This window comes from Rhodococcus sp. 05-2255-1e (assembly GCF_002259025.1).
Lineage (GTDB): Bacteria > Actinomycetota > Actinomycetes > Mycobacteriales > Mycobacteriaceae > Rhodococcoides > Rhodococcoides fascians.
This window is the reverse complement of sequence record NZ_NOZE01000010.1, coordinates 288,357-482,610: the sequence shown is the minus strand read 5'-3', so window position 1 is coordinate 482,610 and position 194,254 is coordinate 288,357. Positions and strand designations below refer to the sequence as shown.

General features: G+C 64.5%; 152 protein-coding genes, 1 tRNA gene, 1 rRNA gene and 2 riboswitches (1 of these 156 running past the window's edge). Of the genes, 83 read left to right on the top strand and 71 right to left on the bottom strand.

Annotated features, from left to right (window positions below):
• The 19 genes from rrf to CH262_RS10025 all read left to right on the top strand — a co-directional run.
• Positions 1-97, top strand: a 5S ribosomal RNA gene (rrf, locus tag CH262_RS10115); the annotation flags it as partial.
• A 74-nt stretch (positions 98-171) separates the two neighbouring features.
• A complete protein-coding gene (locus tag CH262_RS10110; protein WP_072692095.1) occupies positions 172-1,053 on the top strand; it encodes a tetratricopeptide repeat protein in 882 nt (293 codons plus the stop codon).
• On the top strand, positions 1,050-2,039 hold the full coding sequence (locus CH262_RS10105) for an HAD-IIA family hydrolase (protein WP_094717524.1): 990 nt from the start codon (positions 1,050-1,052) through the stop codon (positions 2,037-2,039). The genes CH262_RS10110 and CH262_RS10105 overlap by 4 nt, the downstream gene beginning before the upstream one ends.
• A gap of 64 nt (positions 2,040-2,103) precedes the next feature.
• Complete coding sequence (locus CH262_RS10100) at positions 2,104-2,346, top strand: hypothetical protein (protein WP_032408217.1); 243 nt, start codon at positions 2,104-2,106, stop codon at positions 2,344-2,346.
• A 1-nt stretch (position 2,347) separates the two neighbouring features.
• Positions 2,348-3,175 (top strand): TlyA family RNA methyltransferase, encoded by an 828-nt coding sequence (locus tag CH262_RS10095; RefSeq protein ID WP_032385011.1) that lies wholly within the window; start codon positions 2,348-2,350, stop codon positions 3,173-3,175.
• Positions 3,172-4,137 (top strand): NAD kinase, encoded by a 966-nt coding sequence (locus CH262_RS10090; protein ID WP_094717523.1) that lies wholly within the window; start codon positions 3,172-3,174, stop codon positions 4,135-4,137. Before CH262_RS10095 ends, CH262_RS10090 begins: the two co-directional genes overlap by 4 nt.
• A 2-nt stretch (positions 4,138-4,139) precedes the next feature.
• Positions 4,140-5,909 (top strand): DNA repair protein RecN, encoded by a 1,770-nt coding sequence (gene recN, locus CH262_RS10085; RefSeq protein WP_167327388.1) that lies wholly within the window; start codon positions 4,140-4,142, stop codon positions 5,907-5,909.
• Positions 5,910-5,993: 84 nt separating this feature from the next.
• Positions 5,994-7,178: a putative cytokinetic ring protein SteA gene (gene steA, locus CH262_RS10080; protein ID WP_032366203.1), complete on the top strand. Its 1,185-nt coding sequence runs from the start codon at positions 5,994-5,996 to the stop codon at positions 7,176-7,178.
• On the top strand, positions 7,175-8,122 hold the full coding sequence (locus CH262_RS10075) for a copper transporter (RefSeq protein WP_094717522.1): 948 nt from the start codon (positions 7,175-7,177) through the stop codon (positions 8,120-8,122). The genes steA and CH262_RS10075 overlap by 4 nt, the downstream gene beginning before the upstream one ends.
• 155 nt (positions 8,123-8,277) lie before the next feature.
• On the top strand, positions 8,278-10,011 hold the full coding sequence (locus tag CH262_RS10070) for a CTP synthase (RefSeq protein ID WP_027497215.1): 1,734 nt from the start codon (positions 8,278-8,280) through the stop codon (positions 10,009-10,011).
• Positions 10,008-10,643, top strand: a complete 636-nt coding sequence (locus CH262_RS10065; RefSeq protein ID WP_032366114.1) for an NUDIX domain-containing protein — start codon at positions 10,008-10,010, stop codon at positions 10,641-10,643. Before CH262_RS10070 ends, CH262_RS10065 begins: the two co-directional genes overlap by 4 nt.
• Positions 10,644-10,648: 5 nt before the next feature.
• Positions 10,649-11,563: a site-specific tyrosine recombinase XerD gene (gene xerD, locus CH262_RS10060; RefSeq protein ID WP_094694574.1), complete on the top strand. Its 915-nt coding sequence runs from the start codon at positions 10,649-10,651 to the stop codon at positions 11,561-11,563.
• Between the two features lie 110 nt (positions 11,564-11,673).
• Positions 11,674-12,693 carry a ParA family protein gene (locus CH262_RS10055; protein ID WP_236253792.1) on the top strand — a complete coding sequence of 340 codons (1,020 nt, stop codon included), beginning with the start codon at positions 11,674-11,676 and terminating at the stop codon, positions 12,691-12,693.
• Positions 12,690-13,526 carry a segregation and condensation protein A gene (locus CH262_RS10050; protein WP_032384282.1) on the top strand — a complete coding sequence of 279 codons (837 nt, stop codon included), beginning with the start codon at positions 12,690-12,692 and terminating at the stop codon, positions 13,524-13,526. Before CH262_RS10055 ends, CH262_RS10050 begins: the two co-directional genes overlap by 4 nt.
• Positions 13,523-14,206, top strand: a complete 684-nt coding sequence (scpB, locus tag CH262_RS10045; RefSeq protein WP_057474926.1) for an SMC-Scp complex subunit ScpB — start codon at positions 13,523-13,525, stop codon at positions 14,204-14,206. The genes CH262_RS10050 and scpB overlap by 4 nt, the downstream gene beginning before the upstream one ends.
• A gap of 12 nt (positions 14,207-14,218) precedes the next feature.
• Entirely contained in the window at positions 14,219-15,415 is a 1,197-nt protein-coding gene (locus CH262_RS10040) for a pseudouridine synthase (RefSeq protein ID WP_094717520.1), read from the top strand.
• Positions 15,415-16,098 (top strand): (d)CMP kinase, encoded by a 684-nt coding sequence (gene cmk, locus CH262_RS10035; RefSeq protein ID WP_094717519.1) that lies wholly within the window; start codon positions 15,415-15,417, stop codon positions 16,096-16,098. Before CH262_RS10040 ends, cmk begins: the two co-directional genes overlap by 1 nt.
• The gene (gene der / locus CH262_RS10030; RefSeq protein WP_027497207.1) at positions 16,095-17,543 is read left to right on the top strand and encodes a ribosome biogenesis GTPase Der; all 1,449 of its coding nucleotides are present in this window, start codon (positions 16,095-16,097) and stop codon (positions 17,541-17,543) included. The genes cmk and der overlap by 4 nt, the downstream gene beginning before the upstream one ends.
• 85 nt (positions 17,544-17,628) lie before the next feature.
• Positions 17,629-17,702 (top strand) — tRNA-Pro (locus CH262_RS10025).
• 137 nt (positions 17,703-17,839) lie between these two features.
• Here CH262_RS10025 and CH262_RS10020 read toward each other — a convergent pair.
• Together CH262_RS10020 and CH262_RS27275 are read right to left on the bottom strand one after the other, a co-directional pair.
• The gene (locus CH262_RS10020) at positions 17,840-18,727 is read right to left on the bottom strand and encodes a hypothetical protein (RefSeq protein ID WP_143547093.1); all 888 of its coding nucleotides are present in this window, start codon (positions 18,725-18,727) and stop codon (positions 17,840-17,842) included.
• Between the two features lie 78 nt (positions 18,728-18,805).
• Complete coding sequence (locus tag CH262_RS27275) at positions 18,806-18,958, bottom strand: recombinase XerD (protein ID WP_143547092.1); 153 nt, start codon at positions 18,956-18,958, stop codon at positions 18,806-18,808.
• A gap of 142 nt (positions 18,959-19,100) precedes the next feature.
• Here CH262_RS27275 and CH262_RS27535 point away from each other — a divergent pair, with 142 nt between their 5' ends.
• The gene (locus CH262_RS27535; protein ID WP_155290163.1) at positions 19,101-19,256 is read left to right on the top strand and encodes a hypothetical protein; all 156 of its coding nucleotides are present in this window, start codon (positions 19,101-19,103) and stop codon (positions 19,254-19,256) included.
• Positions 19,257-19,535: 279 nt separating this feature from the next.
• On the opposite strand, the gene CH262_RS10015 is transcribed toward CH262_RS27535, so the two are convergent.
• From CH262_RS10015 to CH262_RS10005, 3 genes are all read right to left on the bottom strand, one after another.
• The gene (locus tag CH262_RS10015; protein ID WP_143547091.1) at positions 19,536-19,931 is read right to left on the bottom strand and encodes a hypothetical protein; all 396 of its coding nucleotides are present in this window, start codon (positions 19,929-19,931) and stop codon (positions 19,536-19,538) included.
• 251 nt (positions 19,932-20,182) lie between these two features.
• A complete protein-coding gene (locus tag CH262_RS10010) occupies positions 20,183-20,584 on the bottom strand; it encodes an ester cyclase (protein ID WP_094717516.1) in 402 nt (133 codons plus the stop codon).
• Between the two features lie 379 nt (positions 20,585-20,963).
• Positions 20,964-21,866 (bottom strand): LysR family transcriptional regulator, encoded by a 903-nt coding sequence (locus tag CH262_RS10005; protein WP_032408224.1) that lies wholly within the window; start codon positions 21,864-21,866, stop codon positions 20,964-20,966.
• Between the two features lie 159 nt (positions 21,867-22,025).
• Between CH262_RS10005 and CH262_RS10000 the strand changes: the two genes are divergently transcribed.
• From CH262_RS10000 to CH262_RS09985, 4 genes are all read left to right on the top strand, one after another.
• The gene (locus CH262_RS10000) at positions 22,026-23,477 is read left to right on the top strand and encodes an amidohydrolase family protein (RefSeq protein WP_094717515.1); all 1,452 of its coding nucleotides are present in this window, start codon (positions 22,026-22,028) and stop codon (positions 23,475-23,477) included.
• A 73-nt stretch (positions 23,478-23,550) separates the two neighbouring features.
• Entirely contained in the window at positions 23,551-24,495 is a 945-nt protein-coding gene (locus CH262_RS09995; RefSeq protein WP_094717514.1) for a fumarylacetoacetate hydrolase family protein, read from the top strand.
• 184 nt (positions 24,496-24,679) lie between these two features.
• Complete coding sequence (locus CH262_RS09990; RefSeq protein ID WP_032388338.1) at positions 24,680-25,462, top strand: cyclase family protein; 783 nt, start codon at positions 24,680-24,682, stop codon at positions 25,460-25,462.
• 917 nt (positions 25,463-26,379) lie between these two features.
• Positions 26,380-26,796, top strand: a complete 417-nt coding sequence (locus CH262_RS09985) for a phosphate acetyltransferase (protein ID WP_094717513.1) — start codon at positions 26,380-26,382, stop codon at positions 26,794-26,796.
• Positions 26,797-26,852: 56 nt separating this feature from the next.
• Here CH262_RS09985 and hydA read toward each other — a convergent pair whose 3' ends face one another.
• Genes hydA through CH262_RS09965 form a run of 4 tightly spaced genes read right to left on the bottom strand, consistent with a single transcriptional unit; the run spans position 26,853 to position 30,738 of the window.
• On the bottom strand, positions 26,853-28,268 hold the full coding sequence (gene hydA, locus CH262_RS09980) for a dihydropyrimidinase (RefSeq protein ID WP_256988750.1): 1,416 nt from the start codon (positions 28,266-28,268) through the stop codon (positions 26,853-26,855).
• Positions 28,238-28,624, bottom strand: a complete 387-nt coding sequence (locus tag CH262_RS09975; protein WP_094717512.1) for an allophanate hydrolase-related protein — start codon at positions 28,622-28,624, stop codon at positions 28,238-28,240. Before CH262_RS09975 ends, hydA begins: the two co-directional genes overlap by 31 nt.
• 13 nt (positions 28,625-28,637) lie before the next feature.
• Complete coding sequence (locus CH262_RS09970; protein ID WP_094717511.1) at positions 28,638-29,786, bottom strand: NAD(P)/FAD-dependent oxidoreductase; 1,149 nt, start codon at positions 29,784-29,786, stop codon at positions 28,638-28,640.
• Complete coding sequence (locus tag CH262_RS09965) at positions 29,776-30,738, bottom strand: dihydrodipicolinate synthase family protein (RefSeq protein ID WP_094717510.1); 963 nt, start codon at positions 30,736-30,738, stop codon at positions 29,776-29,778. The genes CH262_RS09970 and CH262_RS09965 overlap by 11 nt, the downstream gene beginning before the upstream one ends.
• 171 nt (positions 30,739-30,909) lie before the next feature.
• On the opposite strand from CH262_RS09965, the gene CH262_RS09960 reads away from it, so the two are divergent.
• The 4 genes from CH262_RS09960 to CH262_RS09945 all read left to right on the top strand — a co-directional run bounded on the left by CH262_RS09960 (position 30,910) and on the right by CH262_RS09945 (position 34,577).
• A complete protein-coding gene (locus CH262_RS09960) occupies positions 30,910-31,914 on the top strand; it encodes a LacI family DNA-binding transcriptional regulator (protein WP_032388342.1) in 1,005 nt (334 codons plus the stop codon).
• 228 nt (positions 31,915-32,142) lie between these two features.
• On the top strand, positions 32,143-33,003 hold the full coding sequence (locus CH262_RS09955) for an ABC transporter substrate-binding protein (RefSeq protein WP_094717509.1): 861 nt from the start codon (positions 32,143-32,145) through the stop codon (positions 33,001-33,003).
• A gap of 30 nt (positions 33,004-33,033) precedes the next feature.
• A complete protein-coding gene (locus CH262_RS09950; RefSeq protein WP_032366140.1) occupies positions 33,034-33,774 on the top strand; it encodes an amino acid ABC transporter permease in 741 nt (246 codons plus the stop codon).
• Positions 33,771-34,577, top strand: a complete 807-nt coding sequence (locus CH262_RS09945; protein ID WP_306436778.1) for an amino acid ABC transporter ATP-binding protein — start codon at positions 33,771-33,773, stop codon at positions 34,575-34,577. The genes CH262_RS09950 and CH262_RS09945 overlap by 4 nt, the downstream gene beginning before the upstream one ends.
• Before the next feature lie 361 nt (positions 34,578-34,938).
• Here CH262_RS09945 and CH262_RS09940 read toward each other — a convergent pair whose 3' ends face one another.
• Complete coding sequence (locus CH262_RS09940; RefSeq protein WP_256988749.1) at positions 34,939-35,718, bottom strand: SMP-30/gluconolactonase/LRE family protein; 780 nt, start codon at positions 35,716-35,718, stop codon at positions 34,939-34,941.
• Positions 35,719-36,081: 363 nt separating this feature from the next.
• Between CH262_RS09940 and CH262_RS09935 the strand changes: the two genes are divergently transcribed.
• Both CH262_RS09935 and CH262_RS09920 read left to right on the top strand, forming a co-directional pair.
• Positions 36,082-38,070: a TerD family protein gene (locus CH262_RS09935; RefSeq protein ID WP_094717507.1), complete on the top strand. Its 1,989-nt coding sequence runs from the start codon at positions 36,082-36,084 to the stop codon at positions 38,068-38,070.
• A gap of 914 nt (positions 38,071-38,984) precedes the next feature.
• Positions 38,985-39,449 (top strand): SRPBCC family protein, encoded by a 465-nt coding sequence (locus CH262_RS09920; RefSeq protein ID WP_094717506.1) that lies wholly within the window; start codon positions 38,985-38,987, stop codon positions 39,447-39,449.
• Between the two features lie 16 nt (positions 39,450-39,465).
• Here CH262_RS09920 and CH262_RS09915 read toward each other — a convergent pair whose 3' ends face one another.
• The 8 genes from CH262_RS09915 to CH262_RS09880 all read right to left on the bottom strand — a co-directional run bounded on the left by CH262_RS09915 (position 39,466) and on the right by CH262_RS09880 (position 48,540).
• Positions 39,466-40,038 (bottom strand): hypothetical protein, encoded by a 573-nt coding sequence (locus tag CH262_RS09915; protein ID WP_143547090.1) that lies wholly within the window; start codon positions 40,036-40,038, stop codon positions 39,466-39,468.
• Entirely contained in the window at positions 40,038-41,891 is a 1,854-nt protein-coding gene (locus CH262_RS09910) for a DEAD/DEAH box helicase (RefSeq protein ID WP_094717504.1), read from the bottom strand. Before CH262_RS09910 ends, CH262_RS09915 begins: the two co-directional genes overlap by 1 nt.
• Positions 41,892-42,044: 153 nt before the next feature.
• Entirely contained in the window at positions 42,045-42,863 is an 819-nt protein-coding gene (locus CH262_RS09905; protein ID WP_027497198.1) for an Fpg/Nei family DNA glycosylase, read from the bottom strand.
• Between the two features lie 47 nt (positions 42,864-42,910).
• On the bottom strand, positions 42,911-43,291 hold the full coding sequence (locus CH262_RS09900) for a VOC family protein (RefSeq protein WP_048320311.1): 381 nt from the start codon (positions 43,289-43,291) through the stop codon (positions 42,911-42,913).
• Positions 43,291-44,910 carry an MFS transporter gene (locus tag CH262_RS09895; RefSeq protein ID WP_306436777.1) on the bottom strand — a complete coding sequence of 540 codons (1,620 nt, stop codon included), beginning with the start codon at positions 44,908-44,910 and terminating at the stop codon, positions 43,291-43,293. The genes CH262_RS09900 and CH262_RS09895 overlap by 1 nt, the downstream gene beginning before the upstream one ends.
• Positions 44,907-45,740, bottom strand: coding sequence for an NmrA family NAD(P)-binding protein (locus CH262_RS09890; protein WP_094717502.1), 834 nt, complete (start codon positions 45,738-45,740; stop codon positions 44,907-44,909). The genes CH262_RS09895 and CH262_RS09890 overlap by 4 nt, the downstream gene beginning before the upstream one ends.
• 40 nt (positions 45,741-45,780) lie before the next feature.
• Entirely contained in the window at positions 45,781-46,602 is an 822-nt protein-coding gene (locus CH262_RS09885) for an alpha/beta fold hydrolase (RefSeq protein WP_094717501.1), read from the bottom strand.
• A 117-nt stretch (positions 46,603-46,719) separates the two neighbouring features.
• Positions 46,720-48,540 (bottom strand): sensor histidine kinase, encoded by a 1,821-nt coding sequence (locus tag CH262_RS09880; protein ID WP_094717500.1) that lies wholly within the window; start codon positions 48,538-48,540, stop codon positions 46,720-46,722.
• Positions 48,541-48,615: 75 nt separating this feature from the next.
• Here CH262_RS09880 and CH262_RS09875 point away from each other — a divergent pair, with 75 nt between their 5' ends.
• A complete protein-coding gene (locus CH262_RS09875; protein WP_230073651.1) occupies positions 48,616-48,984 on the top strand; it encodes a LytR/AlgR family response regulator transcription factor in 369 nt (122 codons plus the stop codon).
• A gap of 7 nt (positions 48,985-48,991) precedes the next feature.
• Here CH262_RS09875 and CH262_RS09870 read toward each other — a convergent pair whose 3' ends face one another.
• The 4 genes from CH262_RS09870 to CH262_RS28345 all read right to left on the bottom strand — a co-directional run bounded on the left by CH262_RS09870 (position 48,992) and on the right by CH262_RS28345 (position 54,996).
• Positions 48,992-49,660, bottom strand: a complete 669-nt coding sequence (locus CH262_RS09870; protein WP_032387389.1) for a response regulator — start codon at positions 49,658-49,660, stop codon at positions 48,992-48,994.
• A gap of 414 nt (positions 49,661-50,074) precedes the next feature.
• Complete coding sequence (locus tag CH262_RS09865) at positions 50,075-52,138, bottom strand: AMP-binding protein (RefSeq protein ID WP_032387390.1); 2,064 nt, start codon at positions 52,136-52,138, stop codon at positions 50,075-50,077.
• Positions 52,139-52,295: 157 nt separating this feature from the next.
• Positions 52,296-53,639 (bottom strand): flavin monoamine oxidase family protein, encoded by a 1,344-nt coding sequence (locus CH262_RS09860; RefSeq protein ID WP_094717498.1) that lies wholly within the window; start codon positions 53,637-53,639, stop codon positions 52,296-52,298.
• A gap of 31 nt (positions 53,640-53,670) precedes the next feature.
• On the bottom strand, positions 53,671-54,996 hold the full coding sequence (locus CH262_RS28345) for a serine/threonine-protein kinase (protein WP_094717497.1): 1,326 nt from the start codon (positions 54,994-54,996) through the stop codon (positions 53,671-53,673).
• Positions 54,997-55,165: 169 nt separating this feature from the next.
• Here CH262_RS28345 and CH262_RS09850 point away from each other — a divergent pair, with 169 nt between their 5' ends.
• The 4 genes from CH262_RS09850 to CH262_RS09835 all read left to right on the top strand — a co-directional run bounded on the left by CH262_RS09850 (position 55,166) and on the right by CH262_RS09835 (position 60,040).
• Positions 55,166-56,383 (top strand): EAL domain-containing protein, encoded by a 1,218-nt coding sequence (locus tag CH262_RS09850; RefSeq protein WP_256988748.1) that lies wholly within the window; start codon positions 55,166-55,168, stop codon positions 56,381-56,383.
• Positions 56,384-56,470: 87 nt separating this feature from the next.
• Positions 56,471-58,015, top strand: a complete 1,545-nt coding sequence (locus CH262_RS09845; RefSeq protein WP_032370587.1) for an alanine/glycine:cation symporter family protein — start codon at positions 56,471-56,473, stop codon at positions 58,013-58,015.
• 107 nt (positions 58,016-58,122) lie between these two features.
• Positions 58,123-58,755, top strand: a complete 633-nt coding sequence (locus CH262_RS09840; RefSeq protein WP_094717541.1) for a GyrI-like domain-containing protein — start codon at positions 58,123-58,125, stop codon at positions 58,753-58,755.
• Positions 58,756-58,768: 13 nt separating this feature from the next.
• On the top strand, positions 58,769-60,040 hold the full coding sequence (locus tag CH262_RS09835; protein WP_094717540.1) for an MFS transporter: 1,272 nt from the start codon (positions 58,769-58,771) through the stop codon (positions 60,038-60,040).
• A gap of 24 nt (positions 60,041-60,064) precedes the next feature.
• On the opposite strand, the gene CH262_RS09830 is transcribed toward CH262_RS09835, so the two are convergent.
• From CH262_RS09830 to CH262_RS09815, 4 genes are all read right to left on the bottom strand, one after another.
• On the bottom strand, positions 60,065-60,484 hold the full coding sequence (locus tag CH262_RS09830) for a VOC family protein (RefSeq protein WP_057474944.1): 420 nt from the start codon (positions 60,482-60,484) through the stop codon (positions 60,065-60,067).
• Between the two features lie 87 nt (positions 60,485-60,571).
• A complete protein-coding gene (locus tag CH262_RS09825; RefSeq protein WP_094717495.1) occupies positions 60,572-60,883 on the bottom strand; it encodes a transcriptional regulator in 312 nt (103 codons plus the stop codon).
• Positions 60,880-61,308 carry a hypothetical protein gene (locus tag CH262_RS09820; protein WP_094717494.1) on the bottom strand — a complete coding sequence of 143 codons (429 nt, stop codon included), beginning with the start codon at positions 61,306-61,308 and terminating at the stop codon, positions 60,880-60,882. Before CH262_RS09820 ends, CH262_RS09825 begins: the two co-directional genes overlap by 4 nt.
• Before the next feature lie 48 nt (positions 61,309-61,356).
• Entirely contained in the window at positions 61,357-61,659 is a 303-nt protein-coding gene (locus CH262_RS09815) for a hypothetical protein (protein ID WP_032370584.1), read from the bottom strand.
• Between the two features lie 102 nt (positions 61,660-61,761).
• On the opposite strand from CH262_RS09815, the gene CH262_RS09810 reads away from it, so the two are divergent.
• Positions 61,762-62,325, top strand: a complete 564-nt coding sequence (locus tag CH262_RS09810; protein ID WP_094717493.1) for a dihydrofolate reductase family protein — start codon at positions 61,762-61,764, stop codon at positions 62,323-62,325.
• 41 nt (positions 62,326-62,366) lie between these two features.
• Here the strand turns inward: CH262_RS09810 and CH262_RS09805 are convergent, their stop codons facing one another.
• The gene (locus CH262_RS09805) at positions 62,367-62,663 is read right to left on the bottom strand and encodes a DUF503 domain-containing protein (RefSeq protein ID WP_027497180.1); all 297 of its coding nucleotides are present in this window, start codon (positions 62,661-62,663) and stop codon (positions 62,367-62,369) included.
• A 102-nt stretch (positions 62,664-62,765) separates the two neighbouring features.
• Here CH262_RS09805 and CH262_RS09800 point away from each other — a divergent pair, with 102 nt between their 5' ends.
• The 4 genes from CH262_RS09800 to CH262_RS09785 are packed head-to-tail and all read left to right on the top strand — an operon-like array spanning position 62,766 to position 67,638.
• Positions 62,766-63,440, top strand: coding sequence for a GntR family transcriptional regulator (locus tag CH262_RS09800; RefSeq protein ID WP_032387397.1), 675 nt, complete (start codon positions 62,766-62,768; stop codon positions 63,438-63,440).
• A gap of 57 nt (positions 63,441-63,497) precedes the next feature.
• Positions 63,498-65,330, top strand: coding sequence for an allophanate hydrolase (gene atzF / locus CH262_RS09795; protein ID WP_094717492.1), 1,833 nt, complete (start codon positions 63,498-63,500; stop codon positions 65,328-65,330).
• A complete protein-coding gene (locus CH262_RS09790) occupies positions 65,327-66,040 on the top strand; it encodes a cysteine hydrolase family protein (RefSeq protein ID WP_094717491.1) in 714 nt (237 codons plus the stop codon). The genes atzF and CH262_RS09790 overlap by 4 nt, the downstream gene beginning before the upstream one ends.
• Positions 66,041-66,048: 8 nt before the next feature.
• Positions 66,049-67,638 (top strand): hypothetical protein, encoded by a 1,590-nt coding sequence (locus CH262_RS09785; RefSeq protein ID WP_032387399.1) that lies wholly within the window; start codon positions 66,049-66,051, stop codon positions 67,636-67,638.
• Positions 67,639-67,679: 41 nt separating this feature from the next.
• Here the strand turns inward: CH262_RS09785 and car are convergent, their stop codons facing one another.
• Positions 67,680-71,225 carry a carboxylic acid reductase gene (car, locus tag CH262_RS09780; protein ID WP_094717490.1) on the bottom strand — a complete coding sequence of 1,182 codons (3,546 nt, stop codon included), beginning with the start codon at positions 71,223-71,225 and terminating at the stop codon, positions 67,680-67,682.
• A 332-nt stretch (positions 71,226-71,557) separates the two neighbouring features.
• Between car and CH262_RS09775 the strand changes: the two genes are divergently transcribed.
• Both CH262_RS09775 and CH262_RS09770 read left to right on the top strand, forming a co-directional pair.
• Complete coding sequence (locus tag CH262_RS09775) at positions 71,558-73,354, top strand: acyl-CoA dehydrogenase (protein ID WP_094717489.1); 1,797 nt, start codon at positions 71,558-71,560, stop codon at positions 73,352-73,354.
• Positions 73,355-73,388: 34 nt separating this feature from the next.
• Complete coding sequence (locus CH262_RS09770) at positions 73,389-74,150, top strand: SDR family NAD(P)-dependent oxidoreductase (RefSeq protein WP_027497177.1); 762 nt, start codon at positions 73,389-73,391, stop codon at positions 74,148-74,150.
• Between the two features lie 15 nt (positions 74,151-74,165).
• Here the strand turns inward: CH262_RS09770 and CH262_RS09765 are convergent, their stop codons facing one another.
• The 3 genes from CH262_RS09765 to CH262_RS27530 all read right to left on the bottom strand — a co-directional run bounded on the left by CH262_RS09765 (position 74,166) and on the right by CH262_RS27530 (position 75,945).
• A complete protein-coding gene (locus CH262_RS09765) occupies positions 74,166-75,428 on the bottom strand; it encodes a cupin domain-containing protein (RefSeq protein ID WP_094717488.1) in 1,263 nt (420 codons plus the stop codon).
• Entirely contained in the window at positions 75,425-75,679 is a 255-nt protein-coding gene (locus tag CH262_RS09760) for a hypothetical protein (RefSeq protein ID WP_027497175.1), read from the bottom strand. Before CH262_RS09760 ends, CH262_RS09765 begins: the two co-directional genes overlap by 4 nt.
• 104 nt (positions 75,680-75,783) lie before the next feature.
• Positions 75,784-75,945 carry a hypothetical protein gene (locus CH262_RS27530; protein ID WP_179274192.1) on the bottom strand — a complete coding sequence of 54 codons (162 nt, stop codon included), beginning with the start codon at positions 75,943-75,945 and terminating at the stop codon, positions 75,784-75,786.
• 44 nt (positions 75,946-75,989) lie between these two features.
• On the opposite strand from CH262_RS27530, the gene idi reads away from it, so the two are divergent.
• The 12 genes from idi (at position 75,990) to gcvP (ending at position 86,538) form a co-directional block, all read left to right on the top strand.
• Entirely contained in the window at positions 75,990-76,598 is a 609-nt protein-coding gene (idi, locus tag CH262_RS09755) for an isopentenyl-diphosphate Delta-isomerase (protein ID WP_032387400.1), read from the top strand.
• A gap of 24 nt (positions 76,599-76,622) precedes the next feature.
• A complete protein-coding gene (locus tag CH262_RS09750) occupies positions 76,623-77,249 on the top strand; it encodes an NUDIX hydrolase (protein ID WP_032387401.1) in 627 nt (208 codons plus the stop codon).
• A gap of 67 nt (positions 77,250-77,316) precedes the next feature.
• Complete coding sequence (locus CH262_RS09745; RefSeq protein WP_027497173.1) at positions 77,317-77,922, top strand: CDP-alcohol phosphatidyltransferase family protein; 606 nt, start codon at positions 77,317-77,319, stop codon at positions 77,920-77,922.
• 2 nt (positions 77,923-77,924) lie between these two features.
• Positions 77,925-78,779, top strand: coding sequence for a DUF881 domain-containing protein (locus CH262_RS09740; protein ID WP_032387536.1), 855 nt, complete (start codon positions 77,925-77,927; stop codon positions 78,777-78,779).
• A 113-nt stretch (positions 78,780-78,892) separates the two neighbouring features.
• Positions 78,893-79,216: a DUF1290 domain-containing protein gene (locus CH262_RS09735; RefSeq protein ID WP_205912519.1), complete on the top strand. Its 324-nt coding sequence runs from the start codon at positions 78,893-78,895 to the stop codon at positions 79,214-79,216.
• 3 nt (positions 79,217-79,219) lie between these two features.
• On the top strand, positions 79,220-79,951 hold the full coding sequence (locus CH262_RS09730) for a DUF881 domain-containing protein (RefSeq protein WP_027497170.1): 732 nt from the start codon (positions 79,220-79,222) through the stop codon (positions 79,949-79,951).
• Between the two features lie 41 nt (positions 79,952-79,992).
• The gene (gene gcvH / locus CH262_RS09725; protein ID WP_027497169.1) at positions 79,993-80,397 is read left to right on the top strand and encodes a glycine cleavage system protein GcvH; all 405 of its coding nucleotides are present in this window, start codon (positions 79,993-79,995) and stop codon (positions 80,395-80,397) included.
• Positions 80,398-80,626: 229 nt separating this feature from the next.
• Complete coding sequence (gene garA, locus CH262_RS09720; RefSeq protein ID WP_027497168.1) at positions 80,627-81,124, top strand: glycogen accumulation regulator GarA; 498 nt, start codon at positions 80,627-80,629, stop codon at positions 81,122-81,124.
• On the top strand, positions 81,121-81,858 hold the full coding sequence (ftsR, locus tag CH262_RS09715) for a transcriptional regulator FtsR (protein WP_027497167.1): 738 nt from the start codon (positions 81,121-81,123) through the stop codon (positions 81,856-81,858). Before garA ends, ftsR begins: the two co-directional genes overlap by 4 nt.
• A gap of 97 nt (positions 81,859-81,955) precedes the next feature.
• Positions 81,956-82,429, top strand: coding sequence for a bifunctional nuclease family protein (locus tag CH262_RS09710; RefSeq protein ID WP_027497166.1), 474 nt, complete (start codon positions 81,956-81,958; stop codon positions 82,427-82,429).
• A gap of 413 nt (positions 82,430-82,842) precedes the next feature.
• A complete protein-coding gene (locus tag CH262_RS09705; RefSeq protein ID WP_157226114.1) occupies positions 82,843-83,382 on the top strand; it encodes a MerR family transcriptional regulator in 540 nt (179 codons plus the stop codon).
• Between the two features lie 12 nt (positions 83,383-83,394).
• Positions 83,395-83,492: riboswitch (glycine riboswitch) on the top strand.
• A gap of 205 nt (positions 83,493-83,697) precedes the next feature.
• Positions 83,698-86,538, top strand: a complete 2,841-nt coding sequence (gcvP, locus tag CH262_RS09700) for an aminomethyl-transferring glycine dehydrogenase (protein WP_032387537.1) — start codon at positions 83,698-83,700, stop codon at positions 86,536-86,538.
• Positions 86,539-86,554: 16 nt separating this feature from the next.
• On the opposite strand, the gene CH262_RS09695 is transcribed toward gcvP, so the two are convergent.
• The 9 genes from CH262_RS09695 to CH262_RS09650 all read right to left on the bottom strand — a co-directional run bounded on the left by CH262_RS09695 (position 86,555) and on the right by CH262_RS09650 (position 99,080).
• A complete protein-coding gene (locus CH262_RS09695) occupies positions 86,555-87,694 on the bottom strand; it encodes a metallophosphoesterase (protein ID WP_032387403.1) in 1,140 nt (379 codons plus the stop codon).
• 3 nt (positions 87,695-87,697) lie between these two features.
• Entirely contained in the window at positions 87,698-89,362 is a 1,665-nt protein-coding gene (locus CH262_RS09690; protein WP_230591219.1) for a VWA domain-containing protein, read from the bottom strand.
• Between the two features lie 67 nt (positions 89,363-89,429).
• Positions 89,430-91,604 (bottom strand): malate synthase G, encoded by a 2,175-nt coding sequence (locus tag CH262_RS09685; protein ID WP_032387539.1) that lies wholly within the window; start codon positions 91,602-91,604, stop codon positions 89,430-89,432.
• Between the two features lie 64 nt (positions 91,605-91,668).
• Positions 91,669-92,583 (bottom strand): hypothetical protein, encoded by a 915-nt coding sequence (locus tag CH262_RS09680; protein WP_032387404.1) that lies wholly within the window; start codon positions 92,581-92,583, stop codon positions 91,669-91,671.
• Positions 92,584-93,705: a hemolysin family protein gene (locus CH262_RS09675; protein ID WP_027497159.1), complete on the bottom strand. Its 1,122-nt coding sequence runs from the start codon at positions 93,703-93,705 to the stop codon at positions 92,584-92,586.
• A complete protein-coding gene (locus CH262_RS09670; RefSeq protein WP_032387405.1) occupies positions 93,698-95,077 on the bottom strand; it encodes a hemolysin family protein in 1,380 nt (459 codons plus the stop codon). Before CH262_RS09670 ends, CH262_RS09675 begins: the two co-directional genes overlap by 8 nt.
• A 330-nt stretch (positions 95,078-95,407) precedes the next feature.
• Positions 95,408-96,844, bottom strand: coding sequence for a GuaB1 family IMP dehydrogenase-related protein (locus CH262_RS09660; protein ID WP_027497156.1), 1,437 nt, complete (start codon positions 96,842-96,844; stop codon positions 95,408-95,410).
• A gap of 11 nt (positions 96,845-96,855) precedes the next feature.
• Positions 96,856-97,755, bottom strand: coding sequence for a DMT family transporter (locus tag CH262_RS09655; RefSeq protein WP_032387406.1), 900 nt, complete (start codon positions 97,753-97,755; stop codon positions 96,856-96,858).
• On the bottom strand, positions 97,752-99,080 hold the full coding sequence (locus CH262_RS09650) for a DEAD/DEAH box helicase (RefSeq protein WP_032387407.1): 1,329 nt from the start codon (positions 99,078-99,080) through the stop codon (positions 97,752-97,754). Before CH262_RS09650 ends, CH262_RS09655 begins: the two co-directional genes overlap by 4 nt.
• A 192-nt stretch (positions 99,081-99,272) precedes the next feature.
• Here CH262_RS09650 and CH262_RS09645 point away from each other — a divergent pair, with 192 nt between their 5' ends.
• Positions 99,273-99,695 (top strand): DUF4262 domain-containing protein, encoded by a 423-nt coding sequence (locus CH262_RS09645; RefSeq protein ID WP_230591221.1) that lies wholly within the window; start codon positions 99,273-99,275, stop codon positions 99,693-99,695.
• A 72-nt stretch (positions 99,696-99,767) separates the two neighbouring features.
• On the opposite strand, the gene gndA is transcribed toward CH262_RS09645, so the two are convergent.
• The 4 genes from gndA to CH262_RS09625 form a co-directional block, all read right to left on the bottom strand.
• The gene (gene gndA, locus CH262_RS09640) at positions 99,768-101,219 is read right to left on the bottom strand and encodes an NADP-dependent phosphogluconate dehydrogenase (RefSeq protein ID WP_027497152.1); all 1,452 of its coding nucleotides are present in this window, start codon (positions 101,217-101,219) and stop codon (positions 99,768-99,770) included.
• Between the two features lie 153 nt (positions 101,220-101,372).
• The gene (locus CH262_RS09635; RefSeq protein WP_032387408.1) at positions 101,373-103,046 is read right to left on the bottom strand and encodes a DEAD/DEAH box helicase; all 1,674 of its coding nucleotides are present in this window, start codon (positions 103,044-103,046) and stop codon (positions 101,373-101,375) included.
• Positions 103,047-103,326: 280 nt separating this feature from the next.
• Positions 103,327-104,283, bottom strand: a complete 957-nt coding sequence (locus tag CH262_RS09630; RefSeq protein WP_027497150.1) for a M56 family metallopeptidase — start codon at positions 104,281-104,283, stop codon at positions 103,327-103,329.
• 23 nt (positions 104,284-104,306) lie between these two features.
• On the bottom strand, positions 104,307-104,723 hold the full coding sequence (locus tag CH262_RS09625) for a BlaI/MecI/CopY family transcriptional regulator (RefSeq protein ID WP_032366177.1): 417 nt from the start codon (positions 104,721-104,723) through the stop codon (positions 104,307-104,309).
• Between the two features lie 194 nt (positions 104,724-104,917).
• On the opposite strand from CH262_RS09625, the gene CH262_RS09620 reads away from it, so the two are divergent.
• Together CH262_RS09620 and CH262_RS09615 are read left to right on the top strand one after the other, a co-directional pair.
• Positions 104,918-106,219 (top strand): alpha/beta hydrolase, encoded by a 1,302-nt coding sequence (locus CH262_RS09620; RefSeq protein WP_032387409.1) that lies wholly within the window; start codon positions 104,918-104,920, stop codon positions 106,217-106,219.
• 101 nt (positions 106,220-106,320) lie between these two features.
• Positions 106,321-108,843, top strand: a complete 2,523-nt coding sequence (locus CH262_RS09615; RefSeq protein ID WP_032387541.1) for a bifunctional lysylphosphatidylglycerol flippase/synthetase MprF — start codon at positions 106,321-106,323, stop codon at positions 108,841-108,843.
• 9 nt (positions 108,844-108,852) lie between these two features.
• On the opposite strand, the gene CH262_RS09610 is transcribed toward CH262_RS09615, so the two are convergent.
• Genes CH262_RS09610 through CH262_RS09600 form a run of 3 tightly spaced genes read right to left on the bottom strand, consistent with a single transcriptional unit; the run spans position 108,853 to position 112,294 of the window.
• Positions 108,853-109,722, bottom strand: a complete 870-nt coding sequence (locus CH262_RS09610; protein ID WP_027497146.1) for an ABC transporter ATP-binding protein — start codon at positions 109,720-109,722, stop codon at positions 108,853-108,855.
• Positions 109,719-110,771: a FecCD family ABC transporter permease gene (locus CH262_RS09605; RefSeq protein WP_174557250.1), complete on the bottom strand. Its 1,053-nt coding sequence runs from the start codon at positions 110,769-110,771 to the stop codon at positions 109,719-109,721. Before CH262_RS09605 ends, CH262_RS09610 begins: the two co-directional genes overlap by 4 nt.
• A 47-nt stretch (positions 110,772-110,818) precedes the next feature.
• Entirely contained in the window at positions 110,819-112,294 is a 1,476-nt protein-coding gene (locus CH262_RS09600) for an iron chelate uptake ABC transporter family permease subunit (protein WP_080732069.1), read from the bottom strand.
• 222 nt (positions 112,295-112,516) lie between these two features.
• Between CH262_RS09600 and CH262_RS09595 the strand changes: the two genes are divergently transcribed.
• The 8 genes from CH262_RS09595 to CH262_RS09560 all read left to right on the top strand — a co-directional run bounded on the left by CH262_RS09595 (position 112,517) and on the right by CH262_RS09560 (position 119,722).
• A complete protein-coding gene (locus tag CH262_RS09595) occupies positions 112,517-113,239 on the top strand; it encodes a hypothetical protein (protein WP_230591248.1) in 723 nt (240 codons plus the stop codon).
• Between the two features lie 222 nt (positions 113,240-113,461).
• Entirely contained in the window at positions 113,462-113,923 is a 462-nt protein-coding gene (locus CH262_RS09590) for a PaaI family thioesterase (protein WP_027497142.1), read from the top strand.
• Between the two features lie 5 nt (positions 113,924-113,928).
• On the top strand, positions 113,929-115,200 hold the full coding sequence (locus tag CH262_RS09585; RefSeq protein ID WP_032387542.1) for a DUF6986 family protein: 1,272 nt from the start codon (positions 113,929-113,931) through the stop codon (positions 115,198-115,200).
• 50 nt (positions 115,201-115,250) lie between these two features.
• Positions 115,251-115,883, top strand: coding sequence for an urease subunit gamma (locus tag CH262_RS09580; RefSeq protein WP_052057327.1), 633 nt, complete (start codon positions 115,251-115,253; stop codon positions 115,881-115,883).
• Positions 115,883-117,604 (top strand): urease subunit alpha, encoded by a 1,722-nt coding sequence (locus CH262_RS09575; RefSeq protein ID WP_094717487.1) that lies wholly within the window; start codon positions 115,883-115,885, stop codon positions 117,602-117,604. The genes CH262_RS09580 and CH262_RS09575 overlap by 1 nt, the downstream gene beginning before the upstream one ends.
• Positions 117,604-118,293, top strand: coding sequence for an urease accessory protein UreF (locus CH262_RS09570; RefSeq protein ID WP_052057329.1), 690 nt, complete (start codon positions 117,604-117,606; stop codon positions 118,291-118,293). The genes CH262_RS09575 and CH262_RS09570 overlap by 1 nt, the downstream gene beginning before the upstream one ends.
• A 61-nt stretch (positions 118,294-118,354) precedes the next feature.
• Positions 118,355-119,059, top strand: a complete 705-nt coding sequence (gene ureG, locus CH262_RS09565) for an urease accessory protein UreG (RefSeq protein WP_032370566.1) — start codon at positions 118,355-118,357, stop codon at positions 119,057-119,059.
• Positions 119,060-119,062: 3 nt separating this feature from the next.
• Positions 119,063-119,722 (top strand): urease accessory protein UreD, encoded by a 660-nt coding sequence (locus tag CH262_RS09560; protein WP_032387412.1) that lies wholly within the window; start codon positions 119,063-119,065, stop codon positions 119,720-119,722.
• Between the two features lie 91 nt (positions 119,723-119,813).
• On the opposite strand, the gene CH262_RS09555 is transcribed toward CH262_RS09560, so the two are convergent.
• The 5 genes from CH262_RS09555 to dapA all read right to left on the bottom strand — a co-directional run bounded on the left by CH262_RS09555 (position 119,814) and on the right by dapA (position 126,219).
• Positions 119,814-121,217 carry an NAD(P)/FAD-dependent oxidoreductase gene (locus CH262_RS09555; protein WP_032366182.1) on the bottom strand — a complete coding sequence of 468 codons (1,404 nt, stop codon included), beginning with the start codon at positions 121,215-121,217 and terminating at the stop codon, positions 119,814-119,816.
• A gap of 111 nt (positions 121,218-121,328) precedes the next feature.
• Positions 121,329-122,129 (bottom strand): HugZ family pyridoxamine 5'-phosphate oxidase, encoded by an 801-nt coding sequence (locus CH262_RS09550; protein WP_032387413.1) that lies wholly within the window; start codon positions 122,127-122,129, stop codon positions 121,329-121,331.
• A gap of 99 nt (positions 122,130-122,228) precedes the next feature.
• Positions 122,229-122,789: an isochorismatase family protein gene (locus CH262_RS09545; protein ID WP_032372403.1), complete on the bottom strand. Its 561-nt coding sequence runs from the start codon at positions 122,787-122,789 to the stop codon at positions 122,229-122,231.
• A 32-nt stretch (positions 122,790-122,821) separates the two neighbouring features.
• Positions 122,822-125,203 carry an ATP-binding cassette domain-containing protein gene (locus CH262_RS09540; protein WP_032387414.1) on the bottom strand — a complete coding sequence of 794 codons (2,382 nt, stop codon included), beginning with the start codon at positions 125,201-125,203 and terminating at the stop codon, positions 122,822-122,824.
• Positions 125,204-125,274: 71 nt separating this feature from the next.
• Positions 125,275-126,219, bottom strand: coding sequence for a 4-hydroxy-tetrahydrodipicolinate synthase (gene dapA, locus CH262_RS09535; RefSeq protein ID WP_230591223.1), 945 nt, complete (start codon positions 126,217-126,219; stop codon positions 125,275-125,277).
• 73 nt (positions 126,220-126,292) lie between these two features.
• Here dapA and CH262_RS09530 point away from each other — a divergent pair, with 73 nt between their 5' ends.
• Positions 126,293-127,213, top strand: a complete 921-nt coding sequence (locus CH262_RS09530) for a LysR family transcriptional regulator (protein ID WP_032387415.1) — start codon at positions 126,293-126,295, stop codon at positions 127,211-127,213.
• On the opposite strand, the gene helR is transcribed toward CH262_RS09530, so the two are convergent.
• A complete protein-coding gene (gene helR / locus CH262_RS09525) occupies positions 127,169-129,331 on the bottom strand; it encodes an RNA polymerase recycling motor ATPase HelR (RefSeq protein WP_032387416.1) in 2,163 nt (720 codons plus the stop codon). The two genes, CH262_RS09530 and helR, sit on opposite strands and share 45 nt — an antisense overlap.
• Positions 129,332-129,425: 94 nt before the next feature.
• On the opposite strand from helR, the gene CH262_RS09520 reads away from it, so the two are divergent.
• Positions 129,426-129,944 carry a hypothetical protein gene (locus CH262_RS09520; RefSeq protein ID WP_143547089.1) on the top strand — a complete coding sequence of 173 codons (519 nt, stop codon included), beginning with the start codon at positions 129,426-129,428 and terminating at the stop codon, positions 129,942-129,944.
• A 4-nt stretch (positions 129,945-129,948) separates the two neighbouring features.
• Here the strand turns inward: CH262_RS09520 and CH262_RS09515 are convergent, their stop codons facing one another.
• On the bottom strand, positions 129,949-132,144 hold the full coding sequence (locus tag CH262_RS09515) for a sensor domain-containing protein (RefSeq protein WP_032387418.1): 2,196 nt from the start codon (positions 132,142-132,144) through the stop codon (positions 129,949-129,951).
• A 373-nt stretch (positions 132,145-132,517) separates the two neighbouring features.
• Here CH262_RS09515 and CH262_RS09510 point away from each other — a divergent pair, with 373 nt between their 5' ends.
• The 7 genes from CH262_RS09510 to CH262_RS09480 all read left to right on the top strand — a co-directional run bounded on the left by CH262_RS09510 (position 132,518) and on the right by CH262_RS09480 (position 140,177).
• Positions 132,518-133,462, top strand: coding sequence for a hypothetical protein (locus tag CH262_RS09510; protein ID WP_032387545.1), 945 nt, complete (start codon positions 132,518-132,520; stop codon positions 133,460-133,462).
• 147 nt (positions 133,463-133,609) lie between these two features.
• Positions 133,610-134,707, top strand: coding sequence for a hypothetical protein (locus tag CH262_RS09505; protein WP_094717486.1), 1,098 nt, complete (start codon positions 133,610-133,612; stop codon positions 134,705-134,707).
• A 227-nt stretch (positions 134,708-134,934) separates the two neighbouring features.
• A riboswitch (ZMP/ZTP riboswitch) is annotated at positions 134,935-135,022 on the top strand.
• A gap of 15 nt (positions 135,023-135,037) precedes the next feature.
• Positions 135,038-136,276 (top strand): benzoate/H(+) symporter BenE family transporter, encoded by a 1,239-nt coding sequence (locus tag CH262_RS09500; protein ID WP_052057331.1) that lies wholly within the window; start codon positions 135,038-135,040, stop codon positions 136,274-136,276.
• 93 nt (positions 136,277-136,369) lie between these two features.
• Entirely contained in the window at positions 136,370-136,714 is a 345-nt protein-coding gene (locus tag CH262_RS09495) for a nuclear transport factor 2 family protein (RefSeq protein ID WP_032387419.1), read from the top strand.
• Positions 136,711-137,550, top strand: coding sequence for an SDR family NAD(P)-dependent oxidoreductase (locus CH262_RS09490; RefSeq protein ID WP_032387420.1), 840 nt, complete (start codon positions 136,711-136,713; stop codon positions 137,548-137,550). Before CH262_RS09495 ends, CH262_RS09490 begins: the two co-directional genes overlap by 4 nt.
• 139 nt (positions 137,551-137,689) lie before the next feature.
• Positions 137,690-138,136, top strand: a complete 447-nt coding sequence (locus CH262_RS09485; protein WP_032387421.1) for a VOC family protein — start codon at positions 137,690-137,692, stop codon at positions 138,134-138,136.
• 442 nt (positions 138,137-138,578) lie between these two features.
• Positions 138,579-140,177 (top strand): TPM domain-containing protein, encoded by a 1,599-nt coding sequence (locus tag CH262_RS09480; protein WP_094717485.1) that lies wholly within the window; start codon positions 138,579-138,581, stop codon positions 140,175-140,177.
• 51 nt (positions 140,178-140,228) lie between these two features.
• Here CH262_RS09480 and CH262_RS09475 read toward each other — a convergent pair whose 3' ends face one another.
• The 4 genes from CH262_RS09475 to CH262_RS27525 all read right to left on the bottom strand — a co-directional run bounded on the left by CH262_RS09475 (position 140,229) and on the right by CH262_RS27525 (position 143,147).
• The gene (locus CH262_RS09475; RefSeq protein ID WP_094717484.1) at positions 140,229-141,866 is read right to left on the bottom strand and encodes a cation:proton antiporter family protein; all 1,638 of its coding nucleotides are present in this window, start codon (positions 141,864-141,866) and stop codon (positions 140,229-140,231) included.
• A gap of 203 nt (positions 141,867-142,069) precedes the next feature.
• Positions 142,070-142,525, bottom strand: coding sequence for a tellurite resistance TerB family protein (locus tag CH262_RS09470; protein ID WP_094717539.1), 456 nt, complete (start codon positions 142,523-142,525; stop codon positions 142,070-142,072).
• 142 nt (positions 142,526-142,667) lie between these two features.
• Positions 142,668-143,000, bottom strand: coding sequence for a hypothetical protein (locus CH262_RS09465; protein WP_027497121.1), 333 nt, complete (start codon positions 142,998-143,000; stop codon positions 142,668-142,670).
• 6 nt (positions 143,001-143,006) lie between these two features.
• Positions 143,007-143,147, bottom strand: a complete 141-nt coding sequence (locus CH262_RS27525) for a hypothetical protein (RefSeq protein WP_155288453.1) — start codon at positions 143,145-143,147, stop codon at positions 143,007-143,009.
• 30 nt (positions 143,148-143,177) lie between these two features.
• On the opposite strand from CH262_RS27525, the gene CH262_RS09460 reads away from it, so the two are divergent.
• The 3 genes from CH262_RS09460 (at position 143,178) to pabB (ending at position 146,282) form a co-directional block, all read left to right on the top strand.
• A complete protein-coding gene (locus tag CH262_RS09460) occupies positions 143,178-143,516 on the top strand; it encodes an RNA polymerase-binding protein RbpA (protein ID WP_027497120.1) in 339 nt (112 codons plus the stop codon).
• A gap of 275 nt (positions 143,517-143,791) precedes the next feature.
• Positions 143,792-144,187, top strand: coding sequence for a chorismate mutase family protein (locus CH262_RS09455; protein WP_027497119.1), 396 nt, complete (start codon positions 143,792-143,794; stop codon positions 144,185-144,187).
• A gap of 10 nt (positions 144,188-144,197) precedes the next feature.
• Positions 144,198-146,282, top strand: a complete 2,085-nt coding sequence (gene pabB / locus CH262_RS09450) for an aminodeoxychorismate synthase component I (RefSeq protein WP_094717483.1) — start codon at positions 144,198-144,200, stop codon at positions 146,280-146,282.
• Between the two features lie 53 nt (positions 146,283-146,335).
• Here the strand turns inward: pabB and CH262_RS09445 are convergent, their stop codons facing one another.
• The 7 genes from CH262_RS09445 to CH262_RS09415 form a co-directional block, all read right to left on the bottom strand.
• Positions 146,336-146,932 carry a hypothetical protein gene (locus tag CH262_RS09445; protein WP_032365824.1) on the bottom strand — a complete coding sequence of 199 codons (597 nt, stop codon included), beginning with the start codon at positions 146,930-146,932 and terminating at the stop codon, positions 146,336-146,338.
• Between the two features lie 99 nt (positions 146,933-147,031).
• Positions 147,032-173,785 carry a non-ribosomal peptide synthase/polyketide synthase gene (locus tag CH262_RS09440; protein ID WP_179274956.1) on the bottom strand — a complete coding sequence of 8,918 codons (26,754 nt, stop codon included), beginning with the start codon at positions 173,783-173,785 and terminating at the stop codon, positions 147,032-147,034.
• A gap of 636 nt (positions 173,786-174,421) precedes the next feature.
• Positions 174,422-175,999, bottom strand: coding sequence for an apolipoprotein N-acyltransferase (lnt, locus tag CH262_RS09435; protein ID WP_094717482.1), 1,578 nt, complete (start codon positions 175,997-175,999; stop codon positions 174,422-174,424).
• Complete coding sequence (locus CH262_RS09430) at positions 175,989-177,584, bottom strand: amidohydrolase (protein ID WP_094717481.1); 1,596 nt, start codon at positions 177,582-177,584, stop codon at positions 175,989-175,991. Before CH262_RS09430 ends, lnt begins: the two co-directional genes overlap by 11 nt.
• Positions 177,585-177,601: 17 nt before the next feature.
• Complete coding sequence (locus CH262_RS09425) at positions 177,602-178,138, bottom strand: FxsA family protein (protein ID WP_032387426.1); 537 nt, start codon at positions 178,136-178,138, stop codon at positions 177,602-177,604.
• Positions 178,139-178,219: 81 nt separating this feature from the next.
• On the bottom strand, positions 178,220-178,876 hold the full coding sequence (locus CH262_RS09420; protein WP_027497113.1) for a response regulator: 657 nt from the start codon (positions 178,874-178,876) through the stop codon (positions 178,220-178,222).
• 16 nt (positions 178,877-178,892) lie between these two features.
• Entirely contained in the window at positions 178,893-180,053 is a 1,161-nt protein-coding gene (locus CH262_RS09415; RefSeq protein ID WP_032372415.1) for a sensor histidine kinase, read from the bottom strand.
• 17 nt (positions 180,054-180,070) lie between these two features.
• On the opposite strand from CH262_RS09415, the gene CH262_RS09410 reads away from it, so the two are divergent.
• The 3 genes from CH262_RS09410 to CH262_RS09400 are packed head-to-tail and all read left to right on the top strand — an operon-like array spanning position 180,071 to position 183,733.
• On the top strand, positions 180,071-180,838 hold the full coding sequence (locus CH262_RS09410; protein ID WP_032370548.1) for a TSUP family transporter: 768 nt from the start codon (positions 180,071-180,073) through the stop codon (positions 180,836-180,838).
• Between the two features lie 10 nt (positions 180,839-180,848).
• Complete coding sequence (locus tag CH262_RS09405; RefSeq protein WP_094717480.1) at positions 180,849-182,375, top strand: TldD/PmbA family protein; 1,527 nt, start codon at positions 180,849-180,851, stop codon at positions 182,373-182,375.
• Complete coding sequence (locus tag CH262_RS09400; protein ID WP_032387427.1) at positions 182,372-183,733, top strand: metallopeptidase TldD-related protein; 1,362 nt, start codon at positions 182,372-182,374, stop codon at positions 183,731-183,733. The genes CH262_RS09405 and CH262_RS09400 overlap by 4 nt, the downstream gene beginning before the upstream one ends.
• Positions 183,734-183,772: 39 nt before the next feature.
• Here CH262_RS09400 and CH262_RS09395 read toward each other — a convergent pair whose 3' ends face one another.
• From CH262_RS09395 to cobN, 3 genes are all read right to left on the bottom strand, one after another.
• Positions 183,773-184,198: a VOC family protein gene (locus CH262_RS09395; protein ID WP_032365857.1), complete on the bottom strand. Its 426-nt coding sequence runs from the start codon at positions 184,196-184,198 to the stop codon at positions 183,773-183,775.
• 88 nt (positions 184,199-184,286) lie between these two features.
• A complete protein-coding gene (locus CH262_RS09390) occupies positions 184,287-184,667 on the bottom strand; it encodes a PPOX class F420-dependent oxidoreductase (protein ID WP_027497107.1) in 381 nt (126 codons plus the stop codon).
• An 18-nt stretch (positions 184,668-184,685) separates the two neighbouring features.
• Complete coding sequence (gene cobN, locus CH262_RS09385; protein WP_094622163.1) at positions 184,686-188,291, bottom strand: cobaltochelatase subunit CobN; 3,606 nt, start codon at positions 188,289-188,291, stop codon at positions 184,686-184,688.
• Positions 188,292-188,572: 281 nt separating this feature from the next.
• Between cobN and cobG the strand changes: the two genes are divergently transcribed.
• Genes cobG through CH262_RS09370 form a run of 3 tightly spaced genes read left to right on the top strand, consistent with a single transcriptional unit; the run spans position 188,573 to position 191,874 of the window.
• Entirely contained in the window at positions 188,573-189,703 is a 1,131-nt protein-coding gene (gene cobG / locus CH262_RS09380) for a precorrin-3B synthase (RefSeq protein ID WP_094717479.1), read from the top strand.
• A gap of 54 nt (positions 189,704-189,757) precedes the next feature.
• On the top strand, positions 189,758-190,384 hold the full coding sequence (locus tag CH262_RS09375) for a precorrin-8X methylmutase (protein ID WP_027497104.1): 627 nt from the start codon (positions 189,758-189,760) through the stop codon (positions 190,382-190,384).
• Entirely contained in the window at positions 190,381-191,874 is a 1,494-nt protein-coding gene (locus tag CH262_RS09370) for a precorrin-2 C(20)-methyltransferase (RefSeq protein ID WP_094622162.1), read from the top strand. The genes CH262_RS09375 and CH262_RS09370 overlap by 4 nt, the downstream gene beginning before the upstream one ends.
• On the opposite strand, the gene CH262_RS09365 is transcribed toward CH262_RS09370, so the two are convergent.
• The 3 genes in view from CH262_RS09365 to CH262_RS09355 are tightly spaced (each overlapping or abutting the next) and all read right to left on the bottom strand, a layout consistent with a single transcriptional unit that may run on beyond the window.
• Positions 191,857-192,603, bottom strand: a complete 747-nt coding sequence (locus CH262_RS09365) for a cobalt-precorrin-6A reductase (protein ID WP_094717478.1) — start codon at positions 192,601-192,603, stop codon at positions 191,857-191,859. The genes CH262_RS09370 and CH262_RS09365 overlap by 18 nt on opposite strands.
• On the bottom strand, positions 192,600-193,892 hold the full coding sequence (gene cbiE, locus CH262_RS09360) for a precorrin-6y C5,15-methyltransferase (decarboxylating) subunit CbiE (RefSeq protein ID WP_256988747.1): 1,293 nt from the start codon (positions 193,890-193,892) through the stop codon (positions 192,600-192,602). The genes CH262_RS09365 and cbiE overlap by 4 nt, the downstream gene beginning before the upstream one ends.
• Positions 193,865-194,254 carry the final stretch of an SDR family NAD(P)-dependent oxidoreductase gene (locus CH262_RS09355; protein ID WP_052057333.1) on the bottom strand. 402 nt of this gene lie beyond the right edge of the window, so 390 of the gene's 792 nt are visible here — the last part of the coding sequence; its start codon lies beyond the right edge, outside the window; it ends in the stop codon at positions 193,865-193,867. The genes cbiE and CH262_RS09355 overlap by 28 nt, the downstream gene beginning before the upstream one ends.

Below are 194,254 nucleotides of genomic sequence, written 5' to 3'. Positions count from 1 at the left end.
GGAAACGCCCGGTCCCATTCCGAACCCGGAAGCTAAGCCCTCCAGCGCCGATGGTACTGCACTCGACAGGGTGTGGGAGAGTAGGACACCGCCGAACACCCGTTGTAAGAAGGGGACCCACTTGGTGGGTCCCCTTTTTGCGTTTGTACCCGAAAATCCGAAAGGACGCCCGTGTCGGAAGACAACAACGATCGTCGCCCCTCCCGAGCAGACGGTGGCAATCGCCCCAACGAGTCCCGAGATCGCAACCCCCGCGCTCAGGACCGTCGCGCCGACCCGCGTCGTTCGGACGGTCCTCCCCGCAGGCGTGGTGGGGAAGGTGGGTTCTCCGGCGATCGCCGCGGGAACAGTGCATCGTCCGACCGTCGAGCCCCGCGGCCAGACGAGCCGGATCTGCCCGACGAGGTCGAAGCCGGCCAGCTCGAGCCGGCAGTGCGCCGGGATCTGCTGAGCTTGGACAAGAACAATGCCACTGCTGTGGCCCGTCACCTCGTGATGACCAGCCGCCTGCTCGACGACGATCCGCAGTTGGCGCTGCTGCACGCGCGCGCTGCTCGTCAGCGGGCCGGCCGCATTGCCGTCGTACGTGAGACAGCCGGTATCGCGGCGTATCACGCGGGTGAATGGGCGGAGGCTCTGTCGGAACTGCGGGCGGCACGTCGAATGGCCGGCGGCCCCGGCCTCATCGCGGTCATGGCCGACTGCGAACGCGGACTCGGGCGCCCCGAGCGGGCCATCGAACTCGGTCGCAGCGACGAAGCGCGGGAACTGACCGGTGAAGAGGCGTCGGAACTTCGGATCGTCGTCGCCGGCGCTCGTATGGATCTCAATCAGTACGACCAGGCCGTCGTCACCCTCCAGACTCCCGATCTCGACGCGTCCCGGTCGGGTACGGCTGCGGCTCGTCTGTTCTACGTCTACGCCGATGCGCTCGTTGCTGCCGGTCGCGTCGACGAAGGTGTGAAGTGGTTCCTCAACGCTGCCGCGGCGGATGTCGATGGAGAAACCGACGCAGAAGAGCGGGTCGAGGAGTTGTCCGGGGGCAGTCGGTGACATTACTGCGCGACGCCCACGACGTTCTGCTGCTCGACCTCGACGGCACCGTCTACGCCGGCAAGGAACCCATTCCGGGTGCAGTGGAGGCGCTTTCGGGTGGTTCCGAGAAGCAGTACTTCGTCACCAACAATGCCAGTCGCGCACCGAGCGATGTCGCCGAACACCTCCGTGAACTCGGTTTCGACACCACAGCGGAATTTGTCGTCACCAGTTCCGAAGCAGCAGCCCGAGTACTCGCGGACAGACTCGATCCCGGTTCACGCGTCCTCGTCGTCGGTACCGACGCCTTGGCGACCGAGATCGAGAAGGTCGGATTGACGCCGGTGCGCTCTGCCGACGACCAGCCGGTTGCGGTGGTTCAGGGACATTCGGTCGATACAGGGTGGCCCATGTTGGCCGAGGCGGTGCTGGCTGTGCGTGCGGGCGCGCTGTGGGTCGCGACCAACGTCGATGCGACTCTTCCGACCGAGCGCGGCCTCGTTCTCGGCAACGGTTCGATGGTGGCAGCAGTGCGCAATGCCACCGACGTCGAGCCCATCGTTGCAGGCAAGCCCGCGGCTCCCATCATGCGTGACGCCGTCGAGCGAAGTGGTGCCAAGTCGGCGCTCGTGGTCGGGGACCGGCTCGATACCGATATAGCAGGCGCGAACGAAGCTGCCCTCCCGTCGCTGTTGGTCCTGACGGGTGTCAGTACCGCTGCAGAGTTGCTTCGTGCTCCGAAGCACCTGCGTCCCACTCACATCGGTAGTGATCTCGGGGTTCTGAACAAGGACGAGTCGGCGTCCGAGGTCGCTGGTAAGGATGGCTGGACGGTCGGCATCGACGACGAGGTCCTGTCCGTGCGGTTCGAGGGTGCTGCCGAGATGGATGCCTTCGAAGGTTTGCTCGCCGTCCTCGATGTTGCGTGGTCGGGTTCGGAATTCTCGGATGTTCGCTTCGACGGGGATGGACTCGCCGATCTGCGCTCGTTGTTGGGTTGTTGACACGGGTTCGTGCAGTCGGCCGCGAGCGGGCGTTCGTCGGACCCATCCGATAGCGTGAGAGGTGATGAGCGCGTCGATTCCACTCCCAGGACAACACCGGCCGAACGCGGTCGGCGAACAGTCGTCCGCAGATCCGGACAGCATCAGGGCCGAGGTGTCGTCGCTGCTCGCGCAGCTCACCATCGGGTCGGAGGCAGACCTCGACTCGGAGGCCGTCGATTCGGACGCCCTGGCGCGTGATGCGAGTGTGCTGGACCGGGCCCATGAAGTGCTGGTTCGGGCCTTGACGACCGTCGACAAGACCTGACGTGGCCCGTCGCGCACGTGTCGACGCAGAACTGGTCCGTCGTGGATTGGCCAGATCTCGTGAACACGCCTCAGAACTCATCGAAGCAGGCCGGGTGAAGATTGCCGGAACCGTGGCTTCGAAGCCCGCTACCGCCGTCGAGCCGGGCACTCCGCTGTTGGTGGCCGAGGAAGACAACGAAATCAGCTGGGCGTCTCGCGGCGCGCACAAACTGCTCGGTGCCCTCGACGCGTTCGAGCCACTGGGTCTGACCGTCGACAACGCGCGGTGTCTCGACGCCGGTGCCTCCACGGGAGGTTTCACCGACGTTCTGCTCAGTCGCGGTGTGCGTGAGGTCGTTGCGGTCGACGTGGGTTACGGCCAGCTCGTGTGGCGGCTGCAATCCGACGAACGCGTGCACGTCATCGATCGCACCAATGTGCGTTCTATAGATGCCGACACGATCGGGGGCCCTGTCGACGTCATCGTGGCAGACCTGTCGTTCATCTCTCTGAAGCTCGTTCTTCCCGCTTTCGTCGCGTGCTCCACGTCGGGTACGGACATGGTGTTGATGGTCAAGCCTCAATTCGAGGTCGGCAAGGACCGCGTCGGTTCCGGCGGCGTCGTGCGAGACCCGGCGTTGCGGGCGGAGGCCGTCGAGGACGTCGCGAATGCCGCGCTTGCGTCGAACCTGCGAGTCGAGGCGGTCGCCGCAAGCCCACTGCCGGGACCTTCGGGCAACGTCGAGTACTTTTTGTGGCTGAAGGCGGGCGCAGGTGACGGTTCGCCGCGTACCGACGTGGACGTCACCGAGTTGGTCCGTCACGCGATCGAGGAAGGACCACAGTGACTCCGTCCCATGCAGCACCGACACAGGAGTCCGTTCGGGAGATTCTTCTCGTCGCACACCCCGGCCGGCCGGACATCGCCGAGACCGCGCGTCGAGTGGGCAAAGTGTTCGACGAAGCGGGTATCTGTCTGCGGGTTCTCGTCGACGAAGTGGAACCGTCCAAGATCGAGGCATCGGACACCGAGGAACACGACCATGTGTTCGTGGCGGACATGAGGCTCAACGTCGTCGAGTTCGGTCCCGATGCGGCCGCCGGGTGCGAGATGGTTCTGGTTCTCGGTGGTGACGGAACGTTCCTGCGAGCGGCCGAGCTCGCGCAGGCGGCCGACATCCCGGTTCTCGGTATCAACCTCGGCCACGTGGGGTTTCTCGCCGAGGCGGAGGCCGACCATCTCGAGGACGCGCTGGCGCGGGTCATGGCCGGCGACTATCGCATCGAACAGCGGATGACGTTGGACATTGCCATCCGTGTAGGCGACCAGGTCGTCGAGCGTGGGTGGGCCCTGAACGAGGCGAGCATCGAGAACGGTTCCAGGCTCGGGGTCCTCGAGGTCGTTCTCGAAGTGGACGGGCGTCCGGTCTCCGCGTTCGGCTGCGACGGAGTGCTCGTGTCGACACCCACGGGGTCGACGGCGTATGCGTTCTCTGCAGGCGGGCCGGTGGTGTGGCCGGAACTCGAAGCCATACTGGTCATTCCGAGCAACGCCCATGCTCTCTTCGCGCGTCCGCTCGTCACCAGCCCCGAGTCGATCATCGCCGTCGAGATCGATGCCGGCGGACACGATGGTTTCGTGTTCTGCGACGGCCGCCGCACGTTGGGGTTGCCGGCGGGAGCACGCGTCGAGGTCGTACGGGGAGCATCGCCCATCAAGTGGGTTCGCCTGGATTCGGCACCGTTCGCCGATCGCATGGTCAATAAATTCGAACTGCCCGTGACCGGGTGGCGGGGGAGAGCGAGGTAGGGATGCTCGAAGAGATTCGGATCGACAGCCTCGGAGTCATCTCCGGTGCGAGCGCACAATTTCACGAGGGGTTGACGGTTCTCACCGGCGAGACCGGGGCCGGCAAGACGATGGTGGTCACCAGCTTGCATCTGCTGTCGGGTGCACGCGCCGATGCAGGTCGGGTGCGGCTCGGTGCCCAAAGGGCCGTGGTCGAGGGGCGATTCAGCACCGACACCGCCTCGGAACAGGTGATCGAGGACGTCGAGAAGGTGCTCGAATCCTCGGGAGGTCAACGCGACGAAGACAATTCGATCATTGCCGTGCGAACGGTCAATTCGGACGGCCGCTCGCGTGCGCACCTGGGTGGACGAAGCGTCCCCGCGTCGGTGCTGTCGAACTTCACCGATTCGCTGCTGACAGTGCACGGTCAGAACGATCAGTTGCGGCTGCTGCGCCCCGATCAGCAACTCGGTGCACTCGACAGATTCGCCGGTGATTCGGTGGCCTCTCTGGTGGCGAAGTATCGCGCCGCCCGCAAGACGTGGCTCGATGCACGCAACGAATTGATCGACCGCACCGAACGCAGCCGTGAATTGGCTCAGGAAGCGGACCGGCTGCAGTTCGGCCTGCAGGAGATCGACTCCCTGGCACCGGAGCCGGGTGAGGATCGCTCCGTGGCCGAGGATGTGCGCAGGCTCGGCGACCTCGATTCGCTGCGAGAAACCGCCGAGGGTGCCGCCGCGGCTCTCGTCGGGAGTACCGAGGAAGCGTCGGACACCACGTCTGCGCTGTATCTGTTGGGCGAGGCACGATCGCGTCTCGAACACGCCGACGATGCTGCTCTCACAGAACTGCTGCCCCGGTTGAACGACGCGATGGCCGTCGTCGGCGACATCGGTGCCGACCTGACCTCGTATCTGTCGGATCTCCCGTCGGATCCAGGAGCTCTCGACACGATCCTGAACCGGCAGGCCGAGCTGAAGTCTTTGACGCGCAAGTACGCCGCCGACGTCGACGGTGTCATCGCGTGGGCCGAGGACGCTCGGGAACGTCTGTCTCGCATCGATACCTCTGCCGACGCGCTCGCGGAGCTGAGTGCGCGTGTCGAGTCGGCTGCTGTCGACGTCGCGGCGGCCGCGTCCAAGCTGAGCGCTGCCCGGTCGAAAGCGGCGACGAAGCTGTCCAAAGCCGTCAGCGTCGAGCTGGCCGGACTGGCGATGGGAAAAGCCAAGCTGCAGATAGATGTTCGATCGCTGCCGGCCGGACCGTCGGACACGGCACCGATCGTCGTCGACGGTACCGAGTTGCATGCGGGTAGTACCGGGGTCGACGAGGTCGAGTTCCGGTTGTCCGCGCACGACGGCGCCCAGGCGTTGCCGATCAGCAAGAGCGCGTCGGGCGGTGAGCTCTCGCGGGTGATGTTGGCGCTCGAGGTGGTGCTGGCGGGTTCCGACAAGGGCGCGACGATGGTGTTCGACGAGGTCGACGCCGGAGTCGGTGGTAGGGCAGCGGTCGAGGTCGGTCGTCGGCTCGGTCGGTTGGCTCGTACTCATCAGGTCATCGTCGTCACCCACCTGCCGCAGGTGGCTGCGTTTGCGGACACGCATCTGGTGGTGGACAAGACCGACGCCAAGAAGGGGGCGGCGAACAGCGGAGTCCGGACGCTGTCGTCCTCGGAACGCGTCGTCGAACTCGCCCGGATGCTCGCTGGGCTCGACGACACCGAGACCGGTCGCGCACACGCCGAAGAGCTGTTGGCCACCGCAAACGCGGATCGAGCTGCCCTGTAACTTTTGGTGCTGATGTGATCAGTGTGGTAGTTGTTTCGGCGCGCCTCCATGGCCGGGCGTGTCGATCGGGTCATCATGGTGGGCATGAAGATGCCGGCACTGCTGTCACGTAGTCAGGATTCGCTGCCCGGAATCACCGGGATCGCGCGAGTCGATCGCAACACGGCCAAGCTGCTCAAGCGGGTCGGCCCCGGCGACATCGTCGTACTGGACGAGCTCGATCTGGACCGGTTGACCGCAGATGCGCTTGTCGAGGCCGGGGTGCTCGCGGTCGTCAACGCGTCGCCGTCGATCTCCGGCCGCTATCCCAACCTCGGCCCCGAGGTCATCGTCGCCAACGGGATCACCTTGATCGACTCGGCCGGCACCGAGATCTTCAAGAAGATCAAGGACGGCACCAAGATCCGGCTCAACGACGGTGGCGTCTACACCGGCGATCGCCGCCTCGCCAAGGGTGAGGAGCAGAGCGAAGCCGAGATCTCGGACAAGATGATCGAGGCCAAGACCGGGCTGGTCGACCATCTGGAAGCGTTCTCGGGCAACACGATCGAGTTCATTCGGACCGAGAGTCCGTTGCTGATCGACGGCGTCGGGGTTCCGGACATCGACATCGACCTCAAGGGTCGTCACGTCGTGATCGTTGCCGACGGGCCGGGGCACGCGGAGGACCTGAAGAATCTGAAGCCGTTCATCAAGGAGTACTCGCCCGTCATCATCGGCGTCGGTGCGGGCGCGGACACAGCGATGAAAGCGGGACACCGCCCGGATCTGATCGTCGGCGATCCTGAGGACGTCACGGCGCAGACACTCAAATGTGGTGCAGAAGTGGTACTTCCGGCCGATTCGGACGGACACGCGCAAGGTCTCGAACGCATCCAGGATCTCGGCATCGGTGCCATGACCTTCCCGGCGACCGGTGCTGCTGCGGACCTCGCACTGCTGTTGGCCGACCACCACGGTGCGTCGCTGATCGTGTCGGTCGGTAGCCCGGCCAGCCTGGACGAATTCTTCGATCGCGGACGACGCAACACCAACCCGGCCGCGTTCATGACGCGTCTGAAGGTCGGTGCCAAGCTGGTCGACGCCAAGGCGGTGGCCACGCTGTACCGAAGCCGCGTGTCGGGCGGTGCAATTGCCCTGCTCATTCTCGCTGCGCTCGTTGCGGTGATCGTGGCGTTGGCAGTCTCCAACATCGGCGGCGAGTCCTTGGATTGGGCGATCGATCTGTGGAACCGATTCGCACTGTGGTTCCAGGGGTTGCTTTCGTGATTTCGCTTCGCCAACACGCCATTTCGTTGGCCGCAGTGTTCGTTGCGCTGGCCATCGGTATCGTCCTCGGCTCGGGTCTGCTGTCCAGCGGACTGGTTTCGGGTCTTCGAGACGACAAGACGGGTCTCGAGAATCAGGTCGACGATTTGCAGTCGACCAACAACCAGCTCGGCGAGCAGCTGAACTCGGCCGACGGTTTCGATGCGGCGGTCTCGGGTCGAGTACTTCGGGACACCCTCGTCGATCGCAGTGTCGTGGTCATCACCACACCCAACGCAGATCCCGGCGATGTCGACGGCGTCACGCGGTCGATCGGAGCGTCCGGGGCCACGGTCACGGGTCGGGTATCGCTCACGGATTCGTTCGTGTCCGCGGCGAACGGCGACGATCTGCGCACCCGACTGACCAATGTCATTCCGGCCGGGGTGCAGTTGCGGACCGGGGCGGTCGACCAAGGAAGTCTGGCGGGCGACCTGCTGGGTTCGGTGTTGCTGCTCAATGCGCAGACGGCGCAGCCGCAATCGACCCCCGAGGAGCTGTCTCTCGCTCTCGAGACGTTGCGCAGCGGCGGATTCATCGCTTACGACAACGGTGCGGTCGCACCGGCGCAGTTGGCCGTGGTGGTCACCGGTTCGGGTGCCTCGGATGTCGAGGACGGCAACCGCGGTGCCATCGTCGCTCGCTTCGCCGGAGCTCTCGATTCACGTGGAGCAGGTGCGGTACTGGCAGGTCGTTCCGGTGCGGCCGAGGGCAACGGCTCGATCGCAGTAGTACGAGCCGACTCGGCGTTGTCGTCTGCGCTCAGCACGGTGGACAACGTCGATCGCGAAGCAGGTCGAATCACCACAGTTCTCGCCCTGGCGGAGCAACTGGACGGTGCGTCGGGCCGTTACGGCACCGGAGCGAACGCGAACGCCGTCACCGTGGGTGCGCCGGTGAGTTGATCGGCGCTCGCGTCGAATACGCGTGTCGTTGGCGGTGAGGTACGTACTGGTGTTACCGTGAAGTCCCGTGGGTAGCAGGCCCAATTTCCACGCTTTACCTCTCTTATCAGCCCCCTGATAGGAGCAAGCCCTGCAGACTCGTCACGGGAGCCTCATTGTCACGCCTTCAGTCGCGTTCCGACACCAAGCACATCTTCGTCAGCGGAGGCGTCGCGTCTTCGCTCGGAAAAGGTCTGACGGCGTCCAGCCTCGGCCAGCTACTGACCGCACGCGGCTTGCGTGTGACCATGCAGAAGCTCGATCCGTATCTGAACGTCGATCCCGGCACGATGAATCCGTTCCAACACGGTGAAGTCTTCGTCACCGAGGACGGCTCGGAGACGGACCTCGACGTCGGCCATTACGAGCGCTTCCTCGACCGTGATCTGTCCGGATTCGCCAATGTGACCACCGGCCAGGTCTATTCGACGGTCATCGCCAAGGAGCGTCGCGGCGAGTACCTCGGCGACACCGTTCAGGTCATTCCGCACATCACCGACGAGATCAAGCGTCGCATCCTGGCCATGAACGGTCCGGATCTTCAGGGCCATCAGCCGGACGTCGTCATCACCGAAATCGGCGGCACCGTGGGCGATATCGAATCGCAGCCGTTCCTCGAAGCGGCGCGGCAGGTCCGTCACGACGTCGGCCGCAACAACGTGTTCTTCCTCCACGTGTCGCTGGTTCCGTTCCTGGCACCGTCCGGTGAACTCAAGACCAAGCCCACTCAGCACTCCGTCGCAGCACTGCGCAGCATCGGCATTCAGCCCGACGCGTTGATCCTGCGGTGCGATCGCGACGTGCCGCCCGGGCTCAAGAACAAGATTGCGCTGATGTGCGACGTCGACGTCGACGGCTGCATCTCCACACCCGACGCCCCGTCGATCTACGACATCCCCAAGGTGCTGCACAAGGAAGGCCTCGACGCCTACGTCGTCCGGCAGCTCGGTCTGCCGTTCCGTGACGTCGACTGGACCATCTGGGGCGGACTGCTCGAGCGCGTCCACCAGCCCCGCGAAACCGTGCGCGTCGGCCTCGTCGGCAAGTACGTCGACCTGCCCGACGCCTACCTCTCGGTCACCGAGGCGCTGCGTGCCGGTGGATTCGCTCATCGCGCCAAGGTCGAGATCAAGTGGGTTCCGTCCGACGAGTGCTCGACGCCTGCGGGGGCTCAGGCTGCGTTGGGTGATGTCGATGCCGTGCTCATTCCCGGCGGATTCGGCATTCGCGGTATCGAGGGCAAGCTCGGTGCCATCGAGTTCGCTCGTACCCGCAAGATTCCACTATTGGGGTTGTGCCTCGGTTTGCAGTGCGTCGTCATCGAGGCGGCTCGTTCGGTCGGCCTGACCGATGCCAATTCGGCCGAGTTCGATCCGGACACCAAGGATCCGGTGATCTCCACGATGGCCGACCAGGAGGACGCCGTCGCCGGCGATGCAGACCTCGGTGGCACCATGCGTCTCGGTGCCTACCCGGCGACGCTGCAGAAGGGTTCGGTCGTCGCGGCGTCGTACGGCACCGAGAACGTCTCGGAGCGGCATCGTCACCGTTACGAGGTCAACAATGTCTACCGTGATCGAATTGCCAAGAGCGGCTTGGTCTTCAGCGGTACGTCGCCGGACGGTCATCTGGTCGAGTTCGTGGAGTTGCCGGCATCGGTGCACCCGTTCTTCGTTGCTACCCAGGCGCATCCCGAGCTCAAGAGCCGGCCGACCCGTCCGCATCCGCTGTTCGCATCGCTGATCAACGCGGCGTTGAAGTACAAGGCTGCCGAGCGGCTGCCGGTCGACATTCACGGTGACACCGCTGCGGCTGAGAAGTCGGACGCCGAGGCCGAGACCGTCGGATGAGCGAGAACTCCAGACACGAATTCACGACGCTCGGTTCGGAGGTTCCGTACTCCGGCGCAATCCTCGCGCTGCGGCTCGATCAGGTGGCGATGCCGAACGGGCGTCGCGCCGAGCGAGAAGTGATCGAGCATCACGGCGCAGTCGGCATTCTTGCCGTCGACGATCAGGACCGCGTGGCGATGATCGAGCAGTACCGGCACCCCATCGGGCGTCGTCTCTGGGAGCTGCCCGCGGGCCTGCTCGACGAGCCGGGGGAGGAGCCCGTGCTGGCGGCGCAGCGCGAACTGGCCGAGGAGACCGGTCTCGCGGCCGGGAAGTGGTCGGTGTTGGTGGACGTGTTGGCCTCGCCCGGATTCACCGACGAAGCGGTACGCATTTTCCTCGCCGAGGATCTGAGTGAGGTCGATCGCCCGGAGGCACACGACGAGGAGGCAGACATCGAGCTGTCCTTCGTGCCGATGGACGAGGCCGTGCGTCGTGCGTTGGCAGGGGAGATCGTCAACGCCTCGGCCGTGTCGGGAGTGCTCGCGTTGGCGGCAGCTCGTGCCACGGGCACCGAGTTGCGTCCGGCCGACGCCCCGTGGGCGGATCGACCCACGGCATTCGAGTCTCGGAAGAGTTCACGAAAGTAGCCACCGTGATCGGCGATCAGATTGCGACGTATCTCGATCATCTGGTGGTCGAGCGCGGGTCGGCACCGAACACTGTGTCGTCGTACCGTCGCGATCTGGTGCGGTACGAGCGGTTCCTCAGCGGGTACGGAATTTCCGATCTGGCGAAGGTGACCGAGAACGACATCACCGAGTTCGTGCTGTACCTCCGGCGTGGCGACGACGAATTCCCGGCTCTCGCAGCCAGTTCGGCGGCCCGGACGCTGATCGCCGTGCGTGGTCTGCACCGCTTTGCCCTGGCCGAGGGAATGGTGGACCGCAACGTCGCGAGCGAGGTGAAGCCGCCGCAGCCGGCCAAACGACTACCGAAGTCGCTGCCCGTCGACCAGGTCGTGGCGCTGCTGGAATCGGCGTCCATTGCCGGTCCCGATGCGCCGCGTGGTCTGCGAGATCGGGCACTGCTCGAACTGCTGTACTCCACCGGCGCGCGCATCTCCGAGGCCGTCGGTCTGGATGTGGACGACATCGACACCGAGGCTCGCTCGGTGCTCCTGCGCGGTAAGGGCGGGAAACATCGAGTCGTCCCGGTGGGGAGGCCGGCCATCGAGGCGGTCGACGCATACCTGGTGCGCGGACGGCCAGGGCTCGTCGCCCGCTCGAATCCGGCGCTGTTTCTCAATGTGCGCGGTGGTCGACTGTCGCGGCAGAGCGCCTGGCAAGTGCTGCAGGACTCCGCGCAGCGGGCCGGAATCACCGCCGGGGTTTCGCCGCACGTGCTCCGGCACTCGTTTGCGACGCACCTGCTCGACGGCGGTGCCGACGTCCGTGTCGTGCAGGAATTGCTGGGCCACGCGTCGGTGACCACGACGCAGATCTACACCCTCGTCACCGTCACGACGTTGCGTGAAGTGTGGGCGGGTGCGCACCCGCGAGCGCGCTAGCACGCGGTCGGCAATCGTGTGTCAGCGTGTCCGATGACAATGCCGTCGCGTCAAGCGGTAGCGTTTGCGTGAACTACTCGAAGACGAACGGGACAGGGGAGCGCTGGAACGTGTCGACACCGCAGCCGCCAGCGGCGGAGTCAGCCTCGGAACCGTCGTGGGGCGTGCAGCCCGCCGCCACCCCCGATACCGGCGAAACGCATTCGTCTCATCCGCACAGCGATGGCGCTCTTTTCCACACACGTCAACCGGAATCCAGTCGGGAGACACGCGACATCATTCCTGCTCCGAACGAGCTCGGGCCCACAGGTCGCAAGACGAGGCCGGTTCCCGATCCGCAGCCGCTGGCCAGTCACGGCCCGGCCAAGATCATCGCGATGTGCAACCAGAAGGGTGGCGTCGGCAAGACGACGTCGACCATCAATCTCGGTGCCTCGCTGGCCGGTTACGGCCGTCGCGTGCTGCTCGTCGACCTCGACCCGCAGGGCGCACTGTCCGCGGGCTTGGGCGTCGCACATCACGAACTCGATCTGACGGTCTACAACCTCCTCGTGGAGGCGAAGGTGTCGGCCGACGACATCATCATGCGGACTCGCGTCGACAATCTCGATCTGATGCCGAGCAACATCGATCTTTCTGCCGCCGAGATCCAGCTGGTCACCGAGGTGGGGCGTGAGCAAACGCTCGGACGGGTACTGCACCCCATTCTCGACCGCTACGACTACGTGCTCATCGACTGCCAGCCCTCGCTCGGCCTGTTGACGGTCAATGCGCTGACCTGTGCCGACGAGGTCCTCATTCCGATGGAGTGCGAGTACTTCAGTCTTCGCGGCCTGGCTCTCCTCAACGACACCGTCGAAAAGGTGCGCGATCGGCTCAACCCGCGACTGAAGCTGGCGGGCATCGTTGTGACGATGTTCGACGCCCGCACGCTGCACTCGCGCGAGGTGATGACGCGGGTGGTCGAGGTGTTCGGCGACGTCGTCTACGACACCGTGATCACTCGCACGGTCCGGTTCCCCGAGACCAGCGTTGCCGGTGAGCCGATCACCACCTGGGCTCCCAAATCCGGCGGCGCGCAGGCGTACCGCGCTCTTGCGCGCGAGGTGATCTACCGGTCGGGTCCGTGACGGTCGACGCTGCCGACGAGGCCCCGATCGAGGTTCCCGCCGACGCGGATCCGTCGAAATTTCGGGTTCGGTTGCTCAACTTCGAGGGCCCGTTCGATCTGCTGCTGTCGCTGATCAGTCAGCACCGCATGGATGTCACCGAGGTGGCGCTGCACACCGTCACCGACGATTTCATCTCGTTCACCAAATCGCTCGGTGCCGATGTCGGACTCGATCAGACAACGGAGTTCCTCGTCGTCGCGGCGACGTTGCTCGATCTGAAGGCGGCTCGTCTGCTGCCGTCGGGTGATGTGGAGGACGCCGAGGATCTCGCGTTGCTCGAGGTGCGCGATCTCCTGTTCGCCCGGTTGCTGCAGTACCGCGCCTACAAGCAAGTCGCGCTGCTGTTCGGTGAGCTGGAAGCCGCTGCGCTGCGGCGTTATCCGCGCTCGGTGTCGGTGGAAGATCGATTCGCCGATCTGATTCCCGAGGTGTTGCTGGGGGTCGATCCAGCCAGGTTCGCAGACATCGCAGCCGCAGCGTTTCGGCCCAAGCCGATCCCGCAAGTGGGCCTCGACCACATTCATCAGCATGCGGTCTCGATCCCCGAGCAGGCAGAGTGGTTGCTCGAGAACCTGCAGGGCCGGGGACTCAACGAGTGGGCATCGTTCTCGGAGCTGGTGCAGGACTGCGAAGTGCAGGTCGAAATAATCGCGCGCTTCCTCGCGTTGCTGGAACTGTTCCGGCAACAAGTGATCGCCTTCGAGCAACCCGAACCACTCGGCGATCTTCGAGTGAGCTGGACCGGCAAGGACGAAGGACCCATCGTGGTCACGGAAGAGGACTACGCATGAATGCCGACCCGGAACTCGAGCTCGAGGATGTCGACGAGTCAGGCGAACTCGACGACAACACGCTCGCGTCGGCACTCGAGGCGGTTCTGCTCATCGTCGATACTCCCGCCTCCGACGAACAACTGGCATCGGCCGTCGGATCTTCGGTGGCCCGCGTACGTGCCGCACTGAACCGGATGGCCGCGGAACTGACAGAACGCCGCAGCGGAATCGACCTCCGCTACGCCGGCGACGGGTGGCGTTTCTACACCCGAACCGCCTATGCGCCGTACGTCGAACGGCTGCTTCTCGACGGCGCTCGGTCCAAGCTCACACGTGCAGCATTGGAAACCCTGGCCGTGATCGCCTATCGTCAACCGTTGACCCGCGCACGAGTCAGCGCCGTACGTGGAGTCAATGTCGATGGAGTGATGCGTACGTTGCTCGCCCGTGGACTGATCTCCGAAGCAGGAACGGACCCGGAGACGAACGGCACGATGTACTGCACCACCGAGCTGTTCCTCGAACGGCTCGGGCTCGCATCGCTCGGTGATCTACCCGAACTGGCACCGCTGTTGCCGGGAGTGGACCTGATCGACGAGATCAGTGACAGCATGGACACCGACCCCAGAACGACCCGCTCCACCAAGAACCGCGGATCGAAACCCGATCCGGCAGCCGAGCTCGACTCGGACGACTGATAGGTAAGACAAGTGAACAAGCCCGCTCGCCGTGATGGCACACCGGACCGTAACAAGAGACAAGACCCACGCAGGAAGCCCACCGCAGGTCGGTCGGACACCCCGCGTGACGCACGCCGCGGAGATCGCACCCGCGACGCCGCACCCCGGGACGCCGCACCCCGGGACGGCGCTCCCCGCGCCGGTGCACCCCGAACCGGTGCCCCTCGCACCGGGGGACCACGCGCAGGCGCTCCCCGCACCGGTGGCCGACCGGCCCCGCGCAGAGGCGTCGAGCAGGGGGAATCGTTCGAGAACAAGCCCGTCGAGACGGGCATCAACGATCGCAGCAACGACGCGGTGCCCCGCAAGAAGCCGTCGCGCCCCAAGCCGCCGAAGCCGCAGAAGAAGCAGGCTCCGGCAACCACCATCAGCAACGCCAAGCCGGCGAAGCATCAGTACACCGATTCGTCCCCGCGCAAGCACGTGCCTGCCGGTGAGGGTGTTCGGTTGCAGAAGGTGCTCGCGCAGGCCGGTGTCGCGTCGCGTCGGGCCGCGGAAGAGCTGATCGCCGACGGTCGCGTCGAGGTGGACGGACGCATCGTCACCGAGCAGGGCATCCGCATCGATCCGAACATCGCCGTCGTTCGCGTCGACGGCACTCGTGTCGTCGTGAAGGAAGAACTGGTTCATCTCGCGATGAACAAGCCGCGCGGATGGCAGTGCACCATGTCGGACGATCTGGGTCGTCCGTGCGTCGGCGACATCGTCGCCGAGCGCGTGCAGGCGGGTCAGCGTCTGTTCCACGTCGGTCGGCTCGATGCCGACACCGAGGGACTGTTGTTGTTCACCAACGACGGTGACCTTGCTCACCGGCTGATGCACCCGTCGTACGAGGTGTCCAAGACCTATCTCGCGACGCTGTTCGGCACGATTCCCCGCACGCTCGGCAAGCAGTTGCGCGAAGGCGTCACTCTCGACGACGGCCCGGTGAAGGTCGACGGCTTCCAGCTGCTCGATATCTCGGACGGCAAATCGCTCGTCAAGGTGACGTTGCACGAGGGCCGCAAGCACATCGTGCGTCGGTTGTTCGACAAGGTCGGATTCCCGGTGGGACGCCTCGTGCGTACCGACGTCGGCAACATCGTGCTCGGCGATCAGCGTCCCGGAACACTGCGTGTTCTCGGCCGCGGCGAGATCGGCAAGCTCTACGAATCCGTAGGCCTGTGATGAGTGCGCTCGTCGTGGCGATGGACGGGCCTTCGGGCACCGGTAAGTCGTCGGTATCGCGTCGGCTCGCATCGGCACTCGAAGCAAGCTACCTCGACACCGGTGCGATGTACCGCGTCGCAACGGTATGGGTGCTGCGTTCGGGCGTCGAGCCCACCGATGCAGACGCAGTCGCGAAAGTTGTTGCAGCCCTTCCCCTCGAGATCGGGAAGGATCCACTGTCGGAGACCGTCTTGCTCGACGGAGTGGACGTCAGCGGCGAAATCCGCGGCGACGCAGTGACCAAAGCCGTCTCGGCTGTGTCCGCGGTGCCTGCGGTGCGTGAGCTCTTGGTGCAGATGCAGCGCGACCTCGCCAGCTCGTCGACGCGAATTGTGGTGGAGGGTCGCGACATCGGCACCGTCGTGCTTCCCGACGCCGACGTGAAGGTGTTCCTGACGGCGTCACCGGAGGCGCGTGCGGAACGACGCAACAAACAGAACATCGAACAAGGTCGCGGCGACGACTACGAATCCGTGCTCGCGGATGTACAACGCCGCGATCATGCAGATTCGACGAGGGCAGTGTCACCGCTTCGTCCCGCTGAGGATTCGGTGATCGTCGATACCAGCGAGCTGGATCTCGACGGCGTGATCGAGCGTTTGCTGCTCGTGGTGAACGACAGAAGTGGAGCAGTCCAGTGAGTGAAGAATTCTTCTCCGGCGCAGCGGAAACCGCGGGCGACGGAACGTGGAGCGACGAGGGCGAGTGGGAGTACGTCGACCTCAACGAGGGTGAAGACGGTGAAGATGCCGTTGCCGTACCGACTCTCGCCGTGGTGGGCCGACCGAACGTCGGCAAGTCGACGCTCGTCAACCGCATCATCGGCCGCCGCGAAGCAGTGGTCGAGGACGTCCCGGGCGTCACTCGCGATCGTGTGTCGTACGAGGCGAACTGGAGTGGTCGACGCTTCCTGGTGCAGGACACCGGCGGTTGGGAGCCCGACGCCAAGGGGCTGCAACAGTCCGTTGCGCGCCAGGCCGAGTTGGCTATGAACACCGCCGACGCGATCCTGCTGGTCGTCGATGCCCGCGTTGGTTCGACGACGACGGACGAGGCAGTGGCACGAGTGTTGCGTCGGTCGAAGACTCCGGTTCTGTTGGTGGCCAACAAGGTCGACGACGGTCGCACCGAGTCCGAGGTCGCTGCACTGTGGTCTCTGGGTCTGGGGGAGCCGCTATCGGTTTCGGCTACCCACGGCCGCGGTACCGGTGATCTGCTCGACCGTGTGCTCGAGGCTCTGCCGGAGACTCCGCGCGAAGGTATCCCCGGCGGGGGACCGAGGCGTGTCGCTCTGGTCGGTAAGCCGAACGTCGGCAAGTCGTCGCTGATCAACAAGCTCTCGGGTGACGAGCGTTCGGTGGTGCACGATGTTGCAGGCACCACTGTCGACCCGGTCGACTCGTTGGTCGAATTGGGCGGCAAGACATGGCGATTCGTCGATACCGCCGGACTGCGCAAGCGCGTCAGTCATGCCAGCGGCGCCGAGTTCTATGCGTCGCTGCGCACCAAGTCCGCGATCGAAGCAGCCGAGGTCGCAATTCTGCTTCTCGATGCCTCACAGGTGATCTCGGAGCAGGATCTGCGCGTGCTGAGCATGGTCTCCGATGCCGGCCGTGCATTGGTGTTGGCGTTCAACAAGTGGGATCTGGTGGACGACGATCGTCGTCAGCAGCTCGAGAAGGAAATCGACCGCGATCTCGCGCGCGTTCCGTGGGCCCAGCGGGTGAACATCTCGGCGCACACCGGCCGCGCCGTGCAGAAGCTGGTTCCCGCACTGGAGACGGCTCTGGAGTCGTGGGACAAGCGCGTCCCCACCGGACGCCTCAACACGTGGCTCAAAGAGGTCGTGGCAGCCACCCCGCCGCCGATGCGTGGCGGACGCCTGCCCCGCATCATGTTCGCGACGCAGGCCAGCACACGGCCGCCGACGTTCGTGCTCTTCACCACCGGCTTCCTCGAGGCCGGCTACCGCCGATTCATCGAGCGGCGTCTGCGTGAAGAGTTCAACTTCGACGGCAGCCCCGTCCGCGTCTCGGTACGTATCCGCGAGAAGCGGGAACGGCCGGGTAAGGGCAACAACCGCTGACCTAGTCCGACCCCGCCCCTGAGCAGGCGATTTCCTCTCAGGGGTAGGGCTGGGGTAATCTTAGCAAGCGCCTTTCGAGGTGCGGCGGGCTGTGGCGCAGCTTGGTAGCGCACTTGACTGGGGGTCAAGTGGTCGCAGGTTCAAATCCTGTCAGCCCGACACAAGGAAACCCGCTCTGACCTGTGTCAGAGCGGGTTTCGCCGTTGGTTGGCCAATGGTCGCAACGGTGTCGATGTCCCAGTGGGTCGGAGTGGTCGTCGTTTTGACGGCCGAGGAGCGTGCTTGTAGGCGACGCTTCATCGATACGTTTCAGCGTGGCTTAGGATCTCAGGTTCCAGTCGGTAATGGGGCGGAATGCGGTGCTCAGCTGTGAAGCCCGGCCCTGTGAACAGGCAATAGGTTCCTCTGCGACCCTCAAACAAATCGATCAGTTCGCAGACGACCAGACCGGCGTCTCGACGCACGGATTCTGGGTACAGCGCCTTCAAGACTTCGCGCTCGGTTTCGGCGATTGCTGGCAACGCCTCCTGAAGGAGGTCGATGACCGAGGGGTCATCAGGTAGGGCTTTGAGCTCATCTCGGAGCGCCGCGTTGCGCGCGTTCTTGAGGTTGTTGGTTTGCAGTACTTGTTCCCGATCCATGTTTAGAGTGAAGGACGGTTCGGCGTTCGCGGAGACTTTGACGGAGAAGCTTACTGAGCGCAGGTCCATGTGCATCAATGCGTTTCGAAGCTCAAGTAACCAGCGGTAGCCGAAGCAGTTCGCGTTGAGATCATCCAGCATCGATTTGATCGTTGTCTTGGTGCTGTCGCCGCGTTTCTCTGAGAGCACTTTTGCTGCGTGTGTCCGATGGTCCCTGTAGACGAAGAAGGCGTTGGATGCCGAGAGGCTGAGCGTGCGGACATACTCGCCGACGTCGGATCCCCGCTCGTCCGTCCTGGGTACCGACCTGGTCTCGATCGCTGTATTTCCGACCTTGACAATGTAGTCGATCAAGTCCATTACACACGCGCGGACAAAGTTGAACATCGACTCGTCGCGACAAGCCGCGAGCGTCGCGTACGCGTCGGAGAAGCGATCGTATTGGTCGGGCGACAGATCTGCGATCGGTCGAAACACGGGAAAGTCCCTCGACTCATAGTCGATCAGGACTGCACCACGTTCGGTAGTTGTCGATTCTGGCATTCTGGCATTCTGGCATTCTGGCGTAACTTCTACGATTCTGTGAGCGCGGGTTGGATGCCGTGCGTCGCACTGGGTCGATTATCCGGCGACTTCGCCGGGGTCGGTGAACATGGTGGCCCCGGCGCTCGTGAGCGATTCCTCCACCGCGTGCGCGTAGGTCCGCAGCATCTCCTCGGCGCTGTGCCCGTGCCACGCCGCGACCGCTGCGATGGGCGGCGTCCCGGAGAACAATTCCAGGTTGCCCCTTCCTGGCCGAAGGCATCTGCTCGGGCGTGGGTCGGTCGGTGACGCGGGGCGGGAGTTGCAGGGATTCTTGCCGAACATCTGGTGGCCCGCGGATCGTGCGTGGTTCGTAGCTAGCGATGTGGATCTTATGTCGACCTATGTCGGAGGGGCGACGGAGTTGGCTAATGCGCTCAACGGCGGGATCGAACTGTTCGAGGCCATCGACTCGTGGCTCGGTGCCAGGATCACGTGGGACTGCGACACCATCAATCCTCGGGCGGCAGGCCCGCACACCCACGATTGAGAATTCCTCTGCCCTCGACCGAGAACTCGATCACGTGCCTTGCGCCTCAGGTACCAATGACTGAAATGGTGACTCTGCGTGGTGGAACTGGCCGTATTGTTCAGCGGGGTCACGGATTCAGACGTACGACGCCGGGAGATGATCGGACTCGGTAGCGGGATCGTCGTCGAGGTCAGAGTCCAGATCGAACCGCCTCATCTCGTCTGATCGCAATAGATCGACGGTGTTCAGCGGCTGGCACACGTCAGGATGAAGCCAAGCAAGGATCGGGGCTGGAACCTAGACCTCTCCGAAGCCGTCCTGTGTTCGGGCGGTGCAGTCTGTCGTGGGAGCAAGGAGGTAGGCGAATAGGTAACTCGCCGCCGCTATCGCTGCCAGTGCGATCCACCAGGACGGGAATACATCTGTGTCAGTGAGGATTTCACTGTCAGCGACGACCAGCCAGCACAATGCAAGAGAGGTCGTCAGCGTGACCGCTGCTGCGGTGCACGCGGCGAATTGGTGTCGCCACGTGCGGTGTGATCGTGCGGCCCACATCCGGTTCGACCATAAGGCGTAGCGGCCGCCACCGACTGCGATCACACCGATCAACAGTCCTGCGACGGCACCGCAGAACGCAGGAAACACCAGCAGCGCCAACCGGAGCGCGGTCCCTTCGAGGGCCCAGGGGAGCATGACACCCACCGCTGTGCAGGTACCGGTAAGACCAGCGACTCTTAGTTCTTTCTCGACCCAGTCCACTGTGCCACTAGAACACGGCGGCAATGCGTTTCGGTCTCGAAGCCGCTGTCTGACCGCTCACGTTCAAATGTGGACCCGTTGACGCCGGACGTGACGCTGGAAAAACGTAGATCTGACGACTTGCGCTACTGCCGCTCTACCGCGCTCGCTAACTCCTCGTACGTCTGTTCGCTGATCGCAGCCAGCTATTCTCCGCGGCCCAGCAGTTCACAGCGCAATGAAGCCTCGAGATCTCCCCAGCAGCGCGCGATCTTGCCGTCGTCATCGAGTCGGTACATCGCTAGTTCTTGGATCTGCACATACCGGCCGGTCGCCGCGATCCCATCGAACTCACCGTGGTGGGTGCCGGTGTCCGTCAGGCGAGCCGCCATCGACCGGCCCTCGACGACCAAGTCCTCAATACACCAGCTGAAGTCGGGGAACGCGACTGTGATGTCTCGAAGGCCGTCGCGGTAGCCGTCGATGCCGCTGCGGACACCTTCGACATCGGTGGTGATGAATTCGTCGAGGTCGCCGAAACGCCGTTCGTTGCAGGCTGTGATGTAACGAGCGTAGGTACCGCGCGGATCGTCTGCGAAAATCGCCATACCACCCACGGTAAAGGCCCCGCGTAGTCCTGGCCAGGACGACAGCGGATCAGCTGCACGAACATTATTTCACCGTCGTCACTGTCTAATGGCTGTTTTCCACGAGCCCGTTCGAGTCACCGTTTCGAGACCGCTTTTCAGTTCGACAGCTCCCAAATCCGTCGTGGCGCTGATTTCGCGCGGTGCAGTCCTCTCGCTCTCGCAGGAATAGCCAAGACATGCGCCGCGGCGTGTAGGCAGTTTTCCCAATGTTGCGCGACGAACCGCTCACGCGACGTTGCCGACTCGCGATCACCGTGACGCCTATGTCGTCGACACCGCGTACACCCATACCGAATTGTGGAGTGGGCCTACGCCGTAGCTGCCCGGACCGCGACGATCAACGGTCATCGCTGGCGTAACCGGGCGGCTCGGTTGTGCTCGTCAGGTCGACCAATGCAGTTGTTGCCTGCACGGCACGGCGGAATGCTGCGGTGCCTTCTCGACGGTCCTGCCGTCGTGATGCCAGGGCGATGATCGCGGGTGGCCCGTCGAGCGCGATGTAGCGGACGTCGGGGTTCGGCAGGTAGCGCCGTGCGGGCTCGGCGTACACCCCGATCGTCCCCGACATCGCTACTGCCGATGGGATGTTGAGGGGCGAGCGCACCTGGGCCCCGTGACGCGGGTAGCGGCCCGCTGCCCACGCAGTGAGGCCGGGCTGTCCTATCGGTCTGATGCACGGCCGGTCGTGAATCTCATCGGGTGTGAGACGGGTTGCGTCTGCCAGTTCCGATTCTGCGGGAACTACGGCGCATCGTTCGATCTCGATCACTTGCTCGACTCGGAGGTCCTCGGCACCGCCGACGTCGTGCAGGATCGCAACGTCGACCTCTCCAGTTCGTACTGCGTCGTACTGGTTTTCCCAATTGAGTTCGACATAGGACAGCTCTAGCCGCGGATGGTGCCGGTCGAGCAGTTGACGAGTCGCCGACCAGCTATCGGCCAGCCCGAATCCCAGGACGCCGACGCGAAGCACCGAGTCTGCACGCTCACCCTCACGCACCGCCATCAGGGCGTCGAGATCTGCGAGCACTCGATTCGCGCGGGGAAGAAACCTTCGGCCGGCTTCGGTGAGTTCCACCTTGCGGCTGGTGCGCAGAAACAGATCCGTACCGAGTTCGCGTTCGAGTTCCTGGATGCGTCGACCGAACGGTTGCGCACCGATGAAGTGAGCTTGGGCGGCGCGCCCGAAATGTAGTTCCTCGGCCAGGGTCAGCGCATATCGCAGCGATCGTATGTCCACCGATATTCACCGCCAAGTCCGTACCGTCGATCGCCCCATTGGGGTCGAGAAGATCGCAACCTTTTTGCCTGATGATCTGGCTGATGCTGGTCAGCATACTTCGACGAAGACACGAAATGTCGTAGATCACAACACCCATGAACTTCGCCGGAGGTAACAATGAGCACGCATCGCACCCTGATCCGCAACGGCCGAGTCCTGACCATGGACCCCGCGCTCGGCGACTTCGACTCGGCGGACGTGCTGATCGAGGACGACACGATCGTTGCCGTCGGACCGGACCTCGGGGTCCTCGACGCCGAGATCATCGATGCCTCGAACCACATCGTGCTGCCCGGCTTCATCGATACTCATCGGCACACGTGGCAGTCGCTCTTCCGCGGCATCTGCAGTGACTGGACCCTCGGCGACTACTACTTCGGTATGCGGCTGGGAATCTCCCCGGCCTACACGGCCGACGACGTCCGATTGGGCAACTTCTACGGCGCAGTCGACGCACTCAACAGCGGTGTCACCACACTGCTGGACTTCTCGCACTGCAACAACACTCCCGACCACTCCGACGGTGCCGTTCAGGGCCTGTTGCAATCCGGCATACGCGCATCGTTCTGCTACGGATTTTTCGAAAGCTCCCCCGAGCGATCGCAATTCGGCGATCACACTGCACGTCTCAGAGATTTCCATCGCATCGCCGATACGTACTTCGCCTCCGACGGCCGACTCACACTGGGCGTCTCGTTGTCGGAAATCTTCGGCCTTCCCTGGGCGGACACGGTCTCGGAACTGGCAGCCGCCCGAGAACGAAAAGCCCTGCTGGTCAATCACGCCGGGTGTGTATTCGGCAGCGCCTTGTGCAACGGAATACTCGAAATGGATCAGATGGGCTTGCTCGGCCCGGACATGGTCCACGTGCACTGCTGCAGCTTCGGCGACGCCGAATGGGAAGCTTTGGCACGCAGCGGCGGCCGAGTGTCGATCTCGTCGCAGACGGAAATGAACATGGGCTTCGGTCGTCCGGTCTTCGAGCGCTGCCGGCAACACGGGATCGTCCCCACACTCTCGGCCGACGTGATCTCCCTCAACAGCGGCGACCTGTGGCACGAACTTCGATTCGGTCTCTCGTGTGCACGCGCCGACGCAGCCGACCCGATCAACGCAGCAGGGCAGATGCCCGACGCAGTCGCGCTCCCGGCGCGGGAGGCGCTGAAGTGGACCACCGTCAACGCCGCCGAGGCCATGGGACTCGGTGACCGCATCGGTTCACTGACACCTGGCAAGCGTGCCGATCTCCAGATCATCGGTGGGCCCGCTCTCGAACAGCATCCTGTGCTCGATCCCTACGCCACGCTGGTGTTCCAGACCTCTGCAGCCGATGTGCGCACGGTCATCGTCGACGGTCGGGTGGTCAAACGAGACGGGATCCTGACAGTGACCGATCGGGCGTCGCTGACAGCGGAAGTCGATGCAGCGTCCGAACGCATCCTCGGGCGACTCAGGGATGCAGGTCGCGAACTTCCCGGGACCCCACCGGGCGCATTCACCGCGATCGAGCCGCTCACGCGCAGTTTTCACGAACAGGCAATCGAAGCGATGACGGTGGCGTCGCGGTGATGACGGAACAACCGCACTGCTCGCCCCCGCATCGACAGCTCGATGCGGTGCCGTCGGCAGGCAGGAGGATCCGGTGAGATTCGTGACCTACGACGGCGGCGGTGGCCCGAGAACCGGAATCATCGACGGAGAGACCGTGCGTGGACTGCGCGCAGGCGTCAGTCTGCTGTCGATTCTGAACTCCGGTGACGACGCCCTTACCGAGGCCGGCGAGGCGGCGACACGATGCCCCGACGAAACCCGCGAGCTGGACCAGGTGCGATTGCTGGCACCGATACCACGACCTCCCTCGGTGCGAGACGGACTGTGTTTCCTGGACCACCTTCGCGGCTGTTACCGCGCGATGGGACGCAGCCCTGAGCTGCACGAGGCGTGGTCGCAGGTCCCGGCGTTCTACTTCTCCAACGCCGGATGCGTCCTGGGCCCTTACGAGGACGTGCCGGTTGCCCCTGGCAGCACCATGTTCGATCTCGAACTCGAAGTGGGAGCGGTCATCGGTCGTGGTGGCCGCGACCTCGATCCGCGCACCGCCGAGAAGCACATCGTCGGTTACACCCTGTTCAACGACTGGACCGCACGCGATCACCAGCTGCGCGATCTCGCCCTCGGCATCGGGATGGGAAAGAGCAAGGACAGCGCGCTCACCCTCGGGCCCGCTCTGGTCACCGTCGACGAGCTCGAGGATTACCGGCGCGACGGCCGGATCGCTATCGAGCTGTCCGCCGCGGTCAACGGTGACGAGATCACCCGTGGCAACCTGGGCGAAATGGATTGGGGTTTCGGCGAACTCGTGGCCTTCGTCTCGCGCGGGGTCGATCTGCAACCGGGTGAGGTGGTCGGCTCGGGAACCGTTCCCGGCGGTTGTCTCCTCGAACACGTCGACACGCCCGAACTCGACGATTTCGATCGTTGGCTGCGTCCTGGTGACGTCGTGACCCTGACCGGGCAAGGACTCGGAGAGGTGCGCCAGACAGTTGTTCCGGGCGTCGATGTCCTTCCGCTGTCATCTGGGTTCTGACATGAAGTCACCTCTGCCGCACCAGTACAGCAAGACCTCCGCGAGAACGCAGCCGGCAGCGAAAACTCGCCGGAAACAGGATCGTGTACGGGTGCCGGACATCTCCACGTGCTGATACATCACTGCGAGGCCTACTGCCTCTGGGCCGCAACGCATTACATCGTGAACAGACAAGGAACGAACAATGCGAAAGTTGATCGACATCTCTGCTCCGCTTCAAACCGGGATAGCGTCCGATCCTCCCGGATTCGGACCCCACATCGACTATTACACCCACGCTGACACCGTCGAGGACTTGCTTGCGTTCTTTCCCGACGCGAGCAAGGACGATCTACCGGACGGCGAGGGGTGGGCGTACGAATGGGTGCGCGCTACCACCCACAACGGAACCCACCTCGACGCGCCGTACCACTACTCTGCGGTGATGGACGGTGGGAAGCGGGCAGCGACCATCGACGAAGTGCCCCTCGACTGGTGCCTGCAGCCCGGAGTCAAACTCGACTTCCGCCACTTCCCGGATGGATACGTGGTCACAGCGGCCGACGTCGAGAACGAACTGACCCGTATCGGGCACGAACTGTCGCCGCTCGAAATTGTCGTCGTGAACACTTCGGCCGGCGCACGCTACGGGCATGACGACTACGTCGCCTCCGGTTGCGGGATGGGCCGCGATGCCACGCTCTACCTATTGGAGAGAGGAGTGCGCCTGACCGGCACCGACGCTTGGAGCTGGGATGCCCCCTTCGTACACACTGCCGCCCGGTACGCCACCGAACACGACCCGTCGATCATCTGGGAGGGGCATCGTGTCGGACGCGAAATCGGCTACTGCCATCTCGAAAAGCTCAACGGGCTCGAGCAACTACCTCACACCGGCTTCGAGATCTCGTGCTTCCCAGTCAAAATTACAGCTGCCTCGGCGGGATGGACTCGAGCAGTCGCGATTTTCGATTCGCCAACCGACTGACCTCCGGCGCACATTTTCGGTCCGGAGGATGCGCCGCCTTCGGTTCCTTGAAAACTGTTGTCCAACAGTAAATCTGTGAAATGGGAGGGGTCGATCTGCCACCGTGGTGAGCGGCCAGGTTTGCGTAGAGCGGCGATTTTCGCCATCGGTTGAGTACGGAGCAGGAGACGAATGGCGGCCACTCGGTACGTGAACGATCTACTGCTGCCGGTGAGGAGCGCACGGATCCGGCGGCGGCGCTCATCTCGGGTGGAGATGGTTGTTCGGATGGGGGAGCGGTGGGCGATCGTAACGCTCCGGTTCATGTGGGTGTCTGTGGCCCACTTTCGTCTGCTGAGCCCGTCCTGGCCACGGAGGCGCAACGTTGCGTCATGGAGTTCGATCGAAGATTTTCTGTCGGTGCTCTGTGCGACTCTGCACGGCATGGCGATCTGCATGGCGTGTGATCTGGAAATGCTCGATTCAGTGGGTTGCACGTGGCGGCCCAGTCGAATACCCAACGGCAGGAGCAAATGCCACGACTGCGGTGCCCCGCCGCGAACGCTTCACCACCCGGGGTGCGACGGCGAGCGGTGCAGATGTGGACAGATGCTGTCATGCGGCAGCGGATGCGCGGTTGATGAGTGCGAACGTGAAGACGGCCACGACTACATCGACGGGAGCTGCAGGTGGTGCAACGAACCGTCCGGACAGCTCCGCGTCGTCGGCGGCTCATGACCCTATCGTCGGGTATTGGGACTTCCGACAGGACCCTGTTGACCCCCGAACTGCGAGGGACAAACCCCGGCGCTGTCACGGAGTTGTAGACGGTCGGCGTGTCAGTACGTCGCGTCGCGGACCCCGAGACGGGGGCATCGTCGATTTCTGTCCGTCAGGTGTTGGTTCGAGAGCACACTGCACTAGGGCATCATGGGCCTATGAGTGATCTCGAGTACCTCGCCACTTTGCTCGCTGCGCTGGACGCGGAGATCGCGCGAGTTTCGGCCTCCGAGTCCGAGGAGCAGGCGTCGGCCATCGACGACGCAGCCGCCGCCGTCTTCCGGTTGCGTGAGAAGGTCAAGGCCGGTTACCCCGGCAAGAAGGCCTACTACCTTGCGGCGTCGACCGATCCCCAGGGGATCAGAGTCGAGGGAATTTCTGCCCTGCACGGCAAACGCGCCCACGAACTGGTCCAAGACGGTGGCTGGATGCACTCAGATTCCAGCACTGTTCTCGATGCTCTCGATGACGACCAAATCAGTCGGTACCACGCGATCGCTGGACGCGGTGTAGCGCAGACGTTCCGGGACTCACGCAAATACTTGGCAGAGGCAACAGGTCTCGCCGATAAATAGACCTGAGTGGCAGCACGGTCGGGTAGCTGAACCCGCCGACGGTAAAGGTCTGGGCCTCACATACTGAATGCTCCGCTGAAGTCGAGCGGTGCTGCTTCGAGGTGGCGTCCGCGGGGAGTGGCGTCGACGAGTTCTCCGTTCTGGACAACAATCTCGCCGCCCACAATCACGGTGACCGGCTTTCCTCGAAGTCGATGCCCCTCGTAGGGTGTGTAGTCGGTCGCCATGTGCAGTGTTTCGGTGGTCACCGTCCATTCCAGTTTGGGATCCCAGATCGCGATGTCGGCGTCGGACCCCGGCATCAGCGATCCCTTGCGTGGATACAGGCCATTGGTGCGCGCTGGATTCGCCGAGGTCAATTCCACGAATCTGCTGGCAGTCAGACCCAATCCGTCTACGTAGTGCGAGTAGATCACCGGTAGACGCGTCTCGACACCGGGCAGTCCGTTGGGCATGTGCCGCACGTCGTGGCTGTGCACCTGCTTCTGTGCGGTGTCGTAGCAGCAATGGTCGGAACCGATGGTGGTGATGTGCCCGGTGAACAGGTGACGCCCGAGTTCCTCGACCACCTCGGCCGAACGCAGCGGTGGGCAGCAGACAAAACGTTCGGGTTGCTCACCCTCGTAGGCCGAGTCGTCGAGGATCAGATGGTGGGCAACCGATTCGGTGAAGGCGATGAGCCCTCGCTTACGCGCGTCCGCGACCAGTTCGACTGCAGCCGGAGTCGACTGATGAACGAAATAGACCGGCGCGCTCTGTGACTCGGCGATCGCGAGAATGGCGGCGACCGAGGCAGTTTCGGCAAGCTCGGGCCGGGTCTGCGACATGTGTGCTGCATCGACTCCGTCCGACGCGGCTGCGAAGTTCTGCGCGTCGGTGACGATGGCGTCGGACTCGCAGTGGATGATGACCATTCCGCCGAGATCGCGAGTGGCCTGCATCGTGTTCAGAATGGTGTGCTCGTTCGCCATCGTTTCACCGGCATAGGTGGTGAACATCTTGACCGTCCGGATGCCTCCGTCCGCCAGAGTCTTCAATTGGTCCGCGGTGGTGTCGGTCCACTCGACGACGCAGGCGTGCAGAGCCGAATCGCACAGTCCGCTCGACGCTTTCGCACGCTGTACCTCGGCGGCGTCCAGCGGCTGTTGACCGGGACGGGGGATGGCGAAGTCGATGATCGTGGTGGTGCCGCCGAACACGGCCGCCGTCGTGCACTCGAAATACGAATCGAGCGAGGTGAATTCGCCGGAGGTGAACCCGACGTGGCAGTGTGGATCGACTCCACCCGGCATCACCAGTTTCCCGGTTGCATCGATGACCTCTGCTGCCGCGTCGACCTCGCTCCCTGGGTTGAGCACCGCAACGACTCTGCCGTCGTCGATGAGCAGGTCTGCCGGAGCGGCCCAATGGGATTCGACGACCGTCCCACCGCGCACGACCTTCATCGTGTGCTCGCGAGGTAGGTCAGCCATCCGCCGCGGTCGCTGATGTCGGTGACGCCCGTGGCCGTCAGATAGCTCTCGCGCATTCGCATCGACAGGGAGCCCGAGCCATCCGCCAACTCGATGACCCCGAGTTCGAGTTCCTTCGGTTCCCTGGGAAGGAGCTCGTCGCGCAATATGTCGTACTCGACCTCGTAGAGCTCGCCCGGTACCACGAATCCATCGGTTGAGACCGGGTGCAAACCGGGGAATTCGTCACGCACGGAGAAGAATCGGTATTTCGGTGCGGTATCGACTTTCCCCACGAATCGCGCCTTGTGCAACGCGTCGTTCAGGGTGCCGCCGGACATCGCTTGTCCGTTGACGAACATCGTGACCAGTGCCATGCGAAGCCTTCTTTCAGTGAGCTTGGAGTCGGACGAGACGGTTCGGAGAGAACGCTGTTACGTCGAGTTCTGGTTTTCTACCGTGCACCTGCTCGGTAAGGATGTGCCCCCACAGCGGTGCGAAAGTGAAGGAGTAGGTGCCGCCTGCCACGAAGAGTCCCGGGGCTCCGGCCAGTTCGCCGATGACCGGCATTTCGTCGGGCGTGGTGACCACAGGCCCGGTCCAGGTATCGAGGAGCGCATTGTGGCTCAGCGCAGGCAGAAGCCGTCGAACCTGCTCCAGGTTTCCTGTGGTGCTGTCGGATCTGCTCGGCGCCGGCTCGCTGTCGTGGAACGCACCTGCAGGCCAGCCGCCGCCGAGGACGAGGCGTCCCGATCGATTCTGCTTGATCGACATTCCCTCCCCGACGTGCTGAACCAGCACGTCGAGTGTCCGAGGTACGGCATCGAGCGAGTGCATCTGCAACGAGGTCGGGACGAGATCGAGCGATACCCCTGCCATAGCCGCGATCGGGGCCATCCACGGACCTGCAACGTCTATCACCGCGGGTGCAATCCACGTTCCACCGTCGGTGCCGACGGTCCAACCGTCACCGTCGTGGGTCAATCCGGTAACCGGTGTCGACGGATGAACCGACGCTCCTTCGGCCGCGGCCTGCCGCAACAGGGCAGGACCTGCGAGGTCGGGTTCCGCGAATCCGTCCCACGGACACCAGGTTGCGGCCTGAATGCTCGGGCCGAGCAGCGGTAGCGCCTGACGAGCTTCATCGCCGGTCATTACCTCGGTCGGGATCCCCGCATCTCGTTCCCATCGGTGCTTCGTGAGGAGGGCGTGGACCTGCTCCTCGGTTTCGGCCACCATGAACCCGCCACACCGGTTCAGCCCGAGACCGGGCACCGTCTCGTCGAGTGTGTTCCACAGCGTGCTCGTCGACTTCTGCAGTGGAAGCAGTTGTTCGACGTCGACGGCTGTGCCCTGCCCGGGCCTGCGCGTGTGAATGGTCTGGATGTGCAGGTTGCCCGCGGTCGTACCGGAGCCGGCGGTGTTGGGTAGGGTGCGATCGAGCACAGCAACGCGGGATCCCGCGCGGGTGAGGGTGAGAGCCGTTGATGCACCGACGATTCCGGCTCCGATGACAACGACGTCGACCTCAGACCGCATGAACAGCTCCTACGGTCGCGTAGGCATCGTCGATACCCGATTCGACGATGACCGATTGCAGCGCGGCGAGCGTGTCGGCGTCGGTAACCGGCAGTAATGGTTCGCGCACGGTGCCTCCCGGTTGGCCGAGAAGGTTCATCACGGCCTTCAGCTGGGGAATGGGGGAGGCGTACACGCCGCTGTAGTCCGAGGCGATGAGCCGGCCCGAGAACGCGCGATAGCGATCGACCCACATGCGTGCGGTGTCGGCGTCACGTGCAGCGACGGCCTCGTAGAACGGCACCGCGAAGGGCGCGCCCACCCCACCGCCGTCGATGTTGCCGTCCCCGCCCAGTTCGAGCAGCGTGGCAAGGCCGCGTCGATGCAGGAAACTCCCGAATACACGAACGCGGTCGGACACGGCCTCGACGGTGTCGAGCATGGCGAGCCAATTACCGGTGCTGTCTTTGATCGCGACGACGTTCTCCAGGTCGGCCAGTCGAGAGAACAGGTCGGGTGTGGTGCCCATGTCGACCGCAACGCCACGTGGCCAGTTGTAGGCCATGAACGGCAATGATGTTGCGGTGCTGACGCTTCGGTAGTAGTGATAAGTCTCTTCTGCCGAGGTGTGTGCATACGGCGGAGGCGTCGCCAGTATGCCGTCCGCGCCGACGGAAGCCGCATGCTTCGCGAGCGCGGAGGACTGCGCAGCTGTGTACGCGCTGACACCGATCACGACAGGGAAGCGGCCTGCAACTGCATCAATCGATGCTTCCGCGACGGTCTTTCGTTCGTTGTCGTTCTGGCTGAACCATTCGCCCGTGCTGCCGTTCACGAGTACACCGTGAACACCCGTCTGCGCGTAAAGATTCATCAAGTCGAAAATTGCCTCGGTGTCGACGTCACCCGACTGCGTGAACGGTGTAGGAGCAGCGGGCCAGTAACCGGACCACGCGACATCATCGCGATTCATGGGAGTGCCTTTCGGGCTCGGGACTATCGACGATGCGTCGTACTCGCATTTGTGGGATCGATTGCATAGACTGCCTTCGGGGTGGTCGAGTCGTCAAGCCGGAAACGTACTTGTAACGCGACCACGGTCGAATATGTCTGTCCGATGCGTGAAGCAAGAGAAGGAGAACCGATGGCGGTCACCTTGATCGACGTTGCGAGCGCTGCTGGGGTTTCGCGCAGCACGGCATCACGCGCATTGAGTGGATCGTCGCTGATCTCAGCGGAGACGCGGGCAGCGGTGGAGGATGCGGCCCGGGCTCTCGGATATCGGCCGAACAGGGCTGCGAGTGCGCTGCGCTCCAACAGGTCGCACTTGGTCGGTCTGGTCATGAACAACCTGCTCAATGCGACCTTTCATACGGTCGCCGAGGTCGTTCAGAAGAGAGCGGCAGCCAGCGGATTTCAGGTCCTGCTCTGCATCACCGATGCCGATCCGGCGCGCGAGGACGACGTACTCGCCATGCTGGGCGAGCATGGCGTCGACGGAACCATCGTGATCGGCAGCGGTCGAAGTGCGGCGGCGTCGAATGCGCTCCTGGAGCAGGGCCGTGCGGTGGTCAACCTGATCCGTTCGGTCAAGGGGAGCTCGGCTTCGACGGTGCTGGCAGACGACGTCACGGGTGCTCGCGACGCGACAGCGCATCTGATCGAGCTCGGGCACAGTCGTATCGGCTATATCGGTGGAAACGAGGATGCGACGTCCGGCCGTGAGCGCTTCGAGGGCTATCGACTGGCGCTGGCGGACGCAGGTATCCCGGTCGACGAGACGATCGTCCGGAAAGGCCCGTTCACCACCGAATTCGGTGCCGACGCGATCAACTCACTACTGGATGCGCCCCAGGCAATGACTGCTCTGTATGCGGCCAACCACGAGGCTGTCTTCGGCATCCTGCCCACGCTCGTCGGCAGGGGTGTGTCGGTGCCGGACGAGTTGTCGCTGATCTGCCACGAGGATATGCCGTGGCTCGCGATGTGGCAGCCTGCAATCACAGTGGTCGACAACGGCGCGGCCCAATTGGCGAACGTGGCCATGGACCTGTTGTTTCAGCAGATCAAGGATTCGCTCGAACCCGATGGGCGTACATATCGAATCGGTGCTCGTCTGGTGGAGCGAGCGTCGTGTGCCGCATTGTGATCGGAGTTTTCGGATTGCAGGAATCGGGACCGCGATCACAGGTGAACGGTTAACAGTTGATGTACCGCGTGTCGGCAATGTTAACCACGTTGACGCCTCCGAATTCGTCTGCGACGCTTGATGCAATCGATCCCAAAGGATCGACTCTGCTCGAATCACTCCGTCATTGTCGCTGCCGCCCCGTCCTCGAACGTGTAGTGCTGCAGTCGATATCGAAAGGCTCGCTCAATGCGCAAGTTAACAGGACTCGCCGCTATCGCTGTCGTGGTGGCCGGCCTCACTGCCTGTAGTTCCTCGGACGATTCCGCAGCCGCGCCGACGGACTGCACACCCACGCTCGGTGCTTCGGACCTCGCCGAAGAAGGCACTCTGACGATGGCCACCAATGCAACGCTTCCGCCCATGCAGTACGTCGATCCGAACGGGGACGTGATCGGCATGCGCGTCGACCTCGGCAAGGAGATCGCCAAGCGCCTGTGCCTGACGCCGAAGTTCGTCAACATCGAGTTCGAGGCGCAGATTCCCGGTGTGCAGGCCGGTCGATGGGACATGATCGACACCGGCATGTTCTACACGCCCGCACGCGCCGAAACCATCGATCTTGTTCCGTACGAGGTGCAGGCAGTATCGATCTCGGTGCCGTCGGGCAATCCCGAATCGATCTCCAGTGTGGACGATCTGGCGGGCAAGACCATCGGCGTCGAAGCGCCCGGATACGAATTCGACACGTTGACCGCGTTGGCCGAGCAGTTCGCGATCGAGGGTAAGCCCGCGTTGACGGTGCAGACGTTCAAGACCAATGCCGATGCCTATCAGGCACTTTCGGCGGGCCAGCTCGACGGCACCTCCATCGTGGAGTCGGTCACGTCGTTCTACCAGGAAGACGGACGCTTCGAGACAGCCGTCGGTGGGATCAACGAGGCACCCCTGGCAATGGGATTCGCCAAGGGCAGTAAATCCTCCGCTGAGGTGGCGCGTGTGCTGTCGGAGATGAGGAGCGATGGATATCTTCCCGATCTGTTCGAGCAGTACGACGTCACCGGATACGACGGCGATATTGCCGTGAGCACCGGTCCTCTCGACAGCTGATCCGACCAACGCAAGTCGAAAGGCACCCACATGTGGTCCTGGGACGCATTCTTTTCCATCCTGACGAGCGCCCAGCTGCTCGAAGGCGCGTGGGTCACGATCTGGCTCACCGTAGTCAGCATGATCCTCGGACTCGCTCTCGCAGTGGTGGTGGCCTCCGCGCGATCATCCAAGCTCGTACCCCTGCGGATAGTCGCCGGGTTCTACGTGTGGCTGATGCGCGGCACCCCACTACTGGTGCAGCTGGTGATCATCTACACCGGGCTGCCTCAGGTCGGCATCAAGCTGGGCGTGATCGAGGCGGCACTCGTGGGTCTGGTCCTCAACGAAGCTGCATACCTTTCGGAAATAGTCCGTTCCGGATTGCTCTCGGTTCCAACCGGACAGACCGAAGCGGCACGAGCACTCGGCATGTCGCCCACGAAGGTCTTCCGCGTGGTGGTTCTTCCGCAGGCTCTGCGGGTGATGATTCCTCCACTCGGCAACAGCTTCAACGGATTGCTCAAGACCACAACTCTGGTGTCGGTCATCTCCGTACAGGAATTGCTGCGACGGACCCAGTTCTTGGTGCAGGTGAATTTCCGTGTGCTGGAGGGGCTCTGCGCGGCGGCGTTGTACTTCTTGGTGCTGACGACTCTGTGGGGGTTGATTCAGAAGATGATCGAAGTACGAGTAGGGCGTGGATACGACCGCAATTACCGCCGTAAGGGCGGACCGTCGAGTCCGAAACTCGACGACAGCGCAATGAAAGCCGAGGCTGTGAACCGATGACGAGTGCGACGTCTGCGACCACGAAGGCCACGAAGGCCACGAAGGCGACCACGATGGTCGAGGTCAGGAATATGACAAAGGCCTACAACGATCTCGTCGTCCTCGACGACATCGATTTCACGGTGGACAAAGGGGAAGTGGTTCTGCTTCTCGGGCCGTCAGGAAGTGGGAAGAGCACCTTGCTGCGCACGCTCAACTGTCTCGAGACGATCGAATCCGGGACCGTCCGAGTCTGTGGCGAGATGATGGGCTTCTCGGAGGGGGCCAAGCGAATGCCGCTGTCGGAGGCGCAGATCGCAAAGCAGCGGCATCACACCGGAATGGTGTTTCAAAGCTTCAATCTGTTCCCCATGATGACCGCGCTCGACAACGTTGCATCGGGTCCACGCCATGTCCTGGGCACTCAGAAGGACAAGGCGCGCAGGCAAGCTCAGGAGTTACTCGATCTCGTCGGCCTGGCGGACAAAGGGGAGAACTACCCGTCACAACTGTCCGGTGGCCAGCAACAGCGCGTTGCGATCGCCCGTGCACTGGCGATGAAGCCCGAAGTGATGCTGTTCGACGAGCCCACGTCGGCACTCGATCCCGAGATGGTCAACGAGGTTCTCGACGTCATGCTCCGACTGCGCGACGAGGGAATGACGATGGTGGTGGTGAGCCACGAAATGGGCTTCGCGAAAGCGGCCGCAGACAGGGTCGTCTTCATGAGCGACGGAAAGATCGTCGAAGAGGCACCTCCTGGTGAGTTCTTCGACAAACCCAAAAATGCTCGTACACAACAATTTCTGAGTCGCATACTCTGATTCGACCGACTGATGGTCCCAGCTCAGGAGCGCACGTTCTTCTGAGAGGGGGTTAGGTCGAACGAATAGATATCGAGCGAGGAGGAGTGATCTCGCTGCATTGTGTATAGGCTCAACCATCGAAGTCGGTTTTGTCCAACAGGACGGACGGATGGGCGAACATTCATGGCACTGGCAGATCTCGACACTGGCAACCCGCATTGGCTCAACGCCGTCATGTTTGCCATCGCGGCGGTCATAGCAATAGTTCTCACCTGGTGGTTCTTCGGCAACGACAGATAGCCGAGACGAACACGTGGCTGTCCAGGCTGAGTCGATATCCCGAATCGCACCGGCATTCAGGTTGTGCAGGGCTACCGGGTCAGGATCTCACCGGTGCAAGATCCACGCCGGGCGGGGGAGTGAGGCGTCGGAGTGTGCCGTCGAACACGGTTGCATACAGTGACCAACCGTTGGCTGACGGTCCGATGCGTACCGAACTCGGTCCCGTCCATCCTGGCGAAATACCTGCTGCGATAACGCATGTTGTCCCTGTCCTGGGGTCGATGCTGTACACGGAACCTTCTACGTGTGCGGCGGCGTACAGCGTGCCGGCGTCGGACATGGTCAGGTCGTCGAGTCCCGGAAAGAATCCCGGCACTGTGGCCACCACAGACCAGTCGTCGGGTGCTTCGAGGGGTACTTCGATGACCTGGCCCGTGAACAGATCATCGGTGTACACCCGGCTGTGGTCCGGGCTGAGCGCCAACCCTTCTGATCGAGGAACGGGCGACCAGTTCTGTTCGACGTCGTCGGCGGTCGGGTCGTAACGGGTCAGACCTCGGGAAGGCGAGCCGATGTCCGTGCCCACGTCGGTGGTGAGGAAGTCTCCGTTCGGCAGCCGTAGAAGTCCGTGAGCCGCCATGTCGGTCACCGCGCTGACCTTGCCGGTACGGGTGTCGAATTGCGAAAGACCTGGACCGGCGACAAAGTAGAGGATGCCGTCGTGCAACTGCATCCCTCGCGGAGCCGCGAGGTTGTCGAGTACTGGATCGACATGGCCGCCTGCATCCACGTACACGATACTGGAGGCTCCGGATATGTAGAACCCGCCGGCTCCGTCGGGTTCGAGATTCTCCGGTTCGTCGAGTCCGCTCGTCACGGTATCGACCGACCAGCCTGCACAGGTCATGGGCGGCGGGCCCGGCTCAGGTGTTCCGGCGTGAGCAGGTGCAGACGTGAGAGCGGCAAGCGTAACCACTGCACCGACGAGTAGATGTGAACGAAGTCTGTTCGAGGCCAGAGACATGGTGCGAACGATAATGGAGACCGTGCGGTCGGAAAAGCTGACCATTCGAGGGACAGGCAGTCAGACCACAGCAAGGTGTATGGATCGCTGATCTCACGGACCGAATCGGCCCAGCCGTAGGTCGAACGAATGAATGTCGAGCGAGGGCGACTGACACCGGTGCGTTGTGAATATGGTGAGCAACGCAAGTCCGTTTGCCGACAGGAGCGTGTCAGCGTGAGTTCACCCATTCTCGTCAAGGGCCAGAATATTCCCTTACCGGACGACGCGACACAGCTGGATGTCATCGTGTCGTGGGTCGACCCGGAGCGCGACCTCGATGCATCCGCACTGTTGGTGACATCGACCGGACACGTTAGGTCGGACTCGGACTTCGTGTTCTACAACCAATCGGAGTCCGCCGACGCATCAGTGCGATATCTCGGCAGCAGTAGCACCGACGAAGGCAAACAGGAACGTCTATCGATCCATCTCGACTCTCTCCCAGCAGATATCGAGAAAGTAGTCATAGCGGGTAGCTCCGACGATGCTCCGTTGGGCGACTTCGGAAAGTTGTCGTTCCAGGTACGGGATCAAACCGGATCGGTGCTGGGGGAGTTCCTCACCTCCGACGCCACCGCCGAACGTGCGCTGGTGTTCGGGGAGGTGTATCGAAGAGCCGGTGTCTGGAAACTGCGCGCGGTCGGGCAGGGTTGGGAATCCGGGCTCGCAGGGCTCGCAACGGATTTCGGCGTGGACGTCGACGACGGCGAACCGGAAGGCGGTGCCGACGATGTGGTCGTCGTCGAGGTCGCGGATTCGCACGTACAGGCTACGGACCAGAACGGTGAGCTCGTCGATGTGTCGCTTGTCGACGTCGAACCCACCAAGCGCGGCGTGCGAACGAAGAAGCCGTCCGTGAGGAAGGCCAGTCCGCCGCAATTCACGCTTGCTGGGGGAGAGGGCTGGCAGACGGCTCGGCTGTTCTCCATTTCCGGCGTCGGGTCCGGTGAAGAGCAGGAGAAGAGGGCCACGTCGGCACTGATCGCAACGATGCAAGCGGTTCGTCCCTTCGCCCGAGCGATCTGCGCGCACGCTGGCGCACCGTCAGGTCCATTCGAGGGTTACCTCGAGGTGCAATTCGTGAAAGGCGAAGGCAAGGTCATTCCGGACGGGGTTTTCCGGGTGTCGCGTGCGGGGCAGGTATGGACGGCATTGCTCGAAGTGAAGACAGGCACAGGCAAGCTGCAGAAGGAGCAGCTCGAGAACTACCTCGATGTCGCCAAACGGCACAGATACGAAACGGTTCTCAGCCTGTCCAATGACATCCCGGCCTCTGCAGGCGAGCTTCCGGTGCAGGTCAACAAGACCAAGCTCAACAAGGTTTCCCTGCGACACATCTCGTGGTCCGAGGTAATTCACGAAGCCCGAATGTTGCTGTCGCACGGGGACCTCGCCGACTCGTTACAGGTGTGGATCCTCAGTGAGCTCGTGCGCTACCTGACGCACCCGAAATCCGGTGCGACGGAGTTCGTCGACATGGGTCGCCACTGGGTGGCGGTCCGGGATTCCGTCACCGCGGGAACCCTTCGCTCCAGTGATGTCAAAGCTCTGTCGGTTGCGAACACGTGGGCGTCGCTGTCGAGGCACCTGGCGTTGAGGATGACGGCCGATCTCGGCGTCACAGTCAAGCATCACCTTCCGAGGAAGTTCAACGGAGATCCTCAGGCACGCAACGAGTACATCGTCGACCAGCTCGTGGCCTCCGGATGCCTTACTGCCACTCTGCGCATCCCCGACGCTGCCGGAGACGTCACCGTCGAAGCCGATATGCGTACCAACAAGATTCAGTGCAGTACCGCTATCGACGCGCCGACCGACGGGACCGCGCTCAGACGAGCATCATGGCTACTGAGACAACTGAAGAACGCTCCCGCAGACATCCTGGTCGAAGCCGTGTTCGCAGACGCGAGCGAAGTATCGTGCGAGAACCTGGCAACTGTACGAGCAGACACGAAATCACTCACATCAGGCCGGACCAGCGAGCTGCAGTATTTCACGCTGACGTCCCCGACGAAGATGGGCAGCAAGCGCTCAGGGTCGGCGGCCAGCTTCATCGGTAGCGTGACCGACGGTCTCGACGCGTTCTACCGGGATGTCGTGCAGCCGCTGAAGCCGTGGACGCCTTCTGCACCGGAAGCGACCACTCACACATCTCATGAATGACTCTGCTGCTTGACTGGACCCGGGGCGCTACGCAAGGGCCAGACGGCGGGCGTTGAACGACAGCGGCGACTATCCCCGCCGACGCCAGGATTTGCCCGCACGCCAACGACATGGGAAGCGTGATCAACTCCCAACCGGTGGAACCGAATCCGACTGCCCACACGACGATTGCGACAGCGATCGCAATGGTGAGAATGTGTCCGATGGTCATCAACACGAACGCGGCGAGTCTCGATCGCCGACACAGGGTCGACAGTCCGGTCACCATGCCGATCAATGACATCGGTAGACCGACGAGTGTCGGCAGAAGAACCATGGTCTCGAAAAGTGGGCCGGTCTCGACGACTCCCGTTGTCATCAGTTGCGGTGCAACGTAGACCCAGATGAGTGTCGCGCACATCGAAGTGACGACAGATGTCGTGAAGAGTGTTCGCACGTAGAAAACTATCGTGGATTCGTTCTCGAATGTGTTGTGCTGTCTCCAAGAATTCGCTAAGAGTGTCCGCAGGGCACAGCAGCCAAACGTTCGAACAGCGATCGGTCAATGGTGCAGCTCTTCGGAGCACGCAAGTAGGCGTTGCGTCCTTGACCCGGCCCGACTTCAAACCGAGGCGCAGTCGATGGTTGGACGAACCGCTCTGGACCACTCATCAAGGTCGGACCATCGACGGCGAGGATGCCTCCGGTCATCGAGTCCACGGCCGTCACACGTTCGCCGGGTTCGAGGTGTTCGAGAACCCAGGTGGCAGTGGAAGGAGCAAGATCGGTGGACATTCTCCTCATACCTCCGTCCCGCTGCGCTGGGTGCCGCAATCCCGGTGTCGGCCGAGCATCTCACCAGGCAGCCTTCGCGGTCCACCTGTTTTCGGCTGTATCCATGATTGAGGATCCGGCGTATTGGGCATCGTGCAGATATGACAGAGAACGCAAAGCTGACAGTGGAACGCACCATCGAAGCGCCCGTGGACGCAATTTTCGACGTCCTGTCCAACCCCGAGCGGCATCAGGCACTCGACGGCTCGGGATTCGTACGCGGCGTGGACCACGCAGACCGAATTCAAAAGGTCGGCGAGAAGTTCACGATGAACATGCAGGGCGATCACATGGGTGGGGAATACCAGACCGACAATGTCGTTACCGGGTACGCCAAGGACAAGCTACTGGCATGGAAGACCGCGCCGGCCGGCAACGAGCCTCCCGGGTGGGAGTGGTTGTGGGAGCTGGAGTCTCAGGGACCCAACGAGACATTGGTGCGGCACACCTACGACTGGTCGAAGGTCACGGACAAGAAGCTTCTCCAGCAGATCGGGTTTCCCCTGGTCGCCGAGGATCAGCTGAACGACACACTTGCACGCCTCGCTGTCGAGGCAACGTCCTGATCTTTCGGGCATACGTTCAACCGTAGAACGCCGCTGCGTCGACGCTCTCGATGGGCATCCATCGAGCTGGAAAGTCCGTCGACGCAGCGGCTTCGGCGAGGTCCAGGCCACGTATAGCCAACGCCGTCGTGGGTGACTGGTCCACGATCAGACTGATCGCGTACGTTGCTGCGGTGACGTGCACGCAAGGATCAGTTCTGCTGGAACAGGTGCATGCCGTGTCGACGTCCGTGGGAACCGGTGCCAGACCCCGCGATACCAGCTCCGCGTGAAGCGCGTCGGGCAGATCTCCGCTGCCTCTGCCGTGAGTCGGATGACTGGTGACGATGCGCAGAGCCGTCCTCTTGTGAGCCGCCGAATAGCGCGGCACCGCAAATGTCGCGGTCTCGATTGTCTTTCCTGCCGAGACTACGCAGCGAATAGAACCGATCGTGTTGGTATCCACGATGACCGACTTGCTACGAGCCAGGCTCCGCGCTCGAGGAAGCATGGGATTGGGTCGGGTAGCGGTGATCGGCTCGACTCGACGCAACCATTCCTTGCCCCATGGAGTCGCACCGAACGGCGGGGGCTGGGGAGTGGATGCCATCACCGTGCCACCGAGAGCGACAACGTCTGTCTGAGTGTCGAATCATCCAGTGCGGCAAGCGCTGTCTCGTTGTTCCCCTCGGTCAACCCTGCAATTGCTTTCTTCCGGGCGTGCAGCGACGCGATGTACTCCTCCAGTGTTCCTTCGGTGGTGAGTGCCATGACTGTCACAGGCGAGGTCTGTCCGATTCGATGTACCCGGTCGGTTGCCTGCGATTCCACCGCCGGATTCCACCACCGGTCGTAATGGATGACGGTGCTGGCACGGGTGAGGTTCAACCCATAGCCGGCCGCTTTGAGGCTCAGCACCATCACGGGACAGCTACCGCCCTGAAACTCGTCCACCATTCTCTCGCGCTGGTCCACGTCGAGTCCGCCGTGGAAGAACGGTATGGCGGCTCCAGTGACACGCGCGAGATGGTCGGCGAGAAACTCGCCGGTCTTGCGGTACTGGGTGAAAACCAATGCGGTCTGCGACGATTCGCCGAGCTCCTCGATGATGTCGGTGAGCCTGTCGAGTTTCCCGGAACGGTCGGGCGACGAAGACATGTTGCCGTTCACGAGACCCGGGTGGTTGCAGATCAGTTTCAGAGAGGTCAGCAACGCGAGCACCGCAGTCCCTCGGCGTTGTGTAGAACCGAAACCGGTGTCGAAGGCAGCCTCGACCGTCGAGTTGTACAGCATCGCTTGCTCGTTCGTGATCGGGCACAGTACGTCTATCTGCTGTTTGGGTGGAAGGTCGGTCGCCACTTCGTCTTTCGTCCGTCGGAGGACGACCGGAGCTATGGAATGGGACAAGTGCGCAAGCGCAGCCGCCGAACCCGCGTTCTCGATGGGTGCGGAAAATCGCCGAGTGAAGCGTGCTCTGGTCCCGAGCAGACCCGGGTTGGTCAGGTCGATCAGGGCCCAGAGCTCGTCCATGCGGTTCTCGACCGGGGTGCCGGTCAGTGCGATGCGAGTTGTCGAGCTCAGTCGTCGCGCAGCACGGGAAACCTGCGTGCGCGAGTTCTTCATGACGTGCGCTTCGTCGAAGAAGACCGTGTTCCAACTGATCTCGGCCAGACGGTCGGTGTCGGAGCGCAATGTCGGATATCCGGTCACGGTCACGCAGCCGACCTCGCCACATCCACCGAGCGAGCGGTTCGGTCCTCGGTAGACATTGACCGTCAGGTCGCCGGCGGAGAACTTCTCGATCTCGCGTCGCCAATTACTGATCAGGGATGTCGGGCACACCACCAGAAAATTGCCTTCACCGCGCGAGGCTCCCACAATCATGTGGGAAATGGCCTGCAGAGTCTTGCCCAACCCCATCTCGTCGGCGAGAATTCCTCCACCCCCGGCTTCTCCGACGGTCGGAATCCAGGATGCACCGTGCACCTGATACGGCCGCGGGGTGAAGGTGGACGCACTGTTGCCGAGACTGTCCTGCATGAGCAGGCTGGTGCGTAGGGCGTCGACGGCACCGTGCGCGGTCGACACGCTGGATCCACCCGTGTTGGGTACCGCGTACGCCGCCGGGGGGAGTGATTCCAGCAGCGATGCAGGAATCTCGGCGCAGTGGGGCCGCTGCTCCAGATGGTGCAGAACCGCCAGCCACCCCCGGGCCGACGCGCTTTCCGGGAGGTCTGCCGACCTTGCCAGTGCCGATTCGAGGTCGACGCGACGCGGCTCGACGAGCTGCGCTTCGACGGTCCGAACGGTCACGGTGCCGCCCGTATCGGGTAGCGCAAGGTCGATCGGCGTCGTCGCTGTGGTAGCCGTCCTTGTGGAATCAGGTTGCCAGACAGCGAAACAGTGCCGACGGGGCAGGTAGGTGACCTGCGGAGCGAGGCCCGTATCGGTCGTCGAAAGCATGCAACCTCCAGCCGAGTGAACGCTTCGGTCGACCCGAAGCTGCCCACACGGTACGTGCCCGAACGGGATTTCGCCGCATTCAACAGTGCTTGACAATTCCGAAAAATGCTGTCCTACAGCGCTATCGAGCAGCACGCAGCGACGCGGAACCGATCAGGATTGCTCGCGCGAACACCACCACGTGGTGCGGCCGCCCACCGTTCCGCGAGTCATCGGAGCACCGCAGCGTGGGCACGCCGCGTCCGCCTTGCGGAACGGGATGATCTCACCGGTGTGCACGCCACCCTTCTTGATCGCCGACCTGATGGCGCGACGCAGAACAACGCGGAGCTCGTCGAGTTCCTCGGTGGTGAGAGTCTTTGCCCGTCTGGACGGAGATTGCTCGCTCTGCCACAGCACCTCGTCGGCCAACAGATTGCCGACGCCTGCGATTGCTGCTTGGTCCAGCAAACGTGCTTTCAGAGGTGCTCCGCTGGAACCGATTCGGTGCCGGAAGTCGTCGCGCGTGATCTCCGCAGCATCGGGCCCCAACGCATCGATATCGGGTTCGAGGCGCACTCGGCCGAGCCGGCGCTTGTCGAAGAGCCGGAGCTGACCCCCGTCTTCGAACGTCATGGCAAAGCGCGTCCACTCGGGCTTGTCGGTGTCGCGCTCGCCCACGTGCGGATCGCCGCCTCCGTACTGCGACGTGCGATCGCCGTCGGGAGCGGTGACAATGACGCGGCCGCCCATTCCGAGATGGATTCCCAGCGTCGGACCGCTGGACCCGTCGGCGGTGACGGTTTCGCACCACATCGCCTTGCCACGTCGACATGCCTCGGTGAGCTTGCCGCCCTTCAGGGCGTGAGCGATATCGCCCGGCATGTGTGGACGGCACTCGAACGAGTCGGTGTCATCGATATCGACGATGACGCGTCCGAGGGCTTTCTCGACGACCTGTCGAGCGTTTTCGACTTCGGGGAGTTCGGGCATGGAGCGGGTGTACCCAATTCGCCGGCTCTATGCGCGAGCCTGTGTCGTCAGGCGCGCTTCCTACCGGTGGCGAACTGTCTGAAGCCGATGAGGTTGCCGAACGGATCGAGAACTTGGCACAGACGTTCACCGGTGAACACCGATTTCGGCCCTCGATGCACGACGCCTCCGCGATCGACGCAGCCGGCAACTACTGCGTCCACGTCGTCGACGTTCCAGTACGAGACCGACCCTGCGGTCCCCGCGGGGCGGTTGTACGAATCGGTGACGTGGACGGTGAGTCGCGTACCGGAGACGTCGAACGCGGCGAGTTGCTCGTGTACGTCGACGGGGTCGGTGCCCAGCAGCGTTCGGTACCAGTCGACGGCGGCGGCGAGGTCGTCTGCGAAATAGAAGACGTTCCCCACGCCCGAGAGTGCGTTGTCCATCATTTTCCGTTCGGGTTCGTTCGCGCAGACAGCGCGATGTCGTGGGTTTCGGTTCGGGTAGTGCCGTCGACGGTGTGGGTCAGGGCTTTCTGCACCACGTCGTGGTCGGAGCCGGTCCACCTTTCTTCTCGCTGACGTCGATACTGGCTCCACGACGGCACAGTGAACTGCTCGACCACGGTGTCCTCGACGTCCAGACTCCGGTACAGGTTCCAGGCGTACGCCCCCGTTCGCTTCCGCGCGATCCCGACCGGAGCCATCGACGTCAGAAATTGCTCCAGAGCGTCGTCGACCACACGGTACGTAACGGTGATCCGCACCGGCCCGTCGTCCGGATCGGGTTCGAACATCACGGTCGGGGTCGGCCACGCCATGGACACCGCACGGTCAAGCACGCCGGTCTCGGGTCGCAGGGGGAGGACTGCGACACTCGCAGCGACGAATGCCAAGGCGGCTACCGCGACCGCGAGTGCGTCGACGATGCCGATCTTCGACGCCAACCATCCCCACACGAGCGAGCCGATGGCCTGAGAACCCATGAAGACCAGGAGGTAGACCGACATCCCGCGCGCTCGAACCCAGGTGGCGAGCGAAAGCTGGATAGACGCATTCAGTGCGGTCAACGTCGTGATCCAGGCAATGCCGGACAACAACAGCGCCGGGACCACCGCCCACAGCGGAAGCCACGCGAGCGCTGCCATTCCCACGCCGTACCCGACAGCAGAGCCGACGAGCAAGGTGTTTGCGCTGCAACGCTTTCGGAGCATCGGCGTCGCGGCAACGCCGATCACGGCTCCGACCCCGAGTACGCCCAACAACACGCCGTATCCCACCGAGTCCAGTTTCAGTACCGACGACGAAGCCGATGGCAGTAGCGCCCACAATGCAGAGGCGGGGAAGGCGAACAACGCCGAGCGCAGAATGATTCGTCGAACGATCGGGCCGGATCGGATGTAGCGGACCCCGGACAGGATCGACTCGGCAAGGCCTTCTCGATCCGTTTGTGGATGTTTCGGGCGCTTCCATGCGATCAGCACGCTCAACGTTGCGAGAAAGGAGGCGGCGTTGATGGCGAACACGAAGGTCGGCCCGGCCAATGCCACCAGTACACCGGCAAGCGCCGGTCCGACGGCCCGCGCCCCGTTGACGGTCACGCTGCCCAGCGCCGAGGCGGCCGGGATTTCTTCACGGCTCACCAGCTCGGGCTGAATGGCCTGCCAGGCGGGAGCGGACAGTGATGTCCAGCAACCCAATACGAATGTGCAGGCGAGCAATCCCCACGGAGACAAGGTGGCGGTCCATGCCAGTGCGGTCAACACAATTCCGGTCAGCATCGAACCGGCACCGACCGCGATGAGCAGAACGCGGCGATCGAGCGCGTCGGCGAGCGCGCCTGCCAGCAGGGCCAGCAACAGGGTGGGTAACAGACTTGCTGTCTGCACGGCGGCGATGATGGTGGTCGACGCCTCACGTTCGACGAGGAACCACTGCGCACCGACGGTCTGCATCCAGCCGCCGATGTTCGAGACCAGTTGTGCGATGAAGAGGCTGCGGTAGACGGTATTCCGGAGCGGTGACCACGCGGACGGTGCTGCCGGCGTGGTGTCGGTGGTGCTCACGCCAGTCCCGCCGACCATTGCGCGAATGTCTGCCATTCGACCTCGGGATAACGGGTGCGCAAGCCGTCGATGTCCGCGTCGTATCCGATGTCGGTCAAGAATTGGAACATCGCTCTCATGTCCTCGGAACCTATGTCCCGTGCCCGGCTCGAAGACGGCTGCACCGAGGTTCCGAGAACGTCGCCGAGAGTGTTCGCCATGGTCTCCAACGTCGGATCGTCCGACGCGAGATCGATTCGCATCTCGCGAAAGTGCGCGGGTTCGGTCAACACGAGGGTGACGAACCGCCCCAGATCCCGCCGCGACAGCTGCTGCAGTGGAGTGTGGAGCGGCAAGGGCAGATCGAGGCGGCCGGCCCTGACGTCGTCCAGTCCGCCGAGAAGGTTGTCGTAGAAGTAGGTGGGGCCGACGATCGTGTACGACAGCCCAGCTCGACGCAGAAGTGCCTCGGTTTCGGCCTTCGTCTCGAAATGCGGTATGCCGGTGCGGCGGTCAGCGCTCGCAACCGAGGAGAACACCACGTGCGGAACCTCCGCGGCGATCGCCGCATCGACGAGGGCTGCGCCCTGAGCCAATTCGGCCGCGGGACCGTCCTCGAACGGCGTCGTCATCACGAACGCACCGGCACTGTCTCTCAATGCAGCCGCGGACGATTCCCGATCGGTGATGTCCGCGACGACGATCTCGGCACCTCGCTCACGTAGCCGATCCGCGCGGGCCGAATGACGCCGCACCACTGCGCGCACCGGTAGCCCCTGCGCCAGCAGGGCATCCACCACCGCGCCGCCCTGCCCTCCGGTTGCTCCGACGACTGCGTACGGTCTGATCATCGTGTTGTCACCTTTGTTCCGGAGGGCGAGAGCGGGGCTGCTACTGGGCGATGAAGGCGAGAATGTCTGCGTCCAAAGCCTTCTGGTAGTCGCCGTAGATTCCGTGCGGTGCACCGGGGTAGACCTTGAGGGTGCCGTGCTGGACGAGTTCTGCGGTTTTCAGTGCCGCCGCGGCGATCGGCACGATCTGGTCGTCGTCACCGTGGGCGATGAAGATCGGGACGGTCAGCGCTTTGAGATCCTCGGTGAAGTCGGTCTCGGAGAACGCCTTCACGCAGTCGTATGCAGCAGTCAGATTGACCAGCATCCCCTGTCGCCAGAAGTCGTCCTTGGCGCCCTGGGAGATGGCGGAGCCCTCACGGTTGGCACCGAAGAACGGCTCGGACAAGTCCTTGTAGAACTGCGATCGATCGTAGAGAACGCCGTTGCGGATGTCGTCGAGTGCTTCGATCGGCGTGCCCTCGGGGTTGGCCTCGGACTTCAGCATGACCGGGGGAACGGCACCGGCAGTGATCACCCGAGCGACGCGGCTGCCACCGTGCTGCGCGGCGTACCGCACGACCTCGCCGCCACCGGTCGAGTGTCCGATGAGGGTGAGTTCCTGCAAGTCGAGGGCCTCGACCAGTTCGGCCAGATCCTTGGCGTAGGTGTCCATGTCGTGGCCGACGGCAGTCTGCGAGGACCGGCCGTGGCCGCGGCGATCGTGTGCGATGGCGCGGTAGCCGGCGTCTGCGAGAACCTTCAGTTCGAGCTGCCAGGCATCCGAGGACAGTGGCCAGCCGTGACTGAGCAGAACTGGCTTTCCGGTGCCCTGCTCGGTGTAGTAGATCTCGGTTCCGTCGGTGGTGGTGATGTACGGCATGGCCTGCTCCCTGGTTCGGTTCGATTGGGTACCGACAACATTCGTCCGTTCCCGGGTCGAAAGCGTCGCCGCTGCCATCCAACGCGGGGGAGGAGATTCCGGTGGCGCCGCTACCTGCTAGCCGGTAGACAGACCGATGTGGACCGACAGTGTCGTGCCACCCCCGGGTGGGCTGGCGATGGTCAGTTCGCCGCCAACTGCGGCCACCCGATCCTGTAATCCGATCAAACCCGACCCTGTGCTCGGATCGGCACCTCCGCGGCCGTTGTCGGTCACGGTCAGTTCCAAGCTGTCCTCGGTCAGGTGCGCGGTGATGTCGACTTCGGTGGCCTCGGCATATTTGGCCGTGTTCGTCAGAGCCTCGGCGACCACGTAGTACGCAGCCACTTCCACCGATTCGTCCATCCGGGAGGAAATGTCGGCGGTGAGGGCAACGGGAATCGGACTGCGTCTGGCCAACGTCTTGAGTGCCGGTGCGAGTCCTCCGCGCGAGAGGATTGCGGGATGGATGCCGCGACTGAGTTCGCGGAGGTCGGTGTGCACCTGCGACAGCGTCTCGACGCTGCGGTCCAACATCGCGCGGAGCTCGGTCAGGTTCTCCGGGGCAGCGGCTTGGGCGCCGCGCAATTCCATTCCGAGAGAGACGATTCGCTGTTGGGCACCGTCGTGCAGGTCACGCTCGATACCTCGGCGGGCTTGGTCGGCTGCGGCGACCACGCGGGACCGGGACCGCGTCAGCTGAACTCGTGTGTCGTGGTTGTAGACCGCAGTGGCAACGAGGTCGGCGAAGTCGGCCAGTCGATCTCGGGTCTCACCGCCGGCCGCATACTGCGTAGCTGTCGTGCCGATGATGACGGCACCCCAGGTATTGCCGTCGACAGTGATCGGTACACCTTCGACCCAGCGAATACCCCTGCCCTCCAGTCGCTCAGCGATACCGCCGGTCGCTTCGGTGAAGTCGACGGCAGCGGCGCGGCCGGTGTCGGCGACGATCGTGGCCACGTTCTGCCCACCGATCGGCAGTCGGTCACCGGCTTGCACGCGCTCACCGGCGGAGTCGTCGCGGATCGCCAGAATCGTGTAAAACCCGTCGCCGTAGCGGATCACAGAAACATGTTCGTTGTGCAACCCGACGGTGAGTTCGTGTGCGACTGCGAGGTACACGTCATCCGGATCGGCCCGCAGCGCCACCAGTGTTGCGACCTTCCGAAGTGACGCTTGCTGGCGTGCCAGCGCGACGGTATGGAGGTGCATGTCGTGACGGTCGCGGGCGGCGGCAAGAAGAGCCTCCAACGAAGGCACGACACGGCGGATACGGCGGGCATCGACGCTATCGAGATCGGCGGGAACCAGCAGCGACGCGGTGACGACGTCCCCGTCCCGAAGCAGGATTTTCTCCTGCCCCACGGACGCGTCGGCATTCCCTTGCTTCAACACCGCGAAGGGCAGGTCGAGGACCGCAGCCAGGCGGGTGCTGGCAACATCGAGCATCGTCGGGGTGTGGTCCGAGCGCAAGATGGTCTTGGCGAACGCCGCCAACATATCTGCTTCTCGTCGACGTTGATCGGATTCGGTTGCGCGCAAACGTGATTGGCCAACCAGCACGTTGGTCAGAAGCGCCAGTGCCAGAAACACGATCAGTGCAGGGACGAGGCTCTCACTGCTTTCGAGTACATGGATGTAGGCGTACGCGCCGGCACTGGCGACCGATGTCGCGATCGACAGACGAAAGCCCCACCCCGCAGACACGATCAGCACTCCGAACAGGAATATCGCACCGAAAGCATTCTCGGGAGACACCCGTTTGAGCGTCAGCACAACGAGTATCTCGACGGCGATGGCGGCTGCGGCCACTGCGATTCCGCAGGCGACCGGCGGCGCACTCGGCCGGAGTATCACAGTGACGAGCCGGTCGCGGAGGGCGGTGTCCGACGTCATCGGCACATCCGACTGCTCGAATTACCGCTAGCGGTAATGCCGACCCGAGCCGTCTCTGACATTCTCGACAGAGTGATGCCCTCCCGCCTGCAGTGCCTGATCGTCGACGACAGCGACGCTTTCTGTGTCGCTGCACGCCGACTGTTGGAATCGGCAGGGATGTCGGTGGTCGGCACGGCGACCTCACTCGCCTCGGCGATCGATGCAGTGCTGTCCACCCACCCCGATCTCGTGCTGGTCGATATCGACTTGGGTGCCGACAGTGGGTTCGACGTGGTCGAAGCGATCGACGCCCAGGATCTGACGCCTCCGCCTGCCGTCATTCTCGTGTCGACACACGACGAGGAGGACTTCGCAGACCTGGTGAACAACAGTTCTGCCCTGGGTTTCCTGTCGAAATTCGAGCTGTCGGCGAACGCGATCGAAGCCCTGCTGGGCACCTGACGGCGGGTCACCCGATGGTGTCCAGATACAGGATCACCGCTCGCACACGACGGTGATCGTCGGCCGTTTCCGACAGGTCCAACTTGGTCAGGATGCTTCGGACGTGCTTCTCGACGGTTCCTTCGGTGATCCACAGCCGTCTGCCTATGCCCGCGTTGGAGAGCCCTTCGGCCATCAAGGTCAAGACGTCCCGTTCGCGAGAACTCAACGCGCCGAGGGGATCACCTCGGCGCTTGGCCGCAACCAGTTCGTAGACAAGCGCAGGATCGATGACCGACGATCCTGCCGCGATCCGATCTATCGTCGAGACGAAGTCGGCGATGTCGGTCACACGGCTCTTGAGCAGGTAACCCATACCCTTGGCGGTGTTGTTCGCGCTGTCGAGCAGTTCGAGTGCGTGATCCACTTCGACGTGAGCAGACAGGAGCAGCAGGGAGACGTCGGGGAAACGGTCGCGGATCTTCACAGCCGCGTCGAGCCCCTCGGCGGTGTAGGTCGGCGGCATCCTGATGTCGATGATCGCCAGGTCCGGTGGATCTTTCTCGAGCAACGCCAGTAACTCCTCGGCGTCACCGGCCCGGCCCACGACATCGAGGCCCGCCTGGGTGAGCAGACTGGCCAGGCCTTCTCGCAGCAACACGTCGTCATCGGCGATGACTACTCGTATCTGGGACATCACGCTCCTCGAACCCGTCGGGTTCGAAGTATCGGCTGCGGCGTCGTGAGCTGTCATCAGTCATTCGACTCTATTGCGCGCTTCGAGTGTCGACTCGGTTTCGCGATTCTTCAGTCGCTCGATCGGTCGTCGTGGATTCCACGGTTCGGACTCGGCCCGGGGGAGAGGCCGTTCTCACGGGTTGCCTCGAAAAACAACTGCAGGAAGGACGACGACGCATCCCCGGGCTGGGCGGCGCGAGCCTGACGGGGTTCATCCGATGACCTCGACATCGCCATTCCGTCCCTTCCGTCCCTTACCCGCAGAACGGGTGTCGCTTCCTCCCCAAATAGTCTCAGATTCTGAACAGTCAAACAACTGAGAGTTCTCGGGGTGGAGTCGGAAGGCGGGGGGTGAGGAAGTCGACGTGCCGGCTTACATACCGGCGGCCGTGGGAGGTTCGATCAGCATCCTCTTGATCACTTTGCCGGTCGCGGTTCGGGGGAGTTCTTCGAGGAACGTGATGTCTCGCGGCACCGAGAACCGGCTCAGTCGATTTCGGATGTAGGCCCGCACCATATCTGCGTCGAGGCCTGCAGCACCCCGACCGACGACGAACGCCGCGAGGCGCTGACCGTACTCGTTGTCGGGTACGCCGACCACCGCTACCTCGCCGACCTGAGGAAGGTTGGCGATGGCGTCCTCCACCGGCCCGGGAAACACGTTCTCGCCGCCGGAGATGATCATCTCGTCGTCCCGCCCGCACACGAAGAGCCGCCCGTTGCAATCGATGTACCCGAGGTCGCCGGTATCCATGAGTGCTGCACCGCGAGCCGAAGCAGTCGACGGAGGCTCGGCGTTCGTGTAGCCGTCGAAGAGCATGTCGTTACCTACGAATATCCGGCCCAGAGTGCCGGTCGGAACCACTGCGCCGTCGGCGTCGAGTACGGCGATGGTCGTGCCGAGCGGCGGCCGACCCGCGGTAGTGGGAGCTGCACGCAGATCCTGCGGTGTGGCGATGGTCGCCCACGAGACCTCGGTGGAACCGTAGAAATTGTACAGAACATCTCCGAAGGCATCCATGAACCGCGAGACCGTCGACCCCGTCAACGCCGAACCGCTGCACGCGACGACTTTCAAGCTGGACGTGTCGTAGCGTGATCGCACCGACTCGGGTAGATCGAGTATGCGCTGCAACATGATCGGGACGGCGATCAGCGACGTGCACCGATGAGTCTGGATTGCCCGCAAGCACTCTTCCGGATCGAATCGATCCTGCAGAACCACGGTTGCCCGCAGCGGTGTACTGATCTGCAACGCCGCCAGCCCCCAACTGTGGAACATCGGCGCAGCGATCAGCATGCGCTCGTTCATACGAAGTGGCATGCGGGACAACATGGCCGCGACGGTCCCGAAGCCGCGTGGGGTCGGGCGAAGTGCACCTTTGGGAGACCCGCTGGTGCCCGAGGTCAGCACGACAACGGATCCGGGCCGTTGCGGTCTGTCGAACGTGGCGGACGGAGCCGCGACGAAATGCTCCAGGGTGCGACGGCCCGCGACGACGGTATGAGCCGACAAGCTGACGCGGAGGACGTCGTTGGGGAGGTAGCGAACCATCTTGTCGAATTCGTCGTCGACGAACAGCGCTTGCAACTGGTGACGACTCGAGATGGTCTCGATCTGGCGGGCCGCGAGGCCGGTGTTGAGAAGGACGACCTCGACACCGAGCATGCCGCAGGCGACGACGCATTCGATCATGGCAGTGTGATTGCGGGCCAGAACTCCTACCGTGCTTCCCGGGCGAATTCCGGATGCGGCGAACCCTGCTGCTATCCGATGCGATCGCAGGTGGATCTCTGCGAACGTGCGAGTACCGCGATCGTCGATCACGGCAATTTCGTCCGGTGACTTGGCGGCGGCGGCCGCGAAGCCACCGCCGAGGGTGAAGCCCCATTTCGCCAGCGAGTTCAGCTGCCGGTATGCGCGATCAGGGCGCGCGGCACGAACGACGCCGGTACCGATCATCGTTTTGAGGACCGCAAGCTGTAGCGACCGGGAATCGCCGGCGTTCGACACGATCGATGTCGTTGCGCCGGAGAGGGACTCGGCCAACCTGTTCAGGCCACCCATGACCCAGTCGACCACTGCCCGATTGTGTTCGGGTTGCGGCGAGTAGGTTCCGGCCAGGCCGGCTCTGAAGATCGTCACATCGATTTTGGTCTCGCTCGGTGAACGCGCGCTGAGGGTGAATCTGATGAAACCGCCGGATTCGACGTGCTCGACGGTGATGATCGGCCGGTTACGTCTGTTCACCACGACTTCGAGTGCGTGTTCGACCCCACCGACGCCGCACGTGTAGCGGTTCGCCGACTCGCTGAGAAGGCAGTACCCGAGCCCGGGGAAATATCGCGGGTACAGTTCGACCGCACTGAGCACCCCGCACACTTGCTCGACGTCGTGTGCGAAGACTGTGCTGCAGTCGATGACGTCGGAAACCATGGTCCACCCCTGTGCCTTGCCGTGTCGAACAGCGCCGCTGCCACATCGGCACCGACCAGAAGAATGGCAGCGCACATCGGTAACGGGTCATCCGCCTGGATGAAGTCGTCATAGTAATCCCGGTGCGCGGTTTCGGGAAGGAAACGCGAATCTCCGTCTAATTGGGACGAAGTTCGCCGCCGCCCCAGAGCTCGTCGAACGGAACCGTGCGGGCCAGGATTCGCTCCGCAGCTCGGTGTCCCGACAGGAATGCCGCGGTCACCGTCGACGGATCGTCCGTCCACGTTGCCTCGCCGGCCAGGTGTAGAACTCCGCCGACCGGGGTCGACAGATCATCGTGGTCGCTCGGTCGCGAGCCGACTGCCGGGTACGAGTAAGCGCCGCGGGAGAACGGGTCGTCCTGCCATCGCGTGACATGCACCCGCTGCGGGGAGATCACGCGTTCGCCGTAGAGGCTACGAAGCGCGTCGAGCACCGACTCGGCAATACGTGCGTCGGACCACTGCCGGATCGTCTGTGCACACGGCCCCGCCGCAAACGTGAGCAGCGTGGGCAACCCCTGCGGCACGGTCACGTCGTACCACGAGTGCCACCAACGCCCGGCCTCCCCTTGCTGCCGAATCGCGTAGACGTCCTCGTCCCAGAATGCATGCGGGAACTGTAGGAACACCTTCTCGAACGCGTTCATCTGGAGTCCGTCCAGCGCAGTCGACACCGGATGCGGAAACGGCGGTTCGATAAGCAAGGTCGGTGACTTCAGGACGCCGATCGGAACCGTCACCACGATGTGGTCGGCCGAGAACGTCTCGGTGAGAGTCTCGACGGAGGAGCTGTTCGATCCCCACGCGATGCGTGTCACTTCATGGCCGAGTCGTACATCCAGCCCGTCGGCCAGACAGACCGCGAGCCGGTCGTACCCCTCGGGGAAGACGACCTCGTCACCCTCGATCGCGTCGTCGTCCAACCCGTGCGCATCGAGCATCCCCTGGTCGACACCCAGCTGTTCCTCGGCCCGGTGACCCAGGAACTCCCGGACCCGTTCGATTCGATCAGGATCCCATGCGAGCCGTTTCACGGTGCTGTTCACGGCATCCCCGTACGACGTGCCCAGGGTCGATGTCGCTATGGTCGCCGCCAGCAGCTCGTCGACGACGTGTACGTCCGACGCGAAGCTCGCAACCTCGTCCTCGCTCAGACGCCGTCCGTTCGGTGAGTAGTACGCGATGGGCCGTCCGTCCGGCTGAAAACTCCCCACCGTGAACTCGTTGGTCGGAATGCCGAAAGCCTGTATTGCGTCGGCCAGCGGATTGTTGTCGATTCCATGAACCCAGGACGCACCGACATCGAGAATCTGTCCGTCCGTCCGTAGGGTGTGCACCCGTCCGCCGATGCGGTCGCGGGCTTCGAGAACGACCACACGGTGACCCGCACGGTGCAGAATGCGTGCTGCGGTGAGGCCGGAAATGCCGGCTCCCACCACCACGGTGTCGACGTGCGTCATGCTCTGTCCGTTCCCTTGGTTGCCGACATGCTCAGTTCCCACGGCCGGGGTTGCCGTTGCCGGAGTTCCCGTTGCCTGAATTGCCGTTGCCGTTGCTGTTGCCTGGACTTCCGTTGCCGGAGTTGCCATTGCCCGCATTACCGTTGCCGTTGTTCCCGTTTCGCGGTGGAGCCGCAGGTTGTGGCGGCTCGGCGGGCACCTGTTCGACGGCGGGGGCGGGCACGTCCTGGGGGAGGTTCGAGACAACCGGCATCGAGGACTCGGATGCGGTCGTCACGGGTGCCGGGCTGGTCGGAGCGGTGACCGATGTGGACGGCGATGTCTCGATCGGCTCGTCGCCTGTTCCGGTTGCCATCCAGGCAATTGCCGACGCGACGGCGACGAACAGTGCGGCCGCAGCCAGAGGGACAAGACCGCGACGCCGTGAACCCTCCGTTTGCCGAGGGGCCGAATCCTGTTCGGCGACAAACGTTGTCGCATTCGCGACGGGCAGGACCGCAGTGGCCGGCGGTGGTGGCGGTTCGCTGGAGAGACTGTGTAAGGCGTCGGCCACGGTGTCCGCCGTCGGCCTGTTTTCGGGATGTCTGGCCGTCATCGTCGTCAGCAGCGAATGCCACTGGGGCCCGAGTTGCTCGGGTACCTCGGGGTCGCGGTGCAAGCGCGCCACGGCTGCGGCTACCGCGCTGCCGTCGAACACCATTGCGCCGGTGAGACATTCGATGAGAACCAACCCGAGGCTGTAGATGTCGGTTGCAGGCCCCGCAGAGGTGCCCGTCGCCTGTTCCGGGCTGAGATAGTGAGCGGTGCCGACGGTGGTGCCGTGCTCGGTGAGGCGGTCCGCGTCGACGATGCGAGCGATACCGAAATCGGTGAGCTTCACGCAGTGTCCCGTGCTCGACGCCGGCTCTCGGGCGACCAGGATGTTGGCCGGTTTGATGTCGCGGTGGATCACGCCGCGGTGATGGATGTAGGAAAGGGCTCGAGCAATCTCGTGTCCCATCCGGGCGACGAGAGCGCCCGGTAGTGCGCGGCCTGCGCGGTAGCCGTTCAGAGTGGGGCCGTCGACGAACTCCATCACGAGAAACGGCACTCGGATGCCGCCGGTGTCGGGGGCGGTACCCGCGTCGTACAACGTCACCAGGCCAGGATGCGACAGCGACGCGAGCGTCCTGATCTCGGCATCGATCCGTGCATCGGTATGTGCGGGTTCACCCTGACGGAATATCTTCACGGCAACGGGCCTACCGAGGACGTCGTCGTCGGCTCGAACGACGTCTGCCATTCCGCCGCGCCCCACGACGTTGCCCAGACGATATCTGCCCGCGAACAGGTGATCGTCGGAGTTCGCACCCACCATTGTTCACCGCCGATTCGAGGTCTTCCGAGAACCCTATAGCCCGTCGGCGAGGGAAGAAGGCGCGGCCGGCGACCATCGTGCATGATGGTTCCCCGGGTGGGGACCGTCGAGATGTACCGAGGGAGGTCCGCCTGTGCATCGTGACGCCTCGCACGCGCAATTTTCGCCGATGACGATCGATATCACGTCGACCTACCAGCCGATCGTCGCGCTGGACGGCCGAGCTGTCGTGGGTTACGAAGCCCTGGTGCGGACCTGCGGCGACGCGCAGGCGATCTCGCCGCCGCAGCTGCTGCGCGAGGCGGCCGATCGAGGCGAGTCGGCCGAGTTCGACTGGCGGTGCAGACTCAGCGCCCTGAGCGGGGCTGTCGAGGCCGGTTTCCCCGAAGGACTCGCGTTGTTCGTCAACGCGGAACCCACCGCCCTGGACGCGCCACCTCCGAGAGAGTGCCTGCCTCTGGTGGCCGAGGCATCTCGGTTGTCGATCATCGTCGAGATCACCGAGCGAGATCTGATGGGTGACCCCGCCGGGCTGCTGCGTGCGGTAGAGCATGCCCGCGACCTGGGATGGCGGGTCGCGCTCGACGATGTGGGTGCAGACTCGTCGAGTCTGGCTCTGATTCCGCTGCTCCGGCCCGACGTGATCAAGCTGGATATGTCGCTCGTGCAGGGCCGTTCGAGCTATGCCACGGCGTCCGTGGTGTCCGCGGTCGCCGCAGAGGCCGAACGCAGCGGTGCGCTGGTGCTCGCCGAGGGAATCGAAACGGAGCAGCACGAAGCGACTGCGCACGACATGGGTGCGGTTCTCGGCCAGGGCTACCTGTACGGCGCCCCGACTCGTCTACCCACCTTCGGAGCCACCGGCGGTACGGCCAACACACTCGAGTTGGAGCCGGCAATAACCGTCCGGGCCCCTGTTGCCGTGACGCCGTACGGTCTGGTCCATCGATTCGGAACCCGTCGGCGCGCTGACGCACGGCTTCTCGACGACATCGAGAACGGTCTGCTTCGCAGTGTCTACGGCACCGGTGCGTCGACCGTCGTATTGGCGACGACGAACGCGTCGGCCGGGACGACCGCCGAGCGTGTCGCGTTGTTCGACGACCTCGCTGTGCGCACGGCTCTCCTGGCCGTCTTCGACTCGCGGCCGATGCCGGGTGAACATCGGTTTCGGACCGTTGCGGTCGGCGAGGACGAACCACTGGCGTCGGAGCGCTCGATGGTCATCGTGGCACCGATGTCCAGCGTTGCTCTCATCGCGGTGGAGAGCGGAACTGCCCACGACGGAAGCGTGTTGTACGACTACTGCCTGACCTACGACCGACACATGGTCCTCGATGCGGCGACGCTTCTGCTCCGCCGATTGCCCGCTCGGACCCGTGTATGAGCCACTACAAGTCAAGAATATGTAAATATTTGCCCGTTTTTCGATAAAGACCGTGACGTGTGCCCGGGATGATGTTGACTCGACGTCATGAGTTTTCACCGTCTCGCCATCGACTATTCGGCCGCGGACGGAGGCACGATCAGTTCTATCGAGACAGCGATCAACAATGCTTTCGATCCGATCTCCGCCGCCGTCTCCAGCTTCGTGTTCTTCACCGTGAACATCGGTGGTGCCGCAGTTCCACTGATCGTTCTGTGGCTGATTCTGGGTGCCGTCGTCTTCACCGTCACGTTCAAGTTCATTCAGTTCCGCGGTATCAAGCGATCTCTGATCCTGGTGAGCGGCAAAGAAGACGAAGCCGATGCACCAGGAGAAGTCAGCCACTTCCGGGCTCTCACGGCCGCCGTGTCCGGAACCGTGGGACTGGGGAACATTGCAGGTGTGGCGGTGGCAGTCACGCTGGGTGGACCAGGGGCGACCTTATGGATGATCCTCGCCGGACTGCTGGGAATGGCCTCGAAGTTCGTCGAGTGCACCCTCGGCGTGAAATATCGGGATATCAACGAGGACGGCACCGTCTCGGGCGGGCCGATGAAGTACCTCACCAAGGGACTCGCCGAGCGAGGTCTTGCGAAGGTCGGGAAGGTGATGGCTGTCTTCTACGCCGTCATCATCACGTTCTTCGCCATCAGTGGCGGCAACATGTTTCAGGCCAATCAGACGTACGCGCAGGTCCGCTCGGTCACCGGTGGCGACGAAGGCTTCCTCGGTTCGGACGGTGCGAAGGCAGTGTTCGGACTCGTGATCGCACTCATCATCGGCCTGGTCATCATCGGCGGCATGAAGTCCATTTCGGCCGTCACCGCAAAACTCGTTCCCTCCATGGCGTTGGTCTATGTCGTCGCGTGCGGCGTCGTCATCGCCGTGAACTTCCGGTCCGTTCCGACGGCGTTCGGTGCCATCTTCGACGGCGCGTTCTCACCCGAGGGCGTGGCAGGCGGAGTACTCGGAGTGATGATCATCGGGTTCCAGCGCGCGGCCTTCTCCAACGAGGCAGGGTTGGGATCGGCGTCGATTGCTCACTCGGCCGTCAAGACCAGGCATCCGGTCACCGAAGGATTCGTGGCAATGCTCGAGCCCTTCATCGACACTGTGGTCATCTGCACGGCGACGGCCCTGACCATCGTGATCGCCAATACTGTGTCCTGGCAGGACCAGCGCGCCATAGTTGCCGAAACCGGTGAGTTGCCGGCGGGCGGCGTCACGCTCACCTCCGACGCCTTCGAGACCGTCCTGCCGTGGTTCCCGTACGTACTCACTCTCGCTGTGGCACTGTTCGCGTTGTCCACGGCGATCACCTGGGCGTACTACGGACTACAGGCCTGGACATCGTTGTTCGGTCGCAGCCGGTTGTCGCGTAATTTCTTCAACCTCATGTTCTGCACCTTCACCGTCATCGGCACCGTACTGTCGCTCGGCTCGGTGCTCGACTTCGCCGACGCCACGCTGTTCCTTCTGGCGTTGGTCAACATCTCGGGCCTCTACTTGCTGCTGCCGGTCGTCAAACGGGAACTGTCCGACTACATGGCAGTGCGTCGGGGCGAATCGAAGGCAGTCGACGCCGAGCTGTGACAGTGTCGGTCGACCGACCAACTGCTTCCGAACAGGGCAGCGTTCACCACGGCACCCCAGCCCGGAGTGGTCGGTACACTGACGCGCAGTCGGCAGGAGGTGAGGGCATGAAGACGGATTTCAAGAAGACCCTCGACTCGTATTCGGCACGGCGCAACGTGTTTCGAGTTCTGACCGTGCCACCGACGAAATACTTGATGATCGACGGCCACGGGGATCCGAACACCGCGCCGGAATATGCCGATGCTGTATCCACCCTGTTCCCCGTTGCGTATCGGCTGAAATTCATCAGTAAGAACGACCTGGAGCGCGACTACGTCGTCCCACCGCTCGAAGCCTTGTGGTGGGCGCCGGACATGGCGGCCTTCACCACGCGCCGGGACAAGTCGAACTGGCTCTGGACTGTGATGATCATGGTGCCCGACTGGATCGACCACACGATGTTCGAGCACGCCGTACGGGTCGACGCATCCGAGAACCGTTCGGACCGACGTGACGGAATGCGCCTCGACACCCTCGACGAGGGCCTGTGCGTGCAAACGCTGCACATCGGTTCCTACGACGACGAGGCCGCTGTGCTCGACGAGATGCACCACCACTACATCCCGCAGGCCGGGCTGACGATGACCGGCCGTCATCACGAGATCTACCTCAGTGACCCACGACGGGTCGAACCGGCGAAGCTGCGCACCATTCTTCGGCAACCGGTGCGGTACTCGGCGGACGAGGCCTCGCTCTGACACGATGACCGGCATGACCAATGCGGTGCGTCCGGCGTCGTTCACCGTCGGCACCCTCACGTTGCTCGGAGCCCTGTACTTCGCTCAGGGGCTGCCGTTCGGCTTCTTCACGCAGGCCCTGCCCGTCGTCCTCCGAGAGTCGGGTTTCTCGTTGGTGAAAATCAGTGCAACCGGGGTGTTGTTTCTGCCGTGGGCGCTGAAATTTCTGTGGGCACCGTACGTCGATCGTTACGGGTCGAGGCGGCGGTGGCTTCTGTCCCTACAGGTGTCCGCCGCGCTGGTGGCGCTCGCACTGTCTTTTCTCGATCTGTCGTCGACGTTGCGCTGGCTGTTCGTCGGAATCTTTGTCATCAACGCGCTGTCGGCCACCCAGGACATCGCAACGGATGGGATAGCGGTCCGCACGTTGACGGTGTCGCAACGCGGCCTGGGTAACGGTCTGCAAGTGGGCGCGTACCGGGTAGGTATGGTGTGCGGCGGGGGAGTGCTGTTGTGGCTGTTCACCTTTGCCGGATGGCAGGTGCTCTTCGTTGCGATGGCATTGCTGATCCTGTTGGCGACGGCCCCGGTCTGGTTCATGAACAAGCAACTGGCCGCGGCAGACGTGGACACCGACCGGCAGCCCGAGTCCGAGGGCCCAGCGCGACTCGCTGTGGCCTGGTGGTCCCGATTGCGCAGGCCTGGCATGGTCGCGTTCATCCTTCTCATCGTCGGCTTCAAATTCGGAAACTCGATGGGCTCGGCGCTGGTCGGCCCGTTCCTCTCGGATAACGGACTGACCTTGACTCAGATCGCCCTGGTCGAGGGCGGCCTGTCGTCGGTGGCAGCGCTCGGAGGCGCTGCGCTCGGCGCGTGGTTGTCATTTCGCTTCGGACGTCGTCAGGCTCTGCTGGTCGGCGGAATCGCCCAAACCCTCAGTCTTGCGTTGTATGTAGTGGCATCGTTCGGCATCGGCGGGTTTCCGCTCCTGGTCGCGGCCAACGTCACCGAACACGTGCTGGGCGGCGCTGCCACCGTTGCCGTTTTCGCACTGATGATGGACGCATCGGAAAAACGTTATGCAGGAAGCGATTACACACTGATGGCCTGCGCAATCGTCTTTGCGCAGGGTGCGTCCGGACTTACGGCGGGCGTGATCGGCGACGTGTTCGGTTACACCGCGTTGTTCGGTTCCGCACTGGTGCTGTCCGCGGTCGGTTGCGCGGTGCTGATCGTGGCGCTCGACAGGGGCTGGGGGCCCGTCGGGCTGCACGAGGTCATCTCTGTCGAATCGCGCAGCCACTGAAGGCGCCCACTGCTCCTCCGTCGCTCAGCTTTCGGCGACCGAGCCGGAGATGTTCACCATCCACTGCACACCGAACTTGTCGGTGAGCATGCCGAATGTGTCACCCCACGGTGCTGCGTCGAGACCCATCGTGAATTGTGCGTCGACGGCCAGCGCGTTCCAGTAGCCCGTCAATTCCTCGTGCTCGGTACCGAAGAGCGAGACGCTCATCGTGTTTCCGGGTGTGTGTTCCATCGACGACGGGGTGTCGGCCCCCATCAGTGTGAATCCGCTGGGAGTTGTCAACTGGCCGTGCATGATCAGGTTCTTCTCGGATGGATCGTCGGTGGCCAGGCCCTCGCCGAACGTGGTCAGCGTGAGCTCGCCACCGAAGACCGTGCTGTAGAACTCCATAGCGGTGCGCGCATTGTCACGGAACGACAGGTACGGACTGAGTGTGGGCATGGCGGGACTCCTTCTCGAATCGAACGACCGGTGCGGGCTGCATCGACTTCAACCGTCGAAAAAGTAGACACGGAGCTGGGGGAGAACTCACCGCCCAGGCTCGGATGGGCTCGAGTCGGCCTCGGCGAGAATGGCGCGGAGGGCAGCCACATGGCGGCGGTAGGCGGTTTTACCCTCCCTCGTCAGCGACAGCCACATCCGCCGCGAGTCGGTGCGTGATCTCTGCTGGTCCACGTAGCCGGCGTCGACCAGGGCCGCCACCTGCTTGCTCAGCGCCGATGCGCTCAATCCACTGTGTTCCTTCACGACGGCGAGCTCGAGCGTCGTACCTGCCGCCAGCAGCGCGCAGATCCGCAGCCGGTTCGCCGGATGAATGATCGGATCCAGATCGACCGTCATCGGTGTGTGCTCCGGTAGTGATCGATCGAACCGAACGAGTAGGTCGCCGTCGCTGCTGTAGCGAGGAGCACCAGCGCCCAGCTCGGCAGGGATGGCTGCGCGAATGCCAGTGCCACCACCACGAAAGCAACGGACAGTGCGACCGACGCCAGAAATCCACGGCTGGTAGGCAGCGCCCACGGTGTGCCCATTCGGTACCCGGTAATCACGTTCGTTGCCACAATGGCCGCGGCCAGAATCAGCAGGGCGACAGTGCGGTGGGAGTCGGTGAGCAGCGGCGTGAGTGCCAACGCCCCGATGAGCACTGCGTTGACGGCGTACAACCAGACCGGCCACGGAGTGTCGCGCACGGCGCGTTGCACTCGGTCGATGTCGTCGAGGGTCGTTCGAGCTTCGGACGAGGTGGGCTTATCGATGCTTTCCATATCGGAAACCATATTGGATAGTTTCCGATATGGCAACGAATTGTGTGGTCAGTTCTCGAGATCGGTATCGGTCGGCCGTGGCACCTCGGCCTCCCAGCGGGCCCGTCGCTCGTCCGGCGACTGTTCCCACCACGGCGTACCTCGTTCTCCCAGAGCGACTTTGGCGGCCTGAACGCCCGCGCGAGACTCCGTGGCACCGGAGGTGCGTTTGACGTCTCTGCGCCACGCCATGAGGATCGAGCGCAATTCGGCGTTGCGATCCTCGGGAATGTCGGGATCGGTCGCGCGCCACCGCCGACCTTTGATGACGACATAGTGACCGTCTTCGGTGCGTTCCACTTGCTCGGCCATGAGACCACCTTGCCACCCGACACTGCCTGTCGTCGGTTCGACGCGTGGTTTACGATTCCGGCACCTGTTCCGCTTCTGCCTCACACCGAACCGAGGATTGCCATGCGCACCGTGATCGTGACCGCGTTCGTTTCGCTCGACGGCGTCATGGAGGGGCCGGGTGGGGAAGTCGGCTACCGCAACGCGGGGTGGACGTTCAAGGACATCGAGTTCGATCCCGCGGCGTACGAGATCAAGGGTCGCGAGCAGGACGAGGCCACGGCCATGCTGCTGGGGCGTACCTCCTACGAGGCGTTCGCTCCCGTGTGGCCCACGATGGACGATTTCGCCGGATACAACTCGATGCCCAGATACGTGGTGTCGACGACATTGGAGCGCAGCGACGACCGTTGGCCGGCAACCATTCTGCGCAGCATCGACGACGTCGCCGAACTCCGGGAGACCGAAGGCGGGCCGATCTCGGTGCACGGTAGCGCAACGCTGGGTCGCAGCCTCGCCGATGCCGGTCTCGTCGACTGCTACCACCTGTTGGTCTTCCCGATGCTGCTCGGCGCGGGCAAGCGGCTGTTCAGCTCCAGCGACAAGGCCACGACTCACCTGGATCTGGTGGAGCACGAGGTGTACGGCAACGGCATCCAGAAGCAGGTGTTCGACGTCCGTCGATGACCGTAACTGTCGATGACCCGGATTCGTCGACAGCGCGCGCTTCAGATGTCGTCGCTCTTCAGGGTGCGCCGCCGAACGGCTACGAGGTGAAGCTCCGGTCGGGACGCCGCCATCCGCTCGACCCGGTCGAGGATGTCGGTCACGTGGTCGAGGTCGCCGGCTACCACCGACGCTCCGATTTCGGCCCGTCTGTGCAGGTCGCGATGGTCGGTTTCGGCGACCGACACCGCGAATTTTCGATGCAGCTCCGAGATCACGGGCCGAATCACCGAGCGCTTCTCCTTCAGTGAGTGCACGTCGCCCAACAAGAAATCCAGTTCTATCCATCCGATCCACATAGGGTTACGACTGTACTGCCGTCGCGGCCCCAGGCGCGCTGAATTTCTTCTGCAGCGGAGCGGTAGCGCGCTGTTCGGCGGTCGTGTTCGTAGACTGACGTCATGGCCGCACCGACGGGACCGGGACCCTTACCGCCCAGCCTTGTCGAAATGGCGACCCGTCAGGTGCGATCCGAGGTACTCAGCGGTGCTCTGGAACCTGGCTCGCGAGTGGTCGAAGAAACCCTGTGCGCGCGCCTCGGCATCAGCCGGGCACCGGTGCGAGAAGCGCTACGGCTGTTGGCTCAGCAAGGTCTCGTCGAACACCTTCCGCGCCGCGGGTTTCGGGTGACCGTGTGGTCGGCGGAAGACATACTCGAGCTGTTCGAGTTGCGTCAAGTCCTCGAGCGTCACGCGATCGGACGCGCTCTGCCCTGTACTTCGCCGTCCGTCGAGGTGTTCGCTCCGGTACGCGCGGCTCTCGACGAGATGCGCGAGGCCGATGTCCGAGGGGACACGCTGGGAAAGGACGACGCCCATCGTCGCTTCCACGAGGCCATCGTTGCGCTCGCCGGCAGCCGTCAACTGGATCTGGCATACGCGCCGATCCTGCTGAAGCTGCAGCTGCCCATGGCTCGTAATCTGAGGGAAGAAGCTCGAGTCGCCAATCCGGTGGATGGGATCCGGCGTCACGAATGGTTGCTCGAAGCAATCGAATCCAACGACGTAGGGGTGGCGCTCGCTGCGCTGAAGCAACACGGCGAATTGACCTACCTGCATCTCGAGAGCATTTCCTAACAGACTCGAAACACGTCGACAACCTGCAGAAACACGAAACTGTCGACAATCGACGGTATGACTTCAGACCTCGTCCCGGCCCTCGGTCCGTCCGTCGCTCGGATGTTGGAGGCGTACCGGACCGGCGCAGCGACTCCCTCGAACGTCGTCGAAGACTTCTCGGACGCCGTGGCGTCGCGCGGCGACGACGGGACGTGGATCACCGTTGTCGACCGTGACGAACTGCGCGCGGCGGCCGAAGCCCTCGAAGCGTCGCCCGAGGCATGGTCGCTTCCGCTGTACGGCATTCCTTTCGGAGTCAAGGACAGCATCGATGTGTCGGGGTATCCGACCACCCTGGCCTGTCCCGACTACGCCTACACGCCGGATACGACGGCACCCGCAATTCAGGCGTTGCTCGACGCCGGTGCAATTTTCGTCGGCAAGACCAGCCTCGATCAGTTCGCGACGGGCCTGAACGGCACTCGGACACCGCACACGATTCCGCGCAGCGTATACGGAAACGACATGATTTCGGGCGGTTCGAGTTCTGGATCTGCAGTGGCGGTCGCTCTGGGACAGGTGCCGTTCTGCGTGGCCACCGACACCGCCGGATCCGGCCGAGTACCGGCCGCGCTCAACGGAATTGTCGGATGGAAACCCTCGCGTGGCCTGATCAGCACCGTCGGGCTCGTGCCCGCGTGCAAATCGCTGGACTGCATCACGTTGATGGCCTCGTCCGTCGAGGACCTCGATCTGGTCTTCGACGTGATGTGTCGTGAGGACCCGGACGACGGCTGGTCACGTCCGCGAGGGCACCGATACGACGGCCACGAGATCACGGTCGGACTACCGAACCTCGAGCAGCTGGATTTCTTCGGTGACGGGGCAATGGCCGATGCGCATGCGGCCGCGCGACAATCGTTGCCCGAGTTCGAATTACGCACCACAACAGTCGATCTGACACCGTTTCTCGATGCCGGTTCGTTGCTGTACCAAGGTCCATGGGTCGCCGAGCGACTCGTGGAATTCGACGAGTTCCTCACCGAGAAGCCGAATTCGATCGTGCCCGTGGTTCGCGAGATCTTGCAGGGTGGGCGACAGTACAGTGCGGTCGATGCATTTCGCGCGCTGGCGACCCTGCAGCGGCTCCGGGCCCGAGTAGCGACACTGTGGACGTCGATGGACGTGATGATCGTGCCGACCATCGGCACCACCTTCACCGTCCCGGAAGTGCTGGCCGATCCCATCCGCAGCAATACCGTGCTCGGCCATTACACCCACTTCGGGAACCTTCTCGACCTGACGGCCGTGGCCGTTCCCTCCGGGCTCACCGAAGACGGTCGACCGGTCAGCCTCATGGTGATCGGCCCGGCACTGTCGGACGACACCGTTCTCGCGGTTGCGGCCAGGTTGCTCGGCGAGGGACGCAGCGCCGGGCCCGCACGCATACCCGACCGATCTGTCGACGACACGATCGACATCGCTGTTGCCGGGCACCATCTGTCGGGGGAGCGGGCCAATTATCAGTTGCTCGAATTGGGCGGATCTCTGGTGGAAGCGACCACCACGGCACCGACCTACACACTACTTCGGATCGGGACCGCCGATCCGACCCCCGGCCTGCTGCGAGTTCCGTTCGACGGCAGTGCAATAGACGTGGAGAGGTGGCGTCTGCCCGTCGCCTCTCTGGCTGTACTCGCGGGCAGACTGCCGGCTGTGCTCGCACTGGGACGAGTGCAACTGGCCGACGGTTCCGACGTTCTCGGCTATGTCTGCGACGCGACTGTGCAGGCCGGTGCTGAGCGTCACACCGTCGACGACATCAGCGAGTTCGGTGGCTGGCGCGCGTATTCCCGGGCGATTGCTTCGACGCACCACAGTCCGATTGCAGCACAGGAGACTTCATGACCCAGTCGTACAGAAACCGATCCACCGTTCCACCCGCCTCGCCATCGGAGTTCACCATCGACGCCGCGACGACGGCACTGCTGGTCATCGACATGCAACGGGACTTTCTGCTGCCCGGAGGGTTCGGAGAGAGCCTCGGCAACGACGTCGGCCTCTTGCGACGCGTGGTCGAACCACTCGTCGGCCTCGTCGCAGCAGCCCGAGAGGCGGGCATACCGGTGATCCACACAAGGGAGGGCCATCTACCGGACCTATCCGACTGTCCACCGGCCAAGCTGCGTCGCGGAAGCCCCGCACAGCGCATCGGCGATCCAGGAGCGTTCGGCCGCATACTGATTCGAGGTGAGTACGGTCACGACATCATCGACGAATTGACTCCGATCGTCGGTGAGACCGTCATCGACAAGCCGGGCAAAGGCGCTTTCTACGCCACCGAACTCTCCGAGGTCCTGGTGGCCGCCGGAATCACCACGTTGCTCGTCGCCGGGGTGACGACCGAGGTCTGCGTGCACACCACCGTTCGGGAAGCCAACGATCGCGGGTACGAGTGCCTCGTGGTGACCGATTGTGTCGGTTCGTATTTCCCCGAGTTCCACCGTGTGGGCCTCGACATGATCTCCGCTCAGGGCGGGATCTTCGGTTGGACCGCGTCGTCGCAGGACGTCGCTTCTGCGCTCGGCGCATTCGTTTCCACCTCGGCGACTCGATAGGACCGAACATGACCATGGACGTGAAAGACTCACCCGCTGCCGACCCGTCGTCTTCCTTCGGTCTCTCGTGGTGGACGAAGGGCGACACCAACGCGTTCTTCGGACTCGGCTTCAACATTCTCGTCAACGTGCTCACGCTGACCACGCTCAGCATCGCAGTGGTCGGCATTCCCGGAGACGACGTCCTCGGGACTCTGCTCCCCGCGCTCGGGATCGCTCTGATTCTCGGAAACCTGTACTACATGGTGCTCGCTCGCCGATTGGCCAAGCGCGAGAACAGAACCGATGTGACAGCGCTGCCCTACGGTCCGAGCGTTCCACACATGTTCATCGTGGTGTTCGTGGTCATGCTGCCGGTCTATCTCACAACAGGTGATGCGGTGCAGGCGTGGGCGGCGGGGTTGGCGTGGGCGTTCATGATCGGCATCATCGTCATGATCGGCGCGTTCGTCGGGCCGTACATCCGCAGGATCACCCCGCGCGCCGCGATGCTCGGCACTCTCGCCGGTATTTCCATCACGTTCATCGCGATGCGTCCGGCCGCTCAGATGTGGGAGGCGGCCTGGATCGGGTTGCCCGTTCTCGCCATAATTCTGATCGGCTTCTTCACGGACGTGAAGCTGCCCGGCAACATCCCGGTCGGTCTCGCCGCGCTGTTGGTGGGGACGGCGATCGGCTGGATCGGTGGGTACATGTCCGTGCCGGACGTGACCGAGGCGGCGAGCAACATTGCACTCGGTCTACCCGATCTGCGCCTCGATCTGCTTCTCGACGGTCTCGGCAATCTGGCTCCGCTGCTTGCTACCGCAATTCCATTGGGGGTGTACAACTTCACCGAGGCGATGAGCAACGTCGAAAGCGCATCCGCCGCGGGCGACAACTACAACCTCCGCAGTGTGCTGCTCGCCGACGGATTCGGGGCGATCGTCGGCTCCGCCTTCGGATCGCCGTTCCCGCCTGCGGTCTACATCGGCCATCCGGGCTGGAAGGACGCGGGCGGACGAACCGGGTATTCGCTCGCGTCGGGCGTCGCAATCGGCCTCATGTGCTTTCTCGGGCTCTTCGGATTACTGGCAACGCTGTTGCCGATACCCGCGATCGTCCCGATTCTGCTGTACATCGGCCTGCTGATCGGTGCGCAGGCATTTCAATCCGTTCCTAAGCTCCATGCCATCGCGGTGGTCGTGGCGCTGCTACCCAACCTCGCGGAATGGGCGGTGGGCCTGATCGACAATGCGCTCAGCGCTGCAGGCACGTCGGCCACGGAAGTCGGGAGCGAGGCACTGGGGCAGGCGGGCGTCGTGTACGACGGTCTGAAGACGTTCGGATCCGGCGCGGTTCTGGCCGGGCTGATGCTGGGCACCATCGTCACATTCGTTCTCGACAAGCGTTTTCTCGCCGCTGCCGCCGCGAGTGGGGTGGCAGCGGCGCTGTCCTGGGTCGGCTTGATCCATTCACACGAGGTGGCGTGGGCCGCCAATCCGCAAGTGGCACTGGGCTACTTCTTCTTCGGTCTCGTCTGTCTGATGTACTCCCGGCTGTCACCCACTCCGAAGACGACGGGTGAGCCGCAACCGGTCGGCGAGTCAGGGGAGTAGCGATCCCGATGCGGGCCGTAGCGCCCGCATCGGGAGATCGTTTACCGCTTGCTCACCAGGTCGAGTGCTACCAGATCGGCCAGATACTTATCGATCAGTTCTCGCCCGAGGTGTGGGATATCGCCGACAGCCGACGCGAATTCGTCTGCCGGCAGGATTGCTCCCGACGACGGGTGCTGGGGATGCGCGTAGGAGTGGATCAGCGGCAACAACGAGTGTGACCGTTGTTTCTCCGGTAGTTCCTGAACTGCCGCGCTGAACCTTTCGAACCATTCGTCGTAGTCGTCGACGATCTCGATGGTGCAGCCCGCGTCACGTAGCCAATCGACGAACGTATCCAGCGATATGTCGTCGTCGTGAGGGTTCAAGATGTCGAAGGTTCGGTAGCCTGCCACGTCGTCGCCCGCGATCGAGGTGATGGCCGCTGCACTGAAGTCCGCAGGCAATCCGTCGTAGTGAGCCAGTGGCCTGCCCTGCTCGTCGGTGGGCGCTCCGGTGTCGGTGGCATAGAAGCTTCTCGGTGCCAGCCCGGTTGTGACCACCGACAGGATCAGCCGCGTGAATACGTCGGGCACGTTCAGCTGACCGGACCATCTGCTGTGGGCGAGGATCATGTCGGACCGGAAGACCGAGACGGGCAGCGAGTACTCGTCGAAAGCGTTGCGCAACAACACTTCGCCCGCCCACTTGGAGTTTCCGTAACCGTTGGCGTACGACTCGTCGACTGCTCGTTGCGGACTGTCCACCCGAATGTCACCGTTCTCGTGGAAGTCGTCGACACCGACGGCAACCGCGACCGTCGACAGGTAGGTCACCGGCTTGATGTGGTCGGTCAAGGCCAACCGGATCACCTCGGCCGTTCCGACGACGTTCGGTCCGAAGAGGTGCTCGTACGGCAGCGCGTGATTGACCAGTGCTGCCGGGTGCACGACGCGGTCCACGCGGCGGGAAAGCTCTTCCCAGACATCGTCGGTCAACCCGAACCGGGGAGTGCCCAGATCGCCTGCAATCACGTCGAGTGCGGCGTCGGCCAAGGCGCGGTATCGATCGGACAACGTCGCGTCCCCGCTGTCGAAGGCGGCGTCGAGCCGAGCGCGGGCATCGGCATCGGAGCGTCCGCGCACCAGGCAGATGACTCTTCCGCCGGCGGCTGCCATCTTCTCGAGCCATTCGAGGCACAGAAACCTGCCCAGGTAGCCGTTCGCTCCCGTCAGCAGCACGGTGTTCGTTACCGGCCGAGGGCCTGGAATTCGATGAGCGGCATCGAGCAGGGAGGCGTCCAGAAATGCCGACAGGGTCAGATCCGATGCGTGCGCGACGGAAGCGTCGCGTCCGTGAACCGACGCGAATGTCGCTGTGCCGGAATCGTTGTCGATTGCGGACGTGATGTAGTCGGCAAGAGCCGCCAGGTCCATGGCGGGTCCGGTGATCACCCCGACCGGGACGTCGACGTCGTAGATGTCGCGCAGCAATGTGGAAAACGTCAACGCCGACAACGAGTCACCACCGAGATCGGTGAAGTGGGCATCGGGCCGGATGTCCGCGCCCGAACAGCCGAGCAGAGCCTGGGCGGCGTCCCCGACCGTGGCGAGCACGGGTGCCTGGGCACCGGAACGCCGGAGCTCACGCAGTCGATCGGTCTGCCCCGATTCGAGTTCTGCGTAGCGACGCTCGAGTTCGTCGCCGTACCGCTCGACGAGTTTGGGACGCAACTGCTTTCCGGCACCCGACAGCAGACCGTTGTCCTGAGTGAAGGGCTCGCGTTCGAGCACGACCTCGCGAGGTATCTCGTACGAATTCAGCGACTCCGTGCGAGCGATCCGCTGTAACGACTCCATGATCGCGCCCGCAGTCGAGTTCGCGTGGGCAGGAACGACGATCGCCAACAGATACGACCGCTGGCTGTTGCCGTACAGGAAGATCTGGTCCACCAGCTCGCTCGTACCGAACACCGCTTCGAGGCGCGCCAACGCGACGAATTCGCCCTGGGCCAACTTCAATACGTTCTTGCGACGATCCACGTATGCGAGCCGGTCCGGTTCCAGCTCGGCCACGACATCGCCGGTGCGGTAGAACCCGTCCGAATCGAAGACGTCTGCGGTCACATCGGGCCGCTTGTAGTAGCCGGGGATGATCGACGTCGTCTTGAGCAGGAGCTCACCACGTGGATGGGGAGTGTCGGTGGAGAAATAGCCGAGTTCGGGCACGTCGTCCAACTTGTATTCGAGAACCGGTGGCCGGGCGACGATCCCGTCGAGAAGTACCATTCCGGCTTCGGTCGAACCGTAATTGTCGCGCACCCGAACGTCGAGCAAGTCGGTCACGAAATCCTTGACCTCGGCGGCGATGGGTGCGGTGCCCACCATTGCAGCCAGGATTCGTCCACCGAACTGCTCGGACCGCACGCGCTCGAGCACGCCTCGCGAAATCTGCTCGTGTTCGCCCGCATCGGTACCGTCGACCGCACGATCGATTTCGGCGAGCACGGTGTGGCGAATCATCTCGCACACCCGCGGAATCAACAACGCCAGCGTAGGGCGCGCGAGAGCGAAGTCCTCGAACAACGTGGACAGGTCGCTGGAGCCGGCGAAATGAACCGTGCCGCCCGCCGCCAGAGTCGAGAAAACGAGCCCGCGGCCCGCAAGGTGGCTCATCGGTAGGTAGTCGAGAGTGATGACGGGAAAAGCCGGCTCGTCGACACCCTCGGACGAGGCACCCGTCCGATGCCAGGCCCCGGTCCACGCACCGGACACGATCTGCTCGGTATGCATCGCCCCTTTGGGAGTACCGGTGCTGCCGGAGGTGTAGATCAGTGCGGCGAGGCGCTCGGGATCCTCGACGTCGAACAACGGCACCTGGGGGAGTCGGGAACCCTCGTCCACCAGTTCGGTGAGCGGTCGAACAGCAATGCCGGACCCGTGGACGCCCTCGCGCGCGGATGTCAGCGCGCGGGTGTCGGCATCGATTCGGTCGTCGTAGTCGAGTACGACCACTGTGCGGATCGACCGGCAGTGACCGGCGACCTCCATCGCGACGGCGAGGTTGTCCACGTCGGAGGCCAGGACCACCGGCTCGACCTCGTCGACGATGGCCCTCAGTTGACCCGCGGTGGCTCCGGCCTGCAGTGGAACTGCGACTGCGCCCACACGGATGGTGGCCAGTTCGGTGATCACGTAGTCGATGCCGGCGAAACCGAGCGTGGCCACGAAGTCGCCTGCAGCGATGCCGCCGTCGTCGTGACCGAGGGCGGACGCCAAGGCTCCCGCGTCGGCCCAGGCCTGCCCGTAGGTCACCGTGTCGAATCGGGGGAGCAAGCGAGCGGTAGTGCTGCCTTCGGTGTCCTCGATCATGCGCGCGCGGCGTCCCAGGGCGGGGCGGTCGGCGTACCTGGTCATGATCTCGGCAACCACGCGAGCGAGGTTGGGTGCCAGTTCACGAGCCGCGTCGGCAACCGACCGATCCGGCTCGGCAGCCCGGAACTCCGGATCGCTGTCGTGCAGATGCTGGAAACGGTCTCGTTGGCGGATGTCTCGATCGTGTTCGCTGTCGACGGCCCCTGTGCTTTTCATGGCAATTGTTCGGGTCATGCTTCGCTCCCCTCCACGATGCACCGGACGACGCCGGATCATCGTGCTCGTACGTCGAATATCGTTATCAAAGGTAAGTATATGCCCGTGGCCGAGTAGGTAATCGTGACGCTGCTCATAGTCCAGTTGGCCGGAAATGTCTGTGTTTCAACCTTTCTCGCGTACTGCTACGCCGGGCAACCGTCGCGTATCCGGGCGGCGTAGGTACTCGATGTGGACGACCGAACTCGACTTGTATGGTGAGTTGCACGTCACGTGCGACGCGGTTGCCGCTCCCTCGTAGAGCTCACGCCGTCGGCTCACGCGTCACCCCTCTCGATCGGAGCAGCGAAATGTCGGACGTTCTCTCACGCCGCGACCTGGATTTTCTGTTGTACGAATGGCTCGATGTGGTTGCGTTGACGGAGCGGCCACGTTTTGCGGAACACTCGCGCGAAACGTTCGATGCGGTACTGGACCTGAGCGCAGACATCGCCCACAAGCATTTCGCCCCGCACAACAAGAAGGCCGATGCACACGAGCCCACCATGAACAGGGACGGTTCGGTGGAGCTGATCCCCGAGGTCAAGGCCGCTCTCGACGTGTACCGCGACGCGGGGTTGATCGCCGGGCAGTTCGACGAATCGATCGGCGGTATGCAGTTGCCCGCCACCGTCTCTCGTGCTGCCATGGCGTTCTTCCAGGCTGCAAATGCTGGAACGTCCTCGTATCCGTTCCTGACGATGGCCAACGCCAATCTGATCGCCACCTACGGCACTCCCGAGCAGGTGCGCGACTACGTGCGGCCCATGATCGACGGGCGTTGGTTCGGCACCATGTGCTTGTCCGAACCGCAGGCCGGGTCGTCGCTGGCGGACATCACCACGAAGGCTGTGCCGCAGGACGACGGCAGCTACCGGCTCACCGGAACCAAGATGTGGATCTCCGGTGGAGATCACGAACTGACCGAGAACATCGTGCACCTGGTTCTGGCGAAGACGCCGGGTGGACCTCCCGGCGTCAAAGGGATCTCGCTGTTCATCGTTCCCAAGTTCCTGCCGAACGGTGAGGGCGGCATCGCCGAACGTAACGACATCGTGCTGACCGGGCTCAATCACAAGATGGGCAACCGCGGTACCACCAACACCCTGCTCGCGTTCGGCGACGGAACCCATTCTCCCGGTGGGAAAGCCGGGGCAGTCGGCTATCTCGTCGCGGAGGAGAACCGTGGTCTGTCGTACATGTTCCACATGATGAACGAGGCCCGGATCGGCGTCGGATTCCTGGCGATCGCACTCGGCTACGTCGGCTACCTGAAGTCCGTCGAGTACGCGAAGACGCGCACCCAGGGACGGCCACTGGGAGCCAAGGATCCGGCCGCGCCTCCGGTCGCATTGATCGAGCACGCCGACGTGCGCCGAATGTTGCTGGCGCAGAAGTCGTATGTCGAGGGGGCATTGGCCCTCGGGCTCTACTGCTCGCGTTTGGTGGACCACCAGGATTCGGCATCGGACGCCGCCGACGCAGCTCGATCGACACTGTTGCTCGACGTACTGACACCGATCGCCAAGAGTTGGCCCTCGCAGTGGTGTCTCGAGGCCAACAGCCTTGCCATTCAGGTGCACGGGGGTTACGGCTACACCCGCGACTACGACGTGGAACAGCACTACCGCGACAACCGGCTCAACCCCATTCACGAAGGTACACACGGCATTCAGGGCCTGGACCTACTCGGCCGCAAGGTCGTCATGCAGAACGGTGCCGGGTTGGCGCTGCTCTCCGAGCGAATCGCCGAGACCGTGACGCGAGCATCGACTCACGGGGGAGCGGCCGAGCAGTACGGCACCGAGCTGAACAACAGGTTCTCGAGGATCGTCGAGGTCACCGCCGCAGTCTGGGGTACCGGTGACGCCGCCGTGGCGTTGGCGAATTCCACGGCCTACCTCGAGGCAATGGGCCACACGGTCATCGCGTGGATGTGGCTCGAGCAGCTGCTTGCCGTGGGAGACCGAATCGGAGACTTCTACGACGGAAAGCGCTGTGCTGCACGGTACTTCTTCGTCTACGAGCTACCGAAGGTCGATGCACAACTCGATCTGCTGGCGCTTCTCGATCGCACGACCCTCGATATGTCACCCGCCTGGTTCTGAGCACGAGACACCCGATACAAGGAGATTTCAGAACATGTCGATCTTGGACAAATTCCGCCTCGACGGCCGCGTCGTCATCGTCACGGGCGCATCGTCCGGTTTGGGAGTGTCTTTCGCGAAAGCGGCGGCCGAGGCCGGAGCCGACGTGGTGCTGGCCGCCCGTCGCGTCGACAAGTTGGCACAGACTGCCGCACTGATCGACAGCGTCGGTGGGCGTTCGCTGAGCGTGGCAACCGATGTGGTCGATCCCGACCAGTGCACGGCCATGGTCGAGGCCGCCGTCGCCGAGTTCGGCAAGGTGGACGTGCTGATCAACAACGCCGGCGTCGGCACGGCGTACCCCGCCACCCGTGAGACTCCCGAGCAGTTCCGCTCTGTCATCGACATCAACCTGAACGGCTCCTACTGGGCCGCTCAGGCGTGTGGACGGGTGATGCAGCCCGGAAGCTCGATCGTGAACATATCCAGCATTCTGGGGCTCACCACCGCCGGTCTGCCTCAGGCTGCCTACAGTGCCAGCAAGGCGGCCATCGTCGGTCTCACTCGTGACCTCGCGCAACAGTGGGGCGCTCGAAAAGGTATCCGCGTCAACGCTATTGCGCCTGGTTTCTTCGAGAGCGAGATGACCGATTCCTACCAGCCGGGATACCTCGAGGCATTGGCTCCCCGAATGATCCTCGGACGCAAGGGCGACCCCGAAGAACTGGCCGCCACCGCGGTCTGGCTCGCGTCCGACGCGGGCGGATACGTGACGGGCCAGACCATCGCAGTGGACGGCGGCGTGACCATCACCTGATGGTCGGGGTCACCATTACTCGATGGCGGTGACTGCGATGCCTTCGCGCACGAGCCTGCGACCGACCACGACAGCATCGTCGGTGTCGAGGCCGGGTAGAGAATCCAACCGGCACGGCGCTCCTTCGAGCAACAATTCGAGGGCATCGGCGCACTGAGGCGGCATCGACACGGTTTTGTCGCGCAGCACGACAGCCGCGGACTCGGGGGTTCGCACCACTCGCGCGATCACCCCGGCCCTGAGCCGAATCGAGTCCTGACCCCGCAGCGCGCCCATCTGGGCAACACTGCGAACGGGGCGCACCGGTTCGGGTCGAACCAGCTCGTCGTACCGACTCGCAATACGCTCGGTGATCCGATGCAGCGCCTCGGGATCTCGATCCAACTCGTCGAGTGCTCGGCGCATGTCGCCGAGCACGCGGCGTACGTGGGGGAGAACGGACTCGGAGTCGGTCGGGTCCCATCCGGCCGGCAACGGTGCGCGCAGTCCCTCGACGTCCTGAAGAGCACCGAGGGTGTGATGGGCGATGTCGTAATCGTTGAACGACGCGACGCCTATCGTCAGATGCACCGTCGTCTCGCCCAGGGCCTGCGCCGAATGGATCCAGCCGCGCGGGAGATACAGAACGTCACCGGGATCGAGCACGATGTCCAACTCCGGGGAGTCGTCGGCGTGACGTTCCACTGCTGCTCGTCGGTCCGACCACGGCTGATTGTTCAGTGGATGGCGATGCACCGGCGAGTGAATCGTCCACCGCTTACTACCGGCGATCTGCACGACGAACACGTCGTGAACATCGTAATGCGGCGAAAAGCCCTGGGACGCAGCCGGAGTGACGTAGGAATTGACCTGTACCGGGTGGCCGAGCTCGCGAACGAGCTCGCCGGTGAAAGCAATCAAGGGCGGCCACAGGCGATGCAGGCCCTGCAGCACCAGAGTGTTGCCGGCCGCGAAGGCCGACAGAACCGCCGCGGAATCGACCTGGTCGGTGATCTCGGCGCCGAACCCTCCGGACCCCGTGAACTTGTTCTTCTCCAGCAGGCGGCCGTCCTTGGCCATCCGCACGAACGGGGTGCGTACGCCGCGCTCGGCGATCAACTCGTCGACCGCGTCGACCGTCATCAGATCCTCGAACGATCCGGACAGTTCGGCAGATCGGGTGAACTTGGGTGCTGTGCCCCAGTGACGCTCCGCGAAAGTGGCGGCGTCGATTCCGGTGAGACGACGAAGCGCGGACCGGTTGCCCGGTCCGCGCTCGTCGTTCGACTCGATGATCAAGCGGAACCGTCCGCACCGCCGTCGTGTCCGCCGGGGTTGGATCCGCCGTCGGCCGGGCCTTCTCCACCCGCTGGGCCGTCGGCTCCGCCGTCGTGTCCGTCAGGATTCGATCCGCCGTCAGCGGGTCCTTCGCCTGCTCCGGCCGGGCCGTCTGCTCCGCCGTCGTGTCCGCCGGGATTGGATCCGCCGTCAGCGGGTCCTTCGCCTGCAGATCCGCCTGAGGTGGTGATGTCGTCGTCGTTGATGCTCATCGAGGTCCTTCCGTTGATGGAGGTTCGTGCTCTCGCGCAGCGCGGGAACATCGGGGGTATTGACGCAATCTCTGTGATTCAAACAGCGACGGCACCGGGAAATATCACTCCTGATCGTCGGCGATCTCCGGGGCGTTCTCCCGTGTCGCCATCCCACCGCCGCCTCCGCCGTCCACCGGTCCGGGGCGGCCGCCCTTGGGGGAATCCGCCGTGTCGTGTTCGGTCGAGGTGCCGCCGTTTGTCTTGTCCTTGTCGTCCTGTCCCATGGTTCGACACTAGACCGGCCGTCCGTCCGTGGGAGCATGGAACGATGGATCGATCCCCTGCGCAGCACGTGGTGCTGCTCGACGACGAAGGCCGCGCCGTCGGCACCCAGGACAAGACCACGGTGCACACCGAACAGACCCCGCTGCACCTGGCGTTCTCCAGCTACGTGGTGCGTGAGGACGGTGCCGTGTTGCTCACGCGACGGGCGTCGAGCAAGACGACGTGGCCCGGCGTGTTGACGAACAGTTGTTGTGGACATCCAGCACCCGGCGAGGACCTGGAGTCGGCAGTGCTCCGACGCATCGGCGAAGAGCTGGGTCTGCAGGCCCGGTCCGCGGAACTGGTGCTGCCGCATTTTCGGTACCGCGCTGTGATGGACAACGGGATAGTCGAGAACGAGATCTGCCCCGTCTACCGAGTGACGGTCGGCGACGACGCGACACTCGACCCGGATCCTGACGAGGTCGACGAAACGCGATGGGTGTCCTGGGCCGAATTCTCGGCCGACGTGCTCGCAGACCGAATCGATGTATCGCCCTGGTGTCGAACACAAGTGGAGCAACTCGCCGGGTTGGCCGAGCACGCACTGGCCTGGCCCGCGTCCGCTGACGAACTCCTTCCTCCGGCAGCGCGTCTCGCGGATTCCGCATGACGGCAACCGAATCGGTGGGTACTCATGGCGGGTAGCGACGAATCGAGCGACTGCCTCGGCCGCGACTCGATGGAGCGTGCACTCGGCCACTTCGAGTCTCGGACAGCCGATGCCGACGGTCTGCGCCACGCAGCTGTTGCTCTGGCGGTCGGCGGGGAGAGAGGAGACCGTCGCCTGCTGTTGACCAGACGGCCGAGCCGATTGCGCGCTCACCCGGGTCAGTACGCACTACCTGGTGGCGGAGTCGATCCGGGCGAAACCCCGGCACAGGCCTGCCTGCGTGAACTCGAGGAAGAGTTGGGCATTCGCACCGACCCGGGGGAGGTACTCGGGCGCCTCGACGATTACGTCACCCGTTCGGGATACGTCATCACGCCGTTCGTGGTGTGGGTGGGCGAGTATTCGTCGTCGCTGCAGCCCAGTGCCGACGAGGTGGCCGAAGTGTTCGAGGTGACCGAGGCCGAACTCGATGTCGATGCGGAATTCGTCACGATCCCCGAGTCACCCCGACCCGTGATTCGGTGGCCGTTCCGAACCGGTGCCATCCATGCTCCCACGGGTGCGATCGTGCACCAGTTTCGTGAAGTGGTCCTTCGCGGTCGACACACCCGGGTCGCGGACTTCGAGCAGCCGGTGTTCGCGTGGCGCTAACGTGGCCTCGAACCGCCGGTGCGCTCGCGCCGGCTGCCACGACGCCCGAGGCGACAGGAGGTGAGCGGTGACGGACAAGAGCGAACTCGAGGTAACGGATCGGATCGCAACTGTTCCCAACCTGCTCAGTGCCGTGCGACTCGCCGGCGTTCCGCTGTTCTTGTTTCTTCTGCTCGGCCCCCAGGCAGACGGCTGGGCGCTGGTCATTCTGCTCGTCAGCGGCGGCACCGACTGGCTCGACGGAAAACTCGCGCGTTTGCTCGGGCAGTCGTCGCGGCTGGGGGCGATTCTCGACCCGCTCGTCGATCGCCTGTACGTCGTCAGCACGCTGGTCGCATTCGTGGTGCGCGGCATCATCCCGTGGTGGGTCGCTGCCATCCTGATCGGGCGAGACGCGGTTCTCGGCCTGACCATGTTCGTCTACCGACGTCGTTCCCTCCCGCCTCCGGACGTGATCTATCTCGGGAAGGCCGCCACGTTCGTGGTCATGGTCGCGCTGCCGGTGCTGTTGGTCTCCGTGGGCACCGGTTCCGTGGCCGACGCCGCTGGGCCCCTCGGTTACGCGCTCCTGATCTGGGGGACGGTGCTGTACACGTGGACCGGTGCGTTGTACCTCGGCAAGGCAGTGGCCGTCGCGCGAGCGATCGCGCCCACCTCCGCACCGGGCAGGTGACGGTGCAGCCACCAGCACGACCGAAGAGGAACCCGACTCCGTCACTGCTCACATCGCTGTTGACGGATCACCTCGATCCGGGTTACGCAGCCGCTGCCGTCGAACGGTCGGCGCACCACGTGCGTAACCCGAGAGTGCCGCCTGTCCTCTGGCTGATCACCGGTGCCGTCGCTGTCGGAGTGGTCTTCGGGGTCGCGATCTCGCAGCTGGCCTCGGATGCGGCGGAGATCGATCGGGCCAGTGCCGACGCCTCTGCTGCAGTGCGTGCTGCCCAGGAGCGTGAGGCAGAACTGGACGTCACGAGGGACGAACTCGCAGCCCAGGTATCGACCGAGCGTGATCGCGCGCTCCAGTCCGATGCTGCCGGGAGCGAGCTCCTGGACCGTCTCGATGCGGTCGAGTCGGCTGCCGGTATCGACTCGGTGACCGGTCCCGGCTTGTCGGTCGTGGTGACAGAACCTGCCGCAGGCGGTGCATCCGACAGATCGGTCCGTACCGGTTCCGGCGCAACCGTTCTCGACCGCGACATCGCTGCCGTCGTCAACTCCTTGTGGGCCAGCGGCGCCGAAGCGGTGTCCGTCGACGGCAATCGAGTCGGGCCGAACGTGACGATCAGACAGGCAGGCGGCGCGATGCTGCTCGACAATCGCCCGATCACCTCGCCCTACGACATCGATGCGATCGGTCCACCGCAGCGCATTCAGGTGCAGTTCGCCGTCAGCGATGCATACCTGCGCATGAGCACGGTCGCTCAGCTCTACGGTGTCGGTTTCTCGGTACGGCCGGCCACCGATCTCGAGTTCGGGCCGGCCGTCGCCAGGGAGTCGTTCGAGGCGAAGGAGGTGGCCCCACGATGACGGCGAGTGACGTCCCGGACGTCGAGCCATCCGACTCCGGCAGCCCCGGTCCCGAGGTGCCCGGCGGCACCGAGCCCGCCGCCACCGGCCGCGCCGGATTCGCGCTCGCAGCATTGGTCGCGCTCGTCGTCGGAGTCGTGATCGGTCTCGTCGCCGGGCCTCGAGTTCCTGCAGTCGTCGCCCCATACCTGCCGATCGCCGTCGTGGCCGCTATCGATGCAGTGTTCGGCGGCGTTCGCGCCTTTCTCGACGGCATTTTCGACGCCAAGGTGTTCGTCGTGTCCTTCGTCTTTAACGTCCTCGTCGCGGCGCTCATCGTGTGGCTCGGTGATCAGCTCGGAGTCGGAACGCAACTGTCCACCGCCATCGTCGTCGTGCTCGGTATACGTATCTTCGGCAACGCCGCTGCGTTGCGCCGACGGCTTTTCGGTGCCTGACCGATGAACGCAGGCCCCGGACGGCACGGTCGGCGCACCCGACGTGGACAGCGCACGTGGTTCGGCATTCTCGCTCTCGTGTTGATGTGTGCCCTCGGAATCGGAATCGCGACACAGGTGCGCGAAACGAGCACGTCGGGCAATCTGGAGAATTCGCGGCCCGAGGACCTGTTGGTGGTGTTGGACTCCCTGACGCGACGCGAGGCGTCGATCCGCGACGAGATCAGCGCGCTTCAGGGCACGCTCGCCACCCTCCGGCAGTCCGGTTCCGGGTCGGACGCCGCGGTGGCGGAAGCCCAGGAACGACTGTCCGCGTTGTCCATTCAGATCGGCACCGTGGCGGCCCGAGGACCCGGCGTCACGTTGACGATCGACGACACCGACGCCGGCGTCGGAGCAGAGGTTCTGCTCGACGCGTTGCAGGAGCTGCGGGCCGCCGGTGCCGAGGCGTTGCAGATCGACGGTGGTGGGGTCGCGGTCCGCATCGGTGTGGATTCGTGGATGGCCGGACCGGCCGGCCGAGTCGTGGTGGACGGCCGAGAACTACGCGCTCCCTACACCTTCACTGCCATCGGAGATCCGGCGACTCTGGAAGCTGCACTGAACATTCCGGGAGGGGTGATCGACACGGTCGCTCGCAACGGGGCGAGCTCGCGAGTCGAGCGATCGGACCAGGTCACGGTCTCCGCCTTGCGAGATCCGCGCCCACGTCAATACGCTCAGCCCGGAAACTGATCGCCCGCTCGCCCCGGGCCACGATGGAAGGGAATGCCGCGTTGAGCGACATCGACACACCAGCTGATCTGCTTTACACCCCCGAGCACGAGTGGGTGCAGCGGACGGGGCCTGCGACGGTTCGAATCGGTATCACCGATTACGCCCAGACGCAGTTGGGCGACGTCGTGTTCGTTCAGCTTCCGGCGATCGGTGACAGCGTCACCGCGGGCGAGTCTCTCGGTGAGGTGGAATCGACCAAGAGCGTGTCCGACGTGTTCAGTCCTCTCACGGCCAAAGTCGTTGCCGTGAACGAAGATCTGGATTCCGAACCCGAGAAGGTGAACTCCGGACCGTACACCGGCGGGTGGCTGATCGAGCTCGAGGTCGCATCCTCGGAGGCATTGGACGCGGCGCTGGCACCGATGCTCGATGCCGCCGGATATGCTCTCATCACAGCTGAGTGACGAAGGGCCGTACACACCGGCCAACCGACCACAGGTCGTCGGCGCGCAGGGTACGGTCGACACCGAGCGAACAGCCTGTCGGGGCGAAGGTCGCGCATGGTGAGTGGTCCGCCACGCACCGAGGAACCGAAACGCACCACCGAACGCCAGCAGAACCAGAAGTGAAGACCATGTACTGCGTTACCCGAGGTGATCGTTGCCCGGGTCAACGGACTGAGAAGGAGTAACGGTGAGCCAGAACGACAACGACAGCAACTACGGGGAGTCGCCGGCCGAGACCACCTCGGTCTTCCGCGCCGATTTCCTCCAGGAGCTGGACAACTCCGCTACCGCCCAGAGCACCGAAGCTCCGGTATCGGGTGTCGAGGGCTTGCCTGTCGGAGCTGCCCTGCTCGTCGTCAAGCGTGGTCCCAACGCCGGATCCCGATTCCTGCTCGACCAGCCGACCACGTCGGCCGGTCGTCACCCCGACAGCGACATCTTCCTCGACGACGTCACCGTGAGCCGTCGACATGCAGAGTTCCGCCAGGACGAGGACGACTTCCAGGTCGTCGACGTGGGCAGCCTCAACGGCACCTACGTCAACCGCGAGCCGGTCGACTCCGCTGTGCTCGCCAACGGTGACGAGGTGCAGATCGGCAAGTTCCGTCTGGTCTTCCTCACCGGGCCGCGTGGCGGCAACGGATCTGCAGTCGGCGAGTCGTCTGCGGGTGCAGGAAGCCAGTGACCGCCGTCGGGCAGCAGTCCAGCGGGGGGATGTCGATTGGCTCCGTCCTCGATCGACTCCGGCCCGACTTTCCCGACGTGACCATCTCGAAGATCAGATTCCTCGAAGCCGAGGGTCTGATCTCTCCGGAGCGCACTCCGTCGGGCTATCGGCGTTTCTCGATCGCGGACTGCGAACGGCTGCGGTTCGTGCTCACCGCTCAGCGTGATCAGTACCTACCGCTGAAGGTGATCAAGGAACAACTCGAAGCGATCGACCACGGCGTTGCAACCGTCGAGAGAGCAGACGCCTCGGTCAAGCGCCCGCGGTCGCTGACGATCGCGGCCGGTGAAGTCTCGCCGGAGGAGTTCCTGCCCGATCGCGAGGTCCGCATCAGCAAGGCAGATCTACTGGCTCAGGCCGGCATCGACGACGCCTTCCTGACCGAGTTGCTACGCAGCGGTCTGATCACTCCCGGGCAGGCCGGGTTCTACGACGACGGTGCCGTCACGCTCGCTCGTACCGCGCACGCGATGTTGCAGTTCGGGCTCGAGGTTCGTCACCTCCGTGCGTTCAAGCTCGCGGCGGACCGCGAAGCGGGTCTCGTCGCTCAGATCGCCGGGCCGGTCGCCAAGGGGCGCGATGCCGGTGCACGTGATCGTGCCGAAGAGATGATCCGGGAATTGGCAGCTCTGTCGTTGACCTTGCATACGTGTCTGGTCAAAGCAGCGGTGCGTGGTGCGCTCGACCGGTGAGGTTCGCTCGCGCCGGTTCGGATTCCAATAGACTCGGTTCTGGTGAGCTGGACCAGCGACGACCAGCGAAGATTTCTCGAGGTGTGAGGTGGACACGATGAGTGAAATGCGTGTGGTCGGTATTCGTGTCGAACAGCCGCAGAACCAGCCCGTGTTGCTGCTGCGTGAATCCGACGGCGATAGGTACCTCCCGATTTGGATCGGCCAAACCGAAGCTGCCGCAATAGCTTTGGAGCAGCAAGGTGTGCAGCCGGCTCGGCCGCTGACGCACGATCTGGTGAAGAACCTGATCTCTGCGTTGGGGCACGAGCTCAAGGAGGTGCGCATCGTGGACCTCCAGGAAGGCACCTTCTACGCCGATCTCGTATTCGACAAGGACATCCGCGTGTCGGCGAGGCCGTCGGATTCGGTTGCCATCGCGCTCCGTGCCGGAGTCCCGATCTATGCGGAGGAGCCTGTGCTCGCCGAGGCCGGCCTGCTGATGCCGGACGAGCGTGAGGACGAGGTGGAGAAGTTCAAGGAATTCCTCGAATCGGTGTCGCCGGACGACTTCAAGGCCACCGACGGGTAACGGAATAGTGTCAACCTCAACTTTAGGTTCAGGTTTACGGCGCGTTGCGTTGAATCTGGTCGATTGCCCCCATAACGTTCGTGCCAGTGAAGTTCATCGCCGGCGCAGTTCGGACCGACGCAGTTCACGCCTCTTCGGTTGCCGCCGAGGCGTAGTCTGGCCCTGGTACACGGTATGACTTCACGCGAGTACACCGAGGCGTTCAGGCGCGCTTCGGACGGATCCCAGTACTGACTGGATCCGAACGCAGTGAGACATCCGAGAGGGAGCAGTCAGTGGGAGATCAGCCGCAGCAGCATCACGGCAGTCGAGAATCCGACGCCGCAAGCCGGACAGAGGACGCGTCCGCAGCCGATGCTCGGGTCGAGACCCCCGACGAGGCGTCGAATCGCCCTGTCACACAGTCGCAGGATATTCAACCCGGCCTGTTCCCCGACGATTCGGTGCCCGACGAACTCGTCGGATACCGCGTACCCAGCGCCTGCCAGATCGCCGGCATCACCTATCGGCAACTCGACTACTGGGCTCGTACGGGCCTGGTCGTACCGTCCATCCGAGGCGCAGCAGGTTCGGGCAGCCAACGGCTGTACTCGTTCAAGGACATGCTGGTCCTCAAGATCGTCAAGCGCCTACTCGACACCGGAATTTCGTTGCAGAACATCCGCGTCGCCGTGGATCACCTGCGCCAGCGTGGCGTCGGCGACCTCGCCAACATCACCCTGTTCTCCGACGGCACCACCGTCTACGAGTGCACGTCGGCCGAGGAAGTAGTCGACCTGCTGCAGGGCGGGCAGGGCGTCTTCGGTATCGCCGTCAACGGCGCGATGCGCGAGCTCACCGGCACCATCGCCGACTTCCCGGCCGAGCGAGCAGACGGCGGAGAGAGCCAGCCGAGCCCCGAAGACGAACTGGCGTCCCGCCGCAAGAATCGCGCGAGTCGTAAGACCGGCTAGACTTCTCACCGTCGCGCCTGCGCGGGAGAGTTCCGAGGCATCCAGTCTCGGACGCCGAAGGAGCAATACCTCCCCGTCAATCTCTCAGGCACACGGACCGTGTGGGCTTCGACAACTCTGGAAAGTGGTGGGAGCACCCACCCGCCCAAGGGGAAAGGTGCCGGTGCGCGCACGTCAGCGCGCCGTGTTCTACCGAATCTCTCAGGCGCACGCGTCAGCGAGCACACGACAGAGGGGGAGGAGCGGTCGGCGCGTATGCCCCGGCCGTCCGACGCCTTGTCTTGGGACCCCTGGGAGTAGACCGTGACCGACCGAATGACTTCGACCGCATCGGCTTTCGTCGACAGACACATCGGCCCCGACACCACCGAACTGGCCCGCATTCTCGACGCAATCGGTGTCGACAGCCTCGACGAGCTGGCCCGCAAGGCTGTTCCCGAGTCCATTCTCGATACCGTCGTCGACGGGGTTCCCGATGGCCTGGCGACATTGCCGCCTGCTCTGAGCGAGCACGATGCGCTGGCCGCGCTGGCCGATCTCGCCGGCCGCAACACGGTGGCCACCTCGATGATCGGCCTGGGCTACTACGACACCCTGACGCCTCCGGTGCTCACGCGCGGCATCCTGGAGAATCCGGCCTGGTACACCGCCTACACCCCTTATCAGCCCGAGATCAGTCAAGGCCGACTCGAGGCACTGCTCAATTTCCAGACGATGGTGTCGGACCTGACCGGTATGGATGTCGCGAATGCCTCCATGCTCGACGAGTCCACTGCCGCAGCCGAATCCATGACGCTCATGCGTCGCGCCAACCGAGGCTCGAAGTCACCCCGCCTCGTCGTCGATTCGGATATTTTCCCGCAGACCAAAGCCGTGCTCGCTACGCGCGCCGAACCGCTCGGGATCGAGCTGGTGTACGCCGACCTCGCCGACGGCCTGCCCGAAGGCGACTTCTTCGGAGTGCTGGCGCAGCTGCCGGGAGCATCAGGCCGTCTGGTGGACCACACCGCCACGATCGAGGCAGCACACGAGCGCGGTGCGCTGGTTGCAGTCGGGGTCGATCTGCTGGCCGCCACCCTGGTGACCGCGCCCGGCGAAATCGGTGCCGACGTCTGCTTCGGAACCACCCAGCGCTTCGGGGTTCCGATGGGGTACGGCGGTCCGCATGCCGGTTATCTCGCAGTGCGCTCCGGTCACTCGCGCCAGCTGCCAGGGCGGTTGGTGGGAGTGTCCGTCGATGCAGACGGACATCGGGCCTACCGCTTGGCCCTGCAGACGCGCGAGCAGCACATTCGCCGTGAGAAGGCGACCTCCAACATCTGCACCGCCCAGGTGCTGTTGGCCATCGTGGCCGCGATGTACGCCAGCTACCACGGCGCGGATGGGCTGCGCGCGATCGCACGTCGCGTCAACACCCGTGCTCGAACCGTCGCAGCAGGGTTGCAGGCTGCGGGCATCGACGTGGTGCATGCCGAGTTCTTCGATACCGTGCTCGCCGCGGTCCCCGGCGCGGCCCACACCGTCGTCGATGCCGCCAAACAACGCGGTATCAACCTCCGACCGGTCGACGACGATCACGTCGCGATCGCCTGTGACGAGGCAACCACGGAGGCTCACATCGTCGATGTGCTCGCTGCATTCGGTGCCGAGCCCGCCGGCCCGGGAGCCGAGTCCGTCCCGGCCGATTGTGCCCGCACGTCCGAGTACCTGACGCATCCCGCCTTCACGCGCTACCGCACCGAGACAGCCATGCTGCGCTACCTTCGCGCGCTGTCGGACAAGGACATCGCCCTCGACCGCAGCATGATCCCGCTGGGATCGTGCACGATGAAGTTGAACGCGACCGCTGAAATGGAGTCGATCACCTGGCCTCAGTTCGCGCGCCAACACCCGTTCGCGCCGTCGACCGACGTCCCCGGACTACTCCGGGTGATCGCCGACCTCGAACAATGGCTCGTCGACATCACCGGCTACGACGCGGTCAGCCTGCAGCCCAATGCAGGAAGCCAGGGCGAGTACGCGGGACTACTTGCGATCCGCCGATACCACCAGGCCAACGGCGACACCGGTCGCACGGTCTGCTTGATCCCGTCGAGCGCACACGGCACCAACGCCGCCTCCGCGGTGATGGTCGGGATGCGCGTCGTCGTGGTTGCGTGCCGACCGAACGGAGACGTCGACGTCGACGACCTGCGGGCCAAGATCGCCGAGCACGCCGACACCCTCGCCGCCATCATGATCACCTACCCCTCCACCCACGGTGTGTACGAGCACGAGATATCCGATATCTGTGCCGCGGTGCACGACGCGGGTGGACAGGTGTACGTCGACGGTGCCAACCTCAACGCTCTGGTCGGGTTGGCTCGGCCGGGTCGTTTCGGCGGAGACGTCAGTCACCTGAACCTGCACAAGACCTTCTGCATCCCGCACGGCGGTGGCGGTCCCGGCGTCGGACCCATCGGCGTCCGTTCGCATCTGCAGCCGTACCTGCCCGGCCACCCGCTGGCACCGCAACTGGGCGACGGTCCGACCGTTGCGGGCGCACCGTACGGAAGCGCGTCGATCCTGACGATCACGTGGGCATACATCGCGATGATGGGTGCGCAGGGGCTGCGCCGGGCGACCTTGACCGCCATCGCGTCGGCCAACTACATCGCGCGCCGCCTCGACGAGTACTTCCCCGTGCTCTACACCGGCGACAACGGCATGGTGGCGCACGAGTGCATCCTCGATCTGCGAGGTCTGACCAAGGACACCGGCGTCACCGTCGACGACGTGGCGAAGAGACTGGCGGACTACGGCTTCCACGCGCCGACGATGAGCTTCCCGGTGCCGGGGACCCTGATGGTCGAGCCGACCGAGAGCGAGAATCTGGAGGAGATCGACGCATTCTGCGACGCGATGATCTCCATCCGCAGGGAAATCGACCGCGTCGGCTCCGGCGAGTGGACCGTAGAGGACAACCCGTTGCGCGGCGCTCCGCACACGGCGCAATGCCTCGTCGCAGACTGGGACCACCCGTACTCGCGGGAACTCGCGGCGTACCCCGCAGGCTACGGCCGACCGAAGGTGTGGCCCGCGGTCCGGCGGATCGACGGCGCGCACGGCGACCGCAACCTGGTGTGTTCCTGCCCGCCGATCGAGGCGTTCGCCTGATTGGACGGGCAGATGGTCAGCCCCGCGTGAGTTCGAGCATCGCGATCTCGGGCGGGGCTGCCACGCGCACCGGCGGACCCCACGCGCCTGCACCGCGGGTGGTGTAGAGCGTGGTGTCACCGATCGTGTCCAGGCCCTCGACACTGGGCTGCTGGAGCGGCACCAGATAGCGGATCGGCCAGATCTGCCCGCCGTGAGTGTGTCCGGACACCTGCATGTCCACGCCCAGCTCGGAGGCCTCCACAGCCTGCTTGGGCTGATGAGCCATCAACAGCACGAAGCGATCCGGGTCGATGCCGTCGAGCGCAGCGCCGAGATTCGGTTCGTACGGTTCCGGGGCAGTGGCGTCGTTGATGCCGGCGATATCGATGGCAGCGCCATCACGGGTGATCGTCGCGCGCTCGTTGCGCAACACGTCGATGTCGAGGGTCGACCAGAATTCGAGCCACTCTCCGCCGTCGCCCGCGTAGAACTCGTGGTTGCCGCTGACAGCGAAGACCCCGAGAGGGGCTTCGAGGTCGCGCAGCGGCTCGAGGTCTTCTCCGACCAACTCCACTGTCCCGTCGATGAGATCGCCGTCGAGCAGCACGACATCAGGCTGCTGCGCGTTGACCGAATCCACGACCGTGCGCACGAAGCCCGCACCGCGAGACGGTCCGGCGTGAATATCGGACACCAATGCCACTCGCAAACCGTCGAATTCGGCCGGCAACCGGTCGAGCGCAACCTGGGTGCGTGTGACACGAGGCGAGGCGGCTTCGACGAGGCCGTACCCCACTGCGACGACGCTGACGAGAGCCACGACAACGGAGCCGACCCGTGATATGCGCAGCCGAGCAGCAGTCGAATCACGATGCGACAGTGCGAACATCACCCGCACGACGGTGCAGATCAGAGCAACGAGGACCGTGCCGAGGAACAGATACAACACCACCGCCAACCAGGTCAGACCGACGAAAGCCGGGCCGCGGGCCCAGGACGGATCGAACTCGACGCCGCTGCCGAAGCCGACCACCGCGCACAACCACAGAAGTATCAGCAACAGATCTGCCGGGCGTCCGACACGTGCCGGTGCCCTCGTTACGGAGAGAAACCGCCAGTGCAGGAAGAGGGTGACGAGGAGCAAGAAGACGCCGACAAAAAGTACACGAGACATGTTCTAGTACAGCAACTTTCCGAGTCGATCGAGAAGGTCTGGGGAATCCGATGTCGGCACCGTGTCCACGGTGCCGCCGGTGCGAGCTGCGATGTCGGTGAACACGGGGGCAGGGCTGTCGTCGCCGATGCGCACGATGTTCACCGCAACCGGCCGCGCCGGATCGGACGCCGATGTCAGTTCGGTGAGTAGCTCGTCCGCCGACAAGGGTGAGTCGTCCGGGCCGTCCGTGATCAGCACGACCGAATTGACGCGGCCGGGGACGTAACCGGCCACGGCGTCGAGATACGCGACGAGTACGGACGCGTACGTGAACGAGCCGGTTGCCGGCGTCAACGCCTCAGCGGTCGCATCGAGGGCGGAGCGCCTCGGAGTGGTCCCGACGGGAACTGTCATCGGTCCGGTCGGGACATCCACCCGGAAGGGCAGCGAGTTGTTCAGGTCTTCGCTGAAACTCCACAGACCGAGTTCGGTGGCGTCGGGGACTCGTCGGAACTGCTCGCTCAGTGCGCGAACGGTGTTCTGCAGCCGCGTCGCACCGCCTTCGGTGGTGCGCATCGACTCGGACACGTCGAGTAGAACAGTGGCACGGCGGGGCAGAACCGGATTGCGAAGTACAGCGAGCAGAGCGTCGGCAACCGGCCCCGATGGTGGGGCGACGATGCCCGCGTCCTGGGCCTCGTCCACGCTGAATCCCGCGTCCAGAAATGTCTGCGTACCGTCGGGCTGACGAACGAAATCGACGAATGCCGCGGCTGCTCGGGTGGAGGTCTCGTCACCGGAGAGCACGACCGCCGGATGATCGGCGACGGGCGTTGCACCCTGTGGTCGAACGGCGGTCAGCGTCGAGGAATCGGTCGACGCGAGTTGCTGTTCGGTGACCGGGACCGCGTGGACGGCGGCGTCGGGGCCGGCAGCATTCTCGAGCGCCGCGAGGGCGTCGTACGTGGTGGAGGCCGAGGTTGCGGAAGCGCCGGTGTCGGTCACCGCCAACTCCGACATCGCCGACACCAGTGGCGTCGAGGAGGCCTCATCGACGGTGAGTGCGGTGGTCGGGTCACCGCGTACGCCTGCCGCGATGGCCGCGACCGCAAGAGTGCTCGCGCCGGTGTCGGAGCCGGACGGCACGGCGAGTCGAAGCCCACCCCACTCGGGGAGTTCGAGAGCCTGCGGGTCGCGTTGCAGTCGTATCAGATCTGCCCAGCCAGAGCCTGCAGCGGCGACGGCGTCGGCCACCGCGCCCGGTGCAGCGAGGACGATCGGACTCGATGCGAGCGGCCGCGGCGTACCGTCGATGGCTCCACGGTCGACGACGGCCTCGACGTCTGCCGAGGACTGGGGTATCCACAGACCCGGACGAGCGCCGAGCTCACCGACATCCCAGTTGTCGGCGCCGGAGTTCAGTGCCGCCCGCACCGCATCGGACGCGATGGCTCGAACCTCTACTGTCACACAGTGATCGCGAATCACCGGGGCGGTCGCGTCGAATCGTGTTGCCAGCTGTTCGATCGCGGCGGAGATGTCGGGGTCGGCCGCCACGGTGAGGACGGCCGGCCCCTCCACGCAGGTGTCGGCTGCCTCGATCCCCTGATCCGAAATTCGATCACGCAGCGCAAACCATCCGAACACGGCTGCCACCAAGACCGCGACCGTCAGTACGACGATCACGGGCCCGGCGGCTATGGAACGTCCGCGCCCTGAGTTCCGGTGTTCACCCACGTGGTCGACAAGTCCGTCAGGCGTTGACGGCCTTGTACTCCCGTCGGCGACGATGCAGGATCGGCTCGGTGTATCCGTTGGGCTGGCTCGTGCCCTGGAAGATCAGATCACTCGCAGCCTGGAAGGCGATGTTGGTGTCGAAATCGGGTGCCAACGGCTTGTACGTCGGATCGGACGCGTTCTGCCGGTCGACCACCGGTGCCATTCGCTTCAGCGATTCGCGCACCTGCTCCTCGGTGACGATGCCGTGCCGCAACCAGTTCGCGATGAACTGGCTCGAAATGCGCAGCGTCGCACGGTCTTCCATGAGAGCGATGTCGTTGATGTCGGGCACCTTGGAGCATCCGACACCGTGGTCGATCCAGCGCACGACGTAACCGAGGATGGACTGCGAATTGTTGTCGAGTTCGTTCTGCTTCTCCTCGTCGGTCCAGTCGGTGGACGGCGCGAGAGGGATCTCGAGGATCTCGTCGACGGTGGCGCGCTTGGCTTTCGCAATCTCGTGTTGACGGGCGAACACGTCGACCTTGTGATAATGCAAGGCGTGCAGGGTCGCTGCGGTGGGGGAGGGAACCCACGCAGTGTTCGCGCCGGCCTTGGGGTGGCCGATCTTCTGCTCGAGCATGTCGTGCATCAGATCGGGCATGGCCCACATGCCCTTGCCGATCTGCGCCTTGCCCTGCAGGCCGGCCGCCAGCCCGGTGTCGACATTGAAGTCCTCGTAGGCGGCAATCCACTTCTCGCCCTTCATCGCTCCCTTACGAACGACGGGCCCTGCCTCCATCGAGGTGTGAATCTCGTCGCCGGTGCGGTCGAGGAAGCCGGTGTTGATGAACACGACCCGCTCGGACGCGGCCTGGATGCAGGCCTTGAGGTTGACCGTCGTGCGGCGCTCCTCGTCCATGATGCCGACCTTGAGCGCGTTGGTGGGCAGGCCGAGGACCTGCTCGACGCGGCCGAACAGTTCGGCGGTGAAGGCGACCTCGTCCGGTCCGTGCATCTTCGGCTTGACGATGTACAGCGAGCCCGTACGCGAGTTCGAGAGCACGTTGTCCGGAGTCAACGAGTGCAGACCGGCGAGCGAGGTGAACAGCGCATCGAGAATGCCCTCGGGAACCTCGTTGCCCTCGGCGTCGAGGATCGCGTCGGAGGTCATCAGGTGGCCGACGTTGCGGACGAACAGCAGCGAACGACCGTGCAGCGTCAGCTCGGAACCGTCGACCGAGGTGTAGGTGCGGTCCCTGTTCATCGCGCGAGTGAACGTCTTACCGCCCTTGGAGACCTCCTCGGTGAGATCGCCCTTCATCAGACCGAGCCAGTTGCGGTAGCCCAGAACCTTGTCGTCGGCATCGACTGCGGCGACCGAATCCTCGAAGTCCATGATCGTGGTGACAGCCGACTCGAGGAGCACGTCCTTGACGCCCGCTCCGTCGGTCTTGCCGATCGGGCTTTCGGGGTCGATCTGGATCTCGAAGTGCAAACCGTTGTGCACGAACAAGATTGCCGTCGGCGCATCGGGTGTGCCCTGGTAGCCCAACAGCTGGGACGGATCCTTCAGGCCGACGGTGCTGCCGTCGGCCAACGTCACCGTCAGCGACGCGGCGTCGACGACGTATCCGGTGGTCCCGACGTGCGAGCCGGAGCTCAGCGGCAATGCCTCGTCCAGGAAGTCACGCGCGAACGCGATGACCTTGTCTCCGCGGACCTTGTTGTAGCTCGTGCCCTTCTCGGCTCCGTCGGTCTCGGGGATGGCGTCCGTTCCGTAGAGGGCGTCGTAGAGCGAGCCCCATCGTGCGTTGGAGGCATTGATCGCAAAGCGTGCATTGAGCACGGGAACCACGAGCTGCGGCCCGGCCGTGGTGGTGATCTCGGTGTCCACGCCGGACGTGGTGATCTGGAAGTCGGCGGGCTCGTCGAGCAGGTAGCCGATCTCTTTCAGGAAGGCCTTGTACGCTGCGCGGTCGTAATCGGCACCGGCATGCTCGCCGTGCCACGCGTCGACCTTGCCCTGAATTTCGTCGCGGACGGCCAGCAACGCTTTGTTCTTGGGAGCGAGATCGGCGATCACCGACGCGGCACCGGCCCAGAAGGCCTCCGAATCTACGTCGGTACCCGGCAGCGCCTCCTTCTCGACGAAATCGAATAGGACCTTGGCGACCTGAAGTCCACCAGCCTGCACACGATCGGTCATGAATTCCTCACTCTTTCCGGTCACGGACACCGGTGACGGTGTCCCCACGACAACGCTGTCGATGTTACTCGGCGGTAGGTCCGACGCCGAACCCGCCGCCGGTGAGCAGATTTCGACACCGATCCATCAGTGCCGAGCGCAGGGGAGCTGCCTTTTCCGACAGCTCTCCCTGCGCGCGAACGTACTCTGCCCGTCCAGCCGCAGTTTCGATTCGGATGGGATCGAGATGGTACTCGCTCAGGTCGTACGGACTTGCGCGCATATCGATCGTCCGAGCCTCCAACGCCAACTCGAAACAGTCGGTCACGAACTCCGAGTCGATCAACGGACCCAATTTGTAGCACCACTTGTACAGATCCATCGACGCGTGGATGCAACCGGGCTGCTCGGACCCCAGGCGCGACTCAGGGGACAACGCGAGTGCGTTACGCGGTACCGCGTCCTCGGTGAAGAAGCGGAAGGCGTCGTAATGAGTACACCGCAACGTCATCGAGTCGACCACGGCGTCGGTTCCCTCGTGACCGAGTCGCAACGGGACCTGGCTGTGCCGGACTGCCGAGTCGCCGCCGCGGTAGACCATCGCCCATTCGTGCAGACCGAAGCAGCCGAGCAGGGGCGCTCGCTCCCGCGTCGCCGACAGCAGACCCAGAACGAACTCGATGCTGGGCCGGCGTCGCTCGAGCAGATCCGACCGCACCCGGAATCCTGGACCGTCCGCAGTCTCGACCTGCTCGTACGAGGCGAACTCGGCGAAGTCACGCGCCCGATCGCCCGTCAGAACCGTGCCGTGGCCAGGATTCCATCGGCGCAACTGACCCGGGCGATGGCTGTAGTAGGTGAACAAGAAATCCACTACCGGATGCACATTGCCGTGTCCGCGATCGACCAGATAGCTGCCGACGAGACTCTCCACCCGAGCCGAGTGCGCGTCTCGCCGGGCAGTCCACTCCGCCTCGGTCAGCGTTGCCGATTCGCCCATTCAGACGTTCCGCGGGGTACCGGTAGGTGCGGACTGACCCGGTCGGGGACCGGCGACACGGTGAGTCCCGTCTCGAACCGTGCCCACGAACTCCTCCACCAGATCCTCCAGCGCGACGATGCCGACCGTGGCACCGGTCGCATCGTGCACGGCACCGAGGTGGCTGCTGGCGCGCCGCAGCTTCGTCAGCGCGTCGTCGAGCACGGTGTCTATGGACACCACGGGCAGGGCCCTGACGTCGCTGCGGGGAATGACGGTCTCCGGGCCGGCGGAATCGTCGGCCATGTCGTCGAGCACGTCCTTCAGGTGCAGATAGCCCACCAGGGAACCGCTCGCATCACGCACCGGGTACCGAGAGAACCCGGTTTCGATGACTGCGCGTTCCACCGAACCGAGGGTCGGACCGAAAGTGTGGTCCGGCCCGGACAGCTCGATACTCCGAACCTGATGCGAGGGAATCAGAACCTCGGCCACGGTTCGGCCCGAGGTCTCGAGAGCCTGGCGCAATCTGCGGTGTTCCTCGGCGTCGATCAGTCCCTCCGAGCGCGATTCGCCGATCATCTGCGACAGCTCCACCGCCGAGACGGACGAACTCAGTTCGTCCTTGGGCTCGATGCGAAGCATGCGCAGCGTCAGGTTGGCGCACAGGTTGTAGAACGAGATCAGGGGCAACGCCACCTTGATGAACATCAGATGGATGGGCACGAGCACCATGGCGGTGCTCTCCGGGCCGGCGATGGCGATGTTCTTCGGGACCATCTCGCCGACGAGGATGTGCAGGACGACGACGAGTGTCAGCGCGATGGCGAAGGCGATCGGGTGCAGGAACGAGCCGGGGATGCCGACCAGCTCCAGGGGCACCTCGATCAAGTGCGCGACCGCGGGCTCGGCGACGCGGCCGAGCAGAATCGAGCAGATCGTGATGCCGAGTTGTGCCGCGGCGAGCATCTGCGACAGATTCTGACCGGCCTCGATGACGCTCTGCGCGCGCTTCTTGCCCTGCGCCAGCAATGCCTCGAGACGATCACGGCGAGCTGAGATCAGTGCGAACTCGGCACCGACGAAGAAGGCGTTTCCGGCCAGCAGCAGAACTGCCAGACCTACCCCGAGGAAGTCACCCATCGACCTCACCGTCCGATCGCAGACGCGCCACTGCTTCGGCGTCGATCGGCAGGATCAGCACACGATCGATACGGCGGCCGTCCATGCGGATCACGCGCGCCATCCACCCGCCGTCGCCGTCGGGGACGTCCTCCGTCGCCGGGGACGGTAGAAGCACCGCGTCTCCCTCTGATGGAATCCGGCCGAGTTGCATCAGTACCAGGCCCCCGATGGTTTCGTATTCGCCTTCCGGGGCCGAATAGCCCGTCGCCGACGCAACCTCGTCGATGCGAAGCAGCCCCGCGCAGTCCCAGCCGTCGCCCGAACGAGCGACGTCCAGTTCCGGCTCGTCGTGTTCGTCGCGCACGTCGCCGACGATCTCCTCGATCAGATCTTCCATCGTCACCATGCCTGCGGTGCCGCCGTACTCGTCCACCACGAGGGCTACCTGCATTCCGTCGGCTCGCACGCGTTCCATCACAGCGTCGCCGTCCAGACTTGACGGAACGACCGGAACGTCGCGCGCCAGGGACTCGACAGTGGTGGACCGGCGGTCCGCTCCGGCCACCGTGAACGCATGCTTGATGTGTACGACACCGACGGTGTCGTCCAGGTCGCCGTCGACCACCGGGAACCGAGAGAAGCCCGTTCGCGCAGCGGTTTCGATCAGGTCGGCGACGGTCGCGTCGGTGGCAAGAGTCTCGATCTTGACCCGCGGAGTCATCAGTTCCTCGGCGGTGCGGTCGCCGAACTGCAACGACCGGTCGACCAGACGTGCGGTGTTCTCGTCGATCGAGCCCTGCTGGGCCGACGTCCGTACCAGTGAACCGAGCTCCTGCGGTGATCTCGCCGAACGCAGTTCCTCGGCCGGTTCGATGCCGAGCCGTCGCACGAGCCAGTTGGCCGAGCCGTTGAGTCCGTTGATCGCCCACTTGAAGATCAGGGAGAATCCGGCCATCGCTCCGGCTGTGACCCGCGCGGTCGACATCGGTTTCGCAATGGCGATGTTCTTGGGGACCAGTTCACCGAAGATCATCGAGAACGACGTGGCCAAGATCAGAGCCACCGCGAGGGAGATGCCCGACGCGAGAGAGTCCGAGGCACCGAGCGCGGTGGTCACCGGCCTGATGAATCCTGCCAGCACCGGCTCCGCGAGATAACCGGTGATGAGGGTGGTGATCGTGATGCCCAGCTGCGCGCCCGACAACTGAAAAGACAGCGTCTTGTGAGCATGCAGAACTTGGCGCGAGCGTAGGTCGCCGTTCTCGGCCTGAGACTCGACCGCACTGCGTTCGAGAGCAGTGAGGGAGAACTCTGCCGCGACGAAGAGGGCAGTACCTGCCGTCAGCGCCACGAAGCCGATCAGGCTGACGATGGTGACGAGAGTGGCCACAGGTCAACGCCGCCGAAGTTGAGAGAGCAGTACCGCTCCGCTCGTCTGCGGGGACCTGTCGAAATCGGTGTCGCCGGGTTTCTCTCCCGGCTCGATAGAGGATCCCTCCGATGTGGAACCGTCGTCGTGCTGCTCCGCAGTTGCCGAACCGGCAACCGAAATAGTGGGTGCCTCGGGCACCTGATTCCCTTCTGTCTGGTTCGCGTTGCGGCACACCGGTGGTGGCCGACGCGTCGTCGCCCGCGCCGAGTCGACGTTGTCGTCTCGGCGCGGGCAACGACAGCGAACGTCGTCGAACTCGTAGTGGGTGAGTCTAACCGTCTCGGTGCGTTACCACCCGGACGGCAGGGGGCGCCCTTCGGCAAATCCTGCGGCCGACTGGACCCCGAGGACGGCTCGTTCGGCCAATTCGGGCAGGGAACGTGCCCCGGCATAAGTGCATGTGCTGCGCACACCTGCGCAGATGTGATCGATGAGGTCTTCGACGCCGGGACGATCCGGATCCAGTCGCATCCGGGAACTGGAGATCCCTTCCTCGAACAACGCCTTGCGGGCGCGGTCGAAGGCCCCGTCGGTGGCAGTGCGCGCCGCGACGGCACGCTTGGACGCCATGCCGAAGCTTTCCTTGTATCGGTTGCCCGCCGCGTCGACGCGAAGGTCTCCGGGAGATTCGTAGGTGCCCGCGAACCAGGATCCGATCATGACGTTGGCGGCACCGGCCGCGAGCGCGAGCGCGACGTCGCGAGGATGGCGAACACCGCCGTCGGCCCAGACCGACGCACCGAGTTCGGCTGCGGCAGCCGAACAGTCGGCCACGGCGGAGAACTGCGGTCGACCCACGCCGGTCATCATGCGAGTGGTGCACATGGCCCCGGGGCCGACACCGACCTTGACGATGTCCGCACCCGCCGCCACCAGGTCACGGGTGCCCTGAGCGGAGACGACGTTACCGGCGGCGAGCGGTACGCCGAGATCGAGCGAACGCACTTCGGCCAACGCTTCGAGCATCTTCTGTTGGTGCCCGTGGGCGGTATCCATCACCAGGACGTCGGCACCGGCCTCGACCAGTGCCGTCGCCTTCTTCGCCACGTCGCCGTTGATGCCGACCGCGGCAGCGATCCGCAGCCGTCCCGACGCGTCGACGGCAGGGGCGTAGATGCCGGTGCGGACGGCACCGGTGTTCGTCACCACACCGGCCAACGAGCCGTCGTCCTCGACGACGATCGCGAGCTGGGCGTGGGCGGCCTCCATCAGCTCGAAGACCTCTTTGGGTGAGGCGTTGCGGGCCACCCGCACGAAGTCGGTCGCGGCCACCGAGCTGAGCCGAGCGAAGCGATCGACGTCTGCGCAGGCGCTCTCGGTGACGACACCGACGGGCTTGCCGTGCTCGACGATCACGACGGATCCATGAGCGCGCTTGTGCACCAGGGCGAGCGCATCGGAGACCGAGGCGTTGGGGCCGAGAACGACCGGTGTGTCGGCAACGAGATCTCTGCTCTTGACGAATGCGACCGTTTCGGCGACGGCCTCGGTGGGCAGGTCCTGCGGAATGACGGCAATGGCACCGCGTCGTGCGACGGTCTCGGCCATCCGCCGACCCGATACTGCGGTCATGTTCGACACCACGATCGGAATGGTCGTTCCCGACCCGTCGACCGTGCTGAGGTCCACGTCGAAACGAGAAGTGACATCGGTCCGGTTCGGGACGAGGAAGACGTCGTCGTAGGTGAGATCGTAGGGCGGCTGGTGACCATCGAGGAACTGCACGTTGATCGAGACTACCGGTCGGATCGACTTCCTGGGTTCGACGCCCCGTCCCGAGCGGTCGGTTCGGACGCGTTCGCAGCCTGCGTACGCGACAGCAGGACCGTCGTGACGATCATGACGGCCACGGCCACGACGATGACCGTCAGGGCTGCGCCCTCGGTTCTGATTCGCTCGTTCAGGACAGTGACTCCGACGAACGCCGCGCCGAGTGGTTCACAGATCGTCACGGCCGGCATCGACGCCGACAGCGGACCCACCTGGAATGCACGCTGCTGCAGGTAGAAGCCGACGACGCCGGATCCGATCAGCGTGTACGTCTGCCAGGCCGTCAGCGCCTCGACCGGGTTACCGTCGACGAGGTCGGTGACGTTCTTGGTCAGCGCAGCCGCCAGGCCGAACAGCAATCCTCCCGCTGCACCGAGCAGTAGTGCCCGAACTCCCGGCGAGGTGAGCAGCAATCCGCCCGCGGCGGCGCAGCCGACCACGACGGCCACCGCGATCAGTGGAACGAGCCATTGCACGAAAGGGGCGTCGGTATTGCCCTCGCTCGGGTCGCCCACCACGATGAAGACGGCGAGTGCCGCGGCCATCGCCACGGCGAGCGCCCAGGTGGTGGCGGGCAGTGTTCTCCCGACCAGCTTTGCCGACATCGGGAGAGCGAACAGCAGTGCTGTCACCAGCAGAGGTTGGACGATCAGTACCGAGCCGACCCACAGCGCGGCGATCTGAACCGCATAGCCACCGCCGTCTCCGAGTACCCCTACCCACCACCGCGGGCTGCGCACCAGTGCCGAAACGAGGGATTCACCTTCGGGGACGGACGCGGCCGCGCTCTGTTGCGCGACCGACGCGCAGGCGAACAGGAACGCCGAAATCAGCGCGAGTACGACCGCCGGCCAGGACGCGGTCACCCGCGTCGTCCTCTGCTACCGCCACCCCGCCGACTCCCGGTGCCATCGCTCCGCCCACGCCTGCCCGGCGTACCCGTCCGGCCCGCACCGCGCGCAGTTCGGGGGTCGGCCGCAGCACCGCTCGTCGTCGGTACCGGGGCAGGTAGCGGTCGACCGATCGGGGTGCGTGCGCCCGTCGGTCGACGCCACGCGGACTGGTCCAGATCGGTATCGATGACCGTGGCGGCAACGCCGGCCTCGTCGGCCATAGATCGGACGCGATCCAACTGGTCGTCCGTTGCCAGCGTCACGACGGTTCCGCGGGCACCCGCACGTGCAGTACGTCCGGCGCGGTGCAGGTAATCCTTGAAATCGACCGGGGGATCGACGTGAACGACGAGCGTCACGTCGTCGACATGAACACCGCGGGCTGCCACGTCGGTTGCGATGAGAGCCACGGACGTGCCCTCGCCGAAGGCCGCGAGCGATCGGCTGCGGTGCGCCTGAGTCTTGTTGCCGTGCAACGACGATACCGGCACACCCAGCGCGAGGCACTCGTCGGTGAGTCGATCGACGGCATGGGTGGTCCGTAGGAACAGAAGTGTCTTCCCGTCGCGGTTGGCAAGTGCGGCAGCGACTTCGGTCTTTCGGGCCGCGTCGATTCGGAAGACGAAATGGGTCATGTCGGGTTCGCTGACGGCTGCCGCAGTGGAGTGGACAGCGGGGTCTTTCAGAAACTTCTCGACCAGCCCGTCGACCTCCCCGTCCAGCGTTGCGGAGAACAGCATCCTCTGACCGTGTGCCGGGGTGGCGGCCAGCAGTGAATCGACCTGAGGCAGGAAACCCATGTCCACCATGCGATCTGCTTCGTCGATGACGGTGACCTCGACATGCTCGAGTGTGATCGAGCGTCGCTGGAGGAGATCGATGAGCCGGCCGGGAGTCGCGACCACGATGTCGACTCCGCGCTGAATATCTCGGACGTTGCGTTCGAGCGGAACACCTCCGACGACGCCGACGGTTCGAAGTCCGAAGGTGGCACCGTGGATGTCGAGTACTTCACGAATCTGCAGTGCCAGTTCCCGCGTGGGGGCGAGAATCAACCCTCGCGGTGCCGCAGGTGCGCTTCGCTTGCCGGCGAGGTGGACGAGAATCGGCAGTGAGAACGCCAGGGTCTTACCCGAGCCCGTGGGTGCGCGCCCGAGGACGTCCCGTCCGGCAAGGGCATCGGGGATCGCCGCGACCTGAATGGGAAACGGGTCGCGAGCACCTGCATTCCTGAGGGAGTGCACCAGAACGACGGGGAGACCGAGGTCTGCGAACGATCGAGTGGATTGACCCGGCATGGAGCTGACCTTACCGCCGGATCGACGACGCGTTCGACCGTTCTTGTCGGTACCGCACGCAAGACTTGCCCTAGAACGTGAGTTCGAATGGCGTTCGAGACGCAATCTCCGCAGGGGCGGTTGCACGGCGAAGGTGGGGGAGTCATGTGCAAGATGTGCCGAGGGTTCGGTGTCGACGATTATATCGATGACGTGAGGGCAACGATCGAGACATTCGGGTGGGCGCTGCAGTACGTGGAATCGGAGGTCGATCGAGACGGCATTCATCCCGCGTTCTGCTACACGGTCGGTCTCACCGACCTGGGCAGTCCCGAAATCGTCGTGACGGGACGCGGGCCACGTGAATCCTCGATGATCCTGAACGCGCTGGGGACTTCGGTGGCGTCGGGGATGTTGGAGATCGAATCCGGAATCGGTTGTGCAGCAGCAGGATTCGATTTGCTGGCCATCGACGTACCGGATTGTGCGGACATCCTGTACGTCGCCTCCGACGTGTACGGCACGGGACGCTTCAGCGCCGTGCAAGCCGTCTGGAGGGACCTCGAAGGTGCACTACCGTGGGAGGGAATTCCGTCGACGGTGGTGCAACCGTTACTCGGGCCGGTGCCCTTCTGAGCGAGCGAAGACCGATCACACCGGTGGCACCGCACGAAAAGTACGCGCGGTGCCACCGGCGGGGGACCGATATCAGGCTTCGATCTCGGAGCGATCTCCACTCCACAGAGTGTGGAACTTGCCCTCGGAATCGGTGCGCTCGTAGGTGTGCGCACCGAAGAAGTCGCGCTGTCCCTGTGTCAGGGCCGCAGGCAGACGCTCGGCACGCAGCGCGTCGTAGTACGAGAGCGAGGATGCGAACGCAGGCACCGGGATGCCGAGCGACGCAGCCGTGATGACGACGCGCCGCCAACTGTCGATCGCGTTCTCGATGGCGTCACGGAAGTACGGTGCCAGGATGAGGCTCGGTAGTTCGGCGTTGTCGTCGTACGCGTCCTTGATGCGGTTCAGGAATCGCGCCCGAATGATGCAGCCACCACGCCAGATCGTGGCGAGATCGCCCGGATGCAGATTCCAATCGTATTCGGCGCTACCCGCCGCGATCTGATCGAAGCCCTGTGCGTAGGCGACGATCTTCGACGCGTACAGCGCCCGGCTGATGTCGTGGGTGAACTGCTCGGCATCGGTCGGCTTGTCGGCCAGTGTTCCCGATGCGAGGCCGACAGCGGCCTTGCGCTGGGCTCGCGATCCCGACAGCGCCCGTGCGAACACTGCCTCGGCGATGCCGGTCACGGGCACTCCGAGATCGAGTGCCGCCTTGACGGTCCATCGACCGGTGCCCTTCTGTTCGGCAGCATCGACGATCACATCGACCAGTGGCTGCCCGGTCTTCGCGTCGACCTGGCGAAGGACCTCCGCAGTGATCTCGACGAGGTAGCTCTCCAGATCGCCCTTGTTCCACTCGGTGAAGACGTCTGCAACCTGCGCAGGCGAGTACCCGAGCGCGTCGCGAAAGAGGTTGTACGCCTCGCCGATGAGCTGCATATCGGCGTATTCGATGCCGTTGTGCACCATCTTGACGAAGTGGCCGGAGCCGTCGGGCCCGATGTGCGTGCAGCACGGCGTGCCGTCCACCTGCGCAGCGATGGACTCGAGCAACGGTCCCAGTGCCTTGTAGGACTCGGCCGGACCACCCGGCATGATCGACGGGCCGTTGAGCGCGCCCTCTTCGCCGCCGGAAATACCGGCACCGACGAAGAGCAGACCGCGGTCCTTCATGGCCGCCTCGCGGCGGATTGTGTCGGTGTAGAGCGCGTTGCCGCCGTCGATGATGATGTCGCCTTCCTCCATCACACCGGCGAGTTCCTCGATCACCGCATCGGTCGGGTCGCCTGCCTTCACCATGATGAGCACGCGCCGCGGCTTCGCCAGCGCGGCCACGAACTCCTCGATGGTCTCGGTACGGATGAAGTTGCCCTCGGTACCGTGCTCGGCGATCAACGCGTCGGTTTTCGCGATACTGCGGTTGTGCAACGCGACAGTGTGCCCGTGGTGGGCGAAGTTACGCGCGATGTTGGAGCCCATGACGGCGAGTCCGGTGACTCCGATCTGAGCCAGTTCTGTCTCTTTTGCTGCTGAGGTCATACAGACAGCTTTCCTTGCCGCGCGATTTCGCGCGAGCCAACCCCCTGGGTCCGGCCGACACGACGAAAAAGGTGCCGCATTCGCGGAGAATGCGGCACCTCGGGGTTCGAGCGACGAAGCCCGTCGAATCAGGACTTCGCCTCGAACGATCGATCAGTGGCTGCGTGCAGGCCCGTCGAAACCGTCGTACGAACGACGCTCGGTGCGGCTACGGAACCCACCCGATCGGTTCTCTTCCTGGCGCGGGGCGGATGCGGGACGACGGTTGTCCGAGCCACGGTTGTCCGAGCCGCGACCTTCGTAACCGCGACCCTCGGAACCGCGGTACGAGCTCGAGTCGGAGCGACGCGGGCGGTCACCCTGGTAGCCGCCTTCGCTGCGCGGGTTGGATCCCTGGTAGCCGCCGGTGCGGGGGCTCGATCCCTGGTATCCGGTGCGGGGACGGTCACCCTGGTAGCCGCCTTCGCTGCGCGGGTTGGATCCCTGGTAGCCACCGCTGCGGGGGTTGGATCCCTGGTAGCCACCGGTGCGCGGGCGGCTGTTGCGATCACGCGGGGTGGATTCGGCACGCAACGGCTCACCGGTCGGCTTCTTGGCGCCGGTGATGCTGTTGAGTTCGGCCGAACCGGGGGAGACGTTGACCGCGGTGGCCTTGACGCCGGCCATCCCGGTCAAACGCAGAACCTGACGACGCTGGTTGGGGAGCACGATCGCGACGACGGTGCCCTTTTCTCCGGCGCGTGCCGTGCGGCCGGCGCGGTGCAGGTAGTCCTTGTGGTCGGCGGGCGGATCGACGTGTACGACCAGGTCGATTCCGTCGACGTGAATTCCGCGGGCCGCGACGTCGGTGGCCACGAGCACAGGGGTGCGACCGTTCTTGAATCGCTCGAGTACTCGGGTGCGCTGGTTCTGTGCCTTGCCGCCGTGCAGCGACTCTGCAGCGATGCCGAGGGCGCGCAGGCGATCGGTGATGCCGTCGCAGCCCAGCTTGGTGCGCGCGAACATGATGGTGCGGCCGCCTTCACGGGCACCGATCTCCGAGAGCACCAGATCCTTCTGGCCGCGGTCGACCATGAGGACGTAGTGGTCCATGGTTCGGACGCTGGCCTTGCCGTCCTGGGTGGAGTGCTCGACGTGGTCGGGCAGGAACTGGCGAACCAGTGACTGGACCTCGCGGTCGAGGGTGGCCGAGAACAGCATCCGCTGTCCGTCTGCGGGTGTATCGGCGAGTACGGCGCGCACCTCGGGCAGGAAGCCCATGTCGGCCATCTGATCGGCCTCGTCGAGCGCGGTGATCTCGATGGAGTCGAGGATGCAGGTGCCCTGACGCAGGTGATCTGCCAGTCGTCCCGGAGTGGCGACCAGTACGTCGACTCCGCGGCGAAGCTGCTCGACCTGCTTGTTGAACGGGGTGCCGCCGACGGCAGGCATGACCCGGAGGCCCTGTGCGTTGGCGTAGGGAGCGAGCGACTCGACTACCTGGAACGCGAGTTCGCGGGTGGGAACCAGTACGAGCGAACGCGGGCGCTTGGCGGCCGGTCGATCGGTGTGCAGCGACAGGCGCTGCAGGATCGGCAGGCCGAAGGCGAGGGTCTTGCCCGAACCTGTCTGCGCGCGACCGAGGACGTTCTTGCCGGCGATGGCGTCGGGAAGCGCCTTTTCCTGGATGGGGGACGGCACGGTGATCGAGTTACGAGCGAGAGCCGCGACGACTGCCTCGGGCAGACCGAGCTCGGCGAAGGTGAACGCCGGTGCCGCTGCGGGCGTCGGTACGGCCGTCGAGTCGGTCTCGGGGGAAACGGTGGTATTGGAAACAGCGTTGGTCACGCAGTAAAGCCTCTCCGGATTGCGGGCACGCCAATAAGCCCGAAGCTGAGAGACCCGACGAGAAGGGAAACACGAAAAACAGCCAGAACACATTGATACGAGCCAGGGCACTGTCACCTGGCCATCGGTACGCAGGTCGAACCTGCATAAAGTGGGGCTGTTTGTGCCATTTCGATTGCTTGGTCGCGATGGCGACCGAGTTCTACTGTACGGGACGTACCGCCATTTGTTCACCCGGATGGGTGTGACCTGCGTGACCCCTCGGTGTGGCGGCGCTCGATCAGCCGAGGAGTTTGCTCAGTTCTTCGAGCCACGGCATCGCGACGTAGATGGTCGGCAGCACGAGTATGACGACGGCGGCCAGATATGCCACAGCGGCGATCCGGACGTCGCTGCCCGGCCCGCTCAACCGCTGGACGCGAATGAGTGTGTGCGGTCCGCCGGCTGCCATGGCACCCCGCGGTGCGGTGGATCCGGCACACGTCACGAGTGCGCGCGCGAGAGGGGTGGGTCCGGTGACCTTGACCGCCGTGTCATCGGCCAGCAGCTCGACCAACAACTGAACGCTGCTCAGGGCGGACTTGCTACGAACGATTCTGGGGAACGCCTCGTTGACCGCGGTGAACGCTTCCAGCACGAGGTCGTGACGGGATCGTAGGTGTGATCGCTCGTGACTGAGGATCGCGGTCACCTCCGCTTCGGAGAGGCTGGCAAGCGTTCCGCGGCTCAGCACCACCCGCTGCCGTAGTCCGGGCAGGCAATACGCAATCGGTTCCGCCGCGTCCAGAACCCGGATGTCTGCATCACGCAGGCTCCTGAACGGATTGTCGCTCTTGTCGGTCCGGTCGAGCAGATCGACCAACATGCGATGACGGGAGCGGCGACGGCGGGTACGCACCGCCACCTGAGCCACCGAGAACATCAGTTTCGCTCCGATGCCCAGAGTGATCGCGAGCACCACCACGTACAAGGTCCACAGAGGCAGGCCCAAGGCGTCGATCTCGTCGGTCGGAGCCGTGGTCGGACGGCCGTCGGGGCCCGGCACGAGCAGCAATCCGCCGATTGCCAGGCCGGAACTGAAGGCCGACAACACGGCCGCGAGGGCGATGGCCTGCCACAGCACCAGAGCAGCGCGAGGCGACCGGTACGGCCAGCTCGCACGGGCGAGCATCGCCGGCACAGGTCCAGCCAGGATCAGCGCGAGTATCGCGAATACCAGCGCAGTGGTGGAGTTCATGTCCTCACTTACTACGAGGAGCCTCAGTCCGTCGGACGGCCTTCTGCAGCAGAAGGTGACTCTGTCGTCGATTGTGCCACTTCCAGCGCCGCGAGTGCTTCACGGAGGGCGGCGGCCTCATCTGCTCCGACCTGCCCGACGAAGTGCACGAGGGCAGCTGCACGACCGCCGGAGGCGGGGGCCTGGGACAACGCGTCGACCATCAGGCTCGCGACCAACTCGTCGCGACCATGGACCGGGGCGTAGCGGTGAGCTCGGTCGTCGCGCTGCTGGACGACCAAACTTTTCTTCGCCAGACGCTGCAGGACCGTCATCACGGTCGTGTACGCGAGTTCACGATGAGTCGCAAGGGCCTCGTGGACCTGACGAACGGTCTGCGGCTCCGTCGATTCCCACAGATGGTCCATTACTGCGCGTTCCAATTCACCAAGGCCAGCCATTCCTCCGAGTCTACGGCCAGTCCGACGCGGATGCGTACTACTCGTAGTAGTAACTACCGTCCGAGTGCTGTGGTCTCGGTCATAGCCGCGGTCGAGTGGCGTCGGCGGGTCGTGACCGTGAGCGGGTCCGTGGGCATACTCTGTCGAGAGTTGGTGCCGCTGGGCCGAGTCGGAAAGATGAGTGGAGACCTCGCGTGAAGTGGTTCGATTCACTGTCGTTGCTCGATGGGCCACTGCCGGTGATCGTGTCCGTGCTCGGCGCCGCCGGCGGACTGTGGTTGCTGGTCTCGAGGTCGCGTCGGTACGCCAGGCGTGCGCTGCCGATCGCTGCCACCGCGGCGATCGTCGTCACGGCTATCGGTTACGTACTGGTCGAAAAAGTATGGCGTCCGTTCCCCGATCCGATCGACATCTCGATCTACGTGTGGATCGGGGTGGGTGTGGCTGCCCTGTTCGCACTCGTACCACGGTCGATCGCAGCCCGCGGCGTGGTCGGCACAGTGGTGTCGGTGCTGGCGGCGGTCCTCGTGGTGGCAACGTCTGCTCTGCACGTCAACCTCGAATTCGATGCGTATCCGACCGTGGGTAATGCGCTCGGTGTCGAGTCGGCCGAGCGCATAGCGTTCTCGGACGTGCCGCCTTCGGTCTCCGACACCGTCACCGGCACGCCCCTGGAATCTGCCTGGTCCGCACCTGCCGACCTGCCTTCCGCCGGCCGCGTCACCTCCGCCACCATTCCTGCCACCGCGTCGAACTTCACGGCGCGAGACGCCCAGATCTACCTACCGCCGGCCTACTTCGCCGATCCCCGTCCGCTCCTTCCTGTCCTCGTACTGCTCGCCGGCCAGCCCGGCGCACCCGAAGACTGGTTCAACGGGGGCAAGCTCGCCGAGACCATGGACAACTTCGCGCGTGATCATGCCGGTCTGGCACCGGTGGTGGTCGTGGCCGACGGCACCGGCTCGTCGATCGCCAATCCGCTCTGCGTGGATTCGACACTCGGCAACGCGGCCACGTACCTCGCACGTGACGTTCCCGATTGGATCGACAACTCCCTGCAGGTGGATCGCAACCGTGCTCATTGGGCGATCGGCGGATTGTCCTACGGCGGAACGTGCTCGATACAGATGGCCACCAATCATCCCGAGGTCTATCCCACGTTTCTCGACCTGTCGGGTCAGCGAGAGCCGACCCTCGGCGATCGAGATCGAACCGTGCAGCAGGCGTTCGGCGGCAACGCCGCAGCGTTCACCGCGATCAACCCTCTCGACCTGCTGAAATCGCGTCGATACCCGGACTCTGCCGGTATTTTCGTCGTGGGGTCCGAGGACAAGGATTACCAACCGGGTCAGCAGGAGATGTACGACGCGGCGAAGGCCGCTGGAATGGATGTGCAGTACGTGGAGGTACCAGGGGGACACAGCTTCGCGGTGTGGTCCGAAGGCTTACGTCGAGAACTGCCGTGGCTGGCTACGAGAACAGGACTGACGGCGTGAACACCGACGAGTCGGGGGGTCCGACGGAAGCGATCGATGCTGCGGCACCGACGTGGATGTCCGAGAAGGTGGCCGTCGTGAGATCCGCCGCCTCGGCGACGATGCGGCAGTCGCGGCGATTGTGGTCGCTGATCCTGTTCGGTGCCGTGGGTGCCCCGGTCAGCTTCACCCTGCTCGCCGTGGTCTGGCTTTCGGGGATGTATGCCGTCGTGTCGGACGGCCATGGTCAGGTCGACAGGTACTTCGCGGTAGGCATCGTCCCGTTCGAGCACTGGCATCTCTGGACGCCGCTGACATCTGGTCTGGCAGCGCCGAATATTGCGGGCTGCGTGGTGGCGACCGTTGCGGTGCTCCTCGCTGCTGCCCCGATCGAACGTCGTATCGGTTCCCGTCGCTTCGCGGTAGCCGCATTCGTGACGCAGGTTGCGGGGTCGTTGTTCGGGCTGGGCCTGGCCGTGCTGGCGAAGACCGTCGACGAGGATTGGGGTTTCCGCCTCCACGTAGGTACGGCCGTGGGCCCGACGACATGGGTCTGTGGCGTTGTGCTGGTTGCCACGTCGCGGATGGACACGCTGTGGCGCAGGCGGATTCGCGTCGGACTGCTGACCCTTCTTGTGACCCTGGCCTTGTTCGGCGGTCATCTGCAGGACGTCGTTCGGTTGGCGGCAGCGGTGATCGGTCTGATCGTGGGCCCGTGGATCGTCGGCCGGTCGGCGCGCGGTCCGAGATTGGCGGGAACGCAGCGTGAAGGACGTGTCCTGGTCGCGCTGATCGTCGCCGCCAGTGCCCTGGGTCCGGTGCTGGCGGCCTTGAGCCCCAATGCTGTGGGGCCGTTCGCGGTGCTTCGCGACGTGGTTCGCGGTGTGCCGTACACAGCTGCCGAGGTTCGTGAGATCTGCGCCGATGCCACGACCGATCCGGTGGAATGCCGCCGCGGGCTGCTCGACCTCAGGCTGGGCGGAGTCGGACCGACGATCCTGAGCATCATGCCGTCGCTGTTCCTGTTGGTGGTCAGTGACGGTTTGCGCCGCGGTCGACGGTTCGCGTGGGCGATGGCAGTGATCTCGCAGGTGGTTCTGCTCGCGCTGTCGGTGGCGAACTACGCCATCCGATTCCTCGAAGCCGGTGACGACGAATCGTTGTTCTACGGGCTGGAATCTCCCACGGCCTACCGCACTGCCGTGCCCTTCCTTCTGCCCCTGATCGTCCTGCTGGTCCTGATCGTCACTCGGAAGTTCTTCGACGTGTCGGCACCGGCTGGCACGTACCGACGCTGGGCCGCGTCCGTCGTGGCCGCCGTAGTAGGACTCGGCCTGATCTACTCGATCGGCGGCTATCTCGGTCGCGGCGGTTTCGCCGACTCGCCGTCCTTCGGCGGACTGCTGATCGATTTCCCGCAGAGGCTGGTTCCGCCGGTCTATCTGCAGTGGCTCGAGCCCGCCCTTCTACCCCAGAGCATCCCGACCACCTTGCTGTTCGAGTGGACCGGCGTCGTGTCCTGGGTCGTGGTGTGCGTGCTCACGATCAGCACCTTCCTCACACCGGTGTACGGCCCGGAGACCGATGCCACCGAACGGGCTCGCAGCGTGCTGATGTCGAGCAGCGGCTCGGCGCTGTCGTGGATGACGACCTGGCGAGGGAACAAGTACTGGTTCAGCGCCGACGGCCGCAGCTACGTGGCGTATCGCGTCATTTCCGGCGTGGCTTTGACCACCGGAGATCCCGTCGGGCCGCGAGAATCGTTGCGAGACAACGTCGTCGAGTTTGCCGAATTCGCGTCGAAGAACGGGTGGATTCCGTGTTTCTACTCCGTCACCCCGGCCGTCCGGCGTATCACCGATTCTCTGGGATGGGGCGGTATCCAGGTCGGTGAGGAGACCGTGCTCGATCTGGACGGGATCGCGTTCACCGGCAAGCGGTTCCAGGATGTTCGTACTGCGCTCAATCGAGCGAAGAAGGCAGGCGTCGTCGCGGAGTGGATTCGGTTTCCCACCGCTCCACTGGCCATCACCGATCAGATCACCGCGATCTCCGAGGAGTGGGTGGCAGACAAGGGGATGCCGGAAATGGGCTTCACCCTCGGCGGACTCGAGGAGGTCGACGACGAGAACGTGCGATGCCTGATTGCCGTCGACGAACATCGAACCGTGCACGGGGTCACGTCGTGGATGCCCGTCTACGAGGACGGCGTCATCGTCGGGTGGACGCTCGATTTCATGCGGAGACGGTCGGAAGGTTTTCGGCCGACAATGGAGTTTCTCATCGCCTCTGCCGCCCTGCTCCTCGAGCAGGAGGGGGCCAGGTTCCTGAGCCTGTCCGGTGCACCTCTGGCCAAAGTCGACGAGAAGCAGCCCGAGCACGTGTCCAGCGTCGAGCAGTCGACGCTGTCCGGCTTGCTCGAACGGTTGCTCGATGTACTCGGGCGCACACTCGAACCTGTCTACGGGTTCCGGTCTCTGCTGGCATTCAAATCCAAATTCCAGCCGCGCTACGAGCCGATGCACATGACGTTCGCCGATCCGGCCGCCCTGCCCAGTATCGGCAACGCAATCGGCCGGGCCTACCTGCCCGACGTGTCCATCGGTCAGGGCTTCAAGCTCGTCCGAACGATGATCGAGCGGTGACGGTCTGCGCTAGACGGCCCGCGAGTCCGGTGTCCCGGAACGCCTGTCCGATTTCACCGGACCACCGACCGACCCGTACACGTGGCGAGTTCCGATCGGAACGATGAGCGGGCGATCCGACATGGGATCGTCGATCACGGCTGCCTCGAGTCCGAACACGTCGAGCAGTAGTTCCTCCGAGATGACGTCCTGAGGGCGACCGGACGTGACGATGGTTCCCTGCTTCATGACGATCAACTGGTCGCTGTATCGCAGTGCGAGGTTGAGATCGTGCAACACCATGACGATGGTGCGGCCGAGCTCCTCGTGCAGGCGATCGACGAGGTCGAGTACCTCGATGGAGTGGGCGAGGTCGAGGTAGGTGGTCGGCTCGTCCAACAGCAGGATGTCGGTGCCCTGCGCCAGTGCCATCGAAATCCAGGCGCGTTGCCGTTGACCACCGGACAGCTCGTCGACGGGACGGTCGGCGAGGTCGCCGACGCCGGTGAGTTCGAGTGCGTTGGCCACTTCTGCCTCGTCGTCCGAGCTCCACTGCCTTATCCACGACTGATGGGGGTGACGACCGCGCGAGACCAGATCGGCGACGGTCAGTCCTTCCGGAGCAGTAGGTGCCTGCGGCAGCATGCCCAGGGTTCGGGCAACCTCTTTGGTCTTCATCGAGGAGATCGCCCGGCCGTCGAGCATCACGCTTCCGGCCTTGGGCTTGAGCAGGCGTCCGAGCGACCGCAACAGGGTCGACTTGCCGCAGCCGTTCGGGCCGATGACGGTGGTGATCACCCCGGTGTGAATCGCGAGGTCGAGGTGCTCGATGATGGTTCGGTCGCCGTAACCGAGGCTGAGATCGTCTGCGACCAAACGCGAGGCGTGGCTGATTGTCATACGGAAGCCTTTCGATTACTGCGCACGAGAAGGTACAGAAGGAACGGTCCACCGAGTGCCGAGGTGACGATGCCGACCGGTAGTTCCACCGGCAGTATCGTGCGCGCGATGAGATCACTCGCCACTACCAGCAGTCCGCCCAGTAATGCCGAGGCAATGATCGGCGGTCCCGGGGTTCGAAGGAGCCGTACCGCGATCTGCGGGGCTGCCAGTGCGACGAACGCGATCGGTCCGGCCGCAGCTGTGGCAACGGCAGCGAGTGCGACGGCGGCGAGCAACATCACGGCCTGGCTGTGCTGCAACCGCACTCCGAGCGATCGTGCATTGTCGTCACCCAGACGCAGTGCTCCCAGCGTGAAGGTCGACACGATGGTTGCGCCCCCGACGATGACGACGGCGACTGCGACCGGCCACACCGTCGACCAGTTGGCTCCGTTGAGAGAACCGTTGAGCCAGACCTGCGCGCGCGACACGTCGTTGATGTCGGCGCTGATCAGCAACCACCCGATGACGGCCGTGAGCATGGCGTTGACGGCGATTCCCACCAGAATGAAGCGAAAGCCGTCGACGCCTTTCCGCCAGGCGAGTGAGTAGATCGCTATTGCGGTGAGCACTCCGCCGATCAGCGCTGCCAGTGGCAGACCGAGGGTGGCGAGCAGACCGCTGAAGGTACCGCCGCCGCCCAGGACGATCAGCGCGACGGCCGCAGCACTGGCACCGGCGGTGATGCCGAGAATATCGGGACTGGCGAGTGCGTTCCGAGAGATGGATTGCGTGATCGCACCGGAAATTCCCAGGGCCGCTCCGACGAGCAAGCCCGTCAACGACCGGGGCAGGCGCAGGTCCATGACGATGAACCGTTCGATCCGCGTTCCGCCGCCGAGCAGGACGTCGAGCACCTGGGGGATCGACAGCGGAAAGTCGCCGCGGCCGATGTTGACACACATGACCAGAATCAAGGCGGCAGCCACGAGGACGGTGGTGACGACCATCAGTGGACGGCGGACGAGGGACACCCGCCCCAGGCGAACGGCGGGCCGCGCGGGCACGGTGCCGGGGCCGGCCGTGGAGGGTTCGGGGGACCGGATCTCGGCGGTCACAGGCTCGCCAACTTTCTACGGCGTACCAGTGCGATGAAGAACGGCGCGCCGAAGAGGGCGAGGACGATGCCCACCTGCAACTCGCCCGGGCGCACCACGACGCGTCCGATGACGTCCGCGATCATCAGCATCACGCCGCCCATGAGGCCCGCGTAGGGCACGAGCCAGCGGTAGTCGGGTCCGGTCACCGCTCGGGCGATGTGCGGAACGACGAGGCCGACGAAGGCAATGGGCCCGCACGCGGCCGTTGCCGCTCCGGTCAGCAGAGTGATGGCCAGGATGCCAACGGTTCGGGTGACCGCGATGTTGGTTCCGAGGGACCGCGCAACGTCCTCGCCCAGGCTCATGACGTTCAGGCCCGGGGTGCTGGCGAGTGCGATCAGCACACCGAGAATCAGGAAGGGGAGAACCTGCCACAGCACGTCGAGCCCCCGACCGGCGACCGATCCGACCACCCAGAAGCGGTAGCCGTCGAGGCTCGTCTGGTCGAGCAACACGACGGCATTCGTCATCGCGGAGAGGAAGAACGCGACACCCGCGCCCGCCAGGGCGAGGTTGATCGGACTCGATCTGCCCGACCCGATGGACGACAGACCGAACACCACGACGCTCGCCACTGCCGAACCCGCGAACGCGAACCACAGGTACTGGCTCGGAGAGGTGAACCGGAACAGGTAGATGGCCATGACGACGAAGAACGCAGCCCCGGAATTGAGGCCGAGCAAGCTGGCATCGGCCAGCGGGTTGCGCGTATGTCCCTGGATGAGGGCACCTGCGATACCGAGCGCGATGCCGACCACCAACGCCAGCACCGTTCGGGGGACCCGCAAGGTCCGCACGATGATGTCGGTGTCCGTGCCGTTCGAATCGATCAATGCATGGGCGATCTCGGCGAACGTCAGTGGTCGGGCACCGATGGCGATGCTCGCAAAGATGCCGGCGGCCAGAGCGACGACCAGCACTGCCAGGCCGAGCAATCTGCGTCGGCGAATGGCGGCAACCGAACCATCCTTGGGAATGGGCTCGAAATCATCCGCTGCAGCTGTCTTCTCGCGCACGACCTCCGAAGTGGACCGGCCGAGACCGAACTGGCGACGGAGAGCTCGACGGACACCGACCGGGCCGGTGGTGTCGGTGTCGCGGAGCGTCAGACTCATCCACCGTCTACCTGTGCTCTGCCCCTCGTTGCCATCGCGGTAGCCGCGGTTCCAGACGAACAAGGCGACGGCCACCGAGAGAGAAATGGCTCCGAACACGACACGGTCGGCCTGGCCACCGCCGTTGTCGTCGCGAAGGGCGTCGACGATCGACCACCCGATGAACAACGGCACGAGCACGATCAGCGCGTCGATCCCCGCGGCTGCGATGCGTGTACTCCACGGTGCGGGCCCGGTGGGCACGTCCTCGGTCCCGTATCGCTCGTCGGGCGAGCGACGCGAGCCGTGAGGGCCGAGTAGCGGAGCTGTGGTCACTGGGGTCGTGACTCCTCGCTGGATCGAAGGGACACGGTTTAGGTTACGGAACCCTTGCTCGCCGTGCGACACGAGGTAAGGGTAGCGGTGCCTGACTCGGCATCCGGATCTGGTTAGGCTAACCTACATCCATTGGTCGACGGTGGGGCGAGTTCACCGGTCACGAACAGAAGGAGCGTTCAGGTGTCAGTTGCAACTGCGGCATTCACGGGCTGGGCCGATGTGCACCGATTCTCGGACCGATCCGGTGGGCACGCTCTGTTGGCCGAGTCGTGTTCCACTCTGCGCGCGCTCAATCCCGACTATCCGCGGATGTACGCGGTGGCCGCCATGGCCGACGAGGGTAAGCGGCGTTGGTGGCAGCTGTCGGTCGGTCTCGACGACGGTCGCGTCGAGCAGATGTACCGCCGTTCGCTCGAGGATCTCGAAGTGCCGCACGCTGCGGCGGTGCAGGTGGCGACTGCGCTGATTCATGCGGTGGTCGGGCGGGTTGCAGCACTGCTCGTGCTCGAAGCGCGTGCCTGGGATCCGGGCATCGAGAACTTGTGGATCCATATGGACAGCGACGGGGGAATCGATTGGGCGGGAGTTGCGTCGCCCATCTTGCGAGTGCTGCCGGAGGATCCGGCAGCCGGCGAGCCCGGAACCGTGACGTTGCCCTGTGAACAGGCTCTTCTCGTCTGGACCGCGCATCGGTGCCTGACGTCTCTCGGGTCTGTCTATCGCGCGATCGGTGAGCGGGCTCCGCTGGAAGCTCGCGTCTTCTGGGCGCTGGTGGGTGACGCGATCCTCGGTGCGTCGACGTACGTCCCGATCTTGGCCGGGACGGGCCCATCGGCCGGAACACGGCGAGGCCAGTTACTGCTCGACGCGATGGTCGCTGCCGGCGCGCCCGTGCGATCGCGAGTCGGAGTCCCGGGCCGGCAGCGCCTACGCGCCTCCTGAAGGCCTTGCGTCCGAACTGAGGTATGCCTATGCTAATTTCATACCAACGGACCGCGCCGGAGACCTGAGGGCTGCAGTGTCTCCCGGTCCTTGCCACGGTGGGCCTCTCGTTCGACTCGAACGAGAGGCCCACCGATTTTCTCGGGCGGAGTGTCGTGTATTTCTGGTCATGGGTCGACTGCAGTCGGCGAACATTCTCAATACGCGACCGGAAGCGGAGCAATGACCGATTCGAACGGCACCACCGAAGCGAGCCCCTTCGAGACCCTCACCCCGGAACAGTTGACCGAACTCTGCGGACGCGGATTCGACGGCGTGGTCGGACTGACCTACCGAGAAGTGACCGGCGACGTCGTTCGCGCCGAGTGGGATGTCACCCCGCAACTGCACCAGCCGGCCGGGATCATGCACGGTGGTGTTCTGTGCGCCGTGGTGGAATCGGTTGCCAGCATCGGTGGATCGGCCTGGTTCGGTTCGCGCGGTCATGTCGTCGGGGTCAACAACAGCACGGACTTCCTGCGAGCAACGCGCTCGGGCTCTCTTGCCGCGCACGGACATCCGATCCATCGAGGCCGCACCCAGCAACTCTGGCAGGTCGACATCTCCGACGAGGGCGGCCGCCTGGTGGCGCAAGGCAAAGTGCGGCTGGCGAATATCGAAAACACAGCACGTCTGGGACAGTGAAGCCCATGACCGGACACGACGATGTCGTTCACCCTTCCGCCGGCGGTGCGCTGAACGACGACGCGTTCGCCCGCATCGAAGCACTCTTCGAGCCCATCGATGCCGATCTGGCGCAGCACTATCCGGGAGACCGAATAGGCGGGCAGCCCTCCCACACTGTCTACGTCCCGGCCTCCGAGGCGTCCGAGAACATCCCGGCCGCATGGGGAACCGCAGCCCTCGGCCTGCTCGATGCGCATCCCGAGGTCTTCGCCGGCCTCGGCACCACCGATGCTGTACCGGTGGTACGGGACCGGCTGAACGCAGCACCGATCCAGGACCTCAGGTTCGATTTCGAGGACGGCTACGGGTGGCGCTCCGACGCCGTCGAGGATCGTCACGCCGCGGCAGCAGGTGCAGCGTTGGCTGCGCTGGCACACGACGCGGCGGGCCCGTCGTGGCTGGGCATCCGTGCGAAAGGCCTTGCCGCTCACGAGCGTCGACGCGGCATTCGAACCCTGGAGCTCGTCCTGGACGGTGCCGGGGGAGTGCCCGACGGGTTCGTGTTCACAGTGCCCAAACTCCGCGCGGTCGAGCAGGTTTCGGCCGTCGTCGCGTTGTGCGAAGAACTCGAGCGGGCTCACGGTCTTCCCGATCGGGCACTCCGTTTCGAGTTGCAGATCGAAAGCCCGCAGGCCGTGATCGGTGCCGACGGTACGACGACGTTGGCGCGTGCGATAGCCCGCGCGGATGGTCGCTGCACGTCGCTCCACTACGGCACCTACGACTACAGCGCGGCGTGTGGAATCACATCGGCGCAGCAATCTCTGGCTCATCCGGTGGCAGACCATGCCAAGAACGTCATGTTGGTTGCGGCAGCGCAGACAGGCGTGTGGGTGTGCGACGGGTCCACCCAGGTGGTTCCGACCGGTAGCTCCGAACAAGTGGCAGCGTCGGCGCGGCGCCACTTCGATCTGGTGACCAGATCCCTCGAGCGGGGCTTCTACCAGGGGTGGGACATGCACCCCGGTCATCTGGTGACGCGGTGGTTGGCCACGTTCGAATTTTTCCGTCACGCGATGCCCGTCGCCGCAGCTCGACTGGGCAACTACCTCGATCGTCGCGGCGGAGATGTGATGGACGAGCCGGCGACGGCGCAAGCTCTCGCGGGCGTATTGGTACGCGGCCTGGACGCGGGCGCGTTCGGGGTCACCGAACTGCAGGACGTGGCCCCTTCTGTCGACCGAAATGTCCTGCGGGGTCTGCTCGATCGGTCGGTCACCGTGCCCTTGGGCTGACTGCGTGTCAGAATTGCCGAGCATCATCACCGATCGGACGGAGAACCTACATGCGGTTGTCTCCGCACGAGCAGGATCGACTGCTCGTCAGCTACGCCGCCGAACTCGCGCGGCGGCGCCGTGCTCGCGGCCTGAAACTCAATCACCCCGAGGCGATCGCGGTCATCACCGATCACCTCCTCGAGGGTGCTCGTGACGGAAAGTCCGTGGCCGAGCTGATGGCGTCGGGCCGGGAAGTGCTCACGGCCGACGACGTACTGAGTGGTGTGCCCGAACTGCTTCCCGAGGTGATGGTGGAAGCGACGTTTCCCGACGGAACGAAACTGATCACGGTGCACGAGCCGATCTCGCCCGAGCGCGGAGACGGCCATCTGGTTCCGGGTGAGATCTTCACCGTCGCAGGAGATATCGAGATCAACGACGGTGCCGAATCGATCACGTTGGCGGTGGTCAACGGCGGCGATCGACCGGTGCAGGTGGGAAGTCACGTGCATCTTCCTCAAGCGAACGCCGCCCTGCAGTTCGATCGCGATCGCGCCTACGGGTGTCGGCTCGACATTCCGGCCGGCACTGCCGTGCGCTTCGAGCCGGGCATCGAACAGACGGTGCAACTCGTGCCCCTCGGTGGGACCCGCGAGGTACACGGCTTGAGCATGACACCTCCAGGAAAGTTGGACAGCTGATGGCGCGTATGAGTCGCAGTCGATACGCCCAGTTGTTCGGCCCCACGACGGGTGATCGGATTCGGTTGGCCGACACCGACCTTCTGATCGAGATCACCGAGGACCGAAGTGGTGGTCCAGGCAAGGCCGGCGAGGAAGCGGTGTTCGGCGGCGGCAAAGTGATCCGTGAGTCGATGGGCCAGTCTCGCGCCACCCGGGCAGACGGTGCGCCGGATACCGTCATCACCGGCGTCGTCGTCGTCGATTACTGGGGAATCATCAAGGCAGACCTCGGTATTCGCGACGGTCGGATCGTTGCGCTCGGAAAGGCCGGCAATCCCGACACCATGACCGGCGTTCATCCGGATCTCGTGATCGGACCATCGACCGAGATCATCGCGGGCAACGGAAAGATCGTCACGGCCGGCGGCATCGATTGCCATGTGCACCTCATCTGCCCGCAGATCAAGGAAGAAGCCCTGGGCGGCGGCATCACCACGGTGATCGCGGGTGGTACCGGGCCCGCCGAAGGGAGCAAGGCAACCACCGTCACCCCGGGTGCGTGGCATCTGTCCAGGATGCTCGAATCGCTCGACGACTGGCCGATGAACATCGTGCTGCTCGGCAAAGGCAACACGGTCAATCCCGATTCGATGTGGGAGCAGTTGCGCGGCGGCGCTTCGGGATTCAAGTTGCACGAGGATTGGGGGTCGACTCCCGCCGCGATCGACGCGTGCCTGCGAGTGTGCGACGAGGCGGGGGTTCAAGCGGCTCTTCACTCGGACACCCTCAACGAGGCCGGATTCGTCGAGACCACCCTCGCTGCGATCAACGGCCGTGGAATACACGCTTATCACACCGAAGGTGCCGGCGGCGGGCACGCTCCCGACATCATCACCGTTGCCGCGCAAGCACACGTGCTGCCCAGCTCGACCAATCCGACGCGTCCGCACACCGTGAACACGTTGGACGAGCATCTCGACATGTTGATGGTGTGCCATCACCTCAGTCCGAGCATTCCGGAGGATCTGGCGTTCGCCGAGAGCCGCATTCGGCCGTCGACCATCGCGGCCGAGGACTTGCTGCACGACATGGGAGCGATCTCGATGATCGGCAGCGACGCTCAGGCCATGGGACGTATCGGTGAGGTGGTACTGCGAACCTGGCAGACGGCTCATGTCATGAAGGCACGGCGCGGATACCTGCCCGGGGACAACGGTGCCGACAACAATCGGGTCAGGCGATACGTCGCGAAGTACACGATCTGTCCGGCCGTGGCCCACGGTCTCGATGCGGAGATCGGGTCGATCGAAACGGGCAAGCTCGCCGATCTGGTGTTGTGGGATCCTGCCTTCTTCGGTGTGCGTCCGCACATGGTCATCAAGGGCGGCATGATCGCGTGGGCCGCGATGGGCGACGCCAATGCATCCATTCCTACGCCGCAACCCGAGCTGCCGCGGCCGATGTTCGGAGCGTCACCCAAGGCAGCCGCTGCGACGTCGCTGCATTTCGTTGCGCCACAAGCGATCGAGGACGGTCTGGTCGATCGCCTTGCGTGCGATCGCCGTCTCGTTCCGGTTGCGAACGTGCGCGGGGTCAGGAAAGCCGATATGCCGCTCAACGATTCGCTTCCGGAGATCGAAGTCGATCCGGACACCTTCACCGTGCGTATCGACGGCGAGGTGTGGAAGGAACAACCGGCGTCCGAATTGCCGATGGCGCAACGGTATTTCCTCTTCTGATGGCGCTTGGATCCCTCTCGTCGACTGCGTCGTCGTACACTGCACGTCGACAGGTCACAACCCTTCTCTCGCTTGCAGATTCGCGGCTTCCCACCGGTGGGCACGTCCATTCCGGGGGAGTCGAAGAAGCGATCGCATCAGGTTTCGTGCGCGACATCGATACCCTCGAGGCATTTCTGCGTCGGCGAATTCGGACGTCGGGAGCCACGGCGGCGTCCATCGCGGGTGCGGTTGTTCTCGGCTCGTTGGACACGGATGCGGCCGACGCCGAGTGCGATGCCCGGACGCCGTCGCCGGCAGTGCGAGCTGCGTCGCGAGCTCAGGGTCGGGGGTTGCTCAGATTGGCCAAATCAGCATGGCCGCATCACGATTGGCTGTCCATCGGCCGGCGGCCGCATCTGGCCGTCGCGGCCGGGCACGTGGGACTCGCAGCCGACCTGTCCGTCGCCGACACCGCGGCTGTGCAGGTGTACATCACCATGACCGGCTCGGCGATCGCGGCGCAACGTCTGCTTGCGCTCGACCCCGCCGAGGTTGCCTCGTGCACCATTCGGTTAGGGGACTTCTGCGACGAGGTGGCCGACGCCGCGTGCGCATCGCTCCCGGTTCTGATGGAGCTGTCCGATCCGCTGCTGGACATGTTCGCCGAAGCCCACGCCGTCCGCGATCGCCCATTGTTCGTATCCTGAACTCACGACCGCCGACACGGTTCTCGACCGCAGTACCGTTTTCTCGACCGAAGGAGATGTCATGCCCCCGCACCTGATCGATGGTGAGCCCCACGACCACGGGTTGGACCGACCCAAGCGCACACGGGTCGCAGGCGATGCTTTGCGTGTGGGAATCGGCGGACCCGTCGGGTCGGGCAAGACCGCCTTGGTGGCCGCCTTGTGCCGCCAGCTCCGCGACGAGCTGTCTCTGGCCGTGCTCACCAACGATATCTACACCACCGAGGATGCCGACTTCCTGCGGCGGCACGCAGTGTTGCCGGACGAGCGCATCACGGCCGTGCAGACCGGCGGCTGTCCGCATACCGCGATACGCGACGACATCACCGCCAATCTCGACGCGATCGACGACCTGATCGAGAACAACCCCCCTCTCGACCTGATTCTGGTGGAGTCCGGTGGCGACAATCTCACCGCCACGTTTTCGTCCGGTTTGATCGACGTCCAGATTTTTGTCGTCGACGTCGCGGGAGGAGACAAGGTGCCTCGTAAGGGTGGTCCCGGCGTGACGTTCTCCGACCTGCTCGTCGTCAACAAGACCGATCTCGCGCCGTACGTCGGTGCGGATCTGGGTGTCATGGAGCGCGACGCCGCGCAGGTGCGCGAGGGTCGTCCCACGGCCCTGATCTCTCTCACGGACGATCCCGCCGCAACGACGGTGCTCGGCTGGGTGCGTGAGCAATTGAAGGTCATCGCCGACGCCGACGCACACGACCACGCGCACTGAACGATGCACACCGAGCTCCGCATCGACGCGAGTCGTCGACGCAGTCCCCGCATCACGTCGGTCGGCGGACTCGCAGGTAGGCAGACGGGGCCCGACACCGTCCACTTGATCGGCACCGCGGCCACGCCTCTCGGCGGAGACACCATCAGCGTCAGGATCTCGGTGGCTGCCGGCGCTCGTCTGGATGTGCGCAGTGTGGCGGCGTCGTTGGCGATGCCCGGTGCAGCACAACGTCATTCGTCGGCGCATTGGCACGTTGAGCTGGGAGCGGGGGCGTCACTCGTCTTCGACCCCCAGCCGATGGTCGTCGTCTCCGATGCCTCTCATACGGTGCTCAATGTCATCGAACTGGAACAAGACTCGGATCTGTGGCTGCGTGAGCGCGTACAGATCGGCAGGCTCGACGAGGTGGCGGGACAGTGGGCGAGTTCGATGCACTGCGATGTGGGAGGCCGGCCGCTGTTGCGCCACCGGGTAGAACTGGGGGAGGGGACGGTGGCGCACGACGGGTTGTCGGCACCGATGTCGATGTCCAGCACGCTTCGCTATCCGGACAGTCGGGATTCCGAGGTCGATCTGGCGGGCGGCACCGTGCGCTTGGCCTTGGCCGGGGGTGGCTCGCTGAGTACCTCCGTCGGTCATCGCCTTCAGCCGACCCGATAGATCGGGCAGGGCAGAAAGAAAGGGCTCCGTCCGACGATGTGCGTCGGACGGAGCCCTTTCTGCTTCGCTTACCTTGCGGGTGCTGCGTGGATCAACCCGCTGCTTTTTCGCGTTCCTCTTCGACCTCGGCCGTCCGCTTGTTCACGTCGCCCGCTTTCTCGAGAGAGTTCAGTTGTTCGATGGCAAGCCGTGCGAACACCTGCTGCTCCGTCGATGCCATCTGAGCACGGCCTCTACCGAGGAACGTGACGAACCAGGAAATGACCGTGGTGATACGGCTGCGGTACCCCACCAGGTAGTACAGGTGCAGGGCGAGCCACATGAGCCATGCGATGAAGCCACCGAACTCCAGCTTGCCGACCTTCGCCACCGCATTGAAACGCGACACCGTGGCCATGGAGCCCTTGTCGAAGTACTTGAAGGGTGCTCGCTGGGTGGGGTCGTCCTGCCCCTTGACCGACGCCTTGATCAGCTTGGCTGCGTAGGTGGCACCCTGGATCGCACCCTGTGCCATGCCGGGAACGTCCTTGACCGACATCAAGTCGCCGATGACGAAGACGTTCGGATGACCCTTGACAGTCAGATCCGGTTCCACCAGAACTCGGCCGGCGCGGTCCGTCTCCGAACCCGACTGGTCGGCCAGCTGCTTGCCGAGCGGGCTGCCCTGCACGCCCGCGGACCAGACCTTGCACTGAGCCTCGATACGACGCGTCGTTCCGTCTTTTTCCTTGACGGTCAGGCCGTCGTTGTCGACGTCGGTGACCATCGCGTTGAGCTGGATCTCGACACCGAGCTTCTCGAGCCGTTCGGCTGCCTTGCGGCCGAGTTTCTCGCCCATCGGGGGAAGGACGGCCGGTGCGGCGTCCAGCAGGATGACGCGCGCGTCGCGGGGATCGATGTTGCGGAACGCTCCGTCGAGGGTGCGGTCGGCGAGTTCTGCGATCTGCCCTGCGAGTTCGACACCCGTCGGACCTGCTCCGACGACGACGAACGTCATCAGGCGGTCCTTCTCCTCCTGGTCGTCGGAGAGTTCCGCCTGCTCGAAGGCTCCAAGGATGCGTCCGCGCAGTTCGAGTGCATCGTCGATTGTCTTCATGCCGGGCGCGAACTCGGCGAAATGGTCGTTACCGAAGTACGACTGCTGGGCGCCGGCGGCCACGATCAGGCTGTCGAACGGGGTGACGGTGACGCGCTCGAGCAACTTGGACGTGACCGTCTTGGCCTCGAGGTCGATGTTCAGCACGTCGCCCAGCAACACCTCGGCGTTCTTCTGCTTGCGCAGGATGACGCGGGTAGTGGGAGCGATCTCACCGACGGACAGAATGCCTGTGGCCACCTGGTAGAGCAGCGGCTGGAATAGGTGGTGGGTCGTCTTTGCGACGAGGGTGATGTCGACGTCGGCCTTCTTGAGCGCCTTGACGCCGAACAGACCTCCGAACCCGGAACCGATGACGACGACACGGTGACGCTTCGATTCGACCGGTTGGATGCTCATTACCTGCTCCCTAGACGTTGCGATGTAGCCACAACGGTAGTCGCCCCGGGGCGGAGCGTCTCGCCAAGGGCCCAGCTATCGGTCGAGGTGCAGCTCTCACTGTCACGAGGACTACGGGGCGGTCGCCGACCTCCTGGCCAGTTCCACCGTTGCAGCGCGCAGCTCGTCCGCGGAATCGATGGGCTCGGAGTAACCGACTCTGGTGTAGGCCACACCGCGCGGTGTGTGGACGTTCAGATCGAGGCCGTATCGATCTGCGGCCGTACACGTCGCCGAGGTCGCGTCCGGGTATCCACCCAGCTGACGGGCCATCGCCAACAGTGACGTCGCATGGTCCGCGTTGAGGTGCTCGACGGCGTAGGCCGAGGACGGAGACACGGGATCCGGGGACGCCTCGGAGTACGCGTCGGCCGTCGCCGAATCCATTCGGCCGTACCCGCCGACCCATCGCACCCGATGCACTCGCATGACCCAAAGCGTGAAGTCGCTGTAATCCACGTAGTACTTGGCGGCCGGCACCGCGTCGAGATGCGCTTGTCGTGCGGCAGTGAGCTCGGCTCCTGCCGGTCGCTCGACCACCCCGGCCAGCGTGATGCGGCCCGAGGCCAGCGGGTCCGTCTGTGACTGAGGTGCAACGATCGACAGACTCGCTCGTGGATCACCGTCGAGATTTCGACCATGCTCCGCCATCCGCGACACGCACAGCACGGGTGCTCCGTCGAGCAAGCCGTATGTCACGAACGACGCCCATGGATCGCCGTCGGCGGTCAAACTGGCCAGCGTCGCGATATTGGTGGACGCAGCGATCGTGCGCGCCTCCTCGGCCGCCGAGGGACGACAGTCCGCGACCACCGGAGACAGGGGAGGGGGAACGGACGGGGCGTCGCCGGGATCGCCGTGATCGAGTGCCATGGGCGGCAGTCTACGTTCGTCCCGGAACGAGATGGTGTGCGTGCGTGACCGGGTTGCCGATCAGCACGAGTCGAACAGAGCAACAATAGGAGCGTCAGGCTAGCGGCCGACGAACGTGACGTCCTCTGTGGCGACGGCCGATGCGGTTCGGCCGGGTGCGGTCTGGTTGTCCCAATACATGTTCGTGTGCGCGATGACCTGCTGCGGTGTGGGCAGGGCGGGGTCCGGCAGGTTCTCCGTCGTGTGGGCGTCGCTGACCAAGGTCACGTCGTACCCACGAATCAGAGCTCCGTGCAGAGTCGATCGCACACAGAAGTCCGTTTGCGCGCCGGCAACCACCACATGACCGACGCCGGCATCGGCGAGCACTTCCTCCAAGGACGTGCCCTCGAAGGCGTCCCCATGCTTCTTGTGCACCAAGGCGTCTCCGGCTTCGATCGGAAGTTCCTCCACGAGTTGCCAGCCCGGGCTGCCGGACACGAGTTCGTGGTCCGAGGAATGCTGCACCCAGATCACCGGTGTGTCGGTCTTTCGCGCTCGTGAGACCAGTCGCACCATGTTGTCGACGACGCGAGTGCGATCGAGGGCGGCGGCCATGACGTCGTTCTGGACGTCGACGATCAGCAGCGCAGTTGCAGGGCGGTCGGGCAGGGTGGTCACGTCGTCTCCATCGAGTGTTCGGTTCTGGTCAGCTATCCGACGTACGCGGCCAGGTGCTTCGCGGTCAGGGTGGATCCGTCCGCCACCAGGTCTGCGGGGGTGCCCTCGAACACCACGCGGCCGCCGTCGTGCCCGGCCCCGGGGCCGAGGTCGATGATCCAGTCGGCGTGGGCCATGACGGCCTGATGGTGCTCGATGACGATCACCGACTTACCCGAATCGACCAGGCGGTCGAGCAACCCGAGCAGTTTGTCCACATCGGCGAGGTGTAGCCCGGTGGTCGGCTCGTCGAGTACATACACCCCACCCTTCTCGGCCATGTGTGTCGCGAGCTTGAGTCGTTGCCGTTCGCCGCCCGACAGAGTCGTCAGCGGCTGGCCGATCTTCAGGTAGCCGAGTCCGACGTCGTTGAGCCGTTGCAGAATCTTTTGTGCTGCAAGCAGTTTCGCCGGTCCGTCGGAGAAGAAATCCTCGGCCTCGGCCACCGACATGGACAGCACCTCGTCGATGTTTCGGCCGCCGAAATGGTACTCGAGTACCGAAGCTTGAAACCGTTTGCCCTCGCACACCTCACACGTCGTAGCAACGCCGGCCATCATGGCGAGGTCGCTGTAGATGACTCCCGCCCCATTGCACGTCGGGCAGGCACCCTCCGAATTGGAGCTGAACAGAGCGGGTTTGACCGCATTCTCCTTCGCGAAGGCTTTGCGGATGGGTTCGAGCAGACCCGTGTAGGTCGCGGGGTTGCTTCGCCTCGATCCGCGGATGGCACCTTGATCGACCGAGACCACATCGTCGGTGCCCGAAAGCGACCCGTGAATCAGCGAGCTCTTACCGGAGCCCGCCACTCCGGTGACAACGACCAGCACGCCGAGTGGAACGTCGACGTCCACGTCTCGCAGATTGTGCGAATCCGCCCCTCGAATCTCGAGCACCTCCGAGAACTCGCGAATCGAATCCTTGAGACTCGCGCGGTCGTCGAAATGGCGGCCGGTGACCGTATCGCTCTGCCTCAGTTGGTCGACGGTGCCCTCGAAGCAGACGTGCCCACCCGCACTGCCGGCACCGGGCCCCAGGTCGACGACATGGTCGGCGATGGCGATCGTTTCCGGCTTGTGCTCCACGACGAGAACGGTGTTTCCCTTGTCCCGCAACTGCAGAAGAAGGTTGTTCATCCGTTCGATGTCGTGGGGGTGGAGACCCGTCGTCGGCTCGTCGAACACGTAGGTGACGTCGGTCAACGATGAGCCGAGATGTCGAATCATCTTCGTGCGCTGCGCTTCTCCGCCCGACAGTGTGCCCGACGGCCGATTCAGGCTCAGGTAGCCGAGGCCGATCTCCACGAACGAGTCCAGGGTCTCGCTCAGCGTCGTCAGCAGCGGTGCCACCGACGGTTCCTTCAGACCTGCGACCCACGTGGCCAGATCGCTGATCTGCATCGAGCAGGCGTCGGCGATGTTGATGCCCTTGATCTTCGACGATCGTGCACCCTCGTTGAGCCGCGTTCCGTCGCATTCGGGACACGTGGTGAACGTGATCGCACGCTCCACGAACGCCCGGATGTGCGGCTGCATCGCGTCGACGTCCTTCGAGAGGAACGACTTCTGGATCTGAGGGATCAGGCCGGAATAGGTCAGATTGATGCCCTCGACCTTGATCTTCGTGGGCTCTCGATACAGCAGATCGTCGAGCTCTTTCTTCGTGTATTTCGCGATGGGTTTGTCGGGGTCGAAGTAACCGCAGCCGCGAAAGATCCGGCCGTACCAGCCTTCCATGCTGTAGCCGGGAATCGTGATGGCGCTCTCGTTGAGCGATTTGTCGGCGTCGTACAGGGCATTGAGGTCGAAGTCGCTGACCGAGCCGCGTCCCTCGCAGCGCGGACACATTCCACCGGTGACGGAGAAGGACTTCTTTTCGGTGGTCTGACGGCCGCCCTTGTCCACCTTGTAAGCACCTGCACCGGAGACCGATGCCACGTTGAACGAAAAAGCCTGTGCAGAGCCGATATACGGCTTCCCCACTCTGCTGAAAAGAATGCGAAGCATGGCATAGGCGTCGGTGGCGGTTCCGACGGTGGAGTGGGGATTGGCACCCATTCGCTGTTGATCGACGATGATGGCCGTCGTGAGCCCGTCCATCACATCGACGTCGGGCCGCGCGAGAGTCGGCATGAAGCCCTGAACGAAGGCGCTGTAGGTCTCGTTGATCATGCGCTGGGATTCGGCCGCGATGGTGCTGAAGACGAGGGAGCTCTTTCCGGACCCGGAGACACCGGTGAACACCGTGAGGCGTCGCTTGGGAAGTTCGACGCTGATGTCGGCGAGATTGTTCTGCCGCGCGCCCTGTACTCGAATCAGATCGTGACTGTCGGCGGCGTGCGCTGCCGATTTCTGCGTGACCTTGGTCGTCGCCATGCTCGCGGTGTCTCCTGATCGTCACGGCAACCGAAACCGAGAAGGTCGATTGCATCGAGGTATGTGTGCGATCACGGTAGTCGTATCGGAACGCGCATGCTTCTCGATTCCTGATCGATTCCTGTCACCGCCAACGCGTGGGTCAGACGCTGCAGATCTGCGGCGGACGATTCGAGCAACGGGCGCCGCACCGTGGCGTCGGCCAGCACACCGATGGCGACCAAGGCCGCCTTGGCCATGATCGCTCCCTGCGTGGTGCGCATGACGGCCTCGACGAGAGGTAGCAGCGATCGCTGTATTGCGTTCGCGCGAGTCAGATCTCCGGCTCGGACCGCGTCGAAGAGGTCGGCGTAGCGGTCGGCGACGACATTGCCGACCACACTCACCGAACCCGTTGCACCGCAGCACAGATAGGGCAGGGTCAATTCGTCGATACCGCAGTAATAGGCCAGGTCGGTTTCAGCCATGACGTTCATCGCTTCGTACAGGTCGCCTTTCGCGTCCTTGACCGCCGTGATCGAGGTATGCCGCGAGAGGTCGACCAGCGTCGACGCGTCGATCGGCACACCGGTCCGAGCCGGCACGTCGTACACCATGACCGGAAGGGCTCCGGCATCGGCGATGGCGACGATGTGATCGGCGATGCCGGCCTGCGTGGGGCGCGAATAGTAAGGGGCGGTGACGAGCAATGCGTCGGCCCCTGCATCGGCGGCACGTCGCGCCGACTCGATCCCGGCGGAGGTGTCGTTGGTGCCGACACCCGCGATCACGCGCAGGGCGTGGCCCGAGAATTCGCGCGTCGCCGTGATCAGATCGGCCTGCTCACGCGGCGTGAGAGTCGGTGCCTCCCCGGTGGTGCCGGCGACAACGACGCCGTCGCAACCGGTCGCGAGCAAGTGGGTCAGCAAGGCGTCCGTGCCGGTGCGACTCACCTGCCCATCGGCGTTCATCGGTGTGCACATGGCAACCAGGTTGGTGCCGAACGTCGACGTGACCGAAGAAGTGGACATGTTCATCGTCCGAGTGTGAGCCCACATGATCGTCTCGGTCCAGCGATGTAATTTCGGCAGTATTGCGTACCTTTGCTTCATGATCGATGTCAATGCACTCCACGCGCTGCGTGCAGTTGCCGCCCTGGGCACGCTGACGAAAGCGGCCGACGAGCTCGGCTACACGGCGTCGGCCGTCTCCCAGCAGATCAAACGGCTCGAACGCCAGGTCGGAACGCCGGTACTTGCGCAGGCGGGCAGAGGTGTTGTCCTCACGCCGGCCGGACGGGCAGTGGTCGAATCTGCGGACGAGGTGTTCCACGCCCTCGAGCGGTGTCTGGAGTCGGCGAGATCGGCAGACGAGGGTGCCGCGCGCGGGGTGGTACGAGTGGTTGGATTCTCCACTGCGATCCGCGGTCTGCTCGCACCTGCACTCGCGACCCTGAGCGCTCGCTATCCCGACCTCACCGTGCAGATCGGGGAGGAGGACCCGGATAAGGCGCTGCACAGTGTGCATTCGGGAGCAGCAGACCTGGCACTGGTGCACGACGCCGACGGAGTTCCCGCAGTGGCTCCGCACTCGATCGTTCGGCGATCCATTCACACCGACCACGGCGATGTCGTCATGAATCGAACCCACCCCCTCGCCGCAGGGAAGTCTCCCCTGACACCGGCAGGCCTCGCGACGTACCCGTGGGTGACGAGCCCGGCGGGCACGTTGTGCCACCAGTGGTTTCGTCGATTGTTCGCGGACACGTCGAGCGAGATCGACGTTCGGCACCTCGTCGACGACTTCTCCACTCAGCTTTCCCTGGTGGAGGCAGACAATGTGCTGGCGCTGATTCCCCGTCTCGCGAGACCGCCTCTCGGCCCGGCGCTCGTGGCCGTCCCGCTGGCGCGCGCCCCCAAGCGAGAAGTGCATGCCGCGTGGAGGCGCAGCGCCGATGCGAGTCCGGCGATCCACGCCGTGCTGGATCTACTCGATTCGCTCGCGCTGCGACGTGGTCAAGACGACGAGTAGACCTGTGGCTCGTGTCATCGCCACATACGCGTCGACAGCACCTGCGACGCCGGAGCCGAACAAATCCGGGTCGATCAGAACGACCAGATCGAATTCTAGACCTTTGGCGAGCTGCGGTGTCAGCGAGCTGATTCGATCGGACTGCGGAAAAGTAGGATCACCGATCACGCATGCGGTTCCGCCGGTCGTCGAACCGAGCCACTCGGCGAGAACCGTCGAAAGCGATGCGACGTCACCGTATTCGACCGGCACGCCGGTACTGCGTATCGACGTGGGAACGTTGGCGTCGGGCAGCGCCGCCCGGATCACCGGCTCGGCCACGTCCATAATTTCCTGCGGCGTCCGGTAATTCACGCCGAGAGCGGCGACGGTCACCTCGTCGATACCTACTCGTTCGAGCCGATCCGGCCACGTCTCGGTGAAGCCCCGACGAGACTGTGCACGGTCACCGACAATGGTGAAGCTTCCAGCAGGGCATCGCCGCATCACCATGTGCCACTGCGCATCGGTCAACTCCTGAGCCTCGTCGATCACGATGTGCGCGAACGGACCCGCCAGCGGATCTGTCGGGTGGTCCTCGAAGCCGGACGAATCGACGAGTGCATCCCGAATTATCTCCTGACGGAATTGCGCGGCCATCATCTCGTCGTCGTCGACCGCAATCAACTCGTCGACGACACTGTCCATTCGCGAGCGTTCGATCGCAGCAGCCAGCGATCGGCGTCGTTGTCGTAGAGCATGTTTCGGATCGCCGAGTCGCGCCCGTGCCGCGTCGAGCAGCGGTAGGTCGGCCCCAGTCCAGCGTGTCGCATCAGCGCGTCGAAGTGCTCGAATGTCGTCCGCGCCGAGCCAGGGTGCGCATGTGCGCAGGTATGCCGGAACGGTCCACAGGTCCGCGACGAGGTCTGCGGCATCGACGATCGTCCACGAGCGTTCCAGGACGTCACGCAGATCCTCGTTCAACTGCAGCGACTGCCGAAGTTCTTCGCGGGATCCCTGTGCGGCACAGCGATCGGTCACGATGGTCGTCAGTAGGTCCCAGATCAGCTCGCGAGCCTCGTTGTGCGGCGTACCGGGATCTGGCGCACCGAATGCCTCCACCCAGTCGTTCGGCGTCAATACAAATGTTCCCCAGTCTGTTTCGACTGTGACGTCGTGGGTCGGTGGTTGTTCGTAGAAGGCAACAGCCGCCTCGATGACCGCGTCGACGTCGAGGTCTTCCTTGAGCCGCGCCGCAACAGGATCGGTGTCGTCGAGCGCATGCGTCCCCTCTCCGACGAGGTCTCGCAGGGTGCATGTTTGCACTCCCTCCTCGCCGAGACTGGGGAGTACGCCCGAGACGTACGCGAGGTAGGGCTGATGCGGACCGATGAACAGTACTCTGCCGCGGTTGTGTCCTATCCGTGAGTCTGCGTACAGCAGGTACGCGGTGCGGTGAAGGGCAACAACAGTTTTCCCGGTTCCCGGTCCGCCGTCGACCACGAGTGCCCCGTGCGCGTGGGCTCGAATGATCGCGTCCTGATCCGCCTGGATCGTGCCCAGTACGTCACGCATCCGAGGTGAGCGCTCGGCACCCAGGCTGGCGATGAACGCGGACTGATCGTCCAGCGCGGCGTTGTCGTCCAGAGACGTGGGATCGAACACCTCGTCCCAGTAGTCGGTGATGGTGCTGTTCGTCCACCGATAGCGGCGACGGCTTTTCAGCCCCATCGGGTTGGCATGGGTTGCACCGAAGAACGGCTCGGCAGCGGGGGAGCGCCAGTCGACGAGCAGTTGCTCGCCCGCATCCCCGAGCATGCCGGTACGCCCAACGTACACCGGTTGGTCCGAGTCGATGGGGACGAACCTCCCCAGACACAGATCGGCACCGTAACGACGCAGTTGGCGCAGCCGCCCGTTCAGTCGGTGAATCTCGAAATCACGTTCCATCACCTCCTGTCCCATCCGCCCGGATGACTTCTGGATGGCGTTCAATCGAGCGATCGTGTCGGAACGTGACTTCTCGATGCTGGCGGTGATTGCCGAAAAGTGCTGTCGGTCATGACCGATGAGCGTGGGTTGGCGCTTCGGTGCGAGCCTGTCGGGGAGGTCGAAGACATGAGGCGGCACTGATTTCACGGGACTCCGATCCGATGGTGCGGGTGTGCAGCGAGCCATTCTGAACCCTCGACGGGGTCTTGCCGCAAGACCCCGGGTGAGCTATACATTGAAAGTGGAAAGAGAGCGAATCTTTTTCTCCGCATCACGCCGCAGACGCCCGTTGCGTGTTCTGCGTGGATTACTTCCCTTGATCGGCACGGGCGTATTGGCCGGCGGAGCCGTTCAGCTCGGTTTTGTGACCGGCGTACGGGTCGACGGTCACGGCGGTGAGGTCGGCGCTGCTGTCGCTCTGATCGGCGTGACATGTTGCGTAGCGCTTCTCGCGTGGGGTTGGACCGGATTGTGCGCGTCCCCGAAGGCGCTCGCGGCGGCCATCTCGACCGGGGTCCTGGCGTTCCTCACCACGGCGCTGACCATTTCCTTCGTGGCAACCCCCTACGACGCGATCGTGTGCGGACACTCATCGGACTTCTGCGGACTGGGAGTGCTTCAGGTGGTTCCGACTGTCGGGGCGGTAGTGCCATGGACCGTCGCCGGAATTCCCGGCCTACTTCTCGTACTCACGGATCGGCGTGCACGACGCGTAACAAACGATCAGGCGGTCAGCCCGCCACCGCGGTGGAGTCGGTAGTCGTTCACTGAGAAGACAGCAGCAGATCGGTGATTGCTGCGGCGCTCATCGGACGTCCGAGCAGGAATCCCTGAGCTACGTCGCATCCTGTTGCGGCGAGTGCTTCGAGTTGTTCTTCGGTTTCGACGCCTTCGCCGACGACTGTGACGTCGAACGCGCGGGCGAGTGCAACGATCGCCGAGATTATTGCCCTGGCGCGGACGGCGGGCAACCGGGCCACGTATGACTTGTCGATCTTGAAGCTCTCGAACATCGGGTACCGGTCCAGATACGACATGGAACTGTGCCCTTTGCCCATATCGTCGAGGAGCAAGGACACGCCCATTGCGTGCAGCGCCGCAACGGTATTCGCCACTCGTTCGGTGTCTGCGACCCACACTGTTTCGGTCACTTCCAGACCCAATGCGTTCGGTGGTAGGCCGGTGTCAGCCAGGACAGTGGCGACCTGCGCCGGAAACTCGTGGTCTCGCAGTTGGAGCGCACTGACATTGACGCGCACCACGACGTCGGAGAATGCGCGCCACCGCACTGCGTCGCTGCACGCGACGCGGAGCGCCCATGCGCCCAATGGTGTTGCGAGACCTGTTCTTTCGGCGACTGCGACGAATTCGGTAGCCTCGACAGGCCCTAGATCATGATGATTCCAGCGGGCGAGCGCCTCGACTGCAACGACCTCACGCGTCGAGATGTCCACCAGAGGTTGGTATGCCATGGTGAGTTCGTTCGAGCTCAACGCCGCGCGCAGGTCGACCGACAGCGATCTGATCCGGTCGGCGTCGTACAGGTCTCCCGGGTCGAAAACTGCATGGCCACCGGTTCCGCTGTCCTTGGCGCGGTACATTGCCAGATCTGCCCGGTGAATCAGCTCATGCCTTGTCGAATTCGAGTCGGAGACAGCGACACCGATGCTGGCACTGAGGGGGATGGGGACGTCCTCGGCAGCGAATGGTTTCGCGATGGTGCGGGCGATGTGTCGCGCGATCTCCTCCGCTCGTTCCACAGTGCGCACCCCTTCGCAGATGATCAAGAATTCGTCCCCGCCGAGACGAGCAATGGTGTCGGTCGCGCTCGTTGCGGACACCAGTCGCTCCACGAATTTCACCAGCGCCCTGTCTCCGGCGTCGTGGCCCAGGCTGTCGTTGATGATTTTGAAGTCGTCGATATCCAGCAGAAGGAGGGCCAAAGTATCGGACTGAAAGCGTGCCCGAGCCAGAGCGGTGTCGAGGACGTCGTAGGCGAAAGTGCGATTGGGCAACCCGGTGAGTGCGTCGTGGGTGCTGCGCCGTCGGAGTTGGCTTTCCAGTTCCATTCGTCGAAGTGCCGCGGAGACGATACCCGCGACGGAGCTGAGGAACGAGACTTCCTGTTCGCGATACAGCCGTGCTTCCACACTGTGGATCGAGAGGACTCCCCAGGCGTCTCCAACCGCAGTCATGATCGGTACTGCCACACCGCTGCGCAGTCCGAGCTCCGCCATCGTGTCTGTACGAAACCGGCTTTCGTCGCCGCGGTTGCTGCAAATCACTGGCTGTTCGTGAGCGAGTGCGTACCCGGTCATGGAGCCGTCGCCGGAAGGAACGTCCCGACGAATACCGAGCGAACCGCTCGCGGCATCCATGGTCAAGTAAGGATCGGTGGAATTCTCGAGGTGCGCGATGGCGGAATTTCCCACACCCATCAACGTGGCGGCAGTGTCGGTGGCTGCAGTCAACAGCTCCGACAGCTCGGCGACGACTGCGAACCGACTGAGGTCGGCCAGGGCTTTTTGCTCCTGTGCGTGTCGGCTGGCGGTTACGGCATCGGCCGCCATCCGGGCACTACGTTGTTCGACGGTGTGCCGATGCCGGATGATCGAGGCGACGACGTCAGGTCGGCCGTCCGGGGTGTGAACGACGTATGCCGAGACCACGACCGGAATACCTGCACCGGTCCCGTGATGGCGTAGTTCGCAGTAGCCGTCCCACCTTCCCTCGGAACGCAGCGCCGTACCGATCTCCTCGGCGCGCTCACGGCCGTCCGCAGTGAGAAAATCCAAAGCCGGCAGTGTCGATGCCTCGGCCCAGTCGGACACGCCGATGAGTTCCAAGCCTGCTGGGTTGATGTGGAGAACTGTGCCCGTCAGGTCGGCGAGTGCAACGAAGTCCGGCGATCGCTCCAGAAATTGCCGAAGCGACATCACATCGTCGGCAGCATCGAACATCGGCCCTCCGATCTGCGTCGCTCGGTGTTCGAGCGGCTCGGGCCAATGTTATTCGGCCACCGAGTTCGATGGGTTCGAACACGAGCGGGCAGTAACCCAATTGTCAGAAGCACGCCGCCTTCGGACAGTCGACAACGGTTGCGGTCAGAGACTTCTCCGCCACGGAGAACGCGAGCTTCGATGGGGCCGAAAAACAACTGGGCCAGCAATACATTTTCCGACTCGGACCCTCCCCGAGAATCACGTGCAGGCGAGTCGGATGTCTTCACCAATTGTCTCGGCAATTTTGCAGAAATTCGGAACGTAGAGAATGCCCGATGACCCGTCCGCACACAGCGCCGAAAAGGTCGGTTTCATTGCTAGCCTCGCCTTCATGGTCATGGACGAGTGGCTGCTCGATTCGGATCCAGCGATTCGATGGCAGGTACTGCGCGATCTGCACGACGCGCCCCCTGCTGATGTGGCGAGTGAGCGCAATCGAATTGTGTACGAAGGCTGGGGCGCGCGTTTGCTTGCCGCGCGCGACCCGAACGGCCTGTGGGCCGGAGGTGCTTGCTTCCCATCGGGTTTCGACGGCGATTTCTCAGGAGGGCAGCCATGGACTTCGACGCTTCATTCGTTGACGTTGATGCGCGAGATGGGTGTCGACCCGTACGCCGGTGAAGTACGGACCGCCATCGAGGCGGTGCGCCGGAATTGCCGGTGGGAACACGCAGGCCAACGGTTCTTCGACGGTGAAGTCGAGCCCTGCATCAACGGGAGGACTGTCGCCGTGGGTGCATATTTCGGAGTCGACGTCGACGCGATCGTGACCAGATTGGTGAAAGATCAGCTCGCCGACGGTGGCTGGAACTGCGAGGCGGAGTACGGATCGACTCGCGGGTCTTTTCACTCGACGATCTGTGTGCTCGAAGGGTTGCTCGAGCACGAACGAGCCACGGGCGGCACTCCCGCGTCGAGTGCCGCACGCCACCGAGGCGAGGAGTACCTTCTGGAACGCCGGCTGGCCAGGAGGGTGAGCACGGGGGAGCTCGTCGAACCGAACTGGTTGCTTTTCTCCTTTCCGACCTGGTGGCATTACGACCTGCTTCGTGGAGTCGACTACTTCCGAACCGCTGGATCTTTCGTCGACCCGAGATTGACGGCGGCAATCGAACACATCCGGTCGAGACAGTGTGACGACGGCACTTGGCTGCTGGACAGAACTCACGCCGGTGCGGTCCACTTTCCGATCGAGAATGGCGATGGGCGTCCGAATAGGTGGAATACCCTGCGCGCCCTGCGAATCATGAGATGGTCCGGAGTGGAGACATCGTGACAATCCGCGCGTGAGCCGTCGACCGAGTGAGCAGCGAAAACCTCTGTGCGGACATCGGTTTGGTGAACCGATGCCGAATTCGCCGAGCCTCAGGAATTCTCGAGCCAGAGGGTTCCCGGATCGGACCTGACTGGTTAGAATAATGCGGTGTCGGGGATCGACCACAACCAGGTGGATCGAGCGGGTTCCGCAGGCGAACCGGCTTCGGTGTTATTGATCGCTGATCCCGGCAAACCCACTGCGCTCGCACACCGGGTGGCTGCGCACCTACCGCAACACTTACGAAGCAGAGACCACCGCGAACGCAGATGGACGTCGCGAGTACGCAGTAAGCCGTACCTCTCTGGAGAGCAAGCGGACTTGGCGGACGTTATCGACGCTGTCGATCCGTCTTCTGAGGACGCAGAAATCGTCGTGTACCTCACCGATCTGCCACGGCGAGAAGACACCATGCCGGTGGTGGCCGACGTCAGCGCCGAACGATTATTCGCACTCATCTCCGTTGCAGCGGTGGGTGGTGTGCGTATCGAGGACCGCGTCCGCACGGTGACCGAACTGGCAATCGCCTGTGCCGTGGGTGAACCGGAACTAGCCCCACCCGGCGCACCATCGCGGTTTCCCAGCGAGAACATCGAGGGCGGAACACGCTTCTTCGCACCGTCGGGACTTCGACGGTTGCGGCTGTTGTCGGGGATGGTGCGGGCGAACCGGCCGTGGCGGCTCGTGACAGGGCTGTCGAAAGTGCTGGTCGGAGCTTTTGCCACCGGAGCGTTCGCGCTGGCTACCAGCACGATTTGGTTGTTCGCCGACACAATGGGCCCATGGCGAATGTGCGCGGCGACGATTCTCTCCATAGCGGCGATGGTTCTGTGGCTGATTCTCGATCACGAATTGTGGGAGCGGCCGAAATCACCCGAAGAGCGAGACAGATCTGTGCTGTACAACGCAGCGACAGCCGTGACGTTGGTGATCGGCGTTGTCGTCCTCCACATAGCCCTGTTCTGCATGCTGCTGGGGACCGCGTGTCTCACACTTCCTCCGGGACTGCTGTCCAGCACCCTCGGACACGCGGTCGGCTTTTCCGATTACCTCAGTCTCGCTTGGCTACTCGCGTCCATTGCGACCATCGGTGGGGCGCTCGGTTCGGGCCTCGAAGACGATCGCGCAGTCACCGAAGCCGCATACGGTGTGCGGCAGAGGCAACGGATCGAAGAGACGCAGGCACGCTCGAACGACCCGGAATGACACTGCGACCGATAGAATCGTGGCCTGCCCTCTTCGACGGCGGCACGGATTTCGTCGGCCGACCATCGAGGACTGCCCGGGTTCGCAACGCGCACAGTCTTTTCGATACCGGGCGAAAGCATCAATGGCACCCAAGATGGTTCGGGTGGTGCGCGTCGGGTTGCTCCATGGGATGAAGCGGTCACGGTTGTTCCGGTACCGATGGTCCGTAGTTTCGGTCTACCCTGTGGTCGGGCCGTGACTGGCGCTGTGGATGGATCACCATCGGGAAGCGGCCTCGTCTGTTGACGTCTGCCGCGCGCCTGGGCTCCCACCGAGCCGAGGAGAACCATGAGCCACACCCCACCGCGTGATACCGCCGATTCTGATGCACGTAAGACGGGTGGACTGGCGCCACCGATCACGGCAGGCGTGGTCTCGGCCTTGGTCGGGTTCACCAGTTCGTTCGTGATAGTCCTGAGCGGCCTGACAGCGGTAGGAGCGAACCACGAGCAGGCCGCCAGCGGCCTGCTCGCTGTCACCGTCGTCATGGGTCTGGCCTGCATCGTCCTTTCCTGGCAGACTCGGCTGCCGATCACCGCCGCCTGGTCCACCCCCGGCGCGGCCCTGCTCGCGACCACCGGCACCGTCGATGGCGGTTGGCCCGCCGCGGTGGGGGCGTTCCTTGTCACGGGGGTGCTGATCGTCCTCACCGGTTTGGTACCCCAGCTCGCGGCGCTGGTCACCCGCATCCCCACCTCGCTTGCCCAAGCCATGCTCGCCGGGGTCCTCCTGCAGCTCTGTCTCGGCCCGGTCACCGGGTTGGCTGTGAACCCGATCGCTGTCGCCCCGGTTGTCCTGACTTGGCTTGTTGCACTTCGGTTCTCGCCCCGTTGGGCCGCGCCCCTCGCCTTTCTCGCTGCCGCAGTCGTCATCGGCATCACCGTGGCAGCCGGCGATACCACGGTGGGCCCGGCGGACCTGCTACCTCGGGTCCATTTCACGTCGCCGACGTTCACTGTCGCGGCTCTCGTCGGGATTGCACTTCCGCTGTACCTCGTGACCATGGCTTCTCAGAACGTCCCGGGTGTAGCGGTCATGGCCGGTCTCGGCTACCAGGTTCCGTGGCGGCGATCGATGGTTGTGACCGGCGCAGGCACCCTGCTCGGTGCGACCGCCGGCGGGCATGCGATCAACCTGGCGGCAATCAGCGCCGCCTTGGCTGCCGGGCCGGACGCGGGTGTGGATCGCACTCGCCGATGGATTGCAAGTCTGACTGCGGGAATCGTCCTGATGTTGCTCGGCGTGGCGTCAGCGTCGTTCGGCACACTCGTTGCACTTGCCCCCGTCGGTGTCATTGCCGCGGTCGCCGGACTCGCCCTACTCGGGACACTCGCCGCGTCGTTGACCGCCGCGTTCGCTGACCCGGTAGAGCGAATCCCCGTCGTCATCACTTTTGTGACCGCCGCGTCCGGCACAGTCATCGTCGGTGTCAGCGCTGCCTTCTGGGCGCTCCTGGCCGGGCTGGCTGCACGCTTGCTGCTGGGCAAGCCACCGGTCCGCCGCTTGACGTCCTCGGTAACAGCGTGAGTCGACGGGGCGCCGGGGCGAGTGTCGGTCATGAACACTGGTGTGCCGATCCGGTATTGACCTTCCCCCTGGGGGAGGCATCACCGTGGTGTCATGACCACAGAATGGGATGCACTCCCGGACAACGTGAAGAAGTTCATGACCGCCCTCGACGCCCGACAGGGCGCTCGCGCGATCACCGTGTTCACCGCAGATGCCGTCGTGACCGATGAGGGTCATGATCACTCTGGCCGCGACGAGATCGAGGCCTGGCTGACCGCCTCGGTCAATGAGAGTGAGTACACCTACACATCGGAGTTCACGGGAGCGACCGCGACCGGCACGACCGCCGACGTCACGCAGCACCTGGAAGGCAATTTTCCCGGGGGAGTCGTCGACCTGCACTACCGTTTCACTCTGGACGGCGCGCTGATCAACCGGTTGGTGATCGAGCCATGAGCAAGCGATGGTTCATCACCGGTGGCACCCCAGGCGGCTTCGGCATGGCGTACGCCGAGGTGGCTTTGGGCGCGGGGGACCGCGTGGTACTCACGGCGCGGCGTCCAGGGGAACTGGCGTCGTGGGCCGATCGGTACGGTGACCGCGTTCTCGTCGTGCCCATGGATGTCACGGACGCGGCACAGGTACTGCAGGCGGTACGAACGGCCGAAGAGCATTTCGGCGGTATCGACGTGCTGGTCAACAACGCCGGTCGCGGCTGGTACGGATCGATCGAGGGAATGGACGAAGCCTCGATCCGGGCAATGTTCGAGCTGAATTTCTTTGCAGTACTGTCCGTTACGCGAGCCGTGCTACCAGGAATGCGCACCCGCAGAAGTGGGTGGATCGTCAACGTATCCTCAGTGGCCGGACTTCTGGCGGCGGTCGGATTCGGCTACTACAGCGCTACGAAATACGCGATCGAAGCCGTCACCGACGCTCTGCGCCAGGAGGTTGCCGAGCACGGCATCTCCGTGTTGGCGGTCGAACCAGGGGCTTTCCGCACCAACGCCTACGCTGGATTCGCCGACGAGCCTGTCGCGGAAGCGATTCCGGATTACCACGACATGCTGGAACAGGTTCGTGCCGATTTCGTCGACATGAACGGGGTGCAGCCGGGCGATCCGTATCGTGGTGCCCGTGCGGTGATCGAAGCGATGGCTCAGGACCCGCCGCCGCGCCGACTGATCCTGGGCAACAGCGGGTACGACGCCGTGATCGGTGCGCTGGAACAAAACTTGGGCGACATCCGGTCGAACGAAAGGCTTTCTCGTAGCGCGGATTTTCCGGAGTAACCGAGTTGGTGGAGCTCGCTGATTCTGCCGCGGCTGCACGAGGGGACCGGTGAGATCCAGCGGTTGATCGTCGGAGGCGGACTGATGAGAGCCGAACAGAAGCGCAATTCGTGAAACATGCCAGGCGTAGGCTCCTGGCATGTCGTTCAGAATCCTTCGCTCCGACCACGTCGGCTTCGCCGTCGGTTCCCTCGATGACGCCCTTCGGTTCTGGGTCGATGGTCTCGGCGCGGTCCTCGAACGCACCGGCGAGATGGGTGGAGAGTTTCTGGGAGAGGTCACCGGAGCGCACGGGGCTACAGTCCGGATGGCGGTGGTATCCGTTGCGGGTCAGACGGTCGAACTGCTGGAATATCGCAACGTCCAGGGAGAGCAGGGATCCTCTCGACCACACGATCCTGGTTTTGCGCATCTTGCCTTCGAGGTCGACAACATCGACGCGGTCCTGACGCGAATCACGGACTTCGGGTGGACGGCGCAGGGAACTCCTCAACCTATTGCCGGCGGGGCAAAGGTGGGCACCCGCGTGATGTACGCGGTGGGTCCACACGGAGAGACGATCGAATTCATGGAGCCGCCGCAGTGACAACCGATTACCAAGGTCGATCGAACGTTCAGAACATTACCTGACATAATGTTGATTATCGGCAAACTGTCGACCTGCAGTTCGCTGGGATCGACCGTAGTTCGCTGCAGCCCAACAACTTTGCTCGACGCAGTCGATTCGGCTGAAGCTCTTCGTTGTCCGAAGTCTGCGTCGACGCGACGCGTCCCGGTGGTATCGAAATGCCTGCGGGAAATGTGACGGGCTTCCGGTCGACAGCTATCGCAGCCGGCCCGCTGACTACCCGCTGTCATGGGATCGGCGCACTGCGGATCGGACGGCACCCTCTCCCTCTCCGCTCTTTCCTCACAGTTGTTTCGTCACTGTGACGAAACAACTGTGAGGAAACCCGTTCTGGATATCCACTGCCGCGTCGGCCGATTGTGCTGGCTACCGTAGACGAACTCTGGTTAGAGTTCGTTCGATGGACGCCTTTCTCGAGACATCCCGTCGCCGGAACTTCCACCGCCGAGTTGCTGCAGCCGTACTGATGGCCCTCATTGCATCGTTCGGCCTCGTTGGCTGCTCCGACGATCCGTCCGGCGGAGACGCCGGCTTCGAGGGTTTGACCTCGGGTCAGCGTGTCTACGACCGAACGGGTTTTTCCCTGAATCCGGCGCAGACCGCGGACATCCAACGTCAGTTGGAGAACTTGAAGTCCGACACCGGTGCGGACGTGATCGCGTACGTGCGTGAGCTCGACGCGGACCCCGACAACACGTTGGATCAAGTAGAAGACCTGCAGCAGAGATGGGTGTCCCTGACGGGCGTCGACCAGGACACTGCAGGCGCAATATTGATCAACCGGGAGCCTGGAAAGATCGACGAGGCTCGCGCGGGCATCTTCGTCGGCTCCACGTACGACGACGGTAACGTTCCGCGGGACGAACAAGAGGCCATCATCGAGGACGCACTGATTCCGCCGCTGCGAGATGGTGACGTCGCAGGAAGCCTGACCGCGGGCATAGATCGCCTGGCGTCCGACATTCGCACCGGTCCGCCGGTGACTGCCTTGGACAGATTCGCCGACGGTCCAGGCTCGACCTGGCTGCCGTGGGCCGGTTCGGTGATCGCGCTTCTCGGGCTGCTTCTGGTGGGAACGGTGTTTCGGGGCCGAGCGAAACCGACTGTCTCCCAAGAATATCCGACGACGGTTCGACCGGACCAGGCCACCGATGCAGCGTACGCGGCCGCCCTGGTGCACCGCAGCGCGCAGCCCAGCGGCGTACCAGGGACCGTACTGGCGCTTGCCACCGCCGATGCGCTCACCTTCGAGCAGGACAAGAAGCCGGGAAAGGTCGACAAAGGGACAGTCAAGATCAGGCTTGTCGACCGAACCCGTGCCCGCGGCGAGGTTCAACAGGCGGTCTGGTCGATGCTCGCCGAACGAGCCGAGGACGATGTCGTACCCGGCGACGAGTTGAAGAAGATCGCTCGAGGCCCCGGTGCAACCAAAGAACTCGTGGAGAACACACTGCGGGCGAGCGGATTCGTTGCCGACGGCTCAGGTCGACGCCGGACAGCGTTGGCCGGTCTGGGCGTACTCGGCGGGGCTCTCGCGATCGGAGGAATTGCCGTCGCGACGTCGGGTGCACCGACGATGTGGCTCGCGGTGGTGTTGTCAGGGCTTCTCTTCGTTGCAGGACTGTGGACGGCGATCGCCTACTCACGCTTCTCGGTCGCGGGCCTGGACGCCTCTCGCCCCTGGGAGGCGTACCGCGACGGACTGAAGCAGGCCGCCAAGGACAACGACGAGTCGGTCGATCTGAACGTAGCTCTGCCGGACATCGTTGCGTTCGGCTTGGCCCCGTTCTTTCGGAAACGACTCGAGGCCGCAACCGACCCCGGGAGTGACACGCCGCTACGAGCCTTCACATCACCCGCGGATGCCGACTATGCGGCGGGTGTTCCGGTGGTCCTCCCCTGGTCTGCGTTCTCCGGTGTGTTCGTCTCCAGCAGTAGCGGATCCGTTGCGTCCGGTGGAGGTGCAGGTGGAGGAGGCGGAGCGGCAGGCAGTACCTGACGACTCCCCCATTCGTTTCCGGCGAGCGCCTCCATCACTCGCACCGCCGACCTATCCGGTGTTGTCCGGTGTACGCGGCTCGTCGGTCTCGGAGTCGGTGCGATCATCGATGTATTCCGGGGTCGAATGCCCCACTTGGTCGGCCAGTTCCAATCCCGCGCCGGCGTAGACGTTGAAGGCGATATCGACGCCCTGGTCTTTTGCCCACTGCACCTCGTCGTCGTACCGTGCGACCGCCGCCACTGTTCCGCCGAAGCCGGACTCTCGCAGACACGCCAGTGCAGTGACGTTCGCACCGTGCCGCGGCATGGCGAGCACCGCGATCCGGACGGAATCCGATCTGCGTAGTCGGTGCCAGAAGTCGAGGTCGGTGGCATCACCCTCGATGACACGCAGTCCCTGCTCGGCCAGTCGACGGATGCGCGGGCCGTCGTAGTCGACTCCGACGACGTCCAATCGGTAGTGCTCGTTCAGTCGCTGGTAGGCCGCGAACCCCACACGCCCCATGCCGATGACGACGACTTCGGCGTCGCCGGCATCACCGGGCCGTTCCTCGGGGTGGAGGCTCTGCTCGTCCTGGACGGGCAGCCGGCTCGCCATCTTCTCGACCATCAGGTGGCCGCGGCCATTGACCAGCGCGGACACGACGAAACTCAGAGCCACCGCGATCGACATCTCGACCAGCCACGTGGGTTCCAGCATCCCGGTCGTCACTCCGACGGAGACGACGATCAGACCGAACTCCGAGTAGTTCATCAGACTCAGTCCTGCGAGCAGGGCCGTTCGATACCGAAGTTTCATCGCGGCGAACAGCGCTACGTAGAGCACGGATTTGAGCGGCAGAACGAGCATCATCAGCAGAGCGACAACGAGACTGGGCACATCGGGTAATCCGGACAGACCTATCGAGACGAAGAAGCCCACCAACAGAAGTTCCTTGAGGTGGAACAGAGACCGTGCGAGTTCGGACGACGCGGAATGCGAAGCCAACAGGACACCGATGATCAAGGCACCGAGGTCACCTTTGAGGCCGAGCGTGGAGAACAGTGCGTACCCCGGAACCAGAGCCATCACGATGCCGAACAACGACTGCATCTCGCCGTGCCCCAGCCCGCTCCAGATTCTCCGAAGAATTCGCGTGAGCGGCCACAGCAGGACGAGGGTGAAGGCCCATGGGCTGGGCAGAGTGCCGCTCGTGACCGTCAGGAAGACGACGGCAACGATGTCCTGCATGACGAGGACGCCGATGGCGACGCGGCCGTAGAGCGCATGCGACTCCCCCCGCTCCTCGAGTACCTTGACGACGAACACGGTGCTCGAGAACGACATGGCGAAGGCCAGGAGTGCGATGGTCGTCAGGCTTTGCCCGGACAGCATGGCCAGGCCGGCCACGGCGGCCAACCACAACACCGTGGTTCCGAGCGCGACGCTGATCGCGAGATGGACCGACGTGGTGAGCCAGACCTCGCGGCGCAACAGAATGCGCAGATCGAGCTTGAGGCCGATGGCGAACAACAGCAGCGTCACCCCCAAGTCGGCGAGCAGGTCCAGCTGCGGCACCTCACCGACATCGAGAGCGTTGATGACGAACCCAGCCGCCAGAAAGCCGACCAACGGAGGAAGTCGCACCGCCATCGCGAGTCCGCCGAGCCCGAATGCGATGACGAGATAAATCGCGGCAACAGTCATGCTCGGTCTCCTCGGTCACGGATCGATCGGTCCGCTGCCGCGTCTACGACGTCTGTGCACCCAGCCGGAACGAGCAAAGTAACCCGCGGAGTAGGAAATTGCAGGACAGATGGAATCCAGGGACGGCGACGGCGACCGACGACGTCGAAGCGTCGTCGGTCGCCGCAGACCTCATCCGGTCTCGATGCCCACGTCGGAGCGGGTCAGAGCTCGAACTCGGCCGGGTCGATTCCCACTGCGAAGCATGCGTTGCGAACGGCGTCCTTTTCGTGGTCGTCGAAATGCCCGTCGGCACCGCCGATGATGATGCCGATCTGGATGACGGCACGGGCCTGGTCCGGCTTGGACTTCAACTTGCCGATCGTCGCGGTGGCCTCGACCTTTCCGAAATCGAAGTCACCCTGCAACTTGTCGCAGTACCAGTCGAACTTCTGGCGGAGCTCATCGGACTCGAAGACGCGGAGAGCTTCGTTTCCGGCGATCAGCGCTGCCGTCTTCTGCCGCTCGGCCGGATCGATCGTGCCGTCCGCGGCGGCGATGAGAGCGCACATCGCCATGCTGCCGTTGGCGAACTCCTTGTTCTTGAACTGGCTGGTCTTGGTCTGCAGCTGCCCGTTCAATTCCTGTGCTTTGGACTTGAGTTGATCCCAGAACGCCATGGAGCTCCTCTGTGTGTCTTTGCGTCCGCGCAAGACGCGCGTGCGTCGCCCATTGTCCACGGAGTCGGTGAACAACGACGGGAGCGATGTCGTCGACCGTCGCGCCGCACGAAGGACGACCAGCGAGGAGCCTCGGAAATACTCAGCGCAGTCGCTCTGCATCGTGTGCTTTAGCCACGAGCTCGATGCACAGGCGCTGCAGTTCGTCGGCGGCGGCACCTTCTGCCACTGCGGTGCTGACGTCCTCGGCCGCGCAGCGCAGTTCGAATGCGCGATCCGCAACGGCCGATGCTTCTTCGGCGGTCAGCACGACGGCGTCGACGGGAATGGACGTCCCCTTGACGGCACTGCGCTGCTCGTACGCGCGTTGTCTGCACGATTGTCGGCAGTACCGTCGTTTGCGGCCGGTGCCGACATCGTCGATGGGACGTCCGCACCACTCGCACGTCTGGTTGCGACGGGTTTTCACGGACATGGTCGCTCAGCCTACTTTGCCGGCGAGGTAAGATGCCTTGATCTGCGCGGGCGAGCCGGGAACGAACGGACGCTCGACGACGTTGTAGATCAGTGGGTGGACGACGAAGCTCGGCCGGGCCGAAACCGGCCGGTGGAATCGGCGCACATACCTACTATCGATGGAGAGGACTTCACTATGGCAGATCGTGTACTTCGAGGTAGTCGACTGGGAGCCGTCAGCTACGAGACCGATCGTGATCACGATTTGGCACCCCGCCGCGTGGCTCGCTATCGCTGCGACAACGGTGAGGAATTCGACGTCCCGTTCGCCGACGACGCCGAGATTCCCGGTACGTGGGCGTGCCGTAACGGACTCGAGGGTTCTCTGATCGAGGGCACCGCGCCCGAGGCGAAGAAGGTCAAGCCTCCCCGTACCCACTGGGACATGCTCCTCGAGCGCCGTTCGGTGGATGAACTGGAAGAGTTGTTGAAGGAGCGCCTCGATCTGCTGAAGGTCAAGCGACGCGGAGCCTGATCCCCTGACCGATGCACCGCCCGATTGGAAACAATCCGGCGGTGCATTTTTTCGATGGGTTGGAAACTCGGAGATTTTTTTCGGGTGACTTGTGTGATTATTGTCGTTCAGCGTCCGTTTTCTTCGAGTTTGAGTGGCGCGAAAACGGCTCGGGATGACACCATCGAACATCGCATGTAGTCGGTTACCGAGTCTGTGATGATCGCGGTAACAAATGTCGGCTGCGACCGATAATCATCAGCACCGTAGTCGTCGAAAACAGGGGGCATCAACTCGTGAGCCAGGGTTCCGATCAGTGTCTGCACGACGATCCGCGGACGGCGGCGTCCGACTCGGAATCGGACGGACGCGTTGCGGTCGGCGAACAGAAGTTGGCGGAATTGCGCCGCGAATTGGACGGTATCGACGAGGTCTTGCGCGCAGCCGTACGCGACCGAATCGACGTGTGTGTACGGGTGGCCCACGTCAAACGCGAATTCGGTATTCCCATGATGCAGCCGGGCCGGGTGGGCGTGGTGACCGAACGGGCTCGTGAGTTCGCGTCCGCGAACGGATTGTCGCCCGACTTTCTCGAAGAGTTGTACAAGTCGATGATTGCCGAGGCGTGTCGCGTCGAGGATCTCATCATCGATTCTCCGGGGCCAGAATCTGGCTTCGAGGGCGAACGATAGAGGTACGTCGATGACGATCAGAACCCTCCTTGTGGACAATTACGACTCGTTCACCTACAACCTGTACAGCCTCCTCGCCGAGGTCAACGGCCGACCACCGACCGTGGTCAAGAACGACGTCGCGTGGTCTTCCCTCGACTTCGCCGCGTTCGACAACGTCGTGATCTCGCCCGGTCCCGGCCGCCCGGACGTCGAGCAGGACTTCGGTATCAGTGGTCGAGTGATAAGCGAATCCGATCTCCCGATTCTGGGTGTCTGCCTCGGCCATCAGGGGATGTGCCACCTCTTCGGGGGCGAGGTCGATCTGGCCCCCGCACCGATGCACGGCCGCATCACCGACATCACGCACACCGGGGTGGATCTGTTCGAGGGGATTCCCTCGCCGTATTCCGTGGTGCGCTACCACTCTCTGGTCGTCACCCGGACTCCCGCCGACTTCGAGGAAGTCGCCTGGACCCCGGACGGTCTGGTGATGGCGGTTCGTCATCACAGCAAGCCGTTGTGGGGAGTGCAGTTCCACCCCGAGTCGATCAGCACCGAATACGGGCGTGAGCTGCTGGCGAATTTCCGCGATCTGACGCTAGCGCGGTCGAGCGCAGCGAACGCAGCGAACGCAGCGGGGACCCACGATTCGATGTTCACCATCGAAACCCGCACTATCGACAGCGATTTCGACTCCGAGCGCGTGTTCCAGACGCTGTTCGCGCACGACACCAAGAGTTTCTGGCTGGACGGAAGCGCCGCACTCGAGCCAGAGTGCCGATTCACCGTCATGGGCGATTGCTCCGGGCCGCACGCCGAATACGTGACGTACTCGGTAGCCGAGACGATGGTGACCGTCGAGGGCTCCGACGGCACGAAAGAACACATCCACTCGACGTTCTTCGACTACATCGACGCCCAACTACGTCGCCGAGCTACTCCCCCGCGGCACGATCTTCCCTTTGCATTCGGACTGGGCTACGTCGGCTACCTCGGGTACGAACTCAAGGCCGATACGGGCGGGCAGCTGGTGCACACCTCGGCGACCCCCGACGCCTCGATGGTGTTCTCCGATCGGGCGTTGGTGTTCGACCACGAGGCCGGCACCCTGTACTTGATGGGGTTGGCCGATACCCCCGGGGATCCGGTCCTCGCGCAGTGGTTCGACTCGGTCACCGCAACGCTGAGTGGACTGTCCGAGAAGGCGCAGACCGTGAGCGCGCCCAGTGGGATACCTGCGTCCGGTGCTCCGTTGCTCGGCGCAGAGCTGTCCCTGGAGCCACGGCTCAGGCACGATCGCACGCATTACCTCGACCTCATCTCTCAGTGCCTCGCCGAAATCCGTTCCGGTGAAACCTACGAGGTCTGCCTGACGAACACTGCCACCGTGGCCGGTTCCATCGACCCCGCGGCGACGTACTCCTACATGCGGGAAATCAATCCCACCCCGTACAGTGCCTTCTTGAATTTTCCCGACGTCTCGGTCCTGAGCGCCTCCCCCGAGCGATTCCTGCGTATCGACGCCGACCGCATCGTGGAGTCCAAGCCCATCAAGGGAACTCGGCCGCGCGGGGCCACCCCCGAAGAGGACAACGCACTCAAGGCCGACCTCGTCGCGAACGAGAAGGACAAGGCCGAGAATCTGATGATCGTCGATTTGGTGCGTAACGACCTGGCTCAGGTGTGCGTTCCTGGTTCGGTACACGTGCCGAAGCTGTTCGACGTCGAAACCTATGCTCCCGTGCACCAATTGGTCTCCACGGTTCGTGGCCGGCTGCGTGACGACGCGTCGGCTGCCGACTGCATCAGAGCGGCGTTCCCCGGCGGCTCGATGACCGGCGCTCCGAAGATTCGCACGATGGCAATCATCGACAAGCTCGAAGATGGGCCGCGCGGAGTGTATTCCGGTGCCATCGGCTACTTCTCGATCACGGGTACGGCAGATTTCTCGATCGTCATTCGCACGATCGTGGCGACCGAGCACGAGGTCACGTACGGCGTCGGAGGCGCGATCGTCGCGCTCTCGGACCCCGACGAGGAGTTCGAGGAGACGATGGTCAAAGCGGTGTCGATGCGTCGAGCCCTCACTGGCCGGACAGCGAACAGCGGGTAGAGCGCACGCGCTCTACCCGCTGTTCCACATCCCTCGGCCAGTGGCCGTCGTGCCTACGCAGTGGTGAAGTACTCGAACACCGCAGGCTGAGCTTCGGGGTTGGCGTTGTTGATTCCGATGACCGTGCCGGCGACCGTACCGATCACGGTTCCGATAATGCAGCCCGAGATGAAGTTCGGGAAGATCGAGACGCAGCCGATGGCGAAGCCGAGGCCTGCACCGATGGCCGTGCCGACGCCGCCGCCGTTGTTCCAACCGATGGCGAGCTGGTTGACCATGTTGTCGAAGGCCTGCTGCTTGGTCTTCGCGCCTGCGACCTCAGCGACAGGAACGGTCTGCGGGGTGAGAGTGAGTTCCCGACCTTCGGCACCGATCAGGGGCGCAATGGAGTAGACGGTTCCATTGATGGAGTACTCCAGCGGGATCGACGCCACCGTGGAGCCGGCCTGGTCGACGATCGACACCGTCTCGCTCGTCGCATCGACGCGGAAGAGACCGGCGTCGAGGATGGTCTTGACGGTTCCATCCGGGTTGACCGACGTCTGGTAGTTCATCGACTCCGACGTCGGATCCGCTACGGCCTGGCCTGCGCCGGTGGCTACGGCTGCGGTCAACGCCACCGCGACCGTTGCTGTTCTGATCAGTTTCACTGTGTCCCCTGGTAGTAGTGATTCGCATTCGACCACTCGAGTATCGAAAGCCGATGGTATTCGAGCGAGTGCTCTTTCACGGAAGAACACTCGCAAACGTTATGGATATGTATTGCCCAGATGTGCGTCGACAACCGGACCGATCACCGAGACAGCATCGGGATTGGTCATTTCGTTGTGGAAAACGTCCACACCGTGGATGACGATATCTCCTGACACGTACGGTCGCCATTCCTGTGGTGACCGAACAATTCCGTCACTCGCGCCTTTCGTTGCAGAAAAGAACAAAACATTTCCGTCGAACACGTCCGGGATGAACTCGGCCATGATTCGCGTCGAGTTCTCGAATCCTGCATTGATTCTGCGCAAATGATTCGCCGTGACACCGGTGGTCTGCCCCAGGGATTCGTCGAGCAGTTCGACACCACGTTCGTAGGTCAACGGCTCGGACGACGCCTGAGCAGTCAGATCCAGCCCCAGACCCGCGAGCAGGTTCTCGACGCTCAGCTCACCGTCGGCCGTCTCGTCATGGCCGTCGACGTAGCTGTCCAGCAACGCGAGAGTCTGCACTTCGCTGCCGGTGCTGCGTAGTTCCACGGCGATCGCATGGGCGAGCGAACCACCGAGCGACCACCCGAGCAGGTGGTACGGACCGACCGGCTGGACAGCCCGGATCTCGTCGGCGTACCGGTGCGCGAGGTCTCGAATCGAGCCGAACGGCGTGCCTTCCACGATGCTGGGCAACTGCAGGCCGTACACGGGACGGTCGTCACCGATCTGGGACACCAGGCCCGCATATCCCCACGACAACCCGATTCCGGGATGGACGCAGAACAGCGGTTCCTTGGAGCCTGTGCTGCGCAGTGGGATGACCACTCCGAACACCGAATCCAGTTGCGCACCGGACGAATCGACGTCCGACGCGACCCGAGCCGCGAGCCCTGCCGGGGTCGGATCGACGAACAACGCCTGCAGCGGGACGCGAACTCCGACCGCGTTCTCGATGGCCGGGCCGATCTTGGTTGCCACCAGCGACGTGCCACCGAGCTCGAAGAAGTTGTCGTCCATACCGACTCGTTCGACACCCAACACCTCGGCGAACGCGTCGGCGATGGCTGCTTCGAGATCGGTACTCGGTGCCCGATACGGCGTCGTCGACACCGTCAGTTCCGGCACCGGGAGCGCGCGTCGATCCAGCTTTCCCACCGGAGTGAGTGGGATGTCGGCGAGTTCGATGATCGTCGACGGGACCATGTGGCGCGGAAGAACGGTCGCGACACTGTCGCGCAATGCCTCGACGTCCACCGATGCGCCCTCGGCCGGCAGGACGTAGGACACGAGAACCGTGTCTCCCGACGCCGCATTGTGACCGATGGTCGCCGCGAAGCCGACCTCGTCGTGATCGGTGAGCGCGGAGTCGATCTCGCCGAGCTCGATACGGAATCCGCGGACCTTGACCTGGAAGTCGCTGCGTCCGACGAACTCGAGCACACCGGTACTCCCCCAGCGCACGACGTCACCGGTTCGGTACATCCGCTCACCGGCGGTACCGAACGGGTCTGCGACGAAGCGTTCGGACGTGAGCCCGAACCGTCGCAGGTAACCGCGTGCCGTACCGGGGCCTGCGATGTACAGCTCGCCCGACACCCCGGCCGGGACCGGCCGCAGACGTGCGTCGAGCACGAGGAACCGGAATCCGGTACCCGGCCGGCCGACGTCCACCGTGCCGCCTGGCATCAACGGACCGCCGACACTCGCTTGAATGGTCGTCTCGGTCGGACCGTAGCCGTTGAACATCTTGCGGCCCGGTGCCCACTTCGCCACCAGCTCCGGAGTGCAGGCCTCGCCGCCGACGGCGAGGACGCGGACCGTGCCCAAACGTGTTTCGTCGATCGAGGACAACGCCGCCGGAGTCAGGAACGCGTGCGTGACATGTTCCGATTCGAGCAGGTCGGCCAGTTCGCTGCCACCGAACGTTCCCGGCGGCACGATCACGACGGTGGCACCGACGCCGAACGCCATCGTGAGCTCGTATACCGAGGCGTCGAAACTCGGCGAGGCGATGTGCGACACCCGCGAATCTCGGGTGGGACGGAATCGATCGATCACCTCGGCCTGCAGGTTGGCCAGGCCCCGGTGCCGCACTGCGACGCCCTTCGGGCGACCGGTCGAACCCGAGGTGTAGATCAGGTACGCCGGGTGGTCGAGGTGCAGCGTCGCGGTGCGCTCGGCATCGGTGACTGCGGCCACGGGATAGCGCGAAAGCTCCGATGATGTCTCGGGATCGTCCAGGACGAGCCACGGCACGGTGTCGGGCAGCGACTGCCGACTGTCGACGTCGGTCAATCCCATTGCCGCACGCGAATCTTCGAGCATGTGCGCAATGCGGTCGGCCGGGTAGTTCGGGTCGACCGGCAAGAATGCCGCACCGGTCTTGGCGACCGCCCACACCGACAGAACCGACTCGATGGACCGAGGCAGGGCCAAGGCGACGAACGTTTCCGGTCCGACGCCGTAGTCGATGAGCATTCGCGCGATTCGGTTCGACCAACTGTCGAGGTCGGCGTAGGACAGGCTCACGCCCCGATACGTGACGGCGACCGCGTACGGGTCGAGCGCCACCGAGGCGGCGAGCATTTCCGGCCACGTTCGCAACGCGACGTCGGCGGACCCGCGAGCCGGTGCCAGAGCCTGCTTCTCGTCGGCGCCGAGGATGTCGATATCTCCCACCGCGGTGAGTCGATCGTTGCCGACGGCGTCGAGCACGCGAACCAGTCGAGCCGCGATCGCATCGACGGTGGCCGCATCGAACAGCGAGGTGGCGTAATCGAACGCTGCCTCGAATCCGGTCGGCCGCCCGTCGTCGTCGAAGGTCTCGGACACCAGGAGTTGCAGATCCTGCTTGGCCACGGGAACGTCGAAGTCGAAACCCTCCACGCGCAGATCCGGTAGCTCGAGTGACGCCTTCTCGTTGTTCTGGAACGACAACGCCACCTGCGACAGCGGTGCATACGCCGTCGATCGCGTGGGATTGAGCACCTCGACGATGCGCTCGAACGGCATCTCGGTGTGATCGAAGGCGTCGAGGTCGTGTGCTTTCACTTGCGTGAGCAGATCCACGAACGAGGTGGAGTCGTCGATCCGGCTGCGCAACACCAAGGTGTTGACGAACATGCCGACGAGATCGTCCAGTGCCGCGTCGCCGCGCCCTGCCACCGGAGTGGTGATCGCGATGTCGTCGGTACCGCTCAGGCGCGCCAGCACGACCGCGAACGCGGCGTGCAACACCATGAACATACTGACGTTCTGCTCGCGGGTGATCTCGACGAGTGCCCGATGGATCTCGGCGTCGACGGTGAAGCGAACCCGGCCACCCCGGAAATCCTGCGTGGTGGGCCGCGGGCGATCGGTGGGCAACGGCAGCAGATCGGGTAGACCTGCGAGCGCTGTCGACCAGTACTCGAGCTGGGCCGCGGCCACGCTCGACTCGTCCTTCTCGTCACCGAGCAACGAACGCTGCCACAGCGTGTAGTCGGCGTACTGCACCAGCAAGGGCTCCCAGCCCGGCGCTCCCCCCGCGGTGCGCGCCGAGTACGCGAGCACGACGTCTCGTGCCAGCGGTGCCATCGAGGCTCCGTCGGCCGCGATGTGATGCACCACCATCGCCAGTACGAAGACGGGCTCGGCATCGGTATCGGCACCGACGACGTGGAACAGCTCGACGTGCACCGGAATCTCGGTGGTCACGTCGAAACCACGACCTGCCAGGTGCGCCACCCGGTCGGTCAGCACACCGGCATCGATCGATTCCGGCTCGACCATCGGAGCTACCTCGACGGCCGGATGTACGAGCTGGACCGGGAAGTCCGGTCCGTCCGGGAACGTCGTGCGCAGCGATTCGTGCCGCTCGAGGACGTCCACGACTGCCTCGGCGAGGGCCGCAGTATCGAGCTGCCCGGTCAACTTGACGACCAGTGGCACGTTGTACGCCGCCGAGGTGGTGTCGAACTGGTTGATGAACCACATGCGTTGCTGTGCAAGAGACAGCGGGATGTGATCAGGACGTTGTGCCGCAACGAGATTCGGACGTTGCGTCCGTGTGGACGTCGTACCCACAGCGCTCGCCAATCCGGCGACAGTCGGCATCTCGAAGATCGTGCGCACACCGATCGTGGTGCCGAGTTCGGCGTTGACGCGAGCGATGACACGGGTGGCGCTGAGTGAGTCGCCACCGAGCTCGAAGAAGCTGTCGTCGGCACCGACCCGATCGACGTCGAGAATCTCGGCGAACACGGCGGCCACGGTGAGCTCTGCCGGCGTGCTCGGCTCACGGTACGACGTCGCCGACCCGAACTCGGGCACCGGCAACGCGGACCGATCGAGTTTGCCGACCGGCGTGAGCGGAATGGCGTCGAGCACCACGATGGCTGCGGGAACCATGTGCGACGGCAACATGCCGGCCAGGTGGTCACGTAGGACACCGGTATCGAACGCGTCCGCCGCGCCCTCGGTGGTCCGTACGTACGACACCAGAACGGTCGCTCCCGACGGACCCGGAGTGCCGAAGGTCGCGGCGAAGTCCACGGACGGATGCGATGCGAGCGCCGCGTCGATCTCGCCGAGTTCGATGCGGAAGCCGCGAACCTTGACCTGCGAATCACTTCGACCGACGTATTCGATGGTCAGGTCGTGCGACCACCGCACCACGTCTCCGGTGCGGTACATCCGCGCACCGGGTGCGCCGAACGGGTCGGCGACGAATCGCTCCGCCGTCAGGCCCAATCGATCGTGGTAACCGCGGGCGAGTCCGACACCCGCGAGATAGAGCTCACCTGCGACGCCGACAGGAACCGGCTGCAGCCGTGAATCGAGCACCACCTCGTACACGCCGCGAACAGGACCACCGATCGAGACGGTCTCACCTGCAGTCATCGGCGTGCTGATGTTGGACATGATCGTGGCCTCGGTCGGACCGTAGCCGTTGTACAGATTCCGGCCCGGGGCCCACTTCGCGACCAACTCGGCCGGTACGGCCTCGCCGCCGACGACGACGTCGGCGAACGTGTCGAGCCCTGCCGGGTCTACCGACGCCAGAGCCGACGGGGTGATGAAGCCGTGGGTGACCGACTCCGCCGCCAGCAGTGCCGCGAGTTCGGTGCCGCCGTACACGGTGGGCGGCACGATGATCATCGTCGCGCCGACGCCGAAGGCGAGTAGGTACTCGAGCACGGATGCATCGAAGCTCGGGGACGAGACGTGCAGTGTGCGTGAGTCTTTGGTGATTCGGTATCGCTCGCGCTGCTCGGTTGCGAAGTTGTCGAGACCGGAGTGCGTGACGACGACACCCTTGGGCACACCCGTCGAACCCGAGGTGTAGATGGTGTACGCCGCGCTGTCGAAGGCGATGCGTCCGTTCCGCTCGGTGGCGCCGATCGGCTCGTCGCTCACTGCGTTCGGGCCGTCCGTCGCCAGATCGTCGAGGACGATCCAGGGCACGGTCGACGGCAGGTCGTCGAGATGGGCGCGGGTGGTGACGCCGAACGTTGCTCCGGAGTCGGCCAACATGTGCTCGATGCGATCGGCCGGGTAGTTGGGATCCACCGGTACGAATGCCGCGCCGGATTTTGCGACGGCCCAGACCGTCAGCACCGATTCGATCGATCGTGCGATGCCGAGTGCCACGAAGGTCTCGGTGCGCACGCCGTGGCCCAGCAGAATTCGAGCGAGTCGGTTGGACCGACGGTCCAACTCCCGGTACGTCATTTCGCCGTCGGTGCTGCGCAGTGCGATGGCGTCCGGGTTCACCGCGGCAGCGTCGGAGAAGATCTCCGGCAGCAGCCGGGCCGAGCGTCCATCGGGTCCGAACACCGGTGCCAGCGAGGCGAACTCGGCGTCACCGAGGAGTCGCAGCCGTCCCAGTGGCTGCTGTTCGTCCTCGAGCACGGCGTCGAGGACACGCTCGACGCGATCGACGATGGCGTGCACGGAATCGACGTCGAACAGTTCCGGCAGGTACTTCGCCTTCAGGTTGAGGCGCTCGTCGACCGACGAAACCAGAGTCAGCGGGTAGTGCGCTGCGTCGGTTCCGAGAATGTCGGTGACCTGCATACCGGCGAAATCGGTTGCCGCAGAAGCGCCGGCCCGGTCGACGGGGTACGACTCGAACACCGTCAAGGTGTCGAAAGCCACGCCTGCACCCGCTGCGCGTTGGATATCGGTCAGGCCGAGGTAGTGGTGATCCAACAGCGATGCCTGCTCGGCCTGAACCCGATCGACCAGTGCACCCAGCGTTTCGCTCCGGTCGAGCGTGACCCGGACGGGCAGGGTGTTGATGAACAGCCCGATCATGCCCTCGATACCCGGAACCTCCGGCGGACGACCCGACACCGTCGCACCGAACACGACGTCCTCGCGTCCGGTGAGGGTGGCCAGCACGACGCCCCATGCGGTCTGGACGAGGGTGTTGAGGGTCGATCCACGGCGAGCAGCGAAGTCACGCAGTGCCGCGGTGGTCTCGACCGACAACGACCGCTCGGTCTCCTGCGACACGGTGGACAGTTGCCGGCCACGATCGTCGGTGACCAACAGCGTGGGTTCTTCCACGCCGGCCATGGCACTGACCCACTGCGCGGTGGAGATCGCCACGTCGCGTTGGCGCATCCAGGCCAGGTAGTCCCGGTAGGCAGGAATGCGCGGCAGCATCGAGTCGTCGGACTCGGTGACGTAGAGCGTGATGAGTTCCTTGACGACCAGCGGCGTCGACCATCCGTCCAACAGGATGTGGTGGTTGGTCAGCAGCAGACGCCAGTGATCGTCGGCCAGGGTGATGAGCGTGAACCGCAGCAGCGGTGCCCGGTCCATCTCGAAGCGCACCGCACGGTCGGCCTCGAGAACTGCCTCGAGGGCCACCTCGACATCGGGCTCCCCCCGAAGGTCGATCTCGGACCACGGAACAGTGACCGAACTCTGCACGATCTGCAGTGACTCGCCGTTGCTGTTGTGTACGAACGCTGCTCGCAGGTTGGGATGGCGAGAGACCAGTTTGTCGACGGCAGCATGCATCCGCGTCGCATCGACAGTTCCCCGGAGCTCGAGCCCCAGCTGAACCATGTACGCGTCGACACCCGAACCGGCACTGCCGATCTCGCCGGCCAGGCGAGCGTGGAACAGCAAGCCGGCCTGCAGAGGCGACAACGACCACACGTCGTCGAGATTCGGGAACTGCTCTTCCAGAGCATCGATGGATGTCTGATCGATGTCGACCAGCTCGAGATCCGACGGCGTGAAGCCGCCCGCACCGTCGGCCGAGGCGTGCTCGGTGATCGAGGTGAGGGCCTGCGTCCACAGTTCGATCAACCTGCCGACCTCGTCGGCGTCGAGAACGCCCGCGGGGAAGGCGAACGTCGCGTCGAGCTGCGGGCCGTCGGGGGTCGAGGTGGTGACAGCGTTGATGTCCAGCGCCGCAGGCACCGGCATATCCGGATTCTGCGCGTCGCCGAGCTCTGCGTCGGCCACCGGGATCCAACCCACGTCGTCCATGCCTTCGGTGGATCCGGTGGAGAACCGGCCGAGGTAGTTGAAGCTGACCTGTGGTGCGGCGAAGCCGGACAGAGCCTCGGCTGCAGCGGAATCGAGGTACCGCAGCATGCCGTAGCCGATGCCGTGATCGGGGATCTCGAGCAGTTGTTCCTTGATGGTCTTGACCAAGGCACCGGCCGACGCGCCGCCCGCCAGAGCGTCGGCGACGTCGAGCGACCCGAGATCGAGACGTACGGGGAAGATGGTGGTGAACCAGCCGACGGTCCGACCGAGATCGGCACCGGGCACCACCGCGTCCTCGCGGCCGTGGCCCTCGAGAGTCACGAGAGCGTCCCGCACCGCATCGCCGCGTTCGCGACGCCACGCGGTCAGGGCCAGAGCCAAACCGGCCAGCAGGCCGTCGTTGACGCTGCCGCGGAACACGTCCGGGACAGTGGTCAACAGGCGCTCGGTGACCTCGACCGGCAGGGACGTGCGGACACGCTGCACGGTGGCGTCGACGTCGATTCTCTTGTCGAGCGGGCGAGAACCGATCGTCGGGTCGGCTCCGTCGAGGATCCGACGCCACAGTCCGAGCTCGTCGGTTCGGGCGGCCGTGACCTCGGTGAGTCCGGTGGACCACCGACGCATCGACGTACCGATCGGAGCCAGTTCAGGCTCCTGGCCGGAGACGATCCGACTCCATGCCGTGGCGAGGTCGGGGACCAGAATGCGCCAGGACACGCCGTCGATCACGAGGTGGTGGGCGACGACGAGCAGTCGACCCGAGCCATTGGGGCTCTGGAACCACACCATCTGCACCATGACGCCGTCGGCCGGAACCAGACGATCGGCAGCGGCGTCGAGCTCGGCCGCGGCGGCGACGGAGAATTCGGGGCCGTCGACGGATTCGACCGAGACCGCGTGAAGGACGCTCGCAGCCGAGACTGTTCCGACCGGAGACACTTCCTCGTGCCACTCCCCGTCCGCGTCCTGGTAGAGGCGCGCACGCAGCATGTCGTGACGATCGAGCACCGCTGCCACGGTGCGTTCGAGCGTCTCGCGCTCGATGCCGACCGGAAGCTGAAGCAGCGCTGTTTGTGTGTAACGGCCGAATTCGGTGCTGCGGTCCAACATCCACCGCACGACCGGGGTGAGCGGCATAGGGCCGACTCCCCCACCGTCGAGTTCTTCGAGCACCACGGCGTCGCCGCCGAGAACAGCGACCTCGGCGAGAGCGGCCACGGTCTTGCGCTCGAAGATGTCGCGGGGAGCCAGCACCAGCCCGGCGGCCTTGGCGCGCGAGACCAACTGGATCGACATGATGCTGTCGCCGCCGAGTGCGAAGAACGAATCGTCGACGCCGACGGTATCGAGCCCGAGAACGTCCGCGAACAGACCGGCCAGGATCGACTCGACTTCGGTTGCGGGCAAACGACTTTCGGTGACGTTTGCCGAGAAGTCCGGTGCCGGGAGTGCACGGCGATCGAGTTTGCCGTTGGCGGTCAGCGGTAGCTCGTCCAGGACGATCAACGCTGCGGGCACCATGTACGAGGTCAACGAGTTGCCCACGAAGTCGAGAACGGCCGCATGGTCGAGCGCGCGACCGGCCTCGGCCACGACGTAGCCGATCAGGCGATCACCGAAACCGTCGTCGCGGACGGCGACCACGGAAGCCGCTACCCCATCGAATGCCAGTAGCGCGCTTTCGATTTCGCCCAGTTCGATACGGAAGCCGTGCAACTGGACCTGCATGTCGCTTCGACCCAGGTATTCGAGAGCCCCATCGCGATTCCACCTGGCGGTGTCACCGGTGCGATACATACGCGCACCCGCATCGCCGGAGGGGTCGGCAACGAAACGTGTTGCGGACAGCCCTGCTCGGCCAAGGTATCCGCGAGAGAGCTGTGCCCCGGACACGTACATCTCCCCGACGACGCCGGGCGGAACAGGATTGAGGCGGGTGTCGAGAACGGCGACACGCAGTGCCGGGATCGCCTGGCCGATGACGCTGGCCGAAGCGGACGCCGCGAACTGCTCGGTCAGAGCCAGGTGGCTCACGTGGACCGTCGTCTCGGTGATGCCGTACATGTTGACCAGGGTCGGCGAGGTCTCCTCGTGCCGTGCGTACCAGCGACCGAGCTGCCCGAGATCGAGTGCTTCTCCACCGAAGATGACGTACCGCAGCGACAGTGCGTCCGATCCGTCGGCGGATCCACCTGCCGCGGTTGCCACACGATCGGCTTCGGCGAACTGGTAGAACGCCGTCGGCGTCTGGTTGAGGACCGTGACCTTCTCGCGAATCAGCAACTCGCGGAACAGTTCCGGCGAGCGTGCGGTGTAGTAGTCGACGACCACGAGAGTGCCGCCGTGCAGCAGTGGTCCCCACAGTTCCCACACCGAGAAGTCGAACGCGTAGGAGTGGAACATGGTCCACACGTCGCGGTCGTCGAAGTGGAACAGATCCGTGGTGTTCGCGAACAGCGTCGCGACGTTACGGTGCGCGATCTGCACACCCTTGGGACGTCCGGTACTACCCGAGGTGTAGATGACGTAGGCGATCGAATCGGCATCGGTGGTGCCGATGCGGTCGGCGTCGGTCAGCGGGGCTCCGGACACGCTTGCCAGCTCGGCGACCGCTTCGGGTGCATCGAGCAGCAGCATCTCGACATCGGAAGCAGGCACCGATGCACTGTCGGCGACGGTGGAGATCACACAGACCGGTGACGCGTCGTCGAGCATGAAGGCGAGCCGGTCGGCCGGATAGCCGACATCGATCGGGAGGTAGCCGCCGCCGGATTTGACGACCGCCAACAGAGCAACGATCAGCTCCTCGGTGCGCGGCATCGCAACCGCCACCAGGGACTCCGACGTCACACCCCGAGCCACGAGGATTCGCGCAAGTCGGTTCGAGCGGTCGTCCAGCTCGGCGTAGGTCAGCGAGCGATCGCCGAACACGACTGCCTGTGCTTCGGGGAACTGCGCAGCGGCCGCGGCGAAGCGGTCGGCCAGTGTCGCATCGGTCGCCGTGTGTCCGTCGTGGTTCCACTGCCGGGCCATGGCGTCGAGTTCACCCGGCAACAGGATGTCGATGTCGCCGACAGCACGATCGGGATCGGTGGTCACGCCGGCGAGGACGGCACCGAATCGAGTCGAGAACTCGTCCACGGAGATCTCGTCGAACAGGTCGACCGCATAGGTGATCGCAGCGGTCATACCTGCCGGAGCACCGGAGTCGTCGAACCGTTCCGCGACGGTCAGCTGGAGGTCGAACTTCGCGACGTGGGCGTCGATGTCGACGGCCTCGACGGTGAGTTCGGGTAGCTCCAGTGCCGCCGAGGTGTTGTTCTGGAATTCGAGCAGTACCTGGAACAACGGCGAGTGATCGGTGGAACGCGCCGGATCGAGGACGTCGACGAGACGCTCGAACGGCACGTCGGTGTTGTCGAACGCCGCCAGGTCCGCGGTACGGGTCCGGCGGAGCAGCTCGGTGAACGAGAGATCGGGCGCTACCTCGGTGCGCAGAACCAGAGTCCCGACGAACATGCCGACCAAATCGTCGAGCGCCGCGTCGCCACGCCCGGCGATGGGCGTGCCGACTGCGATGTCCTCGGTCCCGCTGAGGCGAGCCATGAGGATCGACCATGCTGCATGCATGGCCATGAACACGGTCGCGTCGTTCGCGCGGGCGAGGTCCACCAGGCCGGCGTGGACGTCTGGCTCGATCTCGAACCGAACACTGTTGCCGCGCATCGACTGCCGTGCCGGGCGAGGATGGTCGAGCGGAAGCGGCAGCAGCTCGGGTAGATCCGCGAGAGTGGACTTCCAGAACTCGAGCTGCTGTGCTGCCACCGAGCTCGGGTCGGACTCGTCGCCGAGAACCGAGCGTTGCCACATCGCGAAATCGGCGTACTGAACGTCGAGCGGTGCCCACATCGGGGCTACTCCCGACACGCGAGATCCGTACGCCACCATGACGTCTCGAGCCAACGGTGCCATGGACGCGCCGTCGGCGGCAATGTGATGCACGATGATCGACAGCACGAAATCCTCGGGTGCCGTCCGGTACAGAACGGCCCGGAAGGGCAGGTCCTTCGACACGTCGAATCCGCGGGCGGCAGCGGACGAGATCGCGGTGACGATCTCCGTGGCATCGACGTCGACGACGTGCAGGTCGGTCGTCGCCGCGTCGGTGCCGAGAATGTGCTGCTCGGGCCGATCGCCGTGCGAGGGGAACACGGTGCGCAGCGACTCGTGCCGCGCCAGCACGTCACCGATCGCAGCGTTCATTGCCTCGATGTCGAGACGGCCTGTCAATCGAACCGCGAGCGGGATGTTGTAGGCGGCCGAGTCGACGTCGAACTGGTTGATGAACCACATTCTCTGCTGAGCCATCGACAACGGAATCGAGCTCGGGCGAGGCTTCGCAGTGAGCGCCGGACGGCGCGCGGCACCGGCCGGGTTGCTGTGCACTCGCACCGCCAACGACTCGACCGTGGGTGCCTCGAACAACGCACGAACGCTGACAGCGGTGTCGAGGGCTGCATTCACCCGAGCGGTGAGGCGGGTGGCGCTCAGCGAGTCTCCACCGAGATCGAAGAAGCTCGAGTCGATGCCGACGCTGCCCACGCCGAGAACCTCGCCGAAGATGTCGGCGATGATCCGCTCGGTCTCGTTGCGAGGAGCGCGTGAGTCGCTGCCGAGGTGCAGATCCGGGGCGGGCAGCGCCTGTCGATCGAGCTTGCCCGCAGGCGTGAGCGGGATCGACTCCAGGGCAACGAACGCCGTCGGAATCATGTGTGTCGGAAGCGAACTCGACGCCCGAGTGCGCAGCGTCGTCACATCGATTTCGTGGCCGGGCCGTGGAAGAACGTAGGCGACCAGGATCGTGTTTCCGGCAGGTCCGTCGACACCGATCGTCGTAGCGAATTCGACTGTCGGATCATCGGTCAGCACCGCGTCGATCTCGCCGAGCTCGATACGGAAACCGCGCACCTTGACCTGGAAGTCGCTGCGTCCGACGTACTCGAGGGTGCCCGACTCGGTCCACCGCACGACGTCGCCGGTTCGGTACATACGCTCGCCGGGCTCGCCGAACGGATTCGCGACGAACCGCTCTGCCGTCAGACCGAATCGCGAATGGTAGCCACGCGCCAGGGCGGGGCCGGCGAGGTAGAGCTCTCCTGCGACACCGACCGGTACCGGATGCAGACGCGAATCCAGCACTACTTCGCCGAAACCGATTGTCGGCGAGCCGATATCGATGGGCGAGCCCACGTGCAGCTGGTCACTGACGGAGGAGAAGATGGTGGCCTCCGTGGGGCCGTACGCATTGAACATGCGCCGGCCCGGTGCCCACCGTGCGACGAGCTCGGGCGGACACACGTCGCCACCGGTTGCAACGACGCTCAGTTCGGTCAGACCGTCGGGGTCCACCGAGGCGAGGGCCGCGGGAGTCACGAACGCATGCGTGACGTGCTGCTGCGCCAGGAGCTCGCCGAGCTCCACGCCGCCGTATACGGAGGTGGGTGCGATCACCATCGTGGCGGCACCCGAGATCACCATGGCCAGCTCGAGAATGGATGCATCGAAGCTCGGTGACGCGAACGCAAGAACCCGAGCGTTCGGAGTCACCTCGAAGCGAGACCGTTCTTCCTCGGCCAGGTTGGCCAGGCCGCGATGAGTGACGGTGACGCCCTTGGGAACTCCGGTGGAGCCGGAGGTGTAGATCAGGTACGCGACCTGGTCGATGTGTACCGGTCGAGTGCGGTCGGAGTCGAGAACGGGTGCGGTCGAATGGTTCGCGAGATCGCGGCGAGTGTCGTCGCGGTCGAGGACGGACCACGTAGCCGAGCCCAGACCCTCGACGGCACCGACGTGTTCGGTCGACGTGACGCCGATGGACGCGCCGGAGTCGACCAGCATGTGCTCGACTCGATCACGGGGGTAACTCGGATCGATCGGCAGGAAGGCCGCACCGGTCTTGGCCACGGCCCAGATTGCGAGAACCGATTCGATGGAGCGCGGCAAAGCAAGTGCCACAACGGTTTCCGGACCTGCTCCGCGGGCGATCAACGCACGCGCGAGCGCGGACGACCGAGTGTCCAATTCGGTGTAGGTCAGTGTCCGACCTGCGCTCCACACTGCCGTACCACCGGGGTTGCGGGCAGCAGCATCGGTGAGGATGTCCGGCAGGAGGCGCTCGGTCGTGGAAGCGGGACCACGTACCGGGGCCAGCCTGTTCGATTCCTCCGAGGACAGCAGCGACAGCGATGCGACCCGTTGGTCGGTGTCGGTCGCGATCGCCTCGAGAACACGCACGATTCGATCGACGGTGGCGACGACGACACTGTGCTCGAACAGCTCGGGCAGGTACTTGGCTTCGATGTGCAATCGGTCGTCGACCATCGCGACCAGGGTCAGCGGATACTGTGCGGTGTCGCTGCCGTCGTGCACGTCGTGCACCCGCATGCCGGCGAGATCGGTCTCGGCCGACAGACCCGCGCGGTCCATCGGATACGACTCGAACACGGTGAGCGTGTCGAACGCGACCGCGGGACCGACGGCACGCTGGATATCGGTCAGGCCCAGGTAGTGGTGATCGAGCAGCGAAGCCTGTTCGGCCTGCACCCGATCGAGGTACTGGCCGAGTGTCTCGGCTGGATCCAGCACGATGCGCACCGGCAGCGTGTTGATGAACAGACCGACCATGGACTCGATATCCGAGACCTCCGGCGGACGTCCCGAGACGGTGGCACCGAACACTACGTCCGTGCGACCGGTCAACGTGCCCAGCACCATCGCCCACGAAGCCTGCACCATCGAGTTCATCGTGATGCCGCGTGCCCGGGCGAGACTGCGCAGTCGTTCGGTCTGCTCGATGTCCAGGGAAACCAACGCGCGGCCGGCCAATGTCGACTCCTGGCGACGGCTCTCGACCGGCGTCAGCAGGGTGGGTTCGGCGAGACCCGCGAGGGCTTCCGTCCATGCCGCACGAGCTGCCGAGTGATCACGCCGCGACAACCACGACAGGTAGTCGCGGTACGCAGGTACGCGCGGAAGAACGGCGTCGTCGCCGTCCACGACGTAGAGCGTGAGCAGGTCCTTGAGGAGCAGCGGCGTCGACCATCCGTCGAGCAGGATGTGGTGGTTGGTCATCACCAGACGCCACTCGCCCGGGGCCAGCGTCACGAGCATGAAGCGCAGCAACGGCGCCTGTGCCATGTTGAATCGCGTTGCGCGGTCGTCGTGTTCGATTCGCTCGAGCTCGGCTGCGCGATCGTCGACGCTCAGCGACGACAGGTCGACCGAGGTCCACGACACATCGACGTCGTGATGCACGATCTGGATGGATTCGCCGTCGTTGTTGTGGACGAACGCCGTGCGCAGGTTCGCGTGGCGCCGCAGTAGGGCCTGGGCAGCGCGGCGGAAGCGAGCCTCGTCGACGTCCCCGCGGAGGTCCAGCACCAGCTGGACGATGTAGGCATCGACGGACTGATCCGACAGTTCGGCATGGAAGAGCAAACCGGCCTGCAGAGGCGTCATCGACCAGATGTCGTCGAGAGTCGGGTACACCCGCTCGAGATCGTCGATGGACTTCTGGTCGAGGCTCACCAGATCGAGATCGGACGGGGTGAACCCGCCGGTCCCCGGCCGCTGAGCGAGCTGCGTCAGCGCGGTGAGAGCCTGCTTCCACAACTGGGCGAGTTCGGTGACCTCGTCGGCGTCGAGCACGCCCGTCGGGAATGCGAAGGTCGCCTCCAACCGAGGTCCGGTCGGTGTCGCCGTGGTGACCGCGTTGATGTCGAGCGCAGCGGCGACCGGCAGGTCCTCGTCCTGAGAATCGCCGACGCCGGAGTCGTCGACCGGCAGCCACCCGTGTCCGCGGAGCTCGTCCGGAACGTCGGTGCTGTATCGACCGAGGTAGTTGAAACTGACCTGGGGTGCCGGGAAGTCACGCAGTGTCGCACCGGCCTCCTCGTCCAGGTAGCGGAGCATGCCGTACCCGATGCCGTGATCGGCAACGGCGAGCAGCTGCTCCTTGACGGACTTGACCAGCGCTGCTGCCGCGTCCCCTCCGGCGAGAGCGTCGTCGAGGTCGATCCCGTCGAGGGTCAGTCGAAGTGGGTAGATGGTGGTGAACCAACCGATGGTGCGGCTGAGATCGGCTCCCGGAACCACATGGTCCTCACGGCCGTGGCCCTCGAGAGAGATCAGTGCGTCGGACACGACGACACCGCGGTTTCGTCGCCACACGGCGGTCGCCAGAGCCAGAGCGGCCAGCAGACCGTCGTTGACGCTGCCGTGGAACGCCTCGGGCAGAGCCGTCAACAGGCCCTCGGTGACATCGGTCGACAGAGTGACCTCGACCTTGTCCACCGTTCGATAGACGTCGATCTCGCGGTCGAGTGCGCGTGACCCGATGAGCGGATCGGGATCGGCGAGCGCGTCGCGCCATACTGCGAGCTCGTCCGAACGCGTTGCGGTGACCTCCCGCAGGCCGTGCGCCCAACGACGCATCGAGGTACCGACCGGGGCCAGTTCCGGTGTGCTGCCGCCGATGATCTGAGCCCACGCCGACGCGAGGTCGGGCACGAGAATTCGCCACGAGACGCCGTCGATCACGAGGTGGTGCGCGACGACGAGCAGTCGGCTGCCTTCGGAGCCGGCGTCGAACCAGACCATCTGAATCATGACACCGGAATCGGGTGCCAGACGATCCACTGCTGCAGCGGCTTCCGACCTGGCCTGATCCGAGAACTCCGGTCCCCGAACACTGTTCGACTCCACCCGGCGGACGACGGACTGCGCCGTCACGGAACCGATCGGGAGCACCTCCATCGACGGCTCTCCGGCACGGTGCAGAACTGCACGAAGCATGTCGTGGTGATCGAGGACGGTCTGAACGGTTGCTTCGAGAACGTCGAGCTCGATATCGGACGGCAGTGTCAGCACGGCAGTCTGTGTGTGCTTGTCGAGTACCGACGTGCGGTCGAGCATCCAGTGCACGATCGGGGTGAGCGGGACGTCTCCGACGCCGCCGCCGGGCAGCTCGTCCAGCACGAGCGGAACGGTCCCGTCGCCGGCGGCGACGACCTCGGCCAGTGCGGCAACGGTCTTGTGCTCGAACACATCTCGCGGCGACAGAGCCAGCCCTGCCGCTTTCGCGCGGGAGACGAGCTGAATCGACATGATGCTGTCTCCGCCGAGCGCGAAGAAGGAGTCGTCGACTCCGACGCGATCGAGGCGGAGCACCTCGGCGAACAAACCGGCGAGCGTCTTCTCGACGGCATTGTCGGCGTCGCGTCCCGAGGTGACCTGAGCGGACCAGTCGGGTTCGGGGAGGGCTTTGCGGTCGAGTTTGCCGGCCGGAGTCAACGGGATCGACTCCAACATCACGAACGCCGAGGGCACCATGTGCGCAGGCAGCACCGACGCCGCATGATCACGCAGCACACCGGCATCGAACGACGCACCGGCCACCGGCAACACATACGACACCAACACCGTCGACCCCGCCGCGGACTCACGCCCCACAGTGACCACGAAATCGACACCCGACACCGCCGCCAACACCGAATCGATCTCACCCAACTCGATGCGGAAACCACGCACCTTCACCTGAAAATCGCTGCGCCCCACATACTCCAACGCACCCGAGGCATTCCACCGCACCACATCACCGGTGCGATACATCCGCGAACCCGCACCACCGAACGGATTGGCCACGAACCGCTCCGCCGACAACCCCGACCGCGCGTGATACCCACGAGCCAACGCCGGACCCGCCAGATACAACTCACCCACCACACCCACGGGCACCGGATTCAACCGCGCATCCAACACCACCTCCGCGAAACCGATCGTCGGCGAACCGATATCGACCGACTCCCCCACCACCAACGCCGACGAAATCGACGAGAAGATCGTCGCCTCCGTCGGACCGTACGCATTGAACATCCGCCGACCCGGTGCCCACCGCGCCACCAACTCCGGAGCACACACATCACCACCGGTGACCACGACCTCCACCGAATCCAACCCCACCGGATCCACCGACGCCAACGCCGCCGGAGTCACGAACGCATGCGTGACCCGCTCCTCGGCGAGCAACGACGCCAACTCCACCCCACCGAACACCATCGCCGGCGCAATCACCATCGTCGCCCCACCCGAGAACGCCAACACGAACTCGAGAATCGAAGCATCGAAACTCGGCGACGCGAACGCCAACACCCGAGACGACGGCCCCACACCGAACCGAACCCGCTCCTCGGCAGCCAAGTTCCCCACACCACGATGAGTGACCACCACACCCTTGGGCACACCCGTGGACCCCGAGGTATAGATCAGATACGCCGCATCATCGAGACGCAACACACCCGAACGCTCGGCATCCAACACCGGAGCAGGCGAAGCGAACGCCAGATCCGCCACCACATCGGCATCGTCGAGCACCACCCACGACACCCCACCCACACCCGCAACCGCATCCAGATGCGCACCCAACGTCACACCCACCACAGCACCGGAATCGACCAACATGTGCTCGATCCGATCCACCGGATAATTCGGATCCACCGGCAAGAACGCACCACCGGCCTTCGCCACCGCCCACACCGCCACCACGGACTCCACCGACCGCGACAACGCCAACGCCACGAACGACCCCGGACCCACACCACACGACATCAACACCCGCGCCAAACGCGACGACGCCGCATCCAACTCCCCATACGAGAGCACCCGAGAACCCGACACCACCGCAACACCACCGACACCAGCAACACCGACCGCACCAGCCAACAACTCCGGCAACACCACACCCGCAACAGAACGCGGACCACGAACCGGAGCCAACGCCGAGTACTCGTCGCTCGAGAGGATGTCGATGTCGCCGATGCGAACGGACGGCGTGGCCGTCACAGCGTCGAGGATCCGCACCAGACGATCGGACATGACACGCACGGTGTCGGCATCGAACAGTTCTGTGGCGTAACGGAAGCTGGCTTCGATGCCGACCGGGTTCCCGGAAGCGTCGAACTCCTCGGAGACCGTGAGCTGCAGGTCGAAGTTGGAGATGTCGTTGGGCAGTTCGATGCCCTCGATCGACAGCCCGGGCAAGGTCACCGTCGGTCGATCGGTGTGCTGGAACTCGAGCATCACCTGGAACAACGGGGCGTGAGCGGTGGACCTGGCGGGGTCGACGGCGTCGACGACCCGCTCGAACGGCACGTCCGCGTGGGTGAAGGCCGCCAGGTCGACGGTGCGCACATCCGCCAACAGATCCTCGAACGGGGTCGACCCGGGCACCTGGGTGCGGAGGACGAGCGTGTTGACGAACATGCCGACGAGCTCGTCGAGTGCGGCATCGCCTCGCCCGGAGATCGGTGTGCCGACCGAAATGTCCTCGGTACCGGACAGCCGTGCCAGCAGCACGGCCAGAGCGGCGTGCACGATCATGAACGAGCTCGAATTGTGCTGCGCGGCAACGGCGACGAGCCGAGCATGCACTGCGGGATCGATCGCGAACGAGACGGTGTCGCCGCGCAAGGACGCCACTGCCGGACGCGGACGATCGGTCGGCAACGGCAGCACTTCCGGGCTACCCGCCAACGCGTCGACCCAGTACGTCACCTGCTTCGCCATCAGGGAGTCGGGATCGGATTCCTCGCCGAGGAATCGGCGCTGCCACAGCGCGTAGTCGGCGTACTGCACCGGCAACGGTTCCTGGCTCGGCGCATGACCTGCAGCTCGGGCGCTGTACGCCACCATCAGGTCGCGGGCGAGTGGCGCGCTGGAGAAGCCGTCGGAGGAGATGTGATGGACCACCATGACGAGTACGTGTTCGTTCTCGCCCTGACGGATCAGGCGGACGCGCAACGGAACATCGGCCACGACGTCGAAGCCGGCACCGGCGACGGCGCCGATGAGCTCGGCGACCTGCCGGTCGTCCTCTGCGGGAACCGGAGTCAGGTCCGGAACGGCCGATGCCACGTCGAGGACGGACTGCACGGGGCCGTCGTCGGTGAGCGGGAACATCGTTCGAAGAGACTCGTGGCGTGTGAGCACGTCCGCTATGGCCGAGCGCATCGCGTCGACGTCGAGGATGCCGCTCAGGCGCATCGCGAACGCGACGTTGTAGGCAGCCGACTCGGTGTCGTACTGATTGATGAACCACATCCGCTGCTGTGCCAGAGACAGCGGCACCACCGCGGGTCGTTCCTGTGGCACCAACCGAGGCGTCGGTGCGGAGTCCTGTGTGCTGACGTCGATGCCCGCGGACAGCGATCGAACAGTCGGTGAATCGAACAGATCTCGGATGCCGATGTCGGTTCCGAGGGCGGCATTGACGCGTGCGACGAGGCGCATCGCGATCAGCGAGTTGCCGCCGATCTCGAAGAAGCTCGAGGTCGCGCTGACCTGTGCGACGCCGAGCAGATCCGCGAAGACGCCCGCGACGATCTCTTCGACCGGATTCTCCGGTCCGACGAATTCGGACGCAGCAACGGTGAACTCGGGGGCCGGCAGTGCCTTTCGGTCGAGCTTGCCGCTGGCATTGAGAGGAAGTGAGTCGAGTACGACCACATGCGAGGGCACCATGTACCCCGGCAGCCGGCGTCCGGCTTCGGCGATCACCTCGGCCGAGTCGACCGCGTGACCGGACGCGGAGACCACGTAGGCCACCAACGTCTCGCCGGTGTTCGGATCCTTGTGCACCAGAGCGATTGCCTGGGCGACGGACTCCGAGCGCAGCAGCACCGCTTCGATCTCGGGAAGCTCGATACGCAGACCACGCAGCTTCACCTGGAAGTCGGTACGGCCGATGTACTCGAGTTCGCCGTCGGCGCGCCAACGAACCAGGTCGCCGGTGCGGTAGAGACGTTCACCCGGCTCGCCGAACGGATCGGCGACGAAGCGATCGGCGGTGAGATCGCCGCGGCCGACATAGCCGCGAGCGAGCTGAACTCCGGCCAGGTACAGCTCCCCGGGAGCACCGATCGGGGCCGGTCGAAGCGACGCGTCGAGCACGTACAGACGGGTGTTCCAGACCGGCGAACCGATGGGAATGGACACGCCGTCGTGGCCGGTGACGTGGTAGTAGCTGACGTCGACGGCGGCCTCGGTAGGACCGTAGAGGTTGTGCAGCTCGGCCTGGGAGAACTGCGCGAACTGCGCGGCGGTGGCGGGCGGAAGTGCTTCGCCACTGCAGAAGACGAGCCGTAGTGACACACAGTCCGCAGCCCGAGCTCCGGCTGCGAACACCGCGAGCATCGACGGCACGAAGTGCGCGGTGGTGATGTGTTCGGCCGCGATGATCTTCGACAGGTACACCGGGTCGCGATGGCCATCAGGCTCCGCCACGACGAGCTTGGCACCGACCTGTAGGGGCCAGAAGAACTCCCACACCGATACGTCGAACGTGGCCGGGGTCTTCTGCAACACCGTGTCGGCGGGCGCGAGGTGGTACTCGTCCTGCATCCACAGCAGTCGGTTCACGATGGCCGAGTGCGTGACGGCGACGCCCTTGGGTCGGCCGGTGGAGCCGGAGGTGTAGATCACGTAGGCGGTGTTGGCTCCGTGCAGGCTTCCGAGGCGGTCCTGGTCGGTGATTGTGGAGCGGTCGCGATCGGAGACGTCGAGAAGATCCACCGCGAGAACAGGAGTGGCGACCGCGATGTCGATCCAATCGCGGCTCGTGGTGAGAATGCACACCGGCTGAGCGCTCGACAGCACGTAGGACGATCGCTCGACCGGGTGATCGGGGTCGATCGGTACATAGGCACCGCCGGCCTTGACGATCGCGTACATACCCACGAGCAGATCGATCGAACGTCGGATCGCGAGCCCGACGTGGGACTCGGGCCCTACACCCAGTGAAATGAGATGCCGTGCAAGCTGATTGGCGCGCTCATCCAGCTCCAGGTAGGTGATGTGCTCGTCCTCGAAGACGAGGGCGGTCGAGTACGGACCACGCAGCACCTGACGGTCGAACAGACTGCTCAGAGTCATGTCGACGGCCCCGGTGTGGAGCTGTCGGTGGACCGGATCCTCGATGAGACGTGCAGTGTCGTTCCACTCGAACAGTACGAGTTCTCGTTCGGCCGGGGACAGAATGTCGATGTCGCCGGTACGAATGTCCGTCGAGCTGCCGATGGTCGCGACGATCCTCAGGAACCGGTCGACGAAACGGTCGATGGTCTCGGGATCGAACAGATCCGTTGCGTACGTGAACGACGCCGACAGGGCGCCGGACTCGTCGACCGGTTCCTGGTCGACGCGAAGCTGCAGATCGAATTTCGCAGTGTCGGTACCGATCTCCTCCAATTCGACGACGAGTTCGGGCAGCTCGAGCACGGCGGTGGCGTTGTTCTGGAATTCGAGGAGCACCTGGAACAGGGGTGAATGATCGGTCGACCTGGCGGGATCGAGTACGTCCACGAGCCGCTCGAACGGAATGTCGGTGTTGTCGAACGCCGCGAGGTCGGAGCTACGAGCGCCGGCGAGCAGTTCGGCGAAGCTGGCCTGTGGCTCGACCTGCGTGCGGAGAACGAGGGTTCCGACGAACATTCCGACGAGATCATCGAGTGCTGCGTCCCCTCGGCCGGCGATCGGGGTGCCGATGGCGATGTCCTGGGTACCGCTCAGGCGCGCGAGGAGCACGGCCAGAGCGGAGTGCACCACCATGAACAGAGTCGACTCGTGTTCGGCAGCAACCGAAGACAGGCGAGCTGCGACATCGGCCGGAATGGTGAACGGTGTGACGCTGCCGCGCATCGACTGACGGGTGGGGCGTGGTCGGTCGAGCGGCATCGGTAGTACGTCGGGAAGGTCGGTCAGCGCGGACTTCCAGAATTCGATCTGGCGTGCTGCCACGGACGTGGGGTCGTTCTCGTCGCCGAGCACCTCGTGCTGCCACAGCGCGAAGTCTGCGTACTGCACCGGCAGTGGCGTCCACGCCGGCTGCGAACCCGCGGATCGAGCACTGTAGGCGACCATGACGTCGCGGGCGAGCGGTGCCATCGAGGCGCCGTCGGCAGCGATGTGATGGACCACGATCGAGAGCACGAAGCTCTCCGGGCCGGTGCGGTACAGAACCGCCCGGAAAGGCAGATCGACGGTGACGTCGAATCCCGTTGTGGCGGAGGTACGCACGAGCGCGTCGACGGCATCGGCAGTCACGTCGACGACACGGAGCGGAAGGTTCGGTCCGGTGACCTTCTCGGGCGGAAGTATCACCTGATTCGGCAGGTCGCCCACTGTGGGGAACACCGTGCGCAGCGACTCGTGTCGAGTCAGCACGTCGCCGACGGCAGCGGACATCGCATCGACGTCCAGCCGGCCCGACAGGCGAACGACTAGAGGAATGTTGTACGCAGGCGAGGATGCATCGAACTGATTGATGAACCACATACGTTGCTGCGCCAGCGACAGCGGAACGGACTCCGGCCGATCGGCGGGAACCAGTGCCGGGCGACGGTGCAGCGATGCGCCCGTCGACTCCGCACGGTCGGCGAGGGTGCGAACCGTCGATGCCTCGAACAGATCGAGAACCCGCAGATCCGTACCCAGAGCTGCGTTGACGCGGGCGATCAAACGCGTTGCGACAAGGGAGTTTCCGCCGAGATCGAAGAAGCTGTCGGTGACGCCGACACGATCGAGCTCCAGTACGTCGCAGAACACGGCAGCCACAGCCGCCTCGTACTCGGTTTCCGGCGACTCCGTGGTGCTCTGAGAACCGAGCTCGGGTTCGGGGAGGGCTTTGCGGTCGAGTTTGCCGGCCGGAGTCAACGGGATCGACTCCAACATCACGAACGCCGAGGGCACCATGTGCGCAGGCAGCACCGACGCCGCATGATCACGCAGCACACCGGCATCGAACGACGCACCGGCCACCGGCAACACATACGACACCAACACCGTCGACCCCGCCGCGGACTCACGCCCCACAGTGACCACGAAATCGACACCCGACACCGCCGCCAACACCGAATCGATCTCACCCAACTCGATGCGGAAACCACGCACCTTCACCTGAAAATCGCTGCGCCCCACATACTCCAACGCACCCGAGGCATTCCACCGCACCACATCACCGGTGCGATACATCCGCGAACCCGCACCACCGAACGGATTGGCCACGAACCGCTCCGCCGACAACCCCGACCGCGCGTGATACCCACGAGCCAACGCCGGACCCGCCAGATACAACTCACCCACCACACCCACGGGCACCGGATTCAACCGCGCATCCAACACCACCTCCGCGAAACCGATCGTCGGCGAACCGATATCGACCGACTCCCCCACCACCAACGCCGACGAAATCGACGAGAAGATCGTCGCCTCCGTCGGACCGTACGCATTGAACATCCGCCGACCCGGTGCCCACCGCGCCACCAACTCCGGAGCACACACATCACCACCGGTGACCACGACCTCCACCGAATCCAACCCCACCGGATCCACCGACGCCAACGCCGCCGGAGTCACGAACGCATGCGTGACCCGCTCCTCGGCGAGCAACGACGCCAACTCCACCCCACCGAACACCATCGCCGGCGCAATCACCATCGTCGCCCCACCCGAGAACGCCAACACGAACTCGAGAATCGAAGCATCGAAACTCGGCGACGCGAACGCCAACACCCGAGACGACGGCCCCACACCGAACCGAACCCGCTCCTCGGCAGCCAAGTTCCCCACACCACGATGAGTGACCACCACACCCTTGGGCACACCCGTGGACCCCGAGGTATAGATCAGATACGCCGCATCATCGAGACGCAACACACCCGAACGCTCGGCATCCAACACCGGAGCAGGCGAAGCGAACGCCAGATCCGCCACCACATCGGCATCGTCGAGCACCACCCACGACACCCCACCCACACCCGCAACCGCATCCAGATGCGCACCCAACGTCACACCCACCACAGCACCGGAATCGACCAACATGTGCTCGATCCGATCCACCGGATAATTCGGATCCACCGGCAAGAACGCACCACCGGCCTTCGCCACCGCCCACACCGCCACCACGGACTCCACCGACCGCGACAACGCCAACGCCACGAACGACCCCGGACCCACACCACACGACATCAACACCCGCGCCAAACGCGACGACGCCGCATCCAACTCCCCATACGAGAGCACCCGAGAACCCGACACCACCGCAACACCACCGACACCAGCAACACCGACCGCACCAGCCAACAACTCCGGCAACACCACACCCGCAACAGAACGCGGACCACGAACCGGAGCGAGACGCGCACGTTCGGCGGCGGAGAGCAACTCCACGTCACCGACGGCACGCTGTGGGTCATTCGTCAGTGCGTCGACGATGCGCACCAGACGACGACCGATCTGAGCAACACTGCCGGCATCGAACAGTTCTGTGGCGTAATCGATGACGACATGCGGAGATTCGGACTCGTGAACCGTGACGACGAGATCGAAATCTATTCCGTCGCGCGGAAGCGGAGACTCCCCGAAGCGGAGCGCGACCTGGGCGAGGGGGTTGTGCGAGCCGGTTTCGGCCGAGCCGAGTGCTCGGGCTATCTCGGCGAAGGTGGCATCGGCGTGGGCCGACGCATCGACGAACTCTGCCGCGGTGGTGCCGACGAAGTCCGAGAACGACTGACGGCCGTCGGGGCGGGTGCGCAGAACAACCGTCTCGCCGCGGCCGGAGGGCACTGCGATCGAGACGTCGTCCGTGGATGCGAGACGCGAAAGAAGAACGGCCACAGCGGATTCGAGCACGACGAACGGGGTGGTCGAGCTGTCGTCGGCGAGTCGGCTCACGGCATCCCACGCTGCGGACCCCAGGGCGACCTCGTGCGACGCGCGAACATGCCCGATGCGCGAAGGCCGGGGGCGGTCGGTCGGCAGCGCGAGCAGGTCCGGCGCATCGGCCAGTCGATCGACCCAGTGGGCTACGTGCGCCGCGGCGCGACGGCGGCGGCGACCTTCGAGGGCGCTGTCCGGATGAACTTGCAGGACGGGCACGTCCGGGCCGGAGGCGATGAATTCGGTGACCATGTCGACGAAACTGGAGTGATGCGTCGTCAGGTCGTTGTCGTCGTAGCGGTTGGGGTTTGCCCGGAAATCGACGAATGTTCTTGCAGGAGTGCCACTCTGGTAAACGTTGACGAGGAGGTCCTCGACCGGGCCGGACGTGACGATGTTGAATTCGCCGACGATTGAGCCGAGCTGAATCTGCTGATGGAACAGCATCATGTTGACCATCGGGCCGGCGAGTTGTTTGTCGCTTCCCGTGGCTGCCAACTCGCGCCGGATATCTTCGATGCTGAACCTCTGGTGCCGCAACGCACCCATCAGCTCGAGCTGTACCTGCTGTACGAGTTCACCGACGGTGGCCTTCTCGGAGACGCGCATCGGAATGGGTGCGACGTTGACCAACATTCCGCCGGATCGACGGAGGAGGGCCGTGGTGCGCGCGGACACGGGGATGTTGACCAGGACGTCTTCTCGCCCGGTCATGCGCGAGAGGTAACAGCCGAATGCAGCGATGAACACCGCGGCGGCGGTCCCACCCTTCGTCGAGTCCGACGCTTCGAGTTCGGTGACGACGTCATCGGGCAGTGCGACACTGCGCAGCTTGCTGGCCGCGATGGTACGACCGGGTGTGTTGGACAGCGTGGCACCGTCGTGGATGCCCGCAGCCCTCGATGTCCAGTACTCCTTGTCCGTCTCGAAACGAGTGGACGTCCGGTACTCCTGATCGAGGTCGTACAGTCGCCGAAGTTCGGCTGCCTTGTTCGGCTCGGGTTCGACATTCTCGACCGCTGCGGTGTAGAGCGCGGCGGTGCGCTGGACCAGTGTCATGGCACCGTAGCCGTCGAGGGCGACGTGGTGGATCTTGCTGTACCAGAGGTTGCGTTCGTCCTCGACCTGAAGGATCCAGCTGTCGACGAGCGGATCGTTCTCCATGTCGACCGGCTTGACGTAGTTCTCGTCTATCCACGCCAGCGCCGACGCCATCGGATCGTCTTCGCCGCGAAGATCCAGGTAGTGCACCGACTGATCTATGCCGTGGTCGACCGTCTGAACCGGCTCCCCGTCGATCTGGGCCAGGCGTAGGTAGGCCGACTGGAACTCGTGCCCGGCGCGGGCCGACGCCTCCTGGAGAACCGCTATGTCGAGTGGTCCGCGCAGATCGACGTATTGAGCGATACAGACAGCGACGTCAGGCGCGAGTTGTTGCGCAAACCACATTCCGCGCTGCGCCGAGGACAGCGGGAAGGAATTGTCGAACCCTGTTCCGGTCGGCGGGACCTGAGAGCCACCGGTGGTCACTGCGCGCATTCACTTGCCTTTCGGCGGGACGGAGGCACCGGCAAAAGCCGACGTCGAACCCGTGGAATCGGAGCCTTCGGCCTGGTGAGAGATCTCCGGCCGCGGCGGCGTCTGCGCGCGATTGAGCAATTCTGGCGTCCGTTCTGGTCTGCGTTCGTATCGGTCCACACACACTCGATGGCGGTTGTGGGGCTGTTTGGATTCGTCGCCTGGAGCTTGTCGGATTGAAACAGGGAAGAACCCCGTTTTCACCGGGCGGGCTGCATCGCGGGAACCTCACGCGAAGTAGAGCCGATCGACGGTGTCCGTGAACTCAGGAACACGGTTCCCCCTCCCTGTCAGGCGCTCGATCCGGACGCGGCATCGATGCCGATTGTTCGCTCCCCTGACATCGTGACCGAGGCGGCGTTCGGGGGTACGACGGCGGCCGCATCCTGGACCTCCAACACCTCCAGCGGCTTACAAAGATACAACATCGGCGAAGTTCTTTTGTGCGGTAGTCCTAGTGGGCATCGATTGTTCGGGGAAGCTTGTTACAAGTTCGCTTGTGTGCGCCACCCGACCGCCGTTTTTACATCGAACGAATGATAGTGATTCGGACCGTCGATGCGCCGAATACCGACCCGAACGAACTTGACGACTGTTTCATTCCCGAAGCCGTCGACGTCGGACGTCGACGAGCGTCGCGATCAACCCCACTGCCGCGGCCAGAATCAGCGCCAGCTCCGCGCCGAAACCGATGCGTGTTGCGGGTGTGATCGAGCTCCGCAGTTCGACCGTCGATACCAGTACATCCGGCTCGAACAGCGGGGTTTGTTGCAGGACGTTCCCCTCGGGTCCGACTACGGCACTGACGCCGCTCGTCGCCGCAACCACGACGGTACGTCCGTGTTCGACGGCTCGCACCCGCGACATCGCCAGCTGTTGATACGTCATTTCGGTATCGCCGAACGTGGCGTTGTTGGTAGGGATCGCGATGAATTGCGCACCCGAACGAACGGACTCGTCGAGGGCTCGATCGAATGCGACTTCGTAGCACGTGGCTATTCCGGCCGCTATTCCTGCAGCGTGTACGACACCGTTTCCATTTCCAGGAACGAAATAACCCGCTCGATCGGCGTATTCCGAAAACAGTCGAAAAAAACTTCGGTACGGCAAGTATTCACCGAAGGGCTGAATGATCTTCTTGTCGTGCCGCTCCCCTGGTCCGTCGGCACCGTTCCACGCGATGACGGAATTGGTGTTCGTGTTGTTCGCGTTGACCAGGACGGTGCCCACGAGGATCGGCGCACCGACGGCAACCGACGCCTGCGTGATGAGCGTCGCAGCGTCGGAGTTGCGCAGCGGGTCGATATCCGAGGCGTTCTCCGGCCACACGACGAGATCCGGCGCGGGTTGCCTGCCCGCGTCGACATCGGCGGCCAGCGCCATCGTCTCGCGCACGTGGTTGTCCAGTACCGCGCGTCGCTGCGCGTTGAAGTCCAGCCCCAGGCGAGGAACACTGCCCTGAATGGCAGCGATCGTCGCCGTGCGATCGCCGTCCCCGGTGTCGTTCGTGTGCAGAGTCGGGATCAGCGACACCGCAGTGATCGATGCGATCGCCGTGGTCACGACCGGTCCGACGAGCGATCGGGCGGTGACGCGACGCGTGAGTGTCAGCACCAGCGCGGCCAGTCCGGTACCGGTGAGCGCGACCCCGAAACTGAGCAGCGGTGCGCCTCCGATGCTCGCCAACGGAAGCAACCAGCCCTCGGGTTGTCCGAACGCCAGCCGGCCCCACGGAAACCCTCCGAAAGGAACGCTCGACCGAAGCCACTCGGCGGCACTCCACATCAGTGCCATCGACAGCGGCCACCACGCACTGCGCGCAACCAGCACGGCCGTCATACCGAACAGACCGAGGAACACCGATTCGGCTGCGGCCAGCGCGAGCCACGGCACCGGGCCGACGTAGACGCCGATCCACGGGAGCAGAGGAACGAAGAAGGCGAGGCCGGCCACGTAGCCGTATCCGAATCCGCCTCTCAGCGACACCGGTCGCCGACCGCCGAACCCCGTCAGAACCAGTGCCAGTACTGCGATGCCGATGGGTGCCAGAAACCAGAGCGTTCGCGGCGGAAAACTGGCGAAGACGAGCGCGCCGGCAACGGCAGCCAGGACGGTCGACAGCGCAGGCCCGTACAGCCGGGTCAGTCGCGCGGTCGAGGGGTTCTCACTGCTCATGAACGACCCGTCCACGGTGCACCGTCATCGAGCAGCGGGGACCGACGGACGACGCCTCGAGGCTGGGCAGCGGTGCCACGCCCGCACGGGGGTCGGTCGACCACCGTTGAACGCTGTCCTTCGGTGCTCGCACGACGAGCTCGTCCACGTCCCACACCGCAAAGGACGCGGGGGCGCCCGGCACCAGTGTTCCGGCCAAACCGTCGCGCACTCCCCCCGCCCGCCATGCACCGCGCGTCGCAGCCGAGAATGCCGCACGGGGCGACACCGAGCTCCCCGGAGTACGGTGGTTCGCCGCAGCGCGGACCGTCGCCCACGGATCGAGGGACGTCACCGGCGCATCGGAGCCGAACGCCAGCGAGACTCCCGCAGACGCCAGGCGTGCGAACGGGTGGAGTTCGGCAGCGCGCTCGGCACCCAGACGCGCGGCGTAGAGGCCGTCGGCTCCGCCCCACGCCGCGTCGAACGCCGGCTGCATGCTGGCGATGACGCCCCACGACGCCAACAGGTCGGCTTGGTTCGCGGACACCATCGCCACGTGCTCGAGCCGGTGTCCGCAGGACGCGACGGCGGGTGTGCCCAGATCGGCGACCACCCGGCCGAATGCAGTGACGGCGGCCGACACCGCGGCGTCGCCGATGACGTGGAAGCCGGCCTGAATTCCGGCCGTCGTGCAGGCGGCGATGTGTGCAGCTATGGCGTCGACATCTGCGTACGACACACCGGTTCCGGGACCATCGGCGTACGGCGAGCTCAACCATGCGGTGTGCGACCCGAGAGATCCGTCGACGAAGATATCGCCTGCCAATCCGTGGGCACCGGTCTCTTCGAGCAATTCGCGGGCGCGTTCGGCGGTATCTGCCAGCTCGCCCCAGTAGCCGCGTACTTCGACGCCGTGCTCGGTGTTCATGAGTTCTCGGAAATCGACGATGCCCGACACCACCGGTCCTGCACATTCGTGGACCGCGACGATTCCGTGCGCCGCTGCTGCATCGAGCGCAGCAGCCCTGGCCCGGCGTCGGGTGTCGGCGGTGAGCAGCGAGCGAGCGGTCTGCCGAGCACGATGGTGGGCGTCTGCGGTCAATGGAGACTGTTCGGAGTAGCCGGAGGTGGCGTCGGCAGCGGACGCGGCGAACCGCAACCGGGTGGATACGGCGGCAGAATGCGAGTCGACTCGGGTGAGGTACACCGCTCGTCCGGGAGCAGCCGCATCGAGTTCGGCGGTGGTGGGAGGACGTTGTTCGGACCAGGTCGACTCGTCCCAACCGTGACCCCAGAGCAGTTCGTCTTCCGAGGATGCCGCATGTTCTCGCATCATGCGCAGGCACTCTTCGACCGACGTGGACCGGCTCAGGTCCAGGCCGATCAGCGACAGTCCGAGGTCGGTCACGTGAACGTGCGTGTCCACGAACGCCGGAGCAACGAAAGAACCGGCCAGATCGATGACGGGAACGCCGGGGTGCAAGGCTCTTCCGGTGCGATCCTCACCGATCCAGCTGATGATTCCGTCGGTCACGGCCATGGCGGTGGCATCGGGAGCCGAAGGACTGTAGATCCGTCCGCCGCAGAACAATTCGGTGGTCACGAGCGACCAGTCTGCCCCTACCGGTGGGACTTGGGGAAATCCCCGGCAGCGGGATCGACGCGGCCCGGGTCGATCACCTCACCCTCGAGAACGAGCGACGGTCCGGTGGTTCGTGGTCCGCGATTCTCGCCGGCGGTACGGTCGTCGAGTACCTCACCGTCGATGACCGTGGGGCGCATGCGTCGAGTGGACGCCGCGACTCGGGGCAGCCACCGCGCGGCTGCCCACAGCACGGCAGGCCGGAGCAGCCAGCGAGTCGGTGGGATCAACAGCAACAGACCTACCACCGTGGTCACCAGGCCGGGCACGAACATGGCCACCGACCCTGCAGCGAAGAGTGCGCCGTCGGCCACGGCTCCCTCGGCCGAGCGTTCACCCTGCGATGCGCGTCGCAGGCCGTCCAGTACCCGCCGGCCTTGCGAACGGACCAGCAACGAACCGACCAACGATCCGGCGATGAGCAGCACCACGGTCCACAGCACACCGAGTGCACTGCCCACAGCGACCAGGGCTGCAACCTCGACCACTACGTAGAGCACGAACAGAGCGAGCATGACGGTCCTTTCTTCGCTTGGTCCGTACAACGTCCGGCACAGTCGTTTTTCTCCCGATGCGTCCTGTTTGCCGGGAGATTCTCAGGATCCAGGTCTGACGAGGCCGGATTCGTAGGCGAGTACGACGGCTTGCACTCGGTCACGTACTCCCAGTTTGGTCAGTATTCGGCCGATGTGGGTCTTGATGGTCGCCTCGGACAGGTGCAACACCGTCGCGATCTCGGCATTGGACAGCCCGGTTGCCAGGTGCGCCATGACCTCTCGCTCACGCCCGGTCAGGCCGTCCAGTACCGATGGGTCGACGGCCGGCTCGGTGCGCTCGACGAACCGCGACAACAGCCTCTTCGTGACTTTCGGTGATACGACGGCGTCACCCGCAGCCACGCTCCGAATCGCGGATACCAGATCCTCGGGCGGTGTGTCCTTGAGCAGAAATCCACTGGCTCCTGCCCTGAGCGCACCGAGTACGTGCTCGTCGAGATCGAACGTCGTCATGACCAGAACCCTGGTGTCCGATCCTGATTCGGTGATCGCTCGAGTGGCGGAGACCCCGTCGATCCCGGGCATGCGGACGTCCATCAAGACCACGGCGGGTGCCAGCCGTGCCACGGCTTCGATGGCACCGGAGCCGTCGGACGCTTCACCGATCACCTCGATGTCGTCCTGGGCTTCGAGCACCATGTTCAGGCCCATTCGCATCAGTTCCTGGTCGTCCACGACGACAACGGTGATCGGCACCGACACAACCTAACGCCTACTCGATCGGCAGTCTCGCCCGCACGAGCCAGGAGCCCTGGGGTGTACGACCGACCTGCAACGTGCCCTGCAACACCGCGACTCGCTCCCGCATCCCCACCAGTCCGTGTCCTCCGCCACCGGTCGGTGGCGCCGCACTGCCGGTGCCGTTGTCGGAGATCTCGACGGTGACGGTGTCTGCTTCGCGTGCGACCCGCACGACGGCTCGCGGGGCATGGCCGGCGTGCCGAAGAACGTTCGTCAGCGATTCCTGGACGAGTCGGTGTACGCCGAGACTGATCGCCGGACTGATGTCGTCGAGATTGCCCGTCTGTTCCAACTCGACGTTCAAGCCGGCTCGACTCATCATTTCCACGACGCGGGCCAGACCGGCCGTGCCGTACTCGGGCATGTCGTCCGCGTCGGGGGTCGTCCGCAGCAGCGCGACCGTCCTACGCAGTTCGGCCAGCGCCTGTCGGCCCGTCGCCGAGATGTTGGCCACCGCCTGCTCGGCACGTTCGGGGTTGCGCCGGATGGCATACGACGCCCCGTCGGCCTGGACCACCATCACGCTCACTCCGTGGGCGACGACATCGTGCAGCTCGCGCGCGATGCGTGTTCTTTCCATGAGCACGGCCTCCTCGGCGCGGCGATCCCGGTCGTACTCGGCCACGATCAGTCGGGCCTCCATCGCCTCGTCGTATGCGCGTCGGGCACCGAGGAACTCGGCAGCGACCCACGACAGTGCGTACAGCAGAGCGCTGAACAGCAGCGTCGTGAACAACGGCTGGTGGAAGAGCAACAACGACGACACCGAGTAGGCGGCCACACCGGCGGCGTAGACGGCCCCCTGTGCGCGGCCGACGTAGGCCACCAGGGTGTAGAGCATGATCGGCAACGCCAGTGCGGCCGGATGGCCGTTGGAGGTATCCCCGACCATGGCTCCCCACACGTCGGCGACGAACGTCGACACGAGCGCCACGGCCGCCACGGACCTGGGGAACCGACGCCGCCACGCGACGGGAACGGTCAGGACCACCGAGAAGGCCAGAAACAACGGCCCGTTCAGGCCGTCGGCCGAACTCACGAAAACGAGAATCTCGATGACGAAAAGCCCACCGGCGAGCAGTGCGTCGGCCACGAACGGTTGGCCACGGAGCCACAGGCTGAATCGACGCATGTGATTGAGTTTGCCGTATGACTGTCGCGGACTGGGGATTGTTGATGGCCGCCGCGACAGCAGCAGGATGGGTCGACGCCGTGGTCGGCGGAGGCGGTCTCATTCTGTTGCCGGCGATCTTGCTAGTAGCACCGCAACTGACACAGCAGGCAGCCCTCGCGACCAACAAGGCGACCGCAGTCTTCGGAACAGTCGCCGCCGTCGTCACGTTCGCCCGCAAGGTCTCGCTCGACTGGAAGGTGCTCGTTCCTGCCGGTGCGATCGCGGCGACGACCTCGGCGGCGGGCGCTGCCGCGGTGTCGTTGATCGACCGCGACCTCTTCGTGCCGATCATCATGGTCGTGCTGGTCGGCGTTGCGGTACTGGTGACCTGTCGACCGACCATCGGTCGTACCGCGGCACCGTCGCCCCCGACGCATCGCAAAGTTCTGATCGTCATCGGCCTCGCCGCAGCCGGCATCGGGTTCTACGACGGCATTCTCGGACCCGGCACGGGCACCTTCCTCATCATCGTCTTCGCGACGATGCTGGGCACCGAATTCGTCCGCAGCGCCGCGATGGCAAAAGTGATCAACGTCGGCTCCAATGTCGGTGCGCTGACCTATTTCGCATTCACCGGCAGTGTGTACTGGCAACTCGGTGCTGCGATGGCCGCCTGCAATGTCGTCGGTGCGGTACTCGGTTCGAGGACGGCGGTCGCCAGGGGCGCAGGCTTCGTCAGGATCGTGTTGCTCGTCGTCGTGATCGGCATGGTCCTACGCCTCGGCTGGCAACAATTCGGCTAGCGTCACAGTCGTGACGACACCATCGGACCGGTCGGTCGACGCCGACTTCCTCGCCCTCCCCCTGCGAGAACTTGCCGACGCGGCCCTGAGCGCGGCGCGCACGGCCGGAGCCTCGCATGCGGACTTCCGGGTGCAGCGGCTGACGACCCAGTCGATTTCACTGCGCGACGGCTCGGTGCAATCCGCCGTCGACGCCGGGGAAATCGGGTTGGCGGTGCGGGTGGTCGTCGACGGCACCTGGGGTTTCGCCTCTCACGCCGAGCTGAGTACCGACGCGGCTGCCACCACGGCGCGGCGTGCGGCCGAGGTGGCGACGGCGTTACGCGTGCTCAACCGCGAACGGGTCGAACTCGCGCCCGAACCGGTGTACTCGGACGCGGTCTGGGTCTTGCAGTACGAGATCGACCCGTTCGACGTTCCCACCACCGACAAAGTGGCGCTGCTGGCCGAGTACTCGGCCAGGTTGTCCGCCTCTGACGGCGTCGACCACGTCACGGCGTCGGTGCTGCAGGTCAAGGAACAGTCGTTCTATGCCGATTCGGCGGGCAGCTCGATCACTCAGCAACGGGTACGACTACACCCTCAGTTCGAGGCCACTGCCGTGGACCGAGCGGCCGGTGCGTTCGATTCGATGCGGACATTGGCACCGCCCGTCGGACGCGGCTGGGAATACCTCGGTGAACACAGCACGTGGGACTGGGCGGACGAACTCGCGCGCATCCCGGAGTGGCTGGCCGAGAAGGTCAAGGCCCCGTCGGTGGTGGCAGGTCCGACGGATCTCGTCATCGATCCCACCAACCTGTGGCTCACCATCCACGAATCCATCGGACACGCAACGGAATACGACCGAGCGATCGGGTACGAGGCCGCCTACGCCGGGACGTCCTTCGCCACACCCGATCAGCTCGGAACCTTGCGTTACGGCTCACCCATCATGCACGTCACCGCAGACCGGACCGAGGTGAACGGTCTCGCCAGTATCGGCTACGACGACGACGGCGTGGCCGCGCAGAAGTGGGATCTGGTTCGCGACGGAACACTCGTCGGCTACCAACTCGATCGGGTCTTCGCCCCGAGGCTCGGACTGGAACGGTCCAACGGATGCTCCTACGCCGACTCCGCACATCACGTTCCGATCCAACGCATGGCGAACGTGTCGTTGCAGCCCGATCCCGACACCGACCGGTCGACCGAGGAGGTCATCGCCGCGGTCGAGGACGGTATCTACGTGGTCGGCGACAAATCGTGGTCGATCGATATGCAGCGGTACAACTTCCAGTTCACCGGACAACGCTTCTACCGGATTCGAAACGGTGTGCTCGACGGCCAGGTGCGCGACGTCGCCTATCAAGCGACGACGACGGATTTCTGGGGTTCCATGGAACTGCTCGGAGGTCGCTCCACCTGGAAACTCGGTGGGGCGTTCAACTGCGGCAAGGCCCAACCCGGTCAGGTCGCCGCGGTCAGTCACGGTTGCCCGGTCGCACTGTTCCGCGGGGTCAACGTCCTCAACACCCGATCGGAGGCAGGTCGATGATCGAGCCGCAGCAGGTGATCGAACGTGCGTTGGCGTGTGCGAGCGTCGACGACACCGTCGTCCTCGTCACCGACTCCAGCGACGCGACGCTTCGGTGGGCGGGCAATTCGATGACCACGAACGGCGTCTCCACTTCGAGGCAGTGGGTGGTGGTGTCCATCGTCCGGAACGGGGACGTGGCGCGGGTGGGCTCGGTGTCGTCCACCAGTGTCGATCCGAGCGAGATCGCGGACGTCGTGCGTGCCAGTGAAGCAGCGGCCCGCGCCGCCGAGCCTGCGGACGACGCGATGCCGCTGCTGACCCCCGATTCCGAGCCGGACGGCTGGGATCGACACGCGCAGGCCACGTCCATCGACGTGTTCGGTTCGCTGGCAACGGAACTGAACGTCGGATTCGACGGCCGAGACACGTTGTACGGATTCGCCGAGCATCGCGTCGACAACGTGTGGCTCGGAACCTCGACCGGTGTGCGGCGCACGTTCACACAGCCGACCGGGTCGATCGAGATCAACGGAAAGCGGTCCGGTGCGAGTGCCTGGGTGGGGAAAGGTACAGCCGATTTCCGCGACGTGTCGGCGGCATCGATGCTCGACGAATTGTCCACCAGGCTGGGCTGGGCGCAGAACACCGTGGAGCGTCCCGCCGGTCGGTACGACACGGTGTTGCCGCCCTCCGCCGTGGCCGATCTGATGATCTACCTGATGTGGACCATGGAGGGGCGCGGGGCCCAGGAGGGTCGCACCGCACTCTCGCGTGCCGGTGGCACCCGAGTCGGCGAGAAGCTCACCGAGCTGCCCCTGACGCTGCACTCCGACCCTCGCGAGCCCGGTCTCGGGTACGCGCCGTTCGTCGCGGCGGGCTCCTCCAGTGATGCGGTGTCGGTGTTCGACAACGGTCTCGGCATCGACCGGGTCGATTGGATCCGGGACGGCGCGATCGCAGCACTGGCCTATACCCGCGCCGGAGCCCGGAAGTTCGAGGTACCCGTTGCCGTCCCCGGGGAGAATCTGATCCTCACCGGCGGCAGCGACACCGGGATCGACGCGATGGTCGCGTCGACCGAGCGCGGGCTGTTACTGACGACACTGTGGTACATCCGAGAGGTCGATCCGACGTCGTTGCTGCTCACGGGTCTCACCCGCGACGGCGTCTACGCCATCGAGGACGGCCGGATCATCGGAGCCGTCAACAACTTCCGCTTCAACGAGAGTCCTCTGGATCTGTTGCGACGTGTCACCGAGGCCGGACGGACGGAGGCAACACTGCCGCGCGAGTGGAAGGACTGGTTCACTCGCACGGCAATGCCGCCGCTGCGCATTCCGGACTTTCACATGTCCTCGGTCAGCGCCGCGCAATAGGGTCTGCGGGGTCTTTCCCGCAGGCCCTGCGTCCGACCGTTACTTGTCGGGTCCGGACAGCTCGAGCGCGATGTTGTCGGGGTCGCGGAACTCCACGATGGACAGTCCGGGCCCTGCGTCCTTGATGCCCTCGTGCGCGATGCCGAGCTCATCGAGCGTCTTGACTGCATCCTCGAGCGCGGCACGGGTATCGACGGTGAAGCTGAGGTGGTCCAGCCCGCAACGATCTTCGGCGAAGGTGTCGTCGCTCGGCGCGACCGGGCGCAGACCGAGCAAACCCCCGCCGAACTTGTAGATCACGCCGCCGAAGAGGAACCACAGGGCTTGTTTGGTCTCCTCGTCCGCGTCGGGATCCCAGGCGTAGGCGACCTCGAAGCCGAACACCGAGTCGTAGAACGATCGGGATCGGTCGATGTCACTGACGGTGAGTCGGACATGGTTGTAATCGGTCACTGCAATAGGCACGTGGTGCTCCGTTCCGGCAGCAGGGGAAGCCGCCTCATGAAGCATTCGGAACTGCGCATACCAACGATGGTGTCGTCGTGCAGACCGGTTACGCGGGAGTGATCGCGAGCCCGACCGAGCCGCTCTTGCCCCTTCGAAGAACGCTGCCCTTCACGGTGAGCCAGCCCAGGATGCCGTACTTCGACACTATCGCCGCGCGCGCTTTCTCGGTGCCGGCTGCATCGAGGATCTCGGCTGTCGCGTCGACTGCGTCACCCTGGGGTTTGCCGCGCATGTCGCACGGTGCGAGCAGAACCTTCGAGTTACGGCGAATGCGCTTGACCTTCCACGAATCCGACACCGTCCACACGAGCAGACGATCACCGTCGAGCGCACCCCAGAGCGGGGTCGGTACGGCGGTGCCGTCCTTCTTGAACGTCGTCAGCAGTACGTACTTGCCCTTGGCAATGTCCTCGAAGGTGGCAGTCATACCGAGAAGGGTACGTCGCTACTCCCCCTCGAGCTCACCTTCGGTTTCCAGGTACACCTGGCGCAAGCCGTCGAGAACCTGCTTGTCCGGCTCGGCCCACATCTTGCGCTCCGCGGCCTCGAGCAGTCGTTCGGCAATACCGTGCAGTGCCCAGGGATTGGACTGTTGCATGAACTTCTGGTTCTGCTCGTCGAGCACATAGGTCTCGGCCAACTTCTCGTACATCCAGTCCTGCACCACATCGGTGGTGGCGTCGTAACCGAACAGGTAGTCCACGGTCGCCGCCATCTCGAACGCACCCTTGTAGCCGTGCCTGCGCATGGCTTCGAGCCACCGAGGGTTGACGACCCGAGCGCGGAAGACGCGGGCGGTTTCTTCCGAGAGTGTGCGCGTGCGAACCGATTCCGGCCGCGTGCTGTCACCGATGTATGCCTCGGGCGACTTTCCGGTCAGCGCGCGCACCGTCGCGACCATGCCTCCGTGGTACTGGAAGTAGTCGTCGGAATCGGCGATGTCGTGCTCACGTGTATCGGTGTTCTTGGCGGCCACGGCAATACGCTTGTACGCAGTGCGCATGTCGTCCGACGCGGGTACTCCGTCGAGTCCGCGGCCGTAGGCGAAGCCGCCCCAGGTGGTGTACACCTGAGCGAGGTCGTCGTCGCTGCGCCACGTCTTGCTGTCGATCAGCTGAAGCAACCCGGCACCGTACGTTCCTGGCTTCGACCCGAAAATGCGTGTCGTAGAACGTCGTTCGTCACCGTGTTCGGCCAGATCGGCCTGCGCGTGTGCACGGACGTAGTTCTGCTCGGGCTCCTCGTCCAACGCAGCCACCATCCGAACCGCGTCGTCGAGAAGGGCGAGCACGTGCGGAAACGCGTCACGGAAGAATCCACTGATCCGAACCGTCACATCGATGCGAGGGCGGCCGAGCTCGTCGAGGTCGATCACCTCGAGGCGCGTCACCCGGCGCGAGGCCTCGTCCCACACCGGGGAGACTCCGAGCAGAGCGAACACCTCGGCGATGTCGTCGCCCGAGGTGCGCATGGCCGAGGTGCCCCACACCGAGAGACCGACGGATTTCGGCCACTCGCCGTGATCCTGGCGGTAGCGTGCGAGCAAGGATTCTGCCATCGCCTGACCGGTCTCCCACGCCAGTTTCGACGGCACGGCCTTCGGGTCGACCGAGTAGAAATTGCGGCCGGTAGGAAGCACGTTGATCAGGCCGCGCAGCGGTGATCCGCTCGGACCCGCCGCGATGAACCCGCCGTCGAGAGCGTGCAACACCTGCTCGATCTCGCGGGAAGTTCCGCGTAGACGCGGTACCACCTCGGCGGCGGCGAACCTCAGAATCTCTGCGACCACGTCACCGTGTTCGCCCGCAACCCGCTCGGCCTCGGCCGGATTCCACTGCGTCGCTTGCATTGCCGCGACCAGTCCGTGCGCGACGGCCTCGATGCTGTCGACGCGCGTGCGTTCCTCGTCGCCGTCCTCGCTGAGCCCGAGAGCTTCGCGTAGACCGGGCACCGTCTGCTCGCCGCCCCACATCTGCCGAGCGCGCAGCATCGCCAGCACCAACTCGACCTCGGCATCGCCGACGGGCTCCTGGCCCAGGATGTGCAGCCCGTCGCGGATCTGCACGTCCTTGATCTCGCACAGCCATCCGTCGACGTGCAGCAGCATGTCGTCGAACACTTCCTCGTCGGGACGCTCGTCGAGTCCGAGGTCCTTGTGCATCTGTGCCGCGGTCATCAGTGTCCAGATCTGCTGGCGAATGGCCGGTAGCTTGGCCGGATCGAGAGCCGAGATGTTCGCGTGTTCGTCCAGCAGCTGTTCGAGCCGAGAGATGTCTCCGTAGCTCTCCGCTCGCGCCATCGGCGGGATGAGGTGATCGACGAGAGTGGCGTGGGCTCGCCGCTTGGCCTGTGTGCCCTCCCCCGGATCGTTGACCAGGAAGGGATAGATCAGCGGCAAGTCGCCCAGTGCAGCGTCGGTGCCGCAGGAGGCGGACATGCCGAGGGTCTTGCCGGGGAGCCATTCCAGGTTGCCGTGCTTACCGAGATGAACCATCGCGTCGGCCCCGAAGCCGCCGTCCTCGCGGGCTGCGGAGATCCACCGGTAGGCGGCCAAATAGTGATGGCTCGGCGGCAGATCCGGGTCGTGGTAGATCGCAACGGGCTTCTCACCGAATCCGCGCGGCGGCTGAACCATGATGACCACATTGCCGAATTGCATTGCTGCGATGACGATCTCACCGTCGGGATCAGCGGAACGATCGACGTAGAGATCACCCGGTGCCGGTCCCCAATGTTCGATCACGCCCTCGCGGAGGTCGTCGGGAAGCTGCTCGAACCAGGTGCGGTACCGGGCCGCCGAAATGCGAATGGGATTGCCCTCGAGCTGGGCGTCGGTGAGCCAGTTGGGGTCCTGACCGCCACGGGCGATCAAGGCGTGGATCAGTGCGTCGCCGTCTCGGGCCGCCAGACCGGGCACCGAATCCGGGCCCTCGAGCGGTCCGAGGTCGTAACCGGCCTCACGCATGTCCGACATCAACGCGATCGCGCTGGCGGGAGTGTCGAGGCCGACGGCATTGCCGATGCGGGCATGTTTGGTGGGATACGCCGAGAACATCAGGGCGATTCGTCGGTCGGCGGCCGGGATGTGTCGGAGCCGCGCATGGCGGACGGCGATGCCGGCGACGCGTGCTGCTCGCTCGTGGTCCGGAACGTACGTGGTCAGGCCGTCGTCGTCGATCTCCTTGAACGAGAACGGAACCGTGATGAGGCGGCCGTCGAATTCCGGGACAGCGACCTGCGTGGCCACGTCGAGGGGCGAGAGTCCGTCGTCGTTCTCGGACCACGTCGCGCGGGAACTCGTCAGGCACAGACCCTGCAGGATCGGAACGTCGAGGGCGGCGAGCTCGGCGACATCCCAGGCTTCGTCGTCGCCGCCTGCCGAAGCGCCGGCGGGTTTGGTGCCGCCCGCAGCCAGCACGGTCACGATCAAGGCATCCGCCGACTTCAGCGTCTCCAGCAGGTCGGCTTCCGCCGTACGCAGTGACGCACAGTAGATGGGCAGTGCGTTCGCCCCGGCGTTCTCGACTGCGGCGGCGAGGGCATCGATGTAGGTGGTATTTCCGGCGAGATGCTGAGCGCGGTAGTACAGAATCGCCACCGTCGGGCCGTCGGAGTGCTGGTCGGAGTTCCGCTCGAGGTGGCCCCACGTCGGCAGGTGTCGAGGGGCATCGAAACCGTGACCGGTGAGGAGCACCGTGTCGGACAGAAAGTTGTACAGCTGCCGCAAATTGCCCGAGCCGCCCTCGGCCAGATAGTTGTGCGCTTGGGCGGCGACGTTGGCGGGCACCGTGGAGATCTCCATCAGATCCGCATCCGGGGCCTGTTCGCCGCCCAGCACGACCACGGGCAAACCGGTGGCCAGGACGGCCTCGATTCCCGACTCCCACGAGCGACGCGATCCGAGAATGCGGACGATGATCAGCTCGGCCGATTCGGCCATCGACGGGATGTCTTCCGCCAGCAGGCGGGACGGGTTGCCCCACGTGAAATCGGCCCCACTGGCGCGGGCACTGAGCAGATCGGTGTCCGATGTGGACAGCAACAGAAACACGGGTAACGCCCTCCTCGGGGTTTCGCGCCCCTGGATCGGTGAATCGTCCTAGCTCGTCGGTGAGAGGGTCCGACTTCCGCCCCGTCCCGAAGGCACGATCCTCGAGAACAGGTCCCGAGAACCATTCCCGACGAGCTGTTCTCGACGAACTACAGGGCGGTCACGGTGGCGCGACCGTACCGGGATTTCACCGGTTTCCTCTCGGCCGGAGCCGTGAACATCGAATGCTACCGGTGCCGGGACGAGATCGGGCCACCCGTCGCACTTGTAGCCTGGTGAACATGAGTTCGCCCAGTAGGTCCGTGCCCGACGGCTGCCCCGGAGCTCTGTCGACGCACCGCGCGGCGGACGGTCCGTTGGCCAGAATCCGGCTCCCGGGCGGCCTCGTGCTGCCGGATCAGATGCAGGTCCTGGCCGAGGCCGCGGCCGAGCTCGGTGACGGCTCGCTCGAACTCACGTCGAGGGGCAACATCCAGGTTCGTGCGGTCTCGGACCCGGACGAGCTCGCGAACAGGTTGGCCGCGGCCGGGTTGCTGCCGTCTCCGACGCACGAGCGCGTGCGCAACATCCTCGCCTCGCCGCTGTCGGGCCGGGTCGGCGGACTCACCGACGTCCGCGGTCTCGTCGGTGAGCTCGACGCTGCCGTGTGCGCTCGCCCCGAGCTCGCCGGACTGCCCGGCCGGACATTGTTCGCCCTGGACGACGGCCGCGGGGATCTGTGCGGACTCGAACCCGACTTCGGGGTGTACGCCCAGGCCGACGGGTCGTTCGCAGTGCTGTTGGCAGGGCGCGACAGCGGTGTACGCGTCGACCGCGAGCACGTGGTCTCGACTCTGCTCGACTGCGCGGATGCCTTCGTCCGGTTGCGAAACAAGGAATGGCGACTGGCGGAACTGGACGGCGGTGCCGAGCGCATCGTCGACGTGCTCGGGTTCCAGGCCGGACCGGTACTGGCCATGCCCGCGCCGGTCGAGGTGCCACCGATCGGCTGGCTCGATCAGGACGATGGCCACGTTGCGCTCGGCGCAGGTCTGGCCAACGGCGTCCTCGGCGCGCGGTTGGCCGAATTCCTCGCGGCCGTCGATCGTCCGCTGATCGTGACGCCGTGGCGATCGCTGATCGTGGGTGATCTGGACGAGGAACCGGCCGAACAGGTCGTTCGAGTTCTCGCACCCATGGGCCTGATCTTCGACGCCGCGTCACCGTGGATCCGAGTCAGTGCCTGCACCGGATCGCCCGGTTGCGAGAAGTCCCTCGCCGACGTCCGAGCCGACCTCGCGGCCGCGGTCGATGCGCGGATGACGCCACGGGACGAGCGGCAGCATTGGTCCGGTTGCGAGCGTCGATGCGGCCGACCCAAAGGCGAGGTGACCGACGTCATCGCGACGGGAATCGGCTACCAGGTGTCCTGAGCACCTGGAGACCGGCTTCCGGCTGAGGGGGCCCTCTCCCCTATCGTGACACGCATGCACGACTACATCCGTGACGGCGCGGAGATCTACCGCCAGTCTTTCGCAACCATCCGTGCCGAAGCGGATCTGTCTCGGTTCACCCCGGACGTCGCCCAGGTCGTCGTGCGCATGATTCACGCTGTCGGTGAGATCGACCTGACCGAGACGATCGGCTTCACGCCCGACGTGGTGGAGTCCGCCCGAACTGCCCTGCGCGCAGGGGCACCCGTGTTGTGCGACGCCAACATGGTTGCCGCCGGTATCACTCGTCGCCGTCTGCCGGCCGACAACGAGGTGCTGTGCACCCTGTCCGATCCTCGGGTGCCGGATTTGGCTCGGAGTATGGGCACCACGAGAACCGCTGCCGCGCTGGAGTTGTGGGGTGACAAGCTGGGCGGTGCCGTCGTCGCGATCGGAAACGCGCCGACCGCCCTGTTCCACCTGATGGAAATGCTCGCGGCCGGAGCTCCGAAGCCCGCAGCCATCGTCGGCGGCCCGGTCGGATTCATCGGCGCGGCGGAGTCGAAGGAAGATCTGATAGCCGCCGACCTCGGCGTGGAATATCTGGTCGTCCGGGGCAGACGCGGTGGCAGCCCCATCACCGTCGCCGCGGTCAATGCCATTGCGAGCGAACAAGAATGAGCTCCAGCGGAAAGTTGTGGGGAGTGGGCGTCGGCCCGGGCGACCCGGAGTTGTTGACCGTCAAGGCCGCTCGCGTGATCGGCGAGGCCGATGTCGTCGCGTTCCACAGTGCTCGGCACGGTCGCAGCATCTCGCGTGCCCTCGCGGCCGGTTACATGCGCGACGGGCAGATCGAAGAACACCTGGTGTATCCGGTGACCACCGAGGCGACGGCTCATCCCGGTGGGTACCAGGGTGCCATCGACGAGTTCTACGAGTCCGCTGCCGCACGGCTCGCCGCTCATCTCGACGCCGGCCGATCGGTTGTGCTTCTGGCCGAGGGCGATCCACTGTTCTACAGCTCGTACATGCACATGCACAAACGCCTGGCACACCGGTTCGAGGTCGAGGTGGTTCCCGGCGTGACCTCGGTGAGTGCTGCATCGGCCGCGCTGGCGACTCCACTGGTGGAGCGCGACGAGGTGTTCACCGTCCTCCCCGGCACCTTGCCGGTGAACGAACTCACTCGCCGACTCCGCGGCACCGACGCCGCGGTCATCATGAAACTCGGTCGAACCTATCCGACCGTGCTCGATGCACTGGAACGATCCGGCAGGCTCGACGAAGCGCGGTACGTCGAGCGGGCCAGTACAGCCGAGCAACGCGTCCTCGATGCCGCCGACGCGGACAACGTGCCGTACTTCTCGATGATCGTCGTGCCGAGTCCGTCGAATCGAACCGAACTTCCCACCAGTACGGGCGAAGTGGTCGTGGTCGGTCTCGGTCCGGGCGACGACGTGTGGACGACGGACGAAGTGCGAGCCGAACTCGCAGCAGCGACCGATCTGGTCGGATACATCACCTACATCGATCGAGTTCCTCAGCGACCCGGCCAGATTCGGCATGCGAGCGACAACAAGGTCGAATCCGAGCGCGCGGCATTCGCCCTCGACCTCGCCAAACAGGGTCGCCGCGTCGCTGTGGTGTCCTCGGGTGATCCGGGCGTGTTCGCGATGGCGACAGCGGTCATCGAGGTTGCAGCAGAACAGCAGTGGAATTCGGTACCGGTACGGGTGGTCCCGGGAATGACGGCAGCCAATGCTGTTGCCAGCCGCGTCGGCGCGCCGCTCGGACACGACTACGCCGTCATCTCCCTTTCCGATCGACTCAAGCCCTGGGACGTGGTGGCCCGACGGCTCTCGGCAGTGGCCGAAGCCGACATGGCGATCGCGATCTACAACCCGGCGTCCAAGACTCGCACCTGGCAGGTCGCGGCCATGAAAGATGTTCTGCTCGAACATCGTTCACCGGCGACGCCGGTGGTGATCGGGCGCGCGGTAGGCAGTGCGCAGGAATCGGTGCGCACCGTGACCCTCGGGGAACTCGATCCCGAGTCGATCGACATGCGGTGCCTGCTCATCATCGGCTCCTCGATGACGACGGTGGTGGAGACCGGAAGCGGTCCCAAAGTGTTCACGTCGCGGCGCTACCCGTCAGTGAGTGACGCGTAGGCGTTCGATCAACCACCGAGCGGCGGCATCGACCTCGTCGACCGTCGATGCCGAGATGTCGACGGTGGGTCGCGAGATCATCAGAACGGGAATCGAGGCCGATCGCGCCGCGTCGAGCTTGGCGCGGGTCATCGTGCCGCCGCTGTTCTTGGTGACCAGCAGGTCTATTCGGTTGTCCGCGAGCATTGCCGACTCGTGCGCGAGGTCGAACGGCCCGCGGCCGAGCTCGAGGGTGGCGTGAGGGGGAACGGCACCGGTCGGTGGATCTATCGAACGGATCAGGAACCACGCATCGGCGACTCCGGCGAAATGGTGAACGCCTTGCCTGCCGATGGTGAGGAACACCCGACTACCCGGTTCTATCGATGCGGCCGCCTCGGGTAGGGATGCCACGGTGGTCCACTGGTCGTCCGTCGACGCGATCCACGGTGGCCGGGTCAGCACGAGATGAGCGACACCGGTTGTCCGAGCAGCGTAGTCGGCATGCGCGGTGATGGTGGCGGCAAACGGATGCGTCGCGTCGACCAGTGCGTCGACGGCGTTGTCTCGAATCCACTGTGCCAATGCGTCGGCACCGCCGAAACCGCCGATCCTGGTATGGCCCGACACCGGCGCCGGCTCGGCGACGCGCCCGGCCAGCGAGGTGATCAACTCGATCCCGGGCACGCCGGCCACGGCGGCCGCGAGTTGCCTGGATTCGGACGTGCCGCCCAGGAGTAGGACCTTCACTGCTCGTCCGCATCCGCCCCGTCGGGCGCACCCCAGGGTTTCGTCACGCACCACTGAGTGACCGGCAGTTGTGGTCGCCAGGTGGTGAAGGAGCCCAACGGCTCACCCCGGTAGATCTGGAACCGGCGCAGCCTGCCGCCGTATCGTGCAGCTGCCGAGAGCAGCAGTGAATCCGATTCTGCGGTCACCGAATTGGCGACCAATCGGCCACCGGGACGCACGGCCGCCCAGCACCGCTCGATCATGCCCGGCTCGGTCGCCCCGCCGCCGACGAACACCGCGTCCGGAACGCCTGCACTGCCGGGGACCTCGTCGAAAGCTCCGGGCGCAGTGCCGAGCACGGCCAGCCCGGGCACCCCGAGCCGTTGTGCGTTGGTCGCGATCTGGTGTCGACGATCCGCGGACGACTCGAATGTCACTGCCCGACAAGATGGATCGGTGCGCATCCATTCGATGGCGATCGTCCCCGAGCCCCCGCCGACGTCCCACAGGACCTCCCCGGGTCCGGGCGCCAACGCGCACAGCGTCAATGCGCGCACTTCCTGCTTGGTCATCTGACCGTCGCCGGTGTACTGCGAATCGGGCAGGCCCGGAACGCGAGTGAGTCTGATGGCGCTGCGATCTCGAACGCATTCGAGCGCGACGACGTTCAGCGGGTCGGCGTCGGCGAACGTCGAGTCCGATGCCGTCCCCCGGGTGACTCGTTCGGCCGGGCCGCCGAGTTGTTCGAGCACACTCACCGTGCTGGTACCGAAACCGTTGTCACGCAGGAGCGCACACACGTCACCCGGTGTCGAGCTGCCTCGGCTCAGTACGAGAAGTCGACGACCGTGGCCGAGTTCCGGGAGTACGGTCTCGACCGGGTTGTTCACCAGCGACACCGTCGTGGTGTGCGCGAGCGACCAGCCCAGACGCGCACAGGCGAGCGAAACCGACGACGGTGCGGGATACACCCTCAGACGTTCGGCGCCGAATTCGCGAGCCAGGCTCACACCGATACCGTGAAACATCGGGTCGCCACTGGCCAGCACACACACGGTCCGGCCGTCACAGGAGTCGATCATGGGCCGCAGGCTCGGCAGCAACGGACTGGGCCACGCACGAGTGTCGGCGCACCTGTCCACCACGCCGGCAAGCTGCCTCGCCGACCCGAAGACGACATCAGCCTGCTCGACCACGACACGTGAGACGGCAGACAGTCCGTCCCAACCGTCCGCGCCGATTCCCACCACTGCGATGGGGTGAGGGTTGGGCTCCGCCATCAGCGCGGCATCCTGCGCCACAGCCATTGCGGAAGCAGTCTCATCGCGAAGAACACCGGCCGAAGAGTGCCGGGGATCCACACCGTCGACTTCCGGCTGCGCAGCGCAGCCACCACCGCGGCGGCCACCTGATCGGGTGTGCTGGACATCGGTGCCGGGTCCATGCCCTCTGTCATCGAACCGATGACGAACCCTGGGCGCGCGAGCAACAGATGAACGCCGCTGCCGTGCAGGGAATCGCTCAGTCCGCTGGCGAAGCCGTCCAGACCCGCTTTGGCCGAGCCGTAGACGTAGTTGGCCCGCCTCACCCGGACACCCGCGACGGACGAGAAGACCACCAGATCGCCGCTCTTCTGCGCCCGCAGTACCTTCGCGGCGTGGGTGAGGAC

Coding starts and splice junctions, on each gene's coding strand:
- CH262_RS09515 (WP_032387418.1), bottom strand. CDS start 132,144: ATGTTCGATGCTGCCGACGATGTGATGTCGCTTCGGCAATTTCTGGAG.
- CH262_RS09900 (WP_048320311.1), bottom strand. CDS start 43,291: ATGGACAACGCACTCTCGGGCGTGGGGAACGTCTTCTATTTCGCAGAC.
- CH262_RS10020 (WP_143547093.1), bottom strand. CDS start 18,727: ATGCCAGAATCGACAACTACCGAACGTGGTGCAGTCCTGATCGACTAT.
- CH262_RS09615 (WP_032387541.1), top strand. CDS start 106,321: ATGCGGCAGTCGCGGCGATTGTGGTCGCTGATCCTGTTCGGTGCCGTG.
- CH262_RS09555 (WP_032366182.1), bottom strand. CDS start 121,217: ATGAGCATCCAACCGGTCGAATCGAAGCGTCACCGTGTCGTCGTCATC.
- gndA (WP_027497152.1), bottom strand. CDS start 101,219: ATGACCTCAGCAGCAAAAGAGACAGAACTGGCTCAGATCGGAGTCACC.
- CH262_RS09815 (WP_032370584.1), bottom strand. CDS start 61,659: ATGGCCGAGCAAGTGGAACGCACCGAAGACGGTCACTATGTCGTCATC.
- CH262_RS09975 (WP_094717512.1), bottom strand. CDS start 28,624: ATGGCACTGGTCACGATGTTCGTCAACGGACAAGCGATGTCCGGCGGC.
- CH262_RS09865 (WP_032387390.1), bottom strand. CDS start 52,138: ATGGTTTCCGACGTCATCGACTGCAGCACAGTCTTCGCACACGACGTC.
- CH262_RS09785 (WP_032387399.1), top strand. CDS start 66,049: ATGACCATGGACGTGAAAGACTCACCCGCTGCCGACCCGTCGTCTTCC.
- CH262_RS09760 (WP_027497175.1), bottom strand. CDS start 75,679: ATGAGCATCAACGACGACGACATCACCACCTCAGGCGGATCTGCAGGC.
- CH262_RS10010 (WP_094717516.1), bottom strand. CDS start 20,584: ATGGCGATTTTCGCAGACGATCCGCGCGGTACCTACGCTCGTTACATC.
- CH262_RS09905 (WP_027497198.1), bottom strand. CDS start 42,863: ATGCCCGAACTCCCCGAAGTCGAAAACGCTCGACAGGTCGTCGAGAAA.
- CH262_RS09955 (WP_094717509.1), top strand. CDS start 32,143: ATGCGCAAGTTAACAGGACTCGCCGCTATCGCTGTCGTGGTGGCCGGC.
- CH262_RS09410 (WP_032370548.1), top strand. CDS start 180,071: ATGACTGTCGCGGACTGGGGATTGTTGATGGCCGCCGCGACAGCAGCA.
- CH262_RS09550 (WP_032387413.1), bottom strand. CDS start 122,129: ATGGCACTCGATCACGGCGATCCCGGCGACGCCCCGTCCGTTCCCCCT.
- CH262_RS09965 (WP_094717510.1), bottom strand. CDS start 30,738: ATGAATCGCGATGATGTCGCGTGGTCCGGTTACTGGCCCGCTGCTCCT.
- CH262_RS09825 (WP_094717495.1), bottom strand. CDS start 60,883: ATGACGGTCGATCTGGATCCGATCATTCATCCGGCGAACCGGCTGCGG.
- CH262_RS09830 (WP_057474944.1), bottom strand. CDS start 60,484: ATGCCCACACTCAGTCCGTACCTGTCGTTCCGTGACAATGCGCGCACC.
- CH262_RS09970 (WP_094717511.1), bottom strand. CDS start 29,786: ATGCGGTCTGAGGTCGACGTCGTTGTCATCGGAGCCGGAATCGTCGGT.
- CH262_RS09820 (WP_094717494.1), bottom strand. CDS start 61,308: ATGGAAAGCATCGATAAGCCCACCTCGTCCGAAGCTCGAACGACCCTC.
- CH262_RS09840 (WP_094717541.1), top strand. CDS start 58,123: ATGAAGACGGATTTCAAGAAGACCCTCGACTCGTATTCGGCACGGCGC.
- CH262_RS09465 (WP_027497121.1), bottom strand. CDS start 143,000: ATGTCCGTGAAAACCCGTCGCAACCAGACGTGCGAGTGGTGCGGACGT.
- CH262_RS09650 (WP_032387407.1), bottom strand. CDS start 99,080: ATGCCGGGTCAATCCACTCGATCGTTCGCAGACCTCGGTCTCCCCGTC.
- CH262_RS09870 (WP_032387389.1), bottom strand. CDS start 49,660: ATGTCCCAGATACGAGTAGTCATCGCCGATGACGACGTGTTGCTGCGA.
- CH262_RS09530 (WP_032387415.1), top strand. CDS start 126,293: ATGATCGATGTCAATGCACTCCACGCGCTGCGTGCAGTTGCCGCCCTG.
- cobG (WP_094717479.1), top strand. CDS start 188,573: ATGAGTTCGCCCAGTAGGTCCGTGCCCGACGGCTGCCCCGGAGCTCTG.
- idi (WP_032387400.1), top strand. CDS start 75,990: ATGGATCGATCCCCTGCGCAGCACGTGGTGCTGCTCGACGACGAAGGC.
- CH262_RS09845 (WP_032370587.1), top strand. CDS start 56,471: ATGAGTTTTCACCGTCTCGCCATCGACTATTCGGCCGCGGACGGAGGC.
- CH262_RS09960 (WP_032388342.1), top strand. CDS start 30,910: ATGGCGGTCACCTTGATCGACGTTGCGAGCGCTGCTGGGGTTTCGCGC.
- CH262_RS09440 (WP_179274956.1), bottom strand. CDS start 173,785: ATGCGCGCAGTGACCACCGGTGGCTCTCAGGTCCCGCCGACCGGAACA.
- dapA (WP_230591223.1), bottom strand. CDS start 126,219: ATGAACATGTCCACTTCTTCGGTCACGTCGACGTTCGGCACCAACCTG.
- CH262_RS09800 (WP_032387397.1), top strand. CDS start 62,766: ATGGCCGCACCGACGGGACCGGGACCCTTACCGCCCAGCCTTGTCGAA.
- CH262_RS09810 (WP_094717493.1), top strand. CDS start 61,762: ATGCGCACCGTGATCGTGACCGCGTTCGTTTCGCTCGACGGCGTCATG.
- atzF (WP_094717492.1), top strand. CDS start 63,498: ATGACTTCAGACCTCGTCCCGGCCCTCGGTCCGTCCGTCGCTCGGATG.
- CH262_RS09710 (WP_027497166.1), top strand. CDS start 81,956: ATGAGTGAAATGCGTGTGGTCGGTATTCGTGTCGAACAGCCGCAGAAC.
- CH262_RS09625 (WP_032366177.1), bottom strand. CDS start 104,723: ATGGCTGGCCTTGGTGAATTGGAACGCGCAGTAATGGACCATCTGTGG.
- CH262_RS09880 (WP_094717500.1), bottom strand. CDS start 48,540: ATGACGTCGGACACCGCCCTCCGCGACCGGCTCGTCACTGTGATACTC.
- CH262_RS28345 (WP_094717497.1), bottom strand. CDS start 54,996: ATGGTGGGTGCGAACTCCGACGATCACCTGTTCGCGGGCAGATATCGT.
- CH262_RS09585 (WP_032387542.1), top strand. CDS start 113,929: ATGACCGGACACGACGATGTCGTTCACCCTTCCGCCGGCGGTGCGCTG.
- CH262_RS10000 (WP_094717515.1), top strand. CDS start 22,026: ATGAGCACGCATCGCACCCTGATCCGCAACGGCCGAGTCCTGACCATG.
- CH262_RS09375 (WP_027497104.1), top strand. CDS start 189,758: ATGCACGACTACATCCGTGACGGCGCGGAGATCTACCGCCAGTCTTTC.
- CH262_RS09510 (WP_032387545.1), top strand. CDS start 132,518: ATGGTCATGGACGAGTGGCTGCTCGATTCGGATCCAGCGATTCGATGG.
- CH262_RS09560 (WP_032387412.1), top strand. CDS start 119,063: ATGCACACCGAGCTCCGCATCGACGCGAGTCGTCGACGCAGTCCCCGC.
- lnt (WP_094717482.1), bottom strand. CDS start 175,999: ATGAGCAGTGAGAACCCCTCGACCGCGCGACTGACCCGGCTGTACGGG.
- CH262_RS09390 (WP_027497107.1), bottom strand. CDS start 184,667: ATGACTGCCACCTTCGAGGACATTGCCAAGGGCAAGTACGTACTGCTG.
- CH262_RS09890 (WP_094717502.1), bottom strand. CDS start 45,740: ATGATCAGACCGTACGCAGTCGTCGGAGCAACCGGAGGGCAGGGCGGC.
- CH262_RS10015 (WP_143547091.1), bottom strand. CDS start 19,931: ATGCTCCCCTGGGCCCTCGAAGGGACCGCGCTCCGGTTGGCGCTGCTG.
- CH262_RS09480 (WP_094717485.1), top strand. CDS start 138,579: ATGGACGCCTTTCTCGAGACATCCCGTCGCCGGAACTTCCACCGCCGA.
- CH262_RS09805 (WP_027497180.1), bottom strand. CDS start 62,663: ATGTGGATCGGATGGATAGAACTGGATTTCTTGTTGGGCGACGTGCAC.
- CH262_RS09610 (WP_027497146.1), bottom strand. CDS start 109,722: ATGACAATCAGCCACGCCTCGCGTTTGGTCGCAGACGATCTCAGCCTC.
- CH262_RS09990 (WP_032388338.1), top strand. CDS start 24,680: ATGCGAAAGTTGATCGACATCTCTGCTCCGCTTCAAACCGGGATAGCG.
- CH262_RS09915 (WP_143547090.1), bottom strand. CDS start 40,038: ATGGCATCCACTCCCCAGCCCCCGCCGTTCGGTGCGACTCCATGGGGC.
- cbiE (WP_256988747.1), bottom strand. CDS start 193,892: ATGGCTGTGGCGCAGGATGCCGCGCTGATGGCGGAGCCCAACCCTCAC.
- CH262_RS09680 (WP_032387404.1), bottom strand. CDS start 92,583: ATGGGCGAATCGGCAACGCTGACCGAGGCGGAGTGGACTGCCCGGCGA.
- CH262_RS09400 (WP_032387427.1), top strand. CDS start 182,372: ATGATCGAGCCGCAGCAGGTGATCGAACGTGCGTTGGCGTGTGCGAGC.
- CH262_RS09630 (WP_027497150.1), bottom strand. CDS start 104,283: ATGAACTCCACCACTGCGCTGGTATTCGCGATACTCGCGCTGATCCTG.
- steA (WP_032366203.1), top strand. CDS start 5,994: ATGAAGATGCCGGCACTGCTGTCACGTAGTCAGGATTCGCTGCCCGGA.
- recN (WP_167327388.1), top strand. CDS start 4,140: ATGCTCGAAGAGATTCGGATCGACAGCCTCGGAGTCATCTCCGGTGCG.
- CH262_RS09985 (WP_094717513.1), top strand. CDS start 26,380: ATGAGTGATCTCGAGTACCTCGCCACTTTGCTCGCTGCGCTGGACGCG.
- CH262_RS09945 (WP_306436778.1), top strand. CDS start 33,771: ATGACGAGTGCGACGTCTGCGACCACGAAGGCCACGAAGGCCACGAAG.
- CH262_RS09490 (WP_032387420.1), top strand. CDS start 136,711: ATGAGCAAGCGATGGTTCATCACCGGTGGCACCCCAGGCGGCTTCGGC.
- CH262_RS09695 (WP_032387403.1), bottom strand. CDS start 87,694: ATGTCTCGTGTACTTTTTGTCGGCGTCTTCTTGCTCCTCGTCACCCTC.
- CH262_RS09850 (WP_256988748.1), top strand. CDS start 55,166: ATGACGATCGATATCACGTCGACCTACCAGCCGATCGTCGCGCTGGAC.
- CH262_RS09475 (WP_094717484.1), bottom strand. CDS start 141,866: ATGACTGTTGCCGCGATTTATCTCGTCATCGCATTCGGGCTCGGCGGA.
- scpB (WP_057474926.1), top strand. CDS start 13,523: ATGAATGCCGACCCGGAACTCGAGCTCGAGGATGTCGACGAGTCAGGC.
- CH262_RS09750 (WP_032387401.1), top strand. CDS start 76,623: ATGGCGGGTAGCGACGAATCGAGCGACTGCCTCGGCCGCGACTCGATG.
- CH262_RS09775 (WP_094717489.1), top strand. CDS start 71,558: ATGTCGGACGTTCTCTCACGCCGCGACCTGGATTTTCTGTTGTACGAA.
- CH262_RS09580 (WP_052057327.1), top strand. CDS start 115,251: ATGCGGTTGTCTCCGCACGAGCAGGATCGACTGCTCGTCAGCTACGCC.
- CH262_RS09460 (WP_027497120.1), top strand. CDS start 143,178: ATGGCAGATCGTGTACTTCGAGGTAGTCGACTGGGAGCCGTCAGCTAC.
- pabB (WP_094717483.1), top strand. CDS start 144,198: ATGACGATCAGAACCCTCCTTGTGGACAATTACGACTCGTTCACCTAC.
- CH262_RS09485 (WP_032387421.1), top strand. CDS start 137,690: ATGTCGTTCAGAATCCTTCGCTCCGACCACGTCGGCTTCGCCGTCGGT.
- CH262_RS09500 (WP_052057331.1), top strand. CDS start 135,038: ATGAGCCACACCCCACCGCGTGATACCGCCGATTCTGATGCACGTAAG.
- CH262_RS09730 (WP_027497170.1), top strand. CDS start 79,220: ATGAACGCAGGCCCCGGACGGCACGGTCGGCGCACCCGACGTGGACAG.
- CH262_RS27535 (WP_155290163.1), top strand. CDS start 19,101: ATGTCGACCTATGTCGGAGGGGCGACGGAGTTGGCTAATGCGCTCAAC.
- CH262_RS09415 (WP_032372415.1), bottom strand. CDS start 180,053: ATGCGTCGATTCAGCCTGTGGCTCCGTGGCCAACCGTTCGTGGCCGAC.
- gcvP (WP_032387537.1), top strand. CDS start 83,698: ATGACTTCGACCGCATCGGCTTTCGTCGACAGACACATCGGCCCCGAC.
- ureG (WP_032370566.1), top strand. CDS start 118,355: ATGCCCCCGCACCTGATCGATGGTGAGCCCCACGACCACGGGTTGGAC.
- CH262_RS09885 (WP_094717501.1), bottom strand. CDS start 46,602: ATGCCGTACATCACCACCACCGACGGAACCGAGATCTACTACACCGAG.
- hydA (WP_256988750.1), bottom strand. CDS start 28,268: ATGGCTGACCTACCTCGCGAGCACACGATGAAGGTCGTGCGCGGTGGG.
- CH262_RS09575 (WP_094717487.1), top strand. CDS start 115,883: ATGGCGCGTATGAGTCGCAGTCGATACGCCCAGTTGTTCGGCCCCACG.
- cmk (WP_094717519.1), top strand. CDS start 15,415: ATGAGTGCGCTCGTCGTGGCGATGGACGGGCCTTCGGGCACCGGTAAG.
- CH262_RS09910 (WP_094717504.1), bottom strand. CDS start 41,891: ATGCTTTCGACGACCGATACGGGCCTCGCTCCGCAGGTCACCTACCTG.
- CH262_RS10065 (WP_032366114.1), top strand. CDS start 10,008: ATGAGCGAGAACTCCAGACACGAATTCACGACGCTCGGTTCGGAGGTT.
- CH262_RS09540 (WP_032387414.1), bottom strand. CDS start 125,203: ATGGCGACGACCAAGGTCACGCAGAAATCGGCAGCGCACGCCGCCGAC.
- CH262_RS09950 (WP_032366140.1), top strand. CDS start 33,034: ATGTGGTCCTGGGACGCATTCTTTTCCATCCTGACGAGCGCCCAGCTG.
- CH262_RS10100 (WP_032408217.1), top strand. CDS start 2,104: ATGAGCGCGTCGATTCCACTCCCAGGACAACACCGGCCGAACGCGGTC.
- CH262_RS09685 (WP_032387539.1), bottom strand. CDS start 91,604: ATGACCGATCGTGTGCAGGCTGGTGGACTTCAGGTCGCCAAGGTCCTA.
- CH262_RS09835 (WP_094717540.1), top strand. CDS start 58,769: ATGACCAATGCGGTGCGTCCGGCGTCGTTCACCGTCGGCACCCTCACG.
- CH262_RS09495 (WP_032387419.1), top strand. CDS start 136,370: ATGACCACAGAATGGGATGCACTCCCGGACAACGTGAAGAAGTTCATG.
- CH262_RS27530 (WP_179274192.1), bottom strand. CDS start 75,945: ATGGGACAGGACGACAAGGACAAGACAAACGGCGGCACCTCGACCGAA.
- CH262_RS09920 (WP_094717506.1), top strand. CDS start 38,985: ATGACAGAGAACGCAAAGCTGACAGTGGAACGCACCATCGAAGCGCCC.
- CH262_RS09470 (WP_094717539.1), bottom strand. CDS start 142,525: ATGGCGTTCTGGGATCAACTCAAGTCCAAAGCACAGGAATTGAACGGG.
- CH262_RS09860 (WP_094717498.1), bottom strand. CDS start 53,639: ATGACGCACGTCGACACCGTGGTGGTGGGAGCCGGCATTTCCGGCCTC.
- CH262_RS09370 (WP_094622162.1), top strand. CDS start 190,381: ATGAGCTCCAGCGGAAAGTTGTGGGGAGTGGGCGTCGGCCCGGGCGAC.
- CH262_RS09590 (WP_027497142.1), top strand. CDS start 113,462: ATGACCGATTCGAACGGCACCACCGAAGCGAGCCCCTTCGAGACCCTC.
- CH262_RS09570 (WP_052057329.1), top strand. CDS start 117,604: ATGGCGCTTGGATCCCTCTCGTCGACTGCGTCGTCGTACACTGCACGT.
- car (WP_094717490.1), bottom strand. CDS start 71,225: ATGACCCGAACAATTGCCATGAAAAGCACAGGGGCCGTCGACAGCGAA.
- CH262_RS09675 (WP_027497159.1), bottom strand. CDS start 93,705: ATGGGTGACTTCCTCGGGGTAGGTCTGGCAGTTCTGCTGCTGGCCGGA.
- CH262_RS09875 (WP_230073651.1), top strand. CDS start 48,616: ATGCCCTCCCGCCTGCAGTGCCTGATCGTCGACGACAGCGACGCTTTC.
- CH262_RS09770 (WP_027497177.1), top strand. CDS start 73,389: ATGTCGATCTTGGACAAATTCCGCCTCGACGGCCGCGTCGTCATCGTC.
- CH262_RS09425 (WP_032387426.1), bottom strand. CDS start 178,138: ATGCTCGCTCTGTTCGTGCTCTACGTAGTGGTCGAGGTTGCAGCCCTG.
- CH262_RS09790 (WP_094717491.1), top strand. CDS start 65,327: ATGACCCAGTCGTACAGAAACCGATCCACCGTTCCACCCGCCTCGCCA.